This window comes from Arthrobacter sp. Hor0625, assembly GCF_052567525.1.
The window spans coordinates 3,117,032-3,344,146 of the sequence record NZ_CP199586.1 but is presented as its reverse complement, the minus strand read 5'-3'; the positions used below and the strand labels follow the sequence as shown (position 1 = coordinate 3,344,146).

The 227,115-nt window shown below is 69.8% G+C and carries 202 protein-coding genes, 7 tRNA genes and 1 riboswitch (2 of these 210 only partly in view); of the genes, 117 read left to right on the top strand and 92 right to left on the bottom strand.

All coding sequences use genetic code 11. From position 1 onward, the window contains the following. A protein-coding gene (glnA, locus tag ACTWLI_RS15360) for a type I glutamate--ammonia ligase (RefSeq protein ID WP_445154623.1) crosses the window boundary here: on the bottom strand, window positions 1-721 show its 5' portion. Its footprint begins 704 nt before the window's first position; only the first 721 of its 1,425 coding nucleotides appear in the window; its start codon is at window positions 719-721; its stop codon lies off the left edge, out of view. A 293-nt stretch (window positions 722-1,014) separates the two neighbouring features. Between glnA and ACTWLI_RS15355 the strand changes: the two genes are divergently transcribed. Beyond that, the gene (locus ACTWLI_RS15355; RefSeq protein WP_445154622.1) at window positions 1,015-1,452 is read left to right on the top strand and encodes an RDD family protein; all 438 of its coding nucleotides are present in this window, start codon (window positions 1,015-1,017) and stop codon (window positions 1,450-1,452) included. Window positions 1,453-1,490: 38 nt separating this feature from the next. Here ACTWLI_RS15355 and ACTWLI_RS15350 read toward each other — a convergent pair whose 3' ends face one another. The 4 genes from ACTWLI_RS15350 to lipB all read right to left on the bottom strand — a co-directional run bounded on the left by ACTWLI_RS15350 (window position 1,491) and on the right by lipB (window position 4,545). Beyond that, window positions 1,491-1,850 carry a DUF3817 domain-containing protein gene (locus ACTWLI_RS15350; protein ID WP_445154621.1) on the bottom strand — a complete coding sequence of 120 codons (360 nt, stop codon included), beginning with the start codon at window positions 1,848-1,850 and terminating at the stop codon, window positions 1,491-1,493. A gap of 170 nt (window positions 1,851-2,020) precedes the next feature. Next, window positions 2,021-2,782: a DUF4191 domain-containing protein gene (locus ACTWLI_RS15345; RefSeq protein WP_056740980.1), complete on the bottom strand. Its 762-nt coding sequence runs from the start codon at window positions 2,780-2,782 to the stop codon at window positions 2,021-2,023. Between the two features lie 90 nt (window positions 2,783-2,872). Further along, the gene (lipA, locus tag ACTWLI_RS15340; RefSeq protein WP_445154620.1) at window positions 2,873-3,880 is read right to left on the bottom strand and encodes a lipoyl synthase; all 1,008 of its coding nucleotides are present in this window, start codon (window positions 3,878-3,880) and stop codon (window positions 2,873-2,875) included. Then, window positions 3,877-4,545 (bottom strand): lipoyl(octanoyl) transferase LipB, encoded by a 669-nt coding sequence (gene lipB, locus ACTWLI_RS15335; RefSeq protein WP_445154619.1) that lies wholly within the window; start codon window positions 4,543-4,545, stop codon window positions 3,877-3,879. The genes lipA and lipB overlap by 4 nt, the downstream gene beginning before the upstream one ends. Window positions 4,546-4,706: 161 nt before the next feature. Between lipB and ACTWLI_RS15330 the strand changes: the two genes are divergently transcribed. Continuing rightward, window positions 4,707-6,425: a serine/threonine-protein kinase gene (locus ACTWLI_RS15330; RefSeq protein ID WP_445154618.1), complete on the top strand. Its 1,719-nt coding sequence runs from the start codon at window positions 4,707-4,709 to the stop codon at window positions 6,423-6,425. Between the two features lie 108 nt (window positions 6,426-6,533). Here the strand turns inward: ACTWLI_RS15330 and ACTWLI_RS15325 are convergent, their stop codons facing one another. Continuing rightward, window positions 6,534-7,427, bottom strand: a complete 894-nt coding sequence (locus ACTWLI_RS15325; RefSeq protein ID WP_445154617.1) for a TIGR01777 family oxidoreductase — start codon at window positions 7,425-7,427, stop codon at window positions 6,534-6,536. A 74-nt stretch (window positions 7,428-7,501) separates the two neighbouring features. Between ACTWLI_RS15325 and ACTWLI_RS15320 the strand changes: the two genes are divergently transcribed. Further along, entirely contained in the window at window positions 7,502-11,053 is a 3,552-nt protein-coding gene (locus tag ACTWLI_RS15320; protein ID WP_445154616.1) for a S41 family peptidase, read from the top strand. A 96-nt stretch (window positions 11,054-11,149) separates the two neighbouring features. Here ACTWLI_RS15320 and ACTWLI_RS15315 read toward each other — a convergent pair whose 3' ends face one another. The 5 genes from ACTWLI_RS15315 to ACTWLI_RS15295 all read right to left on the bottom strand — a co-directional run bounded on the left by ACTWLI_RS15315 (window position 11,150) and on the right by ACTWLI_RS15295 (window position 17,377). Beyond that, window positions 11,150-11,578: an OsmC family protein gene (locus tag ACTWLI_RS15315; protein WP_445154615.1), complete on the bottom strand. Its 429-nt coding sequence runs from the start codon at window positions 11,576-11,578 to the stop codon at window positions 11,150-11,152. 206 nt (window positions 11,579-11,784) lie between these two features. After that, window positions 11,785-12,135, bottom strand: a complete 351-nt coding sequence (locus tag ACTWLI_RS15310) for a hypothetical protein (protein ID WP_056739890.1) — start codon at window positions 12,133-12,135, stop codon at window positions 11,785-11,787. Window positions 12,136-12,291: 156 nt separating this feature from the next. Beyond that, entirely contained in the window at window positions 12,292-14,058 is a 1,767-nt protein-coding gene (gene sucB / locus ACTWLI_RS15305) for a 2-oxoglutarate dehydrogenase, E2 component, dihydrolipoamide succinyltransferase (protein ID WP_445154614.1), read from the bottom strand. Between the two features lie 123 nt (window positions 14,059-14,181). Next, window positions 14,182-15,567: a dihydrolipoyl dehydrogenase gene (gene lpdA, locus ACTWLI_RS15300; RefSeq protein WP_056739886.1), complete on the bottom strand. Its 1,386-nt coding sequence runs from the start codon at window positions 15,565-15,567 to the stop codon at window positions 14,182-14,184. Window positions 15,568-15,850: 283 nt separating this feature from the next. Further along, the gene (locus ACTWLI_RS15295; RefSeq protein ID WP_445154613.1) at window positions 15,851-17,377 is read right to left on the bottom strand and encodes a leucyl aminopeptidase; all 1,527 of its coding nucleotides are present in this window, start codon (window positions 17,375-17,377) and stop codon (window positions 15,851-15,853) included. Window positions 17,378-17,654: 277 nt separating this feature from the next. Here ACTWLI_RS15295 and ACTWLI_RS15290 point away from each other — a divergent pair, with 277 nt between their 5' ends. The 4 genes from ACTWLI_RS15290 to ACTWLI_RS15275 all read left to right on the top strand — a co-directional run bounded on the left by ACTWLI_RS15290 (window position 17,655) and on the right by ACTWLI_RS15275 (window position 22,968). Then, window positions 17,655-18,593 (top strand): proteasome assembly chaperone family protein, encoded by a 939-nt coding sequence (locus ACTWLI_RS15290; protein ID WP_445154612.1) that lies wholly within the window; start codon window positions 17,655-17,657, stop codon window positions 18,591-18,593. A gap of 35 nt (window positions 18,594-18,628) precedes the next feature. Beyond that, window positions 18,629-19,960: an MFS transporter gene (locus ACTWLI_RS15285; protein WP_445154611.1), complete on the top strand. Its 1,332-nt coding sequence runs from the start codon at window positions 18,629-18,631 to the stop codon at window positions 19,958-19,960. Window positions 19,961-20,025: 65 nt separating this feature from the next. After that, window positions 20,026-21,318 carry a DUF4192 family protein gene (locus tag ACTWLI_RS15280; protein WP_445154610.1) on the top strand — a complete coding sequence of 431 codons (1,293 nt, stop codon included), beginning with the start codon at window positions 20,026-20,028 and terminating at the stop codon, window positions 21,316-21,318. Between the two features lie 315 nt (window positions 21,319-21,633). Beyond that, window positions 21,634-22,968 (top strand): RNA polymerase sigma factor, encoded by a 1,335-nt coding sequence (locus tag ACTWLI_RS15275; protein WP_445154609.1) that lies wholly within the window; start codon window positions 21,634-21,636, stop codon window positions 22,966-22,968. A 187-nt stretch (window positions 22,969-23,155) separates the two neighbouring features. On the opposite strand, the gene ACTWLI_RS15270 is transcribed toward ACTWLI_RS15275, so the two are convergent. After that, window positions 23,156-23,377 (bottom strand): DUF7455 domain-containing protein, encoded by a 222-nt coding sequence (locus tag ACTWLI_RS15270; RefSeq protein ID WP_056739875.1) that lies wholly within the window; start codon window positions 23,375-23,377, stop codon window positions 23,156-23,158. Window positions 23,378-23,592: 215 nt separating this feature from the next. Here ACTWLI_RS15270 and ACTWLI_RS15265 point away from each other — a divergent pair, with 215 nt between their 5' ends. After that, window positions 23,593-25,701, top strand: a complete 2,109-nt coding sequence (locus ACTWLI_RS15265) for a DNA gyrase/topoisomerase IV subunit B (protein WP_445154608.1) — start codon at window positions 23,593-23,595, stop codon at window positions 25,699-25,701. A 109-nt stretch (window positions 25,702-25,810) separates the two neighbouring features. On the opposite strand, the gene ACTWLI_RS15260 is transcribed toward ACTWLI_RS15265, so the two are convergent. Together ACTWLI_RS15260 and ACTWLI_RS15255 are read right to left on the bottom strand one after the other, a co-directional pair. Continuing rightward, window positions 25,811-26,800: a M56 family metallopeptidase gene (locus ACTWLI_RS15260; RefSeq protein ID WP_445154607.1), complete on the bottom strand. Its 990-nt coding sequence runs from the start codon at window positions 26,798-26,800 to the stop codon at window positions 25,811-25,813. A gap of 6 nt (window positions 26,801-26,806) precedes the next feature. Beyond that, window positions 26,807-27,193, bottom strand: a complete 387-nt coding sequence (locus tag ACTWLI_RS15255) for a BlaI/MecI/CopY family transcriptional regulator (protein WP_445154606.1) — start codon at window positions 27,191-27,193, stop codon at window positions 26,807-26,809. A gap of 277 nt (window positions 27,194-27,470) precedes the next feature. On the opposite strand from ACTWLI_RS15255, the gene ACTWLI_RS15250 reads away from it, so the two are divergent. Genes ACTWLI_RS15250 through ACTWLI_RS15235 form a run of 4 tightly spaced genes read left to right on the top strand, consistent with a single transcriptional unit; the run spans window position 27,471 to window position 34,692 of the window. After that, window positions 27,471-29,066: a cytochrome ubiquinol oxidase subunit I gene (locus ACTWLI_RS15250; protein WP_445154605.1), complete on the top strand. Its 1,596-nt coding sequence runs from the start codon at window positions 27,471-27,473 to the stop codon at window positions 29,064-29,066. A 37-nt stretch (window positions 29,067-29,103) separates the two neighbouring features. Further along, entirely contained in the window at window positions 29,104-30,153 is a 1,050-nt protein-coding gene (gene cydB / locus ACTWLI_RS15245; RefSeq protein WP_445154604.1) for a cytochrome d ubiquinol oxidase subunit II, read from the top strand. Between the two features lie 6 nt (window positions 30,154-30,159). Beyond that, a complete protein-coding gene (gene cydD, locus ACTWLI_RS15240) occupies window positions 30,160-33,642 on the top strand; it encodes a thiol reductant ABC exporter subunit CydD (RefSeq protein ID WP_445154603.1) in 3,483 nt (1,160 codons plus the stop codon). A gap of 21 nt (window positions 33,643-33,663) precedes the next feature. Then, window positions 33,664-34,692, top strand: coding sequence for a GNAT family N-acetyltransferase (locus tag ACTWLI_RS15235; protein ID WP_445154602.1), 1,029 nt, complete (start codon window positions 33,664-33,666; stop codon window positions 34,690-34,692). Between the two features lie 33 nt (window positions 34,693-34,725). On the opposite strand, the gene ACTWLI_RS15230 is transcribed toward ACTWLI_RS15235, so the two are convergent. Beyond that, window positions 34,726-35,244, bottom strand: coding sequence for a DinB family protein (locus ACTWLI_RS15230; protein WP_445154601.1), 519 nt, complete (start codon window positions 35,242-35,244; stop codon window positions 34,726-34,728). 64 nt (window positions 35,245-35,308) lie between these two features. Here ACTWLI_RS15230 and ACTWLI_RS15225 point away from each other — a divergent pair, with 64 nt between their 5' ends. After that, window positions 35,309-35,692: a VOC family protein gene (locus ACTWLI_RS15225; RefSeq protein ID WP_445154600.1), complete on the top strand. Its 384-nt coding sequence runs from the start codon at window positions 35,309-35,311 to the stop codon at window positions 35,690-35,692. 26 nt (window positions 35,693-35,718) lie between these two features. Here the strand turns inward: ACTWLI_RS15225 and ACTWLI_RS15220 are convergent, their stop codons facing one another. Next, the gene (locus ACTWLI_RS15220) at window positions 35,719-38,232 is read right to left on the bottom strand and encodes a DNA gyrase/topoisomerase IV subunit A (RefSeq protein ID WP_445154599.1); all 2,514 of its coding nucleotides are present in this window, start codon (window positions 38,230-38,232) and stop codon (window positions 35,719-35,721) included. Window positions 38,233-38,300: 68 nt separating this feature from the next. Between ACTWLI_RS15220 and ACTWLI_RS15215 the strand changes: the two genes are divergently transcribed. The 3 genes from ACTWLI_RS15215 to ACTWLI_RS15205 are packed head-to-tail and all read left to right on the top strand — an operon-like array spanning window position 38,301 to window position 43,127. Beyond that, window positions 38,301-41,042 (top strand): bifunctional acetate--CoA ligase family protein/GNAT family N-acetyltransferase, encoded by a 2,742-nt coding sequence (locus ACTWLI_RS15215; RefSeq protein ID WP_445154598.1) that lies wholly within the window; start codon window positions 38,301-38,303, stop codon window positions 41,040-41,042. Window positions 41,043-41,101: 59 nt separating this feature from the next. Further along, entirely contained in the window at window positions 41,102-41,845 is a 744-nt protein-coding gene (locus ACTWLI_RS15210) for a DUF5998 family protein (RefSeq protein WP_445154597.1), read from the top strand. A gap of 1 nt (window position 41,846) precedes the next feature. Beyond that, complete coding sequence (locus ACTWLI_RS15205; protein WP_445154596.1) at window positions 41,847-43,127, top strand: alkaline phosphatase family protein; 1,281 nt, start codon at window positions 41,847-41,849, stop codon at window positions 43,125-43,127. A gap of 161 nt (window positions 43,128-43,288) precedes the next feature. Here ACTWLI_RS15205 and sepH read toward each other — a convergent pair whose 3' ends face one another. After that, complete coding sequence (gene sepH / locus ACTWLI_RS15200; RefSeq protein WP_445154595.1) at window positions 43,289-44,722, bottom strand: septation protein SepH; 1,434 nt, start codon at window positions 44,720-44,722, stop codon at window positions 43,289-43,291. Window positions 44,723-45,065: 343 nt separating this feature from the next. Between sepH and ACTWLI_RS15195 the strand changes: the two genes are divergently transcribed. Continuing rightward, the gene (locus ACTWLI_RS15195) at window positions 45,066-45,365 is read left to right on the top strand and encodes a DUF4193 domain-containing protein (RefSeq protein ID WP_445154594.1); all 300 of its coding nucleotides are present in this window, start codon (window positions 45,066-45,068) and stop codon (window positions 45,363-45,365) included. 37 nt (window positions 45,366-45,402) lie between these two features. Here ACTWLI_RS15195 and ACTWLI_RS15190 read toward each other — a convergent pair whose 3' ends face one another. Continuing rightward, window positions 45,403-45,888 carry a DUF3093 domain-containing protein gene (locus tag ACTWLI_RS15190; protein WP_445154593.1) on the bottom strand — a complete coding sequence of 162 codons (486 nt, stop codon included), beginning with the start codon at window positions 45,886-45,888 and terminating at the stop codon, window positions 45,403-45,405. 145 nt (window positions 45,889-46,033) lie between these two features. On the opposite strand from ACTWLI_RS15190, the gene dut reads away from it, so the two are divergent. The 4 genes from dut (at window position 46,034) to ACTWLI_RS15170 (ending at window position 48,462) form a co-directional block, all read left to right on the top strand. Beyond that, a complete protein-coding gene (dut, locus tag ACTWLI_RS15185; protein WP_445154592.1) occupies window positions 46,034-46,567 on the top strand; it encodes a dUTP diphosphatase in 534 nt (177 codons plus the stop codon). A gap of 71 nt (window positions 46,568-46,638) precedes the next feature. Further along, window positions 46,639-47,337 (top strand): DUF3710 domain-containing protein, encoded by a 699-nt coding sequence (locus ACTWLI_RS15180; RefSeq protein ID WP_445154591.1) that lies wholly within the window; start codon window positions 46,639-46,641, stop codon window positions 47,335-47,337. Next, complete coding sequence (locus tag ACTWLI_RS15175) at window positions 47,330-47,728, top strand: hypothetical protein (RefSeq protein WP_445154590.1); 399 nt, start codon at window positions 47,330-47,332, stop codon at window positions 47,726-47,728. Before ACTWLI_RS15180 ends, ACTWLI_RS15175 begins: the two co-directional genes overlap by 8 nt. Beyond that, a complete protein-coding gene (locus ACTWLI_RS15170) occupies window positions 47,725-48,462 on the top strand; it encodes a DUF3159 domain-containing protein (protein WP_445154589.1) in 738 nt (245 codons plus the stop codon). The genes ACTWLI_RS15175 and ACTWLI_RS15170 overlap by 4 nt, the downstream gene beginning before the upstream one ends. A 78-nt stretch (window positions 48,463-48,540) precedes the next feature. On the opposite strand, the gene ACTWLI_RS15165 is transcribed toward ACTWLI_RS15170, so the two are convergent. Then, a complete protein-coding gene (locus ACTWLI_RS15165) occupies window positions 48,541-49,284 on the bottom strand; it encodes a potassium channel family protein (protein WP_445154588.1) in 744 nt (247 codons plus the stop codon). Then, the gene (locus tag ACTWLI_RS15160) at window positions 49,285-49,956 is read right to left on the bottom strand and encodes a potassium channel family protein (RefSeq protein ID WP_445154587.1); all 672 of its coding nucleotides are present in this window, start codon (window positions 49,954-49,956) and stop codon (window positions 49,285-49,287) included. Between the two features lie 157 nt (window positions 49,957-50,113). On the opposite strand from ACTWLI_RS15160, the gene ACTWLI_RS15155 reads away from it, so the two are divergent. The 12 genes from ACTWLI_RS15155 (at window position 50,114) to ACTWLI_RS15100 (ending at window position 65,155) form a co-directional block, all read left to right on the top strand. Further along, window positions 50,114-52,090, top strand: coding sequence for an APC family permease (locus tag ACTWLI_RS15155; protein WP_445154586.1), 1,977 nt, complete (start codon window positions 50,114-50,116; stop codon window positions 52,088-52,090). Next, a complete protein-coding gene (locus ACTWLI_RS15150) occupies window positions 52,087-53,442 on the top strand; it encodes a class I SAM-dependent RNA methyltransferase (RefSeq protein ID WP_445154585.1) in 1,356 nt (451 codons plus the stop codon). Before ACTWLI_RS15155 ends, ACTWLI_RS15150 begins: the two co-directional genes overlap by 4 nt. 180 nt (window positions 53,443-53,622) lie before the next feature. Then, on the top strand, window positions 53,623-56,436 hold the full coding sequence (locus tag ACTWLI_RS15145; RefSeq protein ID WP_445154584.1) for an aconitate hydratase: 2,814 nt from the start codon (window positions 53,623-53,625) through the stop codon (window positions 56,434-56,436). A gap of 140 nt (window positions 56,437-56,576) precedes the next feature. Next, window positions 56,577-58,550 (top strand): 1-deoxy-D-xylulose-5-phosphate synthase, encoded by a 1,974-nt coding sequence (gene dxs, locus ACTWLI_RS15140; protein ID WP_445154583.1) that lies wholly within the window; start codon window positions 56,577-56,579, stop codon window positions 58,548-58,550. Window positions 58,551-58,570: 20 nt separating this feature from the next. Then, window positions 58,571-59,128 (top strand): hypothetical protein, encoded by a 558-nt coding sequence (locus tag ACTWLI_RS15135; protein WP_445154582.1) that lies wholly within the window; start codon window positions 58,571-58,573, stop codon window positions 59,126-59,128. An 84-nt stretch (window positions 59,129-59,212) separates the two neighbouring features. Then, the gene (locus ACTWLI_RS15130; RefSeq protein WP_445154581.1) at window positions 59,213-59,431 is read left to right on the top strand and encodes a hypothetical protein; all 219 of its coding nucleotides are present in this window, start codon (window positions 59,213-59,215) and stop codon (window positions 59,429-59,431) included. Window positions 59,432-59,483: 52 nt separating this feature from the next. Then, window positions 59,484-60,461, top strand: a complete 978-nt coding sequence (locus tag ACTWLI_RS15125) for an aldo/keto reductase (RefSeq protein ID WP_445154580.1) — start codon at window positions 59,484-59,486, stop codon at window positions 60,459-60,461. A gap of 44 nt (window positions 60,462-60,505) precedes the next feature. Beyond that, on the top strand, window positions 60,506-61,519 hold the full coding sequence (locus ACTWLI_RS15120; protein ID WP_445154579.1) for a nucleoside hydrolase: 1,014 nt from the start codon (window positions 60,506-60,508) through the stop codon (window positions 61,517-61,519). A gap of 63 nt (window positions 61,520-61,582) precedes the next feature. Beyond that, complete coding sequence (locus ACTWLI_RS15115) at window positions 61,583-62,410, top strand: ECF transporter S component (RefSeq protein ID WP_445154578.1); 828 nt, start codon at window positions 61,583-61,585, stop codon at window positions 62,408-62,410. A gap of 3 nt (window positions 62,411-62,413) precedes the next feature. Beyond that, window positions 62,414-63,166: an energy-coupling factor transporter transmembrane component T gene (locus ACTWLI_RS15110; RefSeq protein WP_445154577.1), complete on the top strand. Its 753-nt coding sequence runs from the start codon at window positions 62,414-62,416 to the stop codon at window positions 63,164-63,166. Next, on the top strand, window positions 63,163-64,695 hold the full coding sequence (locus ACTWLI_RS15105; RefSeq protein ID WP_445154576.1) for an ABC transporter ATP-binding protein: 1,533 nt from the start codon (window positions 63,163-63,165) through the stop codon (window positions 64,693-64,695). The genes ACTWLI_RS15110 and ACTWLI_RS15105 overlap by 4 nt, the downstream gene beginning before the upstream one ends. A 112-nt stretch (window positions 64,696-64,807) precedes the next feature. Further along, entirely contained in the window at window positions 64,808-65,155 is a 348-nt protein-coding gene (locus tag ACTWLI_RS15100; RefSeq protein WP_445154575.1) for a VOC family protein, read from the top strand. A 102-nt stretch (window positions 65,156-65,257) separates the two neighbouring features. Here the strand turns inward: ACTWLI_RS15100 and ACTWLI_RS15095 are convergent, their stop codons facing one another. The 9 genes from ACTWLI_RS15095 to ACTWLI_RS15055 all read right to left on the bottom strand — a co-directional run bounded on the left by ACTWLI_RS15095 (window position 65,258) and on the right by ACTWLI_RS15055 (window position 75,357). Beyond that, a complete protein-coding gene (locus tag ACTWLI_RS15095; protein ID WP_445154574.1) occupies window positions 65,258-67,423 on the bottom strand; it encodes a 3-hydroxyacyl-CoA dehydrogenase NAD-binding domain-containing protein in 2,166 nt (721 codons plus the stop codon). Then, on the bottom strand, window positions 67,420-68,709 hold the full coding sequence (locus tag ACTWLI_RS15090; protein ID WP_445154573.1) for a thiolase family protein: 1,290 nt from the start codon (window positions 68,707-68,709) through the stop codon (window positions 67,420-67,422). The genes ACTWLI_RS15095 and ACTWLI_RS15090 overlap by 4 nt, the downstream gene beginning before the upstream one ends. Before the next feature lie 140 nt (window positions 68,710-68,849). Next, complete coding sequence (locus tag ACTWLI_RS15085) at window positions 68,850-70,211, bottom strand: HRDC domain-containing protein (protein WP_445154572.1); 1,362 nt, start codon at window positions 70,209-70,211, stop codon at window positions 68,850-68,852. A gap of 12 nt (window positions 70,212-70,223) precedes the next feature. Beyond that, the gene (locus ACTWLI_RS15080) at window positions 70,224-70,853 is read right to left on the bottom strand and encodes a DUF3000 domain-containing protein (protein WP_445154571.1); all 630 of its coding nucleotides are present in this window, start codon (window positions 70,851-70,853) and stop codon (window positions 70,224-70,226) included. 69 nt (window positions 70,854-70,922) lie between these two features. After that, a complete protein-coding gene (locus tag ACTWLI_RS15075) occupies window positions 70,923-72,029 on the bottom strand; it encodes a threonine aldolase family protein (protein WP_445156205.1) in 1,107 nt (368 codons plus the stop codon). A 37-nt stretch (window positions 72,030-72,066) separates the two neighbouring features. Beyond that, window positions 72,067-72,798: an SDR family NAD(P)-dependent oxidoreductase gene (locus ACTWLI_RS15070; protein ID WP_445154570.1), complete on the bottom strand. Its 732-nt coding sequence runs from the start codon at window positions 72,796-72,798 to the stop codon at window positions 72,067-72,069. Beyond that, window positions 72,795-74,192, bottom strand: a complete 1,398-nt coding sequence (locus ACTWLI_RS15065) for a DUF6421 family protein (protein WP_445154569.1) — start codon at window positions 74,190-74,192, stop codon at window positions 72,795-72,797. The genes ACTWLI_RS15070 and ACTWLI_RS15065 overlap by 4 nt, the downstream gene beginning before the upstream one ends. 149 nt (window positions 74,193-74,341) lie before the next feature. After that, window positions 74,342-74,851: a peptide-methionine (R)-S-oxide reductase MsrB gene (gene msrB / locus ACTWLI_RS15060; RefSeq protein WP_445154568.1), complete on the bottom strand. Its 510-nt coding sequence runs from the start codon at window positions 74,849-74,851 to the stop codon at window positions 74,342-74,344. Between the two features lie 14 nt (window positions 74,852-74,865). Next, complete coding sequence (locus tag ACTWLI_RS15055; protein ID WP_445154567.1) at window positions 74,866-75,357, bottom strand: hypothetical protein; 492 nt, start codon at window positions 75,355-75,357, stop codon at window positions 74,866-74,868. Window positions 75,358-75,450: 93 nt separating this feature from the next. Here ACTWLI_RS15055 and ACTWLI_RS15050 point away from each other — a divergent pair, with 93 nt between their 5' ends. Continuing rightward, on the top strand, window positions 75,451-76,794 hold the full coding sequence (locus ACTWLI_RS15050) for an alpha/beta hydrolase family protein (protein ID WP_445154566.1): 1,344 nt from the start codon (window positions 75,451-75,453) through the stop codon (window positions 76,792-76,794). A 142-nt stretch (window positions 76,795-76,936) separates the two neighbouring features. On the opposite strand, the gene ybaK is transcribed toward ACTWLI_RS15050, so the two are convergent. From ybaK to ACTWLI_RS15035, 3 genes are read right to left on the bottom strand one after another with little or no spacing between them, the layout of a single operon-like run. Beyond that, on the bottom strand, window positions 76,937-77,434 hold the full coding sequence (ybaK, locus tag ACTWLI_RS15045) for a Cys-tRNA(Pro) deacylase (protein ID WP_445154565.1): 498 nt from the start codon (window positions 77,432-77,434) through the stop codon (window positions 76,937-76,939). Between the two features lie 8 nt (window positions 77,435-77,442). Beyond that, the gene (locus tag ACTWLI_RS15040; protein WP_445154564.1) at window positions 77,443-77,910 is read right to left on the bottom strand and encodes a SufE family protein; all 468 of its coding nucleotides are present in this window, start codon (window positions 77,908-77,910) and stop codon (window positions 77,443-77,445) included. Window positions 77,911-77,920: 10 nt separating this feature from the next. Continuing rightward, window positions 77,921-78,838, bottom strand: a complete 918-nt coding sequence (locus ACTWLI_RS15035; RefSeq protein WP_445154563.1) for a sulfurtransferase — start codon at window positions 78,836-78,838, stop codon at window positions 77,921-77,923. A 214-nt stretch (window positions 78,839-79,052) separates the two neighbouring features. On the opposite strand from ACTWLI_RS15035, the gene zapE reads away from it, so the two are divergent. Beyond that, the gene (gene zapE, locus ACTWLI_RS15030; protein WP_445154562.1) at window positions 79,053-80,090 is read left to right on the top strand and encodes a cell division protein ZapE; all 1,038 of its coding nucleotides are present in this window, start codon (window positions 79,053-79,055) and stop codon (window positions 80,088-80,090) included. 24 nt (window positions 80,091-80,114) lie between these two features. Here zapE and ACTWLI_RS15025 read toward each other — a convergent pair whose 3' ends face one another. Then, entirely contained in the window at window positions 80,115-81,098 is a 984-nt protein-coding gene (locus ACTWLI_RS15025) for an NAD(P)-dependent alcohol dehydrogenase (RefSeq protein ID WP_445154561.1), read from the bottom strand. A gap of 160 nt (window positions 81,099-81,258) precedes the next feature. Between ACTWLI_RS15025 and ACTWLI_RS15020 the strand changes: the two genes are divergently transcribed. Beyond that, on the top strand, window positions 81,259-81,942 hold the full coding sequence (locus tag ACTWLI_RS15020; RefSeq protein WP_445154560.1) for a TetR/AcrR family transcriptional regulator: 684 nt from the start codon (window positions 81,259-81,261) through the stop codon (window positions 81,940-81,942). Between the two features lie 134 nt (window positions 81,943-82,076). On the opposite strand, the gene ACTWLI_RS15015 is transcribed toward ACTWLI_RS15020, so the two are convergent. The 6 genes from ACTWLI_RS15015 to ACTWLI_RS14990 form a co-directional block, all read right to left on the bottom strand. Then, window positions 82,077-82,343 (bottom strand): antitoxin, encoded by a 267-nt coding sequence (locus tag ACTWLI_RS15015; protein ID WP_445154559.1) that lies wholly within the window; start codon window positions 82,341-82,343, stop codon window positions 82,077-82,079. Window positions 82,344-82,550: 207 nt separating this feature from the next. Beyond that, window positions 82,551-82,625: transfer RNA gene (locus ACTWLI_RS15010), tRNA-Val, on the bottom strand. A gap of 40 nt (window positions 82,626-82,665) precedes the next feature. Continuing rightward, window positions 82,666-82,738: transfer RNA gene (locus ACTWLI_RS15005), tRNA-Gly, on the bottom strand. 55 nt (window positions 82,739-82,793) lie between these two features. Next, window positions 82,794-82,868: transfer RNA gene (locus ACTWLI_RS15000), tRNA-Val, on the bottom strand. A gap of 40 nt (window positions 82,869-82,908) precedes the next feature. Further along, window positions 82,909-82,979 (bottom strand) — tRNA-Cys (locus ACTWLI_RS14995). 48 nt (window positions 82,980-83,027) lie between these two features. Next, window positions 83,028-83,100: transfer RNA gene (locus ACTWLI_RS14990), tRNA-Gly, on the bottom strand. Between the two features lie 555 nt (window positions 83,101-83,655). On the opposite strand from ACTWLI_RS14990, the gene ACTWLI_RS14985 reads away from it, so the two are divergent. The 14 genes from ACTWLI_RS14985 to hisF all read left to right on the top strand — a co-directional run bounded on the left by ACTWLI_RS14985 (window position 83,656) and on the right by hisF (window position 94,929). Then, a tRNA-Val gene (locus ACTWLI_RS14985) sits at window positions 83,656-83,727 on the top strand. 138 nt (window positions 83,728-83,865) lie between these two features. Further along, window positions 83,866-84,711 carry a cytochrome gene (locus ACTWLI_RS14980; protein ID WP_445154558.1) on the top strand — a complete coding sequence of 282 codons (846 nt, stop codon included), beginning with the start codon at window positions 83,866-83,868 and terminating at the stop codon, window positions 84,709-84,711. 67 nt (window positions 84,712-84,778) lie between these two features. Further along, on the top strand, window positions 84,779-85,354 hold the full coding sequence (def, locus tag ACTWLI_RS14975) for a peptide deformylase (RefSeq protein ID WP_056739771.1): 576 nt from the start codon (window positions 84,779-84,781) through the stop codon (window positions 85,352-85,354). Beyond that, window positions 85,351-86,271 carry a methionyl-tRNA formyltransferase gene (gene fmt / locus ACTWLI_RS14970; protein WP_445154557.1) on the top strand — a complete coding sequence of 307 codons (921 nt, stop codon included), beginning with the start codon at window positions 85,351-85,353 and terminating at the stop codon, window positions 86,269-86,271. The genes def and fmt overlap by 4 nt, the downstream gene beginning before the upstream one ends. Further along, entirely contained in the window at window positions 86,268-87,836 is a 1,569-nt protein-coding gene (locus ACTWLI_RS14965) for an RsmB/NOP family class I SAM-dependent RNA methyltransferase (RefSeq protein ID WP_445154556.1), read from the top strand. The genes fmt and ACTWLI_RS14965 overlap by 4 nt, the downstream gene beginning before the upstream one ends. Window positions 87,837-87,888: 52 nt before the next feature. After that, the gene (gene rpe / locus ACTWLI_RS14960; RefSeq protein WP_445154555.1) at window positions 87,889-88,554 is read left to right on the top strand and encodes a ribulose-phosphate 3-epimerase; all 666 of its coding nucleotides are present in this window, start codon (window positions 87,889-87,891) and stop codon (window positions 88,552-88,554) included. Between the two features lie 160 nt (window positions 88,555-88,714). After that, window positions 88,715-88,865, top strand: a riboswitch (FMN riboswitch). Between the two features lie 286 nt (window positions 88,866-89,151). Next, window positions 89,152-90,216: a bifunctional diaminohydroxyphosphoribosylaminopyrimidine deaminase/5-amino-6-(5-phosphoribosylamino)uracil reductase RibD gene (gene ribD / locus ACTWLI_RS14955; protein ID WP_445156204.1), complete on the top strand. Its 1,065-nt coding sequence runs from the start codon at window positions 89,152-89,154 to the stop codon at window positions 90,214-90,216. After that, a complete protein-coding gene (locus ACTWLI_RS14950) occupies window positions 90,216-90,872 on the top strand; it encodes a riboflavin synthase (RefSeq protein WP_445154554.1) in 657 nt (218 codons plus the stop codon). Before ribD ends, ACTWLI_RS14950 begins: the two co-directional genes overlap by 1 nt. Beyond that, complete coding sequence (gene ribB, locus ACTWLI_RS14945; RefSeq protein ID WP_445154553.1) at window positions 90,869-91,561, top strand: 3,4-dihydroxy-2-butanone-4-phosphate synthase; 693 nt, start codon at window positions 90,869-90,871, stop codon at window positions 91,559-91,561. Before ACTWLI_RS14950 ends, ribB begins: the two co-directional genes overlap by 4 nt. Window positions 91,562-91,570: 9 nt before the next feature. After that, window positions 91,571-92,272, top strand: coding sequence for a GTP cyclohydrolase II (ribA, locus tag ACTWLI_RS14940; RefSeq protein WP_445154552.1), 702 nt, complete (start codon window positions 91,571-91,573; stop codon window positions 92,270-92,272). Between the two features lie 55 nt (window positions 92,273-92,327). After that, on the top strand, window positions 92,328-92,813 hold the full coding sequence (gene ribH, locus ACTWLI_RS14935; protein WP_445154551.1) for a 6,7-dimethyl-8-ribityllumazine synthase: 486 nt from the start codon (window positions 92,328-92,330) through the stop codon (window positions 92,811-92,813). Window positions 92,814-92,894: 81 nt separating this feature from the next. After that, window positions 92,895-93,158, top strand: a complete 264-nt coding sequence (locus tag ACTWLI_RS14930; protein ID WP_175321714.1) for a phosphoribosyl-ATP diphosphatase — start codon at window positions 92,895-92,897, stop codon at window positions 93,156-93,158. A 103-nt stretch (window positions 93,159-93,261) separates the two neighbouring features. Further along, window positions 93,262-94,104, top strand: coding sequence for an ATP phosphoribosyltransferase (gene hisG, locus ACTWLI_RS14925; RefSeq protein WP_056739754.1), 843 nt, complete (start codon window positions 93,262-93,264; stop codon window positions 94,102-94,104). Window positions 94,105-94,152: 48 nt separating this feature from the next. Continuing rightward, entirely contained in the window at window positions 94,153-94,929 is a 777-nt protein-coding gene (gene hisF, locus ACTWLI_RS14920; protein ID WP_445154550.1) for an imidazole glycerol phosphate synthase subunit HisF, read from the top strand. Between the two features lie 111 nt (window positions 94,930-95,040). Here the strand turns inward: hisF and ACTWLI_RS14915 are convergent, their stop codons facing one another. Then, entirely contained in the window at window positions 95,041-95,685 is a 645-nt protein-coding gene (locus tag ACTWLI_RS14915) for a TIGR03085 family metal-binding protein (RefSeq protein ID WP_445154549.1), read from the bottom strand. A gap of 144 nt (window positions 95,686-95,829) precedes the next feature. Here ACTWLI_RS14915 and hisI point away from each other — a divergent pair, with 144 nt between their 5' ends. From hisI to pyk, 11 genes are all read left to right on the top strand, one after another. After that, a complete protein-coding gene (gene hisI, locus ACTWLI_RS14910) occupies window positions 95,830-96,237 on the top strand; it encodes a phosphoribosyl-AMP cyclohydrolase (RefSeq protein ID WP_445154548.1) in 408 nt (135 codons plus the stop codon). A gap of 71 nt (window positions 96,238-96,308) precedes the next feature. Continuing rightward, entirely contained in the window at window positions 96,309-97,877 is a 1,569-nt protein-coding gene (locus tag ACTWLI_RS14905) for an anthranilate synthase component I (protein ID WP_445154547.1), read from the top strand. Then, the gene (locus tag ACTWLI_RS14900) at window positions 97,874-98,518 is read left to right on the top strand and encodes a Trp biosynthesis-associated membrane protein (RefSeq protein WP_445154546.1); all 645 of its coding nucleotides are present in this window, start codon (window positions 97,874-97,876) and stop codon (window positions 98,516-98,518) included. Before ACTWLI_RS14905 ends, ACTWLI_RS14900 begins: the two co-directional genes overlap by 4 nt. A gap of 126 nt (window positions 98,519-98,644) precedes the next feature. Further along, window positions 98,645-98,932, top strand: coding sequence for an HGxxPAAW family protein (locus ACTWLI_RS14895; RefSeq protein WP_445154545.1), 288 nt, complete (start codon window positions 98,645-98,647; stop codon window positions 98,930-98,932). A gap of 2 nt (window positions 98,933-98,934) precedes the next feature. Continuing rightward, complete coding sequence (trpC, locus tag ACTWLI_RS14890; protein WP_445154544.1) at window positions 98,935-99,750, top strand: indole-3-glycerol phosphate synthase TrpC; 816 nt, start codon at window positions 98,935-98,937, stop codon at window positions 99,748-99,750. Window positions 99,751-99,836: 86 nt separating this feature from the next. Beyond that, on the top strand, window positions 99,837-101,204 hold the full coding sequence (gene trpB, locus ACTWLI_RS14885; protein WP_445154543.1) for a tryptophan synthase subunit beta: 1,368 nt from the start codon (window positions 99,837-99,839) through the stop codon (window positions 101,202-101,204). Then, entirely contained in the window at window positions 101,201-102,034 is an 834-nt protein-coding gene (gene trpA, locus ACTWLI_RS14880) for a tryptophan synthase subunit alpha (RefSeq protein ID WP_445154542.1), read from the top strand. The genes trpB and trpA overlap by 4 nt, the downstream gene beginning before the upstream one ends. Before the next feature lie 3 nt (window positions 102,035-102,037). Beyond that, window positions 102,038-103,288: a prolipoprotein diacylglyceryl transferase gene (gene lgt / locus ACTWLI_RS14875; RefSeq protein WP_445154541.1), complete on the top strand. Its 1,251-nt coding sequence runs from the start codon at window positions 102,038-102,040 to the stop codon at window positions 103,286-103,288. Window positions 103,289-103,550: 262 nt separating this feature from the next. Beyond that, entirely contained in the window at window positions 103,551-108,167 is a 4,617-nt protein-coding gene (gltB, locus tag ACTWLI_RS14870) for a glutamate synthase large subunit (RefSeq protein WP_445154540.1), read from the top strand. After that, a complete protein-coding gene (locus ACTWLI_RS14865; RefSeq protein ID WP_056739736.1) occupies window positions 108,160-109,617 on the top strand; it encodes a glutamate synthase subunit beta in 1,458 nt (485 codons plus the stop codon). The genes gltB and ACTWLI_RS14865 overlap by 8 nt, the downstream gene beginning before the upstream one ends. Window positions 109,618-109,706: 89 nt before the next feature. After that, window positions 109,707-111,203, top strand: a complete 1,497-nt coding sequence (pyk, locus tag ACTWLI_RS14860) for a pyruvate kinase (RefSeq protein ID WP_445154539.1) — start codon at window positions 109,707-109,709, stop codon at window positions 111,201-111,203. A 76-nt stretch (window positions 111,204-111,279) separates the two neighbouring features. Here pyk and ACTWLI_RS14855 read toward each other — a convergent pair whose 3' ends face one another. Beyond that, the gene (locus ACTWLI_RS14855; RefSeq protein WP_056739732.1) at window positions 111,280-111,885 is read right to left on the bottom strand and encodes an ANTAR domain-containing response regulator; all 606 of its coding nucleotides are present in this window, start codon (window positions 111,883-111,885) and stop codon (window positions 111,280-111,282) included. A gap of 207 nt (window positions 111,886-112,092) precedes the next feature. On the opposite strand from ACTWLI_RS14855, the gene ACTWLI_RS14850 reads away from it, so the two are divergent. Next, window positions 112,093-112,174 (top strand) — tRNA-Leu (locus ACTWLI_RS14850). 382 nt (window positions 112,175-112,556) lie between these two features. Here the strand turns inward: ACTWLI_RS14850 and ACTWLI_RS14845 are convergent. Together ACTWLI_RS14845 and ACTWLI_RS14840 are read right to left on the bottom strand one after the other, a co-directional pair. After that, window positions 112,557-113,030, bottom strand: coding sequence for a hypothetical protein (locus ACTWLI_RS14845; RefSeq protein ID WP_445154538.1), 474 nt, complete (start codon window positions 113,028-113,030; stop codon window positions 112,557-112,559). Between the two features lie 109 nt (window positions 113,031-113,139). Then, on the bottom strand, window positions 113,140-113,469 hold the full coding sequence (locus tag ACTWLI_RS14840) for a hypothetical protein (protein ID WP_445154537.1): 330 nt from the start codon (window positions 113,467-113,469) through the stop codon (window positions 113,140-113,142). 389 nt (window positions 113,470-113,858) lie between these two features. Between ACTWLI_RS14840 and ACTWLI_RS14835 the strand changes: the two genes are divergently transcribed. The 5 genes from ACTWLI_RS14835 to ACTWLI_RS14815 all read left to right on the top strand — a co-directional run bounded on the left by ACTWLI_RS14835 (window position 113,859) and on the right by ACTWLI_RS14815 (window position 119,400). Continuing rightward, window positions 113,859-114,887 (top strand): hypothetical protein, encoded by a 1,029-nt coding sequence (locus ACTWLI_RS14835; RefSeq protein ID WP_445154536.1) that lies wholly within the window; start codon window positions 113,859-113,861, stop codon window positions 114,885-114,887. A gap of 578 nt (window positions 114,888-115,465) precedes the next feature. Beyond that, entirely contained in the window at window positions 115,466-116,794 is a 1,329-nt protein-coding gene (locus ACTWLI_RS14830) for a 3'-5' exonuclease (protein ID WP_445154535.1), read from the top strand. 609 nt (window positions 116,795-117,403) lie between these two features. Continuing rightward, window positions 117,404-118,153 carry a lytic transglycosylase domain-containing protein gene (locus tag ACTWLI_RS14825; protein ID WP_445154534.1) on the top strand — a complete coding sequence of 250 codons (750 nt, stop codon included), beginning with the start codon at window positions 117,404-117,406 and terminating at the stop codon, window positions 118,151-118,153. A 60-nt stretch (window positions 118,154-118,213) separates the two neighbouring features. Next, on the top strand, window positions 118,214-118,879 hold the full coding sequence (locus ACTWLI_RS14820) for a dihydrofolate reductase family protein (RefSeq protein WP_445154533.1): 666 nt from the start codon (window positions 118,214-118,216) through the stop codon (window positions 118,877-118,879). Beyond that, entirely contained in the window at window positions 118,879-119,400 is a 522-nt protein-coding gene (locus tag ACTWLI_RS14815) for a DUF427 domain-containing protein (protein WP_445154532.1), read from the top strand. Before ACTWLI_RS14820 ends, ACTWLI_RS14815 begins: the two co-directional genes overlap by 1 nt. Before the next feature lie 21 nt (window positions 119,401-119,421). Here ACTWLI_RS14815 and ACTWLI_RS14810 read toward each other — a convergent pair whose 3' ends face one another. Both ACTWLI_RS14810 and ACTWLI_RS14805 read right to left on the bottom strand, forming a co-directional pair. Continuing rightward, window positions 119,422-121,134, bottom strand: a complete 1,713-nt coding sequence (locus ACTWLI_RS14810) for an ABC1 kinase family protein (protein ID WP_445154531.1) — start codon at window positions 121,132-121,134, stop codon at window positions 119,422-119,424. Window positions 121,135-121,139: 5 nt separating this feature from the next. Continuing rightward, window positions 121,140-121,682 carry a PadR family transcriptional regulator gene (locus tag ACTWLI_RS14805; protein WP_445154530.1) on the bottom strand — a complete coding sequence of 181 codons (543 nt, stop codon included), beginning with the start codon at window positions 121,680-121,682 and terminating at the stop codon, window positions 121,140-121,142. Between the two features lie 245 nt (window positions 121,683-121,927). Between ACTWLI_RS14805 and ACTWLI_RS14800 the strand changes: the two genes are divergently transcribed. Beyond that, window positions 121,928-122,821: an NAD(P)-dependent oxidoreductase gene (locus tag ACTWLI_RS14800; RefSeq protein WP_445154529.1), complete on the top strand. Its 894-nt coding sequence runs from the start codon at window positions 121,928-121,930 to the stop codon at window positions 122,819-122,821. A 30-nt stretch (window positions 122,822-122,851) separates the two neighbouring features. Here the strand turns inward: ACTWLI_RS14800 and ACTWLI_RS14795 are convergent, their stop codons facing one another. After that, window positions 122,852-123,637, bottom strand: coding sequence for an isocitrate lyase/PEP mutase family protein (locus ACTWLI_RS14795; RefSeq protein ID WP_445154528.1), 786 nt, complete (start codon window positions 123,635-123,637; stop codon window positions 122,852-122,854). A gap of 136 nt (window positions 123,638-123,773) precedes the next feature. Here ACTWLI_RS14795 and ACTWLI_RS14790 point away from each other — a divergent pair, with 136 nt between their 5' ends. Beyond that, the gene (locus tag ACTWLI_RS14790) at window positions 123,774-124,607 is read left to right on the top strand and encodes a chitosanase (RefSeq protein ID WP_445154527.1); all 834 of its coding nucleotides are present in this window, start codon (window positions 123,774-123,776) and stop codon (window positions 124,605-124,607) included. Window positions 124,608-124,663: 56 nt separating this feature from the next. Here ACTWLI_RS14790 and ligD (ACTWLI_RS14785) read toward each other — a convergent pair whose 3' ends face one another. Both ligD (ACTWLI_RS14785) and ACTWLI_RS14780 read right to left on the bottom strand, forming a co-directional pair. Then, a complete protein-coding gene (gene ligD, locus ACTWLI_RS14785; protein ID WP_445154526.1) occupies window positions 124,664-125,887 on the bottom strand; it encodes a non-homologous end-joining DNA ligase in 1,224 nt (407 codons plus the stop codon). A gap of 83 nt (window positions 125,888-125,970) precedes the next feature. After that, window positions 125,971-127,137 carry a cytochrome P450 gene (locus tag ACTWLI_RS14780; RefSeq protein WP_445154525.1) on the bottom strand — a complete coding sequence of 389 codons (1,167 nt, stop codon included), beginning with the start codon at window positions 127,135-127,137 and terminating at the stop codon, window positions 125,971-125,973. A 201-nt stretch (window positions 127,138-127,338) separates the two neighbouring features. On the opposite strand from ACTWLI_RS14780, the gene ACTWLI_RS14775 reads away from it, so the two are divergent. From ACTWLI_RS14775 to ACTWLI_RS14750, 6 genes are all read left to right on the top strand, one after another. After that, the gene (locus ACTWLI_RS14775) at window positions 127,339-127,650 is read left to right on the top strand and encodes a rhodanese-like domain-containing protein (RefSeq protein WP_056739698.1); all 312 of its coding nucleotides are present in this window, start codon (window positions 127,339-127,341) and stop codon (window positions 127,648-127,650) included. Window positions 127,651-127,652: 2 nt separating this feature from the next. After that, a complete protein-coding gene (locus ACTWLI_RS14770) occupies window positions 127,653-127,973 on the top strand; it encodes a metal-sensitive transcriptional regulator (RefSeq protein ID WP_445154524.1) in 321 nt (106 codons plus the stop codon). Between the two features lie 64 nt (window positions 127,974-128,037). Continuing rightward, window positions 128,038-128,340 (top strand): rhodanese-like domain-containing protein, encoded by a 303-nt coding sequence (locus ACTWLI_RS14765; RefSeq protein WP_445154523.1) that lies wholly within the window; start codon window positions 128,038-128,040, stop codon window positions 128,338-128,340. A gap of 153 nt (window positions 128,341-128,493) precedes the next feature. Further along, window positions 128,494-129,102, top strand: coding sequence for a rhodanese-like domain-containing protein (locus ACTWLI_RS14760; RefSeq protein WP_445154522.1), 609 nt, complete (start codon window positions 128,494-128,496; stop codon window positions 129,100-129,102). Next, on the top strand, window positions 129,099-129,863 hold the full coding sequence (locus ACTWLI_RS14755; protein WP_445154521.1) for a sulfite exporter TauE/SafE family protein: 765 nt from the start codon (window positions 129,099-129,101) through the stop codon (window positions 129,861-129,863). Before ACTWLI_RS14760 ends, ACTWLI_RS14755 begins: the two co-directional genes overlap by 4 nt. A 157-nt stretch (window positions 129,864-130,020) precedes the next feature. Continuing rightward, window positions 130,021-130,467, top strand: coding sequence for a universal stress protein (locus ACTWLI_RS14750; RefSeq protein ID WP_445154520.1), 447 nt, complete (start codon window positions 130,021-130,023; stop codon window positions 130,465-130,467). Between the two features lie 113 nt (window positions 130,468-130,580). Here the strand turns inward: ACTWLI_RS14750 and ACTWLI_RS14745 are convergent, their stop codons facing one another. Continuing rightward, a complete protein-coding gene (locus ACTWLI_RS14745; RefSeq protein ID WP_445154519.1) occupies window positions 130,581-132,005 on the bottom strand; it encodes an MBL fold metallo-hydrolase in 1,425 nt (474 codons plus the stop codon). Window positions 132,006-132,348: 343 nt separating this feature from the next. Here ACTWLI_RS14745 and ACTWLI_RS14740 point away from each other — a divergent pair, with 343 nt between their 5' ends. Further along, entirely contained in the window at window positions 132,349-132,759 is a 411-nt protein-coding gene (locus ACTWLI_RS14740; RefSeq protein WP_445154518.1) for a DUF302 domain-containing protein, read from the top strand. Here ACTWLI_RS14740 and ACTWLI_RS14735 read toward each other — a convergent pair. The 4 genes from ACTWLI_RS14735 to arsB form a co-directional block, all read right to left on the bottom strand. Beyond that, entirely contained in the window at window positions 132,756-133,946 is a 1,191-nt protein-coding gene (locus ACTWLI_RS14735) for an MFS transporter (RefSeq protein ID WP_445154517.1), read from the bottom strand. The genes ACTWLI_RS14740 and ACTWLI_RS14735 overlap by 4 nt on opposite strands. Before the next feature lie 18 nt (window positions 133,947-133,964). Further along, window positions 133,965-135,353, bottom strand: coding sequence for an FAD-dependent oxidoreductase (locus ACTWLI_RS14730; RefSeq protein WP_445154516.1), 1,389 nt, complete (start codon window positions 135,351-135,353; stop codon window positions 133,965-133,967). 93 nt (window positions 135,354-135,446) lie between these two features. Beyond that, a complete protein-coding gene (locus tag ACTWLI_RS14725; protein ID WP_445154515.1) occupies window positions 135,447-135,866 on the bottom strand; it encodes an arsenate reductase ArsC in 420 nt (139 codons plus the stop codon). Window positions 135,867-135,889: 23 nt separating this feature from the next. Then, entirely contained in the window at window positions 135,890-136,987 is a 1,098-nt protein-coding gene (gene arsB / locus ACTWLI_RS14720) for an ACR3 family arsenite efflux transporter (protein WP_445154514.1), read from the bottom strand. 121 nt (window positions 136,988-137,108) lie between these two features. On the opposite strand from arsB, the gene ACTWLI_RS14715 reads away from it, so the two are divergent. The 3 genes from ACTWLI_RS14715 (at window position 137,109) to ACTWLI_RS14705 (ending at window position 138,287) form a co-directional block, all read left to right on the top strand. Next, a complete protein-coding gene (locus ACTWLI_RS14715; RefSeq protein WP_445154513.1) occupies window positions 137,109-137,459 on the top strand; it encodes an ArsR/SmtB family transcription factor in 351 nt (116 codons plus the stop codon). 35 nt (window positions 137,460-137,494) lie between these two features. Beyond that, window positions 137,495-137,980, top strand: a complete 486-nt coding sequence (locus ACTWLI_RS14710; RefSeq protein WP_445156203.1) for a GNAT family N-acetyltransferase — start codon at window positions 137,495-137,497, stop codon at window positions 137,978-137,980. A gap of 73 nt (window positions 137,981-138,053) precedes the next feature. Then, entirely contained in the window at window positions 138,054-138,287 is a 234-nt protein-coding gene (locus ACTWLI_RS14705; RefSeq protein ID WP_445154512.1) for a hypothetical protein, read from the top strand. Window positions 138,288-138,316: 29 nt separating this feature from the next. Here ACTWLI_RS14705 and ACTWLI_RS14700 read toward each other — a convergent pair whose 3' ends face one another. From ACTWLI_RS14700 to ACTWLI_RS14685, 4 genes are all read right to left on the bottom strand, one after another. After that, complete coding sequence (locus tag ACTWLI_RS14700; protein WP_445154511.1) at window positions 138,317-139,879, bottom strand: long-chain-fatty-acid--CoA ligase; 1,563 nt, start codon at window positions 139,877-139,879, stop codon at window positions 138,317-138,319. Next, complete coding sequence (locus ACTWLI_RS14695) at window positions 139,876-141,099, bottom strand: acetyl-CoA C-acetyltransferase (protein ID WP_445154510.1); 1,224 nt, start codon at window positions 141,097-141,099, stop codon at window positions 139,876-139,878. Before ACTWLI_RS14695 ends, ACTWLI_RS14700 begins: the two co-directional genes overlap by 4 nt. 50 nt (window positions 141,100-141,149) lie before the next feature. Next, window positions 141,150-142,406, bottom strand: a complete 1,257-nt coding sequence (locus ACTWLI_RS14690) for an acyl-CoA dehydrogenase family protein (protein ID WP_445154509.1) — start codon at window positions 142,404-142,406, stop codon at window positions 141,150-141,152. Between the two features lie 129 nt (window positions 142,407-142,535). Further along, window positions 142,536-143,240 carry a TetR family transcriptional regulator gene (locus tag ACTWLI_RS14685; protein ID WP_445154508.1) on the bottom strand — a complete coding sequence of 235 codons (705 nt, stop codon included), beginning with the start codon at window positions 143,238-143,240 and terminating at the stop codon, window positions 142,536-142,538. 318 nt (window positions 143,241-143,558) lie between these two features. On the opposite strand from ACTWLI_RS14685, the gene ACTWLI_RS14680 reads away from it, so the two are divergent. Continuing rightward, window positions 143,559-144,059, top strand: a complete 501-nt coding sequence (locus ACTWLI_RS14680; protein ID WP_445154507.1) for a mycothiol transferase — start codon at window positions 143,559-143,561, stop codon at window positions 144,057-144,059. A gap of 55 nt (window positions 144,060-144,114) precedes the next feature. Here the strand turns inward: ACTWLI_RS14680 and ggt are convergent, their stop codons facing one another. The 7 genes from ggt to ACTWLI_RS14645 form a co-directional block, all read right to left on the bottom strand. Beyond that, window positions 144,115-145,941 (bottom strand): gamma-glutamyltransferase, encoded by a 1,827-nt coding sequence (ggt, locus tag ACTWLI_RS14675; RefSeq protein ID WP_445154506.1) that lies wholly within the window; start codon window positions 145,939-145,941, stop codon window positions 144,115-144,117. Between the two features lie 95 nt (window positions 145,942-146,036). Further along, on the bottom strand, window positions 146,037-146,510 hold the full coding sequence (locus ACTWLI_RS14670) for an NUDIX domain-containing protein (protein WP_445154505.1): 474 nt from the start codon (window positions 146,508-146,510) through the stop codon (window positions 146,037-146,039). Between the two features lie 16 nt (window positions 146,511-146,526). Next, window positions 146,527-146,703 (bottom strand): DUF7340 domain-containing protein, encoded by a 177-nt coding sequence (locus ACTWLI_RS14665; protein WP_445154504.1) that lies wholly within the window; start codon window positions 146,701-146,703, stop codon window positions 146,527-146,529. 67 nt (window positions 146,704-146,770) lie between these two features. Beyond that, window positions 146,771-147,706: a hypothetical protein gene (locus ACTWLI_RS14660; protein ID WP_445154503.1), complete on the bottom strand. Its 936-nt coding sequence runs from the start codon at window positions 147,704-147,706 to the stop codon at window positions 146,771-146,773. Between the two features lie 53 nt (window positions 147,707-147,759). Then, window positions 147,760-148,263, bottom strand: coding sequence for a GNAT family N-acetyltransferase (locus ACTWLI_RS14655; RefSeq protein WP_445154502.1), 504 nt, complete (start codon window positions 148,261-148,263; stop codon window positions 147,760-147,762). A 266-nt stretch (window positions 148,264-148,529) separates the two neighbouring features. After that, a complete protein-coding gene (locus ACTWLI_RS14650) occupies window positions 148,530-149,573 on the bottom strand; it encodes an NAD(P)-dependent alcohol dehydrogenase (RefSeq protein ID WP_445154501.1) in 1,044 nt (347 codons plus the stop codon). 282 nt (window positions 149,574-149,855) lie between these two features. Then, the gene (locus ACTWLI_RS14645; RefSeq protein WP_445154500.1) at window positions 149,856-150,125 is read right to left on the bottom strand and encodes a hypothetical protein; all 270 of its coding nucleotides are present in this window, start codon (window positions 150,123-150,125) and stop codon (window positions 149,856-149,858) included. A 158-nt stretch (window positions 150,126-150,283) separates the two neighbouring features. On the opposite strand from ACTWLI_RS14645, the gene hrpB reads away from it, so the two are divergent. Beyond that, the gene (gene hrpB, locus ACTWLI_RS14640; protein ID WP_445154499.1) at window positions 150,284-152,938 is read left to right on the top strand and encodes an ATP-dependent helicase HrpB; all 2,655 of its coding nucleotides are present in this window, start codon (window positions 150,284-150,286) and stop codon (window positions 152,936-152,938) included. A gap of 14 nt (window positions 152,939-152,952) precedes the next feature. On the opposite strand, the gene ACTWLI_RS14635 is transcribed toward hrpB, so the two are convergent. Genes ACTWLI_RS14635 through ACTWLI_RS14620 form a run of 4 tightly spaced genes read right to left on the bottom strand, consistent with a single transcriptional unit; the run spans window position 152,953 to window position 155,161 of the window. Next, window positions 152,953-153,174 carry a hypothetical protein gene (locus ACTWLI_RS14635; protein ID WP_445154498.1) on the bottom strand — a complete coding sequence of 74 codons (222 nt, stop codon included), beginning with the start codon at window positions 153,172-153,174 and terminating at the stop codon, window positions 152,953-152,955. Further along, a complete protein-coding gene (locus ACTWLI_RS14630) occupies window positions 153,167-154,135 on the bottom strand; it encodes an amidohydrolase family protein (protein ID WP_445154497.1) in 969 nt (322 codons plus the stop codon). Before ACTWLI_RS14630 ends, ACTWLI_RS14635 begins: the two co-directional genes overlap by 8 nt. Beyond that, on the bottom strand, window positions 154,132-154,824 hold the full coding sequence (locus ACTWLI_RS14625; RefSeq protein ID WP_445154496.1) for an alpha/beta hydrolase family protein: 693 nt from the start codon (window positions 154,822-154,824) through the stop codon (window positions 154,132-154,134). Before ACTWLI_RS14625 ends, ACTWLI_RS14630 begins: the two co-directional genes overlap by 4 nt. Further along, window positions 154,811-155,161, bottom strand: a complete 351-nt coding sequence (locus tag ACTWLI_RS14620; RefSeq protein WP_445154495.1) for a hypothetical protein — start codon at window positions 155,159-155,161, stop codon at window positions 154,811-154,813. Before ACTWLI_RS14620 ends, ACTWLI_RS14625 begins: the two co-directional genes overlap by 14 nt. A gap of 153 nt (window positions 155,162-155,314) precedes the next feature. Between ACTWLI_RS14620 and ACTWLI_RS14615 the strand changes: the two genes are divergently transcribed. From ACTWLI_RS14615 to ligD (ACTWLI_RS14605), 3 genes are read left to right on the top strand one after another with little or no spacing between them, the layout of a single operon-like run. Further along, window positions 155,315-156,598, top strand: a complete 1,284-nt coding sequence (locus tag ACTWLI_RS14615) for a class I SAM-dependent methyltransferase (RefSeq protein ID WP_445154494.1) — start codon at window positions 155,315-155,317, stop codon at window positions 156,596-156,598. Continuing rightward, window positions 156,598-159,144 (top strand): cation-translocating P-type ATPase, encoded by a 2,547-nt coding sequence (locus ACTWLI_RS14610; RefSeq protein WP_445154493.1) that lies wholly within the window; start codon window positions 156,598-156,600, stop codon window positions 159,142-159,144. The genes ACTWLI_RS14615 and ACTWLI_RS14610 overlap by 1 nt, the downstream gene beginning before the upstream one ends. A 43-nt stretch (window positions 159,145-159,187) precedes the next feature. Further along, on the top strand, window positions 159,188-160,210 hold the full coding sequence (gene ligD / locus ACTWLI_RS14605) for a non-homologous end-joining DNA ligase (RefSeq protein ID WP_445154492.1): 1,023 nt from the start codon (window positions 159,188-159,190) through the stop codon (window positions 160,208-160,210). A 15-nt stretch (window positions 160,211-160,225) separates the two neighbouring features. On the opposite strand, the gene ACTWLI_RS14600 is transcribed toward ligD (ACTWLI_RS14605), so the two are convergent. After that, window positions 160,226-160,693: a cupredoxin domain-containing protein gene (locus ACTWLI_RS14600; protein WP_445154491.1), complete on the bottom strand. Its 468-nt coding sequence runs from the start codon at window positions 160,691-160,693 to the stop codon at window positions 160,226-160,228. A 197-nt stretch (window positions 160,694-160,890) separates the two neighbouring features. Here ACTWLI_RS14600 and ACTWLI_RS14595 point away from each other — a divergent pair, with 197 nt between their 5' ends. Beyond that, complete coding sequence (locus ACTWLI_RS14595) at window positions 160,891-161,559, top strand: DedA family protein (RefSeq protein ID WP_445154490.1); 669 nt, start codon at window positions 160,891-160,893, stop codon at window positions 161,557-161,559. Window positions 161,560-161,797: 238 nt separating this feature from the next. On the opposite strand, the gene ACTWLI_RS14590 is transcribed toward ACTWLI_RS14595, so the two are convergent. Together ACTWLI_RS14590 and ACTWLI_RS14585 are read right to left on the bottom strand one after the other, a co-directional pair. Beyond that, complete coding sequence (locus ACTWLI_RS14590) at window positions 161,798-163,087, bottom strand: Y-family DNA polymerase (RefSeq protein WP_445154489.1); 1,290 nt, start codon at window positions 163,085-163,087, stop codon at window positions 161,798-161,800. Between the two features lie 18 nt (window positions 163,088-163,105). Then, on the bottom strand, window positions 163,106-163,537 hold the full coding sequence (locus ACTWLI_RS14585; RefSeq protein ID WP_445154488.1) for a LexA family protein: 432 nt from the start codon (window positions 163,535-163,537) through the stop codon (window positions 163,106-163,108). A gap of 228 nt (window positions 163,538-163,765) precedes the next feature. On the opposite strand from ACTWLI_RS14585, the gene ACTWLI_RS14580 reads away from it, so the two are divergent. Beyond that, window positions 163,766-164,470 (top strand): class I SAM-dependent methyltransferase, encoded by a 705-nt coding sequence (locus tag ACTWLI_RS14580; protein WP_445154487.1) that lies wholly within the window; start codon window positions 163,766-163,768, stop codon window positions 164,468-164,470. 79 nt (window positions 164,471-164,549) lie between these two features. On the opposite strand, the gene ACTWLI_RS14575 is transcribed toward ACTWLI_RS14580, so the two are convergent. From ACTWLI_RS14575 to ACTWLI_RS14530, 10 genes are all read right to left on the bottom strand, one after another. Continuing rightward, the gene (locus tag ACTWLI_RS14575; RefSeq protein ID WP_445154486.1) at window positions 164,550-165,170 is read right to left on the bottom strand and encodes an L-threonylcarbamoyladenylate synthase; all 621 of its coding nucleotides are present in this window, start codon (window positions 165,168-165,170) and stop codon (window positions 164,550-164,552) included. Window positions 165,171-165,263: 93 nt separating this feature from the next. Next, window positions 165,264-166,409 carry an XdhC family protein gene (locus ACTWLI_RS14570; RefSeq protein WP_445154485.1) on the bottom strand — a complete coding sequence of 382 codons (1,146 nt, stop codon included), beginning with the start codon at window positions 166,407-166,409 and terminating at the stop codon, window positions 165,264-165,266. A 9-nt stretch (window positions 166,410-166,418) separates the two neighbouring features. Further along, on the bottom strand, window positions 166,419-167,276 hold the full coding sequence (locus ACTWLI_RS14565) for an SRPBCC family protein (RefSeq protein WP_445154484.1): 858 nt from the start codon (window positions 167,274-167,276) through the stop codon (window positions 166,419-166,421). Next, on the bottom strand, window positions 167,276-168,595 hold the full coding sequence (locus tag ACTWLI_RS14560; RefSeq protein WP_445154483.1) for a vWA domain-containing protein: 1,320 nt from the start codon (window positions 168,593-168,595) through the stop codon (window positions 167,276-167,278). The genes ACTWLI_RS14565 and ACTWLI_RS14560 overlap by 1 nt, the downstream gene beginning before the upstream one ends. Then, entirely contained in the window at window positions 168,588-169,511 is a 924-nt protein-coding gene (locus ACTWLI_RS14555; RefSeq protein WP_445154482.1) for an AAA family ATPase, read from the bottom strand. Before ACTWLI_RS14555 ends, ACTWLI_RS14560 begins: the two co-directional genes overlap by 8 nt. Next, the gene (locus ACTWLI_RS14550) at window positions 169,508-170,137 is read right to left on the bottom strand and encodes a nucleotidyltransferase family protein (protein ID WP_445154481.1); all 630 of its coding nucleotides are present in this window, start codon (window positions 170,135-170,137) and stop codon (window positions 169,508-169,510) included. The genes ACTWLI_RS14555 and ACTWLI_RS14550 overlap by 4 nt, the downstream gene beginning before the upstream one ends. Further along, window positions 170,121-171,083, bottom strand: coding sequence for an XdhC family protein (locus ACTWLI_RS14545; protein ID WP_445154480.1), 963 nt, complete (start codon window positions 171,081-171,083; stop codon window positions 170,121-170,123). The genes ACTWLI_RS14550 and ACTWLI_RS14545 overlap by 17 nt, the downstream gene beginning before the upstream one ends. Before the next feature lies 1 nt (window position 171,084). Beyond that, on the bottom strand, window positions 171,085-173,478 hold the full coding sequence (locus ACTWLI_RS14540; protein ID WP_445154479.1) for an aerobic carbon-monoxide dehydrogenase large subunit: 2,394 nt from the start codon (window positions 173,476-173,478) through the stop codon (window positions 171,085-171,087). Beyond that, window positions 173,475-174,038 (bottom strand): (2Fe-2S)-binding protein, encoded by a 564-nt coding sequence (locus ACTWLI_RS14535; RefSeq protein WP_445154478.1) that lies wholly within the window; start codon window positions 174,036-174,038, stop codon window positions 173,475-173,477. The genes ACTWLI_RS14540 and ACTWLI_RS14535 overlap by 4 nt, the downstream gene beginning before the upstream one ends. Window positions 174,039-174,043: 5 nt before the next feature. After that, on the bottom strand, window positions 174,044-174,946 hold the full coding sequence (locus ACTWLI_RS14530; protein ID WP_445154477.1) for an FAD binding domain-containing protein: 903 nt from the start codon (window positions 174,944-174,946) through the stop codon (window positions 174,044-174,046). 118 nt (window positions 174,947-175,064) lie between these two features. Between ACTWLI_RS14530 and ACTWLI_RS14525 the strand changes: the two genes are divergently transcribed. Both ACTWLI_RS14525 and ACTWLI_RS14520 read left to right on the top strand, forming a co-directional pair. Continuing rightward, window positions 175,065-176,045, top strand: coding sequence for a LysR family transcriptional regulator (locus ACTWLI_RS14525; RefSeq protein WP_445156202.1), 981 nt, complete (start codon window positions 175,065-175,067; stop codon window positions 176,043-176,045). A 131-nt stretch (window positions 176,046-176,176) separates the two neighbouring features. Then, window positions 176,177-176,494 (top strand): DUF6457 domain-containing protein, encoded by a 318-nt coding sequence (locus ACTWLI_RS14520; RefSeq protein WP_445154476.1) that lies wholly within the window; start codon window positions 176,177-176,179, stop codon window positions 176,492-176,494. Window positions 176,495-176,933: 439 nt separating this feature from the next. On the opposite strand, the gene ACTWLI_RS14515 is transcribed toward ACTWLI_RS14520, so the two are convergent. Together ACTWLI_RS14515 and ACTWLI_RS14510 are read right to left on the bottom strand one after the other, a co-directional pair. Then, a complete protein-coding gene (locus tag ACTWLI_RS14515; RefSeq protein WP_445154475.1) occupies window positions 176,934-179,291 on the bottom strand; it encodes an FdhF/YdeP family oxidoreductase in 2,358 nt (785 codons plus the stop codon). 143 nt (window positions 179,292-179,434) lie between these two features. Further along, window positions 179,435-181,198 (bottom strand): long-chain-fatty-acid--CoA ligase, encoded by a 1,764-nt coding sequence (locus tag ACTWLI_RS14510; protein ID WP_445154474.1) that lies wholly within the window; start codon window positions 181,196-181,198, stop codon window positions 179,435-179,437. 200 nt (window positions 181,199-181,398) lie between these two features. Here ACTWLI_RS14510 and ACTWLI_RS14505 point away from each other — a divergent pair, with 200 nt between their 5' ends. The 7 genes from ACTWLI_RS14505 to ACTWLI_RS14475 all read left to right on the top strand — a co-directional run bounded on the left by ACTWLI_RS14505 (window position 181,399) and on the right by ACTWLI_RS14475 (window position 188,190). After that, window positions 181,399-182,781, top strand: coding sequence for an MBL fold metallo-hydrolase (locus tag ACTWLI_RS14505; protein WP_445154473.1), 1,383 nt, complete (start codon window positions 181,399-181,401; stop codon window positions 182,779-182,781). Beyond that, window positions 182,778-184,094 carry an erythromycin esterase family protein gene (locus tag ACTWLI_RS14500; RefSeq protein WP_445154472.1) on the top strand — a complete coding sequence of 439 codons (1,317 nt, stop codon included), beginning with the start codon at window positions 182,778-182,780 and terminating at the stop codon, window positions 184,092-184,094. The genes ACTWLI_RS14505 and ACTWLI_RS14500 overlap by 4 nt, the downstream gene beginning before the upstream one ends. Before the next feature lie 254 nt (window positions 184,095-184,348). Beyond that, window positions 184,349-185,218, top strand: a complete 870-nt coding sequence (locus ACTWLI_RS14495; RefSeq protein WP_445154471.1) for a universal stress protein — start codon at window positions 184,349-184,351, stop codon at window positions 185,216-185,218. A gap of 80 nt (window positions 185,219-185,298) precedes the next feature. Continuing rightward, on the top strand, window positions 185,299-185,979 hold the full coding sequence (locus ACTWLI_RS14490) for a hypothetical protein (protein ID WP_445154470.1): 681 nt from the start codon (window positions 185,299-185,301) through the stop codon (window positions 185,977-185,979). A 188-nt stretch (window positions 185,980-186,167) separates the two neighbouring features. Continuing rightward, window positions 186,168-187,379, top strand: coding sequence for an anion permease (locus ACTWLI_RS14485; protein WP_445154469.1), 1,212 nt, complete (start codon window positions 186,168-186,170; stop codon window positions 187,377-187,379). Beyond that, window positions 187,376-187,597 (top strand): hypothetical protein, encoded by a 222-nt coding sequence (locus ACTWLI_RS14480; protein WP_445154468.1) that lies wholly within the window; start codon window positions 187,376-187,378, stop codon window positions 187,595-187,597. Before ACTWLI_RS14485 ends, ACTWLI_RS14480 begins: the two co-directional genes overlap by 4 nt. Window positions 187,598-187,653: 56 nt before the next feature. Continuing rightward, window positions 187,654-188,190 (top strand): dihydrofolate reductase family protein, encoded by a 537-nt coding sequence (locus ACTWLI_RS14475; protein ID WP_445154467.1) that lies wholly within the window; start codon window positions 187,654-187,656, stop codon window positions 188,188-188,190. A 50-nt stretch (window positions 188,191-188,240) separates the two neighbouring features. Here the strand turns inward: ACTWLI_RS14475 and ACTWLI_RS14470 are convergent, their stop codons facing one another. After that, window positions 188,241-188,708 carry a hotdog fold thioesterase gene (locus tag ACTWLI_RS14470; RefSeq protein ID WP_445154466.1) on the bottom strand — a complete coding sequence of 156 codons (468 nt, stop codon included), beginning with the start codon at window positions 188,706-188,708 and terminating at the stop codon, window positions 188,241-188,243. 211 nt (window positions 188,709-188,919) lie between these two features. Between ACTWLI_RS14470 and polA the strand changes: the two genes are divergently transcribed. The 3 genes from polA to rpsA all read left to right on the top strand — a co-directional run bounded on the left by polA (window position 188,920) and on the right by rpsA (window position 194,596). Continuing rightward, a complete protein-coding gene (polA, locus tag ACTWLI_RS14465; protein ID WP_445156201.1) occupies window positions 188,920-191,559 on the top strand; it encodes a DNA polymerase I in 2,640 nt (879 codons plus the stop codon). Window positions 191,560-191,612: 53 nt separating this feature from the next. Further along, on the top strand, window positions 191,613-192,899 hold the full coding sequence (locus ACTWLI_RS14460; RefSeq protein ID WP_445154465.1) for a GNAT family N-acetyltransferase: 1,287 nt from the start codon (window positions 191,613-191,615) through the stop codon (window positions 192,897-192,899). A 221-nt stretch (window positions 192,900-193,120) separates the two neighbouring features. Further along, complete coding sequence (gene rpsA, locus ACTWLI_RS14455; RefSeq protein ID WP_056739582.1) at window positions 193,121-194,596, top strand: 30S ribosomal protein S1; 1,476 nt, start codon at window positions 193,121-193,123, stop codon at window positions 194,594-194,596. Between the two features lie 501 nt (window positions 194,597-195,097). On the opposite strand, the gene ACTWLI_RS14450 is transcribed toward rpsA, so the two are convergent. Next, entirely contained in the window at window positions 195,098-195,910 is an 813-nt protein-coding gene (locus ACTWLI_RS14450) for a GNAT family N-acetyltransferase (protein ID WP_445154464.1), read from the bottom strand. Between the two features lie 252 nt (window positions 195,911-196,162). Next, a complete protein-coding gene (locus ACTWLI_RS14445; RefSeq protein WP_445154463.1) occupies window positions 196,163-196,864 on the bottom strand; it encodes an IMPACT family protein in 702 nt (233 codons plus the stop codon). Between the two features lie 22 nt (window positions 196,865-196,886). Between ACTWLI_RS14445 and coaE the strand changes: the two genes are divergently transcribed. The 3 genes from coaE to ACTWLI_RS14430 all read left to right on the top strand — a co-directional run bounded on the left by coaE (window position 196,887) and on the right by ACTWLI_RS14430 (window position 201,457). Next, complete coding sequence (gene coaE, locus ACTWLI_RS14440; protein ID WP_445154462.1) at window positions 196,887-198,128, top strand: dephospho-CoA kinase; 1,242 nt, start codon at window positions 196,887-196,889, stop codon at window positions 198,126-198,128. A 40-nt stretch (window positions 198,129-198,168) separates the two neighbouring features. Then, a complete protein-coding gene (uvrB, locus tag ACTWLI_RS14435) occupies window positions 198,169-200,250 on the top strand; it encodes an excinuclease ABC subunit UvrB (protein WP_445154461.1) in 2,082 nt (693 codons plus the stop codon). 178 nt (window positions 200,251-200,428) lie between these two features. Beyond that, entirely contained in the window at window positions 200,429-201,457 is a 1,029-nt protein-coding gene (locus ACTWLI_RS14430) for a TerC family protein (RefSeq protein WP_445154460.1), read from the top strand. A 69-nt stretch (window positions 201,458-201,526) separates the two neighbouring features. Here ACTWLI_RS14430 and ACTWLI_RS14425 read toward each other — a convergent pair whose 3' ends face one another. The 3 genes from ACTWLI_RS14425 to ACTWLI_RS14415 all read right to left on the bottom strand — a co-directional run bounded on the left by ACTWLI_RS14425 (window position 201,527) and on the right by ACTWLI_RS14415 (window position 205,989). Beyond that, on the bottom strand, window positions 201,527-202,792 hold the full coding sequence (locus tag ACTWLI_RS14425) for an alpha/beta fold hydrolase (RefSeq protein WP_445156200.1): 1,266 nt from the start codon (window positions 202,790-202,792) through the stop codon (window positions 201,527-201,529). Window positions 202,793-202,904: 112 nt separating this feature from the next. After that, window positions 202,905-203,405, bottom strand: a complete 501-nt coding sequence (locus ACTWLI_RS14420) for a GNAT family N-acetyltransferase (protein WP_445154459.1) — start codon at window positions 203,403-203,405, stop codon at window positions 202,905-202,907. Window positions 203,406-203,442: 37 nt separating this feature from the next. Continuing rightward, window positions 203,443-205,989, bottom strand: a complete 2,547-nt coding sequence (locus ACTWLI_RS14415; protein ID WP_445154458.1) for a DEAD/DEAH box helicase — start codon at window positions 205,987-205,989, stop codon at window positions 203,443-203,445. A 73-nt stretch (window positions 205,990-206,062) separates the two neighbouring features. Here ACTWLI_RS14415 and ACTWLI_RS14410 point away from each other — a divergent pair, with 73 nt between their 5' ends. From ACTWLI_RS14410 to ACTWLI_RS14335, 16 genes are all read left to right on the top strand, one after another. Beyond that, the gene (locus ACTWLI_RS14410; RefSeq protein ID WP_445154457.1) at window positions 206,063-206,836 is read left to right on the top strand and encodes a trans-aconitate 2-methyltransferase; all 774 of its coding nucleotides are present in this window, start codon (window positions 206,063-206,065) and stop codon (window positions 206,834-206,836) included. 204 nt (window positions 206,837-207,040) lie between these two features. Next, window positions 207,041-208,774: an ABC transporter ATP-binding protein gene (locus ACTWLI_RS14405; protein ID WP_445156199.1), complete on the top strand. Its 1,734-nt coding sequence runs from the start codon at window positions 207,041-207,043 to the stop codon at window positions 208,772-208,774. An 86-nt stretch (window positions 208,775-208,860) separates the two neighbouring features. Next, a complete protein-coding gene (locus ACTWLI_RS14400) occupies window positions 208,861-210,636 on the top strand; it encodes an ABC transporter ATP-binding protein (RefSeq protein WP_445156198.1) in 1,776 nt (591 codons plus the stop codon). Then, window positions 210,633-211,025: a GntR family transcriptional regulator gene (locus ACTWLI_RS14395; protein WP_445154456.1), complete on the top strand. Its 393-nt coding sequence runs from the start codon at window positions 210,633-210,635 to the stop codon at window positions 211,023-211,025. The genes ACTWLI_RS14400 and ACTWLI_RS14395 overlap by 4 nt, the downstream gene beginning before the upstream one ends. Window positions 211,026-211,094: 69 nt before the next feature. Further along, window positions 211,095-214,034, top strand: coding sequence for an excinuclease ABC subunit UvrA (gene uvrA, locus ACTWLI_RS14390; protein ID WP_445154455.1), 2,940 nt, complete (start codon window positions 211,095-211,097; stop codon window positions 214,032-214,034). A 185-nt stretch (window positions 214,035-214,219) separates the two neighbouring features. Further along, on the top strand, window positions 214,220-214,888 hold the full coding sequence (locus ACTWLI_RS14385; RefSeq protein ID WP_445154454.1) for a lysophospholipid acyltransferase family protein: 669 nt from the start codon (window positions 214,220-214,222) through the stop codon (window positions 214,886-214,888). Between the two features lie 74 nt (window positions 214,889-214,962). After that, a complete protein-coding gene (gene uvrC, locus ACTWLI_RS14380; protein ID WP_445154453.1) occupies window positions 214,963-216,972 on the top strand; it encodes an excinuclease ABC subunit UvrC in 2,010 nt (669 codons plus the stop codon). 111 nt (window positions 216,973-217,083) lie between these two features. Next, window positions 217,084-218,007 carry an RNase adapter RapZ gene (gene rapZ / locus ACTWLI_RS14375; RefSeq protein WP_445154452.1) on the top strand — a complete coding sequence of 308 codons (924 nt, stop codon included), beginning with the start codon at window positions 217,084-217,086 and terminating at the stop codon, window positions 218,005-218,007. Further along, a complete protein-coding gene (locus tag ACTWLI_RS14370) occupies window positions 218,007-219,026 on the top strand; it encodes a gluconeogenesis factor YvcK family protein (protein ID WP_445154451.1) in 1,020 nt (339 codons plus the stop codon). Before rapZ ends, ACTWLI_RS14370 begins: the two co-directional genes overlap by 1 nt. A gap of 10 nt (window positions 219,027-219,036) precedes the next feature. Next, the gene (gene whiA, locus ACTWLI_RS14365) at window positions 219,037-220,017 is read left to right on the top strand and encodes a DNA-binding protein WhiA (RefSeq protein ID WP_056739545.1); all 981 of its coding nucleotides are present in this window, start codon (window positions 219,037-219,039) and stop codon (window positions 220,015-220,017) included. Window positions 220,018-220,189: 172 nt separating this feature from the next. After that, window positions 220,190-220,813 carry a superoxide dismutase gene (locus ACTWLI_RS14360; protein ID WP_445154450.1) on the top strand — a complete coding sequence of 208 codons (624 nt, stop codon included), beginning with the start codon at window positions 220,190-220,192 and terminating at the stop codon, window positions 220,811-220,813. Window positions 220,814-221,081: 268 nt separating this feature from the next. After that, a complete protein-coding gene (gene gap / locus ACTWLI_RS14355) occupies window positions 221,082-222,092 on the top strand; it encodes a type I glyceraldehyde-3-phosphate dehydrogenase (RefSeq protein WP_445154449.1) in 1,011 nt (336 codons plus the stop codon). Window positions 222,093-222,102: 10 nt separating this feature from the next. After that, window positions 222,103-223,329 (top strand): phosphoglycerate kinase, encoded by a 1,227-nt coding sequence (locus ACTWLI_RS14350; RefSeq protein ID WP_445154448.1) that lies wholly within the window; start codon window positions 222,103-222,105, stop codon window positions 223,327-223,329. 74 nt (window positions 223,330-223,403) lie between these two features. Further along, window positions 223,404-224,219, top strand: coding sequence for a triose-phosphate isomerase (gene tpiA / locus ACTWLI_RS14345; protein ID WP_445154447.1), 816 nt, complete (start codon window positions 223,404-223,406; stop codon window positions 224,217-224,219). A gap of 48 nt (window positions 224,220-224,267) precedes the next feature. Further along, the gene (secG, locus tag ACTWLI_RS14340; protein WP_056739536.1) at window positions 224,268-224,525 is read left to right on the top strand and encodes a preprotein translocase subunit SecG; all 258 of its coding nucleotides are present in this window, start codon (window positions 224,268-224,270) and stop codon (window positions 224,523-224,525) included. Window positions 224,526-224,649: 124 nt separating this feature from the next. Next, window positions 224,650-225,045: an RNA polymerase-binding protein RbpA gene (locus ACTWLI_RS14335; protein WP_445154446.1), complete on the top strand. Its 396-nt coding sequence runs from the start codon at window positions 224,650-224,652 to the stop codon at window positions 225,043-225,045. Here the strand turns inward: ACTWLI_RS14335 and pgl are convergent. The 3 genes in view from pgl to zwf are tightly spaced (each overlapping or abutting the next) and all read right to left on the bottom strand, a layout consistent with a single transcriptional unit that may run on beyond the window. After that, complete coding sequence (gene pgl / locus ACTWLI_RS14330; RefSeq protein ID WP_445154445.1) at window positions 224,998-225,816, bottom strand: 6-phosphogluconolactonase; 819 nt, start codon at window positions 225,814-225,816, stop codon at window positions 224,998-225,000. The two genes, ACTWLI_RS14335 and pgl, sit on opposite strands and share 48 nt — an antisense overlap. Next, window positions 225,806-226,747 (bottom strand): glucose-6-phosphate dehydrogenase assembly protein OpcA, encoded by a 942-nt coding sequence (locus ACTWLI_RS14325; RefSeq protein ID WP_445154444.1) that lies wholly within the window; start codon window positions 226,745-226,747, stop codon window positions 225,806-225,808. Before ACTWLI_RS14325 ends, pgl begins: the two co-directional genes overlap by 11 nt. After that, window positions 226,744-227,115 carry the final stretch of a glucose-6-phosphate dehydrogenase gene (gene zwf, locus ACTWLI_RS14320; protein WP_445154443.1) on the bottom strand. It continues 1,191 nt past the right edge of the window, so the window shows 372 of its 1,563 coding nt (coding positions 1,192-1,563); its start codon lies beyond the right edge, outside the window; it ends in the stop codon at window positions 226,744-226,746. The genes ACTWLI_RS14325 and zwf overlap by 4 nt, the downstream gene beginning before the upstream one ends.

Below are 227,115 nucleotides of genomic sequence, written 5' to 3'. Positions count from 1 at the left end.
ACTTCTGCAGGTCATCGGCCGCGTGGGTCAGGGTGGTGAACTTGTAGTTGATTTCGGCCTGGCCGGCGGACCCGACTTCGTGGTGGCTGCGCTCGACCTCGAGGCCCGCCTCGTCCAGGGCCACGCACATGGCGTCGCGCAGGTCGGCCTGCTTGTCGGTCGGCGCGACCGGGAAGTAGCCGCCCTTGACGGGGGTCTTGTAGCCGAGGTTGCCGCCCTCTTCCTTGCGGCCGGTGTTCCAGTGCGCTTCCTCGGAGTCGATCTTGTAGAAGCTGCCCTGCGGGGAGGACTCGTACTGGATGTTGTCGAAGACGAAGAACTCGGCCTCGGGGGCGAAGAACGCGGTGTCGGCGATGCCGGTGGAGGCCAGGTAGGCCTCGGCCTTTTCCGCCACGCCGCGGGGGTCGCGGTGGTACGGGTCGCCGGTGCGCGGGTTGACGATGGAGAAGTTCAGCGCGAGGGTCTTCTCGATGCGGAAGGTGTCGACGAACGCGGTCGTGACATCCGGGATGAGCTGCATATCCGACTCGGCAATGCCCTGGAAGCCGCGGATCGACGAGCCGTCGAAGAGCTGGCCATTGACGAAGAAGTCAGCGTCGACGCTCTTGGCCGGAACATTGAAGTGCTGCTGGACGCCGGGCAGGTCGGTGAAGCGGATATCAACGAATTTGATGTCTTCGTCTTTGATGAACTTGAGGACTTCGTCCGCAGTCTTGAACATCTATGCTCCTTACGCATATGAAAGATCTGGCCGTCAGGCCGTGAGGTCCAGCGCAGCCGGGCGGATGGAACGCAGTGCGTCCCCGCCAACGGTGCTGCCGGCAACTGTTACCACCCTAGGGACGCGGGATTTCCCGTCGGTGTCCGCATTGTTTCGGGCAGGTTACAGAATGCGCTGACGTGTTAAAGCTAGCCGCTGTCCACACTGTGGCCTATCCGTGTCCGCTCAGTGGCTGTTCGATGTCCGGATCGTGAACAAGACTCGGGTGTGCGGGAAGCGGCTAGGCTTGGAGGGTGGTTGATCGCAAAGACATAGGCTCCTGGCTCAGCGGACCGGACACCTCCGGCATTTCCAAGTACCCGGGGGAGCGGCTGGGTCTGCCCGAATCCGGCCGGGGTTCCATCGCCCGCGCCGGGCGCAGGATCCTCGCGATCTGCATTGACTGGGGCATTGCGCTGTTGATCAGCAACTTCGCCTTTGGCGGCGATTCCTGGGCTACGCTGGCGGTTTTCGCCATTGAGCAGGCCCTCCTGGTCGGCACGCTGGGCTACAGCATCGGCCACCGGATCATGGGCATCCACGTCATCCGCCTGGGCGGCGGCCCCGCCGGGCCGCTCGCCGGGCTGGTCCGCAGTGTGCTGCTTTGCCTGGTGATCCCCGCCGTCATTTTCGATCCGGACCGCCGCGGCCTGCACGACAAGGCCATGAATACCGTCCTCGTCCGGATGTAGCCGACGCGGCGCGGCCGCCGGGCGCGGCCGCAGGGAGCCTAGACTTCCGCTGGCTCGTGGACCCGCGCCGCGGCCGGGACGGTGGTGGCGCCAAGGTAGCCGCGCCGTCCGGCCCAGCGTTCGAACCACACCGTGGCGAAGGGCAGCACCGCGGCGAGCCCGGCGAACAGCGCCACCCGGAACGGCCAGCGCTGCAGCCGCCACAGGGCAAGGGCCGCCAGCCCGTAGCCGATGAAGAAAGCCCCGTGAACCGGTCCGGCGAGCTCAACGCCCACCTCGGTGGTCCGCAGCACCCACTTGAGGAACATTCCCACCAACAGCGCCGCCCAGCTGAAGGCTTCGGCGACGGCGAGGATCCGGAAAATCCGGATGACGGTGGTCTTCGAGGGCAGTCTCATGGGTCAGTCTCCGGGATCGTGGTGGGGGATGGCCGCGCCGGGGCGCCCGGAGCGGCGCCGGGCGGGGAAGCGGCGGGTTGTAAGCGGGTTAAAAACGGACCGCCCCGGCGGCCGGCGGGTGCCGGTATCCGGGGCGGATCCAGAAGCGTAACCGGAACCAAACGTCCGGGTCAGCGCCCGCGGGCCGCCTTGCGGTCCGGGCGGGCCTTGTACGGGTCGACGCCCTTCGGGATCGGCAGGCGGTTGCCGAGCGAGGAGATGCGCTTGGAAACGGTGCTGACCTCGATCTTGGTCAGCTCGTTCTTCATCTTGCCCATCTTGCGGGCCACTTGGCTGATCGGGACCTGGCCCTCGCCGCGGCCGCTTTCGATGACGTGGATCGTGACGTTCGGCAGGATGCGCGCGAGGCGCTTGCGTTCGCCGTCGATCAGGGGCTTGACCCGGTGGCTCGGGCCCTCGCTGACCAGCACAACGCCGGGACGCCCGACGGCGCGGAAGACGGCATCCTGGGTGCGCGGGTTCACGGCGACCGGCTGGTCCTCGGTGATCCAGCCGCGGCGGAGGGTGCCCAGCGCGGCACCCGAGGCGCCCGGCTGGTTCTCGATCTGGGCGAAGGCCGCACGCTCGGCGCGGCGGGACAGGATCAGGGTGGCGGCGAGGATGCCCAGCGGGATGCCGATGATCAGGCCGGTGATCCAGTTATCCAGCAGGAAGCCAACCGCGAAGCTGACTGCGACGACGCCCAGGAACGCAAGCAGCATGAGCCACGGAACCATCGGATCGTGGCGGCGGGTCATCTCGAAGACTTCCCTGATCTGCTTCAGCCGGCTCGGCTTCTTCACCTTTGCAGCCTTGGGCTTGCGGGAGAAGAGGCCACGCTTCGGCTCACCGGCTGAAGGAGTGGACGTGCTGGAGTCAGGGAAATTCGCCATAGTGCCTTAATTCTACGTGATGCACGGCTCAGGGCCGGACGCCGGATTGCTCCGGCGCCGGCCCTGGGCGGCAAGCTGGTGGTGGGTGTTTTAGGAGTGTGCGGCGAGCAGTGAGCTGGCTTCCTGCCGGGTGCTGCCGGAGGATTCGATGTGGGCGAGTTCGGCGGGGATTTCCCAGCCCTTTTTGCGCATCGCGGTGGCCCAGAGCCGGCCGGCGCGGTAGGAGGAGCGCACGAGCGGCCCGGACATGACGCCGAGGAAGCCGATCTCGTCGGCTTCCTGCTGCAGGTCCACGAATTCCTGCGGTTTGACCCAGCGGTCCACGGGAAGGTGGCGTTCGGAGGGGCGCAGGTACTGGGTGATGGTGATCAGGTCGCAGCCGGCCTCGTGCAGGTCGCGGAGGGCCTCGGAGATCTCTTCGCGGGTTTCGCCCATGCCCAGGATGAGGTTGGATTTGGTGACCATGCCGAGGTTCCGGCCCTGGGTGATGACGTCGAGGGAGCGTTCGTAGCGGAACGCGGGGCGGATGCGTTTGAAGATCCGGGGGACGGTTTCGACGTTGTGGGCGAAGACTTCGGGTTTGGAGTCGCAGATCGCGGCGATGTGTTCGGGTTTGCCGGAGAAGTCGGGGATCAGGAGTTCGACGCCGGTGCCGGGGTTCAGTTCGTGGATTTTGCGGACGGTTTCGGCGTAGAGCCAGACGCCTTCGTCGGCGAGGTCGTCGCGGGCGACGCCGGTGACGGTGGCGTAGCGCAGCTGCATGGACTGGACCGAGCGGGCGACCTTGGTGGGTTCGAACATGTCCACGGGGGAGGGTTTGCCGGTGTCGATCTGGCAGAAGTCGCAGCGGCGGGTGCATTCGGAGCCGCCGATCAGGAAGGTCGCTTCCTTGTCTTCCCAGCATTCGAAGATGTTGGGGCAGCCGGCCTCTTCGCAGACGGTGTGGAGGCCTTCTTTTTTGACCAGGTTTTTGAGCTGGACGAATTCCGGGCCCATCTGGACTTTGGCTTTGATCCATTCCGGTTTGCGTTCCACCGGGGTGGCCGCGTTGCGCTGCTCGATGCGCAGCAGCTTCCGGCCTTCTGGTGCCAGGGTCACAGTAGGGCTCCTTCATGGGTTGCAACAAGGGCTTCTTCATTGTTGCGCAGTTCTTCGATGACACGCGACACGAGGTCCGCCGGGGCAACGTCCCGGCCGGTCTCCTGCGCGATCGTGGTGACGCCGGCGTCGGTGATGCCGCAGGCGATGATCTGGCCGTAGGGAGCCAGATCGTTGTTGCAGTTGATGGCGAAGCCATGCATGGTCACGCCCTCGTGGACCCGGATGCCGATGGCCGCAATCTTGCGGTCCGGACCCTTCTCGTCCGCCTCGATCCAGACGCCGGCGCGGCCTTTAATCCGGACGGCGTCGATGCCGTAGTCGGCGAGGACAGCGATCATGACGGCCTCGAGGCGTTCGACGTAATCACGGATGCCGGCCTTGTTTTTCAGCTTGATGATCGGGTAGCCCACCAGCTGGCCGGGGCCGTGCCAGGTCAGCTTGCCGCCGCGGTCCACGGCGACCACGGGCGTTCCATCGAACGGGCGCTCGTGGTCCTCGGTACGCTTTCCGGCGGTGTAGACGGCGGAGTGTTCGAGGAGCAGAACGGTGCTGGGCGCGGTGCCGGCGAGGACTTTCTCGTGGAGTTCGCGCTGGATCTCCCACCCGCGCGTGTAATCGATGAAGTCCGGGGCAAGACCCAGCTGTTGGAACTCAAGAGTCATGGCATCCAGCTTAGACCTCGGCCGTCCCGCCGGCCGATTCTGTGGTGAAGCTCTCATGCCTGTGGATAACTTCTGCAGGCCCGGCGCGGATCGGCTATTCCTAGGACATGGACGCATATGGCCAGGCTTCCCTTCCTGATTCCCCTGCAGGTTCCCTCCCCGTGCCGGAAGTTGACGGGTTCGACGTCGGGCGGCTGCTGGGGCGCGGCGGCGCGGCCGCCGTCTGGCTCGCCACCGAGCATGTGACGCGCCGTGACGTGGCGCTCAAGTGCTTCGCGCCGCCCGGGGACACAGCGCCCGGCGACGTCGGGGACCAAGCAACTGGTGACGCCGGTGAAGCCGTCCGCAGGGAGCTCGGCATCCTGTCGGCGCTGGAACACGAGCACCTGATCAAGGCCCGCGACGTTGTCCGGGTACGGTATGGGACCGGCGGTGGGCGGGCCCTCATCCTCGATTACGCGGCGGGCGGGTCGCTCGCCCAGCTCTTGGCTGCCCGGGGCAGCCTGGGCGCCGGCGAGACCGTCACCGTCCTGACTCCGGTGGCGCAGGCTCTGGCGTATCTGCACGCGAACGGCTTCACCCATGGCGACGTGGCGCCGGGCAATGTGCTGTTCACGGCCCACGGCAAGCCATTGCTCTCCGACCTGGGCGTGGCTCGAATGATGCTCGATCCGGGGGAGGCGGTGCGCCCCGGCACGGAAGGGTTCAGGGATCCCGCGCCGGTGGATGCGGTCCGGGCCGGGCTGTACCCGGAGTCCGACGTGTACTCCGCGGCGGCACTGGGCTGGTTCTGCCTGACCGGCCGTGCCCCGGCGGCGCAACAGCAGCGGCCGCCGCTGCCGCTGCTGCTCCCGGAGGTCCCGGTGGCCCTGGCTGAGGTCCTGGAAGCGGGGCTGCGCGAGGACCGGCGGTTGCGTCCGTCCGCCGCCGAGTTCGCTGCGGCCGTCTTCCGCAGCGCCCGGGCGGAACCCGTGGACCTCTCGGGCTCGGCCCACCCGACGGTCTTGCCGGAGCTACTGACGCGCCGCTCGGTACCATCCGGGGCGGGCGGCCGCCGGGCCGCGCGGCTCCGGGCTGCGTTGGCGCGGTGGCGGTGGCGGCGGCAGCGGTCGGTGCGGGAGCGCGCGGCCGTGGGGCCGGTGCGGGAGCGCGCGGCCGTGGAGCCGGTGCTGCGTCAGCGGGCGGTGGTGGGACCGGGTGCGGATGCCGCGGGCCGGCGCAGGGCACGGCACGCCGCCGGTGCCAGGGGCGGGCGCCGGCTCCGGCGGGCGGGGATGACGCTCCTGATATCGCTGGCCGTCACCGCGGCCGGCGTCTTCGGGACGCTGCTGGTGGCAGGCAGTTTGGCGACCGGTCAATGGGCGCCGGAGCTGCGGCCCGCGGCCGAGCAGTCCTTGGCACCGACCACGGGCCCGGACAACGGGGAGCACGCGCAGAACGGCGGCCAGGGCGATGCGCGCGGCATTGTGCCTGCCGGGCTGCGCGGCCCGCTCGGGGCGGACCGGCCGGAGGATGCAGTCGGCGCACTGGCGGCCCTCCGTTCCTATGCCTTCAACACCGGCAACACCGCCCTGCTGCAGCTGGTCACGGTCCCCGACTCACCCGCCGCGGCGGCGGATGCAGCCGTCGGGACCCGCCTGGCACGTTCAGGCCACGTCCTCGAGGGCTTCGACGCGCGACTTTCACAGCTGGCCCGGCAGCCGGGGAGCACCCCCGCCAGGGCGGTCGTTTCCGTCAGGGTCGACTCCCCGCCCTACCGGGAGCGCGACGCCGACGGCACGGTCATCGCCGAGGCCGCCGCGCACCGGCAGCAGTTGCGCCTGGTGCTGGTGCCGGTGGACGGGCAGTGGCGGATCCAGGAGATCCTGCCCGGGGGCTGACCTCCCGGCTGCTGGCCGCGGAGACAGGTCCGTGCAGCCGCGCCGGGCGCCCTGACGGGGCTGCCCGGTCCAGGCAGGCGGCCGCGTGCGGGTACTTTGGACCAGGCTTCAGTCCCGGCCGGCCACCCATGCGGCGGCCTCGCCCAGTGAGGGGTGCTGCCAGCGGAAACCGGCTCCGGCCAGGGCGGCGGGTTCCATCCGCTGGCTGGCCAGCAGCAGCTCATCGGCCAGCTGGCCCATGGCCAGGCGCAGGACCGGCGCCGGGACGCGGAGCAGGGCCGGGCGGTGCAGGGCCTTTGCCAGCTGCCCGATCAGCGCGTTCACGTCGGCGCTTTCGGGCGCGCACACGTTAACCGGTCCGCGCAGCGGAGCCGTGAGCAGGAACTCGAAGGCTCCGGCCACGTCCGGCAGCGTGACCCAGGGCCAGTACTGCCGGCCGTCGCCGAGCGGGCCGCCCACGCCCAGGCGCAGCAGCGGCAGGAGTCGGCCAAGGGCCCCGCCGTGGCGGCTCAGGACCACGCCGGTGCGGGCCGTGACGACGCGCACGCCGGCCGGTGCCTCATGGGCGGCGGCCTCCCAGCCGGCGCAGATCTCGGCCAGCAGGCCGGCGCCGCGGGGCGAGTCTTCCCGCAGCACAGAGGCGCCGGCGCTGCCGTAGTAGCCGGAGGCGGACTGGCTCAGGAACACCGAGGGCGGCGTCTCCATCCTGGCCATCGCGGCCGCCAGGGTCCGCGTCGGGCCCAGCCGTGAGGTGCTGAGTTCGGTGATCCGGCGTCGGGTCCAGGGCCGGTCGCCGATCCCGGCTCCGGAGAGGTTGATGACGGCGTCGGCACCCTCCAGCGCACGGTCGTCGATGCGCCCTGCAGCGGGGTCCCACTGGTACTCCGCAGTACTCGACGGAGGCTTCCGGACCAGGGTGGCGACGTCGTGCCCGCTGGCACGCAGCGTGCCGGAAACGGCTGTCCCGATCAGCCCGGAGGCGCCGGCGATAAGAATTCGCATACGCCATCTCACCATGCCCGGCACGGTAGCGGAACCTCCCCGGCGGCAGCCGCGCCGTTGACTATGATCGAACGATGACCTCTTCGAGCTACCTCCGTTTCCCGCATCTTCACGGCGATCTGGTCACCTTCGTGGCCGAGGACGACGTCTGGATCGCGCCCCTGGACGGCGGCCGGGCGTGGCGGGTCTCATCGCTGCAGCTGCCCGCCCGCAACCCGCGCTTTACCCCTGACGGGCAGCGCCTGGTCTGGACCGTGATCCAGGGCACCGCCCCCGAGGTCGTCACGGCGGACGTCGACGGCGGCGGGTACCGCCAGCTCAGCTACTTCGGCCACAGCTCCACCAAGGTCAAGGGCTTCACACCCGACGGCGATGTCGTGGTCACCAGCGCCTTCCGGCAGGCGGACAGCCGGCTCACGCACGCCTACAGCCTCCCCGTCACCGGCGGCTGGGCCCAGGAGCTGCCGTTCGGGCCGGTCGAGTCCGTCGCCTACGGCCCGGTCGTCGGGGACGAGCGGCCCGTGGTCCTGGCCAGCGTGCTCTCCCGCGAACCGGCCTGGTGGAAGCGCTACCGGGGCGGCGCGGCGGGCAAGCTCTGGATCGACGCCGACGGCAACGGCGAATTCGAACGCCTCGCGGCCGAGCTCGACGGGAACCTCACCGACCCGATGTGGGTCCAGGGCCGGATCGCGTTCCTCTCCGACCACGAGGGCTATGGCAACCTCTACTCCGTGCTGCCGAACGGCACCGACCTGCGCCGCCACACCGACCACGAGGACTTCTACGTCCGGCACGCGTCCACCGACGGCGGCCGGATCATCTTCGAGTCCGCCGGTGAATTGTGGCTGCTGGCCGGGCTGGACGCCGACCCGGTCAAGCTGCCCATCACCCTGGGCTCCGCCTCGCAGGCCCGGCGCCCCGAGGCCCTGAAGCCCTCCCGGCACCTGGGCGATGTGATCCCGGACGCGACCGGCGATTCCAGTGCGGTGGAGGCCCACGGCACCCTGCACTGGCTGCGCCACAAGGACGGACCTTCGCGCGTCATCGCGGCCGACCCTGGTGTCAGGGCACGTTTGCCGCGGCCCTTCGGTGCCGGCCGGATCGCCTACGTCGCCGACCATGACGGGGCCGAAGCGCTCTACCTGCAGGACATCGCCGGCCCGGTGCGCGGCGTTCACGGCGCCGGCAGCCAGGGCCGCCCCGCCGCCGGGCCGGCAGCAGCGGCCGCGCCGGCGGACCACGCCGGCCCGGAATTGCCCCGGCCCGTCTCCGCCGCCGCACTGTCCCGCCCGGCCGGCGACGGCGCCGCCACGGCAGTCACTGCCGCCGCGGGAGCCACCGCAGCGGCAGGCACCGACGCCGCCGTCGCCCCGGCCGCCGCTGACGCCGCACCGGCCGGCGCCGTGTCCGGCGCCGGCCACGCCGCGGAATCCGGCGAGGCCGGGCAGCGGACCCGGATCGACTTCCCGGTCCCCAGCCGGGCCAGCGCCATGGAAGCCAGCCCGGACGGCAACTGGCTCGCCGTCGGCACCTCCTTCGGTGAGATCTACCTCGCCGACACCCGCAGCGGGGACCTGACCCTGCTCAGCACCATCGGTGAAGGCACCATCGAAGCCTTCACCTGGTCGCCCGACTCGGCGTGGCTGGGTTGGGCGGAGCCGGTGACCTCCTTCGGCTCCCGGACCCGGCTGCGGCTCGCCCCGGTCCCGCAGGTTGGCGCCGCCGGCAGCGACGCCACCATCATCGATGTCACCGACGGCCGCTTCCGGGATGACGCGCCTGCCTTCACCCCCGACGGGAAGTTCCTGGCCTTCCTCTCCAACCGCAGCTTCGACCCGGTCTACGACGGCCATTCCTTCGACCTGTCGTTCCCCAGCCCGATCAAGCCCTACCTCGTGGCACTGGCTGCCGATACCCCGTCGCCCTTCGGTCCCGACGTCGCCCTGCCCGGCGAGGTCGACTCTGAGGGTGCGACGGAGGCAGGATCCGACGGGAGCGTCACGGTCACGGTCGACGCCGAAGGCCTGGCCCACCGCGTGATCAGCGTCCCCGTCCCGCAGGGCAACTACTCTGACCTGTCCGCCGCCGACGGCGCCCTGCTCTGGCTCGACCACGAACTGGCCGGCGTCACGGGCGACGGCAGGGCCAGCCTTGAGGATAAGAACGCGGCACCAAGCCTGGTCCGCTTCGACCTCGCCAAGCGGCGTACCAGCACGATCGTGGAGGCGCTGGACCGCTACCGGCTCAGCGGCGACGGCGAGAAAGTCGTCACGGTCAAGGACAAGCAGGTCCACGTCTCACCCGCCGCGGCGAAGGCGGACGAGGAGTCGGGCCAGCGGGTGAGCGTCGACCTGAACCGGATCCGGGTCCGGCTGGATCCGGTCAGCGTCTGGGGCCAGGCCTTCGACGAGGCCTGGCGCCTGCAGCGCGATTTCTTCTGGACCGAGGACATGGCCGGGCAGGACTGGGACTCCGTCCACGCCCGGTACCGGCCGATCGTGGACCGGCTCGGCTCCCACGATGACCTCGTGGACCTGCTTTGGGAGCTACACGGCGAACTCGGCACCTCGCACGCCTACGTCCGGCCCGCCCTCGTCACCGAAAACGGCAGCAACGGCCAGGGACGCCTGGGCGCCGACCTTGCCTTCACCGGCGAGGGCTGGGAGATCACCCGGATCCTGGCGGGGGAGTCCTCCGACCCGCTGGCCACCTCGCCGCTGACCCGACCGGGCGTGGACGCCCGGGCCGGTGACGTGCTCCTGGCCATCGACGGCGTCGAACTCTCCGAAGCGCTGACCCCGGCCGTGCAGCTCGTCGGCGCCGCCGGCCGCGCGGTGGAACTGACCCTGCGCAATGGCGCCGCCCACGGTGACCGCGCCGGACAGCAGCGCCGCGTCGCCGTCGTGCCGGTCAAGGACGAGGAGCGGCTCCGCTACCAGGAGTGGGTCGCCGCCAACCGGCGAACCGTCCGGGAGGCCTCCAAGGGCACCTTCGGCTACCTGCACATCCCGGACATGATGGCCAACGGCTGGGCGCAGCTGCACCGCGACCTGGACACGGAGACCTCACTCGACGGGCTGATCGTCGATGTCCGGCGCAACCGCGGCGGCCACACGTCCCAGCTCGTGGCGGAACTGATCGGCCGGAAGGTCACCGGCTGGAGCATGCCGCGCGGGGAGCGTCCGCGCACCTACCCGCACCACGCCCCGCGCGGGCCGGTCATCATCCTCACCGATGAATTTGCCGGGTCCGACGGCGACATCATCACCCAGGTATCGAAGCTGCGCGGGATCGGGCCGGTCATCGGCACCCGGACCTGGGGCGGCGTGGTCGGCATCGACAACCGCTTCGCCCTCGCGGACGGCACCGGTGTCACGCAGCCGCGCTACGCCACCTGGTTCACCGGCGGCGTGGGCTGGGGCGTTGAGAACTACGGCGTCGCGCCGGACATCGAGGTCGTGTTCCCGCCGCACGCGTACGCGGCCGGCACCGACCCGCAGCTCGAATACGGCATCGGCGCGCTGAAGGAAATGATCCAGGAACTGCCCACCGACCGGCCGCCGCTGCGCGAGGGCTACCGCCTGGTCCGGCCGGCGCCCCTCCCGACCCGCGGCCAGGCGAACTAGGCGCCAGGCAGCGCCGCACGGCTAAGGCCGGGCACGGCAAAGGCCCCCGCCCTCCGGAAACCCGGGAGGCGGGGGCCTTGGCGTTGGCGCCCCTGGCTAGGCGGCCAGGGTGGCGTCCAGGGTGATCTTGATGCCGGTCAGGGCCGCCGAGACGGGGCAGCCGGTCTTGGCCTCTTCGGCGAAACGCTGGAAGTCCTCTTCGGAGATGCCGGGCACCCGGGCGTTCAGGGTGAGGTGGCTGCCGGTGATGCCGGTGCCGGGCTCGAAGGTGACGTCAGCCTTGGTGTTGACTTCCTCCGGCGTGTGGCCGGCCTGCGCCAGGGCGTGGCTGAAGGCCATGGAGAAGCACGCGGAGTGCGCCGCGGCGATCAGTTCCTCCGGGCTGGTCTTGCCCTCGGCCGCCTCGGCGCGGGCCTTCCAGGTGACATCGAAGTTGCCCAGGCCCGAGCTGTCCAGGCTGGTGTTGCCTGCCCCGGACATCAGGTCGCCGTTCCATACAGTGTGTGCGGTGCGTGTCGTTGCCATATCCACTCCTCAGCGTCGTTGTACCAGGATCCGGCCAGGCGGCGGACCCTGCCGTGTCCCATCCTAGGGAGTCGTTCCCGCCCCCGCACCCGGTGTCCGCTGTCAGAGAAGTCATACAACCGCACAGGCCCGGCCGGGGTACGGGAGGTTAACGACGACGGCGACGCACCCGCGCGGGGTGCGTCGCCGTCGTCGTCAAGGAGTGGCTACTGCCAGAGCGTGGCGATCGCGACGTTCAGCAGGGCCAGGCCGCCGACGCCGTGGGCGAGGGCCTTGCCGACCGGCTCGTCCTTCTTGTAGCGGCGGCTGCCGATGAACGCGAGCACGGCCACCGCGAGGGCGATCGCAAACTTGATGCCGAGCTTGAAGTAGTTGGCCTCCATGTCCAGGGCCGGGATGAGGCCCATCATCACAATGCCGGTAATGAGCTGGAGGGCTGCGCCGTCGAACTGGCGCGGGTGGACGGTGGGCTTCTTCATCTGGCCGATCCAGAGGCCGACGATCATGGCGGCGCCGACGATGTGCAGGAAGACCATGACGTTATAGACGATGTTCATGGGACCAGTGTAGCGAAGGGGTTCTACGCCCCGTAGTAGGACCCGCCCGCGGCGACGGAACCGGCGCCGCGGGCGGCACGCAAACGGCGGCGGCCGTGCCGGCTGTGGTTTCCCACCGCCCGCACGGCCGCCGCCGTCGGTATTGCTGTATCGGGCCTAGAGACCGAGGTCGGCCTCGAACGCGCCTTCTTCCAGCCGCGCCTTGAGCGTCTGCAGGAAGCGTCCGGCATCCGCACCGTCCACCAGGCGGTGGTCGTACGTCAGCGAGAGGTACATCATGGAGCGGATGGCGATCGAGTCGTCGCCGTTCTCATCGGAGACCACGACGGCGCGCTTGACGATCGCGCCGGTGCCCAGGATGGCAACCTGCGGCTGGTTGATGATCGGGGTGTCGAACAGGGCCCCGACCGAACCGATGTTGGTGATGCTGAACGTGCCGCCGGAGAGCTCATCCGGACCGATCTTGCCGTTGCGGGTGCGGTCGGCGACGTCGGCGATCTTGCCGGAAAGGCCGGCGAGGTTCAGGCTTCCGGCATCCGCGATGACCGGTACCAGCAGGCCCTTGTCGGTGTCCACCGCAATCGCCAGGTGCTCGGCGTCGTGGTAGGTGATCTCCTGCTCGTCCTCGTCGTAGGAGGCGTTCAGCTTCGGGTGCTGCTTCAGTGCCTCGGCGACGGCCTTGGCGATGAACGGCAGGAACGTCAGCTTGGAGCCGTTCTGGGCCTGGAACGAGTTCTTGGCCTTGGCGCGCAGCTTGGCGACCTTGGTCATGTCGACCTCGTGGACCTGGGTCAGCTGGGTGGAGACATCCAGCGACTCACGCATGCGGCGGGCGATGACCTGGCGGATGCGCGGGGCCTTCTGCACGGTGCCGCGCAGCGAGGATGCGGCGGCCGACGGCGCTGCCGATGCGGCTGCTGCCGGAGCCGGTGCGGCGGCCGCGGGGGCTGCCTTGGCTTCGGCTGCGGCGAGCACGTCCTGCTTGCGGATGCGGCCGCCGACGCCGGTGCCGGTCAGCGACGCGATGTCCACGCCCTGCTGGTTGGCGAGCTTGCGGACCAGGGGAGTGACGTAGCCGGACTCGGCCGGAGCCGAGGCGGCCGGGGCAACCTGCTTCGGAGCTTCCTGCTTGGGAGCTTCCGGGGCGGGGGCGGCGGGAGCTTCCTGCTTCGGAGCCTCCTGGGCCGGGGCGGCCGGTGCGGGGGCGGCCGGCGCTTCCTGCTTCGGCGCTTCCTGCTTGGGAGCTTCCTGCTTGGGAGCCTCCGGGGCCGGGGCTGCCGCGGGTGCGGCTGCGCCGGAGCCGATCACGGCGAGGACGGAGCCGACCTCGGCCGTCTCATCCTCCGCGACGCGGATTTCCTGCAGGGTACCGGCAACCGGGGACGGGATCTCGGTGTCGACCTTGTCCGTCGAGACCTCCAGCAGCGGCTCGTCGACCTCGACCGTGTCGCCGACGCTCTTCAGCCAGCGGGTGACGGTGCCCTCGGTGACGCTCTCGCCCAGTGCGGGGAGGGTGACCTCGTGGCCTTCGCCGGCGGGCGCGGCCGGAGCGGCCTCGGCGGCGGGTGCGGGGGTTTCCGCCTCGGGGGCCGGGGCCTCGGCAGCGGACGGCGACTCGGCGGGGGCTTCCTCCGCAGGCGCCTCCTCGGCCGCCGGAGCGGCGGTGTCGGCCGAGCCGGAGCCCGAGCCGTCGCCGATCCGGACCAGCGGTGCTCCAACTTCGGCGGTCTCGTCTTCGGCGACGAGGATTTCTTCGATCACGCCGGCGATCGGAGAGGGGATCTCGGTGTCGACCTTGTCGGTGGAGACTTCGAGCAGGGGCTCGTCCACCTCTACCCGGTCACCGACCTGCTTGAGCCAGCGGGTGACGGTTCCTTCGGTGACGCTCTCACCGAGGGCGGGCAAGTTAACGGATTCAGACATGTCGTCCCCGTTCTCCTTATTGATCTTTAGTGCGGATGGTTGCTGCCTGGTTCGAGCTTAGTGCACCCGGATTTGCGGGCCGGGCGCACTAAGCCCTGGGTCTTGCGGTGCTGCGGCGAACGCTTAGCCGTGCAGGGGCTTGCCGGCGAGGGCCAGGTGCGCTTCGCCCAGGGCCTCGTTCTGCGTCGGGTGGGCGTGGACCAGCTGCGCCACGTCCTCCGGGTAGGCTTCCCAGTTCACGATCAGCTGGGCCTCGCCGATCTGCTCGCCCATGCGGGCGCCGATCATGTGGACGCCGACGACGGGGCCGTCCTTCTGGCGGACCAGCTTGACCAGGCCGGAGGTGCCCAGGATCGAGCTCTTGCCGTTGCCGGCCAGGTTGTACTCCTGGGTCTGGATCTGGTCGTCGCCGAACTTGGCCTTGGCGGCCTTTTCGGTGTAGCCGACGGTGGCGATTTCCGGCTCGGAGTAGGTGACCTTGGGGATGTTGACGTCCTCGACGACAACCGGCTTGAGGCCGGCGATTTCCTCGGCGACGAAGATGCCCTGCTGGTAGCCGCGGTGTGCGAGCTGGACGCCGGGGACAATGTCGCCGACGGCGTAGATGTTGCCGACGCCGGTGTGCAGGCGCTCGTTCGTGATGACAAAGCCGCGGTCGATCGTCAGGCCTGCCTCCTCGTAACCGAGATTGGCCGTGACCGGGCCGCGGCCGACGGCGACCAGCATGAGGTCGGCTTCGAAAGTCTTGCCGTCGACCAGGGTGACCTTGACGCCGTCGGCGTTCTGCTCCACACCCTGGAAGAAGGTGCCGGTGGAGAACTTGATGCCGCGCTTCTTGAACGCGCGCTCGAACGCCTTGACGATCGTTGCGTCCTCGTTCGGGACGAGGGAAGGCAGGCCTTCGATGATGGTGACGTCGACGCCGAAGGACTTCCAGACCGAGGCGAACTCGACGCCGATCACGCCGCCGCCCAGGATGATGGCGCTCTTGGGGATGAAGTCCATGGTGAGGGCTTCGTCGGAGGTGATGACCTTGCCGCCGATTTCCAGCCCGGGGAGGGTGCGGGAGTAGGAGCCGGTCGCGAGGACGATGTTCTTGCCCTTGTACGCGGTGCCGTTCACCACGACGGTGTCGGTGCCCTGGAGCTTGCCCTCACCCTCGATGACGGTGATGCCCTTCTTGCCCTTGATGAGTCCCTGCAGGCCCTTGAACTTGCCGGCGATGATGCCGTCCTTGTAGGCGTTGACGGCGTTGATGTCGATGCCGTCCAGGGAGACGTTCACGCCGTACTTGGCGGAGTCACGGGCGTGGTCGGCCAGTTCCGCGGAGTGCAGCAGGGCCTTGGTGGGGATGCAGCCGTTGTGCAGGCAGGTGCCGCCGAGCTTTCCCTTTTCAATCAGGCCGACGGTGAGGCCGAGCTGTACGGCGCGGAGGGCAGTGGCGTAACCGCCGCTGCCGCCGCCGAGTACCAGGATGTCGAATTCTTGCGCAGTTGCCTGATCGGCCACTAAAACGCTCCCTCGCGTGAACGATGACACGAGAGTACGCATCATCTGGTCTTGGAACCTGACTGCCGTGATTATGCCAGCAGCGACAGTTCCCTTTCGTTTGGAATTACTTCTGTGAAGCTGTGTGCTTTGAAACTACGGTTCACCTTAGCGAACCACCTATCCATGCTCCACCTTGCCGTGGCGTTTGTGGAGCGCTTGTGTCCAGAGTCACGCGGCCCTGTGGCCGGGGGATCATCCCCGGCCACGGGGCCGCGCGGACCCGTGGCTGCGGCGGGAACGCCTAGGCGGTTGCGGCCAGCAGGTCCTCGACGTAGGCGACCAGGGTGCGCACGGTGCTGCCGGTGCCCTGCTTGTGCGTGTAGCCGTAGGGGCTGCCGGTGTTGAAGGACGGGCCGGCGATGTCGATGTGCGCCCACGGGATCTGCTCGCCGTTGCGGTCCTTGCCGACGAATTCGCGCAGGAACACCGCCGCCGTCATCATGCCGCCGTGGCGTTCGCCGATGTTGGCGATGTCGGCGACCTGGGAGTCCAGGCTCGGACGCAGTTCCTCGGGCAGCGGCATCGGCCAGACCAGCTCGCCGGCACGGTCCGCGGCGGCCTTGATGGCTCCGGTGACCGTATCCGCGCCCATGACACCGGCCGTGCGGTCGCCAAGGGCAATCAGCTGCGCGCCGGTGAGGGTGGCGACGTCGATGATCGCGTCCGGGTACTCCTGGCTGGCGGCCACAATGCCGTCGGCCATGACCAGGCGGCCCTCGGCATCGGTGTTAAGGACCTCGACGGTCTTGCCGCCGAAGATCGTCATCACGTCGGCCGGGCGCTGGGCGGTGCCCGAGGGCATGTTCTCGGCGATGCACAGCCACGCGGTCGCCTTGACCGGAAGGCCGAGTTCGGCCAGCGCCAGCACGGTGTTGAGGACGACGGCGGCGCCCGCCATGTCGGACTTCATCTCGCCCATGCCCAGGTGCGGCTTGAGCGAGATGCCGCCGGTGTCGAAGGTGATCCCCTTGCCCACGAGCGCGATTTTGGCGGTGGCCTTCGCCGGGGCGTATTCGACCTTGACCAGGCGCGGCTGCCGGCTGGAGCCCTTGCCGACGCCGAGGATGCCGCCGAAGCCGTCCTTTTCCAGGCGCTTCTCATCCCAGACGGTGACCTTGACCGGCAGGCCCTTGGCCAGTTCCTTGGCCGCGTCGGCGAAGGTTTCCGGGTAGAGGTGGCTGGGCGGCTGGTTGACCAGCGAGCGGGTCGCGTTTACGGCCTTGCCAATCAGCGAGGCCCGCTCCAGCACCGGCTTCAGCGCCTTGTCCGCGGCGAGGTCGGTGAGGATGCGCACGGCCTTGACCGGTTCCTTGAGGCCGTCTTTGGTGGAGCGGTGTTCGGTGAAGGAGTAGGCACCCATCGCGGCGCCCTCGGCGACGGCGGCGACGGCCGCGACGTCGGGCGTCGGGAGGGCCAGGGTCACGGTCGAAACGCCTGCCAGCTGGCGCACGGCCGAGCCGGCCGCGCGGCGCAACGCCTCGTCCGGGATCCGGGTGCCGGGGGAGACCTTGCCGACGCCGGCGAGGACGAGGACCGCGGCGCCGGCCTCCGGCAGGCCCGGAAGGCGGTGCGCCTGGTCCGCGGCGCCGGTGAGGCCCAGGGCCGCCAGCGACTCGGCCAGCGCCTCGGCGGACTTGGCCGTGAGCGGGTTCTCCAGCAGGACGGGACCGTCCGCGCCCTGGCCCACGCCCACGACGAGGGCGTCCGACGGCGACTTCTTCAGGTCGCCGGCGACCGCGCTCAGTTTGACTTCGGTATTCTTGACCACCAGGACAGTCCTCAATTCTGTGTGATTATTCGGCAGGATCTGCATGTTCGGCGCCCTGCCACGGGTACCCGGTCCACCTGCGGCGCTGCACGCCCGCCGGTGTCCCCAGGCCATCGATCAGGCCAGTTCCGATCGTAGTCTCTCCCCGGCGGCGGAATTCAATTTAATGAGAGCTGGCCCACACCCGGCACCGGAATTACCCCGGCCGGCGGCGCGTTGTAGCTGGTAACGGCGCCGGATCCGGCCGCCGACCCTGCTCGCGCGAAAGGAACATGCCGTGATGGAACGGATTTCCGGCTCCCTGCTGGACCCCGCAACGCTTTATGTCCGTGACGACGCGCTGTTCCGCAGCCCGGAACTGCGCGGGCTGAACCTGCTGATGGGCTTCACCGGTTTCGCCGACGCCGGCCACGTGGTCCGGCAGATCACCGCGGAACTGCTCGACACCCTCGATTCCGAACTCCTCGCCGAGTTCGACTCCGACCAGCTGATCGACTACCGCTCACGGCGGCCCCAGGTGAGCTTTGTCGAGGACCACCTGCAGGACTACCAGGCCCCCAAACTGTCGCTCTACCGGATGGTCGACGGACTGGGAAAGCCCTTCCTGCTGCTGGCCGGCTTCGAACCGGACCTGCAATGGGAACGGTTTGCCCGGGCCGTCGTGGGGATCGTGGAGGAGCTGGACGTCAACCTGGCCGCCTGGATCCACTCCATCCCCATGCCGGTGCCGCACACCCGCCCGGTGGGCGTCACCGTGCACGGCAACCGTCAGGAACTGATCGAGGGAATCTCGGTCTGGAAACCCACCGTTGAGGTGCCGGCCGCCGTCGGGCACCTGCTGGAACTTCGGCTCGAGGACGCGGGCCGCAACGTCGCCGGCTACGTCATCCACGTCCCGCACTACCTCGCCGAGGCCGAGTATCCGACCGCCGCCGTGGCCGGGCTGGAATATCTGGGTGCGGCCACCTCGCTGATGCTGCCGACCGACCGCCTGCGCGAGGCCGGACGCGAAGTGGGCCGGCAGATCGCCGACCAGATCGCCGCCTCCGAAGAGGTGCAGCAGGTGGTGGCGCGGCTCGAAACCCGCTACGACGAAAAGGCCGAGGGCACCGTGCGGCGTTCCCTGCTGGCGGACGAGAACGACCAGCTCCCGAACGCCGATGCCCTGGGCGCCGCCGTCGAGGCGTACCTGGCCCGTAAAGAACCCGGCGAATAAATACGACATAAGGCCTGCAGGGGCATAATAGGACGGTGACTTCCCCCCGCGCCTGGCTGATCTGGATCGTCGGGGTTTTCGCGTACCTGGTGGCGGTCAGCCAGCGCACGTCGTTCGGCGTGGTCGGGCTCGAGGCCACCGCGCGGTTCCACGCCAGCGCTGCCGAAATCTCCTTCTTCACCGTGCTGCAGCTGCTCGTCTACGCCGCCCTGCAGATCCCGGTCGGCGTGTTGGTGGACCGCTTCGGCTCGCGGGCGATGATTGCCGGCGGGGCGCTGCTGATGGGTCTTGGCCAGCTGCAGCTTGCCTTCACCGCAACCGTCCCGGGCGGGGTGCTGGGCCGGGTCCTGGTCGGCGCCGGGGACGCCATGACCTTCGTTTCGGTGATCCGCCTGGTGCCGCTGTGGTTCGCCCCGGCCCGGGTGCCGCTGCTGACCCAGCTCACCGGCATGTCCGGCCAGCTGGGCCAGCTCTTCTCCGTCGTGCCGTTCGCGCTGATCCTGCACGCCGCCGGCTGGACCCCCGCCTTCCTCACCCTCGCCGCGATGGCCGCACTCGCCGTCGTCCTCGTGGTGGTGCTCCTCCAGGACGCCCCGCCCGGGCACCCGGCGCCGGAACCTTCCCAGGGCCTGCGCGCCACCGGGGTCTCCCTCTCCCGCGCCTGGCGGCAGCCCGGGACCCGGCTGGGACTGTGGAGCCACTTCACCGTCCAGTTCAGCGGCACCGTCTTCGCCATGACCTGGGGGTACCCCTTCCTGATTTCGGCCCAGGGGCTGGACACCGCCACCGTATCGGCGCTGATGGCGCTGTACGTGGCCGCCGCGATTGCCGCCGGACCGCTGATGGGCAGCTTCGTGGCCCGCCATCCGCTGCGGCGCTCCACCATGGTGCTGCTGATTTCCGCGGCGACGGCGGCCGCCTGGGCCGCGGTGCTGCTCCAGCCGTCCCGGTCCCCGCTGTGGCTGCTCGCCGGGCTCGTCGTGGTGCTCGCCATCGGCGGCCCCGGATCCATGATCGGGTTCGATTTCGCCCGCACGTTCAATCCCGCGCACCGGATCGGCACCGCCACCGGCATCGTGAACGTGGGCGGTTTTATCGCCGCGCTGATGTCCATTTTCCTGATCGGGCTGGCCCTCGACGCACTGCATCTGGGCGGGTTCTCGCCCGAGGGGCTGTACAGCCTCGGCGCGTTCCGGATTGCCCTCAGCGTCCAGTTCCTCGTGCTGGCCGGCGGGGCCGCAGCAATCCTCATCACCCGCCGCAAGGTGCGCCGGCAGATGGCCGCGCAGGGCGTCATCGTGCCGCCGCTGCTGCGCACCCTGGTCCGGCAGCGCCGGCTCGTTGCCGAGCGCCGCCGCACGCCCTGAGGACGTTCTCCACATAGCGGCATCCGGGCCTGACCGCGGCGCGCCGTGCGGACGAAGCTGGCCTTATGACAGCTCCAGAGCAACTCAAAGCGACCGGCCCCGAGGACATCCTCGGCTTTATCCCTCACTCCCTGGGCTACTGGCCCGCCAGCAGCCTGGTGGCCATGACCGTGCAGGGAAAACGCCTGGGGGCCACGCTGCGCCTGGATCTGCCGGACCCGTCCCGGTGCCGCGGCCCCGGCCTGGCGGCCTTCGCCCGCACGGTGCTCGGCTACCTGGAGTCCGACCCGGATGCGGACGGCACCCTGCTGGCGGTGTTCACCGCACCGGACCCCTGCGACCCGGAGGGGGCGGTGCCGGACGCCGCCGCCCTGGACCGGCTGCTGGCCCAACTCCAGCGCACCCTCGGCGCGGCCGGCCTGCCCGTCCGGGACGCCTGGCTGATCGGCGAACACTACTGGCGCAGCGCCCTGTGCAACGATCCATCGTGCTGCGCTCCGCCCGGCCGGCCCATCGAGGAGATCCGGAACAGCAGGCTCAACGCCGAGCTTGTCTTCCGCGGCAGCCGCATCGGCGCGCCCCCGGCGGCCGGCACGCCGGCGGAGCCGCCGGAGGAGCCGGACCCCGCCGCGGTGGCGGCCGAGGCGGACTGGCGCCGGGCATTCTCCGGCCGCTGGCGGGACCGGGCGCAGTTCGCTGCCGTGCTGGACGTGTGGGAGCGCGTGCTGGCCGCCTGCGCGGATCCCGGGGCAGGCCTACCGGCCCTGCCGTCAGACCTGGCCGGCTACCTGCGGGCGACCCTGTGCGTGCCGCCCTGGCGCGATGCGGTGCTGGTGCTGGCGGCCGCCGGCCGCGGCGCCGCCGAGGCAGGCGCCGAGGAATTCGGCAGCTTCGACGCCGGACCGGGCCAGGCTGCCGGGCTGCCGCCGCTGCCGGGGTTCCCGCCGGCACCGGATCGGGGACCGGATCCGGCCCCGGACCCTTACCCTACGGCGGGGCTCCCGGACGCCGGTCCCTCGGCGGCTCTCCCGGCCCCCGGCTACGGCGAGGTGCTCCTGGGCCTGGAGCCGGCGGTCCCGGACTGGGCCCGGCTGGCGCAGCTGGACCGCCTCCTCGCCCGGCTCGAAGCCTGCGGCGGCGGCGAATCCCGGGCCGCCGGGCTGACCGGCCGGGCCTGGATCGAGTGGTGCCGGGGGCGGGGGTCCTACGCTGACACCCTGCTCCGCGCGGCCGCCGCGGCCCATCCCGGCTACCGACTGGCCGAACTGCTGGCCGAACTGGTGCGCCGCGGCACGCTGTGCGGCTGGGCGGGCCGGAAGGAGGCGGCCTGGCAGCGGTTCGACCCGGATGCGGCCTGACCGGGCAGGCGGCGGGGACCCGCGCCTGCCGCGGGGGAGGGAACCCGTCCTGACGGGAGCGTGCGGGGGCGGTCAGCAGCGCGGCAGGGCCTGATCCGGAAAATCGTGAGACAATGGTTGGCGAGACCCGGTTGGGTCCGTGAATCGAGTGCGAGTAGCGAACCTTGGAAACAGGGAACATTACGGTCGCTCCGGCAGTTCTACTAAGTGGCTCTGCCGGACGTGATTGCACGCGATGTCAATCACGGACTTGACAGGGTCATAGTGGTGTTGCCCGTATGGTGATTCCACAGACCGCCGCTAGAAAGGTTTTCTGTGACCCCGTCTTCCGCGAAGAAGGAACCCGCCGACCAGGCCGTATTGTCCCCCGAGGAGAAGAAGGCAGCGGCCAACGCCAAGCGTGCCGCCACGCGTGCTGCCAACAAGGCAGCCAAAGACGCAGCCGCCGCCGCGGGCGATGACACGGGCGCGGCAGTCGCCAAGCCTGAGCCCAAGAAGCGCGGGCCCAAGCCCGGCGCCAAAGCCGCGGCCCAGGCCGCCGGCAAGTCCTCCGATGAGGACACCGAAGACATTGAGGTCGACGAGGACCTCGATGAAGCAGCCCCCGACGCCGCCGACCTCGGCGAGGAGGGCGAAGAGGCAACCGGCAAGGCAGCGACAGCCGCCACCGGCTCCGGCTTCGTCTACTCCGATGCCGACGACGACGACGCCCCGGTCCAGCAGGTCATGTCCGCGGGGGCCACCGCCGACCCGGTCAAGGACTACCTGAAGCAGATCGGCAAGGTCGCCCTGCTGAACGCCGAACAGGAAGTCGACCTGGCCCTGCGCATCGAGGCCGGCCTGTTCGCCGAGGAGAAGCTCGCCGCGGACGACGGGTCCATGGACCCCAAGCTCAAGCGCGAGCTCGAGTTCGTCATCCACGACGGCAAGCGCGCCAAGAACCACCTGCTGGAGGCCAACCTCCGCCTCGTGGTCTCGCTGGCCAAGCGCTACACCGGCCGCGGCATGCTGTTCCTTGACCTGATCCAGGAAGGCAACCTGGGCCTGATCCGTGCGGTCGAGAAGTTCGACTACACCAAGGGCTTCAAGTTCTCCACCTACGCCACCTGGTGGATCCGCCAGGCCATCACCCGCGCCATGGCCGACCAGGCCCGCACCATCCGCATCCCGGTGCACATGGTGGAAGTCATCAACAAGCTGGCCCGCGTCCAGCGCCAGATGCTCCAGGATCTCGGCCGCGAACCCACCCCCGAAGAACTGGCCCTCGAGCTGGACATGACGCCCGAAAAGGTCGTCGAGGTCCAGAAGTACGGCCGCGAACCCATCTCGCTGCACACCCCGCTGGGCGAGGACGGCGACTCCGAGTTCGGCGACCTGATCGAGGACTCCGAGGCGGTCGTCCCGGCCGACGCCGTCAGCTTCACCTTGCTGCAGGAACAGCTGCACTCGGTGCTGGACACGCTCTCTGAACGTGAAGCCGGCGTCGTCGCGATGCGCTTCGGCCTGACCGACGGCCAGCCGAAGACTTTAGACGAAATCGGAAAGGTCTACGGCGTGACCCGCGAACGCATCCGCCAGATCGAATCGAAGACCATGTCGAAGCTGCGGCACCCCTCCCGCTCCCAGGTGCTGCGCGACTACCTGGACTAGGAACCGCGTCCCGCAATGCGGGGTCGCCGCGCCGCCGTCGGTCTTCGGACCCCGGCCGCACGGTGGCCCCGCATCGTGCGTTAAGGCGTGCAGCTGGGAGCGTGCAGCTCAGGCAGGCCGGCCAAACCAGGGCTTAAAGCAGCAGGACCCCCTCCGGGTCGGAGGGGGTCCTGCTGATGTCTGCGCCCTAGTCGGCCGCGACCGGCTCCTTCTCGTGGAGACGGGCCGTCTCGTCGTGCCAGTCGGAGCTGAGCGGCCGAAGGTTCGGCTCGACAGCCCGGGCGTGGTGTGCGCAGAAAAGAAGCTCGCCGCCGGAGGCTTCGAGAACAACCCGGACGTATGCCTGGGCTCCGCAGCGATCGCACCGGTCAACGGTGGTGAGTGTGCGGTCCGCAACTGCTGTTGTCATGTTCGGCCTCCTTGGTAGTTCGGTACATCTATATAACCAGCATTCGCCGCCGTTCCATGGCAAGGATGGGACACTTTCGCTGTCCGCGTATCACGGCTCCGTAACGGCCGGGCCCGTCCGGTGGCTGCCGGGGAGTGGCAACCGGGCGGTGGGCGGCTGGCCGACTAACCTAGGAAGAGCGTCTCCACGTTCCATCCCGAAGGAGTTTCCGACCCGTGGCACCAAGTTCTGATTACACCGCCCGGCACCTTTCCGTGCTGGAGGGCCTCGAGGCCGTCCGCAAGCGCCCGGGCATGTACATCGGGTCTACCGACTCCCGCGGGCTCATGCACTGCCTCTGGGAGATCATCGACAACTCGGTCGATGAAGCCCTCGCCGGCTTCGGCCACGACATCCGGATCATCCTGCACGCCGACAACTCGGTGGAAATCCACGACGACGGCCGCGGCATCCCGATCGACGTCGAACCCAAGACCGGGCTCACCGGCGTCGAGGTCGTCTTCACCAAGCTGCACGCCGGCGGCAAGTTCGGCGGCGGCTCCTACACCGCCTCCGGCGGCCTGCACGGCGTCGGCGCCTCTGTGGTCAACGCGCTGTCCTCCCGGCTGGACGTCGAAGTGGACCGCGGCGGCAAGACCTACAAGATGTCCTTCCGCCGCGGCGAACCGGGCCGTTTCAAGGACCCGGGAACCCGGCCCGACCCGGGCGCGGTGTTCGAACCGTTCATCGACGGTTCGGTGCTCGACGTCGTCGGCAAGGCCAAGCGCGGCGTGACCGGCACCCGGATCCGTTACTGGGCCGACCGGCAGATCTTCACTCCGGACGCGAAGTTCTCCTATGACGAACTGGTCTCCCGCGCCCGCCAGACCTCCTTCCTGGTGCCCGGGCTGAAGCTCACCGTCCGCGACGAACGAAGGATGTCCGGCACGCCCGGCGAGGGCGGCCCGCACGAGGAAGTCTTCCACCACGACGGCGGCATCTCCGAGTTCGTCGAATTCCTCGCCGCGGATCCGGCGGTCACCGACGTCTGGCGGCTCCACGGCGCCGGCAAGTTCAAGGAGACGGTCCCGGTGCTGGACGAACGGGGGCACAGCCAGCTGGCGGAGGTGGAACGGGACTGTGAGGTGGACGTGGCCCTGCGCTGGGGCATCGGCTACGACAGCACCGTGCGCAGCTTCGTCAACATCATCTCCACCCCTAAGGGCGGCACGCACCAGTCCGGCTTCGAGCAGGCCCTGGTCAAGACCTTCCGCAAGGCGGTGGAGGCGAACGCCCGCAAGCTCAAGGCCGGCAACGACAAGATTGAAAAGGACGACATCTTCGCCGGCCTCACCGCGGTGCTGACCGTCCGGCTCGCCGAACCGCAGTTCGAGGGCCAGACGAAGGAGATCCTGGGCACCTCGGCGGTCCGCGCCATCGTGGCCAAGGTCGTCGAGCGCGAGATTAACGCCAAGCTCACCTCCTCCAACCGTAACGACAAGGCCCAGTCGGCGCTGCTGCTGGAGAAGGTCGTCAGCGAGATGAAATCGCGGATCTCCGCGCGGGTGCACAAGGAGACGCAGCGGCGCAAGAACGCGCTGGAGACCTCCTCGATGCCGACCAAGCTCGCGGACTGCCGCACCGACGACGTCGCCCGCTCGGAACTGTTCATCGTCGAGGGCGACTCGGCGCTCGGCACCGCCAAGCTCGCCCGTTCCTCGGACTTCCAGGCGCTGCTGCCGATCCGCGGCAAGATCCTCAACGTCCAGAAGGCTTCGGTGGGGGACATGCTCTCCAACGCCGAGTGCGCCGCCCTGATCCAGGTGGTCGGGGCCGGGTCGGGCCGCAGCTTCGATATCGGCGCCGCGCGCTACGGCAAGGTGATCCTGATGACCGACGCCGACGTCGACGGCGCCCACATCCGCACGCTGCTGCTCACCCTGTTCTTCCGCTACATGCGCCCGATGATCGACGAGGGCCGGGTCTTTGCGGCCGTTCCCCCGCTGCACCGGGTGGAGGTCATCAACGCCGGCCAGAAGGCCAACGAGATGATCTACACCTACTCCGAGGCGGAACTGCACGCGCTGCTGGGCCGGCTCGCCAAGGAAGGCAAGCGCTACAAGGAACCCATCCAGCGCTACAAGGGCCTGGGCGAAATGGACGCCGAGCAGCTCGCCGAGACCACGATGGATCCCCGCCACCGCACCCTGCGCAAGGTCGGGATCGAGAACGCTAAGCAGGCCGAGGAGATCTTCGACTTGCTGATGGGCTCCGACGTGGCGCCGCGCAAGGACTTCATCATCGCCGGGGCGGCCAGCCTGGACCGGGAGCGGATCGACGCCTGAGCTGCCGGGCCCGGCCGGCCGTGCCCGACCGGCCGTGCCCGGCCGGCCGGGCGCGGGGCCGCTAGGACGTCGTGCCCGCGGGCCGCAGGCGCGCGGGCCGGGCGGCGGGTCAGCCGAGCAGGCCGGGAACGATCAGCAGCGCGGTGGGCACGGCCAGCAGCAGCACGCAGGCGCCAAGGACGGCGTAGCGCAGCGCCTCCGGCAGGGGAGGCTGCGGCGAGAGCAGCCTGCTGACCCGCGAGGCGGTGGTCACCAGGGCGCCGGCGCCCCCGGTAGCGCCGGGCTGGCCGCCGTCGGACTCCGCCGGACCGAAAGCCATCCGGGCCGCGGGGGCGCCCGGCGCGGCCGTCGAGCCGCTGGCCACGATCGCGATCGCCTTGATCAGGGTGGCCTTGCTCTCGGTCTTCAGGGCGACGTCGTCGGCCAGCATTTCGATCAGCGAGTTAACCGCCTCCTGGGCCAGGCGGGTGGTGGGCAGCCAGGGGAGGGCCTGCCGCCAGGCGGCGAAGGCCCACAGCAGCAGGTGGTGGCGCTGGTTCAGGTGCGCGTTTTCGTGGCTCAGCACGGCCCGCAGTTCGTCCGGGGCCAGGGCAGCCATCAGGCCGTCCGAGAGTACGGTGACGGAACGGGCCCCGCCGGGCAGGCAGTACGCCACCGGCGAGTCATGGTTGATCACCATGGTCCGGGCGCCGTCCGCCGAGGGGGAGGCCAGCAGCGCGAGCAGTTCGCGGTGCCGGCGCCGCTGCCGCTGGATCTTGTAGTAGGTCAGCAGCAGGGTGAAAACCAGGTGCGCGCTGAGCAGCGCCGCGGCGGACAGGGCGAAGATGTGCCAGAAGCCCAGCGCCGTGGTGGGCTCGTTGCGGAACACCATTCCGGCCAGCGACTTCAGGCCCGCCAGCAGGTTGTCGCCGATCGGTTCCAGGCCGTAGACCAGCATGGCCCCGATCATCGAGAGGCCGCCGGCGAGGGCGATGGCCTGCCAGAGCAGCATTGCCGTGAACGGCGAGCGGGCCGGCCATTGGGCGCGGGAAAGGAGGATAGGCACCGGCCACGCCAGTGCTATCGCCAGGACCGCCAGAAAGTATGAGGTCCAGAACATCCGCTGCTAGCTGTGGCCCAGGAGTTTGCGCAGCGTCTCGGCTTCGGTGGCCGTTACGGAACCGATGAAGCGGGCCAGCACGGCCTCGCGGTCCGGGGCGGAGCCGAGCACTTCGTGCATGAGTTCCGCGGTGTGGTCCGCCCGGCTGGAGACAGCCTGGTAGCGGTGCGGCCGGGTGCCGCGCTCACGCTCGACGAGGCCTTTGCGCTCCAGTCGGGACAGGACGGTCAGCACGGTGGTCACGGCCAGGTCCTTGCCCTCGTGACCGGCGGTGCCGCCGGCGGTCCGGGTGCTCTGCGCCAGCAGGTCCCGCAGGGTGTTCGCCGTTGCAGCCTCCTGGCTCGCCCAGAGCAGGTCCATGACTGCCCGTTCCAGTTCGCCGAGACTTGCCATTCCGTACGTCCTTCGTCAATGCCGCCCCGGGCGGCAGGGCCGCCGGGAAGTTGGTGAATACTACGGATTAAATTTACCGCTTTTTCGACGCACTTTCTACATGAAGTAGAACAGGGTCGGCGGGCGTGTCGCCGGCAGGGCCGGGACCGTCATTGCGGGGTGCTGTGCGCCGTGCCACGCTGGGGTGCAGGACGGTGCGCAGTTGTTCTACACTCTGTAGAAGTAAGTGTTCTACGCACTGTAGAAATCTCTCGGGAACCTAGCCAAAGGGACTGCCTTGGACGCCTTGGAAATTGCACGCTGGCAATTCGGCATCACCACTGTCTACCACTTCATGATGGTGCCGCTGACGATCGGCCTGGGCCTGGTGGTGGCGGTGATCCAGACCCTCTGGCACCGCACAGGCCGGCCCGAATACCTGCGGATGACGAAGTTCTGGGGCAAGCTCTTCCTGATCAACTTCATCATGGGCGTGGCCACCGGCATCGTCCAGGAATTCCAGTTCGGCATGGCCTGGAGCGAGTACTCCCGCTTCGTCGGCGACGTGTTCGGCGCGCCGCTGGCCATGGAGGCGCTGCTGGCCTTCTTCGTCGAATCGACCTTCCTGGGGCTGTGGATCTTCGGCTGGAAGCAGCTCAAGCCCGCCGTGCACCTGGCCTGCCTCTGGATCGCCGTCATCGGATCGGTCTTCTCCGCCTACTTCATCATCGTGGCCAACAGCTGGATGCAGCATCCTGTCGGCGTCGAAATGATCGACGGCCGGCCGGTGATGACCGACGCCTGGGCCGTCTTCACGAACAACACCGCCCTGGTCGCGGTGCCGCACACCCTCTTCGGCGCCCTCGCCGTCGCCGGAGCCTTCCTGCTCGGCATCTCCTGGTACCACCTGTGGCGGCGCCGGCACGACGGCACGGACACCGTAGGCCCGGACGGCAGGGTGGTCCCCGGCTCCTCGGACGTTCCCGGCCGGGACCGGGCGGACCACGCCGTCTGGATCCGGTCGCTGCGGATCGGCGCCGTCGTGGCGATGATCTCCTTCGCGGGGACTGCCGTCACCGGCGACCTGCAGGGCAAGTTGATGTTCGACCAGCAGCCCATGAAGATGGCCGCGGCCGAGGCGGCCTGCCACGACGGCACAGGCTTCTCCATCCTCAGCGTCGGCAACGTCGGCTCCAAGAACTGCGACGACGTCGTCGCCGTGATCGAGGTCCCCGGCCTGCTGTCCTTCCTGGCCAAGGGCGACTTCACCACCGAGGTCAAGGGCGTCAACAGCCTTCTGGACCAGTACAAGGCCGACTACGGCACGCACCTGCCGGACAACCCGATCTACGGCGACCGCGCCGGCAAGGAAATCCAGTACGTCCCGGTCATGGAAGTCACCTACTGGGGTTTCCGGATGATGATCGGCTTCGGCGGCGTGGCCGCCCTCGCCGCCCTCGCCGCCCTCTGGCTGACGCGCAAGGGGACCGTCCCGGCCTCACGCGGGCTGATGCGGCTGGCCGTCTTCGGCATCCTGGCCCCCTTCGGCGCCAACGCCGCCGGCTGGATCTTCACCGAAATGGGCCGGCAGCCCTTCGTCGTCGCACCCAATCCGGACCCTAGCGGCATCGACCAGGTCTTCATGTTCACCGCGGCCGCCGTGTCCCCGGGCGTCTCCGCGGGGGAGCTGCTGACGTCGCTGGTGGTGCTGACCGCCGTCTACGCGGTGCTGCTGGTGGTCGAAGTAAAGCTGTTGGTGAAGTACGTCCGCGGCGGGGTCGCCTCGGCGATGCCGGAACTCGCGCACGCCCCCGCCGACGAGAACGAGGACCAGACCCCCGGCGCAGGCCCCGGCAAGCCCGGTGCCGACGACGTCCTGGCTTTCGCCTACTAAACCGGCCCCTTCGAACGAGCTGCAGAGGACTTTCAGCATGGAACTGCTTCCCACCATCTGGTTCATCGCCATCGCGGTGCTCTGGACCGGCTACCTCTTCCTGGAGGGCTTCGACCTGGGGGTCGGAATGCTCATGAAGGGCTTCGCCCGGAACAACACCGAGCGCCGCGTCCTGCTCAACACCATCGGCCCGGTCTGGGACGGCAACGAAGTGTGGCTGCTGACCGCCGGCGGGGCCACCTTCGCGGCCTTCCCGCTCTGGTACGCCTCCCTGTTCTCCGCGCTTTACCTGCCGCTGCTGCTGGTCCTGGTGGCCCTGATCTTCCGGGCCGTGGCCTTCGAATACCGCGGGAAGGTCGATACCTCGCAGTGGCGGGCCCGCTGGGACTGGGCGATCGTCCTGGGCTCCCTGGTGGCCGCCTTCGGCGTCGGCGCCGCCCTGGCCCTGACCACGACGGGACTGCCGCTGAACGCCAACGGCGACCGCGACGGCGGCCCCTTCGCATGGTTCAGCGCCTACGCGGTGCTCGGCGGGCTGGCGGTCGTCGGCTTCTCGCTGCTGCACGCTCTCGCGTTCCTGGCGCTGAAGACCGACGGCGACGTCCGGCACCGGGCACGGCAGTGGTTTGTGCGGCTGCTGCCGGCGTTGCTTTTGCCGATCGCCGGCTGGGCGGTGGTGCTGCAGCTGCAGAGCGGTAAAGCCTGGACCTGGACCGCCGTCGTCGTCGCCGTCGCTGCGGCCGCCCTGGCGTGGATCTTCGGCCGCCGTGGCGCCGAAGGCCGGGCGTTCCTGTCCCTGGGCGCCTTCCTGCTGCTGGGCAGCGCCTCGATCTTCGGGGCGGCGTTCCCGGTGGTGCTGCCCTCGACCCTCAACCCGGATTTCAGCCTCACGGTCGCCAACGCCTCCTCCTCCGACTACACGCTGGGCCTGATGACGGTCGTGGCCTGCATCGGCCTGCCGCTGGTGCTGGCCTACCAGGCCTGGACCTACTGGGTGTTCCGGCGCCGGGTCAGCGCGGCCCACATCCCCGAGGCACACAGCTTCCTGCCCGCGATCGCGTCCCGCGTGCTGGCGCCGAAGGACTAGCCGCCGATGCGACCGCAGTTCCCCGCCGGCCCCGCCACCCGCTCCGCGCTGTACCTGCTGGGGCTCCTCGCCGCCCTGAAGGCCCTCTCCCTGGTGCTGATGGGCCAGGCCGTCGCCGCCATGCTGGCCGGCCTGATGGCCCACGACCCGGCGTGGGCGGAACAACTGGGCTGGGGCCTGGCGGGGGCGGTGCTGCGCGCGCTCACCGTCTGGGCGCAGGCGGTCGCGTCCCGCCGCGCCGCGCTCGGGGTCAAGGAGGAACTGCGCTCGCAGCTGCTGGAGCGCTCCCTGCACACCGGCGTCCGGAGCGCCGGGCCGGCCGACGGCGGCCTGGCGGTGCTCGCCACGCGCGGCCTGGACGCGCTGGATAACTACTACACCCAGTTCCTGCCCGCCCTGGTCAACTGCACCGCCATCCCGCTGCTGCTTGGCGCGAGGATTCTCTTCGCCGACTGGATCAGCGCGGTCGTGATCGTCCTGACCGTCCCGCTGGTGCCGCTGTTCATGATCCTGATCGGCCGCCACACCGAGGACCGGGTGCGGGAAGCGCAGTCTGCGCTGTCCCGGCTCTCCGGCCACATGCTCGAACTCGCCAAGGGCCTGCCCGTCCTGGTCGGGCTGGGCCGCGCCACCGCGCAGCGCGAGGCCCTGGAGGACATCTCCGAGCAGTACCGCGCCAGGACCATGGGCACGCTGCGCACCGCCTTCCTCTCCGCCCTTGCCCTGGAGCTGATCGCCACCATCTCCGTCGCCGTGGTGGCCGTCTTCATCGGCGTCCGGCTGGTGCACGGGGACATGGCACTCGAAGCGGGCCTGCTGGCCTTGATTCTCGCCCCCGACTGCTACCTGCCGTTGCGCGAACTCGGCACCGCGCACCACGCCAGCGACGAAGGCCGCGCGGCGCTCGCCGACACCACGGAGGTACTGGACGCGCCGCAGGCCACGCCGCTGCCGCCGTCGGGTCCGTCCGGCGCGTCACCGCGGGGTCCGGCCGGTCCGGCACCGCAGGGTGCGGGTGCGCCGCCGGCGGTCACGGTCCGGGACCTCGCCGTCCGCTACGCCGGGCGCACCGGATCCGCCGTCGGGCCGCTGAGCTTCACCGCCGTCCCCGGCGGGATCACGGCCCTGGACGGCCCCAGCGGGGCCGGGAAAAGCACCGTGCTCGGCGTTCTGGCCGGCACCATCGGCGCCGGCGCCGGCACCGCAATCACCGGCCGGGTGGAGGGCTACACCGCGGCGGACCTGGCGTGGGTGCCGCAACACCCGGTCATGGTCCAGCCCACCGTGCTCGCGGAGGTGCTACTGTACCTGGGCGCCCCGGCCGACCCGACCCCGGCGCAGGACGCGGCCGCCCGCGGATGCCTGGCTGCCTGCGCCGCCGCGCACCTGGCCGCAAAGCACCCCGCCGAACTCAGCCCGGGGGAGCTGCGCCGGGTCGCGGTGGCCCGGGGCCTGGCCCGGCTCAGGGCCGGCGCAACCGTGTTGCTGCTGGATGAACCCACTGCACACCTGGACCGCGCCTCCGCCGACGCCGTGAACGCCGCCCTCCAGGACCTGCGCGGCAAGGCCACCGTCCTGCTGGTCGCCCACGACCGGCGGACCCGGGAACTCGCAGACCGGCTGGTGGCCGTCGGCGCGGAGCCGGCGCCGGCCGCGGGGACTCCAGCGCCGCCTCTCAACAGTGAAGCGCCGGCCCGTGCCGGCACGGCGCCCGCGACATCCGGCGCTCGTGCCGTTCCCGCTGCTCCGGCCGCTCCCGCCGCCGGCACCGATGATCGTGACGCCACCGGCGCCTCCGCTGCCGGGGGGCCTCACGTGGCAGGGGCTGCAGGGCGGCTGCGCCGGCTGCTGGCCCCGGTGTCCGGCAAGTTTGCCGCGGCCGGTGCCGTCGGCGTGCTGGCTGCCCTGTTCGCGGTCGCCCTGTCCGGGCTGTCCGGCTGGCTGATCCTGCGGGCCAGCGAACAGCCTCCCATCCTGTACCTGCTGACGGCCATCGTGGGGGTGCGCTTCTTCGGCGTCGGCCGGGCCGTGCTGCGCTATGCCGAACGGCTGCTCCTGCACGACGCCGTCTTCACAGCCCTGACCCGGCTCCGCGGCAGGCTGTGGGAGTCGCTGAGCCGCCGGGCCCTGTCCCTGCGGCGGCTACTGCAGGGCGGCAACGTGCTCGGCACCGTGATCGATGACGTTGACACCGTCCGCGAGCTGCTCCCGCGCGTTGTCCTGCCCCCGCTCACCGCCGTGGCCGTGGGCGCGGCCGCGGTCACCGGCGTCGGCTTGCTGCTGCCGGCAGCCCTGCCGGCCGTACTGGCCGCCGCGGCCGTCAGCCTTGCCCTGGCGCCTGCGCTGGCACTGCTGGCGGACCGGATGTCCGCCCGCGCCGAGCAGCAGCTTCGCTCCGGCGTGCTGCGGCAGGTCGCCGCCGCCCTGGACGCCCGGGCCGAACTGCACGCCAACGGGGTCGCCGGACCGGTGCTGGCCGCCATCCACCGGGCCGACCGGGCCGCGACGGCCGCCTCCCAGCGTTCGGCCCTGGCCGAGGGGCTCGGCCAGGGACTGACCGTCCTGGCCTGCAGCGCCGCGGCCCTGGCCAGCGCGGTCCTCGCCGCGCCGCTGGCCCTGGCCGGAACGGTGGAACCGGAGACCGTCGCCGTCGTGGTGCTGCTGCAGCTGGCGCTGGTGGAGCCGTACGCGGCAATCACGACGGCGGTGCGGCAGTACCCGGCGCTGCGGTCCGTCCTCGCCCGGATTGCAGGCTCCGGCGTCCTCGACCGGGACTCCGGTGAAGCGGCCGGCGGCCCGGTTCCGGTGTCCCCGCGGCCCGGCGGACGGCCCGGACTGGAGCTCGAGGATCTCGCAGCGGCGTGGCCGGGCGGCCCGGACGTGTTCACTGGCCTGTCCGCCCGTGCCGAACCCGGCCGCTGGCTGGCGGTCACCGGAGCCTCCGGATCCGGAAAGTCCACCCTGCTGGCCGTCATGCTCGGCTTCCTCCCGGTTGCCGGTGGACGCCTCCGGCTCACCGGTGGAGCCGCCTGGTGCCCGCAGGAGGCGCACCTCTTCGACTCCACCATCCGCGGGAATCTCATGCTGGGGGTGCCAGGGTCGGGCCGCGGGGCGGGGACGGAGCTCGAGGCGCAGTGCACCGCCGCGCTCTCCGCCGTCGGCCTGGAGCCCCTGCTGCGCCGGCTCGACCGCGGCCTGGATACCCCCATCGGTCCGGGCGGAGCGTTCCTCAGCGGCGGCGAACGCCAGCGCCTGGCGGTGGCGCGGACGCTGATGACCGGCGCGGACGTCATTCTGCTCGACGAGCCGACGGCCCACCTGGACGCCGAGGCGGGCCGGAGCATGCTGGCCGAGCTGCGGCGCGGCCTGGCCGGCCGGACCGTCGTGCTCGTGACGCACAACCCGGAGGACATCAGCCCGGAAGACGCCCGGCTGGACCTGGACCTGGCCCGGGAACTCCATGGTCCTCCGGTGCTGGCGCGCCGCTAGCCGCGCCGCTAGCCTGATCCGATGACCACCCCGCACACCGATGATCCGCGCACCCGTCTCGACTCCCGCCTGAGCTGGCGGCCGGCCGGCGAGGACGACCTCGACGCCTGGGCGGCCCTGATCGCCCGGACCGCCGCCCTCGAACGCCCCGTCTGGTTCGAGCGCCGCGAGGACCTGGCACAGATCCTGGCCTCGCAGAAGAACCCTCCGGCCGCAAACAGCATCCTGGGCTTCGACCGGCAGGGAACCGCCCGGGCGTACGGCCGGCTCACGAAGAACCCCGGCGGTGACAAGGCCGTCGGCTTTGGCTGCGTGGACCCCGACTGGCAGGGCAGCGGCGTCGGACGCGGTGTGCTGGCCTGGCTGGAGGCGCGGACCCGGCAGCGGTTCGCCGAGGATACGGCCCGGGTACAGGATCCCGGGGACCCGGCAGAACGGGCCGCCGGGCCCAGGCTGCGCCTCCACGCCGAGGAACAGCACGCCCCCCAGGCCCGGCTCTTTACGCGCGGCGGGTACCGGGTGGTCCGCTACTACAACGAGATGCACCGGCCGCTGGAGGGGCCCCTGCCCGTGCACCGGCTCGACGACGGACTGGAACTGGTGGATTTCGGCCCCGGGCTGCACGAGCCGGTGCGGCAGGCCCACAACGACGCGTTCCGCGACCACTGGGGCAGCGAGCCCCGTGACGAGGAAGCCTGGGGGTTCGTCGTAAACGATCCGCAGGCGCGGCCGGACCTGAGCTGCGTCGTTCTGGACACCGCCAGCGGGCAGGTCGCCGGCTACCAGCTGGCCAGCCATGATGCCGAGATCGCCACGGAGCGCGGCTTCAAGGAAGGCTACACGGACCTGCTCGGGGTGCGGCGGCAGTACCGGGGCCGCGGCGTAGCACAGGCCCTGCTGGCCGAGGCCATGCGCCGCTTCGCCGCCGCCGGCATGGACAAGGCCTCGCTCGACGTCGACTCGGAAAACCCCACCGGAGCCCTCGCGCTGTACACGAAGCTGGGGTACACGACGGTCAACCGCAGCATGGCCTGGGACAAGGAGCTGTAGCGCCGCTCAGCCGTCGCCTTATCCGTCCACTTCTTATCCCTCCACGTCGTGGAGGTGGTGCACGATGTCGTGGAGGAAGTACTGGCTGAAGGTCAGGACCGTGAACTCGGAGCCGTTGCTGCGGGTGCCCTTGCGGCCCCAGTCCTGCTCGGGGATGGAGCCGAACGACGCGGCGATCTGGTCGCCCTCTGCCGTGAGCGCGGCGCTGACCTCGGCCGGGTCGGCGCTCTGGTAATCCTGCTCGATGGCCGTGCGGTCCTGGTCCCAGTCGTCGAAGCGCGCCTCGTCCCGGGTCAGCATCAGGTCCAAGCGGTGGTCGAAGAGCGTGAACACGTCCCGCACGTGGCAGGCATACTCCAGCGGGGACCACGTGTCCGCGTCCGGGCGGTCAGCCACGTCCGGCCGGCGCAGCACCGCACGCCAGCGCGGCAGCATGCTCGCCAGCTTCCCGGGGGCCGTGGCGGGGGTGCAGGCGGAGACATCGAAGCCGCACTCCGGGCACGGCCGCGACAGCACCCAGGTCCAGTCCTTGTAATCGGGCGCGATAGGCATGTCAGCAGTCTAGGCGAAGGAGTAAAATTCCAGCCGGGGGAAGGGCCTGGAAAGGGATATCGCCATGCTCAAAGACCAGCCGGTCGGCGCCGTACTGCCGGCCGCGGACATCGCCCGCGCCCGCGACTTCTACCGCGACAAACTCGGCCTCGAACCCGACAACCCCGGCGCCGAGGACAACCTCCAGTACACCTGCGGCTCCGGCAGCCGGTTCCTGGTGTACCAGACCTCCAACGCCGGCACCGCGAAGAATACCCAGATGGGCTGGATGGTGCCGGACGTGTCCGCCGCCGTCACCGAGCTCCGGGCCGCCGGGGTCGTCTTCGAGGAGTACGACTTCCCCGGGCTGAAGACCGAGGACGGTATCGCCACGCTCCCCGACGGCAGCTCCGCCGCCTGGTTCCTCGACAGCGAGGGCAACATCCTGAACATCAATTCCGGAATGTAGGACCGGGGCTCCCAACGCCAGGCCGGTCAGCCCTCGGCGGCCGATTCCGCGGCCCAGGCCATGCTCGGCCCGATCGCGTCGACGGCCTGGGAGAGCGGAATGCCGGACCCGTCGCGGCGGCCATGCTCCACCGGCAGGGAACGCGCCACCCCGGCCAGCGAGGAGGCCTTCGCCGGGCCGTGGCCGGCCCAGGCGAGCAGCAGGGTGTCCTCGCCCTTGAGGAAACGATGGGCCCGGACACCGGCCGTGCCGCGGCCCTTGGCCGGGTACTCGGCCAGGGCCGTCACCTTCGCCGAGCCCGGGGCGGTGCCCGGCAGGGCGCCTTCGGTCCCGGCGATCGTGACCACCACGGCTGCGTCGTCGGTGGAACCGGCCGTGCCAAAGTGCAGCACCCGGTCCCCGGCGGCGAGCTTGATCCCGGCCATGCCGCCGGCGGTGCGGCCCTGCGGCCGGACCGCGGAGGCGTTGAAGCGCAGCAGCTGGGCCTGGCGTGTGACGAAAATGAGTTCGACGTCGTCGCCCGCGGCCGGCTCCACGCCCACCACGGTGTCCTTGTCCTTGAGGGCGATCACGTCCCAGTCCTCGCGGTTGAGCGGGTAGTCCGGCTGGACGCGCTTCACCACGCCTTGGGCGGTGCCGATCGCGAGGACCGTATCCAGCGGGGCAAACGCCACCAGGGTCTCGCCCTTGAGCAGGGTGATGAAGTCCTTGGCCGGGACGCCGCCGGCCAGGTTGGGCGTGCCGGCGGTCGGGGGCAGCACCGGCATGTCCATCACCTGGAGCCGGAGCATCCGGCCCTGGGAGGTCACGGCCGCGATCTCGCCGCGTGCGGAGGTCTTCACCACCGAGCGGAACACGTCGTGCTTGGTCCGCGGCCCGGACTCCGCGAGGCTGTCCTGGTTGGCCGTGCGGGCGATCTGGCCGGAGGCGGTCAGGATGGCCCAGCAGGGATCGTCCGCGATTTCCAGGGCTAGCGGCGCGGCCTTGCCCTTGGTGCCGGGGGCGGCGAGGGCGGCGACCGTGGGGGAGACCGCCTCGGATTCGAGCAGCACGGTCCGGCGCGGGGTGCCGTACTTGTCCGCGAGTTCGCCGAGTTCGTCGGACACCAGCCTGCGCAGCAGCTCGGGGGAGTCGAGGATGGCCTGCAGCTCGGCGATCTCCCGGCGCAGTTCGTCCTGTTCCTTTTCCAGTTCGATCCGGGAGTACTTGGTCAGCTGCCGGAGCCGCAGTTCCAGGATGTAGTTGGCCTGGATTTCGGACAGGTCGTAGATCGACATCAGCCGGGTCCGCGCCGCGGCCGCCTCATCGGAGGAGCGGATGATCTGGATGACCTCGTCGATGTCGACGATCGCGACCAGCAGGCCTTCCACCAGGTGCAGGCGGTCCTTCTTCTTGGCCAGCCGGAACGCGGTGCGCCGGCGCACGACGTTGATCCGGTGGTTGACGTAGACGGTGAGCAGCTCCAGCAGGCCCAGGGTCTGCGGCTGGCCGTCAACCAGGGTGACGTTGTTGATCCCGAAGGAGTCTTCCATCGGCGTGAAGCGGTAGAGCTGCTGCAGGACGGCGTTCGGGTTGAAGCCGTTCTTCAGCTCGATCACGAGCCGCAGGCCGTGCTTGCGGTCGGTGAGGTCGACGATGTCGCTGATCCCGGTCAGCTTCTTGCCGTTGACCGCGTCCTTGATCTTCTCGATCACCTTCTCCGGGCCCACCATGTAGGGCAGCTCGGTGACGACCAGACCGGTGCGCCGGGCGGACAGCTGTTCGACGTCGACCTTGGCCCGGGTCTTGAAGGACCCGCGGCCGGTGGCGTAGGCGTCGCGGATCCCGTCCAGGCCCACGATCCGGCCGCCGGTGGGCAGGTCGGGGCCGGGAACGAACTTCATGATGTCATCGAGGGTGGCGTCCGGGTGCGCGATCAGGTGCCGGGCCGCGGCGACCACCTCGCCGAGGTTGTGCGGGGCCATGTTCGTGGCCATGCCGACGGCGATGCCGGTGGCGCCGTTGACCAACAGGTTCGGGAACGCCGCCGGCAGCACCTCCGGCTGGGTCAGCTGGTTGTCGTAGTTGGGGACGAAGTCCACCACGTCTTCGTCCAGGTGGTCCGTCAGGGTCAGCGCCGCTGCCGCGAGCCGCGCCTCGGTGTACCGCGGGGCGGCCGGGCCGTCGTCGAGCGAGCCGAAGTTGCCGTGTCCGTCGATCAGCGGCAGCCGGAGGGAGAAGTCCTGCGCCATCCGGACCATCGCGTCGTAGATGGCGGTGTCGCCGTGCGGGTGCAGCTTGCCCATGACCTCGCCCACCACGCGGGCGCTCTTGACGTGGCCGCGGTCCGGGCGCAGTCCCATTTCGCTCATCATGAACAGGATGCGCCGCTGCACCGGCTTCAGCCCGTCGCGGGCGTCGGGCAGCGCCCGGGAGTAGATCACCGAGTAGGCGTACTCCAGGAACGAACCTTCCATTTCGGAAGTGACGTCGATATCGACGATGTTCTCGTGGAAATCCTGGGCTTCCCCGGCCGGGGGCGTGGTTTGGCGGCGTGCCATGAGGCTGGTGGGTCCTTCTGCGGGGGTGCTGAACGGGTACTGCGCAAGTTTATGGCTAGGCTAAGCCTATGGTGGATCAGCCCCTGGACGGCGTTTATCCGGAACATTGGGAAGCCGATGTCGTGCTGCGCGACGGCGGAACTGCGCACCTGCGCCCCATCCATCCCGCGGATGCGGACGCCGTGCAGGCCTTCCACGTCGGACAGTCGCAGAAGTCCATCTACATGCGCTTCTTCGCGTTCAAGTCCAAACTTTCCGCCAAGGAACTCAAACGCTTCACCGAGGTCGACTACAAGGACCGGGTGGCGCTGGTGATCACCATCGGCGGCGACATCATCGGCATCGGCCGCTACGACCGGCTGCAGGACCCGGCCGAGGCCGAGGTGGCCTTCAACATCGCCGACGCGCACCAGGGACGCGGCATCGGCTCGATCCTACTCGAACACCTTGCCGCCGCCGCCCGGGAAAACGGGATCCGCAAGTTCAGCGCCGAGGTGCTCCCGGAGAACCGCAAGATGCTGATGGTGTTCTCGGACGCGGGCTACGACGTCAAACGGCATTTCGATGACGGCGTCGTCAGCCTCGAGTTCAACATCGATCCCACGGATAAGTCCCGGGCCGTGATGGAGTCCCGCGAACACCGCGCCGAGGCGCGCAGCATCCAGGAACTGCTCGCGCCGTCGTCGGTGGCGGTGATCGGGGCCAGCCGCACCTGGGGCACCGTGGGCTACCAGTTGCTGGAGCACATCATCGAGGGCGGGTTCACCGGCCCGGTCTACGCGATCAACCCCGAGGCCCTCGAACTGGCCGGCATGCTCTCCTTCGCCAAGCTCTCCGACGTCCCCGGCCCGGTCAAGCTCGCCATCATCGCCGTCCCGCACGACGAGGTGCCCAAAGTGGTCCAGGAATGCGGCGAAGCCGGCGTCAAGGGCATCGTGGTGGCCACCGCCGGCTACGCGGACGACGGCGAACGCGGTCTTGCCCGGCAGCGGGACCTGGTCCGCCAGGCCCGCGCCAACGGGATGCGCGTGATCGGCCCGGCCTCGCTCGGGATCGTCAACACCAATCCCGCCGTGTCCCTGAACGCCTCGATGGCCCCGTCCCTGGCCCGCCGCGGCGGCCTCGGCCTGTTCAGCCAGTCGGCGGCGATCGGCGTCGCGCTTTACGCGGCGTCGAGCCGGCGCCGGGTGGGCCTGTCCACCTTCCTCTCGGCCGGCAACCGCGCCGACGTCTCCGGCAACGACATGATGCAGTTCTGGGAGGACGACCCGGACACCACCGCCGTCGGGCTCTACCTCGAATCGATCGGCAACCCGCGCAAGTTTTCCCGGCTGGCCCGCCGGCTGGCCCGGACCAAACCGGTGATCGTGGCCAAATCCGATGCGATGGGGCTGAACCTGCCGCCCGGCCACGCCGTCCGCACCACCCAGGCGCCGACCGAGGCGCTGGACGCGATGATGCGCCAGGCCGGGGTGATCCGGGTCGAGACCATCGAACAGCTCATGGACGTCGCCCAGATCGTGTCCAGCCAGCCGCTGCCGCAGGGGCCCGGGGTGGCCGTGTTCAGCAACTCCAGCGCGCTCGGCAAAGTGGTGGCCGACAGCGCCGCCGCGGCTGGCCTGGGCGTGGAACGCGTCGTGGCCGACGTCGACCTGGACACGGGCATGTCGCGGGCGCTCCCGGCCCTGCGCCGCAGCCTGCAGGAGACGCTGACGATTGAATCGGTGCACGCCGTCGTGGTGGCCCTGCTGCCCGCCCGCGGCCTGACGGTGGAAAAGATCGGTGCCGTGCTGGCTGAGTGTTCGGCGGCCGCCGGGAAGCCGGTCGTCGCCGCCTTCACCGGGATCCTGGACCCGTCCATCTACGTGGAGGGCATGGTCGGCGCCCCCGCAGGGAATGCCGCCGCGGGAGAGGCCGCGGCGGGCGGCGACGCCGCCACGGAACCGGCCCCGGGCGTACCCTGCTACTCCAACCCCGGCGCCGCCGTCGCTGCCCTCGCCGCGGTGGTCCGCTACGCCCAGTGGGTGGTCCGCGACCAGGGCCTGTTCGTCGAGCCCGACGGCTGCGACCCCGAAGCCGCGCACGAGGACCTTGAGGAGCTGCTGCGGCCGGTCGGCGGCGAGCAGCTGGTCCGGCTGGAGCCGGCCGCCGCGGCGAAGCTGCTGGGCCGGTACGGAATCCGGGTGCTGCCATCCGAAGGGTTCGAGGACGAGGACCAGGCCGTGGCGGCCGCCGACCGGCTGGGCTGGCCGGTGGCCCTGAAAACCACGGACCCGGCCCTCCGGCACCGCCTGGACCTCGGCGGGGTCCGCCTCGACATCCAGGACGCCGATTCGCTGCGCCGCAACATCGTCCAGATGCGCCGGTCGCTGCAGCGCTACGGCTCGCCGTCATTGGAGGTGCAGTCCATGGCCCCGGTGGGCCAGGCCTGCACCTTCCGCGCCATCGAGGATCCGCTCCTGGGACCGGTGGTCTCGTTCGGGCTTGCCGGCGACGCCGTCAACCTGCTCGACGACTGGGCCCACCGGGTCCCGCCGCTCTCCGGCTCCGATGTTCACGACTTCATCCGAGCCCCGCGCGCCTCGCGCAAGCTCTTCGGGTATCAGGGGCTGCCCGCCGTCGACGTCGCCGCGCTGGAGGACCTCGCGGCCCGGCTGACCCGGCTCAAGGACAACCATCCGGAAATCGCCCTGGTCGAGTTCAACCCCGTGCTCGCCGGACCCGACGGCGCCGTCATCCTCGCCGCCGACGTCCGGATCGCCAACGCGGCCCAGCGGACCGACACGGCACGCCGCGCCATGCGCAGCTGAACCGCCCCGGACCCCGGCGCGGTTAGCAACTCCCTAGCCGATCTGTGAAAATGGAAGCCATGACCTCCCAGCCCCCAGCACGCCAGCCCCGCGCATCGGTCCCCGGCCGCAACGGCGTGCCGCACCACGGGCTGCACGACCACAGCGCGCAGGGCCAGAGCCTGGAGGGCGCACTCGAGCAGGCCGGCTTTTACCCGCGGCTGGTGGCCGACGTCGTCGCCGACGCGCTGGACGGCCGCGACTGCGTGGCGCACCTGGTGCACCTGGAAACGCACTTCGACCGTGCCGAGGTGCGCCGCCACATCACCGTCCTGGTCCTGACCGAGGACATGCTGGTCATCACCCACGTCGATGACCAGCAACTGGACGAAGCCGGCGAGCAGATCGTCGCGCAGGTCTCCACCGAGTCCGTCCCCGTGACGCAGATCCGCTCCGTCGTGCTCAGCTACGTCTACGCCCAGCCGCAGGACTACAAGCCCTCCGACCCGGTCCGTGAACTGACCCTGTTCATCGCCTGGTCCGGCGGGCAGCGCCTCGACATGGGCCCGGCGAGCTGCGGTGACCCGCAGTGCGAGGCGGACCACGGCTACAGCGGCACCATCGCGCAGGAGGACATTGTGCTCCGGATCAGCGCCGAGGCGGACGGGCTGCAGGCCGTCCAGGACGCCAAGCTGTTCGCCCGCGCGCTCCGGGCCGTGAACACCGGCTCCACCGCGCCCGCCCCGCACGGGACCTCCACCCTGCCGCAGCGGCCCCGCCCGGGCGTCTTCGGCAACCGCCTCAGCCGCGGCCACCAGCGCTGAGATGGGACCGGTCCACGCCGCCTCGTCCCAGGCACCCGCCGCCCCGGACACCGCCCCCGCCGGGTTGCCGGCGCCGCCCGCGTACGGGGAGCGCTCCATCGCCGAAGTCCTCGTCAGCGCCGCCGCCAGCCTGGGCGTCCCCGGCTTCGAGAACCGGCTGAACCTGCCCGCCGCCCGGCACGTCTGCGTGGTCCTGGCCGACGGCCTGGGCCGCCAGCTGCTCAAGCAAAAGACCGCCCACACGCCGTTCCTGCGTTCGGTGCTGCAGGCCGGCCAGGGCGCCGTGCCGGTCTGGCTCGACGCCGCCTTCCCGTCCACCACCGCAGCCTCGCTGGCCAGCTTCGGCACCGGGGCGCCCGCCGGGCAGCACGGCATGGTCGGCTACGACGTCCTTGACCCGGACCAGGACCGTGTGGTCAACATGCTCGGCAACTGGGACGAGGGCGTGGACCCAGAAACGTGGCAGCCGCTGCCCACCGTGTTCGAACGCGCGGCCGGCCATGTGGACGTCACGACCGTCGGACTTCCCAGATTCAGCGGCTCCGCGATGACCCGCGCCGCGCTGCGCGGTGGCCGCTTCCTGCCCGGCACCACCTCGCACGCCCGTACCGCGGCGGCAGCCGAAGCCATGGCCGGCGCGGAACGGTCGCTGATGTACTTCTACATCCACGAACTGGACAAGGCCGGGCACCGCCACGGCTGCCAGTCACCGCAGTGGGAACACCAGCTCGAGGAACTCGACGCCACCGTGCGGCGGCTCAACGCCACCCTCCCGCCCGGCACCACCGTGCTGGTCACCGGGGACCACGGCATGCTCGACGTCCCGGAGTCGCAGCGCATCGATTTTTCCGCCGACCCGGCGCTGACCGCCGGCGTCCGGCACACCGCGGGGGAGCCGCGGATGGTGCACCTCTACCTGGAGGACGGAACGGACGACGCCGGTGCGCAGCGGCTGCTGGACGCCTGGCGGGCGCGCTTCGGGGACCGGATCTGGGCCTTCACCAAGGCCGACGCCCTTGCCGCCGGGTTGTTCGGCCCGCTCCGGGACGGGGTGGGCGGCCGGATCGGCGACGTCATGATCGCCGCCCGCGACGCCCTGGCGTTCTACGACACCCGCAGGGTACCGGCCCGGGCCATGGAGGTGGTCGGCCAGCACGGCTCGTTGACCAAGGCCGAACGCGAAGTGCCGCTGCTGTGCTTCAGCGCGGAAGGAAAACCCCGGGGAGCCAAGGCCGGCTCGAAATCCGGTTCCAAGGCCGGCAGGAAAAGCGCGGCCAAGTAACCCAATCCGGGCGCCGCGCCGGACAGGCCGGGTGGTGCTGGACTGACCGGGCCGCGCCGGACTGGCCGGGCCGTGCTGAACTGGCCGGGCCGTGCTGAACTGGCCGGGCCGTGCTGAACTGGACGGGCCGTGCTGAACTGGACGGGCAGCGCGGGCGGTGGCTAGTCGCTGCGGGTACCGAAAACGATTTCGTCCCAGCTCGGGACGCTGGAACGCTTCGGCCGGGCGGGCTGGCGTTCCGGCGTCTCAGGCTCCCGTTCGGGGCGTGCAGCGTCAGTGCGGGAGTCGTCGCCGCGGGCGGCGGCGGAAGAGCCGTGGCGGGCCTGCCGGGAGGGGCCGCCGCCCAGCAGTTCGTCCAGGCCCGGGCTCGAGGTCGGACCGGACCGGACCGGCCGCAGCTGCGAGGCTGCGATGGTGATCTCCCGGGTTTCGGTGCTGACCCCGTCGTGCAGCTTCAGCGCGTCGTCGTCGTTCTCTTGGTGCCGGGGCGCGAGGCTCAGGCGGGACAGCATCGAAGGCCGCGCATCGCGGCGCCGAGTGAAGGCATCGGGGCCGGGAACCGCGTGCGGCTCAACGGCGGCCGCCGGCGCCTGGTCCCCGTCATCGGTCCCGTCCTCTGCTTCCGGGGCCTCTGCGGTCCCGGGCTCGTCAGCCTCGACGGATTCGTCCAGGTCGTCGTCCTCTTCCAGCGCCGGCACTTCGGAGGGCCGAGGATGGGCGGCGGGGACGCCGTTGGTCAGTAGCATCGCCAGCGCATCGTCCGCGTCCTCATCCAGGCCCAGGCGCTGGCCTCGGCGCGAGCGGAGCATGTCCAGCAGTCCGTCTGCATCCTTGTCCTGCTGGCCGCCCGCCGGGACGACGCTGAGCTGGGAGGTGCTCGGCTGCGCGGCGCTGCGCGCGGCTGCCTCGGCGTCGGTTTCGAAATCAAAGGGCCGGTCCGAGACCGCCGAGAGCCGGCGGGCCGGCACCGGGCCGTCCATCGGTTCGAGCTCGCTGAGCTGCTGGGCCCAGCGGTTGGCGTTCTGCAGGGATTTGCGGGCGGGGCTGAAGGTCCACATGGCCGGCGGTTCTTCGCCGATGGCGGCGTGCGCGCCGGAGGGGGCCTCGAAGCGGGCCACCACGTTCCAGCTGCCGTCGGGCCGGCGCCAGGAATCCCACTCCACGGTGGCCGGGTCGATGCCGTGGGCCCGCAGCCGGTGCACCACCATGTCTTCCAGGGCCGCGGGCTGGTCACCGAAGAAGGACCGGTAGTTGTCGTGGCCCGCGGACGGGGACGCCACCTCGATCTTCCGCGCCTGCTGGGCCACGTACTCGCGTTCGGCGAGCACCGGGCCCTCGTACCGCTGCACCTTCGCCAGCGGCAGGCCGGACAGGGCGGCGACCTCCGCGGCGGTGGCGCCGGCGCGGATCCGGGATTGGATGTCACGCGGGGACAGCGCAATGGGCTCCGCGGCGGGCGCGGCCTTGGCCGTGCTCCGCGCGGCGGCTGCCCTGAGCGCGTCGTCGATCGGCAGCTGGAACATCTCGCCGCCGGTGCCACTGACCAGGAGATGCTCCCCGTCGTCGTGGACGCCTACAAGCCGTAGATCCTGCATACAAATCCTCCACCCTGGCATTACTAACATTCGAAACTCTGCCACCGATGGGCACCTTTTCGGGTTAGGACGGAGGGCGCGCCGTGATTTTCCGCGACTTTCCGGCCCGGACGGGGGCCCGGGCGGGGTTCGGGACCGTCCGCAACGGGGTCCCGGAAGCCGCCGCCACTGGCCTCTGGCGCCCGGGCGGGCATGTGCGTAAAAATGACCCGACGCCGGGCACAAAAAGCCGTTGCCCGGCGTTGACATCGGTGAACCGGCCCGGGCCGGGCGGGGCTACCAGGCGCCGCGGACCCCGGAACGGCGAACCAACCCAACAACTGCGGAGTGTGAGCAACAACTAATGGCGACAGACTACGATGCGCCGCGCAAGACTGAGGAAGACCTCAACGAGGACTCCATCGAGGAACTGAAGGCGCGGCGTACGGACAAGCCTTCCGCGGTGGTCGATGAAGATGAGACGGAACTCGCCGAAGGCTATGAGCTTCCCGGCGCGGACCTTTCCGGCGAGGAACTGCTGGTGCGGGTCCTGCCGGCGCAGGCCGACGAGTTCACGTGCGCGTCCTGTTTCCTGGTCCGGCACCGTTCGCAGATCGCGCGCGAAAAGGACGGACTGAAGTACTGCAAGGACTGCGAGGGCTAGGCCGGAGGGCGCTCTTGCCTCGTCCGGCGCCGGGAACTCAGCGCGAGAGCGCGGCGACCAGTTCGTCCGGATGCCGGGAGGAGGCCAGCCAGTACGGAGTGCGGTCGGCCGGGTCGGTGATCTCGATCCGGACCACCGGATCGATCCAGCCCCGGATGCACATGAACGCCAGTCCGTTGAGCCGGGTGCCCCGCTCGGCGGTGGCGTCTGAACCGCGGAACGCCTCGGCGGAGCCCACGAAACGGCGCTCGATGCTGGCGCGACCGACGCGCAGCGTGCCGGCGGTGACGGTGATGGACGGCGTCGAGAGCACCAGCAGCACCGTGATGATCGCGAAGAGCACGACGGCGGCGGTGATACCGGCGGCCATGCTGATCGGCGCGAACACGAGGATGCCGGCGCCGGAGAGCCCGGCCGCGACCAGCCAGATCCAGAAACTGGGCCAGAGCTTCTCGCGGAAGACTACGGAAGCGTCGTGGGGGCTGCTGCTGGACGCGGGAACGGACGCGCTGGATTCGGGCATGGACCCAGCTTTCCACGTTTCCGGGGCCATTTCACCTCGGAGCCGCCCCGCCGCGGGCGTCCGACAACGGGCGGCTCTCCCGGGGCCCTGCGCGACCGTCCCCGCGGTAGGACGTTCCCTTCCCCGGGCGTTACAGTGGGGAACTGTGACTGAAGAAACCACCGCCGTGACCACCCCGCCGGCAGGCCCCGCAGCCGCCTACGGGACCCCCACCCTGACGGTGGAGCTGAAGATGCTCGACGACGGCCTGGAACCGCCGTCGTACGCCCACCCCGGCGACGCCGGTGCCGACCTGCGCGCCCGCGAGGACGTCGTGCTCCAGCCGGGGGAGCGGCGTCTGGTGCCCACCGGCGTCTCGATCGCCCTTCCCGACGGCTTCGTCGCACTGATCCATCCGCGGTCCGGCCTGGCTACCAAGCACGGACTGACCGTCGTGAACGCGCCGGGCACCGTCGATGCCGGCTACCGGGGCGAGATCGCCGTGACCCTGCTGAACACCGACCGCGAGCAGGCCATCGAACTGCGCCGCGGCGATAGAATTGCACAAATGGTCATCCAGCGCGTGGAGTACGCCCGCTTCGTAGCCGTGGAGGAGCTTGGCGCTTCGGTCCGCGGCGGCGGCGGGTTCGGCTCGACCGGCGGCTTCGGCCCTGCCGGTACCGGCGCCCCCGGGGCCTAGGACCCGGCCGGCCGGCAACCGATACGCGGCGCCCGGTGCCCCGTGCAGGATCACAACTAAGGAGACAACCCATGGTTTTTGGGCGTGGCAAGAAAGCCAAGCAGGAGCAGCCGGCGGACAGCACCGACCTCCCGGAGTCCGCGGCCGCCGCTGAACCGGCGGAAACCCGGCGCGGCGCCGGCCCCTTCGACGTGTCGGAAATTGAGAACCAGGACGGCTACGTCGATCTCGGCGCCCTGCTGATCGCCCCGCGCGAGGGCCTGCAGCTGAGGCTCGAGGTCGAGGAGGCCACCCAGCGCGTCGTGGCCGTCACCATGGACCTGGAGGGCTCCAGCCTCCAGCTTCAGGCCTTCGCCGCGCCCCGGTCCGAGGGCCTGTGGGACGAAATCCGGGAACAGATCGGCCAGTCTGTCGGCAGCCAGGGCGGCCAGGTCGACGAAATCGAAGGCCACTTCGGCATCGAGCTGGTCGCGAAGCTCCCGGCCGGCGACGGCAGCGACGGCTACCGCGTCGCCCGGTTCATCGGCGTCGACGGTCCGCGCTGGTTCCTCCGCGGGGTCCTCGGCGGCGAGGCCGCCCTGGACCGCGGCGCGGCCGCCGGGCTGGAGGAACTGTTCCGGCAGATCGTTGTGGTCCGCGGCGAGAGCCCCATGCCGCCCCGGGAACTGCTGCAGCTTCGGCTTCCGCGGGACACCGGCGTGGCCGCCCCGCAGGAGGCCCCCGAATTCGGGCAGCCCGAACGCGGACCGGAGATTACCCAGATTGGTTGATGCCCCGGGCAGGAAGCCTGCCGACGCCGTTCCGGTGCGCGGGCTGCCCGAACGCGGGCGGGTGCTGTGCCGCGGCTTCATCGAATCCGTGACCTACGCCCCGGTCGGGGAAGTCGCCGCCTTCACCGCCATCATCACGGACCACGACGCCCCGGCGCCCCGGGCCCGCGCCGCGGTGCCCGCACCCCAGGCCGCCCCGGCCGGGAACCGGCGCCGGCGCCCCGCGGCAGCAGCGGACCGGCTGCGTGTGGTCTGGCTTGGCCGGCGCCGCATCCCGGGCGTGAAGGCCGGCCTGGAGCTCCGGCTCGAAGGGATGGTCACGGTGCGCGACGGACTGCCCACCATGTTCAACCCGCGCTACGAAATCCTGTCCCGCCTGGAGGAACAATGAGCACCCCCGACGAACCGCAGCGGCCCGCGCCCCAGCCCACGGTGGCTGAGTCCGCCGCGCCCCAGCCCACGGTGGCGCAGCTCGCCGAAGGCTACGCCGCTAAGGCCGGCCTGCACCGGACCAGCAACGGCAACATCGATGTGCTCAAGAGCGCCGGCGGCGTCCAGGGCATCGCCGAAAGCATCCTCCCCGGTTTGGTCTTCCTGATCGCCTTCACCGTCACCCGGGAACTTCCGCCCGCACTGGTCGGCGCTCTGGCGGTGGCCGCGGTGTTCACTGTCGTGCGGCTGGTCCAGCGCAAACCGCTGACGCAGGCGCTGGCCGGCATTGCCGGCGTCGGCCTGTCCGCCTGGCTCGCCAACTCCACCGGCAAGGCCGAAGACTTCTACGTCCTGGGTTTCTTCACCAACCTCGGTTACATCCTGGCGATGTCCATCTCGATCGCGGTGCGCTGGCCGTTCGCCGGCCTGTTGTTCGGTTTCATCCGGAACGAGGGCCTGGAGTGGCGCAAGCACCCGGCCCGGCTCAAGGCCTACCGGATCGGCACCTGGGTCATCATCTCGGTCCTGGCCCTGCGCCTGCTCGTCCAGGTCCCGCTCTACCTGATGGGGGAGCAGGGCCTGGCCGGCCTGGCGACCACCCGGCTCATCATGGGCGCGCCGCTGTACATCCTGGGCATGTGGGTGGCGTGGCTGCTCACCCGTCCGGCGCCCGCCCCCGCCGACCCCAGCTGACCGCACCCGGCCCCGGACAAGCCAGTCGGACAAGCCAGCAGGACCGGCCGGTTTAAGCCGGCGGACCGGCCGGCCGGGTCAGCCGTCGAAGCCGTCGTCCGCTGCGGCTTGGGCCTCCCGGCCGTGGTGCTCGACGGCGGCCTGGACCGGGCCGCCGGCCGAGTCCGGAGCCGAGAGCAGGGCGCGCAGCCCGTCCTCGGCGGCGATGGTCGTCACGAAGAACAGCTCATCCCCGCCGTCGATCACGTCATCGCGGCTGGGCGTGATGGGCGCCTGGTCACGCAGAATCGCCACCAGGGCCGCGTCCTCGGGCCAGTCAATGTCGCCCACGGTCAGGCCGATCACATGCGAATCGTGCGGCACGGTGAACTCCACGAGCGAAGACACCCCGGTCTGCAGGGTCAGCAACCGGACCAGGTCACCGATCTCCACCGCCTCTTCCACCAGCGCGGTCATCAGCTGCGGGGTGTTCACGGCGACGTCGACGCCCCAGGAATCATCGAACATCCAGTCGTTCTTCGGGTTGTTGACACGGCCCACGGTCCGGCCGACGCCGAACTCCGTCTTGGCCAGCAGCGAGACCACAAGGTTCACCTTGTCATCGCCCGTCGCCGAAACCACGACGTCGGCGTCCTCCAGGCGGGCGTCCTTGAGCGTGCTGAGCTCGCACGCGTCGCCGACCAGCCAGTGCGCGCCGCGCAGGCCGCTGCGGCCGATCACCTCGGGCTTGAGGTCGATCAGCAGGATCTCGTGCTTGTGGGACAGCAATTCACGGGCGATCGAGGACCCGACGCTGCCCGCCCCGACGATGACGACTTTCACTTAGGACTCCTTGGCGGGGGACTTGGCGAGGATGTGGGCAACCTCGGAGGTGCGCTCCACACTGAGCATGGCGTGGACGGTGTCGCCGTCCTGGTACATGGTGCCCGGGCCCGGCAGGATGCCCTCGCCGAAGCGGGTGAGGTAGGCCACGCGGATGTCCGCAGCCTTCTCCAGCGAGGCCACCGGATGGCCGATCCAGCCGGCATCGACATCCACCTCGGCCAGCACGAGCCGGCCCGACGGGTCTCGGAAGTCTCCGGCCAGGTGCTGTTCGGGCAGGATCCGGCGCAGGACCTGGTCCGCGCTCCAGCGCACGGCCGCCACGGTGGGGATGCCCAGGCGCTGGTAGATCTCGGCGCGGCCGGGATCGTAGATCCGGGCCACGACGTGGGGGACATGGAACGTCTCGCGCGCCACCCGGGTGGCCAGGATGTTGGAGTTGTCGCCGCTGGAGACCGCCGCGAAGGCGTACGCCTCTTCGACCCCTGCCTGTTTGAGCGTTTCGCGGTCAAAGCCGACGCCGGTGACCTTGCGGCCGGAGAAGCCGGTGCGGAGCCGCCGGAAGGCACGGTCGTCCTGGTCGATGATCGCGACCGAATGGCCGGCGTCCTCCAGGGTGTGCGCCAGGGTTGCCCCGACGCGGCCGCAACCCATGATCACGAAGTGCGCCACACGTGCCTCCTTAAGCGTCTGTGTCTGTTGCTGCGTAAAACTCTACCGGCGGCAGCCGGTGCGGGCGGCGGAGCATCGCGTCCCGGCCCGGACCGGCGGCAGCCGGGCGGACTCCCGCCGTCATGACATCGCGTGCGAATCAGACTAACTTTGTCTGGTGCTGACAATTTTCAATGCCGTGAAGCGCGTGCTGGTAGGCAGGCCCTTCCGGAACGACCGTCTGGCCCACACCCTGCTGCCCAAGCGGATCGCGCTGCCCATCTTCGCCTCGGACGCACTGTCCTCGGTGGCCTACGCCCCGGACGAAATCCTGCTCACCCTGGCCCTCGCCGGAGTCAGCGCCGTCGCGTTCTCGCCCTGGGTGGGACTGGCCGTCATGGTGGTCCTGCTGACCGTCGTCGCCTCCTACCGGCAGAACGTCCACGCCTACCCCTCCGGCGGCGGCGACTACGAGATCGCCAACGAGAACCTGGGCAAGTACGCCGGGCTCACGGTTGCCTCCGCCCTGCTGGTGGACTACGTGCTCACCGTCGCGGTGTCGATGTCCTCGGCCGCCGCCTACCTGACCACCGCCGTCCCGTCGCTGCACGGCCAGCAGGCCGCGATCGCCACGACCGGCGTCGTAATCCTGGCGCTGGTGAACCTGCGCGGCATCCGCGAGGCGGGCACGGTGTTCGCGGTGCCCACGTACATCTTCATGTTCTCCATCCTGGGCATGACCGCTGTGGGCATCTTCCAGGCCGCCACCGGGCAGCTCGGCCAGGCGCCGTCGGCCGCCTTCGAGATCGTCCCGGCCCCGGGCTTCGACGACGGCCTGGTCGGCCTCGCCGGCGCCTTCCTGCTGCTGCGGGCCTTCTCCTCCGGTGCCGCCGCCCTCACCGGCGTCGAGGCCATCAGCAACGGCGTCCCGAACTTCCAGAAACCCAAGAGCAAGAACGCGGCCACCACCCTGCTGCTGCTCGGCGCGATCGCCGCCTCGATGCTGGCCGGCATCATCTACCTGGCCAACGCCACCAAGGTGCACATCGTGCTGGATCCGGCCAGGGAGTTCCTGCTCAACGGCCAGCCGCTGCCCGAGGGCTACATCCAGAACCCCGCCATCAGCCAGATCGCCCAGACCGTCTTCGGTCCCGGCTCCATCCCGTTCTACATCGTGGTCGCCGCCACCGGCGTGATCCTGGTGTTCGCCTCCAACACCGCCTTCAACGGCTTCCCGGTGCTCGGCTCGATCCTCGCCCAGGACGGGTACCTGCCCCGCCAGCTCCGCACCCGCGGTGACCGCCTCGCGTTCAGCAACGGCGTACTGGCGCTGGCCGCCGGCGCCCTGGTCCTGATCATCTCCTTCGACGCCGACGTCACCAAGCTCATCCAGCTCTACATCGTCGGGGTGTTCATCTCCTTCACCCTGAGCCAGCTGGGCATGATCCGGCACTGGGGCCGGGATTTGAAGCTCGCCAAGGACCCGGCGGCGAAGCTGCGCATGCTCAAGTCCCGCACCATTAACACCATCGGGTTCGGCATGACCGCCCTGGTCCTGGTGATCGTTCTGATCACCAAGTTCGAGCAAGGCGCCTGGATCGCGCTGCTCGCCATGTTCATCCTGTTCCTGATCATGTGGAGCATCCGGGCGCACTACGACAACGTCGCCAAGGAACTGGCCGTGGACGAGGACTCCTCGCCGCGCGCGCTGCCCACCCGCGTGCACGCCGTGCTGCTGGTCTCGCACGTGCGCAAGCCCGTGCTGCGCGCATTGGCCTACGCCCGCGCCTCCCGGCCCTCCCGGCTGGACGCCATCACCGTGGACATCAGCCCGGAGGAGACCGAACAGACGCTGGCGGACTGGGAGAAGCTGGAGATCCCGGTACCGCTGACCGTGCTGGCCAGCCCGTTCCGGGAAACGGTCACCCCGATCATGGAGTACATCAAGAACATGCGGCGCGATTCGCCGCGCGACCTGATCGTCGTCTACATTCCGGAATACGTCGTCGGCAAGTGGTGGGAGCAGCTGGTGCACAACCAGACGGCGCTGCGGATCAAGACCCGGCTGCACTTCGAGCCGGGCGTCATGGTCGCCAGCGTCCCGTGGCAGCTGAAATCGTCCGAAGAAGCAAAGAGACTGCAGGATATCCAATGAGCACCGATACCGGGACCACAGCCCATACCGAACTGACCGTCGACGTCGGGCCCGTCGCGCACGGCGGCCACTGCGTGGCCCGGCACGAGGGACGGGTCATCTTCGTCCGGCACGGCATTCCGGGGGAGAAGGTCCGCATCCGCCTCACCGAGGACGGCGAGTCCGCCAAGTTCTGGCGCGCCGACGTCGTCGAGGTGCTCGAACCCTCGCCGGACCGGGTGGAGCACTTCTGGCACGCGGCCGACGCGCAACGGTCCTGGTCCCACGGCCACCCGCCGGTCGGCGGGGCCGAGCTCGGGCACATCTCGCTGGCCCGCCAGCGCCGGCTCAAGGCCGAGGTGCTGGCCGAACAGCTGCACCGGCTGGCCGGACCGGGCTTCCAGGTCCCGAAGGCTCCGGTCGAGGCTGTGGGGGAGGCCGCCTCGGCTGCGGGCACCGGCCTGGGCTGGCGCACCCGGACAGGGTTCGCCGTGACGCCCGCCGGCCGGATCGGCATGCACGCGCACCGCTCCGAGGCCGTCTTCGCCGTCCGGGAGATGCCGCTGGCCGTCGACGGGATCAACGCGCTCCGGCTCTGGGACCTGGACCTGCAAGGGATTGAACGCGTCGAGGTGGCGGCCCCGGCCAACGGCTCACGGCCGCTGGTGCTGCTGGTGCCGGCCGGCGGCACCAGGCCCAAGCGGCTCGCCGCGATTGCCGCGCGGCTGCCGGAGGACGTCTCCGTGGCGCAGCTGGATCCCGCCACCGGCACGGTCACGCAGCTGCGGGGCCGGACCTGGGTGCAGGAGAGCGCGGCCGGCCACGACTACCGGGTCACCGGCGACGGGTTCTGGCAGATCCACCGCGACGCCCCGGAAACCCTGGTGGGAGCGGTGACCGGGTTCCTTCACGACGGCGGCTACCTCGCCGCCGGGTCGGTGGTGGCGGACCTTTACGCCGGTGCGGGCCTGTTCACCGCGCCCCTGGCCGACGCCGTCGGGGTCACCGGCTCCGTGCTGTCCGTGGAGGGCGCCCCGGGCACCAGCCGGGACGCGCGCAAGAACCTGCACGGTGCGCCCCAGGTCGAGATCGTCCAGGGCAAGGTCGAACGGGTACTGCGGCAGAAGCCGCGCAACTTCGACGCGCTCATCCTGGACCCGCCCCGCGCCGGCGCGGGCAAGGCCGTGGTGAACCAGCTGGTCGCGTCCGGTCCCCGCGCGGTCGCCTATGTTTCCTGCGACCCGGCGTCGTTCGCCCGCGACGTCGGGTACTTCCGGCAGGCCGGCTGGGAACTCGGGGCGCTGCGCGCCTTCGACCTGTATCCGCACACCCACCACATGGAGACTGTGGCGTTGCTGACGCCCCGCCGCTGATGCCACTAGGATGGCGGTAGTAGTCCGACGTCGCGCACTGTCCTCGGCTGAACGGCCACGGGGGCCCTTAGGGGCCGTCCCGCGCGTGGTCCTCATGACACCCGTCTTAGTTAGGGAAGCCTAACTAGCTAGGGGTCTGCGGCGCGACAAAGATGAAACTGTTGCGAGAGGAGTCCTGCGATGAGCACTGTGGACAGCTTCGGTTCAAAAGGCAAACTTAATGTAGCCGGTACCGAATACGAAATTTTCCGGTTGAACTCCGTTGAAGGTGCAGAAAACCTTCCGTTCAGCCTCAAGGTATTGCTTGAAAACCTGCTGCGGACTGAGGACGGCGCCAACATCACGGCCGACCACGTCCGCGCCCTGGCGGGGTGGAACCCCGACGCCGAGCCCGACACCGAAATCCAGTTCACGCCGGCGCGCGTGATCATGCAGGACTTCACCGGCGTGCCCTGCGTTGTCGACCTCGCCACCATGCGCGAGGCCGTCAAGGAACTCGGCGGCGACCCCAAGCGGGTCAACCCGCTGGCACCGGCGGAGATGGTGATCGACCACTCCGTACAGATCGACGCCTTCGGCAACTCCGGCGCCCTCGAGCGCAACATGGAGATCGAGTACCAGCGCAACGGCGAGCGGTACCAGTTCCTCCGGTGGGGCCAGACCGCGTTCGACGACTTCAAGGTCGTCCCGCCGGGAACCGGCATCGTGCACCAGGTCAACATCGAATACCTGGCCCGCACCGTCATGACCCGCGAGGTTGACGGCGTCGTCCGTGCCTACCCGGACACCTGCGTCGGCACCGACTCGCACACCACCATGGTCAACGGCCTGGGCGTGCTCGGCTGGGGCGTCGGCGGCATCGAGGCCGAGGCTGCCATGCTCGGCCAGCCCGTCTCCATGCTGATCCCGCGCGTCGTCGGCTTCAAGCTGACCGGGTCCATCCCGGCCGGCGCCACCGCCACCGACGTCGTGCTCACCATCACCGAGCAGCTGCGCCAGCACGGCGTGGTCGGCAAGTTCGTGGAATTCTACGGCGAAGGCGTCGCGGCCGTGCCGCTGGCCAACCGCGCCACCATCGGCAACATGAGCCCCGAATTCGGCTCCACCGCCGCGATGTTCCCGATCGACGACGTCACCCTCGACTACCTGCGCCTGACCGGCCGCTCCGAGGAGAACGTGGCCCTCGTCGAGGCCTACGCGAAGGAACAGGGCCTCTGGCACGACCCCTCCCGCGAGATCAAGTTCTCCGAGTACCTCGAGCTGGACCTGTCGACGGTTGTCCCGTCGATCTCCGGCCCGAAGCGCCCGCAGGACCGCATCATCCTCAGCGAGTCCAAGGCCCAGTTCCGTGAAGACCTGCGCAACTACGTGAAGGAAGACCTGGCCGACGGCAGCGTCGACGAGGCCATCGACGAAAGCTTCCCCGCTTCCGACGCCCCGTCCTTCACCGCCTCCGGCACGCACCTGACGGACCAGGCCCCGCACGCGCACGGCCCCAAGTCCAACGGGCGCCCGTCCAAGACGGTGGCCGTCAAGACCGCCGACGGACGCGAATTCGAGCTGGACCACGGCGCAGTGTCGATCGCCTCGATCACCTCCTGCACCAACACCTCGAACCCGTCCGTGATGCTGGCCGCCGCCCTGCTGGCCCGCAACGCGGTCGACAAGGGCCTGGCCTCGAAGCCGTGGGTCAAGACCTCGGTCGCCCCCGGTTCCAAGGTCGTCACCGACTACTACAACAAGTCGGGCCTGACCCCGTACCTGGAGAAGCTCGGCTTCTACATCGTCGGCTACGGCTGCGCCACCTGCATCGGCAACTCCGGCCCGCTGGACGCCGAGATCTCCGAGGCCATCCAGGCCAACGACCTCTCCGTCACCGCGGTGCTCTCCGGCAACCGCAACTTCGAAGGCCGGATCAACCCGGACGTCAAGATGAACTACCTGGCCTCCCCGCCGCTGGTCATCGCCTACGCCCTGGCCGGTTCCATGGACTTCGACTTCGAAACCGACCCCCTGGGTCAGGACGAGGCCGGCAACGACGTCTTCCTGAAGGACATCTGGCCGAGCCCGTCCGAGGTGCAGGAAGTCATCGACTCCTCGATCGACAAGGGCATGTTCGCCCGCGGCTACGAAGGCGTATTCGAGGGCGACGACCGCTGGAAGGCGCTCGACACGCCCGCCGGCGACACCTTCGCCTGGGACGAGAAGTCCACCTACGTCCGGAAGCCCCCGTACTTCGAGGGCATGAAGGCCCAGCCGGAGCCGGTCCAGGACATCACCGGTGCGCGCGTGCTGCTCAAGCTCGGCGACTCGGTCACCACGGACCACATCTCCCCGGCCGGTTCCTTCAAGTCCGACACCCCCGCCGGCCAGTACCTGCTGGCCAACGGTGTGGAGCGCAAGGACTTCAACTCCTACGGTTCCCGCCGAGGCAACCACGAGGTCATGATCCGCGGCACGTTCGCGAACATCCGGATCAAGAACCAGCTGCTCGACGGCGTGGAGGGCGGGTTCACCCGCGACTTCACCCAGGCGGACGGCCCGCAGGCCTACGTGTACGACGCCGCGCAGAACTACCAGGCCGCCGGCACCCCGCTGGTCGTCCTGGCCGGCAAGGAGTACGGCTCCGGCTCGTCCCGTGACTGGGCCGCCAAGGGCACCGCACTGCTGGGCGTCAAGGCCGTCATCGCCGAAAGCTACGAGCGCATCCACCGCTCCAACCTGATCGGCATGGGCGTCCTCCCGCTGCAGTACCCGGCCGGCGAGAACGCCGCCAGCCTGGGCCTGACCGGCACCGAGACCTTCGCCGTTGAGGGCGTCACCGCCCTGAACGAAGGCACCACGCCGAAGACGCTCAAGGTCACCGCCACGGCCGAAGACGGCTCCACCAAGTCCTTCGATGCGGTCCTGCGCATCGATACCCCCGGTGAAGCCGACTACTACCGCAATGGCGGCATCCTGCAGTACGTCCTGCGCCAGATTTCGGCTAGCTAGCCAGCTAGCGGCAGTCCGGTAAGAGACCGTGAAAGCCCCGGCCCGTCCCCGACGGACCGGGGCTTTCGCGTTCCGGCGCCCGGCCCGGCGCCGAGGCGTTAGAGTTAAAAGGCATGTCTACTACCCGCAAGGAGGGGCCGTTGGGAATCTTGGAGACCATCCGGAATCCGCAGGACCTGAGCAAACTGTCGCAGGCGCAGCTGGACCAGCTGGCCGCCGAGGTCAGGGAATTCCTCATCGGCAATGTGTCCCAGACCGGCGGCCACCTCGGGCCGAACCTGGGCGTCGTCGAACTCACCATTGCGGTGCACCGGATCTTCGATTCCCCGCGCGACAGCATCGTCTTCGACACCGGCCACCAGTCCTACGTGCACAAGCTCCTCACCGGACGGCAGGACTTCAGCACCCTCCGGCAGCAGGGCGGGCTCTCCGGCTACCCGGACCGGGGTGAGTCCGAGCACGACATCGTCGAAAGCTCCCACGCGTCCTCCTCGCTGTCCTGGGCCGACGGCATCTCGCGCGCCCGCCAGCTCACCGGCGACGGCGACCGCTACGTGATCGCCGTCGTCGGCGACGGCGCCCTCACCGGCGGCATGGCCTGGGAGGCCATCAACAACATCGCCGCGGACAAAAAGCGCCGCGTCGTCATCGTCGTCAACGACAACGGCCGCTCCTACGCCCCGACCGTCGGCGGCGTCGCCGACTACCTGGCCTCGCTGCGGCCCACCATCGACTCGCTCCGGGCCGCCCCCGCCTACGAAGGCGCCCTCGACTGGTGGAAGAAGCGGCTGCAGAACGGCGGCCCCGCCGGGCAGTTCACCTACAAGAGCCTGCACGCCATGAAAAAAGGCATCAAGGACTGGTGGGCGCCGCAAGGCATGTTCGAGGACCTCGGCATGAAGTACATCGGCCCGGTGGACGGACACAACCTGCAGGCCATGGAGAACGCGCTGGCCACGGCGAAAAACTACGCCGGACCAGTGATCGTTCACGCCATGACCGAAAAGGGCCACGGCTACGCCCCCGCCCGGGCCCACGAGGCGGACCAGTTCCACGCCGTCGGCATCATCGACCCGGAAACCGGTGAACCCACCGAGGCCGGGGGAGCCAAGTCCTGGACCTCGGTCTTCGCCGACGAAATCGCCGAGATCGCCGACGAACGCAAGGACATCGTCGGGATCACCGGCGCCATGCTCATCCCCGTCGGGCTGCACAAGTTCGCCGCCCGCCACCCCGAGCGCGTCTTCGACGTCGGCATCGCCGAGCAGCACGCGCTGACCTCCGCGGCCGGCATGGCGTTCGGCGGCCTGCACCCCGTGGTCGCGGTCTACGCCACGTTCCTCAACCGGGCCTTCGACCAGCTGCTGATGGACGTCGCCCTGCACAAGGCCGGCGTCACCGTGGTGCTGGACCGCGCCGGGGTCACCGGGCCCGACGGCGCCAGCCACCACGGCATGTGGGACATGGCCATGGTCCAGATCGTGCCCGGCCTCCACCTGGCCGCCCCCCGCGACGCCACCCGGCTGCGCGAAGAACTGCGCGAGGCGGTCGCCGTCGAGGACGCCCCCACCGTCATCCGCTACTCCAAGGGCACCGTCGGCGCCGAGGTCGAGGCGCTCGAACGGCTCAGCGACGGCGTGGACGTGCTGGCCCGCCGGCCCGCGGGCTCCAGCGAGAACGACGTGCTGATCGTCAGCGTCGGCGCCATGTCCGAACTCGCGCTGGACGTCTCCAACCGGCTCGGCGCGCAGGGCATCAGCTCCACCGTGGTCGATCCGCGCTGGGTGCTGCCGGTGCCGCAGTCCGTCGTCGCCCTCGCCTCCCACCACCGCCTCGTGATCTGCATCGAGGACGGTGTGCGGGCCGGGGGCGTCGGCTCCCGGATTCGCCAGGAAATGCGGGCCGCGGGCGTGGACACCGCCCTCAACGAGGTGGGCCTGCCGGTGGAGTTCCTCGACCACGGCAGCCGGAACCAGGTGCTGGAGCGGGTCGGCCTCACGGCGCAGCAGATCACCCACGACGTCGTCGCCCAGGTTTTGGGCACGAAGGTGCCTTTCGCCCGGCCGCTGCCCGGCCAGCAACACCCCAGCACCGGAAGCCTGCCGATCCTGTGACCGCCACCGAAGGGACAACCATGAGCGGCATCATCCGCCTCTACAAGCGCGACGAAGACGGGGTCCTGCACTTCCGGGAGGCCTGGATCGACGAGGAGTACCACGAGTTCGTGATGAACCACGGCGTCGTGGGCCACCAGAGCACGACCGAGGAAACCGAGGCGGCCGACGCCGAGGCCGGGGACAGCCTGATGGCCGCCTTCGCGGCGCAGTGCGCCGAGGACGGCTACGCGGAGATCCCTGACGAGGACCAGTTCTGGGTGGTGGCGCAGTACGCGCTCAAGACCAAGGACGGCACCAGCCGCGACCGGTACCTGGAGGAAAAGGCCATGGACGCGCTGATCAGCCACCTCGCCTGGCGCGGCCTGGGCATCGTGGACCGCTCCGAGTTCTCCGACGCCAAGCTCAACATCTTCTGCCTCACGCCGGAGGTCAACAAGACCGTCAACGCGATCAAGGTCTGCATCCGGGGCGAGGACCTGGACTTCACCAAGCTGAGCATCGGAGCGGCGCCGTACAACGGGACTGACTTCAAGCTTAAGCACTCGGCCAAACCGGCCAACAGCTTCACCCTCTAGGCGGCACCCGCCTGGAAATCCGTCTGTAAGGAGCCGGGCACGGGTCAACTCAGTTTTGGGGGCAAGCGATTGGAAGGTAACGCAATGACGCGGAAATCACCTCGACCAGGCAGCACTCCACTTCCGGCAGGACTCGCCGCACCGGCGCGCAAGTCCCTGGCGCACGCCGGGCTCGAAACGCTGGAGCACCTGGCCGCGGTGGGCCGCCGCCGGCTCGCCGGGATGCCCGGCATCTGCCCGCGCACCCTCGCCCAACTCCAGGACGCCATGGACGAACACGGGCTGGAACTGCCCGCCGGCTGACCCGGGCCGGGCCTGCCCGGCGGCGGCGCGCCGGCGTTATAGGCTGAATCCCATGACTGATTACCGACGCGTAGGAAATTCCGGACTGACCGTCTCCGCCGTGGGGCTGGGCTGCAACAACCTGGGCCGGGCCAACACCGCCACCGAGTCGCAGGAGGGGACCGACGCCGTCGTGCACGCGGCCCTGGATGCCGGGATCACCTTCTTCGACGTCGCCGACGCCTACGGCCGCGAACCGGGCCTGAGCGAAACCATGCTCGGCAAGGCCCTCGCCGGCCGCCGGGACGACGCCGTGATCGGCACCAAGTTCGGTCTGGACATGCGCGGGACCAACGGCAACGACTTCGGCGCGCGCGGATCCCGCCGGTACATCATCAGGGCGGCCGAGGCCTCCCTGCGGCGGCTGGGCACGGACTGGATCGACCTGTACCAGTTCCACACCCCGGATCCGCAGACCCCGATCGACGAGACCCTCGCTGCCCTCGATGAGCTCGTCACCAGCGGCAAGGTCCGCTACATCGGCCACTCCAACCGGGCCGGCTGGCAGATCGCCGAGGCCGAGTTCGTGGCCCGCGCCCGCGGCGGTGCCCGCTTCATCTCCAGCCAGAACCACTACAACCTGCTCGACCGCCGCGCCGAGCTGGAGGTCACCCCCGCTGCCGAGGCCTACGGCCTGGGCGTGCTGCCGTACTTCCCGCTGGCCAACGGCCTGCTGACCGGCAAGTACTCGCAGGGGAAGGCGCCGGAGGGTTCCCGCCTGAGCCACACCCGCACCAACCTGGTCCACGACGCCGACTGGGACCAGCTGGGCAAGTTCTCGGCCTTCGCCGCGGCCCGGGACCTGACCGAAATCCAGGTGGCCTTCTCCTGGCTCGCGGCCCAGCCCTCCGTCAGCAGCGTGATCGCCGGCGCCACCCGCCCGGAGCAGGTCAAGCAGAACGCCGAAGCCGTAGCCTGGGTCCCGGACGCCGCGGAACTGGCCGAACTCGACGAGATCTTCCCGCGCACGCCGAAGGTCGCCCTGTTCTGAGCGCGGACACACCCGGCGCCCGGGACGCCGAACACCTGATCCTGATGGACGTCGACACCGGGATCGACGACGCACTGGCCCTCGTGTACCTGCTGTCCCGGCCCGAGGTCCGGCTGCAGGCCATCACCTGTACCGCCGGAAACGTCGGGGCACGCCAGGTGGCGCTGAACACGCTGTCGCTGCTGGAGCTGTGCGGGCGGCAGGGGATTGAAGTCGCCACCGGCGCCGAGGTGCCCCTGCAGATTCCGCTGGTCACCACCGAGGAGACCCACGGCCCGCAGGGGATCGGCTACGCCGAGCTGCCCGCCCCCGCACAACCGATTTCGGCCCGGCACGCCGTCGACGTGTGGGTGGAGGAGGTGCGCGCGCACCCGGGGGAGATCACCGGGCTGATCACCGGACCGCTGACCAACTTCGCCCTGGCGCTGCGCCGCGAACCGGAACTGCCGCGCCTGCTCAAGGGCCTGGTGATCATGGGCGGCAGCTTCTACTACCAGGGCAACACGACGCCGACGGCGGAGTGGAACACCGCGGTGGACCCGCATGCCGCCAAGGAGGTCTACGCCGCCTACCGCGGGCTCCCGGAGGACAGACTGCCCGTGGTCTGCGCGCTGGAGACCACCGAGCGGATCGAGATGCTGCCGGAGCATCTCCGGAGGCTCGGCGAGGCCGCCGGGGCCGCCGAACCCGAACTGGTGCTCCCGGACCAGCCCGAGGGCCTGCGCAGCCGCTCCAGCAGCCCGCTGGTGGCGTGCCTGTCGGACGCGATCCGGTTCTACATGGAGTTCCACCGGCTTTACGACCAGGGCTACGTGGCGCACATGCACGACGCCTTCGCCGCCTGCGCCGCCGTCGGACGGACCCCGTTCGGCACCCGGCTGGCCACGGTCGACGTCGAGACCGACTCGCCGCTGCTGGCAGGGACCACGGTGGCCGACTTCCGCGGACTCTGGGGACTGCCGCCGAACGCGCGGATCGTCACCGGCAACGATCCCGGCCAGTGCTTCGAGGAGCTGATCTCCTCCGTCGGTGCGCTGGCCCGCACCCTGGACGGCTAGGATATAAGCTGCGCCGAGGTGACATGAGGCGGTCTTTGCAAACCCAGCTTAAGGACTTTCCCCATGTCACAGCAGCCCCTGACCCTGCCAGCCGCGGACACCCGTGCCGGGGCCACGCGCCGCCGCCGGCTGCTCGAAATCGCGGGTGCCGCGGCCATCGCCGCCACCTACGTCTTCCTGGTCCTCACCCAGCCCGTCGAGATCGCCAACGGCCCGGCGTCGTTCTCCGCCCTGGTGGCCCTCGGCGGCTTCCTGCTTGGCGCGGTGCTCCTGCTTGCCGCGGTGCTGCCCGTCCTGCCCACCTCCACGCTGGCCCTGATGCCGGTGGCGATCGTGCTCAACGTGGTTCTCGGCCAGCTGATGGGCAGCACCGGCCTGCCGTTCTACCTCGACGCGATCGGCACAGTCCTGATCGCCGTCCTGGGCGGCCCGGCCGCCGGCGGCGCCACGGGCGTGCTCGGGAGCATCGTCTGGTCCTTCTTCAACCCCACCGTGCTGCCGTTTGCCGCCGGGGCGGCCCTCATCGGTTTCCTCGCCGGTCTGGCGGCCCGTGCCGGTCTCTTCCGCCGCTTCTACTTCGCCCCGGTGGCGGGGTTCCTCACCGGCATCCTCGCCGGCGTCGTCTCCGCCCCGATCGCGGCTTTCGTCTTCGGCGGGACCGCCGGACTGGGCACCGGGGCGATTGTCAGCGCCTTCCGCGCCATGGGCGACACCCTGCTGGCCGCAATCACCAAGCAGGCCCTGATCTCGGACCCGATGGACAAGGCGATCGTCTTCACGATCGCCGCGCTGCTGGCCTATGCCCTGCCGCGGCGCACCACGTTCCAGTTCGCCTTTGTCCGTCGCTTCCGGGTGCTGGCCGGCAAGGCCCCGGCGGACCCCGCCGCCTAGTCCATGTCCCTGCACCCGCTGACGGCCCTGACCGCGGCCTGTTGCGCCGCGGTCGTGACGACGGCGGCCGCCAGCTGGCCGCTGTCCGTCGCCGTGGCGCTGGCCGCCGCGCTGCTCGCCGCGCGTGCGGGCGTCGCAACGCGGGTGCTGGCGGCTGCCGGGGTCATCCTGGCGCCGCTTCTGCTGTCCCTGTTGGTGCTGCACGGCCTGTTCTTCCCGGAAGGGCACACCGTGCTGGCGCAGTGGGGGCCGGCCCGCGTCACCGCCGAAGGTCTGGGCTTCGCCCTGGAGCTGGGCTCGCGGACCGCCGCGTGCGTGCTGCTGCTCCTGCTCTTTTCCTTCACCGTCAGCGTCCCGGACCTGGTCACCGCCCTGGCCGCGCGGCGGATCCCTCCGCAATTCAGCTTCGTGCTCGCCTCCACACTGACGCTGGTCCCGGCCATGGCCGGACGGCTGGAGAAGATCCGGCAGGCCCAGGAGGCGCGCGGCCTGGTGGTCGGGCGCGGGTTGCGGTCCCGGGTGGCTGCGGCCAGGCTGCAGGCGGTGCCGCTGGTCCTCGGGCTGGTGGAGGATGCCGGCGCCAGGGCGCAGGCGCTGGACGCGCGCGGCTTCGGCATGCCGGGACCGCGGACCAGCTACCGGCAGTTGCAGGACCCGCCGGCGCAACGCCTCTTCCGCGCCGCGGCACTGCTCCTGGCCGCGGCCGCCGTGGTGCTGCGCCTGATGACTGCCTGGCCGACGGCGGTACCCTCGTGAGCGCTGTCTCCGCCCTGATCCGCGGCTTCAGCTACCACGGCGGCGCGGCCGCCGCGCTGCGGGACGTCCGGCTTGAGGTCCGGCCCGGGACCCTGACCGCCGTGGTCGGCGGCTCCGGCAGCGGCAAGAGCACGCTCGGCAAACTGCTCGCAGGCTGGTTGCGACCCGGCCACTCCGGCACCCTGCGCGGCGCCCTGTCCCTGGGCGCAGAACGCCTCGACTTCGAGGGCGGGAGCGGGGATCCGCGGATCAACCCCGCCTCCTGGTCCGCCCGGGTGGGCTATGTGCCGCAGGACGCCGCGGCCATCCTTTCGACCGTGCGTTCCACCGTGGCCGAAGAACTGGCCTTCGGCCTGGAAAACCGCGGTGTTCCCCGGCCCGAGATGATCCGGCAGGTAGCACGCGTCGCTGAACAGACGGGCCTGACCGGACTGCTGGAGCGGGACCCGGCGGCACTCTCCGGCGGAGAGCTGCGCCGGCTGGCGGTCGCCTGCGCGGTGATTGCCGGGCCCCAGGTGCTGGTCCTCGACGAACCACTGGCCTCCCTCGACGCAGCAGGGGCCAGCCGGCTCCGGGGGCTGGTGGACGGGCTGCTGGACGCCGGCACAGCCGTCGTGGTCCTGAGCCAGGCGGCGGACGAGCTGGTCCGCAGTGCCGGGCACTGGATCATCCTGGACGGAGGAACGGCCGTCGCGGAGGGCCATCCGGCCGAACTGGAGAAGGGCACGGTGCTTCGCAACGCGGGCGTCGTGGCGGAGGGTACGCTCGCCGGACCGCCGGTGCGCCTGCCCACAGCGGCCGCGGCGGTGCCGGCCGCTGCGTCGCCAGTCCTTGAACTGCAGGGGATCGGCTTCGGCTACGCGGGAGCCGGGACGCGCACCGGCAGACCAACAAAGGCATCGGCCCGGAAGGTGCCCGCGGCAGATCTCCTGCGGGACCTCGACCTGACCGTCAGAGCGGGGGAGATCGTCGCCATCACCGGGCCCAACGGCGCCGGGAAATCCACGCTGCTGCGCCACGTCAACGGACTGCTGCGGCCCCATACCGGCGACGTGCTCGTCGAAGGCCGCACCATCGCCGGCATTCCGACGGGGCGTATCGCCGCCTCGGTCGGGCTGCTGTTCCAGCAGCCGCGGGACCAGCTCTTTGAGCGGACCGTGCTGCGGGAGGTTGGCTTCGGACTGCGCCGCCTGGCCGGTTCACCCGAGGCGGCGGCCGGCCGGGCGCAGGAGGCGCTGGCCGCCGTCGGGCTTTCCGACGCCGCGCAGGCGCACCCGGCTGAACTGGCATCCTCCCGGCAGCGGTTGCTGGCCCTGGCCACGGTCCTGGCGCGCAGGCCGGCCGTCATCGCCCTGGACGAGCCCACCGTCGGCCTGGACCGCCACGGAATCGAAAGGCTGCAGCACGCCACCGCCGCCGCGGCAGCGCGGGGCGCCGGGGTCGTTCTGGTCACCCACGACCTCGCGTACGCCCGGGCCAACGCCCACCGTGTGCTCGCGCTCGACGGCGGGAGCCTCCGGGAGCTCTGACACGGGTTCTGACACGGAAACGCCGGCTACCGGCCAGCTACCGTCCGGCACGGTATGGTCCTTGGAGATTTCCCGCGCCCGAGCCGGGACCAACCGCCAGGAGGAAACGCCAATGAACCCCATAGCCGCGCAGATCGGAACCGTCTTCGTGCCGGTCAGCGATGTCGCGAGGGCCAGGGACTGGTACTGCTCCCTGCTTGGTGTCCCGGCGGACGGCGAGATCCTGTTCGGCCATCTCTACGTGCTGCCCATGCAGGGGGCCGGCCTGGTGCTGGACAGCAAAATCTTCGCACCGGACGCGGTGTTCCGGGTTCCTGCGTTCCACCTGAACACCTCTGACATCCACGCCGCGCACGCCCACCTGGCAGAACGGGGCGCGGAGGTCACGGAAATCCGCGACGGCCAGTGGTTCAACTTCAAGGACCCGGACGGCAACGTGCTGATGATCTGCCAGTGCTGACCGGGGAAGTCCCGCAGCGGCGGCACGGCTAGCACGCCAAAGCGCCGCCGTTCCTGCCTGTCGGCGGGAACGGCGGCGCTGTCGTGTCGGGCGAACAGACTGCTAGGCGGCCGGCTCGGACGCGACGCCCGGAGCCAGGAACTTCTTGCCATTGACCCGCTCGGAGGCGCCCACCCGGTCCAGGTACGGGGTGATGCCGCCGAGGAACATCGGCCAGCCCGCGCCGAGGATCATGCAGAGGTCAATGTCCTCCGGCCCGGCCACAACGCCTTCATTCAGCATCAGGCCGATCTCCTCCGCGAGGGCGTCCTGCGTGCGGCGCAGGACCTCTTCCCCGGTGGACGGGGAGTCTCCGAAGCTCATCAGGGCCAGGGTCTCCGCCGGGATGACCGGCTTGCCCGCCTTGACCGAGGCCGGATCCCAGATGGACTTAATGCCGTTGTCGATCAGCGCCTGCAGGTTGGTTGAAACCGTGAAGCGGTCGCCGAAGGCGGCGTGCAGGGACTCCTGCACGTGCTGGGCCACCGGCAGCCCGACCATGGCGCCGAGGGTGAACGGCGTCATCGGCAGGCCCATCGGCCGCAGCGCGTTGTCCGCCACGTCGGCCGGGGTGCCCTCGTCGAACGCCGCGGTCACTTCGCCCATCAGCCGCAGCAGGATCCGGTTGACCACGAACGCGGCGGCATCCTTGACCAGGACGGCGGACTTTTTGAGGCCCTTGGCCAGTTCGAACGCGGTGGCCAGCACGGCGTCGTCGGTCTTCGGAGCGCGGACGATCTCCAACAGCGGCATCACGGCTACCGGGTTGAAGAAGTGGAAGCCGACCAGGCGTTCGGGGTACTGCAGGTCCTCCGCCATGGCCGTGACCGAGAGCGAGGAGGTGTTGGTGGCAAGGATGCATTCAGGCGAGACGATCGCCTCAACCTCCTTGAACACCTGCTTCTTGACCCCGAGTTCCTCGAAGACGGCCTCGATCACGAAGTCGGCGTCGGCGAAGGCTTCCTTGGACACCGATCCGGTGACCAGGGCCTTGGTCCGGTTGGCCGCGTCCGGGCTGATCCGCTTCTTCGCCAGCAGCTTGTCCACCTCGGCGTGTACGTACTCCACGCCCTTGTCCACGCGGGCCTGGTCGATGTCCGTCATCACGACCGGCACCTTGAGCTGCCGGGCGAACAGCAGGGCCAGCTGGCTGGCCATCAGGCCGGCGCCGACGACGCCGATCTTCGTCACCGGACGGGCGAGCTTGCGGTCCGGAGCGCCGGCGGGGCGCTTGGAGCGGCGCTGCACCAGGTCCAGGAACGCGTAGACCGTGGAGCGGAACTCGTCGGTCTGCATCAGGTCCGCGAGCGTCTGGCATTCCAGCTCCGCGGATTCGGCCTGGGTCAGGGTGCGGTTGGCCTCCAGCACGTCCAGCACCTTGGCCGGTGCCGGGGACGCGTTGGAGGTCTTGGCCTCCACGAACGCCCGGCCGGCAGCGACGGACGCGGCCCAGCGCTCGGCAACTTCCGGGGCGGCGGCATCGACGGCGTTGGCGCGCGCGGGCGTCACGGTCCCGGCGATCACCTGCGCGGCCCAGGCCACGGACTGCTCGACGAAGTCGGCGGGTTCGAAGATCGCGTCCGCGACGCCGAGTTCGTAGGCCTGGGGGCCGGTCAGCGTGCGGTTGTTGCTCAGCGGGTTCTCAATCATCACCTTGACGGCGTTTTCCGGACCGATCAGCCGCGGCAGGATGTACACGCCGCCCCAGCCGGGGATCAGCCCGATAAAGGCTTCCGGCAGGGCCAGGGCGCCCGCCCCGGTGGAGACGGTGCGGTAGGTGGACTGCAGGGCGATTTCCAGTCCGCCGCCCAGGGCCAGGCCGTTGATGAACGCGAAGCTGGGGACGCCGAGGTTCGCCAGCGTGGCATAGACGTCGTGGCCGAGCTGCGCCATCCAGAGGCCCTGCTCGCGGCCGCTGACGGACTTGACCGTGGACAGGTCAGCGCCGGCGACCAGGAAGTACGGCTTGCCGGTCACGCCGACGCCGACGATCTCACCGCGCGCGGCACGGTCCCGCAGCCCCTCGAGCACGGTGCCGAGCTCGATCAGGGTGTTCGGGCCCAGGGTGGTGGGCTTGGAGTGGTCCAGGCCGTTGTCCAGGGTGACCAGCGCGAAGGTGCCCGGGCTCGTGCCGTTCACGGCGGGGAGCTCGATGTCCTGGACGTAGGAGTGCGTCACGGTCTCGTTCGGAAACAGCTCGGCAAGCTTGTGGAAATCGGCGGCGCTCATGCTGCGGCTCCAGTCTCGGTGGTGTAGTCGGTGCCGTAGTCGGCGTGGTGCGGGTTTTCCCAGATGACGGTGGCGCCCATGCCCAGGCCAATGCACATGGTCGTCATGCCGAAGCGGACCGACGGGTCCTCTTCGAACTGGCGGGCCAGCTGGTTCATCAGCCGGACGCCGGAGGAGGCCAGCGGGTGTCCGACGGCGATCGCGCCGCCGTAGCGGTTGACCCGCGGGTCGTCGTCGGCGATGCCGAAGTGGTCAAGGAAGCTCAGGACCTGGACGGCGAAGGCCTCGTTGATTTCGAACAGGCCGATGTCCTCGATGCCGAGCCCGGCGTTTTTCAGGGCCTTCTCGGTGGCCGGGACGGGGCCGATGCCCATGACTTCCGGCTCGACACCGGCGAAGGCGTAGCCGACCAGGCGCATCTTGACCGGCAGGCCGAGTTCCTCGGCGGCGTCGGCGGAGGCCAGGAGGGCCGCGGTGGCGCCGTCGTTGAGGCCGGCGGCGTTGCCGGCGGTGACACGGCCATGGGCGCGGAAGGGGGTGCGCAGGGACGCCAAATCCTCCACCGAGGTGCCCGGGCGCGGCGGCTCGTCCACGGTGTTCACAGTCCAGCCCTGGCCCGGCTTCATGGTGGCGACGGGGACCAGGTCCGGCTGGATCTGGTCCTTGGCGTAGGCGGCGGCGAGCTTGTCCTGGGAGGCGACGGCGTAGGCGTCGGTGCGTTCCTTGGTGATGGCGGGGAAGCGGTCGTGCAGGTTCTCCGCGGTGTTGCCCATGTTCAGGGCGGCCGGGTCGACGATCCGTTCGGACATGAAGCGCGGGTTCGGGTCGGCGCCGGCTCCCATCGGGTGGTTGCCCATGTGCTCGACGCCGCCGGCGATGACGACGTCGTAGGCGCCGAAGCCGATGCCGCTGGCGGTGGTGGTCACGGCGGTCATGGCGCCGGCGCACATCCGGTCGATGGCGAAGCCGGGAACGGTGCGCGGCAGGCCGGCCAGCAGGGCGGCGGTGCGGCCGATGGTCAGGCCCTGGTCCCCGGTCTGGGTGGTGGCGGCGATGGCCACCTCGTCGATGCGCTCCGCTGGCAGCGACGGGTTGCGGCGCATCAGTTCGCGGATGCACTTGACCACGAGGTCATCGGCGCGGGTTCCGGCGTAGATGCCCTTCTCGCCGGCGCGGCCGAACGGGGTGCGGACGCCGTCGACGAAGACGACGTCGCGGACGCTGCGGTTCCGTCCGCCGGCGGGCGTCGCGGTGGTGGTTTTCCCGCTGGGACTGGCTTGGCTCACGTGTAACTCCTCATTGAGACAGGGGCGCCGGATCCGGGCCCGCGGGCTTGGCGGGACCGGAGGATCCAGGCGGCATCTCCAGCTATGTTACCCGCGGGTAACTTAGCTGGCAAGGAGTGTCGGACGGCGGCGGGGCGGCCTCAGGGGGCCGGGTCGGCCGCGGCTGCCCGGGGTTCCTTGACCGGCAGCGGTTCCGGGTTGAGGAAGGCGTCGGCGATCAGCGTTGCGGTGAGCTGGATCTGCCACTGCCGGGCGCCCAGGTTCTGCAGTTCCTCGGCGATGCCTTCCTCGCTGATTTCCGCCGGCGGACGCCAGGCCACGCGGCGCAGGTAGTCGGGGGTCAGCAGGTTTTCGACCGGCAGGTTCAGTTCCTCGGCCAGGGCCTGCAGCTTGGGCCGCGCCGTGGCGAGCCGGGCGGCGGCCTCCGGATCCCGGTCCGCCCAGACGCGCGGCGGCGGGGGAGCGTTGGTGGCCAGGTGCAGCGGCGGCAGGTCCTCGAGGCTGCGGGCGGCGCTGATGCAGCGCAGCCAGCGCGGTGCTTCGCGCTGCGCGGCCCGGCCGTGGAAGCCCTTGGTGCCGAGCAGCTGCGGCACGGTGCCCGGCATCGCCTTGGCGGCGGCCACCAGGGCGGAATCGGGAATCAGCCGGCCGGGGGCGACGTCGCGCTTTTGGGCCAGCGCGTCGCGCTCCAGCCAGAGTTCCCGGACCGCGGCCAGCTGGCGGCGGTCCCGGATCTGGTGCAGCCCCGAGGTTTTGCGCCACGGGTCCACGCGCGGGGGAGCCACACCGGCCTCGAGGATCGCGGCGAATTCCTGCTCCGCGTACTCGAGCTTGCCGTCTGCGGTGAGCAGCTCGATCAGCTCTTCGCGGAGCTCGGTGAGGACCTCGACGTCGAGCGCCGCGTAGCGCAGCCAAGGTTCGGGCAAGGGCCGGGTGGACCAGTCCGCGGCGGAGTGTTCCTTGGCCAGGCCGAAGCCGAGGAGTTGTTCGATGACGGCGGCCAGGCCGACGCGGGGCAGGCCGGCCAGGCGGGCGGCGAGTTCGGTGTCAAAGAGCTTGTCCGGCCACATGCCGAGCTCGGAAAGGCAGGGCAGGTCCTGGGTGGCCGCATGCAGGATCCATTCGACGCCGCGCAGGGCATCGTTGATGATGCGCAGGTCCCCGAAGGGCTCCGGGTCGATCAGCCAGGTGCCGGCACCCTCGCGCCGGATCTGGACCAGGAAGGCGCGCTGGCCGTAGCGGAACCCTGACGCGCGTTCCGCGTCGACGCCGGCGGGGCCGTGTCCGGCGGCCAGGGCCGCGGCGCAGCGCTCCAGTCCCGCCTGGGTTTCGATAACAAGCGGGACGCCGTCGCGGGGAGCATCAAGGTCGATGACCTCGGGGACCAGGCTGTCGAAGCCTTCCACCGTGATGTGGGCCGTGGTGTCGGCAGCTCCAGCTGCGCCGGGGGAGCTGGCGGGGACGGTGCCGGCCGTGGTGGTTTCCGGGTTATGAGGGGTCATGGTGCCTCCAGTTTACCGGCGGCGCGGCAGTGCCGTGACGCCGTCGGGCAGGGGAGGCAGTCCGGCGAAGGTGCAGACCATGTCCGACCACGCCTCCAGGTGGGCGGTGATGTCCCGCCCGGCCGGCGTCCACGAGGCGCGCAGTTCGATGTCGATGGTGCCGGGCCGGTCGGCCAGCGAGCCGAAGCTCTCCGAAAGGACCCGGGTGGCGGTTCCGCCCGCCGAGCGGTATTCGGCGGCGTGGTTGTCCAGGGCTTCCACCAGCCAGGTCCAGGCCACGGAGCCGAGCATTTCGTCGTTGCCCATGTCCGGTTCCAGCTGGGCGCGGATGTAGGTGACGATCCGGAATTCGCCGTCCCAGACCGCAGAGCCCTCCGGGTCGTGGAGCAGGATGAAGCGGCCGGTGGCGAGTTCGACGTCGTCGCTGCCGGCCGCCGGGGCCAGCGCGGCGGCGGCCGGCCCGTGGACCGAACCCGGCAGTCCGCCCGCGACTACCACTTCGGCGCCCAGCGCCACCGCGAACGGCGCCAGCCGGGCCGGGGTCGGGATCTCGTCGAGGCGCAGCTCGGCCCGGACCCGTGCCTTTCGCAGGGTTTCCAGCGCGAAGCGGAAATCCGGGGGAACCTGGTCGAGTGCGTTCACAGTGACAGGGTATGCACGGCCGACCCCCGGCCCCGGCAGGCTCGCCGCCGGGCCGGGGCGGGCCCGGGGCTAGCCGGCCGCGAGCTCCCGCTTGATGGCGGCGATGAAGGAATCAACGTCTTCCTCGGTGGTGTCGAAGGAGCACATCCAGCGCACTTCGCGGGCCGCTTCGTTCCAGTCGTAGAAGCGGAAGGACTTTCGCAGCCGGTCCGCGACGCCGGCGGGCAGCACCGCGAAGACGCCGTTGGATTCGGTCTTCTGGCTCAGCTCCACGCCCGGGATCGACTCGACGCCGGCGCGCAGCCGGGCGGCCATGGCGTTGGCGTGCGTGGCCGAACGCAGCCACAGGTCGCCCTCGAGCAGGGCGATGAACTGCGCGGACATGAAGCGCATCTTGGAGGCCAGCTGCATGTTCATCTTGCGCAGGTAGACCAGGCCGTGGGCGGCCTCCGGGTTCAGGGCCACCACGACCTCGCCGAAGAGCAGGCCGTTCTTGGTACCCCCGAAGGAGAGGATGTCGACGCCGGCGTCGCGGGTGAAGGCGCGCAGCGGCACGCCCAGGTGCGCGGCGGCGTTGGCGAGGCGGGCGCCGTCCATGTGCAGCTTCATGCCCTTGGCGTGGACATGCTCCGCAATGGCGCGGACCTCCTCGGGGGTGTAGCAGGTGCCCAGTTCGGTGGTCTGGGTGATGGAGACTGCCAGCGGCTGGGCGCGGTGCTCGTCACCCCAGCCCCAGGCCTCCTGGTCGATCAGCGCCGGGGTGAGTTTGCCGTCGGGGGTGGGGACCTGCAGGAGCTTGATCCCGCCGATGCGTTCCGGTGCACCGTTCTCGTCCATGTTGATGTGGGCCGTGGAGGCGCAGACCACGGCGCCCCAGCGGGGCAGGAGGGACTGCAGGGCCAGGACGTTCGCGCCGGTGCCGTTGAAGACCGGGAAGCACTCGATGCCGGTGCCGAAGTGCTGCTCCATCAGCTGCTGCAGGCGGGCGGTGTAGTCGTCCTCGCCGTAGGCGACCTGGTGGCCCTCGTTGGCGGCGGCCAGGGCCGCGAGCACCTCGGGGTGCACGCCGGAGTAGTTGTCCGAGGCGAAGCCCCGAACGGACGGGTCGTGGAGCCGGGCCGGGGCCGTGCTCGCCGTGCTTGCTGGGACGGTGGTGGTTTCGACCGTGGTCGTCATCGCTTTGCTCACGCTTTCAGTCTAGAGAGGTGCCGGTTCATCGGCTAAGTGGCAGCCGGCGGCCGTTCAGTTCGGCGGCCGGTGTCCCGAACAGCCCGACGGCGGCCGCCGCAAGGTCCTCGACGTCGGTGAAGCCGGGGAACTTGCGTTCGGGGGAGGCTGCGCGCATGGCGTCGTCCACGAGGGCCTTGACCACGAAGATCACCGCGGCGCTGTGCTGCTCCACGGGCTCCTCCTTGTGTCCGGACTGGGCGCGCCGGAAGCCCTCCGCGACCGCCAGGGTCCAGGCCTCCGCGGCGGCCTTGGCGGCGGCGTACGTGGCGCCGGCCGCCGTGGGGTTGGCCACCGCGGTGGAGGAGACGATGGCCAGGCGTCCCGTGCCGGAGGCGGCGAGGTCGTCGTAGAAGGCCCGGCTGACGTTGCGGAGGGTGGTGACGGCGTTGCGCGCCAAAAAGTCCCAGTCCTCGTCGCTTTGGTCCGCGATGCCCTTCGCGCCGCGCCAGCCGCCAACGAGGTGGATGACGCCGTCGACGCCCCCGGTCCCCTCCAGCAGATCCGCGTGGAGCCCGCGGACCGCTTCCGGGTCCGCGAGGTCGCAGGTCAGCGGCACCACGCCGGCGCCGGCGGCCGCGGCGGCCGACTCAATCCGGGCGGCGTCGGACCCCACGGTAAAGACCGCGTGGCCGGCGCCCCGGAGGGCGCGGGCCACGGCGATCCCCGACGGGCTGCTGCCGCCGGCTACCAGGATGTTGAGGGCGCCGCCGCTCATCCGGCGTTCAGTGCAGCGTTGGAGCTGCCCGTGTCGGACGTGCCCGTGATCCCCGCGGTGGACTCGATTACGCTGCGCATCTTCTTCTCCAGCGCCTCATAGAACATGGAGAGCGGGAACTCGTCGTCCATCACCTGGTCGGTCAGGCCGCGCGGCGGGCCATCCAGCGGCAGCGCGTCCGGGCCCTTCGCCCAGACCGACGCCGGGTGCGGCGTGACGGTGCCGGAGATCAGTTCGTAGGCGGCCAGCCAGTGGGCGGTCTTGGGGCGGTCGATCGAGCGCCAGTAGAGTTCCTCGATCTTGGCGCCGAGCTCCACCACGACGTCGGCAACCTCGTCCCAGTCGATGCTGAGCTTGCTGTCGGTCCAGTGCAGCACGTGGTGCTGGTGCATCCAGGCGAAGAGCAACTGGCCGCCGAGGCCGTCGTAGTTGCGCACGCGGCTGCCGGTGATGGCGAAGCGGAAGATGCGGTCGAAGATGACGGCGTACTGCACCAGCTTGGCGTGCCGGCGGGCCTCCGGGTCGGCGTCCTCGTCCTTTTCGATCTTCACAGATTCGCGGAACGCGGTGAGGTCGCAGCGCAGTTCCTCGAGCGAGTACAGGAAGAAGGGCATCCGCTGCTTGATCATGAACGGGTCGAAGGGCAGGTCGCCGCGCATGTGGGTGCGGTCGTGGATGAGGTCCCACATGACGAAGGTTTCCTGCGTCAGTTCCTGGTCCTCGAGCAGGGCTGCGGCGTCCTCGGGCAGCTGCAGGGAGGTGATGTCCGCCGCGGCGCGCAGGACGCGGCGGAAACGGGCGGCCTCGCGGTCGGCGAAGATGGCGCCCCAGGTGAAGGTGGGGGTCTCGCGGACAGCCACGGTCTCCGGGAAGAGCACCGCGGAGTTTGTGTCATATCCGGGGGTGAAGTCCAGGAAGCGGATCGGCACGAAGAGCTTGTTGGAGTATTCGCCCGCCTCCAGGCCGTCGATGAACTCGGGCCAGATCACTTCGATCAGCACGGCCTCGACCAGGCGGTTGCTGCTGCCGTTCTGGGTGTACATCGGGAAGACCACGAGGTGCTGCAGGCCGTTGACCCGGTGCTGCTGCGGCGCGAACGCCTGCAGGGAATCCAGGAAGTCGGGAACGCCGAAACCGCCGTCGGACCAGCGGGCGAAGTCGGTGACCAGGAGTTCGAGGTAGCGGGCATCGTGCGGGAACGACGGCGCCAGTGCCGCGATAGCCTCGGTGATGGTGGTGACGTGGGCCGCGGCGGCGCTGTGGTCGGCGGCCTCCGGTACGGAACCGTCCTGGGCCTGGAGGGCCTGCAGGGCCGTGGCGGCGGCCTTGAGCCGCTGCCATTCCGGGCTGGCGGCGGTGATCGGGGCGGGGGCGGTGAGGGCGGTCGTGGTCATCGTCGGTCGCCTTTCTGGTTGCTGGAAACGTCTAAGGCGAGCGTAACAAGCAACCAGAACCGCTAACTCAAAAACGGAGTAAGCGTAAGAAACTCTGGGTCATTGACGTGTCCGCGACCACGCCAGACCCAGCCCCACCGCGGGCTGGCCTAAGCCTCCGCGTCAGGAGCCGCGGCCTCCGCCGCGGGAACGAGCCGCAGCGATACGGAGTTGATGCAGTAGCGCTGGTCCGTTGGCGTGCCGTAGCCCTCGCCCTCGAAAACGTGGCCCAGGTGTGAATCGCAGGCCGCGCAGCGGACCTCGATGCGCTCCATACCCAGGCTGCGGTCGTGGATGTAGCGCACGGTGCCGTCCGCCAGCGGTGCCCAAAAGGAGGGCCAGCCGCAGTGCGAATCGAACTTTTCCCGGCTGGTGAACAGCTCGCTGCCGCAGGCCCGGCACTGGTAGACGCCTTCGGTGTGGGTGTCCCAGTATTCGCCGGTGTAGGGACGTTCCGTGCCGGCCTGGCGCAGCACGTGGTATTCCTCCGGGGTGAGCTCTTCACGCCACTGCTCGTCGGTCTTGGCCGCCGCGGCGGGGCTGCCGGCGTCGGCCGCACCTGCGGCGGTGCCGGGGAGGGCGACGGACGGGTGCTTGGGTTTGTTGCCGAAAATACTCATGACTTCATCAACGCCTAGGAATCCCCGATAAATCCCGACCCGGCGTACAGGTGCAGGACCGGAACCCCGAGCTTGTCCTGGGCCTCGTTGGCCCAGTCGGTGTGGAAAGTGTCGGCGACCGCGTGCGGCCGGGTGATCACCACGGCCTGGCTGGCGTTGAGTTCCCGGACCTTGGCGACCAGCCCGTCCACGGCCTTGCCCTCAACGACCTCGCCCGTGACGCCGCCACCCAGGCCGCCGAGCGTGGCCAGCGAGGTGGCCAGGGTTTCGGCTGCTGCCGTCCGCTCCTCGGCCGGGTCCGGATGCCGGGCGGTCAGCTCGCGGAACGCCTTGGCGATCTCCAGCAGGGAAAGGTTCTCGAGGAAGTCCACCAGCAGGTGCCGCTCGGTGTTGGCCGGGACCAGCACCACCAGCGGCGCGTCGCCGTCGGCCACCAGGGTGGCGATGTTGACGCGGTCGTCCGCGCCGAGGGGCTCTTCTGTCAGGATGACGATTGGGTCGCTCATGCCCTAAGCCTAGTCCCCGCACCGCCGGCGCCGCACGGCCAGGCGCGGCGGGCCCGGTGCGGTGGTTGGACACGCGTGCGGTAAGAATGGACCATGGCATCCATTCCGCGCCTGGCCCCGCCGCCGCGCAACCCCGCCGCCCGTTCAGCCGGCCCCGCTGCCGCCCTCGCAACTGCGCGCGCAACGGGCCGCCCGGCCGCGCTCCCGACCGTCCGATCCGACCAGGGCTCGGGCAGTGCCCGGTGGGCCCTGGGCGGCATCCTCGGCGGCGGTGCGGCGGCCAGCCTGCTGGCCGCCGGCTCCTCGGCGCTGGCCCTGTACTTTGCCCGCCGCGTCATCACGCCGGTGCGGGTGCGGGAGGAAGACCAGGAGATCCTGGCGGTCATCCGCGACGGCCGCCGGCAGCAGGTCATCCTCAAGGCGACCATGGACTCCACGGTGGAGGGCGTCTACGGCCTGTTCTTCGACGGCGGCCGCGGACACGCCCGGCTGGGCCGGGTGGTGTCCTATTCGCCGGCCGAGCAGACGGTGCTGCGCGAGGTCGAGGAGGTCTACAGCGGCGACCTCACCAGCGCTCGGCGCGGCTACTGGAGCGGCGCGGTCCATCCCGACCCGGCTGCCCTCGGGCTGCCCTACGAGGACGTGGAGATCGAGGTCGACGGCGGCACGGCGCCCGCGTGGTTTGTACCGGCAGCGCCGTCGGACGGGAAACCGGCCCCGAACATCTGGGCCATCATGGTGCACGGGCGCGGCGCCACGCGCCAGGAGGGCCTCCGGGCGGTCCGGGTGGCCCGGGACCAGGGCCTGTCCAGCCTGCTGATCTCCTACCGCAACGACGGACTGGCGCCCTCGGCCGAGGACGGCCGCTACGGCCTGGGCTCCACCGAGTGGCGCGACGTCGAGGCCGCGATCGGCTACGCCCTGGACCACGGCGCCACCGAGGTGGTCCTGTTCGGCTGGTCCATGGGCGGGGCGATCTGCCTGCAGACGGCTGACCTGTCCCGGTACCACCACCTGATCCGGGCGATGGTGCTCGACGCCCCGGTGATCGACTGGGTCAACGTGCTGGCACACCACGCCCAGCTGAACCGGATCCCGTCCGCCGTCGGACGCTACGGGCAACTGATGATGAGCCACCCGCTGGGCCGCCGGCTGACCGGACTGGCCGCCCCGGTGGACCTCAAGGCGATGGACTGGGTCTCCCGGGCCGTGGAACTGCGGACACCCACGCTGATCCTGCACTCGGTCGACGACGAATACGTCCCCTACGGCCCGTCCGCGGCGCTGGCGGAGAAGAACCCCGAGATGGTGACCTTCGAGGCCTTCGCGACCGCACGGCATACCAAGGAGTGGAACGTGGAGCCGGATCGCTGGGAGTCGCTCGTCAGCGCCTGGCTCCGGCAGCAGCTGGCACCTCGCCCCACCCCGGCAGGCTAACCAACCCCCGGAACCCAGCGCGAACGTACAGTTGCGACCCTTCAGGGAGCGCGAACGTACAGTTGCGGCTCCGCGGGAAGCGCGAACGTACAGTTGAGGCCCCAATCCCCGTGGGAAAAGGGCCTGAAGTGTACGTTCGCGCTCAGCGGTGGCGGGTGCTGATCCTGGCCGTGGTGGCAGCGGTCAGCCGGACCAGGTCCGCGGGGCTGAGCTCCAGGTCGAGCCCGCGCCGGCCGCCGGAAACCAGGATCGTCTCCAGCGTTAGCGCGCTCTCGTCCAGCACGGTGGGGGAGGGCTGGCGCTGCCCCAGCGGGGAGATGCCGCCGAGCACATACCCGGTGCGGCGCTGCGCCGTCGCCGGGTCCGCCATGGCTGCTTTCTTGCCGCCCACCGCGGCGGCCATCGCTTTGAGGTCAAGGTTTCCGCTGACCGGGACGACGCCGACCGCCAGGTGCCCGTCGACGTCGACCATGAGCGTTTTGAAGACCCGGGCGGGGTCGATGCCCAGCACCTCGGCGGCTTCCAGACCGTAGCTGGGCGCGGCGGGGTCGTGGCTGTAGGGATGGGCGACGAAAGACACCCCGGCTGCCGCGAGTGCCGCAGTGGCCGGGGTGCCCTGGGATGCCTGTTTGCGGGCCATGCCGCTGCCTAGCCCTGCTGCGGCAGTTCGGCGACCTTGCGCTTGATCCGGCCGAGCATCGCCGTCATGCCGCGCATCCGCAGCGGCGTGATGGCCCGGGTCAGGCCCAGTTGTTCGGGCATGTCGTCGGGGACGGCCAGGATCTCGGCCGGGCTCAGCCCGTCGAGCCCCTCATGCAGTACGCCGGCGAAACCGCGGGTCGTGGGCGCCTCGGGCGGAGCCTTGAAGAACAGCCGCACCCGCTCGGCCGAGCCGGCTGGCTGCCCGTCACCGGGCTCCGTCTCGATGGTCAGGAACAGCGGCGACTGGCACTCCACCACCTGCTCCATCAGCTCCGGGTGGTCCTGCAGCCGGGCCGGGGGATCGGGCAGCTCGCGGGAGAATTCCAGCAACAGCTGCAGCCGCTCGGCTTCTTCGAGGGCCTGGAAGTCATCAACGATTTCCGCCAGCGCGGCGGGGAGGGCAGAGGTAGTCATCTGTTCCAGTTTACTTGCCGGCCGGGACGGTGCCGCGGTCGGCGCCCTTGACGATCGGCACCCGGACGGCGTTGCCCCACTCGGTCCAGGAGCCGTCGTAGTTCCGGACGCTGTCGAAGCCCAGCAGGTACTTCAGGGCGAACCAGGTGTGGCTGGACCGTTCGCCGATCCGGCAGTAAGCCACGACGTCGTCGCCCGGCGTCAGCCCGGCCTCGTCCAGGTAGAGCGCCTCGAGTTCGGTCCGGTCGCGGTAGGTGCCGTCCTCCGCGGCGGCACGGGCCCACGGAATCGATGCGGCGGTCGGGATGTGGCCGCCGCGCAGGGCGCCCTCTTCCGGATAGGCGGGCATGTGCGTGCGCTGGCCGGTGTATTCCTCGGCCGAGCGGACGTCGATGAGCGGCTTGCCAAGGTGGGCCAGGACGTCGTCCTTGAACGCGCGGATCGGGGCATCGTTGCGCTCCACCACCGGGTACTCGCCGGGAGTCACGGCGGGCTTGTCCGTGGTGAGCGGGCGGCCCTCGGCGATCCACTTGTCGCGGCCGCCGTCGAGCAGCCGGACGTCCTCGTGGCCGAACAGCGTGAAGACCCACAGCGCGTACGCGGCCCACCAGTTCGACTTGTCGCCGTAGATGACGACCGTGCTGTCCCGGGAAATGCCCTTGGCCGCGGCCAGGGCGGCGAACGCCGCGCCGTCCACATAGTCGCGGGTGACCTCGTCGTTCAGGTCGGTGTGCCAGTCGATCTTGACGGCCCCCGGGATATGGCCGGTCTCGTAGAGCAGCACGTCCTCGTCGGACTCGACCAGCACCAGCTTCCCGCCGTCGAGCGCGCCGGCATCCAGCGCCGCGGCGAGCCACTCGGTGGAGACCAGGCGTTCGGGGTGGGCGTAGGCGGCGAATTTCTCGTTCTGCTCAACGGGGTAGGGCATGGGGCTGGCCTTTCACTGGGCGGTCGGGAGGCCGGGCCGTGGCTGCTGCGCGGCGACGGGCCTGTTACAACACTAGCCACGCGGCGCCGGGATTGCTCCACCGGGTACTTAGACAGAAATATGGCCTTCGTCACGTCGATGGCGCCGCCCGGAAGCGGGCGGGCCCATTGCCGGTATCCTTTCTGGGGACACGAGACCAGCAGAACGGACCACCTTGGTACAGATCGAACAGCTTGCCGCCAGAACGCCGGCGGTTTCCGTCGATGAACTCCTCAACGGGTTTTATCCGTCACCGCGGTTCGGCGAGGTGTCCTTTGCCAGCTACCGGCCGGATCCCGCGCAGCCGAGCCAGTCCCACGCCGTGCACGCGCTGCAGAGTTTCGCCGCCGGCGTCGGCTCCCGCGATGGTGAGGGGCTGTTCAAGCGGCTGTTCGGCAAAAAGCAGGAGTCCCGCGCGGGCATCTACCTCGACGGCGGCTTCGGCGTCGGCAAGACTCACCTGCTGGCCTCGCTCTGGCACGCGGCGCCGGGCCCCAAGGCGTTCGGCACCTTCGTGGAGTACACCAACCTGGTCGGGGCGCTGTCCTTCCGCAAGACGGTCGAGGCGCTGAGCCACTACAAGCTCGTGTGTATCGATGAGTTCGAACTCGACGACCCGGGTGACACGGTGCTGATGTCCCGGCTGATGCGCGAACTGGCCGACGCCGGAGTGAAGCTCGCGGCCACGTCCAATACGCTGCCGGGCTCTCTCGGTGACGGACGCTTCGCCGCCGTCGACTTCCAGCGCGAAATCCAGGTGCTGGCCGACCAGTTCGACGTCGTCCGGATCGACGGCGAGGACTTCCGCCACCGCGGGCTGCCCAAGGCGCCCGCGCCGCTGCGCAACGACGAACTCACCCACCACATGCAGGCGGAGTTCGACGGCAAGACGGTCGCCAAGGACGAGTTCAGCACCCTGATCAACCACCTCGCCGGCGTCCACCCGAGCCGCTACCGCCAGCTGATCGACGGGATCGACGGCGTCGTCTGGCGCAACGTGGAGACCATCACCGAACAGGCCGTGGCGCTGCGCTTCGTCGTGCTCGCTGACCGGCTCTACGACAAGGACGTGCCGATCCTGGCCAGCGGCGTGCCCTTCGATCAGCTCTTCACCGAGGAAATGATGACCGGCGGGTACATGAAGAAGTACTTCCGTGCCGTCTCCCGCCTCACCGCCCTGGCCCGCGAGGGCCAGAACCACGAGCCGTCATAGGCCCTTGATCGGGCACCTTGCGGTTCACCGGGAGGCGGGCATCGCGATGACAACGCTGCCCCTTTTGTGCCCTGTTTCGACGTGGGCGTGTGCCGAAGCGCCTCCGTCCAGGTCGTAGGTCTTGTCGATGACCGGAGCGTAGTTCCCGTCCGCGGCCAGATCGCCGATGAACCGCACGTCGTTAGCCATGGCGTCCGGCTTCCTGAGTCCGGTGAACATGATGCCTGCCTTGGTCCTGCCGACCAGCGGCGTCAGGAGCGCCCACAGCAGGACGGGAAGGGAGGGCACAGTCGTGAGGTATGTGCCGCCAGGCTTCAGGATTTTCCGGCACCGGGAGTAGGAGCTTTTGCCGACGGCGTCGAAGACTACGTCGTACTTTTCTGCAGTGTCGGTGAACTCCTCAATGGTGTAATCAATCACTGCATCAGCACCCAGGGACTCCACCAGCGCAAGGTTGGCGGTGCTGCAAACCGCCGTAACGTGGGCGCCGAAGTGTTTCGCGAGCTGAACGGCGGCTGAGCCGACAGCGCCGGACGCGCCGTTGACAAGGATGAACTGACCGGGCTGCAGATGTGCAGCATCCCTCAGGAACGGCAGGGCGGTGAGGGCGCCGTCGAGGATCGCCACGGCATCTGTGGCCGGGAGGCCGGCCCGCCGTGGTGCAATAACGCCGTCTTCGGAAACGCTGACATATTCGGCATGGGCGCCGAGGCCGGGGCCGACCGACCCCATGACCGGATCGCCGACACGGTACTTGGTCACGGCGTCTCCGATCGCCTGCACTTCGCCGGCGAAGCCTGTTCCCAGGATCGCGAAGCGGGGCCGCACCAGGCCGAAGTAGAGCCGGGCGACAGGGTCCGCGCCCCGGCGTGCCGTGGCCTCCGCCCCGGAAACGACGCTCGCGTGATTGCGGATCAGTACCTCGTGGCTTCCCGGTACGGGCGTGGTGACTTCCTCAACGCGCACGACCTCTGGTCCACCGTAGGTGCGGCTGGTGATTGCCTGCATGCTGCTCTCCTGCATTCTCGATGCAACCGGTGCGACGGATGGGTTGCTGACCTGGCCGTGCGTGGCCGCACGGAATGTGTACAGCGTACGCGCGAGAGCGTACGCTGTACACTACTTTTCGGAGAGATTTTCGGGGGACCAAGCTGAGAAGAGGACTGCCATGGCGGGCATTTCGGTCAGCGGCGAGGAGCGTAACCAGCCCCTCAGCCGGGAGCGCATCGTGCGTTCGGCAATCCGGCATGCCGACCGGGCGGGGCTGGAGGCGCTTACGATGCGCCAGGTCGCCAAGCTGCTGGGCGCGGCACCCATGGCCCTCTATCGCCACGTCTCAAACAGGGATGACCTTATTGACGCCATGATCGACGTCGTCTTCGGTGAGATTTCGATTCCCCGTGGCCGGATCGGGTGGAAGCTGGCCATGCGGGAACGCGCCCTCTCGCTGTACGAGGCTTTGGCCCGGCACCGGTGGGCGATCGGCCTGATGGAGTCCCGACGGCGCCCCGGCCCCGCCAACTTGCGGCACCACGACGCGGTCATCGGCACGCTGCGCGAGGCGGGTTTTGCCATCGATGCAGTGGCCCACGCATACTCCGTGCTGGACGGCTATATCTACGGTTTTGCCCTCACGAAGATGACCTTGCCGTTCGATACATCAGCCGAAGCCGACGCCATGGCACAGGACATGTTCGACCCGTTTCCCGCCAACGAATACCCGCACCTGGCGGAGTTTGTCACCGGGCACGTCCTCAAGCCCGGCTACGACTATGCCGAAGAATTCGAGTACGGCCTGGACGTGGTCCTGAACGGCCTGGAACAGGCGCTGGCGACGGGCCATTCGGGCTGACCCGTCCCGGTGCGCTTCGTGCCGGGGCGTCCGTGCGGCATCCCACCGATTCGCCGCGGTTCAGCCGCGGCTTAAACGACGAAGGTGCCGGCGCCGCCTCTCGGCGGGACCGGCACCTCGCTGACGTACCTGGGTCAGAGGCCCTGCTGCCGGGGTTCCCCGGCGACTGGGGGCACATCCGCGACGTGCGGCTCTGCGGCGGGGGCCGTTGCCGGCCGGCCGTTCGCGTTGTCGACGTAGTCGGAGGCGCCACGCTGGACGGTATCGACCTTATCGGCGTACTTTCCGCCGGTCTTCGAATCGACGAAATCACCCGCCTTTTCGATGCCGTCCTTGATGGCCTGCTCGTTGCCACCAATCAGATGCTGAGCCTTGCCCTTAAGATCGTCAATTAAACCCACGGGCACCTCCCTTCAGTCGCGGAGCCAGATCGCTCCTAGCACTTCCGATGCTAACCGCCGGGCCGGAGCCTGCCAAGGGAATACGCCCAGAGGAGAAAGACCCGGGGGTCGGCGGTGGCAATATGCCTGGTGCGGGGCCCGCGGCGGGCGGCCGGGGGAGAGGTCGCCGGGAAATGAAAAAAGCAGCTCCCGGGGGAGCTGCTCTCTTGGTGGGCGATACTGGGATCGAACCAGTGACCTCTTCCGTGTCAGGGAAGCGCGCTACCGCTGCGCCAATCGCCCGCAACCGGAAGGATCCGGAGTGGAATTGTTGAAACAAGAGAGCGGACGACGAGATTCGAACTCGCGACATCCACCTTGGCAAGGTGGTGCTCTACCAGCTGAGCTACGTCCGCATTTAGTCCATTCCGGCTATGCCGGCGGTACTGGATCAAGCAAGTTGCCTTGCTTTGGTGGGCGATACTGGGATCGAACCAGTGACCTCTTCCGTGTCAGGGAAGCGCGCTACCGCTGCGCCAATCGCCCCTATGCATCCGGGGTAAACCGGAAACCAGGGTTTTCACCGAGGTGGGTACGGGATTCGAACCCGTGTATACGGCTTTGCAGGCCGCTGCCTCGCCTCTCGGCCAACCCACCGTGTAAGCAGGATTCCGAAGAATCCATCTGCCGTGACAGTGTCCTGCGAGCGGACGACGAGATTCGAACTCGCGACATCCACCTTGGCAAGGTGGTGCTCTACCAGCTGAGCTACGTCCGCAGCGTTGGCTGCGATTTTCCTGCCGCAATCGGCATTTCCTCGCGTTCCAACGAGTAAGAACTCTATAGGAGGTTCAGGGAACTTACAAATCGGGCCCCCGCCGGTCGCCCCGGACCCCGCTGCTTCCCTGCAATCTAGCGGATTCTGCTAATTACAGGTGTGTAATTCGGAGCCCCGCCGAGGGGTGTTGGATAGCGAGGACCCCGACGCCGGCGCGCGCCGGGCCGCGTGGTCCTGATCGCCAGGCAGGCGTGGCCTGAGTGCGGTCACGTGCAGGGCGGCTCAGCCCCGCCCCGGGGTTCCCGCGGGAGCCAGTGGCCAAAAATGGCCGCTTAGGGACGATGAAAGCGGCCGTTTGTGTCAGATGGGCGCCGCGGTAACCCGCCAGGCTGCCGGCGCGGCGGCCGTCCCCCTGTGCGACGTCGGCGGCTGGAGCGGCGACGGCGCGGGGCCGGGGAGCCGGGCGAGCACACCGGCTTGCCTGGCGCCCGGTTTCCACAGCCTTGCGCCGATTTCGTAATTGCCGCCGGGGTGGGCTAGCATTCAAGGGCACCGGGGCGATTGGCGCAGTGGTAGCGCGCTTCGTTCACACCGAAGAGGTCACTGGTTCGAACCCAGTATCGCCCACCTGGCAAATGGTCCGTTCCGCTCAGCAGAGCGGGGCGGACCTTTTTTGTTGCCGCAGCCCGCGTGCCGCCGCCAGCCGCGCGGGCGATCGCTGCGGCGTCCTCCTACAGTGTCCGACCCCTGTGAAAGAGTCACGCTATGACCGCCCCGCTTCTTGCCCACGCCACCGAATACGGACGGATGTACGCCCGCTCGACGTCCGCGCAGTTCTCCGTCCCCTCCATCACCACGGTCATCGGGCAGCAGCCGCACGGCCTGGATGGCTGGTTCGGGTACATGGGAGCGAACAGCCTCGCCGCCGACCCCCAGCTGCCTGCCATCCTGGGCAGCCCCGCCAAGATCCGCCAGGCGGTCAGCCGGGCCGCCAAGGCCGCGGAGACCCACCGGGACGACGCCGCCAAGCGCGGCGACCGGGTCCATAACTACTGCGAGCAGGTGGCACTGCGCGCCCTCGGCCGTCCGCACCGGATGCAGGAAACCCGGGAAGCGCTGGCGGCCAACGGCGAAGAAGCCTTCGCCGCCCGCTTCGACGAATGGTGGGAGTTGTTCCAGGTGGAACCCATCGCGCCTGAGATCACGGTGTGGAACGCCACGGTCGGCTATGCGGGAACCCTGGACCTGGTGGCCAAAATCAACGGCCGCACGTGCCTGATCGACTACAAGACCAAGGGAACCACCCGGGACGGCACGGTCAAGCCGCTCGACGACAAGGTTGTCATGCAGCTAGTGGCCGGCATGAAGGCCGAGGAAAGCCTCGTGGATCCGGTGGCAGGGGAGTGGGAGCCCTGGCGGCACGGCGAGTCGCCCATCCTGCTGGCCGTCGCCATCGGCGAGACGGAAGTCAGGCCGCAGCGGGCCAACCCCGAAATCCTCAAACACCACTGGTGGAAGTTCTGCGCCCTGCGCCGGGTCTGGGAGATGTCCGCGGACACCCGGGCCGCGGGGCCGGCCCTGCTGCCGATCGCGCCGCCGGTGGCCCGCTGAACCCCGGCCCGGGCTGGCACTAAACTGGATGAGATCCCTAGCCGCCTACCGTGAGGACAGACAGCCCATGGCCATTTTGAATATCCGTATCATCGGCGACCCCGTGCTGCGCACCGTCGCCGATCCCGTCACGGAATTCGGGCCTGAGCTGGAGAAGCTAGTCGCCGACATGACCGAAACCATGGAGGACGTCGAGGGCGCCGGCCTGGCCGCACCCCAGGTCGGCATCAGCCAGCGGGTCTTCACCTACCGCATCCGCGGCGTGGAGGGCCACATCATCAACCCGGTGCTGGAAAACAGCGACGATTTCCAGCCCGACGAGGTCGAGGGCTGCCTGTCCATCCCCGGGCTGGGGTTCCCGGTCCGCCGCCACCGCGCCACCCGCGTCACCGGCGTCGACGTGCATGGCAACCCGGTGGTGCTCGAAGGCGAAGGCATGCTCGCCCGGGTCTTCCAGCACGAAACCGACCACCTGGACGGCATCCTCTTCACGGACCGGCTCGAGGGCGAGGACCGCAAGAAGGCCCTGCGCGCGATCCGCAACGCCAACTACGACGCCATCACCGGGCAGACGACGGCGAAGCGCGCCAAGTCCGTCGGCTCCAGCTTCGGCGCCGGCGCGTCCTTCGGGGCCGGCCAGTGAGGGTCCTTTTCGCAGGGACCCCGGCCGTCGCCGTCCCCTCGCTGGACGCGCTCGTCGCGGCCGGTTTCGACGTCGTCGCCGTCCTCACCCGTCCGGACGCGCCGCTGGGGCGCAAGCGCGTGCTGACGCCGTCGCCCGTTGCCGTCCGCGCCGCGGAACTCGGCATCGAGATCATCCATGCCGCGAAGGTCGACGCCGGCGTCACGGACCGGATCGCCGCGGCCGCGCCCGACGTCGCCGCGATCGTCGCGTACGGCGGCCTCATCCCGCGGGCAGCCCTGGACATTCCCCGCCACGGCTGGATCAACCTGCATTTCTCACTCCTGCCGGCCTGGCGCGGAGCGGCGCCCGTACAGCACGCGCTCATCGCCGGCGACGACGTCACCGGCGCCGTGACCTTCCGGCTCGAGGAGGGCCTGGACACCGGCCCGGTCCTCGGGACCCTCACCGAGACGGTCGGCCCCAAGGACACCGCCGGTGAACTGCTCGAGCGGCTCTCCCACAGCGGCGCCGTGCTGCTCACCCAGACGCTCTCCGCCGTCGACGCCGGACAGGCCGCCGCCGTGCCGCAGCAGGGCGACGTCAGCCTCGCCCCCAAACTGACCCTCGAGGACGGCCGCCTCGACTGGCGCCAGCCGGCGCTGGCAATCGGCCGCCGTGCCCGCGGCGTCACCCCCGAGCCCGGCGCCTGGACCACCGTGGACGGCCAGCGGATCAAGCTCGAACCGGTGCTGCTCCGGCCCGAGGCGCCGGCACTGGCGCCGGGGCAAGTGGCCCTGGCCGACAAATCCGTGCTGGTGGGCACCGGCTCCCACCCCGTCGAACTCACCCGGGTCCAGCCCGCGGGCAAAAAAATGATGAACGCCGCCGACTGGGCGCGCGGACAGGCGAAACTGGAAAGCGTGGTCTTCGAATGAGCGAATCCGGAGCAAGCGGCAGCGGCCGCGGACGGGGCCGGCAGCCCGGCAGGCAGGGCAACAGCGGCACGGGCGGGCAGAACCCGCGCAGCGGTGTCCGCCGCGACGCCCAGGGCAGGGAACGGAACCGCGGCCCCAAGCGCGGCTTCAGCGAAAGTGCCCCCTCCCAGCGCACCCGCCGCGCGGACCCGGCCCGCCTCGTCGCCTTCGAGGTCCTGCGTGCCGTGGCGGCTGAGGACGCCTACGCGAACCTGGTGCTGCCGGCCCGCATCCGGCACCACGGCCTCGATAAGCGCGACGCCGGGTTCGCCACCGAGCTGAGCTACGGCGCCCTGCGCGGGCAGGGCACCTACGACGCGATCCTGGCCCGCTGCGTGGACCGCCCCCTGGACCAGCTCGACCCCGCCGTCCTGGACGCCCTCCGGATCGGTGCTCACCAGCTGCTGGCCATGCGCGTCCCGGCCCACGCCGCCCTGGACGAGACCGTCGGCCTGGCCCGTGCCGTGATTGGCGCCGGACCCTCGGGCCTGGTCAACGCCGTACTCCGCAAGGTCTCCGCGCACACGCTGGACGAGTGGCTGGAGTTGCTGCTCAGCGGCGAAGCGGACGAGACCAAGGTGGCATCGGTCCGGTACGCCCACCCCGAATGGATCGTGCGGGCCTTCCGTCAGTCCCTGGTTGCCCACGGCCGTCCGGTCTCCGAAATCACCGAGCTCCTCGCGGCGGACAATGCCGCTCCGGTGGTGAACCTGGTGGCCCTGCCCGGCCTGGGCAGCCTCGACGAGGCCCTGGAAAACGGCGCGACGCCCGGCGAGCTGGTCGAAGGCTCGGCGCTCTCCAGCGGCGGCGACCTCGGCCGCCTCGCCTCCGTGCGGGAGGGAAGCACCCGGGTGCAGGACGTTGGTTCCCAGCTGGTCGCCCGCGCCCTCGCCGCGGTGGACCTGGCTGACGTAAAGAGCGACGGCGGCGAACGCTGGCTGGACCTGTGTGCCGGGCCCGGCGGAAAGGCGGCGCTGCTCGGTGCCCTGGCCCGCCAGCACGGCGCGACCCTGCTGGCCAACGAGCCGGCACCGCACCGCGCCAAACTCGTCAGCCAGGCCCTCAACGCGGTTCCGCACGAGGTCTGGACCGTGCGCACCGGTGACGGCCGCGACGTCGGCACCGAGATGGCCGAGGGCTTCGACCGGGTCCTCGTGGACGTGCCCTGCACCGGCCTGGGTGCGTTGCGGCGCCGTCCGGAGTCCCGCTGGCGGCGCAGCGCTAAGGACCTTGCCGACCTCGGTCCGCTGCAACGGGACCTGCTCAAGTCCGCCCTGGACGCGGTCAAGCCCGGCGGCGTGGTGGCCTACGTGACGTGCTCCCCGCACCCGGCCGAGACCACCGCCGTCGTCAGTGACGCCCTCCGCAAACGCGGCGACCTGGAACTGCTCGACGCCGGCGAGGCCCTGGACAAGGTCAGCCTCACCGGGCACCTTGAGGCCGGTCACGACCTGACTGCCCAGCTCTGGCCGCACCGGCACCGGACGGACGCCATGTTCCTGGCCCTTATCCACAAAAAAGCCTGAGCTTCGGGCCATACTGGCACCAGCTCCCAACTTTCCGAACGAAGAGGACTCCATGGCCCATTGCTGCATCAACCCGAGCATCCTGTCGGCGGACTTCGCGAACCTGCAGTCCGAACTGCACAAGATCCGGACCGCCGATGCCGTGCATGTGGACGTGATGGACAACCACTTCGTGCCCAACCTCTCCCTGGGCCTGCCCGTCGTCCAGCGGCTGCAGGAGGTCAGCCCGATTCCGCTGGATGCCCACCTGATGATCGAACACGCCGACCGCTGGGCGCCCGCCTACGCCGATGCCGGCCTCGCCTCGGTGACGTTCCACGCCGAGGCGTCGATCGCGCCGGTGAAGCTGGCCCGCGAACTGCGGGCCCGCGGCGCCAAGGCGGGCATCGCCCTACGTCCCGGCAGCGCCGTGGAACCGTTCCTGGACATGCTCGGCGAACTGGACATGATCCTCATCATGACCGTGGAACCGGGCTTCGGCGGGCAGGAATTCCTCGACCTGACCCTGGCCAAGATCAGGCGCGCCCGGGCCGCGATCGACGCGTCCGGGCTGGACGTCAAGCTCCAGGTCGACGGCGGCATCACCGAAAAGACGATCCAGCGCGCCGCCGAGGCAGGGGCGGACGTCTTCGTCGCCGGGTCCGCGGTCTACGGCGCCGATGACCCGGCGGAGGCCATCGCCCGGCTCCGCGCCGCCGGCCGCCGCCCGGAGCAGTAGGCCACCCGTACCGGGCCGCCCGGCGGGGCCACGCCCGGCCACGCGGCCAGCCCGGCCGGGCGCGGCCGGTCCACGCCGGCCACCCGATGACGAATATTGCGGCCGGCCGATGCGGGAATAGCCGGGCAGGTCCTGCAGTTGTGCCAGAATAGCTACACACATACGTGCTCCGGGGTCGGTGTAAGTCCGAACCGGCGGTCATAGTCCGCGACCCGCGAGCCGGCAGCCTCCTCCCGGAGGCCGACGGCGGACGGTTGAACCGGTGGAACTCCGGTACCGACAGTTAAAGTCTGGATGAGAGAAGCACGTACAGCTGTCCCCGCGGCGCCACAGGCGCCGTGGAACTGCGCTGTCGTATACCCCCGGAGCCATCGCGGTTCTTGAGGGAAGGAACGACACACACATGAACCCCCTGCGATGGCTCTCCGCCGACTCCGGCTACCTTCGGGTCCCGGCGGGCGGCAAATGAGCCTGCCAGCACAGAACACCGGTTCCGGCGTTGAGCAACACCGCGCCGAGGGACACGGCGTCGCGGAACAACAGGCCCCGCACCACGGCTTCCAAGCCGCCGGCTTCAGTGCCGCGGAGACCGCCGCCATGGACACGGCCCTTGCCGCCGCCGCCCGCGGACCCCGCGGGGCGAACCCCCTGGTCGGCGCGGTGGTGATCGACGCCGACGGGACACCCCTCGTGACCGGCTACCACCGCGGCGCCGGTACCCCCCACGCGGAGGTCGACGCCATTGCCCAGGCCCGCGAGGCGGGACTGAACCTGGCCGGCACCACCATGGTGGTCACGCTCGAGCCTTGCAACCACTGCGGACGCACCGGCCCGTGCGCCCGGGCGATCATCGACGCGGGCATCACCGACGTCGTGTACGCCGTCGACGACCCGCACGACCCGGCTGCCGGGGGAGCGGCGACGCTCCGCGCCGCCGGGGTCCGGGTCCGCTCCGGGCTGGGCGCGGTCGCCTCCCTGGACCTGAACCGGCGCTGGTTCGACGCCGTCGCCGCCCGCCGGCCGTTCGTGACCCTGCACATCGCGCAGACCCTGGACAGCAGGATCGCCGCCAGCGACGGCACCAGCCAGTGGATCTCCAGCGCCGAATCGCTCGCCGACAACCACGCCCTGCGCGGCCGGATCGACGCGATCCTGGTCGGTACCCAGACCGTCCTGGTCGACAACCCGCGGCTCACCGCCCGGACTCCGGACGGCGCGCCCGCCGAGCGCCAGCCGCTGCGGGCCGTCATGGGCCTGCGTCCCATCCCGGAAGACGCCGCCGTCAACGGCACCGACGGCAAGGTGCTGCACCTGGCCACCCGGGACCCCCGCGAAGTGCTGGACCGGCTGTTCGACGCCGGGGTCCGGCACCTGATGGTCGAGGGCGGCTCCAGCATTCTCAGCGCCTTCCTCGCCGCCGGTCTGGTCGACGAGCTCATCGTCTACCTGGCCCCGACCCTGCTCGGGTCCGGCACAGCCGCCCTCGGCGACCTCGGGATCGGCACCCTCGCCGACGCCCAGCACTGGGACTGGGACGCGGCTTCCGGCGGCGCCGTCCAGACCCTCGGCCGCGACCTGCGCCTGCACTTGCGCCCCGCCACCACGATTTCATCCGATTCCACCCCGCGCAGCGACGCGGACACTGCCGCAGGAGGCAACTGATGTTTACCGGAATTATCGCCGAACAGGGGAAGGTGCTCTCGGTCGAGCGGAACGGCGACACCAGCGCCACGCTGCGCCTGCACGCCCCCGAAAGCACCGAGGGACTGGCCCACGGCGGCTCCATCGCGGTCAACGGGGTCTGCCTGACGGCGACCGACATCACGGGCACCGATTTCAGCGTCGACGTCATGGGCGAGACCCTGGTCCGCAGCACCATCGGCGCACTGGCCGCCGGTGACACGGTCAACCTCGAACGCTGCGTCCCGGCCGGCGGCCGGCTCGACGGCCACGTGGTGCAGGGGCACGTCGACGGCGTCGGCGAACTGCTCGAGCGCGAAGCACTCGGCAACTGGGACCGGCTGCGGTTCAGCGTGCCGCAGCCCCTGGCCCGCTACATCGCGGAGAAGGGTTCGATCGCCGTCGACGGCGTCTCCCTGACCGTCACGGCCGTGAGCGACGCCGGGGAGCCGGCACCGTGGTTTGAGGTAGGGCTCATCCCGACCACCCTGGCCGAGACCGGGCTCGGCGCCAAGCGGCCCGGCGCCGGCGTCAACCTCGAAGTCGACGTCCTGGCCAAGTACACCGAGCGGCTGCTTGCCTTCGCCCCCGCCTCGCCCCGGCAGGAAGGCGCACACCGGGCGGAGGCCGCGTCATGAGCCGGCTCCAGGACCCCAGCGGCCTCGCCGTCGAAACGCCTGCGCTGGATCCGATCGAGGACGCCGTCCGCGCCATGGCCGCCGGCCGGCCGGTGCTCGTGGTGGACAACGAGGACCGCGAAAACGAAGGCGACATCATCTTCGCCGCCCAGCACGCCACCCCGGCGCTGATGGGCTGGACCATCCGCTACAGCTCCGGGGTGATCTGCGTCCCGCTCGACGCCGGCCGTGCCGACGCGCTCGGCTTGCCGCCCATGGTCGCCGTGAACGAGGACGCCAAGGGGACCGCCTACACTGTCTCCTGCGACGCAGCCGCCGGCGTGAGCACCGGCATTTCCGCCACCGACCGCGCGCTGACCGCCCGCGTCCTCGCCGACCCGGCGAGCCGGCCGGCCGCCCTGACCCGGCCCGGGCATGTTTTCCCGCTCCGGGCCGTTGAGGGGGGTGTGCGGGAGCGTCCCGGGCACACCGAAGCAGCCGTCGAGCTGTGCCGGCTGGCCGGGCTCGAACCCGTCGGTGTGATTGCCGAAGTGGTGTACGACGATGGGGAGATGATGCGCTTGGACGGCCTTCGCGGCTTTGCCCTCGAGCACGGCTGCCCGCTGATCTCGATCGCCGACCTGGTGGCCCACCTTGAATCCGCCGAGCCCGCCGGGCCTTCAGCCCACCCCGCCCGAGACCTTGACTGAGGAGAAACCATGACGACTTCTGAGACGCGCCCGGCCACCCCGGGCCAGCAGCCGCACCCGGTCAGCGGCGGACCGATTGTCCAGCTGCCCACCGCCTTCGGCGATTTCGTGGCGCAGGCCTGGACGGATCTTGAAACCGGCGCCGAACACCTCGCCGTCAGCTCCCCGCGCCCCGCCGCCGACGGCACCGCGCCGCTGGTCCGGCTGCACTCCGAATGCCTGACCGGGGACGTGTTCGGTTCCTACCGCTGCGACTGCGGCGAACAGCTGGCCTACGCCCTGGAACTGATCCACGAGAAGGGCGGCACGCTGCTGTACCTGCGCGGGCAGGAGGGCCGCGGCATCGGCCTGGCGAACAAGATCAAGGCCTACGCCCTGCAGGAGGCCGGGTTCGACACCGTCGAAGCCAACGAACAGCTCGGCCTGCCGGTGGACGCCCGCTGCTACAAGGCAGCCGCCCAGATCCTCGCCGAAATGGGGCTGCAGGAGGTCCGCCTGCTCAGCAACAACCCGGACAAGCAGGACCGGCTGGCCGAGGCGGGGGTGCGGGTGGTCGAGATGGTCGCCACCGAGGTCCCGTCGCGCGAACAGAACCTCCGCTACCTGCAGACCAAGAAGGACCGGATGGACCACCGCCTGGTCCTGGACATGCAGCCGGCCGCGGCGGAGCCCGGAGCCGGGCCCCGCGGGTTCGAGCACGAGCAGGACTGACCCCGGCTGCGCCCCGCAGCCCCACACCCGTACCTCCCCAGAGCAAGGAATTCGCATGAGCGGCCACGGCGCCCCCCAGATTGACCTGACCACCTTCCAGCCCGAGGAAACCTCCCAGCTGAAACTCGCCATCGTGGCAGCCAGCTGGCACACCACCATCATGGACGGCCTGCTCGCCGGCGCACTGCGCGCCGCCAAGGACGCCGGCATCGCCGAACCGACCGTGCTGCGCGTCCCCGGAACGTTCGAGCTGCCGGTCGCGGCCGCCCGGCTGGCACCGCATTTTGACGCCGTCGCGGCCCTCGGCGTCGTGATCCGGGGCGGCACCCCGCACTTTGAATACGTCTGCGAGGCCGCCACCATCGGCCTGACCGACGTCAGCGTGCGCACCGGCGTGCCCGTCGGCTTCGGCGTGCTCACCTGCGACACGGAGCAGCAGGGCCTGGACCGGGCCGGGCTGCCGGGCTCCACCGAGGACAAGGGCCACGAAGCGGTCACCGCCGCGCTGGCCGCCGCCGTGACGCTCAAACCGTTCGCCTAGGCTGTGTATTCGCTCACATCCGGGCCGTCATCCGACGGCCCGGAGGGCGAGGTCCGGCCGTGAACAAGTAGGCTGGAGGGTGTGAAGAATTTCGAGTCGCTGTTCGCAGAACTGAGTGAGAAGGCAGCCACCCGCCCGGAGGGCTCCCGCACCGTCGCCGAACTGGAGTCCGGAATCCACGGCATCGGCAAGAAAGTCGTGGAGGAAGCGGCCGAGGTCTGGATGGCCGCCGAGTACGAATCCGATGAGGCCGCAGCGGAAGAGATTTCGCAGCTGCTATACCACCTGCAGGTTCTCATGCTCGCCAAAGGCCTCAGCCTGGAAGACGTCTACAAGCATCTCTAGCCACGCCCGCCGCCCGTGCTGGACCCCGAGTCCGATCCGGAGCGGCCCCGCGTGGCCCGCAGTGCCTGTACACCCAGAACGTCCCACCAGAAAAGAGCCATTCATGCTGAGAGTTGCCGTCCCCAACAAGGGATCCCTGTCCGAAGCCGCCTCCGCCATGCTTGCCGAAGCCGGCTACCGCCAGCGCCGCGACACCCGCGAACTGGTCATGGTCGACCCGGACAATGACATCGAGTTCTTTTTCCTCCGCCCCCGCGACATCGCCGTCTATGTCGGCCAGGGCACGCTCGACGTCGGCATCACCGGCCGCGACCTGCTGCTCGACGCCGAGGTGGAAGCCGAGGAACTGCTGCCGCTGGGCTTCGCCGCTTCCACCTTCCGGTTCGCCGGCCCGGTCGGCGACTTTACCTCCATCGACCAGCTCGAAGGCAAGCGCCTGGCGACCAGCTACGACGGCCTGCTTCGCGGTTACCTGGCCCAGCGCGGCATCAACGCCAAGGTCGTCCGGCTCGACGGCGCCGTCGAATCCTCGGTCCGGCTCGGCGTCGCGGACGCGATCGCCGACGTCGTCGAAACCGGCACCACCCTCAAGGCCGCCGGCATGGAGATCTTCGGCGAACCGATCCTGCACTCCGAATCGGTGCTGATCGGCCGCAAGGGCGAACAGAACCCCGCCACCGAGGTGCTGATCCGCCGCCTCCAGGGTGTCCTCGTGGCCCGCCAGTACGTCCTGATGGACTATGACATCCGTAAGGAGCTCGTCGAGCAGGCCGCCGCCCTGACCCCCGGCCTGGAGTCTCCGACTGTCTCGCCGCTGCGCGACTCGGACTGGGTCGCCGTCCGTTCGATGGTGCCCAAGCGGGAGACCAACCGGATCATGGACGAACTCTACGACCTCGGCGCCCGCGCCATCCTGGTCAGCAGCATCCACGCCTGCCGGATCTGATCCGAAGCCCGTGAAGCCAACACCCGCAAGCGAAGAGCAGGAGCAGCCATGTCCCTAGCAGTCCGCGTCATTCCCTGCCTGGACGTCGACGCCGGCCGCGTGGTCAAGGGCATCAATTTCGAAGGCCTGCGCGACGCCGGCGACCCGGTGGAGCTGGCGCACCGCTATGACAACGGCGGCGCCGACGAACTGACCTTCCTCGACGTCACCGCGTCGTCGGGCAACCGGGAAACCACCTACGACGTCGTCCGCCGCACCGCCGAGGAGGTCTTCATCCCGCTGACTGTCGGCGGTGGCGTCCGCGGCGTCGCCGAGGTGGACAAGCTCCTGCGCTACGGCGCCGACAAGGCAGCCATCAACACCGCGGCCGTGGCCCGGCCCGAGGTCATCGATGAGATCACCCGGCACTTCGGCTCCCAGGTGCTGGTGCTCTCGCTCGACGCCCGGCGCACCCGGCCGGGGTCGCAGCAGACGCCGTCCGGCTTCGAGGTCACCACGCACGGCGGCCGCCAGGGCACCGGCATCGATGCCCTTGAGTGGGCCAAGGAAGCCGCTGACCGGGGCGTGGGCGAGATCCTGCTGAACTCGATCGACGCCGACGGCACCAAGGACGGCTTCGACCTGGAGCTCATCCGGCTGGCCCGCGCGGCCGTCAAGGTCCCGTTGATCGCCTCCGGCGGCGCCGGCCGGCCCGAGCACTTCCCGCCAGCGGTTGCCGCCGGCGCGGACGCCGTCCTGGCCGCCTCCGTGTTCCACTTCGGCCCGCTGGACATGATCGCCCAGGTCAAGGCCGCCATCCGCGAGGCAGGCTTCGAGGTCCGCTGACACAGCCGGCCTTGCGGCCGCCGCTGAAACAGCCGGCCACAGACAAAAAATACGGAGCCACCCACCGGGTGGCTCCGTATTTTTGTGTCTCGTGCCCAGGCCGGGCCGGGTTCAGAGCCCGACTTCGGCTGACTGCAGCAGCGCGACGGCGTCCGGCTGGCCCTCGAAGGTCACCAGCGCATGCCGCGTGCGGCCGTGGGCGTGCATGAGCAGTTCGCCCGGCTCGCCGACGATCGCGACCGAAACGGGGGCGCGTTTGGCCACATGCCGCGGACCGGATGGGCGCACCAGCACGATGCCCAGGTCCACGCCCCGGTAGAGGATGGCGGCGCGCTTGATCAGCTCGTCCCAGAGTGCATCGGAGTAGGCCTCGTCGAGGGCCCGCGGCGCCCAACGGTCCACGGCCCGGCGGACGTCCTCGGTGTGCACGAAGTATTCGATCAGGTTGGAGCTCTCGTCCAGGGCCTTGATCCGCATGGGGGAGAGCGCCGGGGGGCCGGACCGGAAGGTGTTGACCAGGCTGGCGTAAGCCTCCGGCGTGCGGAGCTCGGCGGCAAGTTCTGCCGTGGCCTGGTCCGAGGCCTTGGACAGCCGCTTGATCAGCAGGCCCAGTCCGACGCGGGCTTTGCGCTCCCGGAGGTAGAGGTGGGCGGCAAGGTCGCGGGTCAGCCACCCCTTGCAGAGCGTGGGGGAGTCAGGACCGGCCGCCAGCAGGGTTTCGGCCAGAACTTCACGGGACGGATCGACGAAATTCATCACTTGTGAAACTAGCACGAGACGCCCGTCCATGTGCACTGGAAGCGCCGTGGTTTCGCCGCCTGCGGGGCTTTCGGTGCGGATGTTAAGCGCTGGCGCCCGGCCCCGGCGGGCGGCAGGCCCGGAGGCACTAGACTGGCAGTGATGTCTGAGCAGCCCGCCCCCGCCCCCGAACCCGCCAGCGCGACCACCGGAAGTCCGCTTCCGGCCGAGCTCGCCGCCAGCCTGAAGCGCGACAGCGCCGGCCTGGTGGCCGCGGTCATCCAGCAGTACGACACCAACGAGGTGCTCATGCTGGGCTGGATGGACGACGAGGCGCTGCACCGGACGCTGACCACCGGACGGGTCACCTTCTACTCCCGGTCGCGGCAGGAATACTGGCGCAAGGGCGACACCTCCGGCCACGTGCAGTGGGTCAAGTCGCTCGCGCTCGACTGCGACGGAGACGCCCTGCTGGTCCGCGTCGACCAGGTCGGCGCCGCGTGCCACACCGGCACCCGGACCTGCTTCGACGGACGCGGACTTCCCGCCGTCGTCGGCCCGGCCGACTGACCCGGCGCGCCCTCCCGGCCCGTGCGCCGGCACCAAAGCTTCAGCAAGAGAACAGGCGGAAAATCGCAGCCATGCAGGACCTTGGAATCATCAGCCCCAGCCTGGAAGAGTTCCGGGAGCTCGCCGGCCACAGCCGGGTCATCCCCGTCCGGCTCAAGGTGCTGGCCGACGCCGAGACACCGATCGGCCTTTACCGCAAGCTGGCGAAGGGCCAGCCGGGAACCTTCCTGCTCGAATCCGCCGCCGTCGGCGGCGCCTGGTCCCGGTACTCCTTCATCGGCGCCAAATCCCGTGCCACGCTGACCACCAAGGACGGCCAGGCGCACTGGCTCGGCGAACCGCCCGTCGGCGTGCCGCTGGACGGCAGCCCGGTGGACGCCGTGCGGGACACCGTCCGCGCCCTGCACACCGAACGGTTCGAGGGACTGCCGCCCTTCACCTCCGGGCTCGTGGGCTTCCTCGGCTGGGAAGCGGTCCGGCACTGGGAAAAGCTCACCAGCCCGCCCGAGGACGACCTGCAACTGCCCGAGCTGGCGATGAACCTCGTGACCGACATGGCCGTCCACGACAACATGGACGGGACCGTGCTGCTGATCGCCAATGCGATCAACTTCGACAACAGCTCGGAGCGCGTCGACGAAGCCTGGCACGACGCCGTCGCCCGCGTGCAGGACCTGCTCGCCCGGGTCAGTGCCCCCACGGAACAGCCCATCTCCGTGCTCACGGCCCCGGCAGCCGACTTCGCCGCCAGCGTGCAGGAGCGGTGGGACGAGAACGAGTACCTGGCCGCGCTGGACCGGGGCAAGGAAGCGATCGTCGACGGCGAGGTCTTCCAGGTGGTCATCTCGCGCCGGTTCGAAATGGAGTGCGGCGCCGACCCGCTGGACGTCTACCGGGTGCTGCGCAACACCAATCCGAGCCCGTACATGTACCTGTTCAATCTTGAGGACGCCGCTGGCCGGCAGTACTCGATCGTGGGCTCCTCACCCGAAGCCCTCGTCACGGTCACCGGCGACGAAGTCATCACCCACCCGATCGCCGGCTCCCGGCCGCGCGGCAAGACCACCGAGGCCGACAAGGCCCTGGCCGAGGAACTCCTCGCGGACCAGAAGGAACGCGCCGAACACCTCATGCTGGTGGACCTGTCCCGCAACGACCTGTCCAAGGTCTGCGTGGCCGGAACCGTGGACGTCACCCAGTTCATGGAGGTGGAGCGCTTCAGCCACATCATGCACCTGGTCTCCACGGTGGTCGGCCGGCTCGCCCCGGACGCCACCGCCTACGACGTGCTCAAAGCCACCTTCCCCGCCGGCACCCTGTCCGGCGCGCCCAAACCCCGCGCCCTGCGCCTGCTGGACGAACTCGAACCCCACCGCCGGGGCATCTACGGCGGAGTCGTGGGCTACCTCGACTTCGCCGGCGACATGGACATGGCCATCGCCATCCGCTCCGCCCTGCTCCGCGAAGGCCGCGCCTACGTGCAGGCCGGCGGTGGCATCGTGGCCGATTCCGTGAACGCCACCGAGGCGCTGGAGACGGTGAACAAGGCCGCCGCCCCGATGCGCGCCGTCCATACCGCGCAGTCGCTGCGCACCATCACCGCCGCCACCGTGCCCGGACCCCGGACGGAGCAGGCATGAGCGGCGCCGCAATGAACGGACAGGGGACTACCGTCAAAAGCACCAGCCCGGCTGTTCCGCGCTGGGCCAGGAAGTCCACCCTGGTCCTGCTCATCGCCGTCCTGGCCCTGGCGGTCTTCGGCACCACCACCCAGACCTGGCTGACGGTCGAGCTTGACCCGAGCCAGCTTGGCCAGGCCGTCGGCAGCCAGGACGGGCTGCAGGTCCAGGGCAGCAAGGCCGCCACCACCGTGACCGCCCTGGCCCTGGTGGCCCTGGCCGGCGGCCTGGCCGCCTCGATCGCTGGCCGGGTGGCCCGCTGGATCATCACGGCCATCATCCTGCTCGCCGCGGCCGGGATCGTGGCCGCCGCCGTCACCGTGCTCGCCGACCCGCTCACCGCGGCGCAGGGCTCCATCGCCGCCGCCACGGGCATCAGCGGCAGCAACGCCCAGGTGGCCGTGACCGCGTTCCCCGTCCTCGCCGTCGTCGCCGGGGCCCTGCTGGGCCTGGCCGCCCTGGCGATTGTCCCGGCGGGACGGCACTGGAAGAGCCGGACCAGGTACGACGCCGCCGTCACGGGCACCGCCGCGGGCCCCGCCCGGCCGGCGGATGAGATTGAGAGCTGGGACCGGCTGTCCCGCGGCGACGACCCCACCTGAGCGCCGCCCGCACCACGGCCAACACCCGGTCAGACACCCCGGCAAGCGCCCCGACAGACACCCCGGCAAACAACGCTGCCAATAAATGGCAGAATGTAAGCAGTATTGATCCTGAGGAGATTTTCCATGAGCAAAGCCCCTGTTTCTGCACCCAAGCCCGCTGCCGGCACCGGCATCTACGACGACGTCGACCACAGCGAGCCGACCGGCCACGGCAACAGCCCCGCCGCCTGGACCACCGTGATCATCATGCTGGTCGGCGCGCTCATCGCGGCCATCGCCTTCGTGATCGCCAACACCCCGATCTTCATCGCCGGGGCGGTCGTCATGCTCGTCGGCCTCGTGGTGGGCTTCGCGATGCGGAAGGCCGGCTACGGCGTGGGCGGCAGCAAGCTGAAGAACTCCGGCCACTAGGAGTGACTGTTCTCGATGACATCAACGCCGGTGTCAGGGAGGATATGGAGGCCCGCCAGCGCCTCGTCACGCTCGCCGAGCTGAAGGACCGCGCCGCGGCCGCCGCTCCGGCGCGGGACGCATGGGCGGCCCTGGGCGGTCCCTCCGCCCGCGACCAGCTCAAGGTGATCGCCGAGATCAAGCGGCGCAGCCCCTCCAAGGGCGACCTCGCGAACATCGCGGACCCCGCGTCGCTGGCCGTCCAGTACGCCGACGGCGGTGCCGCCGTGATCAGCGTGCTCACCGAGCAGCGCCGGTTCAACGGATCGCTCGCGGACCTGGACGCCGTCCGGGCCGCCGTGGACATTCCGCTGCTCCGCAAGGACTTCATGATCGACGAGTACCAGATCTGGGAGGCCCGGGCCCACGGTGCGGACCTGATCCTGCTGATCGTCGCCTCGCTATCGGACGCGCAGCTGCGCGACTACAGCGCGCTCAGCCACGAACTCGGCATGAACGTGCTCGTGGAAACCCACACCCCGGATGAGGTGGAGCGCGCCGTGGACGCGGGCGCCCGCATCATCGGCGTCAACGTCCGCAATCTTAAGACGCTCGACGTCGACCGCTCGGTCTTCGCCGGGCTCGCCGCCGGGATCCCGGCTGGCGCCCTTATCGTCGGCGAATCCGGCGTGCGCGGCGTCGAGGACGTCCGCCATTACGCCGCCAGCGGCGCCAACGCGGTACTGGTCGGCGAAGCACTGGTCAGCGACGCGACCCCGCGCGAGCGGATCGCCGAGTTCATGGCCGCCGGGGCCGAAGAAATCGCCGCACGCTTCTGACCGCGCCCCGGCCGGATGACCGGCCGGGCGCCGCGGCGGACCGGTGCGGCCCGCAGTTTTAGCTAGCAGACAGGATGGTGAGACCGATGGCCGATGCGCCTACGACGGGCCCCGAGGACAACACGGTGGAGGCGTTCCTGGAAGGGAACAGGCCGGACGAAAACGGGCCGCAGGCCACGCCGTCGCTGCGCCACGCCCCCGGCCCCTACTTCGGCTCCTACGGCGGACGCTGGATGCCCGAGTCGCTGATCGCCGCCCTCGACGAGCTCGAGGACACCTTTGAGAAGGCCAAGGCCGACCCCGACTTCACCGCCCAGATCGCCGACCTGAACAAGAACTACTCCGGCCGGCCCTCCCTGCTCACCGAAGCCAAGCGCTTCGCCGAGCACGCCGGGGGAGTGCGCATCTTCCTCAAGCGCGAGGACCTCAACCACACCGGTTCGCACAAGATCAACAACGTCCTGGGCCAAGCGCTGCTGGCCAAGCGCATGGGCAAGACCCGCGTCATCGCCGAAACCGGCGCCGGCCAGCACGGCGTCGCCAGCGCCACCGCCGCGGCCCTGCTGGGCCTGGAGTGCGTCGTCTACATGGGTGCCGAGGACTGCCGCCGGCAGGCCCTGAACGTGGCACGGATGGAACTGCTCGGCGCCACCGTCGTCCCGGTGACCAACGGCTCCCAGACGCTCAAGGACGCCATCAACGAGGCCCTGCGCGACTGGGTCGCCAACGTCGGCACTACCCACTACCTGCTGGGCACGGCCGCCGGGGCGCACCCCTTCCCGGCCATGGTCCGGTACTTCCACGAGGTCATCGGCGAAGAGGCCCGCGCCCAGATCCTGGACCAGACCGGACGGCTGCCCGACGCCGTGTGCGCCTGCATCGGCGGCGGCTCCAACGCCATCGGCATCTTCCACGGCTTCCTGGACGACCCCTCCGTGAAGATCTACGGCTTCGAAGCCGGCGGCGAAGGCGTGGAGACCGGCCGGCACGCGGCCACCATCACCCTGGGCAAGCCCGGCGTGCTGCACGGCGCCCGCTCCTACCTGATGCAGGACGACGACGGCCAAACCATCGAGTCGCACTCGATTTCCGCAGGCCTGGACTACCCCGGCGTCGGCCCGGAGCACTCCTATCTCGCCGACATCGGCCGGGTCAGCTACGAGCCGATCACCGACAGCGAAGCCATGGAGGCCTTCCGCCTGCTGTGCCGCACCGAGGGCATCATCCCGGCCATCGAATCCGCGCACGCCCTCGCGGGCGCCATCAAGGTCGGCCAGCGGCTCGCCGCGGAGGCCGAGGACGCAGGCGACGCCGCGGCTGCCGCCGGCAAGGTCGTGATCGTCAACCTCTCCGGCCGTGGCGACAAGGACGTGGCCACCGCCGCGGAATGGTTCAACCTGCTGGACAAGGATTCACCCGAACACGAAATCGCCCAGGAGGGGGAGCAGCTGTGAGCACCGCCGAAAACAGCGCCAACGCCACGGTGCCCGGCGCCAGCAAGTCCGCCGCCGCCATCGACCGGGCGCGCGCCCAGGGCCGAGCCGCCCTGATCGGCTACCTCCCGGCCGGTTACCCCAGTGTCGAGGACACCATCGCCGCCGGGATCGCCCTGGCCGAAAACGGTGCCGACCTGATCGAAATCGGCATCCCCTACTCGGACCCGGTGATGGACGGCCAGGTCATCCAGGCCGCCACCACCGAGGCCTTGGCCAAGGGCTTCCACGTCAGCCAGGTCTTCGACGTCGTCCGCGGCATCACCAGCAAGACCGACGCCGCCGTCCTGGTCATGACCTACTGGAACCCGGTGGTCCGGATGGGCGTGGACGAGTTCTCCCGGCGCCTGGCCGAGGCCGGCGGTGCCGGGCTGATCACCCCTGACCTGATCCCGGACGAAGCCGCCGAATGGATGGCCGCCTCGGACAAGTACGGCCTGGACCGGGTCTTCCTGGTCGCGCCGTCGTCGACGCCGGAACGGATGAAGCGCACCGTGGACGCCAGCCGCGGCTTCGTCTACGCCGTCTCGATCATGGGCGTCACCGGTGCCCGCGCCTCGGTCAGCTCCGCAGCCCGGGACGTCGTCACGGCCGCCCGCGCCGCCGGCGCCGAACGCGTCTGCGTCGGCCTGGGTGTCTCCAACTCCGGGCACGTGCGGGAGATCGCCGCGTACGCCGACGGCGTGATCGTCGGAACGGCCCTCGTCGCGGCAATCGGTGAAGGCGGCGTGGATGCTGTAGCGTCCCTGACGAAAGAGCTCAGCACCGGCCTCACCAAGGAAGAAGCGTAAGCAATGCAGTCAGTCCTCCGCGCGGCGGCGATGGTCCCCGCGAGCATTCCGAGCCCGGACTGGTCCGGCTTCGATATCCCGCTGCCTTGGGGGACCCTGCGGATCCATGCCTACGCGCTGTGCATTCTGGCCGGCATCATCGCCGGCCTCTGGCTCACCTCGGTGCGCTGGGCCCGCCGCGGCGCCCCCGAGGGCAGCGTGTGGGACATCGCGATCTGGGCCATTCCCTTCGGCATCATCGGCGGCCGGCTCTACCATGTGGTGTCCTCCCCGGATGCGTACTTCGGCCCCGGCTTTGACGGCACCGGCGACCTGTCCCTGATCCCGCAGATCCAGCGCGGCGGGCTGGGCATCTGGGGCGCCGTGGTGCTCGGCGCCGTCGGCGCCTGGATCGGCTGCCGCCGCGCCGGGGTCAAGCTCAGCGCTTTCATGGACGCCGCCGCCCCCGGCCTGCTGCTCGCCCAGGCGGTCGGCCGCTGGGGCAACTACTTCAACCAGGAGCTGTTCGGCGGCCCCACCACGCTGCCGTGGGGCCTGCAGATCGACGCCGACAACCCCAACTTCCCGGCCGGCATGCCCGCCGACACCCTCTTCCATCCGACGTTCCTTTACGAGTCCCTCTGGAACCTCGTCGGCGTGGTCATCCTGCTGGCCCTTGACCGGAAGTTCAACTTCCGCCGCAGCCGGCTGTTCTGGCTCTACGCCATCTACTACACGCTGGGCCGGGTCTGGATCGAGGCCATGCGCATCGACGACGCCGAGCAGATCAGCCTCTTCGGCATCACCACCCGGCTGAACGTCTGGACCAGCATCTTCGTCCTGATCGCCGCGGCCGTCGTGTTCGTCCTCCTGGGGCTTCGCAAGGGTGAAGGAGCGGACACCCCGTACCTGCCCGGCCGGGAGCCGGCAGCCGTCGCAGCCACTGGTGACGCCGACGTGCACACCGACGCGAAAGGCGCGGCCGCGAAGGACGCCGACACCGCCGACGCCGAGACCGCTGCGGCCAAGGACGCCGACGCCGCAGACAACGGCGGCCCCGCCGACGTCGTCCGCTATCCGGACACTGATGTCTCAGATAGTGAATCGCGTGATAATCTCCCGGAGAAGCAAAGCGGTCCGGACCGCACTCCGGCCGTTGACGAAGCGGCCGGGGAATCCTCCGGCGGCAGCACGGCCGCCCACGGGGAACCGGCAGCCGGAGTATCCGGCCGCCGGACCGGACCGGCCGGGCCGGAAGCTGACAGCACCAAGTAACCAAGCACCGGCCACCGGGCTGCACGGCGACCCCCGCCGGGCCCGGGTCCACAACGTCGTGGCAAGAAGGAATGTACGGCCAGCAACAACTGGATGCCGTGCAAACCCTGTTCCGGGGCCCGCGTAACCGTTCGTTCGGAAAGCGGCCGCTGGCCTACAATTCCAGTAGGAAAAACACACTGTTGTGCCCGTCACACCGGCGCACCGATTCGGGCCAATGTTGTCCCTCCCATACGCACGATCAGGAGGAAGGACGTCTACCATGACCCAAACTCTTCACCGCCCCAGTTGGTCCGGCAACGATGATGCCGGCGCAGCCGTGTCCCCCTTCAAGCGCTTCGCCGCCCTGCCGGAATCGGCGGGGCTGTACAACGCCGAGCAGGAAAAGGACGCGTGCGGCCTGGCCATCATCGCGACCCTGCGCGGGGAGCCCGGCTATGACATCGTCGACGCCGCCCTGACGGCGCTCCGCAACCTGGAACACCGAGGCGCAGTGGGCGCCGACGAGGGCACCGGCGACGGCGCCGGGCTCCTCATGCAGGTCCCGGACGAGTTCTTCCGCGCGGTCACGGACTTCGAACTGCCCGCCGCCGGCCAGTACGTCGTCGGCACCGCCTTCCTGCCGGCCGAACAGCGCGAATCCGACGCGGCCAAGGCCGGCATCGAGTCGCTCGCCGCCGACGAGGGCCTCACCGTCCTGGGCTGGCGCGAGGTTCCGATCGTGGCCGACCTGGTCGGCGCGATGGCCCGGGCGTGCATGCCGTACTTCGCCCAGCCGTTCTTCGCCTCCAGCACCGGCGAGTCGCTCTCCCGCAATGAACTCGACTCACGGGCCTGGCGGATCCGCAAGCGCGCGCAGAACAAGTTCGGCGTGTACTTCCCGTCGCTGTCCTCCCGGACCATCGTCTACAAGGGCATGCTGACCACCGCGCAGCTGGAGCCGTTCTACCCGGACCTCTCGGACACCCGCTTCAAGACCAAGCTCGCGATCGTGCACTCGCGGTTCTCCACCAACACCTTCCCGTCCTGGCCGCTGGCGCAGCCGTTCCGCACCATCGCCCACAACGGTGAAATCAACACGGTCAAGGGCAACCGCAACTGGATGCGCGCCCGGCAGTCGCAGCTGGCCAACCCGCTGCTCGGGGACAGCCCGGAAGAGCTCTACCCGATCTGCACCCCCGGCGCCTCTGACTCGGCGTCGTTCGACGAGGTCGCCGAGCTGCTGTGGCTCTCCGGCCGCCCCATCACGCACTCGATCATGATGATGATCCCCGAGGCCTGGGAAAACCACGCCACGATGGACCCGGCCCGCCGCGCCTTCTACGAGTACCACTCGCTGCTGATGGAGCCGTGGGACGGCCCCGCAGCCGTGTCCTTCACCGACGGCGCCCTCGTCGGTGCCACCCTGGACCGCAACGGGCTGCGCCCTGGCCGGTACTGGATCACCGAGGACGGCCTGGTCGTCTTCGCCTCCGAGGTGGGCGTCATCGACGTCGAACCCTCCAAGGTGGTCAAGAAGGGCCGCGTCTCCCCGGGCAAGATGTTCCTGGTGGACACCGAAGCCGGCCGGATCATCGACGACGCCGAGGTCAAGGCCGAGGTCGCCGCCGCCAACCCCTGGGCCGAGTGGGTCAAAGACAACCTGATCGACCTCAAGGACCTGCCCGAGCGCGAACACGTCGTGCACACCGCGGCCTCGGTCAACATCCGCCAGCGGACCTTCGGCTACACCACCGAGGAACTGAAGATCCTGCTCGGCCCGATGGCCCGCACCGGCGCCGAACCGCTCGGCGCCATGGGCTCCGACACCCCCGTCGCCGTACTGTCCAAGCGGCCCCGGCTGCTCTTCGACTACTTCGTGCAGTCCTTCGCGCAGGTCACCAACCCGCCGCTGGACGCCATCCGCGAGGAACTGGTCACCTCCCTGACCTGCGCGATCGGCCCGAACGGGAACCTGCTCGACACCAAGCAGGTCCGCCAGCCGCAGGTTTCACTGCCGTTCCCGGTGATCAACAACGACCAGCTGGCCAAGATCTCGAACATCGAGAACGCCGACGGCGACCGGGTCGCCATGAAGGTCCGCGGCCTGTACCGGCCCGACGGCGGCGAGCACGCCCTGCGTGCCCGGCTGACCGAAATCTGCGAGCAGGTCTCCGGCGCCATCAACCGCGGCGTGCAGTACGTGGTCCTCTCGGACCGCGACTCGAACGCCCAGTGGGCCCCGATCCCGTCCCTGCTGCTGGTCAGCGCCGTGCACCACCACCTGCTGCGCAGCGCCAACCGCACCAAGACCGCCCTCGTCGTCGAGGCCGGCGACGTCCGCGAGACCCACCATGTGGCCGTGCTGATCGGTTACGGCGCCTCCGCGGTGAACCCGTACCTGGCGATGGAATCCGTGGAGCAGCTCATCAGCTCCGGCGACGTCACCGGCGTCACCCCGCAGGACGGCGTTTACAACCTGATCAAGGGCCTCGGCAAGGGCGTCCTGAAGATCATGTCCAAGATGGGCATCTCCACCGTGGCCTCCTACACCGGCGCCCAGACCTTCGAGGCCCTGGGCCTGGGCCAGGAACTGGTGGACGAGTACTTTGCCGGTACCCACTCCCAGCTCGGCGGCGTCGGGCTCGACGTGATCGCGGCCGAGGTCGCGGCGCGGCACCGGATGGCTTACCCGGAGAACGGGATCGAACTGCCGCACCAGCCGCTGCTGGGCGGCGGCGAGTACCAGTGGCGCCGCGACGGCGAACCGCACCTGTTCAACCCGGAGACCGTGTTCCGGCTGCAGCACGCCACGCGTGAACGCCGCTACGACATCTTCAAGGCCTACACCCGGGGCGTGGACGACCAGTCCACCAACCTGATGACGCTGCGCGGGCTGCTGAAGTTCAAGGGCGGACTGCGCCCGGCGGTCCCGCTCGAGGAAGTGGAACCGGTCTCCAGCATCGTCAAGCGCTTCTCCACCGGCGCGATGAGCTACGGCTCCATCTCCCAGGAGGCCCACGAGACCCTCGCGATCGCGATGAACCGCCTCGGCGGCAAGTCCAACACCGGCGAAGGCGGCGAGGATGTGGACCGGCTGCTGGATCCCACCCGCCGGTCCGCGGTCAAGCAGATCGCGTCCGGCCGGTTCGGGGTCACAAGCCTATATCTGACCAACGCCGACGACATCCAGATCAAGATGGCCCAGGGCGCGAAGCCCGGCGAGGGCGGCCAGCTGATGGCCCAGAAGGTCTACCCGTGGGTGGCCCGCACCCGGCACTCCACCCCCGGCGTCGGGCTCATTTCCCCGCCCCCGCACCACGACATCTACTCGATCGAGGACCTCGCCCAGCTGATCTACGACGCCAAGCGCGCCAACCCCTCGGCTCGGGTGCACGTCAAGCTCGTCTCCGAGGTCGGCATCGGCACGGTTGCGGCAGGCGTGACCAAGGCCAAGGCCGACGTCGTGCTGGTCTCCGGCCACGACGGCGGCACCGGCGCCTCGCCGCTGAACTCGCTCAAGCATGCCGGCGTGCCCTGGGAGCTCGGCCTCGCCGAGACCCAGCAAACGCTCATGCTCAACGGACTGCGCGACCGCGTGGTGGTGCAGGTGGACGGCCAGCTCAAGACCGGCCGCGACGTCGTGATCGCCGCGCTGCTCGGCGGCGAGGAGTTCGGTTTCGCCACCGCGCCGCTGGTGGTCTCCGGCTGCATCATGATGCGCGTCTGCCACCTGGACACCTGCCCGGTGGGCGTCGCGACCCAGAATCCGGAACTGCGGTCCCGGTTCAACGGCAAACCGGAATTCGTGGTCAACTTCTTCGAGTTCCTGGCCGAGGAAGTCCGCGAAATCCTCGCCGAGCTCGGTTTCCGCAGCCTCGAGGAGGCGATCGGCCACGCCGAGATGCTCGACACCCGGGACGCGATCAGCCACTGGAAGGCCGAGGGGCTGGACCTGGACCCGATCCTGCACGGGCTCGAGTTCGATGACGACGCGCCGCTGCGCAACCTCACCGGCCAGAACCATGAGCTGGACAAGCACTTCGACCAGCGCCTGATCGCGATGGCCGCCGAGGCGCTCAGCGACCGCACCCCGGTGAAGATCACCGTGGACGTGATCAACACGGACCGTTCGGTCGGCACCATGCTCGGCCACACCGTCACCAAGACCTTCGGCACCGACGTGCTGGCCACCGACACGATCGACGTGACGCTGACCGGCACCGCCGGCCAGTCGCTCGGCGCGTTCCTGCCGGCCGGCATCACGCTGCGGATGTTCGGGGACTCCAACGACTACGTCGGCAAGGGCCTCTCCGGCGGCCGCATCATCGTCCGCCCGGACCGCACCAACGTCTTCCCGGCCGAGCGGAACGTGATCGCGGGCAACGTGATCGGCTACGGCGCCACCAGCGGCGAGCTGTTCCTCCGCGGCCAGGTGGGGGAGCGGTTCATGGTGCGCAACTCCGGCGCCACCGCCGTCGTCGAAGGCATCGGTGACCACGGCTGCGAGTACATGACCGGCGGCCAGGCGCTCATCCTCGGCCGGACCGGACGCAACTTCGGCGCCGGCATGTCCGGCGGCACCGCCTACGTCTTGGACCTGCAGCCCGAACGGGTCAATAAGCAGGCCCTGGATGCAGGGGAGCTGCAGCTGCGCGAGCTCGACGCCGAGGACCGCGACATTGTCCACGGGCTGCTCGTCAAGCACCTGGAGGAAACCGAGTCGCTGCACGCGGCCCGGCTGCTCGAGGACTTCGACGACACCGCAGCCCGCATTACCAAGGTGCTGCCGCGGGACTACGCGGCCGTACAGCAAACCCGTCTCGACGCCATCGAAGAGGGCCTTGACCCCGACGGCGAAGAAGTTTGGTCTCGAATCCTGGAGGTGACCGGTGGCTGATCCACGCGGATTTCTGAAAGTACGCCAGCGTGAAACCCAGCCGCGCCGTCCCGTCCCGGTCCGGATCATGGACTGGAAAGAGGTCTATGAGGCCCAGGAGAAGGGCGTCCTGAAGGCCCAGGCCGGCCGCTGCATGGACTGCGGCGTGCCGTTCTGCCACCAGGGCTGCCCGCTGGGCAACCTGATCCCGGAGTGGAACGACCTTGTCTGGCGCGACAAGGGCGAAGAAGCCATGGAACGGCTGCACGCCACCAACAACTTCCCCGAGTTCACCGGCCGGCTCTGCCCGGCCCCCTGCGAGGCGTCCTGCGTGCTGGGGATCAACCAGCCCGCGGTCACGATCAAGCAGGTCGAGGTCTCGATCGTGGACCAGGCCTTCGACAACGGCTGGGTCACCCCGCTGCCGCCCGCACGCCTGACCGGCAAGACGGTCGCCGTCGTCGGTTCCGGCCCCGCCGGCCTCGCGGTCGCGCAGCAGCTGACGCGGGTCGGGCACACCGTCGCCGTCTATGAGCGCGACGACAAGATCGGCGGCCTGCTGCGGTACGGCATCCCCGACTTCAAGATGGAAAAAGAGCACGTCGACCGCCGGCTGGACCAGATGAAGGCCGAGGGCACCCGCTTCCGGACCGGCGTCGCGGTCGGCACGGACGTGACCTGGGAGCAGCTGCGCCGCCGCTACGACGCCGTCGTGATCGCGACCGGTGCGACCGTCCCGCGTGACCTGCCGATCCCGGGCCGCGAGCTTGAGGGCGTGCACTTCGCGATGGATTACCTCGTCCCTGCGAACCGCGCCGTGGCGGGCGAAACGGTGGAAAACCAGATCAACGCCGCCGGCAAGCACGTCGTGATCCTCGGCGGCGGCGACACCGGCGCCGACTGCCTCGGGACCGCGCACCGGCACAAGGCCGCGTCCGTGACCACCCTGGCGATCGGCAAGCAGCCGTCCGCCGAACGCGCCGCCCACCAGCCGTGGCCGACGTTCCCGACGCTGTTCGAGGTGGCCAGCGCCCACGAGGAAGGCGGCGAACGCACCTATCTCGCTTCCACCGTGGAGTTCGTCGGCGAGAACGGGAAGCTGACCGGCGTGAAGGTCGCTGAAACCGAGTTCGTCGACGGCAAGCGCCTGCCCAAGGCCGGCACCGAGCGGATCATCCCGGCGGACCTCGTCTTCCTGTCCCTCGGGTTCACCGGCGCCGAACCGGCCGGCATCACCGACCAGGTCCACGCCGAGTTCGACGGCCGCGGCAACGTGGCCCGCGACGGCTACTACATGACCAACACCGACGGCGTCTTCGTCGCCGGCGACGCCGGCCGCGGCCAGTCGCTGATCGTGTGGGCGATCGCGGAGGGACGCGCCTGTGCCGCCGCGGTGGACAAGTTCCTGATGGGCAGCACCGTCCTGCCGGCGCCGGTCGCGCCGACCGACCGGGCGATCGCCGTCCTCTAGACGGTCCGGGCGGCGGCCGGCCCGGACCGTCACCGGCTGTTCGCCGCCCCGAAGACTTAAATCAACCAAGAGACAACTAGGGTAGGTATATGAGACGCGCTAAAATTGTGGCCACTTTCGGACCGGCGATCGCGAGCTTCGACAACACGCTCGCCGTCCTCGAAGCCGGGGTCGACGTGGCCCGGATGAACATGAGCCACGGGGACTACTCCGTCCACGACAACACCTACGAGAACGTGCGCAAGGCCGCCGGCCAGCTCGGCAAGGCGGTCGCGATCATGGCCGACCTCCAGGGACCGAAGATCCGCCTCGGCCGGTTCGTCGAGGGGCCGCACCTGCTCAACGTCGGTGACACCTTCACGATCACCACCGAGGACGTCCCGGGCACCAAGGACATCTGCTCCACGACCCTCAAGAGCCTCACCGAGGACGTCAAGCCCGGGGATGCCCTGCTGATCGACGACGGCAAGGTCGCGCTGCGAGCCATCGAGGTCGACGACGTCAAGGTCGTCGCCACGGTGACCGTCGGCGGCTACGTCTCGAACAACAAGGGCATCAACCTGCCCGGCGTTGCCGTCAACGTTCCCGCCCTGAGCGAAAAGGATGAGGACGACCTCCGCTGGGCCATGCGCCGCGGCGTGGACATGGTCGCCCTGTCCTTCGTCCGCGACGCCACCGACATCAAGCGCGTCCACGAAATCATGGACGAAGAAGGCCGCCGGGTGCCGGTGATCGCCAAGATCGAAAAGCCCCAGGCCGTCGAGCAGCTGCCCGAGATCATCGATGCCTTCGACGCCATCATGGTGGCCCGCGGTGACCTCGGCGTGGAACTGCCGCTGGAGGAAGTGCCGATCGTCCAGAAGCGCGCCGTCGAACTGGCCCGCCGCTGGGCCAAGCCGGTCATCGTCGCCACCCAGGTGCTCGAATCCATGATCGACAACCCGCGCCCGACCCGGGCAGAGGCCTCCGACTGCGCCAACGCCGTGCTCGACGGCGCCGACGCGGTCATGCTCTCGGGCGAGACCAGCGTGGGCAAGTACCCGATCGAAACGGTCAAGACCATGGCCCGGATCATCGAATCCACCGAGGTCCACGGCCTGGAGCGCGTCCCGCCGCTGGGCACCAAGCCCAAGACCCGCGGCGGCGCGATCACCCGTGCCGCCGTCGAAATCGCCGACCAGCTGGAAGCGAAGTACATCTGTACCTTCACCCAGTCCGGCGACTCCGCCCGCCGCCTCTCGCGGCTGCGCCCGATCCGTCCGGTCTTCGCCTTCACCCCCGTGGAGCACGTCTGGAACCAGCTGGCCCTGACCTGGGGCATCCAGCCGGTCCTGGTCCCGATGGTCGGCCACACCGACGAGATGACCGCACAGGTTGACCGCAATCTGCTGGAGATGGACCTGGTCGACGACGGGGACATGGTAGTCATCGCCGCCGGTTCGCCTCCCGGCAAGGCCGGTTCCACCAACATGCTCAAGGTCCACAAGGTGGGCGACCTGGCCGACGCCGGCAGCCAGGGCGAGGCCGTCACCAAGGACAAGCTCGGCCCGTGGCCGGAGAAGAAGAAGAAGAACAACAAGGTCTAGGTTCTTCCTGACCGAAAGGGGAGGGCCCCGCCGCTGATGTCAGCGGCGGGGCCCTCCCCTTTGTGTTTGCTGGGTGTTAGTTGACCTGGTTGATGATGGTCTCGGCGACTTCGCGCATGCTCAGGCGGCGGTCCATCGAGGTCTTCTGGATCCAGCGGAAGGCCTCCGGCTCGGTCAGGCCCATCTTGGTGGTCAGCAGGCTCTTAGCGCGCTCGACCAGCTTGCGGGTGGCGAACTGTTCCTGCAGGTCGCTGACTTCGCTTTCGAGGGCCTTGATCTCCTCGTGGCGGGACAGGGCGATCTCCAGGGCGGGGATCAGGTCGGCCGGGGTGAAGGGCTTGACCACGTAGGCCATGGCGCCGGCGTCGCGGGCGCGCTCGACGAGTTCCTTCTGGCTGAACGCGGTGAGCAGCACGACGGGGGCGATGCGGGCCTTGACGATCTTTTCGGCTGCGGAGATGCCGTCCATGACCGGCATCTTGACGTCCATCAGGACCAGATCCGGCTTCAGCTCTTCGGCGAGCTGGACAGCCTTCTCGCCGTTGTCTGCCTCGCCGACGACGTCGTAGCCTTCGCCGCGCAGGATCTCGATGATGTCCAGGCGGATGAGGGTCTCATCCTCGGCGACGACGACGCGGCGCGCCGGCTGGGAGGTGGGGGTTGACTCCGTCTGTTCTGACACGGGTACTCCTTGGAAAGGTACGGCGGGAACTGGTCCATGTAGGGCTCGTCCGCTGGTGTACTGGGGGCCGGTTGGGATCGATGCGGCGTCACTGGCGCGATTCTCGAATTCAGCCTATCTGCATGTAGAGTAATTTCGCGCACCGGAAGCGATCGCGTTGCTCACAGCACCCTGGAGCAGGCGAATATGACAGCCGGTGTCCTCCGCGCCCGAGTGGCGGAATTGGCAGACGCGCCGCACTCAAAATGCGGTATCGAAAGGTGTGTGGGTTCGAGTCCCACCTCGGGCACAATGGTTCGGCAGTTCAAAGACCTGTTTGGGCAACGGTCGAGTAAGTCGCTAGTTGGTAACCGAGCACGAGTCAGGCTTGCCCCACCGATCTAAGGTAGCCTCATGCCCGGGAACGGGTGTTTGGGGCGGGTGCCATCCCTGCCCCCGCCCGAAGAGGTGGGGTCGCAGCTGGTGTTGAACAATCCCTTGCTGAACACAGGTGGCCAATGGCGACCACCCGCTTTTCTAACAAGATCCTCGCCGCGCTGACCGTCCTTCTGGCGACAGGCTCCGTCGCGGGCTGTGACCCAATTCCCCTGAGGTCAGGGGGGCGAAATCTGCGGCTCGTACTGCGGATGCATCTGGAGTGGCCGCCGCGTCTCGACCGGTGTCCCGACTGGTTATGGGTAATAGATGGCCACTACGACTGCGAGAATTGCACCGGCCGCTACGAAACCCCATCCGGAAAGGTTCAAGAGGTCAGGCCAGCCACTGTCCATCGGTTGAGAGTCCTTGGCAGGATCCGCAGGATCCGCGATGTTTTGGGGACCCGGTCTTGACGGCAGACGCTGGGTGCTTATCAGAGACGCAAGGGCTGCTTGAAGGATGGCGCCGAGGGCCAGGAAGACGGCCGATACGATCGTGATGAACCGCTTCGCATCCATGTCTGGGATGAACCGCCCGAACGCTAGCACGACAAGATAACCGAACAGGATCGCCGCGATGCCAACGGGAATATAGAGCCACCTGAAGGTTCGAAGGAATGCTTGGGCCGCCGTCAGGCCCGCAAGTTTGGCGGGTGGCTTCTGCCCTTGGCTTGGCGGCTCTATCGTGCCGAAAGTTGTTCTCTGTGTTTCGTTCTGATCTTCCCCCATGTCGCCCACCTTATCCGGCCGTCACAGTCGCAGGCGGGAGGGGAGCTTCGCGTCGCATGCGGTGCCCTTGACACGTCCTAGGGAGTGGCCGCGGGCGGGTTATGGCCGGTCAGGTGCTGGCATGGAGGCCGCTTGTCCGGGGCAGTCCATGGCTGAATGGGTGGAGCGGCCTGCTTGGATGGCGCGTTCGTCCCTGTCGTTCCCTGGAGTCCAGGAGTGCCTGGTCGATGGCGAGGGCGGGAGTGACGACACCGGTCCGGGTTTCGAAGAAGCGGTCACGGATGGCCTCCCGACCGAAGGTGTAGCGCATGGCGTTGACGAAGAACGTGGACTTGGCTGCCTCATCGCCGGGAACGGCGAACATGTCGATGCCCGGGGTCGACGGGTCGGCGGCGTCGATGACGGGGACCTGGTCGCCGAGGGTCTTGGACCATGCCACGTGCGTAGCCGGGCTGGCCGGAGGGGCGGAGACGTTCCATGCAGTGCCAGCCGAAGAGGGAGCGGACAAGAAGTGTCCTGCAGTAGGCGCGGGCGCGGGTCGCGGCTTCACCGGAGACGGCGCAGGCGTGCGGGAGACAATACCGACGACGACGTTGGATCCGACCGGGAAGGCGTCCGGTGCGCGTTTTTAATGCCGGATGCACACACCAAGGCACGAGCTCATCCAAACCCCAGGAAAGACCGGTAGCGCCGTGTCCGCGAATGGGTACGAGTTCCACCGTTATCGGCCCACACTAGGCAGCGTCAAACAGGCATAAAGCCACTATATGAGGAGGCATTTCCGGTCCACTCTACGCATGTAAGGTCACGCCGAACTGGGAGGTCACCGTGCCCACGGTTGGAGTCAGAGTTACCCCGAAGGCAGGTCTAGATCCGGAGGCGGTGAAAGACCGCCTGGCGACAGCAAACTGGAACCTAATTGAGCACATCGACGGAGGCCCTATCCTTGCGCTAGGGGAGTTCAGTGCTGGGGAGGACGGCGCAAAGGCACTGGCCGCCGCAACTGAAGTCGGGGACCCCGTAGCTCTCCTGGACTCCACGGAGGTCCAGGATCTCAACGAGGATGGCAAGGTTGGCCTTGTCCCATTGGAAGAGATAACGACGGCGTTCACCAATGTGGTCAAAACTGCAGGGGAAATCTCTGCTTCGAGCAACGGGAAGATAGCCACTGCGAGTACGCCCCGCTTCTTTGGTCCTCCAAATATCCCGGCTGCCCTGTTGGCGCGGCTGTCCACATCGGACCGTTCCAGAGTGATTTCCTCTTACATCGAGGGTTGGCTCCGGTTCGCGACCAACCGGGCGGAGCAGGCAGCCTGGGGTCCATCGCACGAGGCTATGCTATTGGCCCACGTCAACACCGACGAGGCCCGCTCTAAGGCTGCCCTGGATCTGTTCAACGAAGACGTCCGCGCAGCCAGAGAGCGCGCCATCCTGTTGTCTGAAGTGGTCGGCATGGCCGCTGCCATGAAGGATCAGGTAAAGGCGTGGACGTCCCTGGCAGGGAAGGTCCCCGGACTGCTGGTGCTATCTGTCCTCCTTGGTGCGCTGTTCGTCGGATGGAGCCTTATGTTGGTCCAGCAGGGCAAGCTCACCGGACTCGAGCTTGCCCTGCTCGCTTTTGTCTTCGCTCTAGTTTCCATCTCACCGGCAACTCTGCTGCTTCTTGGTAGGCCTCTCAAGGGGATGGACGACTGGACCCCGGACAAGCTGTTCGGCGCCGACAAGGACGACAAAAAGGACGAGGCTGGCGAGAACGACGAAGCAGTTGACTCGATCAAAGGTGCGGCCAAGCCCGGTGACGGGAAGACTGACGAGGCGAAGCCCGGTGAGCCGGCTGGAAAGCCGGCAGCAAGCTGAGGAGTGGGGCGGCGCCGCTCTGCGCGTGCGTCGCGCCGGACTCGGCCTTGATCTTGGCCGTCACGGTCTTCTTCGCACGCCAGCGGCGGCATTGGTGATGTGGGAGGAGCAGCCGGCATAGTTCAGACAGTGCTCGAACGTCCGGCCGTTCACCAGCACGGACATGAGCGAGCCGCCTCTACCGAACGGACCGTGCATGCTTCGAACTTGTGCCCCTGGCGCAACGCTTTGGATTTGGGGAAGCCGCGGGCAATCAGCAAGGGACCTCCTCCACGTCGACGAGCCCGGACACTTCCTGAAGGCAGAGGAATGGCCAGGTCTTTGTCCTGGGCTGTGACGGCGTACTGGATGCGTGCACACCGCTGCATCTGGAAGAGCCGCGCCGCAGTCCCCGAATACACTGTCCTGCTAACCGGCCCGGCTGGGGCCGGTGGACAGTTCGTCGACGAGATGATCCGGGACGCCTGAGCCCGACCCTAGCCTCCAAAGGGGACGGGGATTAATCTGCGCCATTACAGTCAACGCCCACGGATTTTCGGGGTGATAGCATCGGGCTCTTGTCGTGATGAAGGGTGTCCATGGAATCCGTATTTGGTTTTTTGTTAGTCGTCGCCTTTTTCTGGTGGTTGGCACGCCGAAAGAAGCAGCGAGCACTGAAGAGATTGGCTTCTTTGCAGAAGGAGGCGCCGAAATCGGGAGTGCGTGAACCGCTCACTTATACGCAGCCTCGCTCGGCCCCAGAGCCTGCCCCGTCAGAACGTTCGTCCATGCGGTTCGCTGAGCCCGGCCGTGTTGGTGAGCTCTTCAGCTATGGCGGACCGTCATTGGGAAAGGGGTACGTCCATGATGGTTCTTTTGCCGTGATCGATGTCGAAACTACAGGTTTTTCGCCGGGAAAAGGCGATCGTGTTATCGAATTGGCCATTGCCCGAGTCGATAAGAACGGTCGCATCGAAGACGAATATGCGACACTGCTGAACCCGGAAGGACGCGACACAGGCGCCGTGTTTGTCCACGGCATCAGCAACGATGCAGTCCGGAAAGCCCCACTATTTTCCGACGTTGTCTCGGAGGTTTTGGCGCGGTTGGACGGGGCAGTGGTAGTGGCGCATAACGCGAGATTCGAAGAACGCTTTATGGCGGCGGAGTTTGCACGGGCTGGCGTGAAGTCACCGCCTCTGCCAGCGCTTTGTTCTCTTTGGCTGGGACAGCAAACGTTCGACACCCCAAATCACAAGCTCGGCACGCTCGCGCAACATGCAGGAGTACCACTCGTGGACGCTCATGCCGCCTTGGGCGATGTTAGGGCAACAGCGGCATTGCTTCCTTTGATGCTCGACAGATACCGACCAGGAATTGAGTTTGCACACAGCCCAGTGCGCGGTCTTTTTGATCCATACCGCTTGGGCTCAGTGCGCCCGTTGACGCGGGCTAGTTCACTTCGGAAGGGTGGGGACGGTTGGATGCACTCCCTGCTATCCCGTCTGCCCATCAGCACAGGTGACGTTAGCGACGCCGCGGCCTCTGAGTATCTTGAAGCCCTTGCCCTTGCGTTGGAAGACGGCAAAATCGTAGGGGATGAAGCCAAGGCTCTGGCCAAAGTCGCCGGCAGAGGAGGCATGGGAGCTGAACAAGTTCGCGACCTAAATGAACGGTTCTTGGAACTGATGCGTGAAGCCGCGTTCGCAGACGATGTTCTGACTGCGGAGGAGCTCACCGAGCTAAAACGCTCTGCAGACGCGTTGGCAGCTCCCGGCTACTTCGACGATCTTGAGGCGCGCGTCATACATGGCAGCGGGCCGGCGAGGGAAAAACTGAACCCTTCATCGACAGCACCTAAACCCCGGAAATGCGGTCACTGCCGCACACCGGGCCACTACCGTTCGAAGTGCCCTGAACTGAACTAGAAGAGGCGTGGACAATGTCCACATCTGATTGCGCGGGTTCCCCCTGTTTGCGAGGGCCGGAAGACAGTTCAAATCCTTCCTCGGGCACCACAGGCTCCTCTCCGGAGGGGTTCCGCTTCAACGTGGAGGCTAAAGCTGGTGGTCCCGCCGGCCTGAAGTGTCTCTTCCGGCCGGGGCGATCCTGACCTCCGACGTGCAAGGGAGACGAAGTTCATGCCCGGACGATCCGGACTCCGCGCCAGGCACGGCTATACGCCCGTTGACGCCGCCAAGTTCATCCCTATCGACCGTCCACGCCACGCGTCGCTGCGCATGGTGGTAGTGGTCGGATTCATTCTGTGGATCGGGGCCGGGGCTATTTCGGCCGGATGGCTGGCCTCCCGCTTCACCACTGACCGGAATGACCGACCTGATGTTCGGAGTAATACGGGGAGTCGGAACTAGGAGGGGAAATGGGAAGTGCCCGAGCAAGGTTCCGGCGACTACCAAGGCATTTGAGCCGACTGAGGGTGGGCGTTTTCTCCTGATACCCAGGCGGGCAACGGCTCCGGCCGCGCGCCTCGGATGCGTTAGTTTTCGCTGGTCAGGGCCGGATGGTTTGATTGGTCAGTGCTTCGTCTTAAACGCCTGATGGTCTTCGGCCTGTTCGCGCTGTGCGCCATCACGGCGTTCTCCTTTTGGGCCGTCGGTCAGGCCGGTTCGGGAGCCGGGGGAGCGGTCCCGGCACCGCCGCGGGCCGGGGTGAAGCTGGCGGCACTCTCCACCGGCATGACGACAGCCGTGAATGTCACCCGCAGCCCGGACGCCCGGTGGCTGGCCCGGGCCGCCGCGCAAACCGGCATCCCTCCCCGCGCGCTCCGCGCCTACGTGGCGGCGGCCGTCTCAGCGAACGATGCGGCCCCGGCCTGCGGGATCGGCTGGAACACCGTCGCGGCCGTGGGCTTCGTCGAATCCGCCCACGGAAGCTACGGCGGCGGCAAACTCAACTCCACGGGCCAGGCGAGCCGGCCGATCGTGGGCCCGAGCCTCGACGGCGCCGGCTTCGCCGCCATCGCGGACACCGACGCCGGCGCGCTGGACGGCGACGCCCGCTGGGACCACGCCGTCGGGCCCATGCAGTTCATCCCCTCCACCTGGCAACTGGCGGGACGGGACGGGAACGGGGACGGCAGGGCGGACCCGTTTAACATCGATGACGCCGCCCTCAGCGCCGCGTCCTATCTCTGCGGTCCCGGCCGCGACCTCACCACCGCGCAGGGGTGGACCGACGCCATCTACGCCTACAACCAGTCAGACCCGTACATCCGCCAGGTGCGAAGCCAGGCCATCGCCTACGCCGAGAAGGCGGGAACCCCTTGAGCCGCGGGGTGCGGTCACCATAGAGTGTCCGCACAACGCCCAGCACCCCCAGGAGATGCCATGTCCCTCGTCCGCGTGCACAACTTCTCGGTCTCGCTGGATGGCTTCGGCACCGGCGAGGGCCAGCAGCTCGAGACCCCCTTCGGCCACGCAGGCTCCCGGCTCATGGACTGGGCTTTCGAGACCCGCACCTTCCGCGAGATGGGCTTCCACGGCGAGTCGGAGGGCTCCTTCGGCGTCGACGAGGCCTTCGCCAGCCAGTGGAAGCCTACGATCGGCGCGGAAATCATGGGGCGGAACAAGTTCGGCCCCCAGCGCGGGCCCTGGCAGGACGAGGAATGGAAAGGCTGGTGGGGCGAGAACCCGCCCTTCCACACCCCGGTCGTCGTCCTGACGCACCATCCCCGGCCGGTCCTCGAAATGGAAGGCGGGACAACCTTCCACTTCGTCGACGCCGGCCCTGAGGCCGCGCTCGAGCAGGCCCGTGCCCTCGCCGGCGGGCTCGACGTGCGCATCGGCGGCGGCGTCGACACTGTCCGCCAATTCCTCGCCGCCGACCTGATCGACCACATGCACATCGTCCTCGTGCCGGTCCTCCTGGGCCGCGGCGAGCGGCTCTGGGACGGGCTCGAAGGACTCGAGCAGCAGTTTGAGATCGAAGCGACCCCGTCTCCGCAGGGAGTCCAGCACCTGGTCTTCACCCGCCGGGGCAAGGACCGGCCCTGATGGCCCGGCGCCTGCCCGGCCTCTTCCACCGCCCCCGGCCCATCGAACCCTCGCCCGGCCAGGAGTCGGTGTGGGACTACCCCAGGCCGCCCCGGGTTGAGCCGCGCCCGGAACGGGTGGTCGTGCGGCTTGGCGGGCAGGTAATCGCGGACACCACCCACACGGTGCGGGTCCTCGAGACGAGCCATCCGCCGGTCTATTACCTGCCGCTGGACGCCTTCCCGGCGGGGGTGCTGGTCCCGGTGGAGGGAACCAGCTTCTGTGAGTTCAAGGGGGAGGCGCACTACTTCGACGTCGTTGCCGGCGGCGTCGCCGGGCCCCGGGCCGGGTGGACCTACCCGGAACCGGCCCGCGGGTTTGAGGCGCTCAGCACCCGGGTGGCGCTGTACCCCGGACGGATGGATTCCTGCGAGATCGACGGAGAGCAGGTGACCGCCCAGGAGGGCGACTTCTACGGCGGCTGGATCACCGCAAAGATCGTCGGTCCGTTCAAGGGCGGCCCGGGCACCGCCGGCTGGTGAGCAGCCCGGCCGCCACCGCTGTCAGAGGCCGCGGCGGCCCGTCCAGAGCGCGTGCAGGAGCGGAAGAACCGACACGGCCATCAGCACGCTGCCGAGCACCACATCGTCCGGCCGGACCACGGCGCCGGCAATCAGCAGGCCACCGAAGACCAGCGCCGACGCCGACCGGTGCGCCGTGCGGTCCAGCCGGGCCAGTTGCCGTTCGAGCCTCGGATTCGCCACGGACAGTGTGCCGTCCTCGATCCGGGTCAGCAGTCCGTCCAGGCGCTTCGGCAGGCCCAGCGTCAGCCCGGCGGCGTCGAGCGCCTGCTGGGCCACGTCCCGGGCGATGTTTCCGCGCTCCTCGCGCAGCAGCCGCGCCGCGTAGGGCTCCACCGCGTCCCAGATGTTGAACCGGGGATCGAGCGCGCTGCACACCCCCGAGGTCAGAGACATGGCCCGGATGATGAGCAGGAAGTTCTCCGGCAACTGGAACGGCAGAGAGCGGACCAGGTCGCCGAACTCCACGGCAAATTCGACGAACTCCCGCGGGTCCACCTCCCGCAGCTCGGCGAAGCCCATTCCGCCGAACCGGCCGAACAGGTGCGTCATCGCCCGCTCCAGCTCGGCCCGGTCGGCGGTCGCCGCCAGCACCCCGACGTCGCTGATGGCGCTGACCAGGCCCTTCCCGTCCCGTTCGGCGGCCGCGATCAGCAGTTTCCGCAGACCGCCGCGGGTCCCGGGAGGCACCTGGCCCATCATGCCGAAATCGATGAACGTCAGCTGCCAGGAGCCGCCCGCAGGTGACCCTGCGCCCGGGGTGACAAAGATGTTGCCGGGGTGCGGGTCGGCGTGGAAGAAACCGTTGGAGAACAGCTGTTCGAACATCACGGACGCGAACACCGGCGCAACCTGCACCGGATCGATGCCCGCCGAGAGCAGGGATTCGGTGTCGGTAACCTTGATCGCCGTGACGTCCTCGAGGGTCAGGACGCGGCGGGTGCTCCACTCCCAGGCCACGCCGGGAACGGCCACCCTGTCGTCGGCGGCGAAGTCGGCCGCAAAGCGCTCCGCGTTCGCCGCCTCGTGCAGGTAGTCGATCTCCTCCCGGCAGATCTGCGCGAACTCCTCGACCAGAGCGGGCATGTCCGCGCGGCTGGAGACCAGCCGCACCCGGCTGAGCCAGCCGCCCACCTTGCGCAGGGCCGCCAGGTCGACGTCGACAATCGCCTCGATGCCCGGGCGCTGCACCTTCACCACGACGTCCCGGAGTCCGGCGTCGGCGGCGTTCTCCGGCAGTAGGCGGCCGCGGTGGGCCTGCCCCAGCGACGCGGCCGCGAGCGGAACCTCGTCGACGTGCGCGAACACGCGGTCCAGTGCTGTCCCCAGTTCCGCCTCGGCCAGGGCCCGGATGGCGGGGAACGGGACCGGAGGCACCTCATCCTGCAGGCCCTCAAGCTCCCGGGTGATCTCGGGCGGAAGCACGTCCAGCCGGGACGAGAGAAACTGGCCGACCTTGATCATGAGGCCGCCCAGCTCCACCGCCAGTACGCGGAAGCGCTGCGCGAAGCCCTGCATCCGCTGCGTCCGGGTGCGCGCGGCGATGCTGCCGAGCCCGATCCGGGGAAGGAACAGTTCGAACCACCAGGTCACCGCCAGATGCCACGCGGCGAACCGCAGGATGCGCCGGTAGCGGGCGCGGGTGCTGCCGGCGCCGGGTACAGGGTCCGCCCGGTCCCGGCGAACCGAAGGCACCTGCGTCAGTCCTGGGCCAGGATCGAGTACAGCCGGCGGCGTGCCTCATCAAGCACCGCTACGGCCTGCTTCACCTGCTCCGGCGAACCGGTGCGGCCCACCTGTGCCGCGGCCTGGGCCAGCTCGACGCCGGCTTTCGGCAGTGCCGCGAACCCCGGGCCGGACGAGTGGGCCGCCTCTTCCCACGGTGCCGAGGCGCCCTCGCCCGCCACGGTCTCCCGCCCGGCCTCGGTCAGTGAGTAGATCTTGCGGCCGTTGGACTCCTCGGCCCGGATCAGCCCTTCGTCGGCGAGCAGTTGCAGCGTCGGATAGACGGAGCCGGCGCTCGGCTTCCAGCTGCCGCCGCTGCGCTCCTCAATCTCGCGGATGATCTGATAACCGTGCATCGGCCGTTCCGCGAGCAGGGCCAGCACCGCTGAGCGCACTTCGCCCCGTCCCGCCCGGCCGCCGGCGCGCTTCTCGAACCGTGACCGCAGGTCTTCAACCGCCTGCCACATGCTGTCGATATTGGGGGTTCCGAAACCGCCGGCCGGGTATGAATTACGCATGCTGGTCTCCTTAAATGGATCGCGAACGATACTCAACGATACGTTCCCGACATGGACAAAAACCAGCACTTTTTCGCGGTTGACAGTCCCCGCGCCGGAGGGGGCCGCCGCCTTGGAGGCGGGCCGCCACAGCGGAACGCCGGCGCCGGATACGATGGCTGCCTGGGGGCGGCCGGGGGGTGCCGCCCGGAGCATGAGCGATAACCCCGGGCGGTTCCGCAGCGGGCCGGAGAAAAGGATGCAGGATGGAAACGAAGCGCACAGTGGCGGTGCTGGGCACCGGCATTATGGGGGCCGCGATGGCCCGCAACCTGCTGCGGGCCGGGCACGAGGTCCGGGTGTGGAACCGGGACCGGGCCAAGACCGGGCCACTGGTCGACGCCGGGGCGCTGGCCGCCGGATCGCCGGCGGATGCGGTGGCCGGCGCGGACGTGGTGCTGACCATGCTCTTCGACGCCGCCGCCGTGACCGACGTGATCCGGCAGGCGGCTCCGGGAGTGCGGCGGGGCACCGCCTGGGTGCAGTCCACCACCGTGGGCGTGGACGACGCTGCGCCCCTGGCGGACCTGGCCGGTGAGGTTGGCCTCGACCTGGTCGAAGCCCCCGTCTCCGGGACCCGAGCGCCCGCCGAGGCCGGCACCCTGCTGGTGATCGCGGCCGGGCCGGACACCGTGCGGGAGCGCGTGGCGCCGGTGCTGGACGCGATCGGCGCGCGCACCCTGTGGACCGGACAGGACCCGGCCGCGGCCTCTGCCACCCGGCTCAAGCTGGTCGTCAACAGCTGGGTGCTCGCTGCTTCCAACGCGGCAGGGGAGGTCGTGGCCCTCGCCCAGGTCCTGGACGTCGACCCGGGCCAGTTCTTCGAGCTGCTGGACGGCGGTGTGCTGGACCTGCCGTTCCTGCGCGCCAAGGCGGACCTGATCCTCGAGGACCGGCTGGAGCCGGCGTCCTTCGCCGTCGATACCTCCCTCAAGGACGCCCACCTGATCCTGGCTGCCGCCCGCGACCACGGCCTGCGGCTCGACGGTGCCGAGGCGTCCGCCGCGCGCCTGGAGCGGGCCGCCGCCCAGGGCCGCGGCACGGAGGACCTGGCCGCCGCGTACTTCGCCAGCACCGGAGAGGGCACAGAGCCGACATGACCGCCGCGGCCCGGTCCCGGCTCAGCGGGCTCAGTCCGTGGGCTGCTGGTGGAACGCCTCGAGCCGGGCCTGCATCTCCCAGTACGACGTCGCTCCCGGCGCCGGCCTGCCGTCCCGCAGCGCGGTGGCCACGTTCACTGCCGCGTCGACGGCGGCCCGGTAGGGCAGCGAGCCGGAACTGACCCGGCGGACCCCGAGCGCGCCCAGTTCGGCGACCGTCAGTACGGGATGTGCCAGCACGTTCACCGGCAGCCCGACGCCGGCGGTGACGCTTCGGATGTCCTCAGGAACCGCCAGCCCCGGGACGAAAATTCCGTCCGCGCCGGCGTCGGCGTAGATCGCGGCGCGCTCCAGGACTGCCTCCACCGTGGCCTGCTGGCCGAACCAGAAGTTGTCCACCCGGGCGTTGAGGAAAACCTCGGGGCTGCGGCGCTTCACGGCGGCCAGCTTCCCGGCGGCCACCGCCGGATCCACCAGGTGCCCGTCCGCACTGTCCTCCAGGTTGACCCCGGCGACGCCGACGGCCGCCAGCCGGGCCACGAATCCCGCGACCTCGTCCGGATCATCGGAGTACCCGTCCTCGATATCAGCGGTGATGTGGACCGGCAGGCGGCACAGCTGGGGCACCAGCGCGGCGGTCGCCGTCTGGCTGGCGCGGCCGCCGTCCGGGGCGCCGGCGCTGGCGGCGATCCCGAAGCTGGTGGTGCCGACGGCCGGGAACCCGGCCGCGACAAAGGCCAGCGCAGAACCGACGTCCCAAGCGTTGGGAAGCACCAGAGGTTCACCGAGGTAATGAAGGTCCCTAAAAGTAGCCATCGTGGTGCCTCGTCTCTGCCGGCCAGGAGGTGGATTCCTGATCAGTGTAGCCGCGCTGCACAGGGCCGGAAGGTCCCTGTCGCCGGTGCTGGCGGGGCTGCTAGCCTCGCTGTCACAACGATCTCGGGAGGCCCTGATGTGGGAACGGCTGTGGGGACGGAAGAGCGGTCCGGAAAACGCGGAATCGCAGGGCCAGGAAACGCAGGGCCAGGCAATCCAGGGCCGGGCCGGCCTCGCCGATCCGGTCTATAAGGAGATCGCGCTGCAGCTGACCTCCACTGCGGAAAACTCCACACCGGACTGGACCACCGCCTTCGCCTACATCGAGGACATCGACGACGGCAGGGGCTACACCGGCGGGCTGGTGGGCTGGTGCAGCGGCACCGGGGACATGCTCGAGCTGGTGCGGGCCTACACGACCGCCGCCCCGGACAACCCGCTGGCGAGCTACCTGCCGCAGCTTGAACAGATCATGGACGCGCCCGACAAGAAACGCCCCGCGCTGAGCCACCGGCTCCTGGACCCGTCCTTTCCGGCCGACTGGCAGGCGGCGGCAGAGGACCCGGCGTTCCGGCGGGCGCAGCAGGAAGAACGGGACCGCGTCTACTGGGGGCCGGCACTGGAAGCGGCGGTGCGGGACGGCGTCGGACCCCTGGGGCTGGCCATCTACTACGACGTCTCGGTCAACCACGGACCTGGCGATGACGACGAATCGTTCGGCGGCATCCTGGCCACGGCCCGGAAAGCCCACCGGCCGCCCGCCGAGGGCGGGGACGAAGCGGCGTACCTCGCCGCCGTGGTGGACGCCCGGGTGGCGGTGCTCAAGAGCTGGGGCGACTACCAGAAGCACGGGCGGCAGGACATCCACACGGGGCTCCTGGAGACCGGCAACCTCGGACTGGTCCCGCCCTTCAGCTGGTCCGTCTACGGCGACCGCTTCGAGCTCGGCTCAGCACCGGCACCCCGTTAGCCCCGCATCCCGCGGCCTTCGGGGGCCGGGACGCCCGGCGGCCCCGCGGCCGCCGGCTACTCCTTGCCCGCCCACGGGTCGTAATCGGCGAGGAGCGGCTCCTGCGCCGGCCGTTTGTCCTCGGGAACGTGCTGGAGGTTCACCCGGACCCGGTACCAGAGCGAACTCGATCCGCGCATGCCGTCGATGAGGACGTCGGCCGGATGCAGGTCCGGGACGACGTCGGCGTGCAGGCTCTTCCATTCGTCGAGGGCCGCCACGGCTTCCGGTTTGGTCTTGGTGCGGGCCACCTCGATGAGCGGCATCACCGACTGCCGGCGTCCGGAACCGTCGGTGCCGCGGGGCGGCTTCTCGGCGGGTCCGAGCTCGGCGGCCAGGGCGAGCAATCCGTCGAGTGAGCCGGCGGCACCGTCGATGCCGCTGTGGGGGTCGCCGACGTCGGCGTACCGTCCGGGAACGGTCAGGACCGTGAACTGCTCCGGCCGGACCGAGCGGACCTCGGCCCAGGTCAGCGGCGCCGAGGCACGCGCGTCGGGCAGCGGCCGGATCGAATACGCGGAGGCCACGGTGCGGTCCTTGGCATTCTGGTTGAAGTCCACGAACACGCTCTCGCCGCGCTCTTCCTTCCACCAGCGCGCGGTGGCGAGTCCGGGTGCCCGGTTTTCGATCTCGCGGGCAAGGGTCTCGGCGGCGAGGCGCACGTCCCGGTAGGACCACCGGGGCGCGATCCGCACCAGGATGTGGAGGCCCCGTGAGCCGCTCGTTTTCGGCCAGCCCACCAGGCCGACGTCGTCAAGCACCTCCCGCGCCACGTAGGCGACGTCGACAATCTGGGACCAGCCGACGCCCGGCATCGGGTCGAGGTCGACGCGGAGCTCGTCGGGGTGTTCCAGGTCCTCGGCGCGGACGGGGTGCGGGTTGAGGTCGAGGCAACCCAAGTTCACGACCCACGCCAGGCCCGCGGCATCCCGGATGACGGCCTCTTCGGCAGAGGTCCCCGAGGCGTAGTGCAGCGTCGCCGTGTCGATGAACGCCGGGTGGTTTTCCGGGATGCGCTTTTGGAAGAACGGTTCGGCGTCGATCCCTTTGGGGAAGCGCTTGAGTACCATGGGCCGGCCGCCGGCGCCGCGCAGCGCACCGTCGGCAACGGAGAGGTAGTAGCGGACCACATCGAGCTTGGTCAGCCCCGGCTCCGGGAAGAGCACCTTGTCCGGGCTGGAGATGCGCACCTCGCTGCCGGCCAGGGTGAGGATCTCCGCGGGCGTCTTTGACGGGCTCATGCCGCCACGCTAACAACCATCCACGGTCCGGGCCAGAGCCCTGCGCCGGGGGCCGCCCGGTCCCGGGCGGGGGAGCGGTACGCTCAGGCCGCCTGCCAGCTGACCGGCAGCGCCTTGAGGCCGTAGACGATGGTGCTGTCCATGCGTTCGAGGGGCGGGGCCGGGTCGACGGCCAGTCCGGGCAGCCGGGCGAGCGTGGCCTGCAGCGCGGTCCTGGCTTCGAGCCGGGCCAGCGGGGCGCCCAGGCAGAAATGCACGCCGTGGCCGAATGCGAGGTGCCGGTTCGGGGTCCGCTCGACGTCGAACTCGCCGGGGCGCGGAAACTGGCGTTCGTCCCGGTTCGCGGAGCCGATCCAGGCCACCATGGGGGCGCCGGCCGGAATCCGGACCCCGCCCAGCTCCGTAGCGGCGACCGTTATCCGGTACATCGACTGGACCGGTGAGCGGTAGCGGAGCACCTCCTCGATCGCCGGGGGCAGCAGTGCCGGATCACGGCGGAGCCGTTCCAGGGTGCCGGGAACCTCGGTAAAGCACAGCACGGCATTGCCGATCAGGTTCGTGGTGGTTTCGTTGCCGGCAACCAGCAACAGGCTGCAGAACCCCAGCAGTTCCGGGACGCTGAGCTTCTGCCCGTCGATGTCGGCGGCGAGCAACCCGCTGACCAGGTCCGTCCCGGGCCGGCTGCGGCGCTGCTCAATCAGGGCCAGGAAGTACTCCGTCATCTCCCGGTTCGCTGCCTCGTGCTCCGCGCTCGGGGCGCCGGTGCGCGTCTGGCTGACGATCACATCGGACCACTGCTTGAAGCGGTCACGGTCCTCCGCGGGAACGCCGAGCAGCTCGGAGATGACGATGACCGGAAGCGGGTAGGCCAGCTCCTCGATCAGGTCGGCCGAGCCGCGGGCTGCGATCCCGTCCAGCAGATCCTCGGCCAGCCGGGCAATGCGGGGAGCCAGCGCGTCCACCGCCTTGGGAGTGAAGGCCTGGGTCACCAGCGAGCGCAGCTGCCGGTGCCTGGGCGGGTCGGTTGTGATCAGGCTGGATTCGAAGAGGTGGCCGGACTCGGAAGGCTCGTCCGGACGCATCCTCGAGGAGAAGGCGGCGTGGTCGGAGAGGACCCGCTGCACGTCGTCATACCGGAAGACGTGCCAGCTGCCGGACGCCTCGTCGTGGAAGACGGGGGCGGTTTCCCGCATCCGTTGGTAGCGGGGAAACGGATCCAGCGGGTGTTCCCGGTCGGGGGCGGGGTCCATGGCCGGCCTTTCTGGCCTGCCGGGGGCGCCGCACCCGGCGGTGAAACCACTCAGCGGATCGGATGACCCGCGGTCCCGATTCTACCGAGAGCCGGCGGCGGGGGACAGGGCGGCAGTCCGCCGGGTTTGCATAAATACCCCCAGGGGTATCACAATGGAGGGGTAGCCCCGGGCAGCCGGACAACAGGGAAGGACACCAGCATGAAGAGTATCTCCGTGGACGATCTGGCAGCACTCGGGCCTGACGTCTCCATCATCGACGTGCGCGAAGCGGAGGAGTATTCCGAAGCCTTTGTGCCCGGTACCCGGAACGTTCCGCTGTCCCGATTCCAGGAGTCCATGGGCGATGTCCCGATCGGACGCACGGTCTACGTGATGTGCGCCTCCGGGGGCCGAAGCTCCCGTGCCACCGCGCAGCTCGGACAGGCAGGCTACGACGCGGTCAACGTCATGGGCGGCATCACCGAGTGGTACCGCAACGGCCACCCGGTCACTTACCAGGCAGGCCGGTGAGCATGTCCGCCACCGTCAGCCTTCCGCCGTCGGCGCCTGGCGCCGGAGCGCGCCGCACCGTCAACCGCCTCAAGCGCGCCCGCGGGCAGCTCTCCGCCCTGATCGACGCCGTCGAGTCCGGCGCCGACTGCCGCAGCGTCGTCACCCAGCTGGCGGCCGTGCGCGGGGCCCTGGACAAGGCGGGCTTCGAACTGATCTCCTCGGCCATGCGCGAATGCCTGGCCGTGCCGGCTGAGCCGGGCGCGGATGGGCGTGAACCGGACAGCGACGGCGGGCGGCCCACGCTGGAGGAAATCCGCGCCCTCTTCCTGCGCCTGACCTGACCCCGGCCGCCCCTCCCCACTTTCCCCTCCCGAGCAGCAGTCCTCCTACCGAAAGGCCCAGCCCATGGACATGACCCCTCAGCAGCTTGCAGAACGGCTCAAGACCGAGAGCACCCTCCAGATCGTCGACGTCCGTGAAAGCGCGGAGGTCGCCGAAGGCATGATTCCGGGTGCTAGGCACATCGCACTGGGCGAACTGCCCGGCCGCCTGGGCGAACTCGACAAGACCGTCCCCGTCGTCGCCGTCTGCCGCAGCGGGCGCCGCAGCGCCGCAGCCGCGGACCAGCTCACGGCCCAGGGCTTCACCGCCTACACCATGCCCGGCGGGATGCTCGACTGGACCGCTGCCGGCCTGCCCACCTCCTGATCCCCTGACGGCCCGGGCGGCGCGAAAAGCGCACCGCCCGGGCTTCCACACGCCCGGCGCCGCCCCTGACATGGCACGCCCGGCGGTGGACGGCGGACCCGCCCCCGCGGGACCGCCACCGCAATTGCTCCACGAGATATACCGAAAGAGATTATGACTTCTGTGAACACGACCAACGCCGTTGAGTCCCTGCCCCAGTCCATCGACGCAGCAACCCTCAAAGCCTGGGAAGACAACCACGACGACCTGATGGTCATCGACGTCCGCAGCGGCGCCGAGTTCGAAGCGATGCACATCAAGGGCTCCTACCACGTGCCGCTGTCCATGCTCAGCGAGCACACCGAGGAATTCGCCGCCAAGATGGGCACCCGCGTGGTCCTCGTCTGCCAGTCCGGCAACCGCGCCGAGCAGGCCCGCAAGCACCTCGACGCCGTCGGCCTCGCCAGCGCCAGCGTGCTCACCGGCGGCGTCCCCGCCTACGCTGCAGCCGGCGGAAACGTCGTCCGCGGCTCCGGCCCGTGGGCTCTCGAGCGCCAGGTCCGGATGGCCGCCGGCTCCCTGGTCCTGGCCGGTGTGCTGGGCAGCAGGTTCGTCTCTCCCAAGCTGGGCCTGCTGGCCGGCGGCATCGGCGCGGGCCTGACCTTCTCCGCCGCCACCGACAGCTGCGCCATGGGCCAGATGCTCTCCAAAATGCCGTGGAACCGCTCGGCGAATGAGCCCACGGCCCACCAGGCCCTGCAGAACCTGGACGCCCGGGCATGATCATCTCCGCGGCGGCATTCGGGCTGGTCGTCGGCGCCCTGCTGGGCCTGGTCGGAGGCGGCGGGTCGATCCTTGCCGTCCCGGCCCTGGTCTACGGCGTGGGACTGCCGCTGGCCGCGGCGATCCCGACGTCGCTGGTCGTCGTCGGCGCGTCCTCCGCCGTCGCGGTGCTGCCCCGGCTGCGCCAGGGCGTGAACTGGCGCCTCGCGCTGATCATCGGCGCGGCAGGCACGGCCACCGCCTACCTGGGCGCGATGGTGAACCGGTTGCTCGATCCGAAGATCCTGCTGCTGGCGTTCGCCGCCATCATGGTCTTCGCCGGGGTCCGCATGCTGTTGCCGACCAAATCCGCCGGCGGCTCCTGCGCGCTGCCCGGGGGCGGCGTCAACTGGCGCAGCTGCCTGCCCAAAGCGATCGCCACCGGCGCCGTCGTCGGGTTCCTGACGGGCCTGCTCGGCGTCGGCGGCGGATTCCTGATCGTTCCGGCGCTCACACTGGTCCTCGGGCTTCCGATGGCCGTGACGGTGGGAACCTCGCTGGTCATCATCGTCATCAACTCCATTGCCGGCTTCGCCGCCCACCTGGGCGACCTGCAGATCGACTGGGCCGTCACGGCGGCCTTTGCCGGCGCGGCCATGCTCGCGTCGCTGGTCGCCGGCCGGATTGGCACCCGCATCCCGGACAAGGCGCTCAAGCGCGGGTTCGGCATCCTCGTACTGGTCATCGCCGTGTACGTGGCGCTGCAGGCTCTCTTCTCCTAAGAAGGGGGCTGGCGGCCCGACTAAAAGGCACCGGAGGCATTCGCCTCCGGTGCCTTTTTGTGCGTTCTTTCGGCCCTTGATTCCCCGGGCCCTGGAGAGGATCGTGGTGTCCCGGCACGCCCGTCGTACCGGGCATCACCAACCTTCGAGGAGCGTCATGGCGGCCGAGAAAACCTTCCGGATTGTCGTAGGCGTCGACGGATCCGCGCCGTCGCTGGCCGCCCTTCACTGGGCGCTGGAGGAGGCCCGGCTGCGCTCGGGACAGGTCCACATCGTCACAGCCTGGCACTATCCCGTCATCGGCGACGCCGCCGGCAGAGGCCCTGACCATGAGGCCTTCGGCGAGAACGCCCGGCAGGCACACGCCGAGGCGCTGCGGCAGGCCGGCGGTGCCGGTGTGCCCGTCACCGGCGGAGTGGTCGAGTCCCATCCCGCCGAGGCCCTGCTGAAGGCAGCCGAGGGCGCGGACCTGCTGGTGGTGGGATCCAGGGGGCACGGCGGCTTCGCCGGCATGCTCCTGGGCTCGGTCTCGAGCCAGGCGGTGCACCATGCACACTGCCCGGTGCTGGTGGTCCGCGCCGGCGGGGGCGAGGCGCGCGGGTAGCGACAGACCCCCTGCAGCAACCGGCGGGGGGCAGCACAAAGGGCGGCGGCCCGGGTGCTTGACCCGGGCCGCCGCCCTCTGAACTGCTGTGCTGTTGTTGTCTTGCCTGCGCCCTAGCTGGCCGGAACCGGCTCGGTGGCCTGCTGGCGTGCGGCCTGTTCCTTTGCGGCCCAGGCGGCGTAGCTGCCGTCGAGTTCGACGACGTCGTAGCCGGCGCGGCGCAGCGCGCTGGCCGCCACGGAGTTCCGGACACCGCTCTGGCAGTAGGACACGATGGTGCCCTCGGCCGGAAGCTCGTCCAGGTGCCACATGACGCGGCCGCCGCTGAGCTGGTAGGAGCCGGGGATGTGCCCGGCGGCGTGCTCGGTCTTGTTGCGGACGTCCAGGACCATGGCGGATTCGAAGCCTTCGAGCTCCTCGGGCTGGATCAGCCGCGGGGTGCTCATCGGCAGGCCCTCGAGCCCGGTGACGAAGCCGGCCACCTTGTCGATGCCGACGCGGACCAGGTGGTCCCACATTTCCATCGCGGAGGCCTGGTTCGGGGCCAGGAGCACCAGCGGGGCCTTGTCCTTTTCGGGGTCGATGACCCAGGCGCCGAAGCTGGCGGTGGACTTGCCGGCCGGGATGTTGACCGAGCCGGTGACGGTGCCCTCGTGGACCTGGGCGTTGGCGCGGGTGTCGACGAAGATGACCTTGTCCGCGGCGAGGTCCTTGGCGACGTCGGCCGTGGCCAGTTCGGTCAGGGGTGCGCGTTCGCCCATGACGGCGGGGCCTTCGCGGTTCTCGCGCTTCATGCGGGCGAAGTAGGCGTGGGCGTCGGGCTGGCCGTCGAGGAGCTCGTCGATGAAGCCCTGCTCGTCGTTGGCGGCCAGGTACGGGCCCCACCAGGAGTAGAGGCGCTCGTAGCCGACGGTGCTGGACGGGATGGCGCCGAGGGCCTTGCCGCAGGCGCTGCCTGCGCCGTGGCCGGGGTGGACCTGGACGTGGTCGGGGAGGGTGAGGAACTTGTCGCGCAGGCTGGCGAAGAGCTGCTTGGCGCCTTCGAAGCGGGTGTCGACGCCGCCGGCGGCCTCGTCCAGCAGGTCGGGGCGGCCCAGGTCGCCGGAGAACACGAAGTCGCCGGAGAGTAGGTAGCCGGGGGTGTCGGCGAAGGCGCCGTCCGTGATCAGGAAGGACAGGTGCTCGGGCGTGTGGCCCGGGGTGTGCAGTGCCTTGATGGTGATGTTGCCCAGCGCGACCGTGTCGCCGTCGTTGAGGCGCTCGGCGTCGAAGCCGTACTGCCAGTCAACGCCACCCTCACCGGAGACGTAAGCGGTGGCGCCGGTAGCGGCGGCCAGTTCGCGGGTGCCGGACAGGAAGTCCGCGTGGATGTGCGTCTCGGTGACCGCCACGATCTTCATGCCGTTGGCGGCGGCGAGGTTTTGGTAGACGGCAATGTCACGGCGGGGGTCGACGACGATTGCTTCACCCTTGGCCTGGCAGCCGATGAAATAGCTGGCCTGGGCGAGGTCTTCGTCGTAGATGCGCTCGATAAGCATTCGGGTGCTCCTTCGTGAGGTGGTCGGGGAAGGGATTCCTTCGTCCTCTGCACTCAACAATAATACCCCCGGGGGTATGTTGCAAACCGCTTCCGGGAAGCATTGCAGCCCTTGCCCACCGTTTGCCTTTATACCCGCCGGGGTATGTCGGATGCAAAAGGAAGATGCGCTGGGGTGGGGGCCGGATTTCGGTGTGGCCGGCAGCCCGAGGGCGGCGGCCGGAGGCCACTAACCGGAGTGGCTGCCGCCCGCGGGCCTTGCCCGCGTTCCCGTCTCCGGCAAGACTGAAGGACCCGGGAACTTGCCCCGGTCCGCCCGAACCGAACACAGCCAGGAGTGCTCCATGAGCTACACGCATACCGTCACCCTCCCGCTCGATTGGGACCAAGCCGTCCAGCGCACCCGCGAGGCCCTGGCCGCGCAGGGCTTCGGCATCCTGTCGGAGATTGACGTGCGGGCCACGTTCGAGGCCAAGCTGGGGTCCGAGGCGGCGGATGAACTGGGCGACTATGTGATCCTCGGTGCCTGCAACCCTTCCCTGGCCAGCCGGGCGCTGTCGGCGGAGCCGGACATGGGCGCGCTGCTGCCGTGCAATGTGGTGGTCCGCCGCGGCGCGGGGGACGCCGGCACCACGGTCCAGGCCATTGACCCGCAGACGATGGTTCAGCTCAGCGACAGCCCGGCGGTGCGCGACGTCGCCAACGACGCCGATACCCGCCTGCGGGCGGCGCTGGCCGCCCTGCAGTCCGGCTAGGGGCGCGTCCGGAGGGAGGCCGCGGCGAGGACGGCGGCCGCGCCGGCTGCTGCCGCCATGGCGTAGCTCATGCCCGTGTACGTGCCCAGCCATGCCGCCAGCAGCGGGCCAGCCGCTGGGGCGATGGCAGTCACGGCGGTCAGCGGTGCCGCGAAGATCCCCTGCAGGGTGCCCAGGCCGTGCATTCCCCACCGGTCCGCGACGACGGTAGCCTGCAGGAGCGTCTGGCAGCCGCGGACGGCTCCTGCGAGCATTCCCGCCGCCATCAGTACGGGCACCGGGCCGGGCAGGGCTGCCAGAAGAAGCACCGCACAGGCCGCTGTTCCGGTGATGGCCGGCAGCCGGACTCCGGGCGGGATGGCCGCGAACAACAGCCGGCCGCCGACCTGCCCGGCGCCCACGAGCCCCAGACCGAGAGCGGCAGTGGAGTAGTCGGCCCCTTTTTCCACCAGCAGGGGAATGAGGTTCAGCGTCACGGTGTACAGCCCAAGACCGAGCAACACCATAAGGGCTTGCAGGCCGAGAAATTCCGGACTGCGCCGGACGTCCCGAAGCCTGGCCCGGTGGTCTGTTGCAGGGGTGCCGGAGGATGTCGGAGCCCATTGGCCGTTGAGGTAACGGGCGTGCAACGGGACGGTGATCACGGCCAGGATCCCGGCCAGGACGAGGAAAGCGCCACGCCAGCCGAACGCCCCTGCCAGGGCGGCGGTAGCCGGGGCGAAGATGGTGGACGCGAACCCGGCGGCGAGGGTCAGGATGGTCAGGGGCCGGATGCGGGCGGGTCCATACCAGCGGCTGATCACGGTGAAGGCCGGCTGGTAGAGGACCGCGGACTGCGCGACCCCCGCCAGAAGCCACGCAGCGAAGAATACGGGCAGGGTGGGTGCCGCCGCCACGGTCACCAGAGCCAGCACTCCCAGCAGGGACCCGGAGATCATCAGGGCCCGCGGCCCGGTCCTGTCCAGGATCCTGCCCACGAAAATTCCGGCGACCGCCGAGACCAGCAGCCCTGCGGAGAACGCCCCGGTGACCACGGCCGCGTCCCAGCCGGTGTCTTCACTGATGGGCCGGACGGCGGCGACCAGCGCGTAATAGAGCACGCCCCACCCGGTGGTCTGGGTGATGCACAGCGCGGCGAGGCCGCCGCGCGGTGCACCCTCGGCCACCGGGGAGCGGGATGGTGCCACGGCGGCCAGCCGCCGGGATCAGTTCCCGCCGGAACGGCCGTGGGCCATGCCGGTCGGGAAGCCGACGAGGACCGGCTCGGAGGCTCCGCAGCAGCCGCCGGAGGTCTCCGCCACGAAGCCCGCAGGTACGGCGGCGGGGGCGTCGCAGCTGGTGCCGATATCCGAGGAGCAGACGCCGGTCTCGGGCAGTTCGAGCTGGACGGTGTCGGCGGCTTCGCGGTCCCCGGCGAGGGCTGCGGCGACAGAGCGGACCTGTTCGTAGCCGGTGGCCAGCAGGAAGGTCGGGGCCCGGCCGTAGGACTTCATGCCGACGATGTAGAAGTCCTGCTCCGGGTGGGCGAGCATCCTGGCGCCGTGCGGTTCGACCGTTCCGCAGGAGTGGAACTCGGGGTCGATCAGCGGGCCGAGCTCACGCGGTGCTTCCACGCCCGGGTCCAGTTCGAGCCGCAGTTCGCGAAGCATGTCCAGGTTGGGGCGGAACCCCGTGGCGGGCACGACGACGTCGGCTTCCAGGGTGCGGCCGTCGGTGGCCGTCAGGGTCACCGGGCCGCCGTCGCCTGCGGCGAGGGCGGCGATCCCGAAGCCGGTGTGCAGTTCCACCGTGCCGTCCTCCACCAGGGCGCGGAGCCGGCTGCCGAGCTGGCCGCGGGCGGCAAGCCCGTCGGCGTCGCCGCCGCCGTAGACCTTGGCTGCGGAGGCGCCGCGGATCGCCCACACGATCTTCGTGCCGGGCACCTGGGCTGCGAGCTCCGAGAGGTTGATGAGGGTGTTGGCCGCGGAATGACCGGCGCCGACCACGACGGCGGTGCGGCCGGCGAAGGCGTCACGCTCGCGGCCCAGGACGTCCGGCAGGGGAGAGGAGATGCGGGCCGACGCGGCGGCTTCGCCTACGGCCGGCAGGCCGGAGGTGCCAAGCGGGTTACGGGTGGACCAGGTGCCGGACGCGTCGATGACGGCGGCGGCCTGGTAGTCGCGGACCTCGCCGTCGGCGTGTTCGACCCGGACCACGAAGGGGGTGGTGTCGCGGTTCCGGCTGTGGGTCTTGTCCATGCCCTGCCGGGTGACGGCGATGACGCGGGCGCCGGTGTGCAGGCGTGGTGCGATCTCCGGAAGTGCCGCCAGCGGGGTGAGGTAGCCGTCGATGAGCTCCCCGCCGGTGGGCAGCGCCGTCGCCTCGGGGGCTTCCCAGCCGGCCGCGGCGAGCAGCCGGACGGCGGCGGCGTCGGTGTTGTACTGCCACGGGGAGAACAGCCGGATGTGGCGCCACTGCTCGATCGCCGCGGCCGGGGCAGGACCGGCCTCGAGGATGAGCGGTTCAAGGCCGCGTTCGAGCAGGTGGGCCGCCGCGGCCAGGCCGATGGGCCCGGCTCCGATGACAGCTACGGGAAGGGTGTTGGTTACAGCCATGGTGTCCTCTGTTTCATCCGGTGGGGTGGTGGGTTCTTTCTGGTGCCCGCCGGTCCTTGTGGGTCCGGCGGGCCGGGTCGGCGCCCCGGCCCGTTACGTGGCGGGGGTGAGGGAGGCGATGAGTTCTTCGATGCGGGACTTGATCTCGTCCCGGATCGGGCGGACGGCGTCCACGCCCTGCCCGGCCGGGTCTTCGAGTTCCCAGTCCTCGTAGCGCTTGCCCGGGAAGATCGGGCAGGTGTCGCCGCAGCCCATGGTGATGACGACGTCGGACTCCTTGACTGCCTCGGTGGTGAGGACCTTGGGGATCTCGGCGGACATGTCGATGCCGAGTTCGGCCATGGCCTCGACGGCGGCCGGGTTGACCTTGTCCGCGGGTGCGGAGCCGGCGGAGCGGACTTCGATCTCGCCCTTGCCCAGGGTGGTGAGGAAGGCGGCGGCCATCTGGGAGCGTCCGGCGTTGTGGACGCAGACGAACAGGACGGAGGGCTTCTTGGCGGTTTCGGTGCTCATGGTGTCTCCTGAAGTGTGCGGGGTTAGGCGGGAAGGGTGCGGGGGGTGAAGTAGCGCTTGCGGGCCCAGAGGGCGACGTAAACCAGTGCAACCAGGACGGGGACTTCGATCAAGGGCCCGACGACGCCGGCGAGCGCCTGCCCGGAGGTGACGCCGAAGGTGCCGATCGCCACGGCGATGGCGAGTTCGAAGTTGTTGCCTGCGGCCGTGAACGCGAGCGTGGTGGTTTTGGCGTATCCGAGTCCGAGCCACTTGCCGATCAGCATCCCTGCGCCGAAGACCACGAGGAAATAGACCAGCAGCGGCAGGGCGATCCGGGCGACGTCCAGCGGGCGGGAGGTGATGGTGCCGCCCTGCAGGGCGAAGAGCAGGGTGATGGTGAAGAGCAGGCCGTAGAGCGCCCAGGGGCCGAGCTTCGGCTGGAACGTACCTTCATACCAGGCCCGGCCCCTGGCCTTTTCGCCGATGGTGCGGGTGAGGAATCCGGCGAGCAGCGGGATGCCCAGGAAGATCAGCACCGAGGCGGTGATAGCCCAGAAGGAGAAGTCTGCGCTGGTGGTGGGAAGTCCCAGCCGGGACGGCAGGAGCTGAAGGTAGAACCAGCCCAGCGCTCCGAATGCGATGACCTGGAAGACGGAATTGATGGCCACCAGCACGGCGGCGGCTTCCCGGTCGCCGCAGGCGAGGTCGTTCCAGATCATCACCATGGCGATGCAGCGGGCCAGGCCCACAATGATCAGCCCGGTGCGGTACTCGGGCAGGTCCGGGATGAAGATCCAGGCGAGCGCGAACATGAAGGCCGGCGCCAGCACCCAGTTGAGAGCCAGGGAGGTGATCATGAGTTTGCGGTCGCCGATCACGCGGTGTGCCTGGTCGTAGCGGACCTTGGCGAGCACCGGATACATCATCACCAGCAGGCCGGCGGCGATCGGCAGCGAGACCTCGCCGATCTTGACGGCTTCGAGGGCGGTGTTCAGGCCTGGCACGAAGCTGCCCAGCAGCAGGCCCAGACCCATGGCCGCGATGATCCAGACGGGCAGGAACCGGTCCAGGGTGGAAAGTTTGCCGACGGCGGCAGCCTCGCCTCCGACGTCGGGCAACGGGTCTGTCTGGATGCTCACGGTACTCCTGCACTGCGCCGGCACCGCCCGGCTCGGGCTGCTCGACAAAAGATTGATGGTTATCGATATGAAGTATTGCCAACTATATCGATGAATGTCAATCCATGTGCATAATAGAGACATGACTTCCCTGCAAACCCTTGAGCCGGCCGTCGACGAGGCCTGCTGTGCACCGTCAGACCAGGCCGTTTTGAGCGCAGAGGATGCCCAGCGAAAGGCCCTGGTCTTCAAGGCCCTGGCCGATCCCAACCGGTTGCGGCTGCTCTCCATCGTGAAGGGCGCCGGGGGCGGGGAAGCCTGCGTCTGCGACCTGACCGAGCCGTTGGACCTGGGCCAGCCCACCGTGTCGCACCACCTTAAAATCCTGGTCGACGCCGGGCTGCTGCACCGCGAAAAGCGCGGCACCTGGGCGTATTACTCGCTGGTGCCCGGCGCGATCGAGCAGACTGCCGGGCTCCTGTCGTCCCTGTGAGCCGGGGCGCCACGCCGGACATCACCGTCCGGCCGATGCGGGAAGCCGACTGGCCGGCTGTCCGGCAGATCTACCGCGAGGGCATCGCGACCGGGCAAGCGACGTTCGAGGTCGAGGCGCCGGACTGGAACCGGTTTGACGCTTCGCGCCTGGCCGCGCACCGCCTGGTAGCGGAGGCGCCCGGCGTCGGCATTCTCGGCTGGGCGGCGGTCTCCGCCGTGTCCGCCCGGGCGGTGTACGCGGGCGTCGTGGAACATTCCGTCTACGTTTCCGAAGCTGCCCGCGGCCGGGGGATCGGATCCCTCCTCCTCCGGTCCCTGATCGCCGCAACCGAACGGGACGGCATCTGGACCATCCAGGCGAGCGTTTTTCCGGAGAATGAGCCGAGCCTGGGACTGCATCTCGCCCACGGCTTCAGGGTGGTGGGACGACGCGAAAAGATCGCCCGCATGGCCTACGGGCCGGAAGCCGGCCAGTGGCGGGACACGGTCCTGATCGAACGGCGCACAGAGGTCCTTTAGTTCTAGCGCCGCGCACAGGGTGGCGGGGAAGGTTGTCCCAAGGAGGCGGCAGCCTCACGGACAAAGGACACCCATGAACATCGATACCCCCGCCACCCAGGACCGGTTGCGCGCCGTGCTGGAAAACATCAGGAACGCCACCGCAAACACCCGTCAGGCGATGGACTCGCCGGGCGACGAGAACTGGGTGCAGGACGGTGAGTCGGATGCCGAATACCTGCGGGCGATCCAGCGCGACACGATCGCCAGGCTGGACGCTGCGGCCCGGGACCTCGACGCGCTGCTTGACCGGGGCCAGTCCGGCTAGCCACGCCATGCCGTGACGTCGGCGGCTCCCTAGGCCTCCGCGGGCTCGGAGGCCAGGCTCCGCTTGAGGATCTTCCCGCTCGGACCGAGGGGCAGCTCCGTGAGCAGCCGGATGACGCGCGGATACTTGTACGCGGCAAGCTGCGCGCTGGCGAAGTCGATCAGTTCCTGCTCGGTGGCGGTGGCTCCGGCGTCGAGCACGATGGCGGCCGCGACCTCCTGGCCGTGGACGTCATGCGGGATCCCGTAAACGGCGGCACTGACGACCTCCGGGTGGGTGAGCAGGATTTCCTCCACCTCACGGGGGTAGACGTTGTAGCCGTTCCGGATGATCATGTCCTTCTTGCGGTCGACAATGGTGAGGTAGCCGTCGTCGTCCTTGGTGCCGAGGTCCCCGGTGCGGAACCAGCCGTCCACGATCGCCTCCGCGGTGGTTTCGGGCCGGTTGAGGTAGTCCTTCATCAGCAGGTGCCCGCGGACGACGAGCTCGCCCAGCTCGCCCGTGGGCAGCAGTTCGATGCTCTCGACCGCCTCGGCGCGCGCAATTTCGATGTCGACGCCCCAGATGGCCGTCCCGATGGTGCCGGGCCGGGGCTGGGTGCCCACATGGTTGAACGCCGCGACCGGGGAGGTTTCGGTCAGGCCATAGCCTTCGTGGATCTCCACCCCGAAGACGTCGCGGAACCGGTCCATCATGGCAAGCGGCAACGACGCCCCGCCGGAGATGCCGTAGCGGAGGCCGGTGGGGCGGACGTCAACGGTCTTTGCCGCCTCGATGAGCGCCACGTACATGGTCGGCACGCCGAGGAAAATGTTGACGTTGTGCCGGGCCATCAGCCGCAGCGCGTCCTCGCCGTTGAAACGCGGCATCAACACGATGGTGGCGCCCGCCCGCAGGCCGGCGTTGAGCACCACCGTCTGGCCGAAGGTGTGGAAGAGCGGCAGGCCGCCGAAGAGCACGTCGCCGGGCTTGAAGTCCATGACGGAGGTCAAGATGACGGAGGTCTGTTCCACCAACGCGAAGTGCGTGCCAAGGGCGCCCTTGGGTTTGCCGGTGGTGCCGGAGGTGTACAGGATCGTGGCGGTGTCCGAGGGCCGGCAGGGCTCATAGCTGCGGATGGGTTCGGCCGCGGCGGCCTCCGCCTCGAGCCGGGGCAGGGCGCCGCCGTCGGGCGCCATGACCGTCAGGACGTCGACGCCGGCGCTGGCGGCGCCGGCGGCACCTTCCGCCAGCAGCGCTGCTGCGCAGATCAACATCCTGGCGCCGCTGTCCTGGAGGACGTAGTCGATTTCGCGCGCCTTGAGCAGGGCATGCACCGGAACCACGATGGCTCCCAGCGAGAGGATGGCGTAGTAGACGCGGGCGAAATCCGGGACGTTGGGGATCAGGACGGCGACGGCGTCGCCGGGCTCGATGCCGCGGGCCCGCAGCGCGCCGGCGTAGGCGCGGGTCTCCTTCCATAGTTGGCCGTAGCTGGTCTCGTCCTCACCAACGATCAGGGCGATGTTGTCCGGTGTCCGCCGGGCGGATTCGGCCAGGATGGCGGCGACGGAGGTTGTTCCGAAGCCCTCTGCGGTGCTGTCGTGGGTCATGGCCTGCTTCTTCGTCGGGATGGTAATGCTTTGAGGATCAGTGCGTCGCCCTGGCCGCCGCCGCCACAGAGGGCGACGACGCCGGTGCCTCCGCCGCGGCGCTTCAAGGCCAGGGCCTGGTGCAGCACCAGACGCGCTCCCGAGGCGCCTACCGGATGTCCGAGGGCGATGGCGCCACCGTCGGCGTTGACGGCCTCGGCCTCGATGCCCAGGTCGTTGGCCGACTGGATGAGGACGGAGGCAAAGGCTTCGTTGATCTCAACGAGGTCGAGGTCCTGCACGGAGAGTCCCTCGACCCTGAGCGCGCGTTCAATGGCCCGGGCCGGCTGGGAGTGCAGGGAGCCGTCCGGCCCGGCGGTCTGGCCGTGGGCCCCGATTTCCGCAATCCACTCCAGCCCCGCGGCCTCGGCTGCGGCTTTGCTGGCGATTACCAGCGCGGCGGCGCCGTCGGAGAGCGGGGAGGAGGATCCGGCGGTGATGGTTGCCGCCTCGTCCTTCGAGAAAGCGGGCCGCAACTGGGCCAGGGATTCCGCGGTGGTCTCAGGCCGGATTCCCTCGTCGTGTTCGAGCGTGAGCGCCGGTCCCTTGCGCTGCGGGACCTCGATCGGGGCGATCTCCTCGGCGAGTACGCCATCGGCGCGTGCCGCCGCGGCGCGCTGATGGGAGCGGGCGGCGACCTCGTCCTGCTCGGCGCGCGTGATGCCCCGCTCGGCATTGCCGGCGTCGGTTGCGGTGCCCATGAGCTGCCCGCTCACCGGATCCTGCAGGCCGTCGTGGTTCAGCGAATCAAGCATCGGCGCATCGCCGATCACGACGCCGGCGCGGAGGCCGGGCACCAGGTGCGGTGCGTTGGTCATGGATTCCTGGCCGGCCGCGACGATGAAGTCGGCTTCGCCCGCACGGATCATCCGGGCCGCGTCGATCACGGCGGTGAGGCCGGACAGGCAGAGCTTGTTGATCGTGACGGTCGGAACGTCCCAGCCGATGCCGGCGGCCAGGCTGGCCTGCCGCGCCGGACCCTGGCCCGCTCCGGCCTGGATGACCTGGCCGACGATGACGGCGCCGACCTGCTCGGGGGCGACGCCGGTCCGGTCCAGCGCGGCGCGGATGGCGTGCGCCCCCAGTTCGCTGGATGAGAAGGCGGTCAGGCCGCCGCGGAACCGGCCGAAGGGTGTCCGGGCTCCGCCGAGGATGACGGGGATGTTGGCGTTCTGGGTCATGGAAGTCCTTTCGGGGCCGCGGCACGGCGCGGGGTCAACTGAAGGCGGGGTCAGGCGAAGGCGGAGGTGCCGGTGATGCCGCGTCCGATGATGAGGGCCTGCATGGTCTCGGTGCCCTCGTAGGTGTGGATGGCCTCGATGTCGGCGAGGTGCCGAGCGACGCGGTTGGCCAGCAGGATGCCGTTGCCGCCGAGCAGGTCCCGGGCATTGGAGGCGATGCCGCGGGCTGTGCGGGTGCAGGTGTACTTGACCAGCGAGGCCTGCTCGGGGGTGAGCAGCCCTTGTTCGTCGAGGCGCGTCATCTGGACGACCATCAGCTGCATGGTGGCCAGTTCGCTGAGCATCCGGGCCAGCCGTTCCTGCACGATCTGGGACGCTGCCAGCGGCCGGCCGAACTGGACGCGCTGCTTGGCGTACTGGACGGCGGTTTCGTAGCAGGCGGTGGCATGCCCGACGGCGGACCAGGCGACGCCCAGCCGGGTCGCCAGCAGCACCCGCGCGGTGTCCTTGAAGGTCCGGGCACCCGGCAGGACGTTCCCTTCCGGGACGAAGACGTCCTCGAGCCGGATGTGCGCCTGCCAGATGGCCCGCAGTGCAAGCTTGCCTTCGATCCTGGTCGCGGAGTAGCCGGGGGAGTCCTGCGGTACCAGGTAGCCGTGCACCTGGCCGTCCTCCCCCCGGGCCCAGACCACGCTGACGCCGCCGACCGAACCGTTGCCGATCCACTTCTTTTCGCCGTTGAGCAGGAACCCGCCGTCGGTGGCGGTGGCCGTGGACTCCAGGGCCACTGAGTCGGAGCCGTGGGTCGGTTCGGTCAGCGCAAACGCGGCGTATTCCGTGCCGGCGGCGATCGCCGGCAGCCAGCGTTCCTTCTGCTCGGCGGATCCGCACTCCGCGACGGAGCGCAGCGCGAGGCCGCCCTGCACCGCGATCATGGTCGCCACGGAGCCGTCGCCCCGGCTGATTTCCATGTTCACCAGGCCGGCAGCCATGCTGCTCATCGCGGGGTACCCGTCGACCTCGACGCCGTCCCGCAGCAGATCGAGTTCGCCGAGGCGCCGGAGCAGCTGCAGCGGGTACTCGGCGCGCTCCCAGTATCCGTCGATGACGGGCAGGACCTCGTCCTGGACGAAGCTGCGGGCACGATCCCAGTAGCCGCGGTCCTCGTCGCTGATGCTGGCAAACACGGAGGCGGGATCCGTGCCCAGGGCATCGGTCAGCACGTAATCAGGTTCCACGGTGCCGAGCGGGAAGTTATCCGCGGCCGCTGTGGCGGTGGGCCCGGAACCGGGCGACGTCGTCGTCATGCGTTGTCCTCTGTCTGCGGTGCGGGTCTGGATCGCCCGCCTACTGTGGCTCGCGCCACATCGACTAAGGATGCATTGAAACGCAGTCTCACGTCAAGAAACTCAGTGCCACCGGGGCCTGCCCCGGTGCTAGGGCAGGGCGTCCCGGACGGCCTGGAGTACGGCGTCGTTGCCCGCGCCCGCCGCGAGGACGGTGACGACGACGGCGGGGGAGGCCTGCGCCGCACCGGAGTCCAACAGTGCCGGCCGGAAGATTTCCGAGAGGGCCTGCAGCTCCTTGGCGAGCGCCGCGGACCGGTCCCGTGACTCCGTCTCCGGTTCCGGTGACTCCCCGCTGCGAAGCCAGCGCCGGAGGATTGCATTGTGGACGGCCACGACGGCCGCCGCGAAGGAGACTGCCTTGTACTCGCGCTGCTCGGCGTCGGGCAGCCTGTCCAGCAGGTGCTGGAGGAACGCCCGCTCGTACCGGTGCGAGGTGACAAGTTCCCGGTCCCGGAGTGCGGGAACAGCCTGCATCAGCTCATAGCGCGCCCGCGACGTCTCCCGGTTCCGCAGGTGGTGGTTGAAGACCAGCAGGGCAGCGTCCACGATCGCTTCGAGTGGTCCCTGCATGGTCTCCGCCAGGCTGTCCGTCACCTGCCGCAGGATCCGCTCGTGGTCGGCGAAGACGACGTCCTCCTTGGAACCGAACTTCCGAAAGAAGGTGCTGCGGCTCATTCCTGCGGCGTCCGCGAGGTCGTCGACCGACGTGGCGTCAAAACCCTGCCTCGCCAACAGTCCGATAGCGGCGGCAGCGGGCGCGTCGGCATGGTGGCTTGACGGGTGCGAGGTCATGGGCCGAAATTTAGCACAGCGATGCCGGTGCCTTCTCTGGGGCCGTGCGCTCCAGCCCAGTTACCAGGTCCGACACGCGCAGCCGGCCGGTGTGTCCCCGGCGCAACGGCGGATTCGGGGGAGGTAACTGGGCAGGAGCGCAGCCCTTTCAGCTCACTCCGGTGTGCAGGAGCCGGTCGCGGCCTGACCAGCCGCCGGCGGCCCGTCGCCCTATCGCCTGTGGTGCCTATGACCCCTCCTTGGCGCCCGGAAGTGATAGGGCAATGGGCCGTTTGTGTGCCAGCATGGGCGGACGAACGACGCCAGGAAGGGAATGGAATGGAAGCCAAGGACCTGCTGCTCGATGCCTTTGACCGGATCCACGAAACCGTGACCGCCGCGCTGGACGGGGTGGATGCCCGCACGCTGTCCCGGCGCCCGGGCGGGAACGGGAACTCGATGGCGTGGCTGATCTGGCACCTGGGCAGGGTCGAGGACGCCCAGGTCGCCTCCGCGGCCGGCCTCGCCCAGGTGTGGACCGCGCAGGGCTTTGCGGCACGCTTCGGGTTGCCGCTGCCCGAACGGGACACCGGCTACGGCCACACTTCCGCGCAGGTCGGCGCCGTCACGGCCGCGCCGGAGCTGTTGGCCGCGTACTACGACGCCGTCCACGAGCAGACGGTCGGCTTCATCCGGGGCCTCGACAGCGGAGACCTCGACCGCGTCGTGGACACCCGCTGGGACCCGCCGGTCACCCTCGGCGTGCGGCTGGTCAGCACCCTCGCCGACTGCCTGCAGCACGTCGGACAGGCCGCGTACGCCAGGGGACTGGACGCCTGACCGGCGCCGGTCCCGGGAGGGCGGGTCCCGGAAAACCCCGGCGCCGGCCCTTGGGCTACCGCGCGGCGGTGAGTACCATCGCGGAGCCTCCGCCGCGCCTGACCGGCTCGGCCGCGGCGGTCATCCGCCCGCCCGGGCCGAACTCGATCGCCGTTGCCGCGCCGATTTCCGCCGCCGAGGTGAAGGCGTCCCCGGAGGGCGTGAAGGCGTGGCCGTAGCCGGTGAGCGGGCCGCCGTAGGCGGTGATGAAGTCCGGTTCGGCGGTCACCTTCGCGGTGTTCCGCTGTGACGCCCGCGGGGCCGCGATCGCCTCGGAGATGGTCATGCCCAGGTCAACCCGGTTCAGGATGGTCTGCAGGACCGTGGTGATGATCGTGGACCCGCCGGGCGAGCCAAGGGCCAGGAAGGGCGCCCCGTCCTTGAGGATGATGGTCGGCGCCATCGAGGAGCGCGGGCGCTTGCCCGGCTCGATCCGGTTCGGGTCCTTGGCGTCGTAGACCGTGGAGAAGTCCGTCAGTTCGTTGTTCAGCAGGAAGCCCCGGCCCGGCACCACCATGCCGGACCCGCCGGTCTGCTCGATTGTGAGGGTGTACTCGGCCACGTTGCCCCACTTGTCCGCGACCGTCAGGTTGGTCGTCGAGATGTTCTCGGTGTCCTTATCGTCTGCTGGGGCGGCCGTGGTGGCCGGGCACACGCCGTCGTACGCGGTGACATCGCCGGGCGCGACCGGCTTGGCGGCGGCCCGCAGCGGATCGATCCGGCACGCGCGCTCCTTGCCGAAGAGCGGGTCGGTCAGGGCGGCCGTCGGCACCTGCTGTCCGGCCGGGTCGCCGACGTACTTGCCGCGGTCGGCGAACGCCAGGGCGCTGGCCTCCAGGTAGTGGTGCAGGGCGCCGGCGCGCGGCATTGCCGCGAGGTTCGACGGGGCCAGGATGTTCAGGGCCTCGCCGACAGTGGTCCCGCCGCTGCTGGAGGGCGCCATCCCGTAGACGTCAAGGTCGCGGTACTCCACATGCGTCGGGTCCTGGTCCAGTGCCTGGTAGGCGGCGAGGTCCGCGGTCGTCATGGACCCGGCCGGCACGGGCAGGGCGGTACCGGCGGCTTTCGCCGGCGAGTGGACCGTGGCGGCGATCTCCGCCGCGAGCCGGCCGCCGTAAAAGCCGTCCGTGCCCTGCCGTGCGAGGAGTCGGTAGGTGGCGGCGAGGTCGTGGTTCTGGAAGATGCTGCCGACGGCGGGTGCGTCACCGCCAGGAAGGAACAGGGCGCTGGTGGCGGGGAACGCCGCGAAGCGGGCCTTATTGTCGAGGGTCTGCTGGCGGAAGGTGCCGTCGACCACGAAGCCGCGCGTGGCCACCTTGATCGCAGGCCGGAGGGCCTCGGCCAGGCCCAGGCTTCCCCAACGCTCGAGGGCCCGCTGCCACGTCGCGGGGGTGCCCGGGACGCCGACGGCGACGCCGCTGGTGACCAGTTCGGGAGTGAACCGGTAGGGCTCGCCGGTTCCCGGGTCGATGAAGGCGTCGTGCCGCATGCCTGCCGGTGCGGTTTCGCGTCCGTCGATCGTGCCGACGCGGCCGGTCTTTGCGTCGTAGAAGACGAAGTAGCCGCCGCCGCCGACCCCCGCGCTGTACGGCTCGGTCACGCCCAGGGTGGCGGCGGCAGCGACCGCGGCGTCGGCCGCATTGCCGCCCTTCCGCAGCACCTCCAGCGCGGCGGCGGAGGCCTCGGGGTCCACGGTAGTCACGGCGCCGCCGTAGCCGGACGCCGTCGCGGTCTTCTCGGTCTCCCGCGGCGCCGCGGAGGCGGGGGAGGCGACGGCGGCGCCCGCCACGCCCAGGGCCAGGGCCGCGGTGGCGGCGGACAGTCGGCGTCCTACAAAGTGCATGGGTGCTCCCCGGTTCGCGTGAATGACAGATTCTGTCACACTACTCGCGCCTGCTGTGACGTCGCAACGCAGGGTTTGTCACACGCCTGCCCCGGTCAGGGCTCCTCCCCAAGATGGTGCAGCAGGGCGTCCAGGACCGGGAGCTGGCCCCGGACCAGCTTCGTGCGGGCGTCCGCGACGCCGAACCATGCCGCGTCGTCGATCTCCGGATAGCTGCGGATCCTGCCGGAGCCCTTGGGCCACTCCAGCGAGAAGGTGTTGCTGGCGATCCTCTCAGGCCGGAAGTCCGCCTCTGCGGCAAAGACGGTGATGACCTTGCCCGAGGACTGCCGGAAGCTGCCAAGCGGGACGTAGTCCGCCCGCGGCGGCGGGGTCCCGATCTCTTCGGTGAACTCGCGCCGGGCGGCCTCCAGGGCGTCTTCGTCCTCCGCGTACTCGCCCTTGGGGATAGACCACGCGGCGGCGTCCTTCCGGGCCCAGAACGGTCCGCCCATGTGGGCGATCCAGACTTCCGGCTGCCCCTGCGCGTTCCGCCGGTACAGCAGCAGGCCCGCACTCCGGACGGTCATTGCCGTCCCCGCGGCCCTACCAGTTGCCCGGATCGCTCCGGTTGCAGCTCTGGCTGCTGCACTGCCGCGCACTGACCTGCCAGTCCGGCTGCCGGTCGCCCGCGGAGCGTTCGTCCTTCCAGGTCGGTACCACCCGTGAGCCGCACGCCGGACAGGGCGGCTCGGTGTGCGCGCGTCGCTGCGCCTTGTTCATGGTTCCCCCAATGGATTCTGCTGCGTAGGCCCCAATCTAGCCATAATTCCATCGAAGTTACAAACACCTAGGCGTCCCCGGCCCAGCCCAGGACGCGCAGCGCACGCAGCGTATTCCACCGGCTGGGAAGGCCGTCGCCGTCGTCCAGCGGGAAGTGGCTGCGGCCCGGATGGCTGTTCTCGAGCAGCCAGGTTCCGTCCGGCCGGCCTTTGCCCCGCACCAGCTCGAGGGCCTCGGCGGCCCGTGGGTCCGGTTCCCTCCCGGACGCCCGGAAATAGTCGAGGCCGCGGAGCACGTCGTAGTGCCAGCGTGTCGGGTGGGAGAACTGCAGCCAGGCGGGATTGATCAGCTCCCCGGTGCTCTTGCGGCGGAGAAGGCCGCGGTCGAGCAGGTAGTCCTCGCCGCGCCCCCGGGCGGAGGTCACTTCCGGGGTGTCGCCGGCGGTGCGCCCGTATGCCAGCAGCCCCTCCAGGACGTTGATCGTGGTGTCGAAGGAGGACCGGGTCGAACCGCGTTCGGCCTCACAGTTCCAGCCGCCGTCGTCGAGCTGTTCGTCAAGGAGCCGGGCGACGACGCCATCGACTTGTTCGCCGAAGTAGGCACCGAGCGCGACGGTCATGCCGTTGATGCAGGGCTCGACCTCACCGTCGAAGAACCGCTGTCCGCCTTCCTCCCAGCGGCTGCCCTCCCGGACGCGCGCGACGGCGGTCCGCGCCGCCGCGCTTTCCGGGTCAAGGCCGAATTCCCTCAGCAGCAGCAGGCTGTAGGTCGTCGCCGTCCAGGGCTGGCCCGGTTCAGCGTCGTCGTAGGGGGAGGGGTAGTAGGTCCCGCCGTCCCACTGCCCGTCCTCGCCCTGGAGTTCCAGCAGGCGCGCGCCCCAGCCCTCGGTTTCGATGCGGGCCCGCTCGGCCCGCAGCTGGTCCGGCGGGGCGTCCGTGAGGTCGCGCAGGACCTGCCAGCGGAGGGCAGGATCGGAGTCGAGCAACCAGTCGAGGACGTCCATCCGGACAAGCTAGCACCGCCGCCGCCCGGCCGGAAGGCGCCGGGGCCGGCCGCTCAGTCGACGTCGTCGACGGTTGCCCGGCGGAAGTCGCGGGACAGGTAGAGGGCCAGCGCCGCCGAATTTCCACTGTCCACGGTGACGGCCACGCGGCGGCGGCCCACGGCCTGCAGGGCCTGCAGGCAGTGGCCCAGCAGTTCTTCAGCCAGTCCCTGTCGGCGGTGGTCGGGGTGGGTGAACAACTCGGCGATCACGCTGTCCCAGTCGCCTTCGCTGCCGGGCGCGGGCTCGGTGACGATGATGGCGGCCGCCAGCGCACCGTCGGGCCCGGCCTTGACCGCGGAGGCCTCGGGGACGTGCCGGCCCTGGGTTCCGGCGAGCAGGGCCTCGATCCAGCCGGCCGAGCGGTCCGCCGGCTGCGGCAGGCCCTCTTCGTACGCTTCCCGGTACATGCGGGACAGCGAAGGAAGGTCGTCGGCGTGGATCGGCCGGATCGAGGTGCCGGGGCGGCTGCCCTCGGGTGCGCCGGTGGGGGCGGTCAGGATGATCAAGGGGTTCACGGCGGCCCTGCTCTCTCTAGCAACCTCAGATAACGGCACACCCCGCGGGCGTGTCTTCCAGCTTGGACCCGCCCTGTTGCAGGTGTGTTTCGGGATGGTGATATTCGGGCGACGGAACGGCGGATGCAGGGTTAACGCCTGCTGACCGCTGCGGGTTCCGCCGGCGCTGCCGTTACGGACCTGCGCTACCGGAACGGACCAGGGCTGCGGGGATCCCCGCAGCCCTGGTCCGTTGGCGCGTCGTCCGTCCGGAACGGCCGCGCGGACTAGCTCAGGGTCGCCGCGTCGATGACGAAGCGGTAGCGGACGTCGGAGGCCAGCACGCGCTCGTAGGCCTCGTTGATCTTCTCGGCCGGGATGACCTCGATCTCCGCGCCGATGCCGTGTTCGGCGCAGAAGACCAGCATTTCCTGGGTTTCCCGGATGCCGCCGATCATCGAACCGGCGAAGGAACGGCGCCCGGCGATCAGGGCGAACGCATTGACCGGCAGCGGCTCGGCCGGGGCACCCACGTTGACCATGGCGCCGTCGAGCTTGAGCAGCTGCAGGTAGGAGCTGATGTCGATCGAGGCGCTGACCGTGTTGACGATCAGGTCGAAGCTGCCGGCCAGCTCCGAGAAGGTGTTCTCGTCGCTCGTGGCGTAGTAGTGGTCGGCGCCAAGCCGCAGGCCGTCTTCCTGCTTCTTCAGCGACTGGGACAGGACCGTGACCTCGGCGCCCATGGCGTGCGCGATCTTCACGGCCATGTGGCCGAGCCCGCCGAGGCCGACGACGGCGACCTTCTTGCCGGGGCCCGCGTTCCAGTGGTGCAGCGGAGAGTAGGTGGTGATGCCGGCGCAGAGCAGGGGAGCGGCGACGTCGAGGTCCAGGCCGTCGGGGATGGACAGCACGAAGTCCTCGGTCACGACGACGTGGGTGGAGTAGCCGCCCTGGGTGATCGTGCCGTCGCGGTCGACCGCGCCGTAGGTGCCGGTGTTGCCCTTGAGGCAGTACTGCTCCTCGCCGGCCTGGCAGTTGGCGCACTCGCCGCAGGAGTTCACCATGCAGCCGACGCCGACGCGGTCACCGACGGCGTGCCGGGTCACGGCCGAGCCGACCTCGGTGACGATGCCCGCGATCTCGTGGCCGGGGGCCAGCGGGTAGGACTGGGGGCCCCAGTCGCCGCGGACCGTGTGGATGTCCGAGTGGCAGATGCCGGCGAACTTGATCTCAATCAGGACGTCATGCGGTCCGACGTCGCGGCGCTCAATGGTGGTCGGGACCAGGTCCTCGGTGGCGGACGGGGCAGCGTATGCGTTTACGGTAAGCATTCTTCTCCAGTAAGAGTCGTAGGGCTCGTTGCCAGCGGGGAGAGGAAAAGTTTTCCGGGACTTGGGGGCGCCTCGGAAACCTTCCGGCCCGCGATGGCGCGGTGGCCGGGCGATGTTTCCGTCCGGGCCACAGTGCGTGACAACCGCGGACCGGCCCGGTTTGTTCCGCGGGGCGGGATTATTTTGGCGGCCGTCCTTCGCGGCCGCCGGTCGCCTGCCGTTTCCACGCGGCCGGCAGGGCAGGGCACTGGCAGCGCCCGGCGCCCGGCGGGGCGGCCCGGCTTAGCTGCCGGCGATGCCCGGGTGGACGCGGACGAACTCGATCTTGTTGCCCGGGTCGACGCGCTTTTTGGGGGCACGGGAGTAGCCCTTGGCGTCCAGATGGTTCTGCGCGCGGTAGTCGGCGAGCGCGGCGTCGTAGGCCGCGTTAAGTTGCCGGCCGGTGACCTGCTCGGTCGAACCGTCCGCGAAGGTGATGGTGATAGGCGTTCCGGCCGGGAAGTGCCGGTTCATGCGGATGAAGCCTTCGTCGTCCTGCTGCAGATTGATCACGGGGTGCCGCCTTCGTCTTCGGGAAGAACCCAGTCTTCCGTAGTTTCCGCCCGGGCGCCTCCAGCGCCCGGCGGCGCCCCTCGCGCCCGTGGGCGCCTCTCGCGCGCGGCCGCCCGGCCTCGGCGCGGCGGTCCGCGCCGGGCGGGGACAATGGAGGGGTGACTTTATCCGCGCAGACCCCGGAGCCCGGACCGTTCGACCTCGCCACCCTCGGAGCCGGCCTGGTCTTCGCCGAGGCGCTGGACCGGCTCACGGCGGCCCTCGGCACGGACGGTCCCGGCGGGGCCGCCGTGGTCGAGGCGCCGCCGGGCACCGGCAAGACCACCCTGGTGCCTCCGCTGCTGGCCAACCTCGCGGCCCGGGACGCCGCCTCGCCCGGGCGCGTGGTGGTGACCCAGCCGCGCCGCGTCGCCGCTCGTTCCGCGGCCAGGCGCCTGGCCGCCCTGGACGGCGGCCCCCTCGGCGCACGCGTCGGGTACACCGTCCGCGGCGACCGGCAGGCGGGGGCCGGCACCCTCGTTGAGTTCGTGACGCCCGGCATCCTGCTCCGCCGCCTGCTGGCGGACCCCGGGCTGGACGGTACCGGCGCGGTGGTCCTCGATGAAGTCCACGAACGGGGGCTGGAGACCGACCTGCTGCTCGGCATGCTCGCCGAGGTCCGCCAGCTCCGCGGTGACCTCACCCTTGTCGCCATGTCGGCCACGCTCGACGCACGGCGGTTTGCCGGCCTGCTCGGGGACGCGGCGCCGGACAGGGATCACCCCGGGGATGCGGCGGCCGACGGCGGCGGTGCGGCTCCCGTCGTCGGCTGTCCTTCCGCGCTGCACCCGCTTGAGGTGCAGTGGGCCCCGGCGCCCTGCCCGCGCCTGGATGACCGCGGCGTGACGCGGACCTTTCTTGACCACGTGGCGGCCACGGCGGCCGAGGCCCATACCGCTGCGCTCGCCGCCGGGCAGGACATCGACGCGCTGGTCTTCGTGCCGGGCGTGAGGGAGGTTGCGCACGTTGCGGGCGCCCTGCGGGGACGGACCCGGGCCGAGGTGCTGGAACTGCACGGCCAGGCCGACCCGGCGATGCAGGACCGGGCCGTATCCGGCCGCGGCCCGGCCGACCGCGCACGCATCATCGTCTCCACGGCGCTGGCCGAATCTTCCCTCACCGTCCCCGGTGTCCGGCTCGTGATCGATTCCGGCCTGGCCCGCGAGCCCCGGCGGGACGCCGCCCGCGGCATGACCGGCCTGGTGACCGTCTCCTGTTCCCGCGCCTCCGCCGAGCAGCGCGCCGGACGGGCCGCCCGCCTCGGTCCCGGACGCGTGGTGCGGTGTTACGACCAGAAAAGCTACGGCGCCGCCCCGGCCCATCAGACCCCGGAGGTCGTCGTCGCCGACCTCACCGCGGCGGCCCTGGTGCTGGCCTGCTGGGGGTCGCCGGGCGGCCGCGGCCTGGCGTTGCCGGACGCCCCGCCCCGGGCTGCGATGGACGAGGCCGTCGAAGTGCTGCGGGAGCTCGGTGCGGTAGGACCCGACGGCCAGGCCACCGAGCTCGGCAGGACGCTGGCCCGGATCCCGGCGGACCCCCGGCTGGCCCGTGCCCTGCTGGACGGCGCCGCCGCCGTCGGCAGCCGCTCCGCGGCAGAGACGGTCGCCGCGGTTTCCGGCGGGCAGCGGGTCCCCGGCGCCGACCTGCCCGGGCTCCTTACCGCCCTGCGGTCCGGCGCCGATCCGGGGTCCCGCCGCTGGACCGACGACGTCCGGCGGATGGAGGCGCTGGCCCGCCAGACTGCGCCCGCGCCGGTGTCCCGGGCTGCCGGGCCGGGGAGTCCGGAGGCGGCGGGACTCGTTGTGGCCCTTGCCTTCCCGGACCGGGTGGCCCGGCGCGTCCCCGGGGCGGGGGAGCAGTACTTGCTTTCCTCGGGCACACGGGCGGGGCTCCCGGCCGGCAGCAGGCTCGCGGGCCGGGAATGGCTGGCCGTCGCGGAGGTCTCCCGCGCGGAGGGGCGCGACGCTGCCGGTACCGGCGCCGTGATCCGGTCCGCCGCCCCGCTGTCGGCGGAGGGCGCCGAGGCCGCCGCGGAGCACCTGCTCAGCGACACCGTCACGGCGTCCTTCAGCGGCGGCAAGATCACCGCCCGGCGCGAACGCCGGCTGGGTGCGATCGTGCTGTCCTCCACCCCGGTGCGGCCATCCCCGGCCGAGGGCCGCGCCGCGGTGGCCCGGGCACTGGCGCAGGCCGGTCTGGGCGCCATCGGCTGGTCGGCCGCGGCCGACGCCCTGCGGCGGCGCTTGGCCCTGCTGCACCGGGAACTGGGCGCGCCGTGGCCCGACATGTCCGAGCCGGTACTGCTGGCCCGCCTGGACGACTGGCTCGGCCCGGAACTTGAGGCCCTGGCCGCCGGGGCCCCTGCACGCAGCATCGACCTGGCCGAACCGCTGCGCAGGCTCCTGCCCTGGCCCGACGCGGCCAAGCTCGCGGAGCTGGCGCCGGAGACGCTGCAGGTGCCCAGCGGCTCCCGTATCCGGATTGACTATCCGGAGGCCGGGGACGAGGGCGGCCGGCCGGTGGTCGCGGTCAAGCTGCAGGAGTGCTTCGGCTGGGACCGGACGCCGCGGCTGGTGGCCGGGCGGGTGCCGGTGCTGTTCCACCTGCTCTCACCGCCGCGGCGGCCGCTCGCCGTAACCGACGACCTGGCCTCGTTCTGGTCGGGTCCCTACGCGCAGGTCAGAGCCGAAATGCGCGGCCGGTACCCCAAGCACCCGTGGCCGGAGGACCCCTGGACCGCGCCGGCGACGGCGAAGGTCAAGAACCGGATGTGAGCGGGCGCGGGACGTCAGCCCGCGTCGGCACCATCCCACGCCACATGGACCCAGCGCTGCCCCTCGTCGTCCCACGACTCGGAGTGGCCCAGCAGGGCAAGGTCCTGGAAGCTGACCTCGATGCCGTCCTGCTGCAGGTCCTCACTCAAGGCGCGGGTGGCCTCGCGGACGGCCGATGCGACGGCCTCGGGATTGTCGGACTCGACGGGCCGGGAGGCCTCATATGTTTTACTCATGGCCACCATCCTTGTGCCTCACGCCCGATAAGGGAACCGGCGGCCCGCCAATCAGCCGCTCCCCGTTGGCCCAGCAGACGGCACGCAGCCAGTCGTCGTCCAGGCGGGGCGCCGTGTCGCGGAGCCGCTCCAGCGCTTCAAGCTGGTGGGCGTAGGGGTAGGGGATGTTGGGGAAGTCGCTGCCGAGCACGATCCGGTCTGCGGCATCCGCCAGCCGGGGCAGCAGCCGGGACGGGAACGGGGCCACGTCCTCAAAGAAATGAGTGAACGCCATCGTGGTATCGAGATGGACGCGCGGATACCGGTCGGCCAGCGCCAGGAACTCCCCGTATTCCGGTGCGCCCAAGTGCGCGACGACGGCGGTCAGGGCAGGATGCCGGCGCAGCACGCCGGCGAGTTTGTCCGGGCCGGTGAATCCGGGTCGGGGAACCGGGCCGCTGCCGACGTGGACGACCACCGGGACGGCCGCGTCGGCCAACAGGCCCCACACCGGGTCCAGGACCCGCTCCCGCAGATCGAAGCCGCCCACCTGGGCGTGGATTTTAAAGACCCGCGCGCCCCGGCGAAGCACCGCTTCGACCTCCGCCAGCACGCCGTCCTCGGGGTAGAACGTGGCGCTGGGTACGCAATCGGGTTCCGCCGCAGCCAGGCCCAGGGTGAAGTCATTGAGGTCCGCGGCCATCCCGGGCCGGTGGGCGTAGGCCAAGGCGGTGAAACGGCGCACTCCCAGCGTCCGGAGCCGTTCCAGCCTGCTGTCCTGGTCGGTGCGGTAGGTGATCGGCCACGGCCTGCCCACGAGCGGTCCGGCTGCATCGAAATGGGCCCAGACGCGCCGCAGCATCCGCTCCGGCAGGAAGTGCGTGTGGATATCGATTAGCCCCGGCAGGCCCAGCCGCCGCCACCAGGCGGGAACATCACCGTCCGCGAGGGGAGCGGCAGGGTCCTCGTCCGCCGCCGTCACTGCTCTGCCGTCCCGGCGCCCGGTGCCGGGTGGGACCGGATGAACTCCGCCACGGGGCTGGCCAGCGCCGCACCGATGTCCTCCGGTGCCCGCTTCCTGCCTGCCACGGCGAAGGAATGGTCCGCGCCTTCCTGCCATTGCAGTGTCGCACCGGGCCCGATGCGGTCCACCACGGACTCGAGCAGCCCGGCGGTGGCGAAGGTATCCCGCGTGCCTTGCAGGAACAGCATTGGCACGGTGATGCCGTACAAGTGGTCGTCCCGAAGCTTCTCCGGCTTGCCCGGCGGGTGGAGTGGGTACCCTAGGTACACCAGTCCCGCCGCGGGCATGCCCTCGGCCACCGCCATCGACGCCATCCGGCCGCCGAAGGACTTTCCGGCCGCCCAGACCGGCTCGCCCTCGGCGCGGGAAGCGGCAGCGGCCATCACCGCCCGCCAGGTCGCAATGGCCACCGGCGGCCGGTCCGGAAACTTCCGGCCTGCCTCCCGGTAGGGGAAGTTGAAGCGCAGCGTCGCGACGCCGTCGTCGTTCAGCGCCGTGGTGAAGCCGCGCAGGAACGGATGCTCCATCCCGGCTCCGGCACCGTGGGCCACCACCAGCGTCGCGGCCGGGCTGTCGGGGCGGCAGTACACCCCCGACACCGCGGTGCCCTCGACGTCGATGCTCAGCGGCTGTTCAGCGGCAGCCATGCGGACTTCCGCGCCGCGCGAGCCCGCGCAGTGACAACCCGACGGCGCAGGCCACCGGCGCCATGGCCAGCAGCACGGCGACCGGGTTGGGCTTGAAGACGGTGCAGCCGCCCTGGCTGCGGGTGTAGACGCCGAGGGGCAGGACGAAGCCGCCGCCCCCGCCGCCGGAGCCTGCGGGGGCGTCGGCGGAGGCAGGGGCGCTGCCGCCGCCGAAGCCGAACGACACCAGCGCCACCGGAATGACTTCCTCGCCGCCGAGCTGGACGGGGGCTCCGTACGCGCGCGCCACCCCCACGTTCTTGAAAGCGTCCACGAGGGACGTAAATGCCTCAGCCATGCCAGCCACCCTAACCAGCCGTCCCGCGGATCACCAGATCGGCCCGCCGGGACGCCCCGGGAGCGTGCGTCCGGGACGTCCGGCCCCTGTGCCGGCGCGCCGGCTGCCCCTAGATTAGCCGTGGGGGCAACGCCGGCGGAGAGGAAGATGACCATGCGGAGAACTGCTGGAGCCGCAACGCGGCTGGCCGGGGCGCTGGGCATTGTGCTCGGTACCAAGGAGATCCCGCTGCGGCTGCGGGCCTGGGACGGCTCGGAAGCCGGACCGGAGGGCGCCCCGCTGCTGGTGGTCCACTCGCGCCGGGCGCTGCGGCGGATCCTCTTCTCGCCCGGCCAGCTGGGCCTGAGCCGGGCGTACGTCGCCGGCGAGATTGAGGCGCCGGGCGACATCTTTGCCAGCTTCGGCGCCCTCAGTTCCGCGGGGAAGTTCGCCGAGCCCGGGCCGTTCCGCCGCCCCACGCTCCGGGAACTGGGCACGCTGGCCGCGGCCGCGGTGCGGCTCGGCGCGCTGGGGCCGAACCCGGCGCCGCCGCCCGAGGAAGCCCGCGTGGCGCGCAAGGGCCGCCGGCACTCCCGGAGACGCGACGCGGCCGCCATTTCGCACCACTACGACGTCGGCAACGATTTCTACGCCCTCATCCTGGGTCCGTCGCTGGTCTACTCCTGCGCGGTCTGGGACAGCCCGGACACCGGGCTGGACGCGGCGCAGGAGGCAAAGCTCGACCTGGTCTGCCGCAAGCTCGGGCTCCAAGCCGGGATGCGCGTCCTCGACGTCGGGTGCGGCTGGGGCAGCTTCGCCATCCACGCCGCCCGCCGCTACGGGGCGGACGTCGTCGGCGTCACCCTCTCCGCCGAGCAGGCGGAACTGGCCCGCAAACGGGTCGCGGAAGCGGGCCTGACGGACCGGATTGAGATCCGGGTCCAGGACTACCGCGACGTCGAGGACGGCCCGTACGACGCGATCAGTTCGATCGGCATGTCCGAACACGTCGGCCGCGACCAGATAGGCCGGTACGCGTCCCGGCTGCACGCGCTGCTGCGCCCCGGCGGCCGGCTCCTGAACCATGCCATCTCCTGGAACGCCGGCCCCGCCGCCTCTGACCCGGACTCCTTCATCCCGCGCTACGTCTTTCCCGACGGGGAAATGCTGAGCCTGGCCGAGATGGTCGGCGCCCTGGAGGGCGACGGCTTCGAAGTCCTCGACGTCGAGGCGCTGCGCCCGCACTACGCCCTGACCCTGCGGGCCTGGGTGGACAACCTGGAGCGCCACTGGAATGACGCGGTGCTGGCTAGCAGCCCGGGCCGGGCCCGGGTGTGGCGGCTCTACATGGCCGCCAGCGCACTGGGCTTCGAGGCCGGAACGACCGGCGTCAACCAGGTGCTGGTCCGGCGGGCCGGCGGTGCCGAGCCCCCGCTGCGGCGGACCGCCTGGCTCTGATGAACCCCGGGCCGGCAGCCGCCGTCGCGGAGGGACTCTCCGCGGCCGAGGCGTCGCAGCGGCTGGCAGCCGACGGCCCCAACGAGCTGCCGACCGCGAAACCGCGGAACCTGCTGCAGCAGACCTGGGCGGTGGTCCGCCAGCCCATGCTCCTGCTCCTGCTGGTCGCCGGAACCGTGAACTTCCTGCTGGCCGAGCTGCTCGACGGTGTGCTCCTGCTCTCCTTCGTCGTGGTTGTCATCGCTATCTCCATCTACCAGGAGCGCAAAACCGAGAACGCGCTGGCCGCGCTCCGGGACCTGTCCTCGCCGCGTGCCCTGGTGATCCGGGACGGGGAGCAGCTGCGCATCCCCGGCCGGGAGGTGGTGCGCGGGGACCTGGCCATGCTCGCCGAAGGGGACCGCGTGCCCGCCGACGCCGTGCTGTTCGACTCCCGGAACTTCACCGTGGACGAATCTGCCCTGACCGGGGAATCGGTCCCGGTGCGGAAGGCCGCGGACCCGGCGGCCGCCGCCGGACCAATGGGACGGCCCGGCGGGGACGCGACGCCCTGGGTCTTCTCGGGGACCCTGGTGGTCAAGGGCCACGGGCTGGCCCGGGTGACCGGCACCGGGCCGGGAACCGAACTGGGCCGGATCGGCTCCGCGCTGCGCTCCATCGAACAGGAACCCACCCCGCTGCAGCAAGAAGTCGACCGCCTGGTCCGTTACCTCGCCGCCTTCGGGCTGGCCGCCGCCGCCGTCGTCGCCGGAGTCTACGGACTTACCCGCGGCAACTGGCTGGAAGCGCTGCTGGCCGGCATCGCAACGGCGATGGCCATGCTGCCGGAGGAATTCCCGGTGGTGCTCACCGTGTTCCTGGCCCTCGGGGCCTGGCGGATGTCGCAGCAGCACGTGCTGACCCGGCGGTCGCCGGTGATCGAGGCCCTTGGCGCCGCCACCGTCATCTGCGTGGACAAGACCGGCACGCTGACCATGAACAGCATGAGCGTCAACGAATTCGTGGTGGGCGGCGAACGCTGCCTGGTCGATGACCGCCCGCTCCCCGCGGCGTTCCACACCATCGCCGAGTATGGGGTCCTGGCCTCCCCGGTGGACCCCTTCGACCCGATGGACAAGGCCTTCAAGGCCGTCGGCAACAAGTACCTCAGCGGCACCGGGCGGCTGCATGGGGACTGGGAGCTGGTCCGGGAATACCCGCTGTCCGAGAAACTGCTGGCGCTCTCGCACGTCTGGCACGCGCCCGGCGGGAGCCATTACGCGGTGGCGGCCAAGGGCGCCCCGGAAGCCATCGCCCGGCTCTGCCGCCTGGACGCGGACCAGCAGGCGGCGCTGCTGGCCGAGGTGGAGACCGCGACCGCCGGCGGCCAGCGGGTGCTGGCCGTCGCGCGCGCATCGTTCGACCGCGCCGGTGACCTCCCGGAGCTGCAGGCCGACTTCGAGTTCGAGTACCTGGGCCTGGTCGGCCTGCACGATCCGCTGCGGCCCGGGGTGGCCGCCGCGGTGGCCGCGTGCGCCCGCGCCGGGGTCCGCACGGTGATGATCACCGGCGACTATCCGGGGACCGCGCTGGCGATCGGCCGCGCGGTCGGCCTGGACCACGGCGCGGGCGTCATCACCGGCCCCGAGCTCGCGGCCATGCCCGACGACGAGTTGGCGCGGCGCATCCGCACCGTCAGCGTGTTCGCCCGGATGGTCCCGGAACAAAAACTGCGGATCATCCGCGCGCTGAAGGTCAACGGCGAGGTGGTCGGGATGACCGGTGACGGCGTCAACGACGCACCGGCCCTGCGCGCGGCGGACATCGGCATCGCGATGGGCGCCCGGGGCACCGACGTCGCCCGGGAATCCGCGGACCTGGTCCTCACGGACGACGACTTCAGCTCCATCGCCGGCGGCATCCGCCAGGGCCGCGGGATCTTCGACAACCTCCGCAAGGCGCTGGCCTACACGATCGCCGTGCACGTCCCGATTGTCGGCATGTCCCTGCTGCCGGTCTTCGTCAGCGACTGGCCGCTGGTCCTGCTGCCGGTGCAGATCGCTTTCCTTGAGCTCATCATCGACCCGGCCTGCTCGGTGGTGTTTGAAGCGGAAGAAATCGATCCGGCGATCATGGACCAGCCGCCGCGCCGGCCGGGCCAGGGCATTTTCGGGCGCCGGGTGCTGGCCATCGCCGCCTGCCAGGGGCTCTCCGTGCTGGCCGCCGTCGTCGGGGTCTACCTCTGGAGCCTCGGCAGCGGCACGCCGGACGACGTCGTGCGCTCGGTGTCCTTCGCGACCCTCGTGGTCGGCAACCTGTGCCTGATCCTGGTCAACCGGTCCTGGCGGCTGCCGGTCTGGCGGACCTTCCGCGAGCGCCGCAACCGGACGCTGAAGTGGGTGGTCGGGGGCGCGGCCCTGTTCCTCGTGGTGCTGCTGAACGTTCCGGGCCTGCGGGGCGCGTTCAATCTGGGGCCGCTGGCGCCGGCCGATTGGCTCCTGGCGGTGCTCGCGGGCGCGGCCGGGGTGGCCTGGTTCGAAATCTACAAATCCGTCCGCCGCCCCTGAGGCGTCCTTTCCTTGGGCAGCGTCCGGGGGTAGCTTGATCCTCATGGCTCGCGAAGAAACCATGGTCGCCGTCGAGGGACCGGATGGCGGCAGGGAAGTCAGGGTCTCCAGTCCCAGCAGGCTGCTGTGGCCCGAGGCGGGTCTGAGCAAGCTGGACCTCGCCCACTACATGGTGGCCGTCGGGGATGCGTTCCTGGCGGCCAACGGCGGCCGTCCGGTCACGCTGCAGCGCTTTTCCGGGAACGTCGACGGCGAGCAGTTCTTCTCGAAGAACCCGCCCAAGGGTGCCCCGGATTACGTGCGGGCCGTGGACGTGGTCTACCCGAGCGGCCGGTCCCACCCCCAGCTGGTGATCGACGAGGTCGCGGCCGCGGTGTGGGCGGTACAGATGAACACGGTGGTCTTCCACCCCTGGGCGTCCCGGGCCGCGGACCCGGACAACCCCGACCAGCTGCGGATCGACCTCGACCCGCAACCGGGTACCGGCTTCAAGGACGCGGTGCCCGCCGCCCACGAGCTGCGCGCGGTCCTGGCCGAGGCGGGTCTGACCGCCTTCATCAAGACCTCCGGCAACCGCGGCCTGCACGTCTTCGCCCCGATCGAACCCCGCCACGAGTTCCTGGACGTGCGCCACGCCGTCATCGCCGCCGCCCGCGAACTCGAACGCCGGATGCCGGAGCAGGTCACCACCGCCTGGTGGAAGGAGGAACGCGGCGCCCGGGTCTTCGTCGACTTCAACCAGGCCAACCGCGACCGCACCATGGCGGGCGCCTACAGCCCGCGCGCGCTGCCCGCCGCGACGGTCTCCTGCCCGCTGGCATGGGAGGAGCTGGATTCAGCGGACCCCAAGGACTTCACCGTCGCGACCGTTCCGGGCCGGCTGCAGTCCGTGGGGGACCCGTGGGCCGGGATGCACGACCGGCCAGGCTCCATCGAGGCCCTGCTGGGCTGGTGGGAGCGGGACCTGGCCGAGGGCCTGGGCGAGCTGCCCTTCCCGCCGGACTTCCCGAAGATGCCCGGTGAACCGCCGCGGGTCCAGCCCAGCCGGGCCAAGGCAGCCGACTAGCTGCACCTCCCCGGCTCACTTGACCGTCAGGGTCCCATGCATGGAGGGATGGAAGGTGCAGTGGAACGTGTAGGTGCCCGCTGTGGCGGGCGCCGTGAAGCTGGCCGTCCCGCCGCCCTGGACGTCGACGTTGAACGCTGCACCGTCGTCGGCGGTGACGGTGTGCTCCGCGCCGTCGGCATTGGTTACCGTCACCGTGGCGCCAGGACGCACTTCCAGCGGCGGCCCGAAGGTGAAGTCCCGGATCGTAATGGCGGCGGCTGCAGGGACCGCGCTGGAGGCGCCGGTGCTGCCGGAGGCCGGTGTGGAGGTTCCATTGCTCATCTGCATCGGGCCGCCCGCGGGGGTGCTGGCGGTGGTTCCCGCCGGTGCACTCGCCGGGGGTGATGTGGCGGGCGGGGCCGTAGCGCTGCCGCCGCATCCGGCGGCGCCGAGCAGGACCGCCGCCAGCAGCAGCGATACCCGTGTCTGGCCAGTGTTCATGGCGCACCCCGATCTTCCCTCGCGTAGCAATGGGACCCCTGCTCTTAATTCTGCTCCCTTCCGCGGGTAAAGGCGCCGGTCAGCCTGGCCCGATTGTGGATAGCCCGCGTCCTTCGTGCCGCGGCCGGCGCGCGCGCTCGTGTCCGGTGTGGCAGTCTGGAACTGTCCGCGTCCTTCCCCCTCCTGGAGTTCCGACCATGACCGTGCCCGCACTGGTGGCAGCAGCCTCCGCGACGCAGGACCTCACCGGAATCGTGGGGGTCGCCGCCCGCTCCATTGACGCGCTGGGCGAATGGGGCGTCGGGCTGTTTACGCTCGCTGAGACCGTCTTCCCGCCGATCCCGAGCGAGGTGATCCTGCCGCTGGCCGGTTTCCTGACCCGGCAGGGCACCATGAGCCTGGTGCTGGTTTTCCTCACCAGCACCCTCGGTGCCTACCTTGGTGCGCTGCTGCTGTACTGGCTGGGTGCCCGGCTGGGGCTCGAACGGTCGATCCGCTGGCTCTCGAAGCTGCCGCTGGTGGACCGGGAGGACTTCGAGAAGGCGGCCCACTGGTTCGACCGCCACGGGAGGCCTGCCGTGTTCTTCGGGCGGCTGATCCCGGGGGTGCGGAGCCTCATCAGCCTGCCTGCTGGCGCGCAGAACATGAACCTGCTCAGTTTCACCGTTTTTACGCTGGCCGGCAGCGGGCTGTGGAACGGTCTCCTGATTGGCCTGGGCGCTGCGCTCGGGTCACAGTACGAGTTGATCGACCAGTATTCCCGCTACCTGAACTACGCCGTCTACGGGGCGCTGGCCGCGGTGCTGATCTGGTTCGTGGTCCGGGCGGTCCGCCGCAGCAAGGCGCGCAGCGGCGGAGCGCCGTAACCCGGACGTTGCGTAAACCGGCCGGCTACCTGTCTGCGGGAATGACTACCTGCTTTTCCACCCGGACGCTCACTCCAGGCGACGGGCGCCGGTACGCGGCTCACCGGCTCCTGCGGATGCGTGCCGGCGGCCGCCTACCTGCCCGCATCCACCCGCCCGTTGCGTACCGTCTGTCGGGGCTGCGCCGGCGCCGCAGCGTCGGGTGCCGCGGCCCCGCAGCTGCCGCGCAGGTACGCCGTTACGCAGCCTTGACCACCGGCAGTTCGTCCCAGTGCGTCGTGTAGCGCGGAGAGAGCATGTCGCGCTTCATTGTCCAGTCCGGTCCGCCCCGGATGCCGGCGTGGCCCAGTCCGATGGAACCCCGGCCGTACCTGCGGCTGACCTCCTCCAGCAGCGGGCCGATGCCGTACTTCTCATGCGGGTTCTCGAAGACGGCCAGCGGGGCCTGGGCCGCGGTCGGGCGCAGGTCGGTGACCATGATGCCGGCCCGGGCGTACCGGGCATCGTCGACGATCCGGGGGAGCAGGGCATAGGCCGCCCTTGCCAGCAGCACCGGGTCCGCGGTGGGCATGGGCAGCGGGACGCAGACCGAGGGATACGAACTGTCCCGCGCGTTGTAGTGGGATGTGGCAGCAAAGGCGGTCAGGACCTTGGACTGCAGGCCGTGCCGCGCCAGCCTGGCGCTGGCCTGCTGGGCGTAGATGCCGAGAACCTGGCGCATTCCCGCGGCGGTGCTGATCGGGGTGGCGAACGAACGGCTGAAGATCAACTGGTCCCGGCCGATGCGCTCCTCCTCCAGTGGGATGCACGGCGTCCCGCGCAGTTCCAGGACGGTGCGCATCAGCACCACCGAGAAGCGGTCCCTGATCATGACCGGGTCCGCCCTGGCAAGGTCAAGCACGGAATGGATTCCCAGCCCGTTCAGCCGCCTGGTCAGGCGCGTCGACACACCCCAGAGTTCGATCACGGACAGGCCGGCCATGAGCTGCTCCTGCCGCGCGGCCGGGACCGAATTCCAGTGGCAGACGCCGTTGAATCCAGGGTTGTGCTTGGCCCACTTGTTGGCCAGCTTGGCCAGGGTCTTGGTGCCGGCGATGCCCACGCAGACCGGGACGCCTACGTTGCGCCGGACCGCCGTCTTCATGGCGTGCCCTAGCCGCAGCAGCTCTTCCGGGCTTCCGCGCACTCCCAGGAAGGCTTCGTCAATGCTGTAGACCTCCAGCCACGCCGAGTACCGGCCCAGGAGTTCCATCACCCGGGCGCTGATGTCCCCGTAGAGCTCGTAGTTGCTGGACTTGGCGACCAGGCCCCACTCCCTGGCCCGCGGCGCCAGCTTGAACCAAGGTTCGCCGAGGGGGATGCCGAGGGCCTTCGCCTCGGGCGAGCGGGTCACCGCGCAGCCGTCGTTGTTGGAGAGGACCACCACGGGCCGGCCCTCCAGTGACGGGTCGAACGCGCGTTCGGCGCTGGCGTAGAAGCAGTTCACGTCCACGAGGGCGATACTGGCGCCCGGTCGGGTTTCAGGCATGACGCTCACACACCACGCTTAGACGTGGTGCAGGCACCGGGTGGCGACGCCCCAGATGACGAGGTTGGAAAGAGCGGGGACACGGATGTCCGGATACCGCGGGTTGTCCGCCTGGAGCACCACCCCGGACGGAGTGACGCGCAGGCGCTTGACGGTGAGTTCGCCGTCGAGCACGGCCACGACGACGCAGCCGTCGCGCGGCTCCAGCGCCCGGTTGACGATGAGCTCGTCACCGTCGCTGATGCCGGCGCCCTCCATCGAGTCTCCCGAGACCCTGACCACGTACGTGCTGGTGATGTCCTTGATCAGGTGCTCGTTGAGGTCAATGCGCCCGTCAAAGTAGTCCTGCGCGGGCGAGGGATAGCCGGCAGCCACCGCCACCGGCGAGATGAGTACCGACAGGAGGGAAACGCCCGCATCTATCACGCGGGGCCCGACAACAACGCCCACAACACACCCTTTTTCGAATATATGTTCGAATCCAAGTGTAGTCCCGCGGGCGGACATTTAACCCCGGCGGAGGGGCATTCCCTCGGACCGGTAGCTGCTCCGTGGGTTGCCGGCACCCCGTTCCGGCCACCGCCACGGCGGCCGGCACCGCGGTACGGTGTGGTTGAATCGGATCCAATCGCCCGACAAGGGGGCGCTGTCTGCACTTGTTCTTGGGGGAACGTGAAAATGAAAACCAGCAACTACGACGAATTTGCCGAGAGCTACTCGGCCGAGAACGAGTCCAGCCTCCTCAACGCGTTTTACGAACGGCCGGCGATGATCGCGCTCGCCGGCGACGTGGCGGGTCGCCGGATCCTCGACGCCGGGTGCGGCTCCGGGCCGTTGACCGCGGCGCTGGGCGCAGGAGGCGCCGTGATGACCGGCTTCGATTCCAGTCCCGCCATGCTTGAACTGGCGAGACGGCGGCTGGGAGCGGCCGCAGACCTGCACCTGGCCGACCTCGGCAAACCGCTGCCTTTTGCCGATGGCTCCTTCGACGACGTGGTTGCGTCCCTGGTCCTGCACTATCTGGAGGACTGGTCGGCCCCACTTGCCGAGCTGCGCCGGGTGTTGAAGCCGGGTGGCCGCCTGATCCTGTCGGTCAACCACCCGACGGTCAGCTTGCTCAACTACCCAACCGAGGACTACTTCGCTGTCCGGCAGTATTCGGAGGATTACGAGTTCGACGGCGAGCCGGCGGTCCTGACCTTCTGGCATCGGCCGCTTCACGCGATGATGAACGCCTTCACTGCCGCGGGATACCGCATAGCCACGGTGAGCGAACCGGCACCATCTCCGGAAACGCCGCCTGAACTCCTGCCGCCCCGCATCCTGAACGGAGAGAGGACAGCGTTCCTGTCCTTCATCTTTTTCGTCCTCGAAGCCGGCTGAGGGGCCCGACGGATCCGCGCCGATCCGAACAATAGGGGCGGGGTGTGGCGGCATGTACCCGCCCGCCGGGCTGGCCGGTTTACTCGAACCGGGACGGGTCTCCCATGCCGTGGCGCGTTACCTCGGCGACGCCGCTGGAGAAGTCGATGACCGTCGTCGGCTCGGCCCCGCAGTCGCCGGAATCAATCACGGCGTCGACCACGTGGTCCAGCCGCTCCTTGATCTCCCAGCCCTGGGTCATGGGCTCGTCCTCATCCGGCAGCAGCAGGGTGCTGGAGAGCAGCGGTTCGCCGAGTTCGGCCAGCAGCGCCTGGACGACCTTGTGGTCCGGGATGCGCACGCCGACGGTCTTCTTCTTCGGGTGCAGCAGCCGCTTCGGCACCTCCTTGGTGGCGGGCAGGATGAAGGTGTAGCTGCCCGGCGTGACCGCCTTGATGCTGCGGAAGACATCGTTGTCGATCTGGACGAACTGGCCCAGCTGGGCGAAGTCCTTGCAGACCAGCGTGAAGTGGTGCTTGTCGTCCAGGTGCCGGATGGCCCGGATCCGGTCCAAAGCGTCCCGGTTGCCCAGCTGTGCGCCCAGGGCGTAGCAGGAGTCCGGCGGGTAGGCGATCAGGCCGCCGGATTTCAGCAGGTCCACCACCTGAGTGATGGCACGGGGCTGCGGGTTATCGGGATGCACATCGAAGAATCTCGCCATGGCATGAGCTTACGCCCGGCGCCGGCCGGCGGGGCCCAACGGGGGAGTTGCGGACAGCGACTGCCTGCCGACGGCCGGTGTCCGGGCCGTGCCCTAGACCTGCTGCTGCTCGCGGTCCTGCTCGTCGTGGTGGATTCGTGCCTCCAGCCGGCGCAACGGCTGGCCGCTGCCCTTCCACTGCTTGGCGATGATTTCCGCGGCGATGGACACCGCCGTCTCCTCGGGCGTGCGGGCGCCGAGGTCCAGGCCGACAGGGCTGTGCAGTCGGGCGAGCTCGGTCCCGCCCAGTCCCGCCTCGCGCAACCGCCGGATCCGGTCCTCATGGGTACGGCGGGAGCCCATGGCCCCGACGAACGCCACCGGCCGGCCGCGGAGGGCCACCTCCAGCAACGGAATGTCGAACTTCGGGTCGTGGGTCAGTACACAGATGACCGTCCGCTCATCCACCAGTCCCTGCTCCTGCTGCCCGGCGAGGTAGCGGTGCGGCCACTCCTTGACCACCTCGGCGGCGTCGGGGAACCTGGCCGGCGTGGCGAAGACGGCGCGGGCGTCGCAGACCGTCACCCGGTAGCCCAGGAACGACCCGAGCCTCGCCAGCGCCGAAGCAAAGTCGATCGCGCCGAAGACCAGCATCCGCGGCGGCGGGGCGTAGCTGGTGAAGAAGACCCGCATCCCGCTGTCGAGGCGCTCGCCGTCGGGCCCGTAGCTGAGGATGCCCGTCCGGCCCGCGGCCAGGTAGCCCTGGGTGTCGTCGCCGACGGCGCTGTTGGCCCGTTCGGAGCCAAGGTCCCCGTCGACGCGGTCCGGGCGCACCACCAGGTGCCGCCCCAGCCAGGCGCTGTCCGGGTGCTCGATCACGGTGGCCACCCCGACCCGCTTTTCGTCCGCGATGTCCTGCCGGACGCCGTCGAGCTCCGCGAAGCGCTGCCGGGAGACCGGTTCGACGAAGATGTCGATGATGCCTCCGCAGGTCAGGCCGACGGCGAACGCATCGTCATCGCTGATGCCGTACCGCACGAGCTCCGGGACGCCGCTGTCCCTGACCTCGCTGGCCAGTTCGTAGACGGCGCCCTCGACACAGCCGCCGGACACCGACCCCACCGCCTCGCCCGCCGCCGTGACCAGCATGGACGCCCCCGGGAGGCGGGGAGCGGATTTGAACGTGCGCACCACAGTGGCCAGGCCGGCGGTCCTGCCCTCCCGCCAGTCCGGCATGATGGCTGCCAGGACGTCCCGCATCGGCGCTCCCTAGAGCCGTCCGCAGAGCCGGAGCATGCGGAATGCCGACCGCCGTCCGCCCCAGTAGGCCACGCAGGCGACAGCGGCCACCAGGCCCAGGACCTTGGCGGGGTTGCTGAGCTGATCGGCGGCAATGCCTTTGGCGAGGCTGAAGGCGTCCAGGCTGGCGCCCGCCGGAGTCATGGCGCCGCCGGGGAGAGCGCCGGGCGACGGCGCAGTGCCGGCTGCGGGCGCCCCACCGGCCGTCGGCGTGGTCGACGCCGGCACGGGCCCCGCGGGTACCGCCGCCGCGGGCGCCCCGGGCCCCGTCCCCGGCCCTGTTGCGGGCAGGGGTGCCGCCGGCGCGGCTTCCGGCGCCGGCGCAGCTGCCGGGGCCGCTGGGGGAGCTCCCGCCGTCCCGGCCCCGGGGGCGGCTGCTCCGGGTTCGGCCAGCATGGCCTGCAGGTTGGCGGCGAACAGCCCCATCATCTGCTCGGTGACGCTGCCGATGACACTCTTGCCCATGGCTGCCGCCTTGCCGGACAGCGAGAGATCCGCGCTGACGGTACCGCGCGTCGTCGTGCCCTCTTCCGTCAGCGCCAGGGTCACCGTCGCCTCCGCCGTGCCCTGGCCCCGGGTCTCCTGCGCCTTGCCCCCGAGCACGGCCCGGTGCTCGGCGGCGTTGCGCTCCAGGACGTTGAGCAGCCCCTTGTACTGCATGTTCACCGGGCCGAGCTTGACCGTCATGCCGACCTGGTAAGCGTCGTCGGAAAGTTTGTTGAGGATTCGGGCGCCCGGCAGGCAGCCGGCCACCCGTTCGAAATCCATCAGGGTGTCCCAGACCTTGCCGATCGGTGCGACCACCGAAAAACTGCTGTCAATCTGCATCAGCTGCTCCCTTGCCTTGCGATCCTGTCACTTCCCACGGTGGGTCTCTCCGGGGCGTCCCGGCCGTCGTCGCGGATGGCCGCCGCGACCTCTGCCAGCGCCGAGTAGCTGTGCCCGCTGACGAACGCGTCGCAGTACGGCAGGGCCGCCGCGATGCCTCCGACCAGGGGCCGGTAGCCCGGCGCGGCCTTGCGCGGGTTCACCCAGACCACCCGGTGCGCGAGCCGGCGTAGCCGGGCCATCTGGGCCGCCACCTGCTCCGGGTCCTCCTGGGCCCAGCCGTCGGAAAAGACGACCACCACGGCTCCCCGGGCGAGCCCGCGGCGGCCGTGTTCATCCAGGAAGCGGCGCAGGTTCCCGGCGATCCTGGTGCCGCTGGCCCAGTCCGGGGCGGTGGCCGCGGCCCGGGCCAGCGCCAGGTCGGTATTGCGCTGGGCCAGCTGGCGGGTCAGGCGCGTCAACCGGGTCGAGAAGACGAAGGCCTCCGCGCCCGCGGAGGCGACGGCGCCCTGCAGCAGCGACAGGAAGACCCTTGAATACGGTTCCATCGACCCGGACACGTCGCAGAGCAGCACCAGCCCGCGCTTTTGCTGGAGGCGCCGGGCGTACAGGAGTTTCGGCGCGTCGGAGCCGGACCGGCGGGCTGCGCGCACGGTGGCCCGGATATCCAGCCGCGCACCGCTGTGCGGCGAGGTGCGGGTCCGCCGGCTCAGGCGGACCGGGGTGGCCAGCCGGATCCGGGCCGCCAGCCGGCGGACCTCCGCGGCTTCGGATTCGGAGAGTTCCGCGAAGTTCATGCCGTGCAGGTGTTCCTCGGGGGAGGCCATCGCCAGGACGGCCTCGCGCTCCGGTCCGGGGCTCCCGGCGTCGTCCCGGCCGGCGACCACCGCGGGATGGTGCGGCGCGCCGGCGCGGCCCGGTTCGGTGGGGCGGCCGGGGCCAGCGGCGGGCCGGGTGCGGGACGAGTCCGCGGGCGGCGGCGGGGCCGGGACCGGTACGGGGTCTCCGGGCCGGCGGGAGAGTGCGGCGGCCGGATCGAAACCGCCACGGAAGACGGCGTCGAACACGGCGTCGAACACCGGCAGCTGCCCCTGGCCGGAAACCAGCACCACCCGTAACGTCCAGTAGAGCCGTTCCAGGTCCGTCGGCGGCGCCAGCCGCAGGGCAGCGGCGAGCCGCGCAGCACGGTCCGGTGAACAGGTCGCGCCCGCGCCGCGCAGGGCGGTGATGAAGGCCGCCGCGAGCGAGGCAGCTTCCACGACCGGCGGAGCTGCCTCAGCGTTGCCGGGAGCCGGGGCCGCCGGCGTCGGATCAGTCATTGGGCCCGCCCACCAGCCACGCCGCGCCGCGGGAACCCAACAGTTCCAGGTCGTCGCGGTTCTTCACGATCGAACCCCAGGTCTGCTCGGCCGTGGCGGCGTCGATCCGCTCGATACCCAGCACCGCCAGCGCCGAAACCCAGTCGATCGCCTCGGCGATCCCGGGCGGCTTGGCCAGGTCCAGGGTCCGCAGCCGGGTGATGGCTGCGGCGGCCTGCAGGGCCAGCGGGCCGCTGCTCTCCGGCACCCGGCGGCGCACGATCTCGGCGATCCGGTCGGGCCCCGGGTAGTCGATCCAGTGGTACAGGCAGCGGCGGGTCAGCGCATCGTGCAGGTCCCGGGTGCGGTTGGAGGTCAGCACGACGATGGGCGGATGCCTGGCCCGGATGGTACCCAGTTCCGGGATGGTGACGGCGGACTCCGCGAGCAGTTCGAAGGTGAAGGCTTCGAACTCGGCATCGGCCCGGTCGATCTCGTCCAGCAGGAGCACGGCCGGCCGCGGCCCCGGGTGTTCGATCGCCTGCAGCAGCGGCCGGCGGAGCAGGTACTGGGGGCCGAAGAGTTCACTTTCGGTGACCTCGGCGTCCCGCGCCTCGGCCAGCCGGATGCCCAGCAGCTGGCGCTGGTGGTTCCATTCGTAGAGCGCCTCGGACGCGTCGATGCCCTCGTAGCACTGCAGCCGGTACAGCGGGGTGTCCAGCAGCCGGGCCAGCGTCTTCGCGGCCTCGGTCTTGCCCACCCCGGCCTCGCCCTCAAGCAGGATGGGCTGGGGCAGCCGCACGGCCAGGAACAGGGCGGTGGCGAGCCCGGTATCGGCCAGGTAGTCCTGCTGGTCCAAGGCAGCCGTCAGCGAAGCGACGTCGGGGATCCGCCGCCGCACCTCGTCCTCCGCCCCGGACCGGGCCGCCGTGGTCACCCGGTCCCCTGCAGCTCGGCCAGCACCCGCCGGTAGTCCTCCTCGGTGTCGACGTCGAGGGGGACGGGCCCCGGCGTCGGGACCTCGACGACGTCGTCCGCGTGCTGCTCCAGCAGTTTCCACACGGCCTTGTCGCCGTGCAGTGACGCCAGTTCCGGCAGCAGCCGGCGGCTGAACGCGAGGGGATGGCCGACGCCGTCGTCGTAACGGCACACCGCGGCCGCGGCACCATCATCCCCGGCCAGGGCCTGCAGCAGCGGGGCCACGCTTTCGGCGCGGACGCCGGGCTGGTCGCCCAACAGCAGCACCACGGCCCCGGCGTCCGGCCGCAGCAGCCGCAGCGCGGCCGCGATCGACGATGAACACCCCTGCCCGTAGTCCGGGTTCAGCGCCACCTCGCAGCCCGCGGTGTCCACCGTGCCGAGGACCTGTTCGGCGGATCCGCCCAGCGCCAGCAGGGTCTGGGCAAACCCGCAGCGCCGGGCCGTGGCGAGGACGGCGTCCAGCAGGACTCCGCCTCCGTACGGCAGCAGCTGCTTGGGCCGGCCCAGCCGCGAGGAGGAGCCGGCCGCCAGGATGATGCCCGCCGTGCCCGGCGGCAGGAGGGAATCAGATGCTGAGGGCATAGCGCTCCGGATCCTTGCGGAAGGCGGCCCGGCAGCCGGGGGAGCAGAAGTAGACGGTGGTGCCGTTGTGCTCGAGCTGCAGGGAGGACTTGACCGCCGGGACGGACATGCCGCACACCGGGTCCACCGCCGTTGCCGGCTGCGGGACAGACGGTGCCGGAACCCCGCCGCCCTGCACGCCGGCCTGGGCATCGGCCTGGGCAGCGTTCTGGGCGTGGGCACGGGCCGCGGCCCGTTCCTGGACCAGCTGGGCGAGGATGGACAGGGCGATCTCGCCGGGGGTACGGGCGCCGAGCTGCAGGCCCGCCGGGGTGTACACCCGCGAGCGCAGCACGTCGTCGACGTCGAGGGACTCCAGCACGGCGGCGCCGCGGGTCTCGCTGGCGACCAGGGCGACGTAGGGCACCCCGGCGCGCAGCGCCGCTTCGAGCGCGCCCTCCTCGGCCTTGCCGTGGGAGGCGACGATCAGGGCGGCATCGTCCGGCCCGGGATCGGCGGCGTCCCCGTCGGCGAGCTCGACGTCGAACCCGGCCCCGACGCCCAGCACCGCGAGCGCCTGCGCCACCGGCGTCGAGCCCACCACCACGACCCGCGGCGCGGGCAGGCGCGGCTGCAGGAAGATCTCGATCGCGCCGCCGCTCAGGCACGGATTGGAGACCTCGACGGCGCCCTCCTCGGCGCGCCGGGACGGTTCCCCCGGGAGCACGCGCAGCAGCAGGGGTTCTCCGGAGGCGAGGACCTGCAGGCTGTAGTCCCGGACCGAGGACTCCACGCAGTTCCCGCCCACGAAGCCCTGGATCTCCCCGCCCGGCAGCACCAGGGCGGTGTCCCCGGCGCGGGCGCTGGTGGGATGCGCGGCGCGGACCACGGTGGCCTGGACAAACGGTTCCCGGCGGGCGGCGAGCTCACCGGCGCGGGCGGCGAGCGAGTCTGCGGCGGTGGCCATCTTAGATCGGCGGCCTGGCGTGGCCCTGCATGGCGGCCCAGACCCGGGCCGGGGTGCACGGCATGTCCATGTGGGTGACCCCGAACGGTGCGAGCGCGTCCACCACCGCGTTCACGATCGCCGGCGGCGAACCGACCGTGGCGGACTCGCCGATGCCCTTCGCGCCTATCGGGTGGTGCGGGGACGGGGTGACGGTGAACCCGGTCTCCCAGTCCGGCACCTCCATGGCGGTGGGAATCAGGTAATCCATGAAGGACCCGCCCAGGTTGTTGCCGTCCGCGTCGAACTCGATGATCTCCATCAGGGCCATCCCGACGCCGTCGGTGAGGCCGCCGTGGACCTGGCCTTCGATGATCATCGGGTTGATCCGGGTCCCGCAGTCGTCCACGGCGATGAAGCGCCGCACCTTGACGTGGCCGGTGCCCGGGTCGACGTCAACCACGCAGATGTAGGCGCCGAACGGGAAGGTCAGGTTCGGCGGGTCGTACGTCACCTCGGCGTCGAGGTTCCCGTCGACGCCCTCGGGGAGCGTCAGGGTGCCGTGGGCGGCCATGGCGATGTCCTCAATGGTCTTCCCGGCCGTCGGGTCGCCCTTGACGAACCAGCGGCCCTTCTCCCACTCGAGGTCTTCCGGGCGGGTTTCCAGCATGGCCGCGGCGATCAGCTTCGCCTTCTCCCGCACCTTGCGGGCCACCAGCGCCACGGCGCCGCCGCTGACCGGCGTCGAGCGGCTGCCGTAGGTGCCCAGGCCGAACGGGGTCTGGTCGGTGTCGCCGTGGACGACGTCGATGTTCTCCGGCGGGATGCCGAGTTCTTCCGCGACGATCTGGGCGAAGGTGGTCTCGTGGCCCTGCCCCTGGCTCTGCACGGACAGCCGGACGACGGCCTTGCCGGTGGGGTGCACCCGTAGCTCGGCGCCGTCGGCCATGCCCAAGCCGACGATGTCGAAGTGCTTCCGCGGCCCGGCGCCGACCACCTCGGTGAAGAAGGACAGCCCGATGCCCATCAGCTCGCCCTTGGCCCGTTTCTCCTGCTGCTCGCGCCGCAGTTCCTCATAGCCGGCCAGTTCCATGGACTTCCGCATGGCCGCCTCGTAGTTGCCCGAGTCGTAGACCCAGCCGGTCTTGTTGGCGTAGGGGAACTGCTCGGGTTTGATGAAGTTCTTCAACCGGAGCTCCGCCGGGTCCATCTCCAGTTTCCGGGCCAGGACATCCACCATCCGCTCCACGAGGTACACGGCCTCGGTCACCCGGAACGAGCAGGCGTAGGCCACCCCGCCGGGTGCCTTGTTCGTGTAGACGCCGGTGACCTTGCAGTGGGCGGCCTGCAGGTCGTAGCTGCCGGTGAAGATGGAGAAGAAGCCGGCCGGGTTCTTGGTGGGCTGGGCGGTGGCGTTGAAGGCGCCGTGGTCGGCCAGCACGTTGGTGCGCAGCGCCAAAATCTTTCCGTCCTTCGTCGCGGCGATCTCGCCCTGCATGATGTAGTCGCGGGCGAAGGAGGTGGACATCAGGTTTTCCGAGCGGTCCTCCATCCATTTCACCGGCCGGCCGGTGACGATGGAGCCGACGACGGCGAGAATGTAGCCGGGGTAGATGCCGACCTTGTTGCCGAAGCCGCCGCCGATGTCGGGGGAGACGATCCTGATCTTGTGCTCCGGGATGCCGGCCACGATCGCGAAGAGGGTCCGGTGCGCGTGCGGCGCCTGGGTCGTCTCGTAGAGGGTCAGTTTGCCGTCCACGGGATCGAAGTCGGCGACGGCGCCGCAGGTCTCCATCGGGGCCGGGTGCACGCGCGGGTAGACCATTTCCTGGCTGACCACGACGTCGGCGCCCGCGAAGACCGCGTCGGTCTCCGCCGCGTCCCCCATCTCCCAGTCGAAGATCCTGTTGTCGGTCCGGCCCTCCATCTCGTCCCGGATCAGCGGCGCGTCGGCGTCGAGGGCCCTGCGCGCATCGACCAGCGGCGGCAGCACATCGTATTCGACGTCGATCAGCTCCAGCGCGTCCCGGGCGGCGTAGCGGTCCTCGGCCACGACGAAGGCCACCTCCTGGCCCTGGAACCGGACCTTGTCGGTGACCAGGACCGCCTGGACGTCGGCGGAGAGCGTGGGCGCCCAGGCGAGTTTGAGGCCCTCCAGGTCCTTGCCGGTGATGACGGCGTGCACCTTGGGGTGGGCCAGGGCGTTGGTGGTGTCGATCGACACCAGCCGGGCGTGGGCCACGGGAGCGCGCAGGACCGCGCCGTGGAGCATGCCCGGCAGGACAATGTCGTCCAGGTAGTGGCCCTTGCCGCGGACGAAGCGCGGGTCTTCCTTGCGCTGGATGCGGCCGTAGCCGATGGGCCGGTCCGCGTCGCCGGCGGCGGGGTTGCTTTCCCGCTCATGGATGACAGTCATGCCTTCACCTCTGAGTCTTCGGTTTCCGTGGCGACGTCCTCCACCACGGTGTCGGTCCCGTCGAGGACCTCATCGGCCCCTTCGCCCGGGCCGGCGCCGGCCGCGGGATGCGCCGCCGCCCACTGCACCGAGCGGACGATCGTCGCGTAGCCGGTGCACCGGCAGATCTGGCCGGAGATGGCCTGCCGGATCTCATGCTCTTTCGGGTGCGGGTTCTTATCCAGCAGGGCACGGGCGGTCAGCATCATGCCCGGGGTGCAGAATCCGCACTGCAGGCCGTGCTCCTCCATGAAGCCCTGCTGCACGGGGTCCAGCGTCGTCCCGGACGCCAGCCCCTCGACGGTGCGGACGTCGTGCCCGGCGGCCATCGCCGCGAGCACCGTGCAGGACTTCACCGGCTGGCCGTCCAGCAGGACCACGCAGGTTCCGCAGTTGCTCGTGTCGCAACCCCAGTGCGTGCCGGTCAGGCCGAGCACCTCGCGGATGTAGTGGACCAGGAGCACCCGGGGTTCGATGTCGCTGGTGACTTCGTTGCCGTTCACGGTCATGCTGATCTGCATGCGCGTCAGCCTTCCTCGGTCTGGGTAGCTGGCTGGTCGGGTTCCCCGGCGGCCCGGGCGCAGGCGCGCCGCAGGACCCGGCGGGTCAGTTCATCGGCGAGGTGCCGCTTGTAGTCGACCGGGCCGCGCTGGTCAGCGACCGGGTCGCAGGCCGCAGCGGCGAGCCGGCCGGCGTCGGCGAACAGCTCCTCGGAAGGACGCTTGCCCCGCAGCAGCCCGGCGGCTTCCTCCACGGTGTGGTCCAGGCCAAGCGCGGTCAGGCCGACGGCGGCGTCGGCGATGCTGCCGTCCTCCGCCAGGGTCACGGACGCTCCGGCGGCCCCGACGGCCCAGTCGCCCACGCGGCGTTCCACCTTCTCGTAGGCGCTGGAAGAGCGTGCCCCGATAGGGAGGCGGACCTCGCAGAGCAGCTCGTCCGGGCCGACGGCGGTCTGGTAGGGGCCGCGGTGGAAGTCGCGCATGGACAGGGTGCGCTCGCCGCCGGGGCCGCGGACCACGGCGACCGCGCCGAGGACGGCGCAGACGGTGGAGAGGTCCTCCGCCGGGTCGGCCTGGCACAGCGAGCCGCCGATCGTGCCGCGGTTCCGCACCACCGGATCCGCGATCACGAGCTCGGCATCGCGGACAATCGGGAACAGCCGGTGGACTTCATCCGATTCCAGCAGCGTGGTGTGCCGGGTCAGGGCGCCGATGCGCAGGTTCTCCCCGTCGCGCAGGATGAAGTCGAGTTCGAAGAGGTCGTTGATATCGATCAGCCACTCGGGGCGGGAGAGCCGGAGCTTCATCATCGGGAGCAGGCTGTGGCCGCCGGCGATGATCCGGGACTCGGGTCCCTGGCGCGCCAGCAACTCGAGCGCGTCCTCCACCGTGGTGGCGCGGACGTAATCAAAAGGAGCCGGAATCTGCATAGTCCCACCTCACTCCGAGGCGCCGGCAACGTCGCAGGGCGCCGAATGAGGCCAGTGTTGCCCCGGCCCGGAGAGGGTGTCAATATCGTCATAAGCGAAAGGTTATGAGCCCGTGCCGATGACGTTGAGCCAGCTGCGGACGTTTGCGCTGGTGGCGCGCCTGGGCTCGCTGCACGCGGCCGCTGCAGCGCTGGGCGTCAGCGAGCCGGCCGTCTCCGCCGCCCTGGCCGCGCTCCGCCAGGACCTCGGCGACCCCTTGTTCACGCGGTCCGCGGGCGGCATCGCACTGACCCCCGGCGGCCGGGCGCTGGCCGACTACGCGCAGGACATAGTCGGCCTCGCCGACCAGGCCCGCTGGGAGGTCGCCAATGCCACGAACGACGCCGGGCGGCTGAGGATCGCGGCCACCGCGCCCTTCGCCGAACACGCCGCCGGGCGGCTGCTGGACTTGTTTACCCGCCGGTTCCCCGGCGCGTCGGTGGATGTGGTGGCCGAGCCCGCCGAGGATCTCGCCGCGCTGCTGCTGGAGCGGGCCTACGACATCGCCCTGGGTGCCAGGCCGCCGTCGCCCGGCGGGACTCCGGCCGCGGTCCCCGGCATCGACTCCGTTCCGTTCCTGCGGTACCAGCGGGTCCTGGTCGCGGCCGCGAATGATCCGTTGGGCCGCCTGCAGGTCCCGGCCGCCGTCGAACGCCTGCCGGGAAGGCCCTGGTTCGCCGGACCGGCGGGCATCCTGGCCAGCTCGGAGGAGGGCCGGTGGCTCGCCGCCCGCGGCGCGGTGCCGGAGGTCATTCGGCTCAGCAGCGAGACCGACGCCCTGGCGGCCGTGCGGGCGGGCGAGGGGCTCATGCTGGCCCTGGGCCACGTTGTCCGGCCGGAAATCGTGGGCGGCTCCCTGGTGCGGGTGCCGGTGGCCGGTACGCCGGTGCCGGGCCTGTGGTGGGCCAGCACCCTGGACCAGCACCGGACCACCACCATGGCCCGGGCGCTGAAGCGCTTCGTCGCCACCGCCGACGCCACGGCGGCGATGGTCGCGCCCGGCGGTTCCCGCGGGCTGGAGCGCCGGGGCTCAAAGTTCCACGTTGCGTTGTGGAGCTGAGCCCGGGGGAGCGGCGAGTTGTCCGGGGTGCCTGTGTCGCGTTGCACGTTGGCCGGAATCGGTGCTACCCCTTGAGGGACAGCGGATCGACCGGTACCTGCCGGAGCAGCACCTGACTAGAGGAGTAGCCCATGACTTTGCCCCGAGATGAAGACAGCGCGCTGCGGCACTGGAGTGCCCGCCTGATCCAGGCACTGCAGATCCTGGACCTGGAAGTCGACCACGAGAGGATCGTCGCGGTCGCGGAGGAGTCCCGGAAGGCCGTCGGGCCGCACGCGGACGCCATCAGCGCGTTCATTGTCGGGTTCGCGGCGGGAACGGCGTCCACCAACGGCCGCAAGAGCACCCAGGAAGCGGTCCACGCCGCATCGGACAAGGTCCTCGAGCTGTGCGAGCACGGCGAGGCCGGCGGCCCGGACGAGAAGGGCTGGACCAAGCGCGCCCAGTAGCACCGGCACCGCACAAAGGAAGGCCGCGCCCCGTCCGGGGCGCGGCCTTCCTGCGTGCCGGGCCCCGTCCGCAGGGCCCTGCCAGGACCGGACATGCCCATTCGCGAGACCTGCGGACGGGCATGTCGCGTTATGTCCACTCTTGGCGGCGACGGACGGGCATGTCCGGTGTGCCCCGCTCGTGGTGCGACCCAGCCGAGGACTGGACATGCCCATTCGCGAGACCTGCGGATGGGCATACCGCGCTATGTCCACTCTTGGCGGCGACGGTCGGGCATGTCCGGTGTGCCCCGCTCGTGGTGCGACCCAGCCGAGGACTGGACATGCCCATTCGCGAGACCTGCGGATGGGCATGTCGCTTTATGTCCACTCTTGGCGGCGACGGACGGGCATGTCCGGCGGGCCGAACGTGCAGGCCCCGCCGGGGCCCCTTCCGCGCCTAGGCCGGGGTGGGGACGCCCGGGGCCGCGTGCAGCCGGGCCGGGCTGTCGGGGGACTGGTCCAGGCTGGGCTCGAGCCGGACGATGACGGCCTTGGACACCGGGGTGTTGCTGCCCTCGGCCGTGTGGTTCAACGGCACCAGGACGTTCGCTTCCGGGTAGTACGCGGCGGCGCAGCCGCGGGCGGTCGGGTAGGAGACCACGCGGAACTTGCGCAGCACGCGGTCGACGCCGTCCTGGTACTGGCCGTGGATGTCCACAAACAACCCGTCCGCGAGCCCGAGTTCCTCGATGTCGTCCGGGTTGATGAAGACCACGTGGCGGCCCTTCTTGATGCCCCGGTAGCGGTCGTTGTGCCCGTAGATGGTGGTGTTGAACTGGTCGTGGGAGCGCATGCTCTGCAGGATCAGGGTGCCCTCGGGCCGCTCGACATGTTCGAGCTCGTTGACCGTCAGCACTGCGTTGCCGGTCGGCGTCGGGAACGTGCGCGAGTCGCGCGGGCCGTTGGCGAGGATGAAGCCGCCCTCCTGGCGGATCCGTTCGTTGTAGTCCTCGCAGCCTCCCACGACCCGGGAGATGTGGTCCCGGATCAGGTCGTAGTTCTTTTCGTAGCCGTCCCAGTCGGCCTTGATCCTGTCGCCCACGAGGGCCTTGCCGAGCCGGCTGAGGATGGCCGGTTCGGAGAGCAGGTGGTGGGACACCGGCTCAACGCTGCCCCAGGAGGGGTGCACGGCGCAGACGGTGTCCTCGACCGAGACGAACTGCTCACCGGATTCCTGGATGTCGATCTCGCTCCGGCCCATGGTGGGCAGGATGAGGGCCTCGGCGCCGGTCACCACGTGCGAGCGGTTGAGCTTGGTGGAGACCTGGATGGTCATGTCCGTCCCGGCCATCGCCGACTCGGCGGCGTTGGTATCCGACATGGCCGCGACGAAGTTGCCGCCCATGGCCATGAAGACCTTAATCGCGCCTTCCTGCATCCGGTTGATGGTCTCGACGGCGTCCACCCCGTGTTCGCGCGGCGGCTCGAAGCCGAACTCCTCGGCGAGGGCGTCCATGAACGACTGCGGCATCTGCTCCCAGATGCCCATGGTCCGGTCGCCCTGGACGTTGGAGTGGCCGCGGATCGGGGAGGCGCCGGCGCCGGGCTTGCCCATGTTGCCGCGCAGCAGCAGCAGGTTGATGATCTCCTTGATCGTCGCGACGCCCTTTTTCTGCTGGGTGATGCCCATGGCCCAGGTGATGATGACCTTGTCGGCCTTCAGGTAGCGGGCGGCGAGCTCGTCGATTTCCTCGCTGCGCAGGCCGGTCGCCTCCAGCACCGCCTGCTCGTCGAGCAGGGCCAGGTGCTCCTTGAGTTCCTCGAGCCCTTCGCAGTGTTCGGCCAGGAAGGCGTGGTCCAGGACGGTGCCGGGGTTCTTCGCCTCGGCGTCGAGCACGCGCTTGGAGACGGCCTGCAGCAGCGCCATGTCCCCGCCGATGCGGATGTGCATGAACTGGTCCGCGATCGGCGTGCCGCGGCCAACGATGCCCTTGACCTTCTGCGGGTTCTTGTACCGGTGCAGGCCCGCCTCGGGCAGCGGGTTGACGGCGACAATCTCGCCGCCGTTCTCCTTGCAGTTCTCCAGTTCGGTGAGCATGCGCGGGTGGTTGGTGCCCGGATTCTGGCCCATGATGATGATCAGGTCCGCGTCGGCGTAGTCGTCGAAGTTGACCGTGGCCTTGCCGATGCCGATCGTCTGCCCCATGGCCCAGCCCGAGGACTCGTGGCACATGTTCGAGCAGTCAGGCAGGTTGTTCGTCCCGTAGCCGCGCACCATCAGCTGGTACAGGAAGGCGGCCTCGTTGGACGTCCGGCCGCTGGTATAGAACGCCGCCTCGTCGGGGGAGTCGAGGCCCTTGAGCTTTTCGGTGATGATCCGGATCGCGTCGTCCCAGCTGACCGGCTTGTAGTGGTCCTCGCCGGCGGGCTTGTAGACCGGCTCGGTGAGCCGCCCCTGCATGCCGAGCCAGTAGTCGGAATGGTTCCGCAGCGAACTGACCGGGTTTTCGGCCCAGAACGACGTCGGAATCACCACCGGGGTCGCCTCCCAGGTGACCGCCTTGGCGCCGTTTTCACAGAATTCGAACGCCTTGCGGTGGTGCGGATCCGGCCAGGCGCAGCTCGGGCAGTCGAAGCCGTCCTTCTGGTTCATCTTCATGACTGTCTTGCGGGTCCGGTTGACGCCCATGTGTTCGATGGCCGGCTTCATCGAGTGATAGACGCCGGGCACGCCGGCGGCCCAATGCTTCGGCCCGTCGCCGACTTCGATGTCCTTTTCGCTGGTTTCCTCCACGCGCGGAGTCTTACGAGTCACGACAACTTCCCTTCTCCGGTTGCCCCCGGAGACCCGGCGGCCGGCACAACTACCTCTAGGCACCCTACCTGCCTGACTATCGCAGGCCTACCAGCTGGCCCGGGGCGCCCCAAGCGATCTCACGGCATATGGCGCCGGCGTCGTCAGGCCTGCCGGTCGGCCACCAGCCGGTCCTGGATCTCGCGGCGCAGGACCTTGCCGATCAGCGAGCGCGGCAGCTTGTCCATGACCACGACCCGCCGGGGCACCTTGTAGGCCGCCAGGCGGGCGCGGGCAAACTCCCGCACGGCCTCCGTCTTGAGGGTGGTGCCCAGGACCGGCACGACGGCGGCCACGACGTCTTCGCCCCCGCCGGCCCGGGGCAGTCCCACCACCGAGACCTCCGCGATGCCCGGGCACTCGGCCAGGACCTCCTCCACTTCGGTCGGCGAGACGTTGAAACCGCCGGTGATGATCAGTTCCTTGATCCGGTCGCGGACCGTGACGAAGTAGTCCTTGTCCACGGAGACGATGTCCCCGGTACGGAACCAGCCGCCCTCGAGCAGGGCGTCCTCGGTTTCCTGCGGACGGTTCCAGTACCCGGCAAACACCTGGGGGCCGCGGATCAGCAGCTCGCCGGCCTCGCCCGGGGCCCGGTCGATCCGCACGTCGCGCGGGTCCACCACCCGGATGTCGGTCAGCGGGAACGGCACGCCCACGGTGCCGGGCTTGCGGCTCGGGCCGAACGGGTTGCCCACCGAGATGGGGGAGGTCTCGGTGAGCCCGTACCCTTCAATCAGCTGCCCGCCGGTGGCCTTCTCCCAGGTCTCCACGGTGGCGGCCGGCAGGTTCATCGCCCCGGAGATGGCGTAGCGGATGCTGTGCAGGCTGACGTTTTGCCGCGCGGCCGCCTCCGCGATCCGGTCGTAGATCGGCGGGACGGCGGGCAGGAACGTCGCCGGGGATTTCCGGTGCGCTTTCAGCACCAGGTCGGCGTCGAACTTGGGGAAGAGCACCAGCTTGGCGCCGATACTCAGCGCGAACGTCATGCACAAGGTCAGCCCGTACGCGTGGAACATGGGAAGCACGGCGTAGACGGTCTCGCGCCCGTCCTTGAGCCCGGGAACCCAGGCCCGGCCCTGCGCGGCGTTGGCCTGGAGGTTCGCGTGCGTGAGCATGGCCCCCTTGGGCGTCCCGGTGGTGCCGCTGGTGTACTGCAGCACCGCCAGGTCTGTCGCTGCCGGCCGGGGGTGCCGTTTCCGCAGCTCCCCGGCGTCTAGCAGCCGGTCCCACGGCAGGACCCTTCGGTCCGCGCTGCCGTGCCGGGCACTGGCCGACGGCGTGCCGGCGGCCAGCGCCGCCCGGGCCTTCCGCGCAGCGGGGAGCGGCAGCCGCAGGGCCAGCCGCTTCCCCAGCGGCATCGCGGGGATCAGTTCCACCGAGACCACGCTCCGCAGCCCGACGTCGGCCGGCAGCTGCAGCACCCGGTCCACCGCCTTGTCCCAGACGACGGCGACGGCGGCACCGTGGTCCTCGAACTGGTGGCGCAGCTCCCGGTCCGTATAAAGGGGGTTGTGTTCCACCACGACGGCGCCGAGCCGCAGCGCCGCGTGGAAGGCGACCACGTGCTGCGGGCAGTTCGGCAGCACCAAGGCCACCCGGTCGCCGGGCTTCACGCCGAGTTTCCGCAACCCCTCGGCGGCCCGGTTGATCAGCCGCCCCAGCTCCCGGTAGCTTGTCCGGGCCCCGAAAAACTCCAGCGCGGTCCGGCTCCCGAAGCGGCGGACCGAGGCGTCCATCAGGTCCACCAAGGACCCCTTGGGCAGCGGCAGGTCGGCCTGGACACCGGGACCGTAGTGCCGCGTCCAGGGACGGTCTGCCCAGGGGTGCCCGGGGTTGCCGGTGCCGCGGGTGGATTTCATGGTCATACGCCGTCCTTGCAGCTGGCCCGGCGCAGCGCACTGTCCTGCTCCGCTCGGAGACCGGTGCGAAGACCGGCCACCAAAATCCTACCGGCGCGGCCCGGAGACCCCTGCGCGGCCCCGGCCGGCGCTCGTGACTTTCGGCCCTAGGTCGGGTGCCCGAATGCGCGGAAGGTGGCCTTGACGGACTCCGAAACGGAGGCACCATGAAACATGAGCGCCCGGCCCTCCGGTTTTTCGGTGCCACCGACACCGTGACCGGTTCCCGGTACCTGCTCGAGGCCGGCGGCCGCCGGGTCCTCGTGGACTGCGGGCTTTTCCAGGGCTACAAGCGCAGCCGTGAACGCAACCGGATGCCCTTCCCGGTCCCGCCCCGCTCGATTGACGCCGTCGTCCTGACGCACGCGCACCTGGACCACACCGGCTACGTCCCGGCCCTGGTCCGGGACGGGTTTACCGGGCCGGTCTACGCCACCGAAGGAACCACGGAGCTGAGCAAGCTGATCCTGCCGGACAGCGGTTACCTCCAGGAAGAGGAAGCCCGCTACGCAACGCACCGCGGATCATCCCGGCACAACCCGGCACTGCCGCTGTACACAGCCGCAGACGCCGTCAGGTCGCTGGACAGTTTCCGGAGCCGGGACTTCGACGACCCGCTGGACCTTGGCGGCGGCATGGAGATGACCTTCGTGCCGGCGGGGCACATTCTTGGGGCCGCCCAGGTCCACGTCCGGTTCGGCTCCCAGTCGGTGCACTTCACCGGCGATCTGGGCCGCACCGACGACCCGCTGATGCTGCCGCCACGGCCGCTGGGCGCCGTCGATGTGCTCGTTACCGAGTCCACCTACGGCAACCGGCAGCACTCAACCCTGGACCCGGAAGAGCAGCTGGGGGAAATCATCCGGCGCGTGGCCAAGCGCGGCGGCGTGGTGATGTTCGCCGCGTTCGCCGTCGGACGCGCCGAGACGATCATGCTGCACCTCTCGCGGCTCCGCCGGAAGAATGCCATTCCGGACATCCCGGTCTTCCTCAATTCACCGATGGCCATCGATGCCTCCGATATGTACCAGCGGCACCCGGAGGAGCACCGGCTCAAGGAGGACGAGTACGCGCACATGTACAGCCTCGCCAAGCTCACCCGCAGCGTCGACGAATCGAAACTGCTGAACCTCCGGGGCGGCCCGATGGTGATCATCTCCGCCAGCGGCATGCTGACCGGCGGCAGAATCCTGCACCACCTCGCCGCCTACGGGCCCGACCCGAAAAACGCCATCATCCTCAGCGGCTACCAGGCCGGCGGGACCCGGGGTGCGGCGCTGGCTGCCGGCGAACGGCAACTGCGGATCTACGGCGAGGACGTGAAAATCCGGGCCGAGGTCATCCAGATGGAAAGCCTGTCCGCCCACGCGGACTGCGACGGCCTGCTGGCCTGGATGCGAGCGGCACCGCAGGAACCCCGGATGACCTACATCACCCACGGCGAGCCGGATGCCGCCGATGCGCTGCGGGTCCGGATCAAACGCGAGCTCGGCTGGCGGGCCAGGGTCCCCGAACACCTGGAACGGATCGACATCGGGGACCCGCGGTGAGCCCCGCCGGCGTGACCAAGACGGCCGTGCTGGGCGAAATCCACTTGCTCGCACGGCAACTCCGCAGCGATCGGGACCTCGACGGGGCGGTCCGCCGTGCCGGCGACTGCCGCTTCACCGCGATCGGCGAAGCCTCCCACGGAACCCACGAGTTCTACACCTGGCGCGCCACCCTCAGCCGCCGCCTGATCGAGGAGCAGGGGTACACCTGGATCGGTGTCGAGGGGGACTGGCCCGACTGCTGGCGGATCAACCAGTGGGTCCGCGGGCAAAGCGGGCAGGACCAGGGGGTCCACGCGCTCCTGGCCGGCTTCCAGCGCTGGCCCACCTGGCTGTGGGCGAACGAGGAAGTCGCCGGGTTCCTCGACTGGCTGCGGACCTGGAACGCCCGCCGGCCGCTGGATGAGCGGGTGGGATTCTACGGGCTCGACGTGTATTCGCTCTGGGACTCGCTGCGCGAGATCATCGCCTGGCTCCAGGCCAACCAGCCCGACGCCCTCCCGTCCGCCCTGCGGGCCTGGCAGTGCTTCCAGCCGCACCACGAGGACCCGCACCAATACGCGTGGAGCACGCGGCTGGTGCCGAACTCCTGCGAAGCCGACGTCGTGGCCTTGCTCAGCGAGGTGCGCCGCCGGGTCTTCAGCCCCGGCGACCACGACGAGGAGGCCTTCGACGCCGTCCAAAACGCCGAGGTGGCCGCCAACGCCGAGCACTACTACCGGATCATGGTCCGCGGGGACCGCCAGTCCTGGAACGTCCGCGACCACCACATGGCGGACACCGTCGACCGGCTGAGCCGGCACCTGGGCGCCGGATCCAGGGGGATCATCTGGGAGCACAACACGCACATCGGCGACGCCCGCGGCACCGACATGGCACGGGACGGCCTGGTCAACGTCGGCCAGCTGCTGCGCGAGCGGCATGCGCCGGACGGGGTGCTGCTGGTGGGGTTCGCGGCCCACCGCGGTACGGTCCTGGCCGCAGGTGCCTGGGGAACCCCGGAGCGCATCCTGCCCGTTCCCGCGGCCCGGCCCGGCAGCCATGAGGATTTCCTCCATGAAGCACTCGGGGTGCCTGCCGTGCTGGACTTCGGCGAGGACCGGACCGGCCCCTGGCTGTCCACCTGGCTCGGGCACCGCGCCATCGGGGTCGTCTACCACCCGGAGCGGGAGCAGGGGAACTACGTCCCGACCCGGATGGGGGAACGGTATGACGCCTTGATCTGGCTCGAGGACACCGCGGCCCTGCGCCCGCTGCACCACGAGGGACCGCCGCTGGAGCCGGAGTTCGAGACCGAGCCCACCGGTTTTTGACCTGCCGCGCCGCCGGCCCGCCTCGGGGCTTAAGGCCCTAACCGGCTCCCCGGGCCCGCGGCACACTGAAGTGTCGGCAGGGCCCCAGGCGCTGCCGGCATGTCATGCAGACAGCAGCGCCCGTTCCACGGTCTTCGTTGCGGTCCGGCAGCGGTCACAGACGGGTGCGCTGCCACGGCCGCGGCCGGGCCAGCGCAACGGGCCGCGGTGAACAGTTCACGGACAGCGCGCTACGGAAAAGAGCAGGGTTGAGCATGGGTAAACCAATCGTCGTCGGCATCAACGGTTCGGCGGGCAGCGAAGCCGCCCTGGCCTGGGCCCTGCAGCGCGCCGGCGCGGGCAAGTCGTCCGTCTTGTGCGTCCACGCCGTGGACGACCGCTGGATGTCACCGGATTTCCAGTACCACGAACTCATCCGCGAATCCGGGATGGAACTGCTGGAGAAGGCCCGGACCAGCGCCCGGGGCCAGGCCCCCGACGTCGACGTCGACGTCCAGCTCCGGCACGGCAGCCCGGGCGCCGGCCTGCGCGAGGCCTCCAAGGAGGCCTCCATGGTGGTCGTGGGCGGCCACGACAAACACTGGCTCGACGGCGGGCCGATGACCGACCGGGCGCTGCAGATCGTCAGCGCCGCGGACTGCCCGGTGGCCGTCGTCCCCGCGGAGGGGACCGGCGGCAAGCACGGCGTCGTCGTCGGCGTGGACGGGTCCGAGGAATCGCTGCAGGCGGTTGCCTACGCTGCCGCCGAGGCCGACCGGGGCGGCGACGAGCTGACCGTGGTGCTGGCCTTCCGCAGCCCGGCCCGCTGGGTGGAGCAGCAGCTGCCCGAGAGCGGGCTGGCGGAGACGATCGTCGAGGAGAACAGGATCATCCTCTCCGAGTCGGTCGCCGGGCTCGGCGAGAAGTACCCGGACCTGGTCGTGCACCAGCGACTGGAGACGGACACGGACCCGGCGAAGGCGCTCGTCGACATCGCCCGGGACGCCCGCCTGCTGGTCATCGGCAGCCGGGGGCGCGGAGGATTCTCCCGGCTGGTGCTCGGCTCCACGGCCCACGCCGTGCTGCTCCACGTTCCCTGCCCCACCGTGGTGACCCGGGTGCACAAGGCCAAGCACGGGGACTGACCCCGTCAGCGGCCCGGACAGCGGGAAGGCTCCCTCGGTTGAGGGGGCCTTCCCGCCGCCGCCGGGAGGAGGTTACTGCCATGGACGGGATCACCGGCGCAATCGGCAACAACTGGTGGATGGTTTTCCCGCTGGGCGCCCTGCTCATCCACTGGACCCGGTCCGGAGTGCGGACCGCCGGACGCGGCCACCGCCGCAGGCAGGCCCGACGGCGGGTCCGCGCCGACCGCGCCAGGGCCGCCGTCCCGGACCCGGGGGAGCTGCGCAGGCTTATCGACGCCCACGAGGCGGTCAACCGCCGGTGGCTCGACTACGAGTTGGACGTCGGCAAACTCATCGACTTTCCCCTCATGACTGACGTCCGGGAACCGCTCACCGTCGCCTTCCTTCGAGCCAAGCGGGACGCCGACGGGCTGCGCCCCGAGGACGCGGCGCAACCTCCGACCCCTGCACACCTGGCCGAATACCGGGCCGCGGTCCGCAGCTTTGAGGTGGCGTTCGACGTCGCGGAGCGGGAAGCGCGCCGCATCAGGGACAGCCACTTCGCCGGGCCCGAGCGGGAGCGGCTCGCCACAGCGCGGAAGCTGCTGCGGATCGCGGCCGATGCTGCCGCCACCCCGGCCGAACGGCAGGCCGCCTACCGCCGGGTGCGGCGTGAACTGGATGGCCTGATTGCCCTGCCGGATGCAGCGCGCGCCGCGCTTGATCAGGGGGCGGCGGGCAGGCTCGGAGGCGCGCCGCCCCCTGCGCCGCCCGCCTGAGCCGGGACCGCCTGCCGGCCGGCGCCTTGTTTTGCCCAGCCCCCGCTGGCACGTACGATCTATAAGGTTTCAGGACAGCTTTGGTGAACCGCACAGGTGAACCGGCCAAACAGCCGGTGAACAGTGATAGACAAGGCCGCCACGGGGAATGAGACTGCTGACCGTCGACTCTGCAGATTGGGCAACAGGTGGAAATCACCGTCATGGTGGCGCTAGTCATATCGCTGGCGCTGTTCTTCGACTTCACTAACGGGTTTCACGACACCGCCAACGCGATGGCCACGCCCATCGCGACCGGTGCGATCAAGCCGAAAACGGCCGTCGCCCTTGCGGCGGTGCTGAACCTGGTGGGGGCCTTCCTCTCCACCGAGGTGGCAAAAACCGTCTCCGGCGGCATCATCCGCGAAGGCTCCGACGGCATCCAGATCACGCCGGCCATCATCTTCGCCGGCCTGATGGGCGCCATCCTGTGGAACATGATCACCTGGCTGAAGGGCCTGCCGTCGAGTTCCTCGCACGCGCTCTTCGGCGGCCTGATCGGGGCGGCCATCGCCGGCATCGGCCTGCACTCGGTGAACTTCGCCTCGGTGCTGCAGAAGGTGCTCCTGCCCGCCGTCTTCGCGCCCGTCATCGCCGCCGCCGTCGCCTACGTGTGCACCCGGCTGGCCTACGCCCTCACCTCCCGGCACGACCCGGAAACCGGCAGCAAGCTGACGCAGAAGCGCGGCGGGTTCCGCACCGGACAGATCTTCACCTCCAGCCTCGTCGCCCTCGCCCACGGCACCAACGACGCACAGAAGACCATGGGCATCATCACCCTGGTGCTCATCTCCGCCGGCAGCCAGGAACCCGGCTCGGGCCCGCAGCTCTGGGTCATCGCCGCCTGCGCCCTGGCGATCGCGATCGGCACCTACTCCGGCGGCTGGCGCATCATCCGGACCATGGGATCCGGCCTCACCGACGTCAAGCCCGCCCAGGGCTTCGCGGCCGAAACCAGCACCGCCGCCGCGATCCTCGCCTCGTCCCACCTGGGCTTCGCCCTCTCCACCACGCACGTCGCCTCCGGCTCGGTCATCGGCTCTGGCATGGGCCGCCGCGGCACCACCGTCCGCTGGGGCACCGCCGGCAAGATCGTCACCGGGTGGCTGTTCACGCTGCCGGCCGCCGGAATCGTCGGGGCCCTGACCGCCCTGCTGGTCAGCACCGGCACGGTCGGCTTCATCATCGCCGCGGTCGCCGGAACGGCCGCCGTCATCTACATGTTCGTCGCGTCCCGGAAATCGCACGTCGGGCACCACAACGCCGTCGAGGTCGAGGAGGCCGGCCAGGCCATCCGCTTCGCCAAGAAGAAGGCGGCTGCGGTCAGCCGCACCAACAACTCCAAGGGTGGCCGGAAATGAAGTGGCTTGAACTCGTCCAGGTAGCGGGAGCAACCCTCGCCGCGGCCGTCACCGTCACCGTGCTCTACGCCCTCGGGGTCCGGCTTACCGCCATCGCCGGGGACGCCCGGACCACCCAGCCGGGCTGGGTCCGACCGCTGTCCTACGTCTGCTTCGGCCTGTGCGGCGTGGCGGTCCTCTTCGGGCTCTACCTGATCATTCCGTACTTCAGCAAGTAACGGCCCGCCGCGTCCGTCCACTGGGAAAGCCCGCACCGAATGGCTACGCTGGGCCCATGCCCGGTTTCCAGTACTTCGTAGGGTCCTCGCTGGACGGCTTCATCGCCACCGCCGACGACCGGCTCGACTGGCTGCTTCAGTTCGACGGCTTCGAGGGCGGCGAGGAGAGCTACAACGCCTTCATGGCCGACGTCGGCGCCGTCGTGATGGGCGGGGAGACCTACGCCTGGCTCCGCAACCACGAGAGCGACTGGCCGTACCCCGGCATCCCGTGCTGGGTCTTCACGCACCATGAACTCGCAGCCCCGGCGGGCAGCGACATCACCTTCGTGCGCGGGCCCGTGACCGAGTTCGCAGAAGACCTGAGGCGCGACGCCGGCAGCCGGAACGTCTGGGTGGTCGGCGGCGGCGTCCTGGCCGCGCAGTTCGCCGACACCGGCCTGCTGACCGAACTGATCGTCTCGGTGGTCCCGGTGGTGCTGGGCTCCGGCAAGCCGCTGCTTCCGCTGGCCCGCCCGACGGCGCCGCTGGAACTCCTCGGGTGCCGGGCCATGGGCCGCGGCGTCGTCGAACTGCGCTACCGGCTCGGCTGACGCGCGCAACCGCCGGTGCGGCCGACCCAGGCCGGCGGGGTGCCGGGGGACTACTCCGCGGGGATATCCCGCAGCAGGTTCGTGATCCGTGCAGTGGAGAGCCGGCGGCCCTGCTCGTCGGTCATCACGATCTCATGCGTGGTGAGGGTGCGGCCCAGGTGGATGGCGGTGCAGGTCCCGGTCACGGTGCCGGAGGACACCGCACGGTGGTGGGTCGCGCCGACGTCGATCCCCAGCGCCTGCCGACCCGGACCGGCGTGCATGCCGGCGGCGAACGAACCGAGCGTCTCGGCCAGCACCACGTGGGCGCCGCCGTGCAGGATGCCGGCCACCTGCGTGTTGCCTTCGACCGGCATGGTGGCGACCGTCCGTTCCGGACTCATCTCCAGGAACTGGATCCCCATCTTCACCACCAGGGCGCCCACACCCATCCGGCCCAGCCAGCCATGCAGCTCCGCCGGGACACCGGCCGCTTCCAGCTCGGCGGCGAACGGGGCGGGCGTGAAATTGTCGACCATGGCAACTAGGCTGGCACCTGTGAGCGAAACTACCAAACCGGCACCCTCCCTTTCCGCAACGGACCTTCTCCCGGCCTCCGGCCCCGACACACTGCCGGCCGATCCGCCCGCCACGAAGTCCAGCCGGGCCGCCGCGCACGTCTCCGCCACCGAGGCGCCCGTGATACCGCTCACCGACCAGCCGCGCCTGCTGGTGCTGGATGGACACTCCATGGCGTTCCGGGCCTTCTTCGCCCTGCCCGCGGACAAGTTCTCCACCTCCACCGGGCAGCACACCAACGCCGTCCACGGCTTCACCTCCATGCTGATCAACCTGATCAAGGAGCAGAAGCCCACCCACGTGGCCGTCGCGTTCGACGTCTCCGATGACACCACGCACCGCAAAGCGGAGTACGACGGCTACAAGGGCGGCCGCAACGAGACCCCCCGCGAAATGAGCGGCCAGATCGACCTGATCGACAAGGTCATGGGCGCGTGGGGCATCAAGACCATCAAGATGCCCGGCTGGGAAGCCGACGACATCCTCGCCACCCTCGCCGCCAAGGGCGAAGAGGCCGGGTATGAGGTCCTGCTCGTGTCCGGCGACCGGGACACGTTCCAGCTCATCACGGACAACGTCTTCGTGCTCTACCCCCGAAAGGGCGTCAGCGACATCCCGCGGATGGACGCGGACGCCATCCAGGAAAAGTACTTCGTCAGCCCGGCCCGGTACTCGGACCTCGCCGCCCTGGTGGGGGAGACGGCCGACAACCTTCCCGGCGTTCCCGGCGTCGGGCCCAAGACCGCGGCCAAGTGGATCAACCTCTACGGCGGGCTCGAGGGCGTGCTGGAACACCTCGACTCCATCGGCGGGAAGGTCGGGGACGCGCTCCGCGACAACCTCGAAAACGTCAAGCGCAACCGCCGGCTCAACCGGCTCCGCACCGACCTCGACCTGCCCGTCAGCCTCGAGGACCTGGCCGATCCCCGGCCGGACCAGGCCGCGCTGGAGGAGCTGTTCGACACGCTCGAGTTCAAGACCATCCGGACCCGCCTCTTCGCCCTGTACGGCAGTGAAACCCCGGAAGCTGAACGCGAAAGCATCGATACCCCGGACTATGTGACCCCGGCGGACGCCGCCGCCCTGGAGGAATTCCTCGCCGCCGGCGCCGGGAAGCGGTCCGCCGTCGCCGTTGACCTGGTGCCGGGCAGGATCGGCGAGGACGCCGCCGCCGTCGCCATCGTGCGGGATGACGCCGCCGCCTACATCGACCTCGCCACCCAGGACGCCGCCGCCGAGAACGTGCTGGCCGCCTGGCTGCGGGACCCCGGCGCGGCCAAGGTGATGCACGGCTTCAAGGCCGCCCTGAAGGCGCTGTCCGCCCGCGGCCTGGAACTGGACGGCGTCGTGGACGACACCTCGATCTCCGGCTACCTCATCCAGCCGGACCGCCGCAGCTACGAACTCGCGGAGCTGGCGCAGCACCACCTGAACATTGCCGTGTCGGCGGAGGCCGCGAAAGCCGGCCAGCTTGAGCTGGCGTTCGACGGCGACGACGCGGCCGCCGCCGGCGCGCTGGTCCACGTGGCCGCCGTCGTCCGGGAACTGAGCCGCTATTTCGAGACCGAGCTGCAGGAGCGCGGGGCGCAGGACCTGCTGACCACCCTCGAGCTGCCGGTCAGCCGGGTGCTCGCCGACATGGAGCTGGCAGGTATCGCCATCGACATGGAACGCATGGACGAGCAGCTCGCGGACCTGGCCAAGGTCATCGACAACGCCAAGGAACAGGCATTTGCCGCGATCGGGCACGAAGTGAACCTCGGTTCGCCCAAGCAGCTGCAGACCGTCCTCTTCGAGGAGCTCGGGCTGCCGAAGACCAAGAAGATCAAGTCCGGGTACACCACGGACGCGGCATCGCTGAAGAACCTGCTGGAGAAAACCGGCCACGAGTTCCTGGTCCAGCTGATGGCGCACCGGGAGTCCTCCAAGCTGCGGCAGATGCTGGAGTCGCTGAAGAAGTCCGTAGCGGCCGACGGGCGGATCCACACCACCTATGCCCAGAACGTCGCAGCCACCGGCCGGATCTCCTCGAACAACCCCAACCTGCAGAACATCCCCATCCGCAGCGAGGAAGGCCGCCGGGTCCGGGGCATCTTCGTGGTCAGCGAAGGCTACGAATGCCTGCTGTCCGCCGACTATTCGCAGATCGAAATGCGGATCATGGCGCACCTGTCCGGCGACGCCGGGCTGATCCAGGCCTACAAGGACGGCGAAGACCTGCACCGGTTCGTGGGCTCGAACATCTTCCACGTCCCCACCGACCAGGTCACCAGTGCCATGCGCTCCAAGGTCAAGGCCATGTCCTACGGCCTCGCCTACGGACTGACCTCCTTCGGCCTGTCCAAGCAGCTCGAAATCTCCGTCGATGAGGCGCGGACGCTGATGAAGGACTACTTCGACCGGTTCGGCGCGGTGCGCGACTACCTGCGCGGCGTCGTCGACCAGGCCAGGATCGACGGGTACACCGCCACAATCGAGGGCCGCCGCCGCTACCTGCCGGACCTGACCAGCAGCGACCGCCAGCTGCGGGAGAACGCCGAGCGGGTCGCGCTGAACTCTCCGATCCAGGGTTCGGCCGCGGACATCATCAAGCGGGCCATGCTCGGCGTGGCGGGCGCCCTGGCGGACCAGGGCCTCAAATCCCGCATGCTGCTCCAGGTCCATGATGAACTGGTCCTCGAAGTCGCCGAGGGCGAACGCGAGGCTGTGGAGAAGCTCGTCACGGAGCAAATGGGCGCCGCGGCGCAGCTCTCCGTTCCGCTGGAGGTCCAGATCGGCATCGGGTCCAGCTGGTTCGAGGCCGGGCACTAGGCAGCCCGCCTTCGGGCCGTTCACGTTAGCAGCACATCCAGGGGGAGAAGCACGTGCCAGACCAGTACAAAATCCGACGGTTCAAGCCCTCCGCCAAGGACGACCCGGCGTACCCGGAAGCCGTGGCGTGGATGCGCGCGGTCGCGTTCGGGTTCCACGACGCCCGACGCAGTGACGAGCGGGTGGACCGCGGCATCGAGATGCAGCGCGTCGACGGACGGGTGATGACCGGCGTGTACCAGACCGGCCCGGTGCCGGAGCACTCGCTCGGGGCTGAGATCCCGGTGGCGACCTTCGGCACCATGGACAAGACGCTGAATATCGGCTTCGGCCGGCTGCTGGAGACCCGGCTCGTCACCGCCGTGACCGTGCGCACCTCGCACCGCCGCCGCGGGCTGCTGCGCCGCATGATGGCCGAGGACCTGGCGCTGGCCCGAACGGAGGGCCTGGCCATGGCGGCCCTGACCGCCTCCGAGGCCTCCATCTACGGCCGGTTCGGCTTTGGCGTGGCAACCTCGGAACAGTCGATCAAGGTGGACACGGGCGCGCGTTTCGTCCTTAACCACACCCCGACCGGCCGGGTGGAGGTCGCCGACCCCAAGGTCCTGCTGGAGCTCGCGCCGGCCGTCTTCGACCGGCTGCACCGCTGCACGCCCGGCTCCGTCGACCGGCACGAGTTCTACCGGCAGTTCGCCTCGGGGTCCGTCAGCCGGGACGACGGCGAAGACCCCAAGGTCAAGGTTGCCCTGTACTACGGGCCCGACGGCGGCGTGGACGGTTACGTGTCCTACAAGTTCGGCGGCTGGTCCAGCACCCCGCACACCATGGAGATCGTCGACCTTGTAGCGGCCACGCACGCCGCCTACCTTGAACTTTGGCAGTACCTTGGCGCCATTGACCTCGTCGAACGCGTCACCTGGGAAGAAGCGCCCGTGGACGACCCGCTGCCCTGGGCGCTCACTGACCCGCGCTGCGTCGACGCGTCGGAGGCCCGGGACATGTTGTGGCTGCGGATCCTCGACGTTCGCAAGGCGCTGGAGGCCCGCCACTACCCGCGCGACGGACGGCTGGTCCTCAAGGTGTCCGACCCGCTGGGCCTGACCGGCGGAACGTTCGCACTCGATGTCTCCGGCGGCGCCGCCGTCGTCAGCGACGCCGAAGGCACCGCCGCCGACCTCGAACTGGATGTGGCCGTGCTGTCGTCGATCTACCTCGGCGGCGTGCACCCCGTGACGCTCGCCGCGTCCGGGCGCATCCGTGAGACCGCACCCGGGGCCGCGTTCACCGCCGCGGGCATGTTCGCCGTCGAACGCCCGGCGCACTGCCTGACGCACTTCTAGAACGGGCGCCCGGGCAGGCCGACCGGCCCCGTTGCGCTTTGACCGGGGTTGTCGTATACGACTAGACTAAACGGGCGTGTACTACGTGCGCGCAACCAAATCCACAAATCAGGATGACCCGGCGGATCGCCTTTGATCCGCCGTGTTCTACGCGGGCGTCGCCGACGCCGGTGCAGCGGTTGGCCTGACCGACTAACTATCCACAACGGAGCCCCTACTACATGACCATCACCTCCACCGAGAAGTCCGGTACCCCTGTCGTCGCGATTAACGACATCGGGTCCGCCGAGGACTTCCTCGCAGCCGTCGACGCCACCATCAAGTACTTCAACGACGGGGACCTCGTCGAAGGTACCGTCGTCAAGGTCGACCGCGACGAAGTTCTGCTCGACATCGGTTACAAGACCGAAGGTGTCATTCCCTCCCGCGAGCTTTCCATCAAGCACGACGTTGATCCCGGAGACGTTGTCTCCGTCGGCGATCAGGTCGAAGCCCTGGTGCTCACCAAGGAAGACAAAGAAGGCCGCCTGATCCTCTCCAAGAAGCGTGCTCAGTACGAGCGTGCCTGGGGCGACATCGAGAAGGTCAAGGAAGAAGACGGCGTCGTCACCGGTACCGTCATCGAGGTTGTCAAGGGTGGTCTTATCCTCGACATCGGCCTGCGCGGCTTCCTGCCCGCATCCCTCGTCGAGATGCGCCGTGTGCGCGACCTTGCTCCGTACATCGGTCAGCAGATCGAAGCCAAGATCATCGAGCTGGACAAGAACCGCAACAACGTTGTGCTGTCCCGCCGTGCCTGGCTCGAGCAGACCCAGTCCGAGGTCCGCTCCACGTTCCTCAACAAGCTGGAAAAGGGCCAGGTCCGTCCCGGCGTCGTTTCCTCCATCGTCAACTTCGGTGCCTTCGTGGACCTGGGCGGCGTAGACGGCCTGGTTCACGTTTCCGAGCTGTCCTGGAAGCACATCGACCACCCGTCCGAGGTTGTCGAAGTTGGCCAGGAAGTCACCGTCGAGGTTCTCGAGGTCGACCTGGACCGCGAGCGCGTCTCCCTGTCGCTCAAGGCTACGCAGGAAGATCCGTGGCAGACCTTCGCCCGCACCCACGCCCTCGGCCAGGTTGTTCCGGGTAAGGTCACCAAGCTCGTTCCGTTCGGCGCGTTCGTCCGCGTTGAAGACGGCATCGAAGGCCTGGTCCACATCTCCGAGCTCGCCGTGCGCCACGTTGAGCTGGCCGAGCAGGTTGTCTCCGTTGGCGACGAGCTGTTCGTCAAGGTCATCGACATCGACCTCGAGCGCCGCCGCATCTCGCTGTCCCTCAAGCAGGCCAACGAGGGCGTCGACGCCGACAGCACCGAATTCGATCCGGCACTCTACGGCATGGCCGCCGAGTACGACGAAGAGGGCAACTACAAGTACCCGGAGGGCTTCGATCCGGAGTCCAACGAGTGGCTTGAAGGCTACGAGACGCAGCGCGCCACCTGGGAGCAGCAGTACGCCGACGCCCAGGCACGTTGGGAAGCCCACAAGAAGCAGGTCGTCCAGCACGCTGCCGACGACGCTGCCGCTGCAACGTCGGGCGAGAGCGACTCCGGCACCACCAGCTACTCCTCCGAGCCGGCCGCAACCGAGTCCGGTGCAGGCACGCTTGCTTCGGATGAGGCTCTTGCCGCTCTGCGCGAGAAGCTGACCGGCAACTAATTGCCACCGGCCCGGGTCGCCCCGGGCCACCCACTGCGGGTCCCTGCCAAGTGCAGGGGCCCGCAGTGGTTTAAGCAGAGGTACTTTTCTGGCCCGCGGGGCGTCGCCGCGGGCCCGGGGTGCCCTGTCGCGGGCAGGCCTGATCAGGGCTGGTGGACATGCCCGTTCTTCGGGTCGAGGGCTGGGCATAACCGGTTATGCCCGGTGGCCCGGCCCAGGACCGGGCATGTCCGTTCGGGGGCCGGGGTGTGTTGGGCTGTTCAGGTGATGTGCCTGCGGCACATGCCCGTTCTTCAGACCGAGGGCTGGGCATAACCTGTTATGCCCAGTGGTCCGACCCAGGACCGGGCATGTCCGTTCGGGGGCCAGGGTGTGTTGGGCTGTTCAGGTGATGTGCCTGCGGGACATGCCCGTTCTTCAGACCGAGGGCTGGGCATAACCTGTTATGCCCAGTGGTCCGACCCAGGACCGGGCATGCCCGGCTCCCGGAGGCGTGGTTTGTCAGTTAGCCGGGCCGAGGATCCGGTCGGTGGCCGCATCCGGGATTCCGCCGAAGTATTTGTCCAGGATCTCCTGGAACACGGGCTCGTCCGGCGCCGCCCGCAAGAAGAGGGTCGACGACGAGTGCAGCTTGCGTGCGTCAATGCCGCCGAAGATCTGCTCGGCGCTTCTGCCGTCCACGTCGAGCACCGCGCGGCAGCACTGCACGAGCCGGGGACCGAGAACAGGGTGGCCAAGGTAGGCCCGGGCCTCGTCCACCGAGGAAATGGCGAACCGGCGGGAGGTTGCGCTCTGACCGAGGCCGGCGATCTGCGGAAAAACGAACCACATCCAGTGGCTGCGCTTGGAACCTGCCTTGAGCTCCGACAGGGCCTGGCCGTACGTCCCGCCGGATTCCTGGGCGTCGACGAACCGGGACAGCTCGAACGGGTCATCCATCTGGGTCTTCCCTTCGGTTGGCTGGTGCTGGTGCCGCCGACGACGTGCCTGCCGGCGGGAAGGTTCACTCCTATCCAAGCACGGCCGCCAAAGTGCTGCGAGCATGACCGCGGGGACGGGCCCGGGTCGGGCCAGGGTGATCCGGGCAGTGACGCGCCGGCCGGCGGCGGTGAGCTCGGCGCCTGCGGAGCGCAGCAGGGCCTGCGCGGCCTGGTTGCCTGCGGCTGTGTCCGCGACCAGCAGCCCGGCACCCAGCGCGGCGGCTTCAGCCTTGACCAGCAGCAGCGCCGGAACGCCGATGCCGCGGCCGCGGAACTCGCGGCCCAGCCAGATCCCGGTCTCCACAACGCCGCCAGGGCCACACAGGTCCGACACCCGCCGAAGCCGGACCGACCCGGCCACGGCACCGCCGGCCGTGACCGCCAGGTCTTCTCCCGCGCCGGTCCGTCGAGTCCGGAGGCGGCGCGGTGGTACGACCGGAACCAGCCGATCCACTCCGGGTTCCAGCCCGCGTCCGATCCAAGCCGCGGGGTGACCTCATCGGCGTCGGCGTCGTGCACGGCCAGCGCCAGGAGTCGTTCCAGCACCAAGGGCGTGACCTCCGTCAGCGCCACCCCGGAATCCGGTTCACTCGGACCCGGCATCAACCCACTCCGTTCCGCCGAGCACCAGGGCAGCGCTGCCCGCGGTCAAGGCCGCGAGCCGCGCAGCCGCTTGCTCGACCTCAGCCGGGTCGTCCGGCAGCGCCAGGCGAAGGACGGCGGACTCGGCGGCGTAGTCGGTTCCTGTCACCAGGAAACCGGAGGCCCGCAGTTCGTTCTCCAGCCTGCCCGCGGACGCGTGCGGCACCCGGACCGTGCACAGCCGCAGCCGGCGGCGGCGGACCAGCGGTGCGGCCTCCAGCGCGGAGGACACCGAATCGGAGTAGGCCCGGACCAGGCCTCCGGCGCCCAGCAGGATTCCGCCGAAATAGCGGACGACGACGGCGGTGATGTCGCTGAGGTCGGTCACGCCGGGGGCGGTTTCGCGTTTGAGCAGGGCCTCCAGCATCGGCAGCCCGGCCGTGCCGGAGGGTTCGCCGTCGTCGCTGGAGCGCTGCACCCCGCGGTCCGGCCCCAGCACGAAGGCCGAGCAGTGGTGCCTCGCGTCGTGGAATTCCTTGCGCAGCGCGCTGACCAGGGACCGGGCGCTGTCCTCGTCCGGGGTGCGCCGCAGCACCGTGATGAAACGGGAACGCTTGATCTCCAGTTCGTGGCGGAAGCCGTCCCCGGCGGCCAGCGTGGTGTACGCGGTGGTCCTGCTTTCGGGAGAAACCGCATCGACTGGCACCGCTTCAGTCTAGTCTGGTGGGGTGTTGAAGATCGGGTTGACGGGCGGCATCGCCTCGGGGAAGTCAGTAGTGGCCGCGCGGCTGCAGGAGCTGGGCGCCGTGCTAGTCGACGCCGACGCACTCGCCCGTGAGGTCGTCGAGCCGGGCACCCCCGGGCTGGCCCGGGTGGTGGAAGCCTTCAGTTCCGCCGTGCTGGGCCCGGACGGGCGCCTCGACCGTCCCCGCCTCGGCGCGCTGGTGTTCGGCAACCCCGAACGGCTCGCCGTGCTCAACGGGATCATCCACCCGCTGGTACGTGAACGCGCCTCCGCCATCGCCGCCGCCGCGCCCCGGGGCGCCGTCGTCGTGCAGGACATTCCGCTCCTCGTCGAGACCGGGCAGGGAGCCAGCTTCCACCTGGTGCTCGTCGTGGACGCGCCCGACGAGGTCCGCGTGCGGCGCATGGTGGAGCACCGGAAGATGACCGAAGAGCAGGCCCGGGCCCGGATGGCCGCCCAGGCCACGCGCGAGGACCGGCTGGCGGCTGCCGACGTGGTGCTGGACAACTCCGGCACGAAGGACGAACTGCGCGACGCCGTGGACCTGCTGTGGCGCAGCCGGCTGCTGCCCTTCGCCGAGAACCTCGCCAAGCGCCGGGTCGCCCCGCGCCCCGGCGGTCCGGTGCTCCGACCGGCGGACCCGCGCTGGCCCGCCCAGGCCGCCAGGCTGGCCGGCCGCCTGCTGGCGCTCGCGCCGGAGGAATTCCTCGCCGTGGACCACATCGGCTCCACCGCCGTCCCGGGCCTGGACGCCAAGGACGTGCTCGACCTGCAGCTGACGGTCCGGGACCTGGCGACGGCGGACCGGCTGGAGCCGCTGCTGGCCGCAGCCGGTTACCCCCGCTGGCCCGGCATCGGCCCGGACAACCCCAAACCCGGGCACCCGGACCCGGCCGAGTGGGACAAGCGCGTGCACGGCAGCGCCGACCCCGGCCGCGCCGTCAACCTACACGTCCGCGCGGCCGGGTCGCCGGGCTGGCGCTACGCGCTGTGCTTCCGGGACTGGCTGCGCGACGACGCCGAAGCCCGCGGGGCCTACCTCGCCGAAAAACTCCGGGCGGCGCGGCGGCACGGCGTGGACAAGTCCACTGCCGGCTACGCCGCCGACAAAGAAGCCTGGTTCACGGCCTACGCCGCCCCGCGGATGGAGGACTGGGCGCGTCGCACCGGCTGGCAGCCGCCGTCGTACGCCGCCGGCGGCGGGCCGGGTACCGCCCAAAGCTGAATCGGGGTTTCCTGTCGGCGGCCGGCGGTAGATTAGATGCATGAGCCTTGCCCAGGAAATCAACCGTGTCGTGGCGCCCTTCGAAGTCATCAGCGAGTTCAAACCCGCCGGTGACCAGCCCGCCGCGATCGCGGAGCTGACCGAGCGGATCAAGAACGGCGAAAAGGACGTGGTGCTCCTCGGCGCCACCGGTACCGGCAAGAGCGCGACGACGGCGTGGCTGATCGAGCAGGTCCAGCGGCCCACCCTCGTGATGGTCCAGAACAAGACCCTCGCCGCGCAGCTGGCCAACGAATTCCGCGAGCTGCTGCCCAACAACGCCGTCGAGTACTTCGTCTCGTACTACGACTACTACCAGCCCGAGGCCTACGTGGCGCAGACGGACACGTTCATCGAAAAGGACTCCTCCATCAACGAGGAAGTCGAACGGCTCCGGCACTCCGCCACCAACGCCCTGCTGACCCGGCGCGACGTCGTCGTGGTCGCCACCGTCTCCTGCATCTACGGCCTCGGTACCCCCGAAGAGTACATCGCCGGGATGGTGACACTCCGCCGCGGCGCCGAAATGAACCGCGACGACCTGCTCCGGAAGTTCGTCGCCATGCAGTACGCCCGCAACGACATGGACTTCCACCGCGGCACCTTCCGGGTGCGCGGCGACACGGTGGAAATTATCCCGATGTACGAAGAGCTCGCCATCCGGATTGAGTTCTTCGGCGACGAGATCGAAAACATCCAGACCCTGCACCCGCTCACCGGCGAGGTCCTGCGCGAGGAAGAGGAAATGTACGTTTTCCCGGCCTCGCACTACGTCGCCGGACCGGACCGCATGGCCCGGGCCATCAAACGGATCGAAGACGAACTGGCGGACCGGCTCAAGGTCCTGGAGAGCCAGAACAAGCTCGTCGAGGCCCAGCGGCTCCGGATGCGCACCACCTACGATCTCGAGATGATGCAGCAGATGGGCTTCTGCAACGGCATCGAGAACTACTCCTCGCACATCGACGGGCGCGAGCCCGGCAGCGCCCCGCACTGCCTCCTGGACTACTTCCCGGATGACTTCCTGCTCGTGATCGACGAGTCCCACGTCACCGTGCCCCAGATCGGCGCGATGTACGAAGGGGACATGTCGCGCAAGCGGAACCTGGTCGACTTCGGCTTCCGGCTGCCCTCAGCGATGGACAACCGCCCGCTCAAATGGGACGAGTTCCTGCAGCGCGTCGGGCAGACCGTGTACCTCTCCGCGACACCGGGCAAGTACGAGCTGGGCAAGGCCGACGGGTTCGTCCAGCAGATCATCCGCCCGACCGGCCTGATCGACCCCGAGGTGATCGTCAAACCCACCAAGGGCCAGATCGACGACCTGCTGGGCGAGATCAAGACCCGCACCGAGCGGAACGAGCGCGTCCTGGTCACCACCCTGACCAAACGGATGGCGGAGGACCTCACCGACTACCTGCTGGGCCACGGGGTGAAGGTCGAATACCTGCACTCCGACGTGGACACGCTGCGGCGCGTGGAGCTGCTCCGCGAACTCCGGATGGGCGTGTTCGACGTCCTGGTCGGCATCAACCTGCTGCGTGAAGGCCTGGACCTTCCCGAAGTGTCGCTGGTGAGCATCCTCGACGCGGACAAGGAAGGCTTCCTGCGCTCGGCCACCTCGCTGATCCAGACCATCGGCCGCGCGGCCCGTAACGTGTCCGGCGAGGTCCACATGTACGCGGACCGGATCACCGATTCCATGGCCCAGGCGATCGACGAGACGAACCGCCGCCGCGCCATCCAGGTGGCCTACAACAAGGAGCACGGCATCGACCCGCAGCCGCTGCGGAAGAAGATCGCCGACATCACCGACCAACTGGCCAAGGAGGACGCGGACACCCGCGAACTGCTGGCCAGCGCGGGCAAGGCGCGCGGCAAGGGCAAGGGCGGCTCCAAGGTCCGCTCCGATGGCCTCGCCGCGGCCCCGGCCGAGGACCTCGTGGGACTCATCGAGCAGCTCACCGAACAGATGCACGCCGCGGCCGGGGAACTGCAGTTCGAGCTCGCCGCACGGCTCCGGGACGAGGTCGGAGAACTCAAGAAGGAGTTGCGCCAGATGCAGTCGGCCGGGCACGCCTGAGGTAAAGTGGACACCACGTAGGGGAGTATCCCGAGCGCTACGATCGTCAACACGCATGGCACAGACGCCCTGCCGGGCGTAGCGGGCAGCGCAGCGGCACCTGATGGCATCGGCCCGGGGCGGCGGCTTGGCCGGAGAGACTTACACCGCTCAGTCGTACCCTGCGAAAGGTAACTTCGTGCCCGAACTTCCCGTCTGGTTCGAGATCGGCTCCTTTGTCGTTCTCGGCATCATCCTCGCCATCGACCTGCTCCTGGTCGTGAAGCGCCCGCATGAGCCGTCCATGAAGGAAGCAGGCCTCTGGGTCTCCTTCTACATCGCGTTGGCCCTGGTCTTCGCCGGCGCCATGTTCGCCTTCACCGGCCCCGAGTACGGCGGCCAGTTCATCGCCGGCTGGGTGACGGAATACAGCCTCAGCATCGACAACCTGTTCGTCTTCATCATCATCATGGCCCGCTTCTCGGTACCGCGTAAGTACCAGCAGGAAGTGCTGATGGTCGGCATCATCATTGCCCTGATCCTGCGCGGCATCTTCATCCTGCTGGGCGCGATCGTGATCGAGCAGTTCAGCTGGGTCTTCTACATCTTCGGCGCCTTCCTGCTCTGGACCGCGTGGAAGCAGGCCCAGGACGAGGGCGAGGACGAGGAAGACCGGGAGAACCCGCTGATCGCCCGGATCCGGCGCGTCCTGCCGATGTCGGAGAAGTTCGACGGCGGCAAGCTGCGCACCGAGGTCGACGGCAAGAAGGTCTTCACCCCGATGGTGATCGTCTTCGTCACCATCGGCATGACCGACCTGCTCTTCGCAGTCGACTCCATCCCGGCCATCTTCGGCCTCACCCAGAGCGCGTTCATTGTCTTCACCGCCAACATCTTCGCCCTGATGGGCCTGCGCCAGCTGTACTTCCTGCTCGGCGGCCTGATGAGCCGGCTGATCTACCTCAAGCACGCCCTGTCGGTCATCCTGGCCTTCATCGGCGTCAAGCTGGTGCTGCACGCCATGCACGTCAACGAACTGCCCTTCATCAACGGCGGCCGGCACATCGAGTGGGCCCCCGAGATCCCCACGTTCGTCTCGCTCGCGGTCATCATCGGCACGATCATCATTGCCGTGATCGCCAGCCTGGTCAGCTCCAAGGCGTCCAAGGCCAAGCTGGACGCCCGGCTCGAGGAAGACTCCCGCAAGAGCCTGACCGACGCCGAGTAGCGCCGGAGCCTCAAACACCACTGCCCGGAGAAGCGAACGCTTCCCCGGGCAGTGGTGTTTCCGGACCCCTCAGTCGGACTGGGAGCGCGCCATGTTGAGCAGGCGGCCAAAGATCGCCTCGCCGTCGTCCGCGATGCCGTCGTGGTGGAACGCGGCCGTCTCCCACACCTGCAGTCCGCGGACGGCCGCGGCGGTTTCGAGCGACAGGTCACGGTCGACGTAAATGTCGTCGCTGTACACCGCGGCCGCGGCCGGGACGGCGTTCTGTGCGAGCCGTTCGGGGTCGTACAGCGGCTTCCAGTCGTCCTTCTCCGCGAGCAGCTGCGCGACGGGCCGCAGCGGGGCCAGGGCCGGGTCCTGTTCGAAGTACCAGGGGTACACCATCTCGCCGGTGAGCAGCGGGGCGGGAACGTCCGGCCGGAACTCAGGGTGGTCCTGCAACACCCGCAGGGCTGCCCAGTCGGTGGCCTCGCCCTGCCCGTAGATGGATTCATGCATCAGCGCGTACAGCGGGTTCGCGGCCCGCGAAACCAAGGCCCGGACCTGCTCCAGGAAACTGTCGGAGAGCCGGTCGCCGTCGGGGGTGCCGACGAACGCGTCCTCGAGTAGGTGGTGCAGGGCGTCGACCCGGGTGTTGCCGCCCAGGAAGGAGCCCACCATCTGGAACCGTTCGACGGTCAGCCGGCTGCCGTCCGGCAAATGCTCGGGCGTCTCGCGCAGGTGCCGGGCGATCCGGTTGACCGCCTCCCGGTCCTGCGGGTACCAGCCGAAGTATTCCGCGTTGCGCGCAGCCACCCGGCGGAACGTCGCCTGGTAGACACGGTCCGCGGGACCGTCCAGCGGGGCGAGGCCGCCGGTGATCAGCACCTCGCGGAGCCCATCGGGGGCGAAGGAGAGGTAGCTGAGCGCGCAGAAACCGCCGTAGCTTTGCCCGTACACGGTCCAGGGGGCCGCGCCAAGAGTGCGCCGGATGGATTCCGCGTCGGCCACGATCGAGTCGGCCCGGAAGTGTTCGAGGTACCGGGCCTGGTCCTGTTCGTTGCCGCGCAGCGGCAGGGTATTGCGGTCGATGGGGGAGGACAGGCCGGTGCCGCGCTGGTCCAGCATGAGGATCCGGAAGTCCCGGGCCGCGGCCTTGCTCCAGCCGCCCAGGGCGGGGAAGCGGTTGCCGCGGCCGCCGGGCCCGCCCTGCAGGTATAGCAGCCAGGGCAGCTCGGCGGCGGCCTCCTCGCTGTGGTCGGCGGAGACGTACTCCCGGGCGAAGACGGTGATCGTCTCGCCGTCCCCACCGAAGTGGTCCAGCGGGAGCTCGAAGTAGTGTTCGGCGGTCCGCATGCCGCGGTAGTCGTGCCGCGCCTTGACCACGTGGCCGGCGGCGCCGCCCGGACCGGCAGCACCCGGCTGAGCCGGCCCCGGTTCGGCCACGGCGGACTCGGCGACGGCGGGCTCAGCCACGGGCGTCGGCCGTGCGGGCGCCGCCGAAGGCATCCAGCGCATCGCCGGTAAGCCGGAAGGTGGACCAGCCGTTCATCGGGGCGGCGCCGAGGCTGCGGTAGAACCCGATCGACGGTTCGTTCCAGTCCAGCACGCTCCACTCCACCCGGGCGTACCCGCGTTCGACGGCGGTTGCGGCCAGGTGCTGCAGCAGCGCCCGGCCGTGTCCGGCGCCCCGGGCCTCGGGCATGACGTAGAGGTCTTCGAGGTAGATCCCGTGCACGCCCTCCCAGGTGGAGTAGTTCAGGAACCACATGGCGAAGCCCTGGACGTCGCCGGCCTCGTTCTCGGCCATGGTGGCGTAGACGCGCGGGTTCTCGCCAAAGAGCACCTCGGTAAGCATTTCCGGGGTGTTCCGGACGGCGTCCGGCTCCTTCTCGTAAACGGCGAGGTCATGGATCATGCGCAGGATGGCGGGGACGTCGGAGACGGTAGCCGGGCGGATTACACTCATGGTCGCCAGTTTACTGGCACGCCGGGCCGTACCGCGGCTACAGCCGGTTCACGGCCGTCACTGTGACGACGGCTGTGCCCGTCTCGTCCGAGGCGGCCAGATCCACCTCGGCGGAGATGCCCCAGTCGTGGTTGCCGGCCGGGTCGTCGAAGATCTGCCGGACCTTCCACGTGCCGGGCTCCTCGGTGATGATCAGCAGCCCGGGCCCGCGGGCGTCCGGCCCGGTGCCGATGTCGCCGTGCTCCTCGAAATAGTCGTCCAGGGCGTCTTCCCAGCGGTCGGCGTCCCAGCCGGAGGCGCCGTCGAGCTCCCCGAGGGCGGTGGCGGCCTCGTCCGCGAACAGTTCCACCCGGCGGAACATCTCGTTGCGCACCATGACGCGGAAGGCCCGGGTGTTCGAGGTCAGCGACGGCGGCGGGGGCGGTGGGGCATCGTGCGGGGTGGGGGCGGCTCCGGAGGTGAGCTCCTCCCATTCATCCAGCAGGCTGGAGTCGACCTGGCGGACCAGTTCGCCGAGCCAGGCGATGAGGTCCTCAAGGTCCTCGCGCAGCGCATCCTGCGGCACCGTCTGCCGGAGCGCCTTGAAGCCGTCGGCGAGGTAGCGCAGCACGATGCCCTCGGAGCGGGCCAGGCCGTAATACTGGACGAACTCGCCGAAGTTCATGGCCCGCTCGTACATGTCGCGGATGACGGACTTGGGTGCCAGTTCGAAGTCGCCGATCCAGGGTGCGGCTTTGCGGTACACCTCGAAGGCCTCGCCGAGGATCTCCGCGAGCGGCTGCGGGTAACTGACCTCCTCGAGCATCGCCATCCGCTGGTCGTAGTCGATCCCGTCGGCCTTCATCGCCGCGACCGCCTCGCCCCGGGCCTTCTTCTGCTGGGCGGACAGGATCTGCCGCGGCTTCTCGAGCGTGGCTTCGATCACCGAGACGACGTCGAGGGCGTACGACGGCGACTCCGGGTCCAGCAGCTCCAGCGCCGCCAGGGCGAAGGGGGAGAGCGGCTGGTTCAGGGCGAAGTTCGGCTGCAGGTGGACGGTGAGCCGGACCGTGCGGCCGTCGGGCCCCTGTTCCTCGGGCGGGATGCGTTCGACGACGCCGGCGGCCAGCAGTTCGCGGTAGATGCCGAGGGCCTTCTTCATCAGCTTCAGCTGGGCGGGGCGTGTCTCATGGTTTTCGGTCAGCAGGCGTCGGGCCGCCGTGAACGGGTCACCCGGGCGCTCCATCAGGTTCATCAGCATCGCGTGGGTCACGGTGAAGCTGGACACCAGCGGGTCCGGCACGGACTCCACCAGCCGCTGGTACGTGGGTTCGCCCCAGGACACAAAGCCCTCGGGCGGCTTCTTCTTGACCACCTGCCGCAGCTTCTTCTGGTCGTCACCGAACTTGGCCGTCGCCTTGGCCATGGCCTTGACGTTTTCGATCACGTGCTCGGGCGCCTGCACGACGACGGTGCCCGCCGTGTCGTAGCCGGCCCGGCCGGCCCGCCCGGAGATCTGGTGGAACTCGCGCGGGTTCAGCAGGCGGGTGCGGACGCCGTCGTACTTGCTCAGCGCGGTCAGGAGCACGGTGCGGATGGGCACGTTGATGCCCACACCCAGGGTGTCAGTGCCGCAGATGACCTTGAGCAGACCGGCCTGGGCGAGCTGTTCGACGAGCCGGCGGTACTTGGGCAGCATGCCGGCGTGGTGCACGCCGATGCCGTGCCGGACCAGCCGGTTCAGGGTCTTGCCGAAGCCTGCGGCGAAGCGGAACCCGGCGATCAGCTCGGCGATCTTGTCTTTTTCCTCGCGGGTGCAGACGTTGATGCTCATCAGGTTCTGGGCCCGGTCGATCGCTTCGAGCTGGCTGAAGTGCACCACATAGACCGGCACCTGCTTGGTCGAAAGCAGCTCCTCCAGCGTCTCGTGCACGGGGGTCTGCTGGTAGTAGAAGTGCAGCGGAATGGGCCGTTCGGCGGAACTGACGGTCGTCGTCGGGCGCCCGGTCAGTCCGGTGAGGCGCTCCTCGAAGCGGCTCACGTCGCCGAGCGTGGCGGACATCAGCAGGAACTGCGCCTGCGGAAGCTCCAGCAGCGGGACCTGCCAGGCCCAGCCGCGCTGCGGGTCGGAATAGAAGTGGAACTCGTCCATGATGACGGCGCCGAGGTCAGCGGCCGAGCCCTCGCGCAGGGCGATGTTCGCCAGGATTTCCGCGGTGCAGCAGATGATGGGTGCGTCCTGGTTGACGCCCGAGTCGCCGGTGATCATGCCGACGTTCTCGGCGCCGAAGATCTCGCACAGGGCAAAGAACTTCTCCGAGACGAGCGCCTTGATCGGGGCGGTGTAGTAGCTGCGCTGCCCCCGCGCCATGGCCTGGAAGTGTGCCGCGATGGCCACCAGCGACTTACCGGACCCGGTGGGGGTGGCCAGGATGACGTTGGCGCCCGCAGCGAGTTCCATCACGGCCTCGTCCTGCGCCGCGTACAGGGCCAGGCCGCGGGTCTCGGTCCATTCGACAAACCGGGTGTAGAGCTCATCCGGGTCGAGGCCGCTCCTGCCGGAGACTCGGGCGGCCGGGGTGGGAAGCTGATCAACAAGTTTCATTGCCTTCCAGCTTAGTGGTCGGCCCGGGGTTAGGCTTCGGCTGGGCACACCGATGAAAAGCAGGGGGACAGGCATGCAGTGGGATGCGGCGAAGTACCGACAGTTCGGCGACTACCGGGACCGGCCGTTCTTCGACCTGACCGCACGGATCCGGGCCGAAGCGCCACGGCGCGTCGTCGACCTGGGCTGCGGACCGGGGAACCTCACGGCGACGCTGGCCGCCCGCTGGCCGGGCGCCGCCGTCGAGGGAGTTGATTCCTCGGCGGAAATGCTGGAGAAGGCGGAAACCGTGGGCGGGGGAAACCTCGGCTTCCGCCTGGCCGACATTGCCGACTGGATGCCGGCGCAGGACACTGACGTCGTCGTCACGAACGCCGCCCTGCAGTGGGTGCCCGGTCATCGCCAACTCCTCGCCGGCTGGCTGGAGGCACTGCCGGCAGGAGCCTGGTTCGCCCTCCAGGTGCCGGGAAACTTCGACGCCCCCTCCCACGCCCTGATGCGTGAACTGGCCGCCTCGCCGGAGTGGTCCGGACCCCTGGCAGGCGTGCTCCGCCACGACGACGTCGTCGCCGAACCCGCCGAATATCTCGAGCTGATGCTCGACGCCGGCTGCGACGCCGACGCCTGGGAGACCACCTACCTCCAGCTCCTGCCGGGCGAGGACCCCGTGCTGGAATGGGTCCGCGGGACGGGCCTGCGACCGGTGCTCGCGGCACTCCCGGCCGAGGAGGCCCGGAGCTTCGAGGCGGACTACTCGCGGCTGCTGAAAGAGGCCTACCCGCCCGGCCCCCACGGCACCGTCTTCCCGTTCCGCCGGATCTTTGCGGTGGCCCGCAAGCGGTCCTAAGGTGCCGCTTCCGGCCGCAGCCGCGCCTGCCGCCGGGGGACCGCCCGGGCCGTCCCGGGCCCTTGGCTTTACTGATGTGACACGCCGCGTGACAAAGTCTGCATGTGATGGGGCTTACAATGACAAGGCGGTCCGGGGGCGGCCGCAGCGCGGTCCGCAATCGAGCCCTGTTCCGGCGATGGAGGTTCGGTGCTGATCAAGCTGATGGGACGGCTGTTGTCCGCCCACCGCGCGGCGGTCCTGGCCATCGTCTGCCTTCAGCTCGTGCAGACCACCGCCGGCCTGATGCTTCCCACGCTCAATGCGGCCGTCATCGACGACGGCATCGTCGCCGGCAACACCCCCCTGATCCTGCGGCTGGGGGGATGGATGGCCGGCATAGCAGCGCTCCAGGTCGCGGCCGCGGTGGCCGCGGGCTACCTCGGTGCCGTTGTCGCCATGAAGATCGGCCACCGGCTGCGCTCGGACCTGTTCACCCGCGTACAGCATTTCTCCTCGCAGGACGTCGGCACGTTCGGCGCGCCGAGCCTCGTCACCCGCGCCACCAACGACGTCATCCAGATCCAGAACCTGGCGCTGCTGGCCTTCACCATGCTCGCCGCCGCCCCGGCCAGCTTCCTCGGCGGCATCGTGCTGGCCGCCCACCAGGATCTTCCGCTGTCCGGCATCGTGGCCGCCGTGATCCCCCTGCTCGCCGCCGTCATGGTGCTGATTGTCCGGCGGCTGATCCCGCTCTACCGCCAGGGCCAGGAGCTTCTCGAACGGATCGGCCGGGTGCTCCGGGAACAGATCATCGGCGCCAACGTCATCCGCGGCTTCGTCCGGCAGGACCACGAGATCCGCCGCTTCGACGCAGCGAACAAGGACCTGACCCGGAACAACCTGGCCTCCGCCCTGCTGGTGGCCCGCATGAACCCGCTGATCATGGTGGTGGTCAACCTGTCCTCCGTGGCCGTGGTCTGGTTCGGCGGCCACCGCATCGAGGCCGGCGAGATGCGGCTGGGCGCGCTGACGGCCTTCATTGCCTACATCCTGCAAATCCTCATCGCCATCATGATGGCCATGTACGTCTTCACCACGGCCCCGCGTGCCGCAGTCTGCGCCGAGCGCATCCAGGCCGTCCTGGACACCGAACCGTCCATTGCCGGGCCGTCCATTGCCGGGCCGTCCCGCGACGGACTGCCGGTGGCTGCCCCGGCCGCCGTGGAGTTCCGCGGCGTGTCCTTCGCCTACCCCGGGGCCGAGGCGCCGGTCCTGTCCGACATCTCCTTCACCGCCGCCCCCGGTTCGACCACCGCGATCGTCGGTGCCACGGGCAGCGGCAAGACCACGCTGCTGAACCTGCTGCCGCGCTTCCTCGACCCGACGGCGGGCTCCATCACCCTCGGCGGCCAGGACATCCGGTCCCTGCCGCTGGGAGCCCTGCGCGAACGGATGTCCCTGGTGCCGCAGCATTCCTACCTCTTTTCCGGCTCGGTCGCGGACAACCTGCGGATCGGCGGCCCTGCGGCCACCGATGCGGAGCTGTGGGGCGCCCTGGACACCGCCCAGGCCGAGGACTTTGTGCGCCGGCTTCCCGGCGGCCTGGACGCGCCGGTCAGCCAGGGCGGCACGAACTTCTCCGGCGGCCAGCGCCAGCGCCTGTGCATCGCCCGGGCCCTGCTCCGCCAGGCCCCGGTCTACCTGTTCGACGACAGCTTCTCCGCCCTCGACTACGTGACCGACCGCCGTCTCCGGGCCGCACTGGACTCCCTGCTGGCGCCCGCCACCGTGCTCATCGTGGCCGAACGGGTCTCGACCATCGAACGGGCGGATCAGATCCTCGTGCTGGAGGACGGCCTGTTGGCGGCGCGGGGCAGCCACGCCGAGCTGATGGAATCGTCCCGGACGTACCGGGAGATCGCGGCCTCGCAGCTGGTGCTGGAGGAGTCCCCGTGACCCCGGCACTGCCGGCGGGGCCGGAGGACGGGAAGTGGCGGGCCGCCTGGCGGCTGCTGGGTCTCCTGAAGCCGATGCGGGCGCGGATGGCGGGGGTCGTCGCGGCCACCTGCGGCTTTGCCGTGCTGAACGTCGCCGCCCCCAAGTACCTGGGCGACGCCACCGACGTCGTCGTGGCCGGGGTGGTCGGCGGCGCCTTCGATGAGCACAGGCTCGGCCGGCTGCTCCTCGCCGTCGCCCTGATGTACCTCGGGGCTTCGCTCTTCAGCTGGATCCAGGGCGCCCTGACCGCGACGGCCGTGCAGCGGCTGGTGTACGGGCTCCGGTCCGCGGTGGAGCACAAGCTGCACGTGCTGCCGTCCGGCCACTTCGACGACCAGCACCGGGGGGATGTGCTCAGCCGCGCCACGAACGACGTCGACAACGTCTCGCAGTCGCTCAACCAGCTGCTCAACCAGCTGATCATGTCCATCCTGATGCTCTCCGGCGCCCTTGCCATGATGTTCTGGCTCTCGCCCCTGCTGGCGCTGATTGCGCTGGCGTCCGTTCCGCTCTCCACCCTGCTCACCGTGCTCGTGGCGCGCCGGTCGCAGGCCCATTTCACCGAGCAGTGGGCCAGCACCGGCACCCTGCACACACACCTGGAGGAGTTCTTCACCGGCCACGAGGTGGTCAAAGCGTTCGGCCGGCAGGACGCCGCCGCGGCCGCCTTCGGCGAGAGCAACGACCGGCTGCTCCGCGCCGCGTCCCGGGCACACTACGTCTCCGGCATCGTGCAGCCGCTGATGATCTTCGTGTCCAACCTCAACTACATCGCGGTCGCCGTCGTCGGCGCCCTCCAGGTCGCCGCCGGCACCATGACGATCGGCGGCGTCCAGGCGTTCATCCAGTTCAGCAGGCTCTTCAGCCAGCCCATGGGCCAGATCGGCGGCATGCTGACCCTGATGCAGTCCTGCGCGGCGTCGGCCGAGCGGGTATTCGCCCTGCTGGACGCTCCGGAGATCCCCGCCGACGCGGCGGAACCGGCTGCCGGGGCCGCGGCGGCCGCCGCCCGCCGCGCTCCCCGCGGCCACCCCGGCGGCACCGGGCCGGCCCCCGCCGGCCGGGTCACGTTCGAGCACGCCACCTTCGGGTACAGCCCGGGGGCGCCCGTGGTCCAGGACCTGTGCTTCACCGTCGAACCCGGACAGACCGTGGCGATCGTCGGCCACACCGGCGCCGGCAAGACCACGGTGGTGAACCTCCTGATGCGCTTCTACGAGCTGGACGCGGGCCGCATCACCGTGGACGGTGCGGACATCGCCGGGATGCCGCGGGACCGGCTGCGTTCCGGGTTCGGCACCGTCCTGCAGGACGCCTGGCTGTTCACCGGCACCATCCGGGAAAACATCGAATACGGCCGGCCCGGGGCCAGCGACGAGGACGTCATCGCCGCGGCGCAGGCCAGCCACGTCGACCAGTTCGTGCGCGCCCTGCCGGCCGGCTACGCCACCATGCTCGGCAACGACGGCGACTCGCTCAGCCGCGGCCAGCGGCAGCTCATCTCGATCGCCCGGGCGCAGCTGTCCGGCCGGAGCATCCTGGTCTTGGACGAGGCGACCAGCTCGGTGGACAGCCGCACCGAGGTCCAGATCCGGCAGGCAATGAAGCGGCTCCGCCAGGGCAGGACCAGCTTCGTCATTGCCCACCGCTTGTCCACCGTCCGGGACGCTGATCTAATTCTCGTCATGGACCAGGGACGCATCGTTGAACAGGGCAAACACCGGGAACTGCTGGCGGGGGAGGGGCTCTACAGCTCGCTCTACCGCTCCCAGTTCGCCGGGCGCACCGACGCCGACAGCGTCCTGGAGCCGGAGCTGTGAGCCCGGTCGAGGCGGCCGCGGCGGCCTACCCGGGCGGTTGGAAGCCCAACACCGGCAGTTCCGTCCCGCTCTTCGAACAGCTGCGCCTGAACATCATCGAAAGGGCCGACGACGGGTCGCTCCCGCCGGGCACCCGGCTCCCGGCGGTCCGCAGCCTGGCGGCCGAACTGGGCGTGGCACCGCACACGGTGGCCCGCGCCTACAAGGAGCTGGAAGCAGCCGGCGTCGTCGCGACCCGCGGCCGCAACGGCACAGTGGTCTGCCCCCGCGACGAGGTCTGGAATTCGCTCAGTGCTGCGGCGGCTGACTTTGCCGCTGCCGCCCGCGCCCAGGGGGCCAGCTTCGCCGAAGCCGTCCAGCTGCTCGCCGCAGCCTACGACCGGCACTAACAGACGTTCCAATAGCACAAACACCGACCGAATAGAGATTCGAAGAAGTTTTCGATTAGCATTGGAGGCGTGCCTAAAGCCGTAGCTGAAGAACCCGCCATCGAAATCCAGCCCGCCGCCCTGCCCGACCGGCCCCTGTCCGGCGGCCAGGAGATCGTCCGCCCGGACCTCTCCCGGCTGGTCGTCAAGGGCGCGCGCGAACACAACCTGCGCAACGTGGACCTGGACCTGCCGCGCGATGCGATGATCGTCTTCACCGGTCTCTCCGGCTCCGGCAAGTCCTCGCTGGCCTTCGACACCATCTTCGCCGAGGGGCAGCGCCGCTACGTGGAATCCCTGTCGGCGTACGCGCGGCAGTTCCTGGGCCAGGTCGACAAGCCCGACGTCGACTTCATCGAGGGCCTCTCGCCGGCGGTCTCCATCGACCAGAAGTCCACGAGCAAGAACCCGCGTTCCACGGTCGGCACGATCACCGAGATCTACGACTACATGCGCCTGCTCTGGGCCCGCGTGGGACGCCCGCACTGCCCCGTCTGCGGCGAGCCCGTCACCAAGCAGACCCCCCAGCAGATCGTCGACCAGCTCCTCGAACTGCCCGACGGCACCCGCTTCCAGGTCCTGGCCCCCGTGGTCCGCGGCCGCAAGGGCGAATTCGTCGAACTGTTCAAGGAGCTCACCGCCAAGGGCTACTCCCGCGCCCGGGTGGACGACAAGCTTATCCAGCTCAGCGACCCGCCCAAGCTGGGCAAACAGTTCAAGCACACCATCGAGGTGGTGGTGGACCGCCTGGTCGTCAAGGAAGGCATCAGCCAGCGCCTCACCGACTCGGTGGAAACCGCGCTGGGCCTGGCCGAAGGCCGGGTGCTGGCTGAATTCGTCGACCTTGAGGCGGACGATCCGGACCGCATCCGCGCCTTCTCCGAACACCTCGCCTGCCCGAACGAGCACCCCCTGGCGATCGACGAAATCGAACCGCGCTCCTTCTCCTTCAACAACCCCTTCGGCGCCTGCTCGGTCTGCAGCGGCATCGGCACCCGGCTCGAAGTGGACGAGGAACTCCTGATCCCCAACCCGGAGCTGTCGCTCTCCGAGGGCGCCATCGCTCCCTGGTCGCTGGGCGCCGCCACCACCGAGTACTGGAACCGGCTGCTCGGCGGCCTGGCCAAGGAACTCGGCTTCAAGATGACCACGCCCTGGGAAAAGCTCTCCGCGGAGGCGCGGAAGACCGTCCTGCACGGCAAGGACCACAAGGTCGTGGTGCAGTACCGCAACCGCTTCGGCCGCGAACGCAAGTACAGCACCGGCTTCGAAGGCGTCGTGCAGTACGTGCACCGCAAGCACACCGAGACCGACTCCGATTCCGCGCGGGACCGCTACGAGGAATACATGCGGCAGGTCCCGTGCCCGGCCTGCAACGGTGCCCGGCTGAACCCGGCGTCGCTGTCGGTCCTGATCAACGGCAAGTCCATTGCCGAGGTCGCCGCCCTGCCGATGCGCGAATGCGCCGAGTTCCTCGACAGCCTGGTCCTCACCGGCCGGGAGGCACAGATCGCCCACCAGGTCCTCAAGGAAATCCAGGCCCGCCTGACCTTCCTGCTCGACGTCGGCCTCGAATACCTGAACCTGGAGCGGCCCTCCGGCACCCTGTCCGGCGGCGAGGCCCAGCGCATCCGGCTCGCCACCCAGATTGGCTCCGGCCTGGTCGGCGTGCTGTACGTCCTCGACGAGCCCTCCATCGGCCTGCACCAGCGCGACAACCGCCGCCTGATCGAGACCCTCACCCGGCTCCGCGACCTCGGCAACACCCTGATCGTCGTCGAGCACGACGAGGACACCATCCACGAGGCCGACTGGGTGGTCGACATCGGACCCGGCGCCGGCGAGCACGGCGGCACGGTGGTCCACAGCGGGTCCTACCAGGACCTGCTGAAAAACACCGAGTCCCTCACCGGCGACTACCTCTCCGGGCGCAAGTCCATCGAGGTGCCGAAGAAGCGCCGCAAATACGACAAGAAGCGCGAGCTGAAGGTCGTCGGCGCCAAGGAAAACAACCTCCTGAACGTGGACGCGGCGTTCCCGCTGGGGCTCTTCACCGCCGTCACGGGCGTCAGCGGTTCCGGCAAGTCCACCCTGGTCAACGAGATCCTCTACAAGGTCCTCGCCAACAAACTCAACGGCGCCAAGCAGGTCGCCGGCCGGCACAAGACCGTCCAGGGCCTCGAGCACTTGGACAAGGTGGTGCACGTCGACCAGAGCCCGATCGGCCGGACCCCGCGCTCCAACCCCGCAACCTACACGGGCGTCTTCGACCACATCCGGAAGCTCTTCGCGGAGACCACCGAGGCCAAGGTCCGCGGCTACATGCCCGGCCGGTTCTCCTTCAACGTCAAGGGCGGCCGCTGCGAGGCCTGCTCCGGCGACGGCACCCTGAAGATCGAGATGAACTTCCTGCCGGACGTCTACGTGCCCTGCGAGGTCTGCCACGGGGCGCGCTACAACCGCGAAACGCTCGAGGTCCACTACAAGGGCAAGACCATCGCCGACGTGCTGAACATGCCGATCGAGGAGGGCGCCGAATTCTTCGCCGCGTTCTCGCCGATCGCCCGGCACCTGAAGACCCTGGTCGACGTCGGCCTCGGCTACGTCCGGCTGGGCCAGCCCGCCACCACCCTCTCCGGCGGCGAGGCGCAGCGCGTGAAGCTGGCAGCGGAACTGCAGAAGCGGTCCAACGGGCGCAGCATCTACGTCCTGGACGAGCCGACCACCGGCCTGCACTTCGAGGACATCCGCAAGCTCCTCATGGTCCTCCAAGGCCTGGTCGACAAGGGCAACACCGTCATCACCATCGAGCACAACCTCGACGTGATCAAGAGCGCCGACTGGCTCGTCGACCTCGGCCCCGACGGCGGCTCCGGTGGCGGCCGGATCGTGGCCACCGGCACCCCGGAGCAGGTCGCGAAGTCCAAGGAAAGCCACACCGCCGCGTTCCTCGCCGAACTCCTCGGCTGAGGAACCCGCCGGGGCCCATGCCCCGCAGGGATGTATTCCCTGCGGGGCATGGGAGTTTCTGGCATCCGCGCAGTCGTGAGAAACTAGGCCGGTGACGCCAACAACCGTGCCCGCGAACTCCCACCCCGGCGGCACCTCCATCGGTCCGGCCGCGGGGACCACAGCCCTGAATGAGGTGCACATCCTTGGCAATGTTTGACGCGATCCGCTGGACCACCCGCGGGTTGATCTCCTCCACCTGCCGTCCCACCGTGATCGGCCTTGAGAACGTGCCCAAGGAGGGTCCGTTCATCGTTGCTCCGAACCACCTGTCCTTCCTCGACAGTGTGATCGTCCAGGCCCTCATGCCGCGCCCCGTGGCGTTCTTCGCCAAGGCGGAGTACTTCACCACCGGCGGCGCCAAGGGCAAGCTGATGAAGTCGTTCTTCGAGGCGGTCGGGTCCATCCCGGTCGAGCGCGGGGAGCAGGCCGCCAGCGTGCAGGCCCTGAAGACGCTGCTGGACATCCTCGACGCCGGCAAGGGCGTCGGGATCTACCCCGAGGGCACCCGCTCCCGCGACGGCATCCTCTACCGCGGCCGCACCGGCGTCGGCTGGCTGGCCCTCACGACGGGTGCGCCGGTGATCCCGGTGGGCCTGATCGGCACCGGGGACCTCCAGCCCGCCGACACCAACAAGATCAAGCCGCAGCACTTCACCATGAAGGTCGGCGAGCCGCTCTACTTCGACAAGACCGGACCGGACCACTCCCTGCCCGCGCGGCGCCAGGTCACCGACCGGATCATGGATGCCATCGCGGAGCTGAGCGGCCAGGAGCGCGCCACCACGTACAACCAGAGCAAGAGCGTCGACTAGCCGTTGCCGGCCCCGGCGGCCGCCGGGGCCGGCGGATGTCAGGTCCGCCCCGGCAGGCTCAGTAGAATGGGCTGGTGGCAAATCCAGCGAGTTACCGTCCGCAGACGGGCGAAATCCCGACCAACCCGGGCGTGTACCGCTTCCGTGACCCGCACGGCCGGGTCATCTACGTGGGCAAGGCCAAGAACCTCCGCTCCCGGCTGAACTCCTACTTCGCCAACCCCGCCGGGCTGCTGCCCAAGACCCACGCCATGGTCCACACGGCAAGCAGCGTGGAATGGACCGTGGTCGGCAGCGAACTGGAATCGCTGCAGCTCGAATACACCTGGATCAAAGAATTCAAGCCGCGGTTCAACGTCATGTTCCGCGACGACAAGTCCTACCCCTACCTCGCCGTCACGATGGGGGAGAAGTACCCGCGGGTCCAGGTACTCCGAGGCGACCGGCGCAAGGGCACCCGGTATTTCGGCCCGTACACCGCCGGCGCCATCCGCGAGACCATGGACACCCTGTTGCGGGTCTTTCCGGTCCGCAGCTGCAGCGCCGGCGTGTTCAAGCGCGCCGAGGCCAGCGGCCGCCCCTGCCTGCTCGGCTACATCGACAAGTGCTCCGCCCCCTGCGTCGGCCGGATCTCGCCCGACGACCACCGGGCCCTGGCCGAGGACTTCTGCGCCTTCATGGGCGGCGAAGCCAAGCGCTTTGTTTCCCGGCTGGAAAAGGACATGGCAGCCGCCGTCGCGGAACTGGACTACGAACGCGCGGCCCGCGTGCGCGACGACATCGTGGCCCTGAAGAAAGTCTTCGAACGCAACGCCGTGGTCCTGGCCGAGGACACTGACGCCGACGTGTTCGCGCTGCACGAGGACGAACTCGAAGCTGCCGTCCAGGTCTTCCACGTCCGCGGCGGGCGGATCCGCGGCCAGCGCGGCTGGGTGGTGGAAAAGGTCGAGGACACCACCACACCGGACCTCGTCGAGCACCTGCTCCAGCAGGTCTACGGCGAGGAGGGCGAGGTCCAGGGCAGGCTGCCGCGGGAAGTCCTGGTCCCGGAGGAACCGAGCAACGCCGAGGAACTGGCCCAGTGGCTCAGCGGCCTGCGCGGCGCCCGGGTGGACGTCCGGGTCCCGCGCCGCGGTGACAAGGCCACCCTGCTTTCCACGGTGCGGGACAACGCCGAGCATGCGCTCAAACTGCACAAGTCCCGGCGCGCCGGCGACCTGACCATGCGCTCCCAGGCGCTGCAGGAACTGCAGGAAGCCCTGGACCTGCCGGACGCGCTCATGCGGATCGAATGCTACGACATCTCCCACGTCCAGGGCACCAACGTGGTCGGGTCCATGGTGGTGGTCGAGGACGGGCTGCCCAAGAAATCCGACTACCGCAAGTTCTCGGTCACCGGGGCGGCCGCCAACGACGACACGGCGGCCATGCACGACGTCCTGACCCGGCGGTTCCGGCACTACCTGGAGGACCAGGCGGCGCAGGCGGCGGCCGCGGCAAAGCCCGGCCACCAGGCCGCGCTGGACGCTGCCGCGGAAGCGGTCGTCGCGGACACCACGACGGCGGCCCCGCGGGCGAAATTCGCCTACCCGCCCAACCTCGTCGTCGTCGACGGCGGCAAGCCCCAGGTGAACGCCGCCGCCAAGGCCCTGGCCGAACTCGGCATCGAGGATGTCTACGTCGTCGGGCTGGCGAAGCGGCTCGAGGAAGTCTGGCTGCCGGACAGCGACTTCCCGGTCATCCTGCCCCGGGCCTCGGCCGGTCTCTATCTGCTGCAGCGGATCCGCGATGAGGCCCACCGCTTCGCGATCTCCTTCCACCGGCAGAAGCGGGGCAAGGCCATGACGGTCTCGGCGCTGGACAGCGTGCCGGGCCTTGGCGAATACAAGCGCAAGGCGCTGCTGAACCAGTTCGGGTCGGTCAAGAACATCAAGGCCGCCAGCGCCGAGGAGCTGACCGCGGCGAAGGGAATCGGTCCCGCCCTTGCGGCCGCGATCGTGCAGCATTTCAGTGCCGACGACGGCGCCGCGGCCCCGGCGCTGCCGGCGGTCAACATGACGACCGGCGAAATGCTCGAAACTTAGCTAGCGCGGGCAATCTTAGCTAGGGTTAGGAGCTGAGGTGCGGCGCGCGCCGGCGGGAAACCGCCCCGCCGCCCTCGCGGCAGAGCGGACAGCAGAGATGGGGCACGACGGATGACAGAGTCAACGGCAGGATCCGGCATGGAGGCGGACGGGCTGACGCCGGTCAAGCCGATCGAAGCGGAGCTGCTGGTGGTGACCGGGATGTCCGGCGCCGGGCGCAGCACCGCCTCGGACGCCCTGGAGGACCACGGCTGGTACGTGGTCGACAACCTGCCGCCGCAGATGCTCGGGACGCTCGCTGAGCTCGTCTCGCACGCGCCCGGCTCCATCTCGAAGCTCGCCGTCGTCGTGGACGTCCGTAGCAAGGACCTCTTCGCCGACATCCGCGCCGCGCTGCGCAACCTCGAAGCCAGCGGGGTCATGTTCCGCGTCCTGTTCCTGGACGCCAGCGACGACGTACTGGTGCGCCGCTTCGAACAGGGCCGCCGGCCGCACCCGCTGCAGGGCGGCGGCAGGATCCTGGACGGCATCGCCACCGAACGCGAACTGCTGCGCGAACTGCGGGAATCCTCGGACATCGTGCTGGACACCTCGCCGCTGAACGTCCACGGCCTAGCCACCGCCATCACCGAGCTGTTCAGCGAGACCGGACCCGTCGCGCTGCGCCTGAACGTCATGAGCTTCGGCTTCAAATACGGCCTGCCCGTCGACGCCAACTTCGTCGCCGACGCCCGCTTCATCCCCAACCCGCACTGGGTGCCGCAGCTGCGCCCGCACACCGGACTGGACGAGGACGTCCGCGACTACGTGCTCGAGGCCCAGGGCGTCAGCAACTTCGTGGAACGCTACGTCCTGGCGCTCGAACCGGTCCTGGACGGCTACCGGCGCGAGAACAAGCACTACGCCACGATCGCCGTGGGCTGCACCGGCGGCAAGCACCGCTCCGTCGCCGTCGCCGTCGAACTCTCGCGGCGCCTGGCGCAGTACCCCCGGGTCACCGTCACCACCACCCACCGGGATCTGGGCCGCGAGTAATGGCGCTCCTGACCGGGCCCCTGCCCCTGGTTCCGGCCGCCAGCGCGGCCTCCGCCGGCCAGCAGGACAAAGGCCCCTCCGTCGTCGCCCTCGGCGGCGGGCACGGCCTCTCCGCCTCGCTGTCCGCGCTGCGGCTGCTCACCTCCGAGCTGACCGCTATCGTCACCGTCGCGGACGACGGCGGCTCCTCGGGGCGGCTGCGCGAGGAGTACGGCGTCCTCCCGCCCGGTGACTTGCGGATGGCACTCTCGGCCCTCTGCGACGACACCGACTGGGGCCGGACCTGGCGCGATGTCATGCAGCACCGCTTCAAGCCCGGCAAGGGCACCGGCGGCTCGCTGGACGAACACGCCATGGGCAACCTGCTGATCGTCACCCTCTGGGAGCTGCTGGGCGACGCCGTCGTCGGCCTCCAGTGGGCCGGCGCGCTGCTCGGCGCCCGGGGACAGGTCCTGCCGATGTCCACCACCCCGCTGACCATTGAGGGTGAGGCCCGGGTGGCGCGGCCGGACGGCGGATCCGAACTGCAGACCGTCCGCGGGCAGGCCAGGTGCGCCGTGGCCGGCCGGCTGGAGGCGGTCCGCCTCCTCCCCGAGGCCGCGCCCGCCTGCGTCGAGGCGCTCACGGCCATCGAACTGGCCGACTGGGTGGTCCTCGGCCCCGGGTCCTGGTACACCTCGGTGCTGCCGCACCTGCTGCTGCCCGAGATGCGCGATGCCCTGTGCAAGACCGAGGCCCGGCGGTGCCTGACCATGAACCTCGCCACCGACACCAAGGAAACGCTCGGCATGACCGCCGCGGACCACCTGCGCGTGCTGCGCGACTACGCGCCGGAGTTCAGCGTCGACGTCGTGCTGGCCGATCCCGCGTCGGTCCCGGACCGCCGCGACTTCGAGCAGGCCGCCGGGATGCTCGGCGCGGAGGTGGTCTTGGGTAAAGTAGGGGCGTCGAACCGCCGGCCGATCCACGACCCGCTGCGCCTGGCTACGGCGTACCACGACATTTTCGGGAACAGGTAGGAAAGGTGCCATGGCACTGACAGCATCAGTCAAGGAAGAACTTTCGCGGCTGGACATCAAGAAGTCCTCGGTCCGCAAGGCTGAGGTGTCCGCCATGCTCCGGTTCGCGGGCGGGCTGCACATTATCTCCGGCCGGATCGTGATCGAGGCAGAGGTGGACCTCGCATCCACTGCCCGCCGGCTCCGCGCCGCCATCGCCGAGGTCTACGGCCACCAGAGCGAGATCATCGTCGTCTCCGGCGGCGGGCTGCGCCGCGGCAGCCGCTACGTGGTCCGGGTGGTCCGCGACGGCGAAGCCCTCGCCCGCCAGACCGGCCTGCTGGACTCCCGCGGGCGCCCGGTCCGCGGCCTGCCGTCCGTCGTCGTCAACGGCTCCGCGGCCGACGCCGAGGCCGTCTGGCGCGGTGCGTTCCTGGCCCACGGCTCGCTGACCGAACCCGGCCGCTCCTCCGCCATGGAAGTGACCTGCCCGGGCCCGGAGTCCGCCCTCGCCCTGGTCGGGGCCGCCCGGCGGCTCGGCATCCAGGCCAAGGCCCGCGAAGTCAGGGGAGTGGACCGCGTCGTGATCCGCGACGGGGACACCATCGCGGCGCTGCTGACCCGGATGGGCGCCCACGACGCGCTGATGGTCTGGGAAGAGCGGCGGATGCGCAAGGAGGTCCGCGCCACGGCGAACCGGCTGGCCAACTTCGACGACGCCAACCTGCGCCGCTCCGCCCAGGCGGCGGTCGCCGCCGGCGCCCGCGTCGACCGGGCGCTGGAGATCCTCGGCGACGACGTGCCGGACCACCTCAAGTACGCCGGCGAACTGCGCGTGGCGCACAAGCAGGCCAGCCTCGACGAACTCGGCCGGCTCGCCGACCCGGTGATGACCAAGGACGCGATCGCCGGCCGGATCCGCCGCCTGCTGGCGATGGCGGACAAACGCGCGCAGGACCTCGGGATTCCCGGCACCGAGGCGAACGTCACGCCGGAAATGCTCGACGAGTAGCCGCGGCCGGTGGATTAAGGACAGAATCGAAGCCGGGGCGGGAATACCCCGGCGGGCCAGGGAGCTATGCACCCTGGGCCCGCAGCCACAGATTTCCGGGTGCCAGCCACCCGGATGCACAATCCGAGAAGTAGCAAAACCGGACGGACAGTCCATGACATTGGAGGATTTTGTGACCGAATACGTACTGCCAGAACTGGACTACGACTACGCGGCGCTGGAGCCGCACATCTCCGCGAAGATCATGGAGCTGCATCACAGCAAGCACCACGCCGCCTACGTCACCGGCGCGAACAACGCCCTGGCCCAGCTGGCCGAGGCTCGCGAAAAGGGCGACTTCGCCAACATCAACCGCCTCTCCAAGGACCTCGCGTTCCACACCGGCGGCCACATCAACCACTCCGTGTTCTGGAAGAACCTCTCCCCGGACGGCGGCGACAAGCCCGAGGGCGAGCTCGCGGCCGCGATCGACGACGCCTTCGGCTCGTTCGACGCCTTCCGTGCGCAGTTCACCGCCGCAGCCATGGGCCTTCAGGGCTCCGGCTGGGGCTTCCTGGCCTACGAGCCGATCGGCGGCAACCTGGTCATCGAACAGCTCTACGACCAGCAGGGCAACGTCGCGCTCGGCACCACCCCGCTGCTGATGCTGGACATGTGGGAGCACGCCTTCTACCTGGACTACGTCAACGTCAAGGCCGACTACGTCAAGGCGTTCTGGAACATCGTGAACTGGGCCGACGTAGCCCGGCGTTTCGACGCCGCCCGGCAGAACGCCACCGGCCTGATCACGCTCTGACCCCGTCCGCGGACGGCGCCGTGCTGTAACAAAGCTCACATTCCGGTCCATTCGGCCCGGATCGTGGACTGCCCGCCCCCGCAGTTGCGGGGGCGGGCCCAGTTAAACGTAAGATGGATCACGGAAGGCGGTTAGCCTTCAGCAACGTGGCTGGTCGCCCTCCGATCTGGTAATCATCTCTGCCCAATGGCGTGCGGGATCTGTTAGTTGGCTTGAACGCCTACTCAACTAATCGTGCTTGATAGAGAGCACCAAGGAGACTGAAAACGTGACGACACGTATTGGTATCAACGGCTTCGGCCGCATCGGCCGCAACTACTTCCGCGCCGCCCTGGCCCAGGGTGCAGACCTCGAGATCGTGGCAGTCAACGACCTGACCAGCCCCGAAGCGCTGGCCCACCTCTTCAAGTACGACTCCGTCGGCGGCCGCCTGGCCGAATCCATCGAGGTCAAGGACGGCAACATCGTCGTCGACGGCAAGACCGTCAAGGTCCTCGCGGAGCGCGACCCGGCCAAGCTGCCCTGGGGCGAGCTCGGCGTCGACATCGTGATCGAATCGACCGGTTTCTTCACCAAGGCCGCCGACGCGCAGAAGCACATCGACGCCGGCGCCAAGAAGGTCCTGATCTCCGCCCCCGCCTCGGACGAGGACATCACGATCGTGATGGGCGTCAACGACGGCCTCTACGACCCGGCCGCGCACAACATCATCTCCAACGCGTCCTGCACCACCAACTGCCTCGGACCGCTGGCCAAGGTCGTCAACGACGCCTTCGGCATCGAGCGCGGCCTGATGACCACCATCCACGCCTACACGGCCGACCAGAACCTGCAGGACGGCCCGCACAAGGACCTCCGCCGCGCCCGCGCCGCCGCCATCAACATGGTTCCGACCTCCACCGGCGCCGCCAAGGCCATCGGCCTGGTCCTCCCGGAGCTCAAGGGCAAGCTCGACGGCTACGCCATCCGCGTCCCGGTCCCGACCGGCTCGGCCACCGACCTGACCGTCACGGTCTCCCGCGAGACCACCGTCGAGGAAGTCAACGCCGCGCTCAAGGCCGCCTCCGAGACCGAAGAACTCAAGGGCCTGCTGACCTACACCGACGAGCCGATCGTCTCCTCGGACATCGTCGGCGACCCGGCGTCGTCCATCTTCGACTCCGGCCTGACGAAGGTCATCGGCAACCAGGTCAAGGTTGTTTCCTGGTACGACAACGAATGGGGCTACTCCAACCGCCTCGTCGACCTTACGGAGCTTGTCGCGTCCAAGCTGGGCTAGGGTAAGACTCATGACATTCCACACCCTCGACGAACTGATCGCTGATGGTGTCCGCGGGCGGTACGTTCTGGTTCGAAGCGACCTGAACGTGCCGCTCGACGGCTCTACAGTCACTGACGACGGCCGCATCAAGGCCTCCCTGCCAGTGCTGTCGAAGCTCACGGACGCCGGTGCCCGCGTGCTGGTCACGGCACACCTGGGCCGCCCCAAGGGCGCCCCGGACGCGAAATACTCGCTGAAGCCCGCCGTCGACCGGCTGGCTTCCCTGGCGTCCTTCAAGGTTTCCCTCGCCGACGACACCGTGGGGGAGTCCGCCACAGCGGCCGCCGCCGCGCTGGCCGACGGTGAGGCGCTGGTGCTCGAGAACGTGCGTTTCGACGCCCGGGAGACGTCCAAGGACGACGCCGAGCGTGGCGCCTTCGCCGACGAGCTGGTGGCCCTCACCGGCGCCAACGGGGCCTTCGTGGATGACGCCTTCGGCGCCGTGCACCGCAGGCACGCCTCCGTGTACGACGTCGCCACCCGGCTGCCGTCCTACCAGGGCGACCTGGTCCGCACCGAGGTCGAGGTGCTGCGCAAGCTGACCGATGACACCCAGCGGCCCTACGTCGTCGTCCTCGGCGGTTCCAAGGTCTCCGACAAGCTCGCGGTCATCGCGAACCTGATCGGCAAGGCGGACACCATCATGGTCGGCGGCGGCATGCTGTTCACCTTCCTCGCCGCCGCAGGCCACAAGGTCGCCGGCAGCCTGCTGGAAGAGGACCAGATCCCCGCGGTGCAGGACTACCTCAAGCGGGCGGCCGACGCCGGGACCGAGTTCGTGGTCCCCACCGACGTGGTCGTGGCGGAGAAGTTCGCTGCCGAGGCGGCCCACGAAACCGTCCCCGCGGACGCGATCGAGTCCAGCAGCTTCGGCGCCGCAGGCATCGGCCTGGACATCGGGCCGGAGTCGGCATCGGCCTTCGCCGACCGCATCAAGGGCGCCCGCACCGTGTTCTGGAACGGGCCGATGGGCGTCTTCGAGTTCCCCGCCTTCGCGGCCGGCACCCGTGCCGTGGCGCAGGCCCTGACCGAGACCGGGGCGTTCACCGTCGTCGGCGGCGGCGACTCCGCGGCTGCGGTCCGGACGCTCGGCTTCGCCGATGACCAGTTCGGGCACATTTCCACCGGCGGCGGCGCCAGCCTGGAATACCTGGAGGGCAAGGACCTGCCCGGCCTGAGCGTGCTGGACCGCTAGAACCTCCAGCCGGCACGGTGCCCCGGCGGGCACCGTGCCGGCTTCTTCACCGCAACGACTCTTTTGGAGATCATGTGACAACCTCAACCAACGGCAAGTTCGACCGGAAGCCCTTTATCGCGGGCAACTGGAAGATGAACATGGACCACGTCCAGGGCATCACCCTGCTGCAGAAGCTGGCCTGGACCCTGTCCGACGCCAAGCACGACTACAGCCGGGTGGAGGTCGCCGTCTTCCCGCCGTTCACCGACCTCCGCGGTGTGCAGACCCTCGTCCAGGGCGACGAGCTCCAGGTCGCCTACGGCGGGCAGGACCTGTCACAGTTCGACTCCGGTGCGTACACCGGCGACATCTCCGGCCAGTTCCTGGCCAAGCTCGGCTGCCGCTACGTCCTCGTCGGCCACAGCGAACGCCGCACCATCCACCACGAATCCGACGAGGTCCTGAACGCCAAGACCAAGGCCGCCTTCCGCCACGGCATCACCCCGGTGCTGTGCGTCGGCGAAGGCCTCGAGGTCCGCCAGGCCGGCACCCACGTCGAGCACACCCTGGCCCAGCTCCGCGCCGGCGTCGAAGGCCTCACCGGCGAGCAGGCGGCCGAGCTCGTCGTCGCCTACGAGCCGGTCTGGGCGATCGGCACCGGCGAGGTCGCCGGGCCGGACGACGCGCAGGAGATGTGCGCCGCGATCCGCGCCGAGCTGTCCACCCTGTTCGACGCCCCCGTTGCCGCCAGGACCCGGCTGCTCTACGGCGGCTCGGTCAAGGCCAACAACGCCGCCTCGATCCTCAAGGAACGCGACGTGGACGGACTCCTCGTCGGCGGTGCCAGCCTGGACGCGGCCGAGTTTGCTAATATTGTCAGGTTCGAGAGCCACCTGCTGGCGGACTAGTCCGGACACAGCTCTGGCCCCCGTATTCCCCTCTTCCGAAAGGCCGTCGTGGACGTTCTTCATGTCATCCTGCAGGTGCTGCTGGGCATCACCAGCCTCCTGCTGACCTTGCTCATCCTGCTCCACAAGGGGCGCGGCGGCGGCGTGTCCGACATGTTCGGCGGCGGCATGAGTTCCGGGCTGAGCTCCTCGGGCGTGGCCGAACGGAACCTGAACCGTTTCACCGTGATCCTGGGCGTCACCTGGGGCGTCGTGATCATCGCCCTCGGCCTGCTGATGCGCTTCAGCACCGGCGCCGACTCCTAGGCTGACGCGCCGGACAGGCGCTCACAACTTCATATGGGCCTTGCGGCCCTCCCGGCATCGGGAACTCCCGGCGTACGCTGTCGCTGGCAAGAACCACACCACCGACAGTAGCCAGGAGTTCCCGATGCTGCATTCTGCTTCCGGATTCAGGGGCATCCGTGTAGGAGCTATCGCCGGGGCACCGGCCCGCCACGAGCCGCTCGACGGCAGGGGTGTGGGCCAGCCCCGGATTTCCGTGACCTACCAGTGCGCCAAGGGGCACCAGACCGTCCTGGTGTTCGCCAAGCTCCCGGAAGAGCAGATCCCCGGGGTGTGGGACTGCAGGCGCTGCGGCGCTGCCGCGACCCGTGATGAGGCCCGGTTCGCGCTGGAGGACGGACCGGCCGAGGGATTCAAGAGCCACCTCGAGTACGTTAAAGAGCGGCGCTCCAGCCAAGACGCCGAAGACGTGCTGGCCGGAGCGCTGGAAAAGCTACGCGCCCGCCGGGCCCTTCCGAACGAGCTGCTCGGGGACGCGTGAGGCCGCGTCCTCGTCGATCAGCCACAGCGTCCGGTTCCGGCCCCGCGGGCCCGCGGCCGGCACCTGCACGGGGTTAGCCCCGGCGAGGGCCAGGCCCACGGCTCCGGCCTTGTCGTCGCCGGCCACCACCATCCAGACCTCGCTGGCGGTGTTGATCGTCGGCAGCGTCAGGGACAGCCGTGCCGGCGGCGGCTTGGGGGAGTTCCTGACCCCGACGACCGTGAGGTCCTTCTCGCGGATGCCAGCCTGCTCGGGGAAGAGCGAGGCCACGTGCGCGTCGGGTCCGACGCCCAGGAGCACAATGTCCAGCCGGGGCAGCCGGCCCGGCTGTTCCGGGCGGTCATCGGACATGTCGGCGGCGTGCTCGGCCGCGGCAGCCTCGGCCAGGCGGCGGGCGTAGTCGGCCGCCGCTTCTTCCGGGGTGTCGAAGTCATCCGTGGACCCCGGGACGTGCACGCGGGCCGGGTCGACCGCGATGTGCGAGAGCAGCGCCTCGTGCGCCTGGCGTGCGTTGCGGTCAGCGTCGTCGCGGGCGACGAAGCGTTCGTCCCCCCACCAGAAGTTCACCTTGGACCAGTCCACCGCCGGGGCGGCAGGGGACTGGGCGACCGCCTTGAGCGATCCGATGCCCATCGTGCCGCCGGTCAGCACCACCGTGGCCTCGCCGTGCCGGTCCTGGATGTCCACGAGCTTGGTGATCAGGCGTGCCGCGATCGCGGCCATCAGGACTGTGGAGTCAGGATGGATGCTTACTCTGGGCTCAGCGCTCACTGGGACGGACACTCCTTAGGTTGGTACGGGGCAGTCCCATAGTAATCACTTCACCGAACACTTCATCCGGGTCCAGCCGCCGGAGCTCCTCGGCCAGGCAGTCCTTGAGGCTGCGGCGCGGGAGGGAGATCCGCTGCGCGGGCTGGCCCGGCTGGGTCAGTTCGGCGACCGTGAGGCCGGGCCGGTACAGCTGGATGTCACCGCCGGTGCGGGTCAGCCGCACCCGGCGGATGCCGGTGCCGGCCGGGTCCGCGACGATGGTGACCGGGGCGTCCAGCGCCAGGGTCAGCCAGGCGGCCAGCAGCATCGTGCTGGGGGAGTCGGAGGCGCCTTCGACGGCGACCGCGGTCACCGGCGAGGAGTCCACCTGGTCGAGCACGGCGGCGAGCTGGATCCGCCAGTTCGTCAGGCGGGTCCAGGCCAGGTCGGTGTCGCCGGCCTTGTAGGTGGCGCGGAGGTTGTCCAGCGCCGCGAGCGGATCGGCCTCATTGGCGGCGTCCGTGATGCGCCGGTGCGCGATCTTACCGATGGAGGTTTCGCAGGCGTTGCGCGGGGCGCCGTGCGGCCACCACGCCACGATCGGCGCGTCCGGCAGCAGGAGCGCGGCCACCAGGGATTCGCTTTCCTCGGCGAGCTCGCCGTAGCCGCGGAGCAGGATGACCTCCGAGGCGCCGGCGTCGCCGCCCACCCGGATCTGGGCATCGAGCCGGGTCGGTGCCGAGGCCCCGGCGTCGGCGAGGACGATGATCCGGCAGGGGTGCTCGCGGCTGGCCTCGTTGGCGGCCTCGATGGCCTCCTCTTCCAGGCCGGACTTGGTCACCACGACCAGGGTCAGCACGCGGCCCAGGGCGATCACGCCGCCCGCCTCCCGCAGCGCCATGATCTTCTTCGAAATCTTGGAGGTCGTTGTGTCGGGGAGATCTACGATCATGGCCTTCTCCAGGTGCGTCCGTCGCGGGCGAGCAGTTCAGCCGAGGACGGCGGACCCCAGCTGCCGGGGGCGTAGGGTTCCGGCTGCTCGTCCAGGCTGGCCCAGTACTCCTCAAACGGATCGAGGATCTTCCAGGACAGCTCCACCTCCTGGTGCCGCGGGAAGAGCGGCGGCTCGCCCAGCAGGACGTCTAGGATGAGCCGTTCGTAGGCCTCGGGGCTGGATTCGGTGAAGGAGTGTCCGTAGCCGAAGTCCATCGTCACGTCACGGACTTCCATCTGCGTGCCGGGAACCTTGGAACCGAAACGGATCGTGGCGCCCTCGTCCGGCTGCACCCGGATCACCACGGCGTTCTGGCCGAAGTCGTC

What these genes read in the sequence shown, in the direction of transcription:
- ribB (WP_445154553.1), top strand. Translation starts at nt 90,869, where the DNA reads ATGAGCCGGCTCCAGGACCCCAGCGGCCTCGCCGTCGAAACGCCTGCG.
- ACTWLI_RS14710 (WP_445156203.1), top strand. Translation starts at nt 137,495, where the DNA reads ATGCGGGAAGCCGACTGGCCGGCTGTCCGGCAGATCTACCGCGAGGGC.
- ACTWLI_RS15050 (WP_445154566.1), top strand. Translation starts at nt 75,451, where the DNA reads ATGGCATCCATTCCGCGCCTGGCCCCGCCGCCGCGCAACCCCGCCGCC.
- ACTWLI_RS15135 (WP_445154582.1), top strand. Translation starts at nt 58,571, where the DNA reads ATGAGCGGCATCATCCGCCTCTACAAGCGCGACGAAGACGGGGTCCTG.
- hisG (WP_056739754.1), top strand. Translation starts at nt 93,262, where the DNA reads ATGCTGAGAGTTGCCGTCCCCAACAAGGGATCCCTGTCCGAAGCCGCC.
- ACTWLI_RS15325 (WP_445154617.1), bottom strand. Translation starts at nt 7,427, where the DNA reads ATGCGAATTCTTATCGCCGGCGCCTCCGGGCTGATCGGGACAGCCGTT.
- ACTWLI_RS14780 (WP_445154525.1), bottom strand. Translation starts at nt 127,137, where the DNA reads ATGGACCCCGCCCCCGACCGGGAACACCCGCTGGATCCGTTTCCCCGC.
- msrB (WP_445154568.1), bottom strand. Translation starts at nt 74,851, where the DNA reads ATGAGTATTTTCGGCAACAAACCCAAGCACCCGTCCGTCGCCCTCCCC.
- rapZ (WP_445154452.1), top strand. Translation starts at nt 217,084, where the DNA reads ATGACAGAGTCAACGGCAGGATCCGGCATGGAGGCGGACGGGCTGACG.
- ribA (WP_445154552.1), top strand. Translation starts at nt 91,571, where the DNA reads ATGACGACTTCTGAGACGCGCCCGGCCACCCCGGGCCAGCAGCCGCAC.
- ACTWLI_RS14695 (WP_445154510.1), bottom strand. Translation starts at nt 141,099, where the DNA reads ATGACCCAGAACGCCAACATCCCCGTCATCCTCGGCGGAGCCCGGACA.
- ACTWLI_RS14405 (WP_445156199.1), top strand. Translation starts at nt 207,041, where the DNA reads ATGGGACGGCTGTTGTCCGCCCACCGCGCGGCGGTCCTGGCCATCGTC.
- ACTWLI_RS15205 (WP_445154596.1), top strand. Translation starts at nt 41,847, where the DNA reads ATGGGACCGGTCCACGCCGCCTCGTCCCAGGCACCCGCCGCCCCGGAC.
- ACTWLI_RS15225 (WP_445154600.1), top strand. Translation starts at nt 35,309, where the DNA reads ATGCTCAAAGACCAGCCGGTCGGCGCCGTACTGCCGGCCGCGGACATC.
- hisF (WP_445154550.1), top strand. Translation starts at nt 94,153, where the DNA reads ATGTCCCTAGCAGTCCGCGTCATTCCCTGCCTGGACGTCGACGCCGGC.
- ACTWLI_RS14765 (WP_445154523.1), top strand. Translation starts at nt 128,038, where the DNA reads ATGGACATGACCCCTCAGCAGCTTGCAGAACGGCTCAAGACCGAGAGC.
- ACTWLI_RS14510 (WP_445154474.1), bottom strand. Translation starts at nt 181,198, where the DNA reads ATGACCATGAAATCCACCCGCGGCACCGGCAACCCCGGGCACCCCTGG.
- ACTWLI_RS14595 (WP_445154490.1), top strand. Translation starts at nt 160,891, where the DNA reads ATGACCGTGCCCGCACTGGTGGCAGCAGCCTCCGCGACGCAGGACCTC.
- ACTWLI_RS14420 (WP_445154459.1), bottom strand. Translation starts at nt 203,405, where the DNA reads ATGAGTGTAATCCGCCCGGCTACCGTCTCCGACGTCCCCGCCATCCTG.
- ACTWLI_RS15270 (WP_056739875.1), bottom strand. Translation starts at nt 23,377, where the DNA reads ATGACAACAGCAGTTGCGGACCGCACACTCACCACCGTTGACCGGTGC.
- ACTWLI_RS15145 (WP_445154584.1), top strand. Translation starts at nt 53,623, where the DNA reads ATGAGCACTGTGGACAGCTTCGGTTCAAAAGGCAAACTTAATGTAGCC.
- ACTWLI_RS15315 (WP_445154615.1), bottom strand. Translation starts at nt 11,578, where the DNA reads ATGGCAACGACACGCACCGCACACACTGTATGGAACGGCGACCTGATG.
- ACTWLI_RS14745 (WP_445154519.1), bottom strand. Translation starts at nt 132,005, where the DNA reads ATGCTTATCGAGCGCATCTACGACGAAGACCTCGCCCAGGCCAGCTAT.
- ACTWLI_RS14575 (WP_445154486.1), bottom strand. Translation starts at nt 165,170, where the DNA reads ATGGCGAGATTCTTCGATGTGCATCCCGATAACCCGCAGCCCCGTGCC.
- ACTWLI_RS14600 (WP_445154491.1), bottom strand. Translation starts at nt 160,693, where the DNA reads ATGAACACTGGCCAGACACGGGTATCGCTGCTGCTGGCGGCGGTCCTG.
- ACTWLI_RS14610 (WP_445154493.1), top strand. Translation starts at nt 156,598, where the DNA reads ATGAACCCCGGGCCGGCAGCCGCCGTCGCGGAGGGACTCTCCGCGGCC.
- ACTWLI_RS15260 (WP_445154607.1), bottom strand. Translation starts at nt 26,800, where the DNA reads ATGTTCTGGACCTCATACTTTCTGGCGGTCCTGGCGATAGCACTGGCG.
- ACTWLI_RS15085 (WP_445154572.1), bottom strand. Translation starts at nt 70,211, where the DNA reads ATGACCCCTCATAACCCGGAAACCACCACGGCCGGCACCGTCCCCGCC.
- ACTWLI_RS14545 (WP_445154480.1), bottom strand. Translation starts at nt 171,083, where the DNA reads ATGGCCACCGCCGCAGACTCGCTCGCCGCCCGCGCCGGTGAGCTCGCC.
- pyk (WP_445154539.1), top strand. Translation starts at nt 109,707, where the DNA reads ATGAGACGCGCTAAAATTGTGGCCACTTTCGGACCGGCGATCGCGAGC.
- gltB (WP_445154540.1), top strand. Translation starts at nt 103,551, where the DNA reads ATGACCCAAACTCTTCACCGCCCCAGTTGGTCCGGCAACGATGATGCC.
- ACTWLI_RS14770 (WP_445154524.1), top strand. Translation starts at nt 127,653, where the DNA reads ATGTCCGCCACCGTCAGCCTTCCGCCGTCGGCGCCTGGCGCCGGAGCG.
- ACTWLI_RS14815 (WP_445154532.1), top strand. Translation starts at nt 118,879, where the DNA reads ATGGCCCGGCGCCTGCCCGGCCTCTTCCACCGCCCCCGGCCCATCGAA.
- ACTWLI_RS14680 (WP_445154507.1), top strand. Translation starts at nt 143,559, where the DNA reads ATGGAAGCCAAGGACCTGCTGCTCGATGCCTTTGACCGGATCCACGAA.
- ACTWLI_RS14625 (WP_445154496.1), bottom strand. Translation starts at nt 154,824, where the DNA reads ATGGCTGCCGCTGAACAGCCGCTGAGCATCGACGTCGAGGGCACCGCG.
- ACTWLI_RS14760 (WP_445154522.1), top strand. Translation starts at nt 128,494, where the DNA reads ATGACTTCTGTGAACACGACCAACGCCGTTGAGTCCCTGCCCCAGTCC.
- ACTWLI_RS14965 (WP_445154556.1), top strand. Translation starts at nt 86,268, where the DNA reads ATGAGCGAATCCGGAGCAAGCGGCAGCGGCCGCGGACGGGGCCGGCAG.
- trpB (WP_445154543.1), top strand. Translation starts at nt 99,837, where the DNA reads ATGGCCGATGCGCCTACGACGGGCCCCGAGGACAACACGGTGGAGGCG.
- ACTWLI_RS14335 (WP_445154446.1), top strand. Translation starts at nt 224,650, where the DNA reads ATGCTGCATTCTGCTTCCGGATTCAGGGGCATCCGTGTAGGAGCTATC.
- ACTWLI_RS15115 (WP_445154578.1), top strand. Translation starts at nt 61,583, where the DNA reads ATGTCACAGCAGCCCCTGACCCTGCCAGCCGCGGACACCCGTGCCGGG.
- ACTWLI_RS15020 (WP_445154560.1), top strand. Translation starts at nt 81,259, where the DNA reads ATGGCGGGCATTTCGGTCAGCGGCGAGGAGCGTAACCAGCCCCTCAGC.
- ACTWLI_RS15255 (WP_445154606.1), bottom strand. Translation starts at nt 27,193, where the DNA reads ATGGCAAGTCTCGGCGAACTGGAACGGGCAGTCATGGACCTGCTCTGG.
- ACTWLI_RS15215 (WP_445154598.1), top strand. Translation starts at nt 38,301, where the DNA reads ATGGTGGATCAGCCCCTGGACGGCGTTTATCCGGAACATTGGGAAGCC.
- def (WP_056739771.1), top strand. Translation starts at nt 84,779, where the DNA reads ATGGCCATTTTGAATATCCGTATCATCGGCGACCCCGTGCTGCGCACC.
- rpe (WP_445154555.1), top strand. Translation starts at nt 87,889, where the DNA reads ATGGCCCATTGCTGCATCAACCCGAGCATCCTGTCGGCGGACTTCGCG.
- ACTWLI_RS14950 (WP_445154554.1), top strand. Translation starts at nt 90,216, where the DNA reads ATGTTTACCGGAATTATCGCCGAACAGGGGAAGGTGCTCTCGGTCGAG.
- ACTWLI_RS14905 (WP_445154547.1), top strand. Translation starts at nt 96,309, where the DNA reads ATGCAGGACCTTGGAATCATCAGCCCCAGCCTGGAAGAGTTCCGGGAG.
- ACTWLI_RS15130 (WP_445154581.1), top strand. Translation starts at nt 59,213, where the DNA reads ATGACGCGGAAATCACCTCGACCAGGCAGCACTCCACTTCCGGCAGGA.
- ACTWLI_RS15035 (WP_445154563.1), bottom strand. Translation starts at nt 78,838, where the DNA reads ATGCCCTACCCCGTTGAGCAGAACGAGAAATTCGCCGCCTACGCCCAC.
- ACTWLI_RS14400 (WP_445156198.1), top strand. Translation starts at nt 208,861, where the DNA reads ATGGCGGGGGTCGTCGCGGCCACCTGCGGCTTTGCCGTGCTGAACGTC.
- sucB (WP_445154614.1), bottom strand. Translation starts at nt 14,058, where the DNA reads ATGTCTGAATCCGTTAACTTGCCCGCCCTCGGTGAGAGCGTCACCGAA.
- ACTWLI_RS14715 (WP_445154513.1), top strand. Translation starts at nt 137,109, where the DNA reads ATGACTTCCCTGCAAACCCTTGAGCCGGCCGTCGACGAGGCCTGCTGT.
- ACTWLI_RS14325 (WP_445154444.1), bottom strand. Translation starts at nt 226,747, where the DNA reads ATGATCGTAGATCTCCCCGACACAACGACCTCCAAGATTTCGAAGAAG.
- ACTWLI_RS15040 (WP_445154564.1), bottom strand. Translation starts at nt 77,910, where the DNA reads ATGACTACCTCTGCCCTCCCCGCCGCGCTGGCGGAAATCGTTGATGAC.
- ACTWLI_RS14590 (WP_445154489.1), bottom strand. Translation starts at nt 163,087, where the DNA reads ATGCCTGAAACCCGACCGGGCGCCAGTATCGCCCTCGTGGACGTGAAC.
- ACTWLI_RS14690 (WP_445154509.1), bottom strand. Translation starts at nt 142,406, where the DNA reads ATGACGACGACGTCGCCCGGTTCCGGGCCCACCGCCACAGCGGCCGCG.
- ACTWLI_RS14425 (WP_445156200.1), bottom strand. Translation starts at nt 202,792, where the DNA reads ATGCGGACCGCCGAACACTACTTCGAGCTCCCGCTGGACCACTTCGGT.
- ACTWLI_RS14730 (WP_445154516.1), bottom strand. Translation starts at nt 135,353, where the DNA reads ATGGCTGTAACCAACACCCTTCCCGTAGCTGTCATCGGAGCCGGGCCC.
- ACTWLI_RS14845 (WP_445154538.1), bottom strand. Translation starts at nt 113,030, where the DNA reads ATGGGGGAAGATCAGAACGAAACACAGAGAACAACTTTCGGCACGATA.
- ACTWLI_RS15350 (WP_445154621.1), bottom strand. Translation starts at nt 1,850, where the DNA reads ATGAGACTGCCCTCGAAGACCACCGTCATCCGGATTTTCCGGATCCTC.
- ACTWLI_RS15210 (WP_445154597.1), top strand. Translation starts at nt 41,102, where the DNA reads ATGACCTCCCAGCCCCCAGCACGCCAGCCCCGCGCATCGGTCCCCGGC.
- ACTWLI_RS15235 (WP_445154602.1), top strand. Translation starts at nt 33,664, where the DNA reads ATGACCACCCCGCACACCGATGATCCGCGCACCCGTCTCGACTCCCGC.
- ACTWLI_RS14525 (WP_445156202.1), top strand. Translation starts at nt 175,065, where the DNA reads ATGACGTTGAGCCAGCTGCGGACGTTTGCGCTGGTGGCGCGCCTGGGC.
- ACTWLI_RS14565 (WP_445154484.1), bottom strand. Translation starts at nt 167,276, where the DNA reads ATGCAGATTGACAGCAGTTTTTCGGTGGTCGCACCGATCGGCAAGGTC.
- ACTWLI_RS14820 (WP_445154533.1), top strand. Translation starts at nt 118,214, where the DNA reads ATGTCCCTCGTCCGCGTGCACAACTTCTCGGTCTCGCTGGATGGCTTC.
- ACTWLI_RS14650 (WP_445154501.1), bottom strand. Translation starts at nt 149,573, where the DNA reads ATGCTTACCGTAAACGCATACGCTGCCCCGTCCGCCACCGAGGACCTG.
- ACTWLI_RS14750 (WP_445154520.1), top strand. Translation starts at nt 130,021, where the DNA reads ATGGCGGCCGAGAAAACCTTCCGGATTGTCGTAGGCGTCGACGGATCC.
- ACTWLI_RS14505 (WP_445154473.1), top strand. Translation starts at nt 181,399, where the DNA reads ATGAAACATGAGCGCCCGGCCCTCCGGTTTTTCGGTGCCACCGACACC.
- ACTWLI_RS14570 (WP_445154485.1), bottom strand. Translation starts at nt 166,409, where the DNA reads ATGCGGGACGTCCTGGCAGCCATCATGCCGGACTGGCGGGAGGGCAGG.
- whiA (WP_056739545.1), top strand. Translation starts at nt 219,037, where the DNA reads ATGGCACTGACAGCATCAGTCAAGGAAGAACTTTCGCGGCTGGACATC.
- ligD (WP_445154492.1), top strand. Translation starts at nt 159,188, where the DNA reads ATGGCTCGCGAAGAAACCATGGTCGCCGTCGAGGGACCGGATGGCGGC.
- ACTWLI_RS14755 (WP_445154521.1), top strand. Translation starts at nt 129,099, where the DNA reads ATGATCATCTCCGCGGCGGCATTCGGGCTGGTCGTCGGCGCCCTGCTG.
- lipB (WP_445154619.1), bottom strand. Translation starts at nt 4,545, where the DNA reads ATGACTCTTGAGTTCCAACAGCTGGGTCTTGCCCCGGACTTCATCGAT.
- ACTWLI_RS14540 (WP_445154479.1), bottom strand. Translation starts at nt 173,478, where the DNA reads ATGACTGTCATCCATGAGCGGGAAAGCAACCCCGCCGCCGGCGACGCG.
- ACTWLI_RS14895 (WP_445154545.1), top strand. Translation starts at nt 98,645, where the DNA reads ATGAGCAAAGCCCCTGTTTCTGCACCCAAGCCCGCTGCCGGCACCGGC.
- ggt (WP_445154506.1), bottom strand. Translation starts at nt 145,941, where the DNA reads ATGCACTTTGTAGGACGCCGACTGTCCGCCGCCACCGCGGCCCTGGCC.
- ACTWLI_RS14800 (WP_445154529.1), top strand. Translation starts at nt 121,928, where the DNA reads ATGGAAACGAAGCGCACAGTGGCGGTGCTGGGCACCGGCATTATGGGG.
- ACTWLI_RS14535 (WP_445154478.1), bottom strand. Translation starts at nt 174,038, where the DNA reads ATGCAGATCAGCATGACCGTGAACGGCAACGAAGTCACCAGCGACATC.
- ACTWLI_RS14915 (WP_445154549.1), bottom strand. Translation starts at nt 95,685, where the DNA reads ATGAATTTCGTCGATCCGTCCCGTGAAGTTCTGGCCGAAACCCTGCTG.
- ybaK (WP_445154565.1), bottom strand. Translation starts at nt 77,434, where the DNA reads ATGGCCCGCAAACAGGCATCCCAGGGCACCCCGGCCACTGCGGCACTC.
- ligD (WP_445154526.1), bottom strand. Translation starts at nt 125,887, where the DNA reads ATGAGCCCGTCAAAGACGCCCGCGGAGATCCTCACCCTGGCCGGCAGC.
- ACTWLI_RS14560 (WP_445154483.1), bottom strand. Translation starts at nt 168,595, where the DNA reads ATGACTGATCCGACGCCGGCGGCCCCGGCTCCCGGCAACGCTGAGGCA.
- ACTWLI_RS14635 (WP_445154498.1), bottom strand. Translation starts at nt 153,174, where the DNA reads ATGAGTAAAACATATGAGGCCTCCCGGCCCGTCGAGTCCGACAATCCC.
- cydD (WP_445154603.1), top strand. Translation starts at nt 30,160, where the DNA reads ATGCGACCGCAGTTCCCCGCCGGCCCCGCCACCCGCTCCGCGCTGTAC.
- ACTWLI_RS14830 (WP_445154535.1), top strand. Translation starts at nt 115,466, where the DNA reads ATGGAATCCGTATTTGGTTTTTTGTTAGTCGTCGCCTTTTTCTGGTGG.
- ACTWLI_RS15190 (WP_445154593.1), bottom strand. Translation starts at nt 45,888, where the DNA reads ATGCCCGAATCCAGCGCGTCCGTTCCCGCGTCCAGCAGCAGCCCCCAC.
- ACTWLI_RS14740 (WP_445154518.1), top strand. Translation starts at nt 132,349, where the DNA reads ATGAGCTACACGCATACCGTCACCCTCCCGCTCGATTGGGACCAAGCC.
- ACTWLI_RS14620 (WP_445154495.1), bottom strand. Translation starts at nt 155,161, where the DNA reads ATGGCTGAGGCATTTACGTCCCTCGTGGACGCTTTCAAGAACGTGGGG.
- ribD (WP_445156204.1), top strand. Translation starts at nt 89,152, where the DNA reads ATGGACACGGCCCTTGCCGCCGCCGCCCGCGGACCCCGCGGGGCGAAC.
- ACTWLI_RS15125 (WP_445154580.1), top strand. Translation starts at nt 59,484, where the DNA reads ATGACTGATTACCGACGCGTAGGAAATTCCGGACTGACCGTCTCCGCC.
- ACTWLI_RS15220 (WP_445154599.1), bottom strand. Translation starts at nt 38,232, where the DNA reads ATGGCACGCCGCCAAACCACGCCCCCGGCCGGGGAAGCCCAGGATTTC.
- ACTWLI_RS15170 (WP_445154589.1), top strand. Translation starts at nt 47,725, where the DNA reads ATGAGCACCCCCGACGAACCGCAGCGGCCCGCGCCCCAGCCCACGGTG.
- ACTWLI_RS15180 (WP_445154591.1), top strand. Translation starts at nt 46,639, where the DNA reads ATGGTTTTTGGGCGTGGCAAGAAAGCCAAGCAGGAGCAGCCGGCGGAC.
- ACTWLI_RS14670 (WP_445154505.1), bottom strand. Translation starts at nt 146,510, where the DNA reads ATGACCGTCCGGAGTGCGGGCCTGCTGCTGTACCGGCGGAACGCGCAG.
- ACTWLI_RS14480 (WP_445154468.1), top strand. Translation starts at nt 187,376, where the DNA reads ATGAAGTGGCTTGAACTCGTCCAGGTAGCGGGAGCAACCCTCGCCGCG.
- ACTWLI_RS15100 (WP_445154575.1), top strand. Translation starts at nt 64,808, where the DNA reads ATGAACCCCATAGCCGCGCAGATCGGAACCGTCTTCGTGCCGGTCAGC.
- ACTWLI_RS14520 (WP_445154476.1), top strand. Translation starts at nt 176,177, where the DNA reads ATGACTTTGCCCCGAGATGAAGACAGCGCGCTGCGGCACTGGAGTGCC.
- ACTWLI_RS14470 (WP_445154466.1), bottom strand. Translation starts at nt 188,708, where the DNA reads ATGGTCGACAATTTCACGCCCGCCCCGTTCGCCGCCGAGCTGGAAGCG.
- ACTWLI_RS15120 (WP_445154579.1), top strand. Translation starts at nt 60,506, where the DNA reads ATGGACGTCGACACCGGGATCGACGACGCACTGGCCCTCGTGTACCTG.
- ACTWLI_RS15075 (WP_445156205.1), bottom strand. Translation starts at nt 72,029, where the DNA reads ATGACGACCACGGTCGAAACCACCACCGTCCCAGCAAGCACGGCGAGC.
- lgt (WP_445154541.1), top strand. Translation starts at nt 102,038, where the DNA reads ATGCAGTCAGTCCTCCGCGCGGCGGCGATGGTCCCCGCGAGCATTCCG.
- ACTWLI_RS15055 (WP_445154567.1), bottom strand. Translation starts at nt 75,357, where the DNA reads ATGAGCGACCCAATCGTCATCCTGACAGAAGAGCCCCTCGGCGCGGAC.
- ACTWLI_RS15025 (WP_445154561.1), bottom strand. Translation starts at nt 81,098, where the DNA reads ATGCAGGCAATCACCAGCCGCACCTACGGTGGACCAGAGGTCGTGCGC.
- ACTWLI_RS14580 (WP_445154487.1), top strand. Translation starts at nt 163,766, where the DNA reads ATGAAAACCAGCAACTACGACGAATTTGCCGAGAGCTACTCGGCCGAG.
- ACTWLI_RS14795 (WP_445154528.1), bottom strand. Translation starts at nt 123,637, where the DNA reads ATGGCTACTTTTAGGGACCTTCATTACCTCGGTGAACCTCTGGTGCTT.
- ACTWLI_RS14725 (WP_445154515.1), bottom strand. Translation starts at nt 135,866, where the DNA reads ATGAGCACCGAAACCGCCAAGAAGCCCTCCGTCCTGTTCGTCTGCGTC.
- ACTWLI_RS15070 (WP_445154570.1), bottom strand. Translation starts at nt 72,798, where the DNA reads ATGAGCGGCGGCGCCCTCAACATCCTGGTAGCCGGCGGCAGCAGCCCG.
- ACTWLI_RS14495 (WP_445154471.1), top strand. Translation starts at nt 184,349, where the DNA reads ATGGGTAAACCAATCGTCGTCGGCATCAACGGTTCGGCGGGCAGCGAA.
- ACTWLI_RS14700 (WP_445154511.1), bottom strand. Translation starts at nt 139,879, where the DNA reads ATGACCCACGACAGCACCGCAGAGGGCTTCGGAACAACCTCCGTCGCC.
- ACTWLI_RS15230 (WP_445154601.1), bottom strand. Translation starts at nt 35,244, where the DNA reads ATGCCTATCGCGCCCGATTACAAGGACTGGACCTGGGTGCTGTCGCGG.
- ACTWLI_RS14790 (WP_445154527.1), top strand. Translation starts at nt 123,774, where the DNA reads ATGTGGGAACGGCTGTGGGGACGGAAGAGCGGTCCGGAAAACGCGGAA.
- ACTWLI_RS14370 (WP_445154451.1), top strand. Translation starts at nt 218,007, where the DNA reads ATGGCGCTCCTGACCGGGCCCCTGCCCCTGGTTCCGGCCGCCAGCGCG.
- ACTWLI_RS15150 (WP_445154585.1), top strand. Translation starts at nt 52,087, where the DNA reads ATGAGCACCGATACCGGGACCACAGCCCATACCGAACTGACCGTCGAC.
- ACTWLI_RS14350 (WP_445154448.1), top strand. Translation starts at nt 222,103, where the DNA reads ATGACATTCCACACCCTCGACGAACTGATCGCTGATGGTGTCCGCGGG.
- ACTWLI_RS15320 (WP_445154616.1), top strand. Translation starts at nt 7,502, where the DNA reads ATGACCTCTTCGAGCTACCTCCGTTTCCCGCATCTTCACGGCGATCTG.
- ACTWLI_RS15345 (WP_056740980.1), bottom strand. Translation starts at nt 2,782, where the DNA reads ATGGCGAATTTCCCTGACTCCAGCACGTCCACTCCTTCAGCCGGTGAG.
- ribH (WP_445154551.1), top strand. Translation starts at nt 92,328, where the DNA reads ATGAGCGGCCACGGCGCCCCCCAGATTGACCTGACCACCTTCCAGCCC.
- ACTWLI_RS15065 (WP_445154569.1), bottom strand. Translation starts at nt 74,192, where the DNA reads ATGACCACGACCGCCCTCACCGCCCCCGCCCCGATCACCGCCGCCAGC.
- rpsA (WP_056739582.1), top strand. Translation starts at nt 193,121, where the DNA reads ATGACCATCACCTCCACCGAGAAGTCCGGTACCCCTGTCGTCGCGATT.
- ACTWLI_RS14415 (WP_445154458.1), bottom strand. Translation starts at nt 205,989, where the DNA reads ATGAAACTTGTTGATCAGCTTCCCACCCCGGCCGCCCGAGTCTCCGGC.
- ACTWLI_RS14805 (WP_445154530.1), bottom strand. Translation starts at nt 121,682, where the DNA reads ATGCGTAATTCATACCCGGCCGGCGGTTTCGGAACCCCCAATATCGAC.
- ACTWLI_RS14490 (WP_445154470.1), top strand. Translation starts at nt 185,299, where the DNA reads ATGGACGGGATCACCGGCGCAATCGGCAACAACTGGTGGATGGTTTTC.
- cydB (WP_445154604.1), top strand. Translation starts at nt 29,104, where the DNA reads ATGGAACTGCTTCCCACCATCTGGTTCATCGCCATCGCGGTGCTCTGG.
- ACTWLI_RS15195 (WP_445154594.1), top strand. Translation starts at nt 45,066, where the DNA reads ATGGCGACAGACTACGATGCGCCGCGCAAGACTGAGGAAGACCTCAAC.
- ACTWLI_RS15110 (WP_445154577.1), top strand. Translation starts at nt 62,414, where the DNA reads ATGTCCCTGCACCCGCTGACGGCCCTGACCGCGGCCTGTTGCGCCGCG.
- ACTWLI_RS14685 (WP_445154508.1), bottom strand. Translation starts at nt 143,240, where the DNA reads ATGACCTCGCACCCGTCAAGCCACCATGCCGACGCGCCCGCTGCCGCC.
- ACTWLI_RS14665 (WP_445154504.1), bottom strand. Translation starts at nt 146,703, where the DNA reads ATGAACAAGGCGCAGCGACGCGCGCACACCGAGCCGCCCTGTCCGGCG.
- ACTWLI_RS14550 (WP_445154481.1), bottom strand. Translation starts at nt 170,137, where the DNA reads ATGCCCTCAGCATCTGATTCCCTCCTGCCGCCGGGCACGGCGGGCATC.
- ACTWLI_RS14475 (WP_445154467.1), top strand. Translation starts at nt 187,654, where the DNA reads ATGCCCGGTTTCCAGTACTTCGTAGGGTCCTCGCTGGACGGCTTCATC.
- hisI (WP_445154548.1), top strand. Translation starts at nt 95,830, where the DNA reads ATGTCTGAGCAGCCCGCCCCCGCCCCCGAACCCGCCAGCGCGACCACC.
- ACTWLI_RS14660 (WP_445154503.1), bottom strand. Translation starts at nt 147,706, where the DNA reads ATGGACGTCCTCGACTGGTTGCTCGACTCCGATCCTGCCCTCCGCTGG.
- ACTWLI_RS14900 (WP_445154546.1), top strand. Translation starts at nt 97,874, where the DNA reads ATGAGCGGCGCCGCAATGAACGGACAGGGGACTACCGTCAAAAGCACC.
- ACTWLI_RS15310 (WP_056739890.1), bottom strand. Translation starts at nt 12,135, where the DNA reads ATGAACATCGTCTATAACGTCATGGTCTTCCTGCACATCGTCGGCGCC.
- ACTWLI_RS14775 (WP_056739698.1), top strand. Translation starts at nt 127,339, where the DNA reads ATGAAGAGTATCTCCGTGGACGATCTGGCAGCACTCGGGCCTGACGTC.
- ACTWLI_RS14705 (WP_445154512.1), top strand. Translation starts at nt 138,054, where the DNA reads ATGAACATCGATACCCCCGCCACCCAGGACCGGTTGCGCGCCGTGCTG.
- polA (WP_445156201.1), top strand. Translation starts at nt 188,920, where the DNA reads ATGGCGTTCCGGGCCTTCTTCGCCCTGCCCGCGGACAAGTTCTCCACC.
- sepH (WP_445154595.1), bottom strand. Translation starts at nt 44,722, where the DNA reads ATGCAGGATCTACGGCTTGTAGGCGTCCACGACGACGGGGAGCATCTC.
- ACTWLI_RS14530 (WP_445154477.1), bottom strand. Translation starts at nt 174,946, where the DNA reads ATGCAGATTCCGGCTCCTTTTGATTACGTCCGCGCCACCACGGTGGAG.
- ACTWLI_RS15095 (WP_445154574.1), bottom strand. Translation starts at nt 67,423, where the DNA reads ATGAGCGCCGCCGATTTCCACAAGCTTGCCGAGCTGTTTCCGAACGAG.
- uvrB (WP_445154461.1), top strand. Translation starts at nt 198,169, where the DNA reads ATGAGCCTTGCCCAGGAAATCAACCGTGTCGTGGCGCCCTTCGAAGTC.
- ACTWLI_RS14980 (WP_445154558.1), top strand. Translation starts at nt 83,866, where the DNA reads ATGACCGCCCCGCTTCTTGCCCACGCCACCGAATACGGACGGATGTAC.
- ACTWLI_RS14410 (WP_445154457.1), top strand. Translation starts at nt 206,063, where the DNA reads ATGCAGTGGGATGCGGCGAAGTACCGACAGTTCGGCGACTACCGGGAC.
- ACTWLI_RS14615 (WP_445154494.1), top strand. Translation starts at nt 155,315, where the DNA reads ATGCGGAGAACTGCTGGAGCCGCAACGCGGCTGGCCGGGGCGCTGGGC.
- ACTWLI_RS15280 (WP_445154610.1), top strand. Translation starts at nt 20,026, where the DNA reads ATGACAGCTCCAGAGCAACTCAAAGCGACCGGCCCCGAGGACATCCTC.